Here is a 185,437-nt window from a genome sequence, read left to right on the forward strand (position 1 = left end):
TGGAGGCCAGTTTCCTGGGCGTGATGTTGTTCGGCTGGGGCCGCGTGTCCGAGCGCCTGCATTTTTTCGCCACCTGCATGGTGGCGATCGGCACGCTGGTGTCCACGTTCTGGATTTTATCGTCCAACAGCTGGCTGCATACGCCGCGCGGCTTTGAGGTGGTCAACGGCATCGTGCAGCCGGTCAGCTGGATGCAGATCATCTTCAACCCGTCGTTTCCGTATCGCCTGGTGCACATGGCGCTGGGCTCGTTCATCACCACCTGCTTCGTGGTCGGCGGCGTTGGCGCCTATTACCTGCGCAAGGGGCTGCACGTGGATGCGGGCGCGCGCATGTTGCGCCTGTCTGTGGCCTTTGCCGCCATCGTGCTGCCGATCCAGGTGTTGGTGGGCGACCAGCACGGGCTCAACACGCTGGAACATCAACCGCTCAAGGTTGCCGCGATGGAGGCGCATTGGCACGGCGAAGGCCATGGCGCCGGCGTGCCGTTAGTGGTGTTTGCGCTGCCCAACGCCGAGGCCGAGCGCAACGATTACGAAGTGGCCATCCCGCGCCTGGGCAGCCTGATCCTGACCCATAGCGCAGACGGCGAGATCACGCCGCTGACCTCGGTGCCGCGCGATCAACGGCCGCCGGTGGCGCCGGTGTTCTTCGCCTTCCGCATCATGGTGGGCCTGGGCATGGCGATGCTGGTGCTGGCCTGGGTCTCGGCCATTGCCTGGTGGCGCGGGCGCCTGCAGGCCAGGCCATTGATCCTGGCCTGGAACATCATGCTGCCGGCCGGATTCGTCGCGTTGGTGGCCGGCTGGTTCGTCACCGAGATCGGGCGCCAGCCGTGGGTGGTGTACGGGCTGCTGCGCACAGCCGATGCAGTAGGGCCGCAATCGACCGCGACCGTGGCGGTGTCGCTGCTGGTGTATGTGTTGGGCTATGCATTCGTGTTCGGCTTTGGGATCTCTTATCTGAGCAAGCTGGTCCGCGCCGGGCCGCAGGCCAGCCGCGACGGTCCGCACGTGGCCGGAGGCGAACACACCCCGGCACGCCCATTGTCGGCAGCCGATACGTCACTGGAACAGGAGAACACCCCATGGAACTGAGTTACTGGTTGCCGGTGGTGTGGTTCGGCGTGATCGGCTTCGGCGTGCTGATGTACGTGGTGCTGGACGGCTTCGTGCTGGGGCTGGGCATGCTGGCACCGTTCGCGCGCGACGAGCAGGAAGTGGACCTGATGATGAACACCGCAGCACCGATCTGGGACGGCAACGAAACCTGGCTGGTGCTCGGCGGCGCCGGCCTGTTCGCCGCGTTTCCCACCGCGTATGCGGTGATCCTGTCGGGCCTGTATCTCCCGGTGCTGTTGATGGTGATGGCGCTGGTGTTCCGCGGCGTGGCATTCGAATTCCGCTTCAAGGCACAGCGCTCGCGTCGCTTGTGGACGTTGTCGTTCATTGCCGGCTCGATCCTGACCGCGTTCGCGCAAGGCATCATCCTGGGTGCGCTGGTGGAAGGCATGCCACTGGAAAACGGGCGCTACACCGGCGGCGTATTCGGCTGGTTCAGCCCGTTCACCATCCTCACCGGTGCCGCGCTGGTGTTCGGCTATGCGCTGCTCGGCAGCACCTGGCTGATTCTCAAGACCGATGGCCGTACCCACACCCTGGCGCGGCAACTGACCAAGCCGCTGGTGGGGGTGGTGGTGACCTTCGTGGTGCTGGTCAGCGCATGGCTGCCGTTCCTGAGCTCGCATGTGATGGCGCGCTGGTTCGAGCACGGCAATTTCTGGTGGCTGTCGCCGATCCCGCTGATCACCGCGGGGGTGGCACTTGCGCTGTGGCGCAGCAGCGACAGCTCGCGCAGCGATGCATCGCCCTTCCTGCTGACCCTGGCGATCTTCGTGCTGGGCTTTATCGGCCTGGTGCTGGGCATGTGGCCGTACCTGGTGCCGCCGAGCTACACCATCTGGCAGGCGGCATCGCCGCCCTCCTCGCAGATCTTTCCGATGGTGGGCCTGGTGGTGCTGCTGCCGCTGGTGCTCGGCTACACGGTGTGGTCGTACCGCGTCTTTCGCGGCAAGATCGCCGCCGACGTGGGCTATCACCATCATCATTGAGTGCTGGCGCCGTAGTGCGAGTCGTCCGGGATGCAATGGACAAGAGCGGCGAACGAGGCGACTGCGCAGCCGGCAGACGGGCTGGCCGCTGCTTGGAATGGGATGCATCGCTAGCGCACTGCGATGCTGCGGCGATGGCCGGACTTCGCGAACGCTGCCGGCCTGCTTACCTCAGCTGCCAGGCAAGGACGTTGCTAGAAACGAATAGCGCCCGCATCGGCGGGCGCCAGGGTGATGCTGCTGGTGTGCCTCAGCGTTTTTCCAAGCCATCCGGCCGCTCGTAATCGCGCTCGGGATCGGCCTTGTTCACGTCGCGATCTTCGTCGGGCATGTCGTGCACCTTCCATTCGACATCTTCATTGCGACGCTCCTGCGGGGTGAACGGCTTTTTCTGGTCGTCTTCCGGACCCCACGGCTTTTTCGGTTCGCTACCCATGCGTTGCTCCTGCGTTTTCGTCGTGATGCAACGCTAGGCGGGCATGCATTGCAACGCAGTGAACGAAGCCGGGTGATGGCGTGAAGTGGGTGCGCGTTGATGCTGCGCGCGCTCCAGGAGGTCCAGCCGCCAACTGCCGACCGGATGCAGTGCGAAGCTCATCAGGAATGAAGCCCCGAACGCGATTGCCAGCGAATGCTCATGCAGCCGTCGCCACACCCCACCGGCGCGTACCGGCCAAGGAGTGGCTCCGGGTTTGATGTCGCTGCATTCTTCGGCCGGATCGAGCGGCCGCGATTCGGCCGAGCCTACCTGACGCAGCTTGACGGTGAGCAGCACCTACATGCCCATCTGCAGGAATTCGCTTTCCCAGTTTTCGAACAAGGCAGCCATGAAATGCGGGCTGTGCAGGTAGGCAGACCGCAGCAGTGCCGACGACCCCTGTTCGCGCAGCGCGTGGTTGTACGCATGCAGCCCGGCGTAGATCTGGCAACCAATGAAGAACACGGTCAGCGCAAGCAGACACAACGTCAGCCCATTCCGGTGCAAGACCATGGATGACCTCCTGACGATGCGCGCAGTATCGAGCGTCATTGGCTAAAGCGCATGAAGTTCGCGTGCACACCCCATGGGGTGTGTTCAACAGCAGTGTCGCCACTGAGACTGCAGCGTGCATGGCGCAGTGCGCAACACACGCGGTGCCGACATCGCCTAGCCCGGATGTTTACGTTTGCGTGACCACACTGGCGTTCAACCAACGACCCCACCGTCAGGAGACGACAATGACCGTACCCACTTATCCACGCCCACCCTTCAAGCCACAGCAGCAGAGCTTTCCCGGCCGCACCGAACAGATGGACCCGCGGCCGGACCATGGCGAAGACAGCTACGTGGGCCACGGCCAGCTGAGAGGCAAGCGCGCATTGATTACCGGTGGCGACAGCGGGATCGGCGCTGCGGTCGCCATTGCCTACGCACGCGAAGGCGCCGATGTGGCAATCGCCTACCTTCCCGATGAGCAGGAAGATGCCGCGCGGATTGGCGCACTGATCGAAAAGGCCGGCGTCAAATCGCTTCTGGTCGGATGCGACATCAGCGATCCCGATCAGGCGGCGGCGTTGATCGACAAGGTCAACAGCACCCTCGGCGGACTGGATATCCTGGTCAACAACGCCGGCTACCAGAAGTATTTCGAATGCTTCGAGGACATCACCCTGGAGGAGTGGCGCAAGACCTTCGATACCAACGTGCATGCGGTCTTCAACCTGGTGCGTCTGTCGGTGCCACTGATGACAGATGGCGGCTCCATCATCAACACCGCCTCGGTGCAGTCGAAGAAACCAACGTCGAATATCCTGCCCTACGCCGCAACCAAGGGCGCATTGGCCAACCTCACCATTGGCCTGGCCGGCGTGCTGGCGGAGAAGAACATCCGCGTCAACGCGGTGCTGCCGGGTCCGATCTGGACACCGTTCATCCCCTCCGGCATGGATGAAGAGTCGGTGGAAAACTTCGGGTCGCAGACACCGATGGGGCGCCCCGGTCAGCCGGTCGAGCTGGCATCGGCTTACGTCATGCTGGCAGCCGATACCGCCAGTTACACCTCGGGCACCTTGCTGACGATTGCCGGCGGCGCAGTCACGCTGTAACGCTTCAGAGTCGCTTGCAGCCCGCCTCGCCCGCCGTGCGACGCGGGCTTTTTCATGCATCGCTTCCTTGCGAGTACATTGCAGGCGCGAGCGCAGCCCGCGCTGCCTTCATTGGCCGCATGGCACTCGAAGACTATTTCGGGCGCGTGCAAGAACGCACACCACAGGTGAGTTTCCGGTCAACGTTTTGCTCGCGTGACACACACCCATTCCTGCGGTTGCTCTCACGGCCCGCCACCTACCGTAGGTGGCGTTGGACCTTGATGCACGCCCCCTCTTTCGAACAGTGCTGCCCGCCACGCAGATGTGGCGCAGGTGCGAATGCACTGCTGGCGCGACGACATCATCCGACACGCATCGACGCATGCGACGTGGTGCATCCGCACCATGGGCAGGCCAGCACAGCCGCGCCCCTCTAAGGCAGACAACAATGAGAATTTTGGTCACCGGCGGTACCGGCTATATCGGCTCACATACCTGCGTGGAACTGGCGCGGCGTGGGCACAAGGTGTGCATTGTCGACAATTTGAGCAACTCCTCCGAGCGCGTGCTCGCCCATCTGCAGCATCTGATGGGGTTCCGCCCGGAGTTCCATTGCATGGACGTGCGTGCACCCGAGCTTGCCGAGCTGATGATCAGCAAACGTATCGACGCGGTGCTGCACTTTGCCGCGCTCAAGGCAGTCGGCGAATCGGTGCGCGAGCCGCTGCTGTACTTCAACAATAATGTCACCGGCACGCTGGCACTGCTGCGCGCGATGCGCACCGCCAAGGTCTGCAACCTGGTGTTCAGTTCGTCGGCCACCGTCTATGGCGATGCCAACTGCAGCCCCATCGAAGAAAGCGCACCGTTGAAGGCGATCAACCCGTACGGGCGCACCAAGCTGATGATGGAAGAGATGATCGGCGACCTCAGCGCGGCCTGGCCGGAGTTCAACGCGGCCTTGCTGCGCTACTTCAACCCGGTGGGCGCGCATCCCAGCGGATACCTCGGCGAAGATCCGCGCGGAGTGCCGAACAACCTGATGCCGTACATCGCGCAGGTGGCAGTCGGTCGACGCGCTGCGCTGCAGGTGTTCGGCGACGACTACCCCACCGACGACGGCACCGGGGTGCGCGACTACCTGCATGTGATGGATCTGGCACGCGCGCACGTGGATGCCATCGATTACCTGCAGCGCGAACGCAAGGGCTTGGTGGTCAATCTTGGCACCGGGCGCGGCTATAGCGTCCGTGAAGTGGCGGCCGCTTTCGCACGCGCCAGCGGCCGGCGCATTCCGCTGAGCATCGCGCCACGCCGCCAAGGCGATGTGGCGGTGTACTTCGCCAGTACTGCACTGGCCAACCAACTGTTGGGCTGGAATGCCGAATACGACCTGGAGCGTATGTGCCGCGATACCTGGCGCTGGCAATCCATGCATCCGCACGGCTATGCCCATTCGCGCTTGCCGCGCCAGCGCACAGCGGCACCCGTGCCCGAGCGCGAGGTTGCACGCGAGCTGACGGCACCGGCGCGCCGGCTGCTGCCCGGCCCCGACACGCGCCGTCGCAGCGAACCGGCACGCAAGCTGTCGGTCGCCGACGCGCTCTCCCGCGCGTGATGCGCGGCCATTGGTTTCTTTCCTACGAGGGCATTCCATGAGTTGGGCTGGTCAGTTCCAATACGCGATCGGCAAGACCCGCCGCGCCGTTCCATCCGACAGCATGCCGCAGTTCGATCCGGCACGGCCCACGCTGGTGTGTCTGTCGCACCTGCGCTGGAGTTTTGTCTACCAGCGCCCACAACACCTGATGTCGCGCTTTGCCCGCGATGCCAACGTGCTGTTCTGGGAAGAACCCATTGCCTGCGATGCAACCGAGCCCTGGCTGGATGTGCGCGGCGAAGAGGACGGGGTGCACGTGCTGGTACCGCGCCTGCCCGCCGGCTGCGAGGGCGAAGCGGCGGTACAGGTGCAACGGCGCCTGTTGGACGGCTACCTGGCCGAGCTGGGCGTGCGCGACCTGTTGCTGTGGTACTACACGCCGATGAGCCAGGGCTTCAGTGCGCACCTGCCTGCGCGCACGGTGGTCTACGACTGCATGGACGAACTGTCGGCGTTTCGCGGCGCCCCGCCGGAGCTGGTGCAACGCGAGCGCGAGCTGCTGCAGCGCGCCGATGTGGTGTTCACCGGCGGCTACAGCATCTGGGAGGTCAAGCGTGCCTTGCATGCCAATACGCACGCATTCCCGAGCAGTGTGGACGTTGCGCATTTCGCCGCCGCGCGCACGCCGCAGCAGGAGCCTGAGGACCAGCGTGGCATCACGCATCCACGGCTGGGCTTTTACGGCGTCATCGACGAGCGCTTCGATGTCGCGCTGCTACGCGATATTGCGGCGCAACGCCCGCAGTGGCAGTTCGTGATGATCGGCCCGGTGGTCAAGATCGACCCTTCCGAGCTGCCGCAGGCCGCCAATATCCACTACCTGGGCGGCAAGACCTACGACGAACTGCCCGGGTATCTGTCCGGTTGGGACGTGGCCTTGATGCCGTTTGCGATGAATGCCTCCACGCGCTTCATCAGCCCGACCAAGACGCCCGAATATCTGGCCGGCGGCTGCCCGGTGGTGTCCACGCCAATCCACGATGTCGTGCGCACGTATGGCGACACCGGCGTGGTGCGCATCGCCGACACCGCCGATGCCTTTGTGGCCGCCTGCGCAGCAGCGCTGCAGGACAGCGCCGACCGCGGGCAACTGCTCGACAGCGCCGACGCAGTGCTGGGCGACATGTCCTGGGACCACACCTACGCCTTGATGAAGGAGACACTCTCTTGGAAGCAATGAACCCATCGGCCGCCACACCGCTCGCCAGCCGCCGCACGCACGGCACCACACGGCGCGGTTTCGATTACCTGATTGTCGGCGCCGGATTTGCCGGCAGCGTCCTGGCCGAACGCCTGGCCGCCGACCTTGGCAAGCGCGTGCTGGTGGTCGACCGGCGCCCGCACATCGGTGGCAACGCCTACGATTTCCATGACGATGCCGGTGTGCTGATCCATCGCTATGGCCCGCACATCTTCCACACCAATGCGCAGCGCATCGTGGATTATCTATCCAACTTCACTCAGTGGCGTCCGTACCAGCACCGCGTACTTGCGCAGGTCGGTGCGCAGCAGGTGCCGATCCCGATCAACATGACCACACTGAACCGCCTGTATGGCCTGCAGCTCACCACCGAAGAAGAGGCCGCCGCATTTTTGGCCCGCCGCGCCGAGCCGGTGGCCGATATCCAGACCAGCGAGGATGTGGTGATCAACCAGGTGGGCCGGGAACTGTACGAAACCTTCTTCCGCGGCTATACGCGCAAGCAGTGGGGCCTGGACCCGTCGCAGCTGGACAAGTCGGTGACCTCGCGCGTGCCCACGCGCACCAACGACGACGACCGCTATTTCACCGACACCTTCCAGCAGATGCCGTTGCACGGCTACACGCGCATGTTCGAACGCATGCTCGATCACCCCAACATCAAGGTGATGCTCAATACCGACTACCGCGAAATCTGCGACGAGCTGGACTACGACGAGCTGGTCTACAGCGGCCCTGTCGACGAATACTTCGACTATTGCTACGGTAAGTTGCCGTACCGCTCGCTCAGGTTCGAACACAGCACGCTGGACCAGGAACACTTCCAGGCGGTGGCCACGGTCAATTATCCTGACGGAGCCGTGGCTTACACGCGCATCACCGAATACAAACACCTCACCGGCCAGCACCATCCCAAGACCAGCCTCACCCGCGAGTATCCTTCGGCCGATGGCGACCCGTACTACCCCATTCCCCGCGCAGAAAACGCCGAGCTGTATCGGCGCTACGAGCGCCTGGCCGCCGAAACGCCCAAGGTCACCTTCCTTGGCCGGCTGGGCACCTACAAGTACTACAACATGGATCAAGTGGTCGGTCAGGCGTTGGCCTTGTACAAGCGCATCGAAGAGGCCGAACAACAGCGTCGGACCGAACTGGCGGTCTGACCGTCCCCACCCCGCCCTGCAGCACCACGCTGCGGGGTAGTTTTCGACGCGTCGCCACGGCAGCGACGCGTGCTGCAGGATGTCAGATGCATACCCCCACAGTGTTCGAAAGTTTTTTCATGGCGGGGTTCGAGTGTTCGACCCACCGCCGCCGCGACGGGCGCAGGCTCGATCTGATTGCCGGCACCAAGCACGACCGCTGGGCCGCGAACGACTATGCGGCGTTGTCCGCGCATGGCCTGCGCACCGCGCGCGATGGCTTGCGCTGGCATCTGATCGAACAACGGCCCGGGCATTACGATTGGTCCAGCTTCCTGCCGATGTTGCATGCGGCCAACAGCGTCGGTACGCAGGTGATCTGGGACCTGTGCCATTACGGCTGGCCGGACGATGTGGACATCTGGACGCCGCAGTTCGTGGACCGCTTCGCACGTTTTGCCGCGGCCGCTGCGCAGTGCGTCAAGGATGCCTGCGATGCGGTGCCGTTCTATGCGCCGCTCAACGAGATCTCGTACTGGGCATGGAATGGCGGCGATCACGCGCGCATGCATCCGATGGCACGCGGGCGCGGTTTCGAACTCAAGCATCAGCTGGTGCGCGCCACCATTGCCGCGATCGATGCGGTGCGCCAGGTGGACCCGCGCGCACGCTTCGTGCAGGTGGACCCTGCAATCCATGTGGCGCCGTCCAACGACCGGCCTGGCCCGCGCCGCGAAGCCGAACGCCTGCGTCTGGCGCAGTTCGAAGCATGGGACATGATTTGCGGCAAACAATGGCCAGGGCTGGGCGGCACCCCGGCGCATCTGGACATCATCGGTCTCAATTATTACCCCGACAATCAGTGGTATCTGGGCGGTGTGCCGATCCTGCGCAACTCGCCCGACCATCGGCCCTTTTCAACCATCATGCAGGAGTTCTGGCAGCGTTATCGCCGCCCGATGATCGTGTCCGAAACCGGGGCCGAAGCCGATCAACGCGGGCCGTGGCTCGATCACGTCGGCAGTGAGGTGGCGATGGCCCTGCAGCACGGCGTGGCGATGGAAGGCATCTGCCTGTATCCGGTGCTGGATTACCCGGGCTGGGACAATTATCGGCATTGCCCCACCGGCTTGCTCGGCTATGCGGACGAACAGGGCGAACGGCCGCTGCATGCCGGCCTGGCCGAACAACTGCGGCGCGAGCACGAGCGCTTCGGTCTGCGCGTGCCGCAGTTCGCGCTAGCCGACATCGACACGTGAGCACGCCCGCCCACTCCGCATTGTTGCCGGACACCCCGGCGCGCTTTCTCTGGCATTACGTGGGCCGCCGGCCCTGGCATTTCATGGGCCTGTTGGTCTTGATCGTGGGCGCGGCCGGCTGCGCGGTGTCGGTGCAATACGGCATGAAAATGCTGGTGGACGCGATGGCCACCGAGCAACGCAGCCAGGCCAACGTGTGGCTGCCGCTGGGCTTGTTCATCAGTTTGATTGCGGTGGAAAACCTGTTGTGGCGGCTCGGCGGCTGGCTGGGATGCCGCACCGTGGTCGCCAGCGTGGTGGATATCCGGGTGGATCTGTTCCGCCACCTCACCGGCCACCCGATGCGCTATTTCACCGAGCATTTCGCCGGCGCGCTGGGCAATCGCATCACCGCGCTCGGCAGCGCCGCCGGCCAGATCTTCGGTGGCCTGGCGTGGAAGATCGTGCCGCCGATTGTGGATTTTTTCGGCGCCATCGTGCTGCTGCTGACGGTGGATTGGCGCATGGCCGCCACGCTGGTCGGCTTCGTCGCAGTCGTGGCGGCCATCATCACCAGCTTCGGCATCCGCGGCCGTGCCAAGCATCAGCGCTTTGCCGCGCAGGCTGCACGCGTGGGCGGCGAACTGGTGGACGCGGTCTCCAATGTGTGGACGATCAAGGCATTCGCCGCGCGCGATCGCGAAAGCGCGCGGTTGGCCGAACAGATCGGCCACGAGGCAGTGGCGCATCGGCGCAGCTGGATGTATGTGCAAAAAGCGCGCGTGATTCACGACATCTGTCTGTCGCTGATGGCCGGCGGCATGCTGCTCTGGGCGATCAGCATGTGGCGCTCCGCTGCGGTGAGTGCGGGCGATGTGGTGCTGGTGAGCGCGCTGACCTTCCGCATCCTGCATGGCTCGCGCGATCTGGCGCTGACCCTGGTCGACACCACGCAGCAACTGGGCGCCATTGCCGATACCTTGCAGATCATTCTGCAACCACACGCCATCGTCGATGCGGACGTGCCGCTGGCATTGGCCGAAGGCGATGTCCGTTTCGAAGACGTGCGCTTCGCCTATCCCGAGCGCGAGGCAGTGCTGGAAGGACTGAACCTGCATATTCCGGCCGGCCAGAAGGTGGGCATCGTGGGGCCATCCGGTGCCGGCAAGTCCACCTTGATTGCGCTGATCCAGCGCCTGGACGATGTGCAGTCCGGGCGCGTGCTGATCGATGGGACAGATATCCGCAGCGTCAGCCAGGACAGTCTGCGCGAGAAGATCGCGGTGGTACCGCAGGAAACCGCGCTCTTCAACCGCAGCATCGGCGACAACATCCGCTACGGCCGGCCCGACGCCAGCGAGGCCGAGGTGCACGACGCCGCGCGACGCGCGTTCTGCGATGGCTTCATCCGGCAATTGCCCCAGGGTTACGACACCCAGGTGGGCGAACGCGGGGTGATGTTGTCGGGCGGCCAGCGGCAGCGGCTGGGCATTGCGCGCGCGTTTCTCAAGGATGCCCCCATCCTGATCCTGGATGAAGCCACTTCGGCGCTGGATACCGAATCGGAGGCGGAAATCCAGGCCGCGCTGGATCACCTGATGCGCGACCGCACCGTGCTGGCGGTGGCCCATCGCCTGTCCACGGTGATCGGCTTCGACCGGATCGTTGTGTTGCAGGAAGGTCGCGTGGTTGAAGACGGCAGCCCTGCAGAATTGCGCGGCCACGGCGGCGTGTTCGACGGTTTGTGGCAGCGGCAGGCGGCCGGGTTCGAGGCTGTGCCGGAAGCGCCGTAAGGTTGGCGCCATGCCGGCGACGCGTCAGCTTTCTGGTCTGATGCGAACGAAATGCGCGAGGTGCAGGGGTTTGGCGTGCATTGCGCGCGAAGGACGCCGTCGCTCATGCAACAAGGGAGCCGGCAAGCACCAAAAAGACCGCCAGCCTTCGCCGCCTGTCTGGTTTGCTGCATCACCGGTTCAATGCGGTGGACGGTAGTCACGCAGCTTGGTCGTCACGTTGCCGATTTCCTGCACCGCGCGCTTGAGATCATCTTCGGACAGGCCCAGCGCGCGCGCCCGGTACTGCAGTTCCCATTCTTCGTTGATGCTGAGGTCGTGCATGTCGGTGGGTTGACGATGGGCGTCTTGTGGTTCGCCCATTGCGATCTCCGATACAGAGCAATCAGCAAACTGCTAGGCAGCCGCCACACAGACGCGGCGGCTGCCTTGAAAGCGACGTCAGATCAGTGTGGCTGGCCCTGCTTGGCACGCAGCGCCTTGGCGTGTTCCAGATGCTCGGCAATGGTGTCGCGTACGCGCTGCAGCTCCTTGCCCAGATCGCTGGAACCTGGCTCGCTGCTCAACTGGGTGTCGAGCAACGCCAGCGCTTGTTGGTGGCTGTCCACACTGGTCTGCAGGTACTGCGATTCGAACTGCTGCCCATGCAGGTTCTGCAGACGCGTGCGTGCAGCTTGCGCACCTGCGGCCGCGGCCTGACCGAGCGTGCCATTGCGGTCCGGCGCAAAACGGCTGAGGTCAGTCAGCGCCGCACTGTGTGCTTCGTCCATCTTGCGCGCGAAATCCAGCACCTCGCCTTCCACGCCTTTGACCACTGCCAGCTGCGCAAGCGTGCGCTCGTTTTCGTTGAACACCGCAAGCGCGCCAAGCGCCTGCTTGCGGTCGCGGGCATCGCCGATGCTGTCGCGCAACGGGTCGCCGTGCGGCGGCGTGGCACCGACGACCGCGGGTGCATTTTGCAACGGGCCCTGCTCGCCTTGTGGGTCGCTCGCCTGCCCCTGGCGGCGTTGCCAGGCCTTGTACGCCACATAACCCACCGCACCGGCGGTCACCATCTTCAAAAGTCCCATTGCTGTCTCCTGTCTGGTCGCGCTTGCCTGATTGCGCAGCGCTCATTGGTTGTCGGGGTCGCTGGCGCATGCAAACGATGCTACATGCGTTCCAGTGCGTTGAAGGAGCCTGCGAGCGTGCGGGTTATCCAGACGTGACTTGCGCATCAACGCCGCGTCGGCGGTCAAGGGTGTCCACACCATGCCCACGCACCGTGCTGACAGGCTTAACGCAGGTGCACGAACACTGCACGGCGTTACCACGTCCTACCGTCCCCCAGGAGACAGCCATGCTTGCCCTCAACTACCACGGCTCACGCGATGTGCGGGTCGAAACCGTGCCCGATCCGGTATTGGTCGAACGCGACGACCTGATCCTGCGCGTCACCGCTACCGCCATCTGCGGCTCGGATCTGCATCTGTATCGCGGCAAGATTCCCGACCTGCACCCCGGCGACATCCTCGGCCACGAATTCATGGGCATCGTCGAAGACGTGGGCACGGATGTCACCGCGGTCAAACCGGGCGACCGCGTGGTGATTCCGTTCGTGGTCGCCTGCGGCCGCTGCTTCCATTGCGTGCTGCAGGAATACTCGGCCTGCGAAACCACCAATACCGGCAAGGGCGCCGCGCTCAACCACAAGGACATGCGCCCGCCGGCGGCGCTGTTCGGCTTCAGCCATCTATATGGCGGCTTGTCCGGCGGCCAGGCGGAATATGTGCGCGTTCCCAAGGCCAACGTCGGCCCGCTGGTGGTGCCGGACGCCTTGCACGATGAGCAGGTGCTGTTCCTGTCCGACATCCTGCCGACCGGATATCAGGCAGTGATCGACGCAGGCGTCAAACAGGGCTCCACCGTTGCGATATTCGGTGCCGGCCCGGTCGGCCTGATGGCTGCGGCGTGCTGCCGCATGCTGGGCGCCGAACGTATCTTCATGGTCGACCGGCATGCATACCGGCTCGACTTTGCGTCCAGGGCCTATGGCGTGATTCCGATCAATTTCGACGAGATCGACGACCCGGCCGATGTCATCGTTTCGCAGACCGATGGCCGTGGTGTGGATGCCAGCATCGAAGCGGTCGGCTTCGAGGCCGAAGGCAGCGCCGTCGAGACCGCACTGACCAATTTGAAGCTGGAAGGCAGCAGCGGCGTGGCAATTCGGCAGTGCATTGCGGCAACCCGGCGCTGCGGTGTGGTGAGCGTGCCGGGCGTGTATGCCGGCTTCATTCACGCCTTCATGTTTGGGGATGCATTCGACAAGGGCTTGAGCTTCAAGATGGGCCAGACGCATGTGCAAAAACATATGCCGCAGCTGCTGGAACGTATCGGCAATGGCGACCTCAAGCCGAGCTCGATCATTTCGCATCGCATGCCCCTGGCCGAGGCAGCGCGTGGCTACGAGCTGTTCGACAAGAAGCTGGAGGATTGCCGCAAGGTGGTGCTCACGCCGTAAGCGTGGATGTTGCATACGACAGCGGCGCAGTCATCGACCGCGCCGCTGCCGTTTTTGCTGCCGCATGGCCGCAACTGAAGACGATTCAGTCCAGTGGCTTGGCCGGCACGAACGGCGATACCGGGTCACTGGCCGGAAAGGTTTCTTCCACTGCCTCGTCCTGCAGCGCGTCCTGCTTTTGCTTGTCGTGCTGCGCGTCGTCGTGGTCATTGGCCTGATCGTGCGCGGATGGAATCTGGTTGGATGTGCTCATGGCGATTTCCTGATGCGTGAGAGGGGAGAAGAGCGGTTCCCAATCACGCTACGACGCGCAGCGTTGGCACAGGTGAAAAGCGTCTTCGCACTTAGACGACAAAGACAACGTGGTGCGTCACTTGCGATGCAGTGCGTGTAGCGATTCGTTGTTGCCAAGGGCAGCACAGCCGCGCGCCTGTCTCGGTCAATCGACTTGCCGCAGGCCTGACGCGGTGTATAGCACCCGATGCAACTGCGTACGCGCGGTTGCATCGGGTGCTGCAGGAGTTAGGCGCACCATGCACAGCTCCTTGCGCGTGCAGCGCGCGCTACTGCGTGCACAGCGCACCTCGGCCTCGCGGGCCGGTTCACACCCCGGCGCGCCCAAGGTGTATGGTGCATGGGCGGCCGGAGTCCGGTGTCGCCTTCACTCTATCTGGCCTTTTCCATCAAGAATCTCTGCGAACGCTGCGACGCCGTCTGTTGCCGGCTCACCGTCATGGTCGATCCATCCGACCGCATCCCACACCATCTCACCAGCGTCACGCCTCAGGGCTGGCACGTGATGGCGCGCGACGAGGAAGGCTGGTGCGTGGCCATCGATGCTGCGCGCATGTGTTGCTCGATCTACGAAACGCGGCCGGCGATCTGCCGCCGTTTCGTCATGTCCGGCCCGTATTGCCGCGACGTGCGTGCCACCTACGACGACCAACGCCGCCGGGGCATTCCCTTGACGCTTTACAACGCATGAGGATTCGCGATGAATAATTCCCGCCGCCAGTCGATGACCGTCAGCAATCAGCCGGGCAAGCCGCGTCTGTCCGAGCAGCGTTTGGCCGCCGATCTGGAAGCGTTTCAGCAATCCGGTGGCGCGATCGAGCGCCTGGGCGATACGCCGCTGCGTCGTGAAAAGAAGCGCGGTGCGCCGGAATCTGCACCAGCAGCCGCGGCCAAGCCGGCCGTCGAAGCCGACGCCGACTAACACGGCAGACACGTAGCGCGCCTACCTGGCGGTGAGTGCCTGGCAGTTACAGCAGCTGCGCGCGCTTGGTTGCGCCAAGGCCCTGCGCCAGCGAGGCCATCTCGTTGGCCAGGGCGATCACGTTGCCGCCCGCCTGTGCCGCAATGCCCATGATGCGTTGATACGCGTCCCAGAAGTCCGGCCCACTGCCATAGGCATCGTGGAACCCTTGCAGCTCCAAGACCAGCAGATCGGACACTTGTATGTCGGAGCGGTCCATTGTGTTACCTCGTTGGGGGATTTCCCCGGCCCGCAGCTTATACCCGTTCACTTTACAAAACCGGGTCAGCCCGACGACCGGCCACCTGAACCTGAACTGGTTAAACAGTCACCCTAAGTGATTGTTGCGAATGGAGTTAGATGCCCCATCGTCTACCGCGCGCTCCGGTCGGCGCCGCAGGCGGCCACCTGTCCACCGCCTGCGCCCTCCGATATCCGATGGCGCACCTTCTGCTGTCAGCCACTGCGGCTTGCACGCCACGCGCCGAATGCCGTCGAAGTCGTTGCTGCCACGCCCCTGCACCTCCGCCACCCCTTGCGACCCCGGCCCTGCGCCAGACGCCTAGGCGCGCCAGCGGCCGGCTGAATGCCGCCGCATCCGGGCCCGCCGGCGCGCCGGCAGCGCGCGTGCAACCCGCGGACCTGCGCGCATTCCCGTGTAAAATGCGCGGTCTTTGACCGGAAGAATGGCGAAAGTTTCTCCACGGGCGCCCTTGTCGGGCCCGGCGTTCATTCGCCTGCTTGCTCGCCTCAGCGACGCCCACATCGCCCAGTCCAACCACGCACTCGCCGACCGGCTGAGCCAGTGGATCGACTGGACGCGGGCGGTGGCCGTGTCCAAGGCGCTGGACGGCAAGCTGCCCGACACCGACGAGCTGCCCGAACCGCGTCCGCTCGATGCCGACGCCTGCACGCGCGTGCGCACCGGCCTGGCCACCAGCAGCGTGGCCGAGTTGGACGCGCTGGTCGTGCGCGTACGTGCCGAAGCACGCAGCGCCGCGCTTGCCGATGCGGCGGTTGCGGTGCCCGACTACGCGCCGTTCCGCCAGCATTACCTGGCCATGCAACGCGCCATGCGCACCGCTACCGGCGATTTGCGCGGGCGCCTGCGCGATCTGCTCGCGCTGGTCTCCGCCGACATGGCGCGGCTGGCCGAAGTGGACGCGGTGATGGAGCTCACCCTGAGCCCGCGCGAGCAGAGCTTGTTGAACACCGTGCCGGGCCTGCTCGGCGCGCACTTCGAACGCCTGCGCACTGCCGCGCAGGCGCACAACCCGCCAGCCGATGACGATGCCGCCCCACGTGCGCTACCCGATGGCTGGCTGGATGTCTTTCGCAAAGACATGCAGAGCGTGTTGCTCGCCGAACTGGATATTCGTTTTCACCCGATCGAAGGCCTGCTTGCAGCGCTTCGTACCCGCTAACTGGGACGTCATGTTCAGAACTCTCGTACACGTGTGTGTGTTTCTCGTCGGCCTGTTGGCAGTTTGCTGGGTCGGCATCGGTTATCTCGGCTCCAACCCGCTCGGCGCCTGCGTCGCTGCGGTGATCGGCGCCTGCTATGTGGCCGGCGCGCTGGAGCTGTATCGCTACCGCCAGGCCACTGCGACGCTGCAGGCGGCCGTCGATGGGCTGACCACCGCACCGTCGGCACTGAGCGAATGGCTGCAAGCGGTGCATCCGAGCCTGCGCAATGCGGTGCGCCTGCGCATCAAGGGCGAGCGTGTGGCCCTGCCGGCGCCGGCGCTGACGCCGTACCTGGTCGGCTTGCTGGTGCTGCTCGGCATGCTGGGCACCTTGCTCGGCATGATGGCCACGCTCAAGGGCACCGGCTTTGCGCTGCAGAGCGCCACCGACCTGCAGGCCATTCGTGGCTCGCTCGCCGCACCGGTGGAAGGCCTGGCATTTGCGTTCGGCACCTCGATTGCCGGCGTGGCGACATCGGCCATGCTGGGGCTGTTGTCGGCGCTGTGCCGGCGCGAGCGCCTGCAGGCGGTGCAGCGGCTGGACCTGAAGATCGCCGCCGAACTGCACCCGCATTCGGATGCGCATCAACGTGGCGAAGCATTCAAGCTGCAGCAACAACAAAGCGCCTTGATGCCGGCCTTGATCGACCGGTTGCAGGCGCTGATGCACAACATCGAACAGCACAGCATTGCCGCCGACCAACGCCTGGCCGCACAGCAGGCCGACTTCCATGCCAAAAGCGAAGCGGCCTATGCGCGGCTTGCCACGGCAATGGAACAATCGCTGCAGGCCGGTGTCGCCGAAAGCGCGCGCGCGGTCGGTGCAGCGTTGCAGCCGGCGATGGAAGCCACCATGGCCAGCATCGCGCGCGATACCACCGCATTGCAGGCACGCGTGACCCAGGCCGTGCAGCAACAGCTGGACGGTATCAGCCACGGCTTCCAGACCAGCGCCAGCGCAGCCGCCGAACACTGGAACACCGCGCTGGCCGCGCAGGAACGTGCGCAACACACGCACAACGCGCAGTTGCAGACCACGCTGGACACCATCGCCCAGCACAGCGTTGCCGTGCAGGAAGGCGTGCGCAGCGCGGTGCAGCAGCAGTTGCACGGGCTCAGTGACAGCATCGAGCAGAGCGCACGCACCGCGGCCGAACACTGGCAGATGGCGTTGGCCGCGCAGGAACGTACGCAGCACACGCTGACCCAGCAGTTGCAGGGCACGCTGGAGCAGATCGACCAGCGCAGCGTTGCCGTGCAGAACAGCGTCAGCCAGGCCGTGCAGCAGCAGCTGAGCGCACTCAGCGACGGCTTTGCCCGCAGCACCGCCGCCAACGCCGACACCTGGGCGGCCGTGCTCGCCGAACAGCAACGCGCCAGCGCAGCGCTCGGCACGCAGTTGCACGCCACACTCGCACAATTGGCGCAGCAGACCAGCGCATTGCAGGAAGGCGTGCAGCAGGCCGTGCAGCAGCAGCTCGATGGGCTGAGCAGCGGCTTCGAAACCAGCACTGCCACGGCGGCTGCCACATGGACGGCCGCCGTGTCCGAGCAGCAGCGCGCCAATCACGCGCTCATCCAGGAGCTGCAAGGCACGCTGACGCACTTCGCCAGCACCTTCGAGGCACGCGCTGCCGCGTTGGTGGATGCGGTCTCCCAACGCATGGCCCAATCCAGCAGCGACGCCGCCAGCGCGTGGAACGATGCACTCGCCCAGCAACACCAGGCCAGCGCCACGTTGTCCAGCCAGCACCACAGTGCACTCGCCGCGGCCACCGCCAGTTTCGACGCGCATGCGGCGGCCCTGGTCGGCACCTTGCAGCAATCGCATCGCGATCTGCAGGCGGCACTGGAAGCGCGCGACACCCAGCGCCTGGCGCTGTGGAGCGAGCGTTTCGGCGCGATGGGCACTGCCTTGACCACGCAGTGGGAACGCACCGGCGAGCGCGTCGCCCAGCAACAGCAGGCCATCTGCGACACCCTGGCCAGCACCGCCAGCGAGCTCTCCACGCAGGCGCAGGCGCAGGCCAGCGCCACCATCGCCGAGGTGTCGCGCCTGATGCAGATCGCCTCCGAAGCGCCCAAGGCCGCGGCCGACGTGGTGGCCGAGCTGCGCCAGAACCTGTCCGACAGCATGGTGCGCGACACCGCCATGCTGGAAGAACGCAGCAAGCTGCTCGCCACCCTGGACACCTTGCTCAACGCGGTCAATCACGCCTCCACCGAACAACGCGCGGCGGTGGATGCCTTGGTCACCACCTCGGCCGACCTGCTGCAGCGCGTGGGCAGCCAGCTCACCGAACAGATCGGCAGCGAAACCGGCAAGCTCGGCGCGGTCGCCGCGCATGTCAGCGGCAGCGCAGTGGAAGTGGCCAGCCTGGGCGAAGCCTTCGGCATGGCGGTGCAGTTGTTCAGCGGCACCACCAGCGCGCTCAACGAGCGCCTGCAGCACGTGGCCACGGCACTGGATGCATCGCTGGCCCGCAGCGACGACCAGCTTGCCTACTACGTGGCGCAGGCGCGCGAAGTGGTGGACCTCAGCATGCTCTCGCAGAAGCAGATCATCGAAGAACTGCGTCAGCTCGATTGCGGGCGTAGCACGGCCGGCGAAGCAGAGCCGGCATGAGCGACGAGATCGAAAGCGACAGCGACGCCGGCACCCCCATCTGGGCGGCATTCGGCGACCTGATGTCGGTGCTGCTGGGCGCATTCGTGCTGATCCTGGTCGGCGTGATCGGCGTGCAGTTGCAGCTCTCCAGCCGCCTGGAGCAGGAGGTCAAGCAGCGTCAGGCCGAAGCGCAACGCCGCCAGACGCTGGAGCAGGCACTGGCCGCACCGCTGGCGGCCGGCCGCGTGACCCTGGTCGATGGCCGTATCGGCATTCGCGGCAATGTGCTGTTTGCGTTCAACTCCGATGAACTGCAGCCGGAAGGACGCGAGGTCTTGAAGTCGCTCGCCGCGCCATTGGCGCAGTACCTGCGCGCGCGCGAAGAGATCCTGATGGTCAGCGGGTTCACCGACGACCGCCCGGTGCTGGGCGGCAACCGGCGCTACGCCGACAACTGGGAACTGTCCGCGCAACGCGCACTCACCGTGACGCGTGCATTGATCGCCGAAGGCGTGCCGGCGGCATCGGTATTCGCCGCTGCGTTCGGCTCGCAGCAACCGGTGGATTCCAACGCCGATGAAGCGCGCCGCGCCAAGAACCGCCGCGTGGAGATTGCGCCCATCGCGCGTCCCTCCTCCGCGCGCGCAGCAGCATTGCCCAGGCCCGCAGCGGCCGCTGCACCGCGATGAGCACGCCGGCAATCCCCGCACGCGCCCAATTGGAGCGCTGGCGCAGCCAGGGCGACGATCGCCTGGATCCGGTGCGCTTCCATCTGATGCAATCGTTGGCCGCACGTGCCGACACCCAGGCCGATGCGGTGCGTGATGTGCTGGAACACAAGCTCGGCGCGTTGATCGATGGCTATGCGAGCGCGCTCACGCAGGCAACCCGCCGCCATGCCGGCAGCAATGCGGCAGCAGCCTTACCCCCAGGGTTGGCGCAGCCCAGCGCATTGGGCGCACTCGCCGCACAGATGGCCGGCCACGCAGCGTTGATGGAAGTGGACAGCCGCACCACCGCCAGCGCCGATGCCACGCTGTTTCCGGAGCTGCCGGCGCTGGACGATTTCCGTCGCACCTGGACCACCGTGCGCACCGCAAGCCAGGTGCGGCAGTCGCTGCAGGACGCGCCCAAGGATGCCGGCCCGCTGAATTCCAGCGTGCTGGTGCATCGCTGCATCACGCTGATGCGCGAGCGCTCGCCGGGATATCTGCAGCACTTCCTGGGCTATGTCGATGCGTTGTCGTGGCTGGAGCAGCTGCACACCGGCGGTGCGTTGGCCAACGAAGAGGCTGTGCCGGCGGTGCCGGGCAAGAAGCGCAGCAAGAGCCCGCCGAAGCGGCGCAGCTAGCGCGGCAGATCATGCACGTTGCTGACGGGCTTTCACTTGCAGTCCGGTGGCATCAAAACCGCAACCGCGCACCCACCGTCCAGCTGCGCGGCGCGCCGGGATACACCCATTGCTCACTGTACGAAAACGCCGCGTAGCGACGGTCGGTGAGGTTCTCGACCCTGGCATACAGGCGCAGCCGGTCGCTCAGGTCGTAATGGCCGACCACGCGCCACACGGTGTAGGCCGGCAGCACGAAATCGGTATTGCGATCCACCGAGCCCAGCCGCTCGCCGGTGCGCGACACGCCCACACCCACCGCCGCGCTGCGTTTGCCGGTCAATGGCTGTGTGTAGTTCAAGAACGCATTACCGCTGAAACGCGGCACATTCGGAAACCGCCGGCCCTCGGCCAGCCCGGTACCGGCGGCCGCAGGGCTGCTGCGCGTCACCCGCGAATCGGTATAGGCCAGGCCCACCGATGCGGCCAGGCGCGGGGTGAGCCTGCCGAGCAGATCCAGCTCCATGCCTTCGCTGCGCATCTGCCCCACCGGCAACGAAAAACTGGTGTCGGCCGGGTCCAGGCTCAGCACGTTTTTCTTGTCGATGCGGAATGCGGCCAGGGTGGCTTCCAGACCATCGCCGGGTTGCACGTACTTCAACCCGGTCTCCAGCGCGCGGCTCTTCTCCGGCGCAAAACTCTGCCCGTTGGCACCGACACCGCTATTGGGGCGAAAACCCGCCGCCGCACTCGCGTACAGCGACAGCGCATCGTCGACATGGAAGGTCATGCCCGCACGCGGGCTGACCACACCCTCGGAAGCGCGCTGCGCGGTGCCGCGCAGGCGGTTGTCCAGATCCTGCTGGTAGTGGTCGTAGCGCACGCCGAGCAAGGCCTTCCAGCGTGCGCCCAGATCGATCTGATCCTGCGCATACACGCCCCACACCTGCTGGCGCTCGTCGGTGTCGGTGATGGTGGCCAGCCGCCCTGGCTGCGCCACGCCGTAGCGCGGCGCCAGCACGTCGATGCTGTACGGCGTGGCCGCCGCGCGTGCACGTTGCTGAAAGCGGCTGTCGTCGAAGCGGTTGCCATCCACACCGAACAACACGTTGTGGGTGACGCTGCCCGCCTGCAATGCACCGAGCAGCTCCGCACGCGCGGCGATATCGCGGCCCTGGTAATCGCGGTAGCGGCGTTCGCGGCGCAGCGTGCGGCGGTCGGGTTGCAACGTCCACGGCTCGGTGGAAAACCCGCGCATGCCGCTGTCGCGGTACGTGGCGCCACCTTGTAGCGACCAGGTCCGATTCAAACCGTGCACCACGAACAGCTGATGCCCGGTGGAATGCAGATCGATATCGCCATCGCGCGGTTCGCCCAGAAAACGCGATGCCGGCAACCGGTTGGCATCGCCATCGATGGAGGTCACGCCACGATCGAACGGCGCATGGATACGCACGGCCTCCAGCTCGTACGACACCGTGGTGTCGGGCGTCGGCATCCACAACAGCGACGGCGCCAGCAAGCTGTTGTCGCTGTCGACGGTGTCGCGAAAGCTGTGCTGGTCCTTGTGCATCACATTCAAGCGGTAAGCCACGTTCTCGCTCAGTGGGCCGGTACTGTCGATGGCGGCGCGATAACTGTCGAAGCGACCTGCCGACACATCCACGCTGTGCTGCGGTTGGAACAGCGGCTTTTTGGTGACGATATTGACCGCCCCGCCCGGCTCGCCGCGCCCGTACAACGCCGATGCTGGCCCTTTGATCACCTCGATGCTCCGCGTGTTGGCGGCATCGCGCAGGCCGTTGTAGCCGCGGCTGGCGTTGAAACCGTTGACCATGTAATCGGAACTGAAATTCGGGTCGCCGGTAAAACCGCGCATCGAGTAGCTGTCCCACAGACCGCCCAAGTTATTGGCCTTGGTAATGCCGCTGGCCAGCTCCAGTGCGCCGGCCAGATCGGTGACGCCGGCATCTTCGAGCAGGGTCTGATCGAGCACGCGCGCACTGATTGGCAGGTCGCGCAGCGGCGCATCGGTCTTGGTGGCACCCGTGATGCTCAGCGCGCGGTACGGCGTGTACTGGCTGCGCACCTGCACCGCATCCAGGTCGCGCGCCTGCGGCTCGGCAGCCTGGGCAAATGGGCTGACACCTGCGCAGCTCAGCGCGCTGAGCAGGGGCAGCGTGTGCAGCATGCGGCGGCGCGGGAACACGGGCATCGGGCAGAACTCCTGAAGGACCGCGGCGCAGCATGTCCGGGTCGCACGTAAAACAACGAAGAGTGATCGGTGAAACGCAGCCGCCGCTATGAGGCGGGATCGGCCATTGCATCGAAACGTGGCGCACGCCCGAAGTCGTCGCGCGTAAACGGACGGTCGCGGAACAGATAGCCGTAGTAGAACGTGCGCAACGCGTGGTGATAGGCGCGAATACGGTCCTGATACGCCAGCTGCGCCTGCAGATCGGTACCGGCCAGGCGGGTCAGCGCCGCCTGCAGCGCCACCGGCGGCAACACGCTGGCAACGCGTTGCGCCAGCGCGTCGCGCCGCTGCAATCCGTGGCGATACGCTGCCACCTGCGGCGCCACCTGCTGGTCGCCGTTTTCGTGGAACGCGAAATACCACTTGTAATGGAAGGCAGCGGTCAGCGGCGCCGAATCGGCCCATTGTGGATTGCGCGCGTAGAACGCCTGCATGGTGTGCTGGCGCGGAATATCCCAGGCATGGTTGACCGCCTCGCGCTGCAACCGCGCGATCTCGGTGCCCTGGTTGACCGGCACCGCCTGATTGATTGCCACATGCGCCAGCGCCGGCGCCACCAACGCCAGCACCACCCAGCAGGTGGCCAAGGCGGTGGCATGCGCCGCAGGCCGCCACTGGATGCGGCCGACCAGCACCGACAGCAGCACCCAGAACAGCAGATAGGCCAGGCCCAGTGCGAGCACTGCCAGTTGCTGCAGCAAGGGCACCGCAGTGAGCGTGGCGACAATCACAAACGGTACGCTCACGCACACCAGTACCGCGGCGGCCCGCACCACCACGCGCCGCACCAGCAGCGCAGCACCCGCTCCCGGCAGCGCCGAAAGCATGCGTGCCCGCCCGGCCTCGCGCTCGCCCGAACGCAGGTCGAACAGCAGCGCGATCACGAACAACGGCAGCAGGAACACCAGCACGAATGCATAGTCGAAGCGGCCTGCCAGTGCGAGTTCGGGGTTGTAGCTGTCGCCATCGTGGATCTGCGCTTCCAGCCCCAGTGCGCGCACGCGCAAGATATACGGCGAGACATCGCGCATGCCCACCGCCGCAAACGCCAGCGGCGATGGCATGTCCCAGGTCGGGTGAAAGCTGTAATACGCCGCACTGCCGGCATCGTTGGAGCGCGCCACGTAGGCTTCCACCGCAGCGCTGTCTTCGCGCTGCAGCGCTGCAATCTTTGCGATGTGGTCGCGCTGCACTGCAATCACGTGCTGCCCGGACAGCAGGCTGCAGACCGTCAGCACGGCAAGCAACAGCAACCCGGCAAGCGCCGCGCGTGCGCGCAGCAGCAACAGCAGTTCGTATTTCCACAGCACCATCAGCGCGCCACTCCCACACGTCGCCCGGCTGCAACCAGCATGCACAGCGCGGCGAGCAACCAGGCACCGATCAGGCCAAACGCCGCGCCTGCGGTGGCGATCACCTCGTCGCTGGACGCCGGCTGGAAAGCGAACACCGGGACCTCATGCCAATGCGCCGACGAAATGCGCTTGCGGCGGTCGGCGCCGGCGTCCTGCGCGGTGTCGTCGGCCATGCTCACCGCCTCGGCCTGCAGCTGGTTGAGCTGCTGCACCAGCGTGTAGCGGTAGTGTTCGGCCTGCGCCAGAAAGCGCACATGCGCGCGCAGATCGGTTTCTGCCAGGGTCATCGACACCTCGCGCAGCGCCACCGTCGGGCTGAGCAACGCAAATGCACGCACCAGCAGATTCTGTTGCTGCTGGATGTCCGCATCGCGGCCTGCATAGCGTTCGAACAGGCTGGAGGTCAGCCGCTCGCCTTCCAGCGCCAGCAAGCCCTTGTAGTTCACTGGCAGGTCTTCCACGCGCTGCACGCCGTAGCGCGCCAGGGTCTGTTGCTTGAACTGCGCGAAATGCGGGTCGTCCGGGTTGTGGCTGTCGCCAAGCGTGCGCAGGTCGCGCTGGATCGCCACGTCGGTCTCCAGCCGGGTCGGCAGGCGATACGCCGCACTGGCCACATCCGGTGCAACGCGCGGCACCAGCAAGGCCAGCCACACCCACACGGCCAGCGACACCAGCAGCGCATCGCGGCCGCGGCGGCACAGCATCGACACCGCCAGCACCAGCGCGCACCACACCAGCAGATACACGCTGTAGGCCAGCACCAGCAGCGCAACCAGTACTGCCTGGCCGGGCAACAGCGCAATCGGCGCCAGGCCGACCAAGGCCGGCAGCAGGCAGGCCCCGGCCACCGCCGCCAGCGCGAGATATTTGCCACCAAGCAATTGCCGGCGCGTGGCGCCTTGCAGCAACAGCGCGCGCAAGGTGCCGGCCTCCTGCTCGCGCGCCACGGCCCCATAGCCCAGGAACACCAGCATCAACGGCGCCAGCACCTGCAACACGAACGCAGGCGTCAACTGGCCGAAACGCACCAGCAACGAACTCTGACGTACATCGCCGAAGTTGGCGGTGTTCTGGCGGTGGCCTTCCAGAAACATGCTGTTGCCGGTGAATGCATCCACGCCGGAATCGAATGCGGCCAGCGCCGGCAACGGCCGATAGATGAAGTGGCCGTAATGCACCACGCGATGCGGATGCCGGTCCGGTTGCGCCTCGAATGCCTGCTGGGCAGCCTGTTGCTGGCGCGCACGGAAATCGGCGATTTCGCTCTGCTGCTGCGCTGCGGTCAACGTGGCCACCAGCGTGAGCAGCATCAGCAACACCACGCCGATGGCCGCGGAACGGTTGCGCGCCATGAAGCGCAGCTCTTCGCGCGCGACCAGCAGCACGGGACTCATGCGTGCAGCCTCACGCAGCCTGGTCCTGCGGGCGCGCGAAACGTGCATGCAGGGTGCGCACATCGAAGCCGCTGTCGCCGGCGCCGATATCCTCGGCAATCCGGCCGTTTTCGAGAAAACCAATACGGTCGGCGACATCCACTGCACCGAGCAGATCGTGCGTGACCATCAGCACCGCGCCGCCGCGTTCGCGCACGCTGCTCACCAACCGATTGAAGTCGGCGATGGCGCGCGGGTCCAGCCCGGAGGTGGGCTCATCCAGCAGCAGCACCGGCACCTGGCGCAGCGTGGCCACGGCGATGGCCACTTTCTGCCGCATGCCCTTGGAAAACCCCGCCAGCCGCTGCGCCCAGGCATCGCGCTGCAGGCCGGCGGCCGCGAACGCCTCGCCGATGGCGGCCTGGCTACGACGCTGGCCGGCCAGGGCGAGCAGATAATCGGCATTTTCCAGCGCGCTCAGATGCTCGTAGAGCGCCACGTTTTCCGGCAGATACGCCAGCCGCGCACGCGCCTTGCCTGGGTCGGCGACAGGATCTACGCCATCCACCCGCAGGCTGCCGGAGACGGGTTTGACGAAGCCCAGCAACGTGGACAGCGTGGACGACTTGCCAGCGCCGTTACCGCCCAGCAAGGCATAGACGGTGCCCGGCGCAACGTCCAGGTTCAGCCCCTGCAGCACGGCGCGGCCACGGTAGGCCACATGCAGGTCGGAGATTGAAATCGCGGGAGTCATTGGTGGGCTGGCAGGCATGAGCAAACACGGTGCGACGAAGTGATACGTTATCACATTGCCGGTACGGCCCGGATCGGCTGCGCCATGCGCTTGTGCCCGAGGGAGGCCTGCACCAACTAGCGCCCACGCCCCGCGTCAGGCCTTCTTCGGCGATACCCACATCGAAATGATCGCGCGAAACACCGCCGTACCCGCAGTGTCGTGGACCAGCACGTCCACCTTGTATTCGCCGGCTTCATGGAAGCTGGCGTCGGCCACCAGCGGTTGCGCGATGGCGACCACCGAGCTCTCGGCCTTCTTGATGTCATCGACCTGCATGCCGCGCGGAATCCAGCGATGGGTGGCCGGGACCGTCACCTCGGTCATGGTGCCGCCGGCCAGCTCGGCCAGGTTGCACATGGCGATCGCATCCACGGTGCCGATATGGTTGAGAACGCGCCGGCGTTTGCGCATGGTGATTTCGCAATATCCCGGTCGCAGGGCAATAAACCGTGGCGCAATCGTGCCGAAGTACGGCACCTTCAAACACAGCAGCCGCGAGAACAACCACTTGCCACCCGGCTTGTCGTGGAGGCGATTCCAGATAGCGCTTGTCGGCTGCTTGCTGGCTATTGCTGTCGTCTGCAGAGTTGGGAGACGCCAGCACACCACTGGGTATGGAAGGCATCCAATGGATGCGCGCCCGTCTGGCGATGACCGCATTGAAGAAACAGCCGCATCCGAAATGTTACTGTATTACGCGGTCACCATTGCCTTTGCGGTGACGTTGCTGGCAGTGCTCCCGTCGCCTCGCTGCTGGACGCCAGTGCGCAGCCCGTCGTGGCACGCGCACTCCAGCCGCGGCCATGCACGCCGACGCCGAGGCTGCCGCCGGCAGCAACAGACACCGCCCTCCCCATTCGAGACCCTCACGTCCTACATGACCTCCGTTACGCGCCGCTTTTTCCAACACACCGCCCTCCACGCATCCGACCTGCCCGCTCCGGCTCATGCCGATGCCCACCACACATCGCGCAGCAGCGTACGCGCTGCCACGTTGCTGGCCGCAGCGTTGTTCGCCACTGCCAAACTCAACGCGCAGCCCATCGATGCCAGCGCGCCGTTGCCGCCGGTGCGCGCATGGCACGGTGCAAGCGAGGCCTTGATCGTGGCGCCGGGCGATCCGTGGAGTACGCCGGCCGAGCGCAGCGATTTCGTCAGCACGCCCAGCTACGAAGAAACGCGCGCGTGGTTGCAACGCCTGGTCGCCGCCTCGCCGCTGCTGTCGCTGGAAGTATTCGGCAAGACCAGCGAAGGGCGCGACCTGCTGCTGGTGCGCGCGCACAAGGGCGAGCCCGGCAAACCCGTGGTGCTGGCGCAGGCCGGTATCCACGGCGGCGAGATCGATGGCAAGGACGCCGGCCTGATGCTGCTGCGCGACATCGCCCAGCGCGGCAAGGACGATCTGCTGGATGCGGTGGACTTCGTGTTCGTGCCCATACTCAACAGCGACGGCCACGAACAACGCGGCCCGCTCATCGGCGCCGCATTGCGTGGCCCGCAACAGATGGGCTGGAACACCACCACGCGCGGCATCAACCTCAATCGCGATTACCTCAACCTGGAAGCGCCGGAGACGCGCGCGATGGTCACGTTGCTGCACACGCTCGACCCCGCGCTGTATATCGACCTGCATGTCAGCGGCGGGCTCGATCATCAATACGACATCACCTTTACCTTCGCCGGTTGGGGCACGTACGCACGTTCGCGCGCCACTGCCGGCTGGCTGCAGCAACGCTTCACGCCGGCCGTCAACGCTGCGCTGCGCAGCCAGGGCCACACGCCTGCGATCTACCCCAGCCTGATCGACGAAGATGCGCCACGCTCGGGCCTGCGCCATTCGCCGGAAGGCCCGCGTTATTCCACCGGCTACGGCGATTTCGCCGGCATTCCCACCGTGCTGGTGGAAAACCACCGGCTGAAGTCGTACCGGCAGCGCGTGCTCGGCGACTACGTCCTGCTCGAAGAAGCGCTGCGCCTGGTCGGTCGCGACGCAAGCAAGATCGCTGCCGCCAAGCGGGCCGATCGTGCCGCACGTCCGCAGGAATTGATGGTGGCCTGGGAACGCCTGCCGCAGCCGATCGACCACATCGCATTCAAGGGTGTGACCTATACCCGCGCGCTGTCGCCGGTCTCCGGGCGGCAGGAATTGCGCTGGGAAGGCCGCGATGAAACCTGGACGATGCCGGTGATCGGTTACCGCCAGACGCAGGCGGTGCACTACCCGGTGGCCTGGTGGATTCCGCCCGGCTACGACGACGTGCTTGCGTTGCTCAACACGCATGGCATCCGGTACGAACGTCTGCAGCAGCCGCGCCAGCGCACGGTGCAGCAGATGCGCATTACCAACACTACCGACGCCACCAGCAAGCAGGTCGCGCACACAGACAGCGTGGACGAGCTCTTTCCTGCCGGCAGCATCCGCGTGCCCGCCGATCAGCCGATGCGCATGCTGGCAGCGGCATTACTGGAACCGAACAGCAGCGATTCATTGCTGGCCAGCGGGCGTTTTCGTAATGCCGGTAGCCCGGATAGTGGCCTGTATGGCACCGAGCTGGTGGACTTCAGCGAACGCGTGTTGCGCAACGATGCCGCATTACGCAGCGAATTCGAGCAGAAACTAGCCAGTGATGCTGCATTCCGTGCCGATGGCGATGCGCGTCTACAGTGGATTTACACGCGCTCGCCCTACGCGGCGATCACCGGCTGGCGGTATCCAGTGCGGCGCGAGGTGGCGCAATAGCGCCGCGCTTACCCGCAGCGCTTATCGCAGAGCGGGCGCCATCAACGGCGCATGCTCGGCCATCAGCGCAATCACCCAATCGATGAACACCGAGCAGCAGGCGGCCAACCTGGAAGAAACCGCTGCATCGATGGAAGAACTCACCGCCACCGTCAAGCAGAACGCCGAACACGCGCATCAGGCCAACGAGCTCGCCCGCAGCGCCGCTGGCGTGGCATCCAAGGGCGGCGAAGTGGTCAGCCAGGTGGTCGGCACCATGTCCGGTATCGAAACCTCGTCCAAGAAGATTGCCGAGATCATCAGCGTCATCGATGGCATCGCCTTCCAGACCAATATCCTGGCGTTGAATGCCGCGGTGAAGGCGGCGCGTGCCGGCGAACAGGGCCGCGGGTTGGCGGTGGTGGCCAGCGAAGTGCGCTCGCTGGCGCAGCGCTCCTCCGGCGCGGCGAAGAAGATCAAGGAATTGATCGACGCCTCGGTGGGCAAGGTGGCCGAAGGCTCGGCGCTGGTGCACAAGGCCGGCACCACCATGACCGAAATCGTGGCCAGCGTGAATCGCGTTACCGACATCATGGGGCAGATCACCGCCGCTTCCAGCGAGCAGTCGGCCGGCATCGAGCAGGTCAACCGGACCGTGATCCAGATGGACAAGGCCACCCGGCAAAACGCCGCACTGGTGGAAGAAGCCATGGCCGCCGCGCGCGCGATGGAGACCCAGTCCGGCACCCTCACCCAGCTGGTGGCGTTGTTCCAGCCGGAGCCTGCGACCGAGCAACACCTGGAAAAACACGTTGCCTGACGGGTCGATCCGTTGACCGGATCGGCTTCTTGCAACGTTCGAAACCCTCTTCTGCATGCGCTGCAGAAGGGGGTTTTTTGTTTGCGCCAAGACGGGTGATGGGAATTGGGCTTGAGGCAGCGACGGCGAGGCGACGCCACTCGATGGCGCTGTCCTGCCGGCGGGCAGGCCTTGGTCGCAGCGATCACGCTGCAGCATTCGAGACCACTGGTGGTTCGAAGCTGCAGCGGAACTACCCGCCTGCGGCGACCCGGCATCGACCACCGCCCTGATGGCTCGCATGCCTGCAGGCTTCTAGAAAAGCGTGCCTGCGTGCGTCTTGCGGGCAGCAGCCATACCTGGACGATTATTGCAGGAACGCCCTATGCACCAAAAAGCGAGCACCTAGTCACACCCTGACGCAAAGAATTGGTGCCAGTGCACATTCCTCACGCGCTCGTCACCCGCAAGCAACATTCGCGTGCGATAGCTGTAACGCTCGCTACGCAGCGGGCCCTCTGTTCCCCCTTGGCGCGCGTTCGCTGAAACGTCGATGTGCTCCTGCACACCCGGCGGTGGCGTCGTGCGTCCGATTGATTTCCAGGAGATTCACTCCCATGCGCTTCCGGACTTTCTTCGCCGTTCTGTTGTTCACCGCTGCCAGTGCCAGCGCAAACGCCCAGGTCGTTACCCTCAACAAGGGCGGCTACAGCTTGCGCTACGACTGCACCAACCACACCGCGTTGCGCTACGAGTACGTCTTGCAGGCCGATACCGGCTCGGCCGCACGTCCGTCCAGCTTCAATCTGGACACCGAGCTGCCCAGCGGCTGCGCCGGCCAGACCACCACTGCCTCCTATGCCAGCGTGCGCACCGGCTACGACCGCGGCCATTTGGTGACATCCAATCACATGGACTACAACGCGACCTATATCCGCCGCGCCAACCTCATGAGCAACATCGTGCCGCAGGTGGCCAGCTTCAATCAGGGCATCTGGGTGCGCGCCGAAAACGTCGCCGAGTGTTACCGCGACATCGCCAGCGTGCAGGTTTACGGCGGGGTGATCTACAGCGACACCAGCAACGATTACTTCCTGAGCAGCCACGGCATCCGCACACCGGATTTCTTCTGGAAGACCATCATCACTGCCAACCCGGGCGGCGGCACCCGCGCCATCAGCTGGCTGATTCCCAACAGCGCCAGCCTGGGTTCGCTGGACAGCTACATCGTCAGCATCGACGAACTCGAAGACCTCTACGGCGCCAGCACCATCGGCATCAGCGCACCGGCCGCCGTCAAAGCAATGCTGCCGGCCACCACCTGGCCGCAGCCGAGCAATTGCGACCTGGGCTGAGCCTTGCGTCCACGGCAACGCCCCCAGCCCGGCATGTGCCGGGTTGGGCTCACACGGTATCGCAAGTGGCAAACCACGCGGCATACGGTGTGTTCTTGACCAGATGCCGATTGAGATCGGCGGCACCGTCGGTCCACCACACGGGCCCACGTTCTCCCAGGGCGATCTTGGCCGCGTCGACCTGGCGACGTGCCGCCGCCAGGCCCTGCGCATCGTCATCGCGCTTGGCGGCCTTGACCGCGCGCCGCGCATCCATCAGCGCGCCCACCAGCGCCGTACGGGCATCTTCGCTCAGGTGCGGATTGGCCGTGCGCCACAGCCGGCCACGCACGACGAGATAGCGCCCATCCGGCGTCAGCGGCGGCGCGTCGTTCGTGCTCATTGCGGTGTCCGGTACACGGCGGTCGGCATGTCTGCTCAGGCAACCGGTGCGAAGCGCGGGCGCATGACGCCATCCACCTCCACCTGTTCGACGAACATCGCATATGGCCTCACCCACAGGCCAACGTCGCTGTCCAACGGCCGGTACAGCACCAACGGCTCCAGCGTTTCGCTGCTGCGCACCACGCCAAGCACGTCATAGCGACCGCCCTTGAAGTGGCGATACTCGCCCAGTGCAATGGTCGGTAACGGCGGCAATGTCTGCATGGCATTCAACGCAAGAAGGGCCGTCAAGTGTAGGCCGGCTGCCAGTTGCTGACGAGCCGGGAGCCTTGCACGTCTGTCATCGTGCGCATGCAGCAAGCGACGCGTCGCGAAGACAAGCACCGACTGCTGCCGTGTGCACGCTTGCGGCGCTGCAGTTGCCGGCCCGTGTATTGGCAGTACCGCAGGCACGCCCGCTTTCCGGCAGCATTCAATCCAACACAGTTACACGCTCCTGTAGCGACGACACACGCGGCATCGCAAGTGGCCACGCCGCGTTTCAGCCGCGTCTGCTGCGCTTACGCGTCTTCTTCGTCCTCGTCCACGTCGTCTTCGATGCTGTCGTCGTCATCGATTTCGCTATCCTGCGCAGGCCCATCCTGCAGCAGGTCCTCGTTCTTGCCAGGTGCCTTGACGCCGTTGGGCGGTGTCGGATCGTCGATACCCCGATTGCCGTTCTCGTTGTTGCTCATGGTCAGCTCCCGCGGCAGAAGACCGCGCCACCACCCTCCTCCCGGCCATGTGATGCGCACGTGTGGCGCGTGCAGCCGATGCATCGCCCCTCGCAGCATCTGAACCATTCGTGCTGAGGTCGGATCCAGCCGTGCATCGGCCTGCATCCGCGCCTCGACTCGCCCCGTAGTTAGCAAGACGCCTACGAAGGAAACACCATGCCGAGCCTGATCTGCGATCTGGAAGACCTGCTCGCCTCCTGGAAGGCCGAAGCTCGCACCTTCGACGCTTGCGACATGCCGGCCTCCGCGCTGGCCTTTCGCGATTGCCATCGTCGTCTGTCTGCACTGCTGGACGAACATGCATGCCACACGACAGCGCCGACGGCCGAGCTGGCTGCGCAGAGCTCAGTGACCCGGCTGCAGGCGCGTGACATCGCGCCGCTGGGTTCCTAGTCCACTGAATCATTGAAATCGGATGCATGATCCCCAGTTAGTGTGTCATGCAAAGAACGAAGCTGACGATCCAACAGCGTGCTGAATTGGAGGCGGTGATGCGCAAGCGTCACGGCAACGCCGCTTTGGTGCGCCGCGCGCGGTGTGTTGTGCTTTGGAGCGATGGAGAACGTCGAGTCCACATACGCACTAAGCTTGCCTGCAACGACGCATTCGTCTCGAAGTGGACGGCGGCGTTTGAGGCGCAAGGACTGGCCGGGCTGGTGTCGGTGCATCCTGGGCGTGCGCCGAAGATACCGACGGCCAAGCTGGAAGCGCGTGTGCTCAACCGCACGCTCAAGCACAAGCCCAAAGACGGTTCGACGCACTGGAGCAGTCGCAAGCTGGCTGCCGAGCTGGGCAATGTGTCGTTCTCGGCCGTCCAGCGCATTTGGCGCAAACACGGCGTGCGTCCGCATCGGTTGGACACCCACATGGTCTCCAACGACCCGGAGTTTGAGACCAAGGCCGCAGACGTGATCGGCCTGTACCTGGACCCGCCTGCGCACGCGGTGGTCTTCTGCGTGGACGAAAAGACCGCGATCCAGGCGCTGGACCGCAAGGACCGGATGCTTGCATTGGCACCCGGACGCGCGCAAAGCCACGGATTCGAATACAAGCGTAATGGCACACTGAGCCTGTTCGCCGCGCTCAATACGGGCACTGGCGAAGTGCTGGGCAAAACGGCAGCTCGTCACACCAGCGAGCAGTTCGTGACCTTCCTCGAAGAGGTTGTCGCCAGTCAGTCCAACGGCCGGGACATCCATGTCATCTGCGATAACGTCAGCAGCCACAAGACGCCGCTCGTGCATGCGTTCCTGGCCGAGTACCCCCGCGTTCATATGCACTACACCCCCACCTACTCGTCATGGCTGAACCAGGTCGAGAACTGGTTCGCCCGCATCCAGCGTGATGTCATCACACGCGGGGTTTTCTCCTCAGTCAAAGACCTCGATAAGAAGCTCATGCGCTACATCCGCCAGTACAACAAAAACCCAAAACCGCTGAAATGGACCTTCGCTGATCCAACTCGACGCATCACATCCGATTCCTCGGATTCAGTGCACTAGTCCCTCTCCCGTCGGGAGAGGGGTTGGGGTGAGGGTACGCGCGAAGCCTCATGACATCGAAGTTGCACAATCACACTCAACCACCAGCAAGCCCACCGCCCACGCGCCCGGGCAGCGCGCCAGCATCTTCCTGCTCCAGATCGCCCACCTCATCATTCAAGCCACCGCGCCGCGGCGGTTGTTCTTCCAGCGGCGTGTCTTCTTCGTTGGTATCCGGATCGGGCGTGCCATGTGCAAGCACGCCAGCCTTGACGCTGGTCATGGGCCGCGCAGTGCGTGGATTGAGGTGCATGGGTAACTCCGGTGGCGTGCGAGATGAGCGTCAACGCTAGGCCGCAGGGCGCTATAACACCGTGAGCCTGCGCACAGGGGCCGTGACATCCTGTTGACGTCGCGCGGCGAGACATCCGGCACGAGCACGATGGCCACACAACCACACGACGACCTCTCGCGCACCTGTGCCCCGCAGCGGACCGCCACTTCCAGGCCGGCAGGCGCGCCAGTCCTGGCATGCATCCAGTGGCTGTTGCAGCACACACGGCTCACGCCGCCGCTACCATGCCCACTCCCTTCCGAGAGCACGCCATGCGCTATCGCACCTGCATGGCCTTGCTAAGGCCAGCGGCGAATATCAGCGCATCGTTGGGGACTGGCGGCAGCCCCGCTGAGGAAGGCGGGATTGGAGATTGGGGATTCGCAAAGCAATAGCGGCCGTGTCGCGTCGCATCGGCCAATGCTGTTACGAATCTCCAATCCCGATTCCCCAATCCCGGCCCTCAAACAATCTTGGTCCGCCGCCACCACCGCGATACCTGTTCCTCGCGCACCAGGGTGAACAAACCAGCGCCCAGGATCAGCGCGATGCCCACCGCCATCGGCCAATCCAGATGGTCGTGAAACAGCAGGTAGCCGAAGGCGATCGCCCATAGCATCTGGCTGTATTGCGTGGGCGCCACCACGCTGACCGGGGCCATGCGCGTGGCGTACATCATGCAGATGGCGGCCAGCCCGGCGAGCAGCCCGTAGCCTGCCAGCAGGCCCCACTGGTACAGCGTGGGCCAGACGAAGCTCGGCAGCATCATGATGCCGCCCATCACCAACGGGCCGATCACACCGGCGCCATACAAGGTCAATCGTTTCTCGCTGTGCCCGGCCATGCGCAAGGTGATCACCGAAATGGCGCCGACCAGGCCGCACACGATCGCCGCCACATGCCCGTGGGTAAGATGCCGAAAGCCGGGGCGCAGCACGATCAACACGCCGATGAAGCCGACGATCACCGCCGACCACCGCCGCCAATGCACTTCCTCCTTGAGGAACACCACCGACAGCACGGTGACGAAGATCGGCATCAGGAAGATCAGCGCGAACGCTTCGGCCATCGGCAAGGTGGTGAAGGCGATCACCGAGGTGAGGTTGCCGATGGCGCCGGTGAGTGCGCGCAACAGCCACAGTGCCGGTTGCTTGGCCATCACCAGCTCGCGCAGCTGGTCGTCGGGCTTTTTCAGGAACGGCACCGCCAGCAGCATCAGCAGCGCGCCCAGAAACAGCACTTCGTACACCGGCAGCGTGCCTTCGAGCAGCTTCACGAACGCATCGCTGATCGAATAGGCTGCATAGCAGGCGAACCCCAACAACACACCCTTCAGCATTGCCCACGCTCCACGATTGACGCCGATCGGACGAGATGTCGAAGCGGACCGCACGCAGTATGCGGTGCGGCGTGTGTCAGCGGAACGGCGCGCGCAGTCGATCCCGGCGATGCGTGCGGGCACTGCGCCGGGCCCACCGGATGCCCGGCCGCTACAGGTCAGTTACGATGCCTGTCCCGTCCTTGCATCCGTGCGGCATCGTCCGCGCGCCGCACTTAGAGCTGTCAGCCGTGCCCCATTACTCCGGCCCACTACTCATTCTCTCCGATGCCCAAGCCCTGCTTGGCGCGCGTGGAAGTGGTCTGACTCACTGGACCGGGTCGCTGGACCTTGGCCGCAGCACCGACACCGCCCAGCTCGATGCGCAGACCTGGCAATGGCGCGGCCGGGGTTACCCGTATCCAGGCAAGCTCAAGGACCGCACGCTGTACTTCTGGGATGGCGACGATTTCGCGCCGATCTCCCGCTACAGCGGCGCGCTGATCAAACTGGTGCCCACCGAGTGGGGCGCGCCGACTTTCGAGATCGACGGCATCAAGATGCTGCCATCGGCACAGCTGTCGCCATTCGAGGATGCGCGGCGCAAGGTGGCGTTGGTGGATCCGCGCGGCAAGACCGTGCTGGATACCTGCGGCGGTCTTGGCTACTTTGCGGCCTGCTGCCTGGAGGCCGGCGTGGCGCAGTTGCTCTCGTTCGAAAAGAACGCCGACGTGCTGTGGCTGCGCACGCTCAATCCATGGTCGCCGGATCCGGACGATGCGACGAGCGGTGGACGCCTGCAGCTGACCCATGCCGATATCGCGCAGCACATCACCACGCTGGCAGACGGGTCGGTCGACGCCATCCTGCATGACCCGCCGCGTTTCGGCATTGCCGGGGAGTTGTATTCGCAGGTCTTCTACGACCAGCTGGCGCGCGTGCTGCGCCGTGGCGGCCGGCTGTTCCATTACACCGGTGCGCCCAACAGACTCACCAGCGGGCGCGATGTGCCCAATGAAGTGAGCAAGCGCCTGGCCAAGGCAGGCTTCACCACGCAACTGGCGTTGGACGGTGTGCTGGCGACGCTGCCCGCGCGGCGCTGAGTGGGTCGAGTGCGCGATGCCCTCACCGCACCAGACAGTTGGCTGGTGGTTTCTTGAAGAACAGAGGGCGCCGCGCCAGACCCGCTACTTGGTGCTTTTTGAAACGTGGCGCACCCACCCACTCGACTGGTCCTTGCCCGCCCACCGTCGCGGGACCTTGAGCGGCATGGATGCCGCGCCAGAGCTTACAGGGACGCACTTGCAGCGTGTCCTGCGATGGTGGGCGGGCAAGGGCCCTGCAGCGAGCCAGCAGATCAGGCGGCAGACCGGCGCGAGGTCGTTTTGTTGGCCGCTCTAGGCCACTGGACGGATCTGCGATACTGCCCCGCCCTCGACACGGACGTTGCATGCGCCCCCATTTGATCGCTGTCCTGCTGGCGTCGCTGTTGCTGGTCACCGCCGCACCCGCGCGTGCGCAGACGGCATCGGCCTCGCCAAGCGCACCAGCACAGCCGATGTCGGAAGTGACCGCACGCTATCCCGTCACCACCGCCACGCTGGCGGGGCGCGTGATCCGGCTGGGCGAACGCGATGGCAGGTGCACCGTGGTGCGCGATGGCGAAGTGCTGGTACTGGGCATTGGTGCGCCGTGCTACTTCAGCATCGATCGCAAGCGTGCGGCACAAGTCCATCGCTTCCAAGGCAGCGACATCGTGCTGGTGCAGCACGCGCATCCCACCTCACAACCGGGCTGGGATGTGGCCGTGTATGGGCCTGTCTGTGCCTTCGAAGCGCAATCGGTGCGCGACGTTGGCGGCGTGCTGGAACCCGGTAGTGTCGCCAGCTCCTGGCATTGCGATCCCACCGCAGGCGCCGACCAGAAGCAGTTCGTCTACAGCTACGACACCTGGCCCATGCGCGATGCCAATGCGCCGGCACGCAAGCGGAAAACGCATTGATCGCTGCATGACGCTGCAAGGGCGGCGCAGCGATGCACCACCCAAGCTCGCAACCGGTATCAGCGGCGCCATCAGCGACGGCGGCAGCGTCCCTTCCAGGTCGCATACGCAAACCCACCGATGAGCGCCAGCGGCACGCAAGTCAACAGTGCGTCCCACCCGATGGAAATCCAGAAACGATGCGGATCGTTTTCGGCCAGAAAGATCCTGGCCGCTCGGCCACGGATGACGCTGACATAGCGGCCTTCCACGATCGCGTCGAGCAGCAGCCACAAGCGACCGCAGCACGCGATCACCACCAGCACAGCCACACCGCCGAACACCCAGTCGGTGATGCGCGCTGTAGTGCGCGCAGGCCCAGGTTGCGGCGAGGTGCGGCGTTGCTTCAAGCGGAGCTCTCGGGTCAGGACGGTGCAGTTTACGCGCACTGATGCTCGCCACTTCGTGCCATACAAGTACGCCATATAAAAGCCAACTGTCACGACAGATGCGATAATCGTCGATTGAATCGATGGCCAACAGCTGCTGTAACCGCAACTGCGGCTACAGCATGCGGGATTTGAAGCTACGCCAACGCGTTGCGCGCAGTGGCCTGCTGGGCGCCAAGCACACGCACTGTCTGTCGCCCATGACGAGGCCAAACACCCCGCGCCCGCAGGTTGGCTATACAGTGATTGCGTAGCCACTCTTGCTGCAGCACGGCGCCAATGACCTTTCCCTGCAAGGTGCGCGTCAATTGCAGCAGGTACAATGGCCGCGCAGCACACTCGTACGAGTGACATGGAACGCTCCACGCTGCATTCGTCTCAGGGAAGATGGACGGCAGGGATGCACTGCGCCGTGTCTGGACGCTTCCTTGGGGTTTCGCTGGTCCGCCATGGCATTGGCGGCCGCCTCGTAACCAAGGATCTTCCCCTTTGAAGACGTTCACCACCAAGACGTTCACCACCTTCCTGCTTGTTTCTTTCAGCCTGCTGCTGGCGTCCTGCGGCGGCAGCACCGGCAGCGGTGCATCCAGGCTCTCCTCCAGCGAATACCTGCTGCACAACATCTCGGTCTGGAATGGTGCAGTGACCATCATCGACCCATGGGTCTCCGGCGATCGCGGACAGAGCCTGATCGCCGATGCCGTCGCACTCAAGCCGCTGGACAGTTACAAGACCGCACTGGGCAGCCAGCGCAAGGCACTGGCTGCCAATGCCCAGGCCAACAGCGCAGTCGCTTCGGGCGTGCCGGACAACGCCAAGGATCTCGACGCCAAGCTGACCGCCTACCTCAAGAGCGCCGATGCAATGATGGCCGCGCTCGAACGCGTCGCGGCACTGCCCAACGACTACAGCAATACCGAGCTGGCGCCGCTGGCCACGGACCTGGAAACCGCCTCTGCCCAGCTCAACACCGACATGGCAGCCTTGAATACCGCGCAGCGCGCGTATTCCGCCGAGCACAAGATTCCGATGCAGCAAGTGCAGCAGTAAGCACGGCGTCGTTGCGCGCGCCCTGCCGGTCACTGCATGTGACGTGCGGGGCGCGCGCAGGGTGCCGACGGCCTTGCCCCGGTGCACGCACCGGCAAGCGATGCGCACCTTGAGAGCATTCGAACGCGGCATTGCGACAACGCCGATGCGGCCACGCTGCATCGGCGAACGCAGCGCGCATCAAGCGCTCAGCACACCGCCCATTGATCGCGCCCGGCGGTCTTGGCGGCATACAGCGCAAGGTCGGCCTGGCTCAGTAACGCATCCAGCCCGGCGCCCGCGCTGACGCGCACCGCGCCCATGCAGAAGCGCACCGGGTGGTCGGTGGGCAGGCCGGCGATGTCGATCGCCGCCACCGCACTGCGCAAGCGGGTAAATACCGCGGGAATCTCTTCTTCGCCGCAGCCCGGCAACACCAGCAGGAATTCTTCGCCGCCCAGGCGGCCCAGGCGATCCTGCGTGCGCAGCGCCAGCCGCGATGCACTCGCCAGCGCCTTGAGCACTGCATCGCCGGTAGCGTGCCCGTGCACGTCGTTGATCTGCTTGAAGTGGTCCAGATCGATCAAGGCCAGCATGCACGGCGTCTGCGAGCGCAAGGCCTGCTCGATCTGCTGTTGCGCCTCGGCGCGGATGGCACGCCGGTTGGGCAGGCCGGTGAGTTCGTCACGCATCGCCAGCCGCGACAGCTGGCGACGGTGGCGTGCGCCGAATGCCAGCACCACCAGCGCGCCAATCAGCAACAGGCATGCCGCGCACAACGCGATCCACAACGCGCGTTGGCCGGCTTCGCGTGCCTGCAGCGCCAGTTGCGCGGTTTCGCTGCGGCGGCGCAGTTCGGCGGTTTCGGCGCCGCGGCGTGCATCGTCATAGCGCGCCTGCAGCCGTAGCATCACGGTGTCGCGCTGGCGGTCCAGACTCTGCGCGCGCAGCGTGTTGGCGCGCTGCAGTTCCTGGTAGGCCTCGGCGTGGCGCCCTTGCGATGCCAGCGCCTGGGCGATCGCGTCGACCAGTTGCGCGCGTCGGTTCAAGGTGAGATTGGGGTCGTCGGCGGCCTTGGCGGCGATGATTTCGTCATCGAGATTGCCCGCCTTCAATGCGATCAAGGCCTGCAGCAGAACGGTGTGGCATGCCGCCACGCGAGCGATGTTGCCTTGCTTCTGCATCAGCGGCAGCGCCTCGCGCGCCATCATCAATGCGGCGGCGGCATCGCCGGTTTCGATCAGGGCTTCGCTGGCACTGGTCAACGCTGCGGCCACGCCGGCCTGGTCGCCCAGCTCGCGGCTGAGCGCCAGCGCGCGCCTGAAATGCAGCAGCGCCGCTTCGGGTTGGCGTGCCGCCAAGGCCGTGCCGAACTCGTATTCGATCAGGCTGCGCTGGAAGCGTGCCGGCTGGTCATGCAGGCGCGCAAGCGCACGCTGCAGATAGTCTTCGGTTTCGTTGTCTTCGGCGGCACGGCCACCGACGCGGCTGGCCAATGAGCCCAGTTGCGTCAGCGCATCCAGTTCCAGGGCCAGGATTTTTTCGTGTGCGGCACATTGGTAGCTGGCCTGCGCCGCGCTCCAGGATTCATCGCTGCTGCCGGAAGCGAGCATGCTCCACATGTCGACCGATTCCACTTCGCACAGCAGATCGTTGCGCCCCAGGACGCGCGCGCGTTCGCGCAGCGCTTCCAGCCGCGCCACCATCCCGCGATTGGGGTTTTCGCGCACATCGCTGAGCGCCTGCACGATGTCCAGCCACAGCTGCGCCTGCCTGGCGCTGCCGTGCAACTGGTCGAGCTTCCCGCGCGCCTGCGTGAGCACGACCTGGCGGCGTTCGTTGTCTTCCAGCGAAATGAGCACGCGTGCCTGCGTCAGCAAGGCCCAGAACTCGGCATCCACATCGTGACTGCGACGGGCCTGCTGCAGGGAAGCCTGTGCGATCTGCAACGCCGCCATGGGGTCGTCGATTGCTGCCGCTTCAATGGTCTTCCACGGCTGCGGCTGCGCCGACACCACCGCGCTGCTCAGCAACAAGACCAGCCCGGCAAGCACGCGTCGCCACCGGGTTGCCGGCATGCTCATGGAACCGTCACGGCGATAACGGGCCGCAGCGTGCGCGCGCCCTTGGGGCGCCATGTCCGCTCCGGTGGCGGCTTGCTGGTTGCTGCGGCATCTCAGGCACTCCCACGGTTGGACAGCGATGGAATCGGGTGGAATCTGCGGCCAAATGGCCGTGATCCGGATGTCATGCAACTGCAATGATGACCGGCAGGCACGACGGGGCACGTGATCGACGCGCAAGGAGTCGAGCTCGTTATCGGCCAGGGTGGTCCAGTCTTGAATCGGGATGACGCCATGCGCCGCTGCCGATGCCAGGGGCCTGCATTGGCGCAGACCTGCCGCGGACGTTGTATGTGGCACGGGGTCACCAACTGCCGCGAACATGTTGCCGGGGCGCCGAGGGGCGCTCGCTGCACGAGTCAGCAGTCGTTTTCGCGCGGACAGTTGCAGCCTTCGACTCAAGATGAAAGCCCCCACAGGCGCGCCACGTAAACTGCCGCACGGCAGCTGCCGCCCCTCGATCTTCCGGAGACGCCGTGACCTTGCCCCTTCCCCGTCTGCTCACACTGCTGACCATCGCCTTGCTGTCGGCATGCGCCACCCAGGCCCCGCGTGCGCCGCAACGCACGCCGGATGCGGTGAAGGCCGATATCGCACGGCGCCTGCCGGCGACATTGCCCGACCGCGCCGGCTGGGCCAGCGATGTGTACGTGGCGCTGTCATCGCAGGCGTTGGACACCAGCGCCGAGCACATCTGCGCGGTGCTGGCGGTGACCGAGCAGGAGTCGACCTACCAGGCCAACCCGGTGGTGCCCAACCTGGGCAAGATCGCGCGTGCGGAGATCGACCGCCGCGCGGGTGCGCACCACATCCCCGGTTTCATGGTCGATGCCGCCTTGCGCCTGGGCTCGCCGGATGGGCGCAGCTATGCCACGCGCATCGCTGCCGCGCGCACCGAGCAGGAACTGAGCCGCATCTTCGAAGACTTCACCGGCAGCGTACCGCTGGGCGCGCGCCTGTTCGACGGGCTCAACCCGGTGCACACCGCCGGGCCGATGCAGGTGAGCATCGCCTTTGCCGAACACCATGCGCAGCGCTATCCCTACCCACCCGGCGACTCGATCCGCCACGAGGTCTTCAGCCGCCGTGGCGGGCTGTGGTTCGGCACCCAGCATCTGCTTGGGTACCCGGTCACCTACGACGCGCTGTTGTACCGCTTCGCCGATTTCAACGCCGGGTGGTACGCCAGCCGCAATGCCGCCTTCCAGGCCGCGCTGAGCAAGGCCAGCGGTATCGCGCTGGCACTGGACGGCGACCTGCTCACACCCGGCGCCAGCCTGGACGCGCCCGGCAGCACCGAGCGCGCCGCGCGCAGCCTGGGCAGCCAACTGGCGATGAGCGACCGCCAGCTCCGGCGCGCACTGGAAGCCGGCAACGCGGCCGATTTCGCAGATACCGAGCTGTATCGCCAGGTGTTCGCACTGGCCGAGCGCAGCGCCGGCAAGCCGCTGCCGCGCGCCGTGCTGCCCGGCATCACCCTGGAAAGCCCAAAGATCACCCGCACGCTCACCACCGCCTGGTTTGCGCAGCGGGTGAACGAGCGCTGGAAGCGCTGCATGAGCAAGTAAGCGCGCGCGGGTGCGTCAGCTGCAGCACCTGCTCGGCGACTTCTGTGCGCCGATTGAATCCACTACGCAGGCGATGCCGCGTCGCTCGATGAGAAGCAAGACTTCCGGCAGAGGCACGCATGGCGGGCAGCGGGTAGCATCGTGCGGCCGCGCCGACCGCGTTGCGCGCTCCTTTCGTCCCGGAGACTCCTACATGCCCACCCCGTTGCCGCTGCGGCACCTGTTCGTCGCCATCGCGCTGGCCGCCCTGCCTGCACTTGCCAGCGCGCAGGCCCCTGCCGTCACCGAGGCTGACTACGCGCGCGCCGAGCGGCTGATCAGCTATGCCGCGCAGCCGCTGGTCGACCATGCCCTCACGCGCATCGATTGGCTGGATGCCACGCATGTGGTGTATGTCGATCACGACGCCAAGGGCAACCACCTGCTGCAGCTGGACACCGCCACCGGCAAGAGCGCGCCGCTGTTCAAACAGGCCACGCTGGTCGCTGCGCTCAACACGCTGCTGAAGACCGGCGACAAACCGCTCAAGGCCGACACCTTCGCACCGGTGGTCAAGCGCACCGCCGACGGTCGTTACCGCCTCAACGTCCGCGATACCGCCGTGGTCTGCGATGCGCGGGCGCGCTGCAGCAAGCTCTACGCGAAGGACACACCGGAACCGGGCGTGCTGTCGCCGGATAAACGCAGCGAAGCCTTCATCCGCGACTGGAACCTGTGGGTGCGCGATGTTGCCAGCGGCCAGGAAACCCAGCTCACCCGCGATGGCGTGGAAAACTTCGGTTACGCCACCGACAACGCCGGCTGGCAGCATAGCGATAACGCCATCGTGGCGTGGTCGCCGGATTCGCAAAAAATTGCCACGTTCCAGCAGGACCAACGCAAGACCGGCGACATGTATCTGGTCAGCACCAAGCTCGGGCATCCGGAACTGCAATCCTGGAAATACCCGCTGGCCGGCGACAAGGACGTGACCATGATCGAGCGCGTCATCATCGACGTGCCCACCCGCAGCGTGCTGCGCCTGAAGACACCGCCGGATCAACACCGCTCCACCCTATGCGACGACGTGAGTTGCTCGCCCGGCCTGTGGGACGACGTGAAGTGGGCACCGGATGGCAAGACGCTGGCGTTCGCCTCCACCTCGCGCTTCCACAAGCAGGTCTGGCTGCGCATCGCCGATGCCGCCACCGGTACGGTGCGCACCGCGTTCGACGAAACCGCCAAAACCTATTACGAGAGCGGCCAGGTCGCCGCCAACTGGGCGTATTTGCCGGCCAGCAACGAGGTGGTGTGGTTTTCCGAGCGCAGCGATTGGGGCCAGTTGTATCTCTACGATCTGGCCACCGGCAAACCCAAGCGCGCCATCACCAGCGGCGAAGGCAACGTCACCGAGGTGCTGCGCGTGGACCCGGTCAGCCGCACCGCGTGGTTCATGGCGGTCGGCCGCTCGGCGAGTGTAGACCCCTACTACCAGCAACTGTGGAAGGTGAGCCTGGACGGTGGCGCGCCGGTGCTGCTGACCCCGGAAGTAGCCGATCACAGCGTGAAGTTGTCGCCCGATGGCGCGCGCTTCGTCGACACCTATTCCACCTCGGTCACCCCGCCCGTCACGCTGCTGCGCGACGCCGGCGACGGCCGTACCGTCAGCACGATTGCCACCGCCGACATCACCCGTCTCAAGGCTGCAGGCTGGGTGCCGCCAGTGCCCATCACGGTGAAGGCGCGCGACGGCAAGACCACGCTGTACGGGCTGATGTTCAAGCCCAGCAACTTCGACCCTGCGCGCAAGTACCCGGTCATCGATTACGTCTATCCCGGCCCGCAGACCGGCTCGGTGCGCGGCCGCAGCTTCCTGGCCGGCCACGGCGACAATCAATCGCTGGCCGAACTCGGCTTCATCGTGGTCGCCATCGACGGCATGGGCACGCCTTGGCGCTCCAAGACCTTCCACGACACCTGGTACGCGAACATGGGCGACAACACCTTGCCCGACCAGGTCGCCGGCTTGAAGGAACTGGGCAAGCGTTACCCGTGGATCGATCTGGACCGCGTCGGCATCTGGGGCCATTCCGGCGGCGGCAACGCGTCCACCGCTGCGATGCTGCGCTACCCGGACGTCTTCAAGGTGGCCTGGTCGGAAAGCGGCAACCACGACAACCGCGGCTACGAAGATGATTGGGCCGAGAAATATCACGGCGAGCACATCGTCAACAAAGACGGCAGCTCCAACTACGACGACCAGGCCAATGCCAACCACGCCAGCAACCTCAAGGGCCGGTTGATGCTGGTGCACGGCACGCTGGACGACAACGTGCCGCCGTATCTCACCTTGCTGGTGGCCGATGCCTTGATCAAGGCCAACAAGAACTTCGACATGCTGATGCTGCCCAACGCCAAGCATGGCTACGGCGATCTCACGCCCTATGTCGCCCGCCGCCGTTGGGATTACTTCGTGCAGTACCTGCTTGGCGCAATACCGCCGGCGCAGTACCAGATGAAGCCGATGCCGAAGGACTGAGCGGCGAGCAGGCAGTGTGGTTGCCGGTGCAGCGCGTTGAGGCCGGCAAGCGGTTGGCCGTGCTTGGTGGCTCGGCCACACGTGTCATCCGGGCAAACCCGGATGACCTGCGTGGCACTCACTTCGCCGTGCTGCCACCCAGCTGCTTGCTCAAGAACGCCAGCAAGCGTGTGTAGTACTCGCGGCGGTGCGGCTCGGTGTAGAACCCGTGGCCCTCGTTGGGGAAGTACAGCGACTCCACCGGCACGCCGGCACCTTTGAGCGCACGCTCCATGCGTTTGGTGTGCTCGATCGGCGCGCGCTCGTCCTTGCCGCCGGCTGCAAGAAACACCGGCACCTTGATCTGGTTGGCCAGCGTCACCGGCGAGCGTGCCGCCAGTGTCTCGCGTGCGCCCAGCCAGTCGCCGGTCCAGTTCTTGGCCCAGCGGGCGTAACGCCCGTTATCGCGCGCCAGCATGTCCAGATCGTAGACGCCCACATACCCGGCCGCGCAGCGGTACAAGCCGGGTTCCTTGGCCACGCCCATCAATGCGGCATAGCCGCCGTAACTGGCGCCGTACAGACAGATACGCGCGGCATCGGCAACGCCCTGCGTGATCGCCCAGCGCGTAGCGTCGGTGAGATCGTCCTGCATGCGGCCACCCCATTCCTTGGCGCCGGCAACGGTGAAGGCGCGCCCGTAGTTGGCCGAGCCACGGTAATTGACGCGCAATACCGCATAGCCCGCCGCCGCCAGCAGTTGCGCGTCGTCATCGAATTCCCACTTGTCGAAGATGCCAAACGGGCCACCATGCGGCATCACGATCAGCGGCAGCGGCTTGCCTGCATCGGCATGCAGCGGGCGGGTGAGATAACCGTGTAGCTGCAGCCCATCGCGCGCCTTGAAACTGACCTGCGTGCTCGCCGGCACCGCATCGGGCGGAAACCACTCGCGCCGACTGAACACACGGTCGGCATGCTTGCTGACCGTATCGAACAGGTAGTAATCGCCGTTGTTGCGATCGCTCCACACATACACCAGCACCAGGCGACGGTCGCGCGTGGCCGAGGTGATGTACACCGCGTTGCCGTCGAAGGCCTTTTCCAGGCTGCGATACAGCTTGGCGGTCGGGGTCTGTTCGTCGAAAAAGCGGTTGCGTACGCGGTCGCTCATGTACGCCGCGCCAATCGGGGTGATGCCATCCAGATCGCGCAGGATGCGATCCGGGTCGACAGTGTCGTCGTGCAACAACGGCGTGGACTTGCCGGTGGCCGGGTCCCAGGCCGCCAGCACGTCGGTCCCGGTGTCCTGCTCTACCTGCAGGTAGGCCACGCTGCCATCGGCAGAAAAACCCAGCGGAAACTCGCGGTGCTTGCTGCTGCCCGCATCGTTGATCAGCCGCCAAGGCGCATCGTCGTTGTCGCGGTAATACAGCTTGCTCGTGTTGGTCACATCGGCCCCGCTGGCGAAGCGGATGCGCCCTTGCTGGTCGGTCACAAAATCCGCCCGTTGCACCGGCGCGGTGGCCACGGTACTGCGCCGCCCGGTCTGGATATCCAGCTTGTCGACCCGCACATTCGGGTCGCCGACAAACGGAATCGTCGACACCAGGATGTTGCGCGCATCGCCAGGCAAGGTATCCAGCATGTAGGTCCCCGGGTCCAGATCCATCTTCAGCTGCGCGCCGTTGATGTCGGGATTGGTGCCATACGGGCTTGCCAGCAACCGGCTGTTCTTGCCGTCCGCATCAATGGCATGCAGCTGGCCGATCGCCATCGGTTCGTCGCGCGAGCCCAGCCGTTGCGCCATCGACACCACCATGCGCTCGTCGCTGGCCCACCAGAAATCGTCCACCACGCTGTTGGCGCCACCGGTCACTTTTGCCGTGGCCACCTTGTCCTTCCGTCGCACGATGCCGAGCACGGTGCGATCTTCCATCGGCATGGTGAGCGCGAAATAATCGCCGGTCGGCGAAATCTTGATCCGCTCGATCTGGTCGCTCTTGAGATACGGGGTCAGCTCCAGCACCTCCTGCGCCTGGGCCGGCATCGCCGCCACTAACGCAAGCACACACCCCACACCCATCGTCCAATGCCGCATAGCGCCCACTCGATCTGTCCTTGAGGCCGCCATGGTGGCAAAGGTGCGTGCGTGCGTCCATTGCTTGTGCAAGCCTGTGCACAGGGATGCAGGCTGCAGGTGCGTCTACGACGTGCTGCCCCGGGGTAAGACCCGCACCTGCATGCGCGCCTGCGTCAGATGTAGCCCGCCTCCATGCGACTCATCGATGCAAGCGATCAGCGCGCGGCAGGTCGCCGCTGGCCCAGCAAGCCGATACGCCGGAACCACATCTCCAGCGGTACCGTGACCAACGGCGGCAACGCGGCCAGCAGACTCAGGGCCCAGGCCCACCACGGCCAGCGCAACCGCAACGCCGCGATCACGCTGACCGCGACATAGAACAGAAACGCCGCGCCATGCAGGCGCCCGAACAACCAGACCACCAACTCGGTGCTTTGCAGCCCGTACTTGAGCAACATGCCGAGCAACAACCCGGCCCAGGTCAGCCCCTCGAAAAATGCAGCCAACGCAAACAGCCGGCCAATCGGCGACAACGCAGAAGACGCACGCATGCAACACTCCAGACGGACAGGGATTGCCGCGACGCGATGGCGGCGGCGACGCCCGCTGGCCCACTGAGTTTACAGGTGGTGACCGCAGCGGGTGCCGGTGCACCGCTGCCGAGCGTCCAAGCCCACTCCTGCAGTGCGTCTGGCTGGAGCAACGCACCAGTTTCCCGTCCAGGCAATAATGCAGGTCTTGCTGCCCTCAGGCCCGCACCATGCGTCTCGCCCTGCTGCTCTCATTGCTGTTCGCCTTGCTGCCCGTCACGGCATCAGCCCTGCGCGTCGACGAGGGCGACCTGCTGTTCGTCACCGCCGCACGCAGCGGCCTCAGCGGTGCGATCGACGATGCAACCGCAAGACCGGGCGCGCCCAGCTTCGACCATGTGGCACTGCTCGCGCACGAAGGGACCACGCAGATTGTCCTGCACACCGACGAACAAGGCTCGCGCCAGCAGTCGCTGCGCACGTTCATCGACGAGGCGACCGCCAGGCATCGGCAGATCATTGTGTATCGCCTCGCGCCAGAGCATCGCCCTGCCATTGCAGACGCCGTCGCCCAGGCGCGTCGCATGCTCGGCAAACCCTACAACGACACCTATGTGCCGAACGAAGACAGCTATTACTGCTCGGACTTCATCGAGCGCGCGTTCCGGGCCCACCATGTGTTTGCCCTGCAGCCGATGAACTTCAAGAACCTGCAGACCGGCAGGATCTCGCCGTACTGGACCGATTTCTACCGCAGCCGCGGCATGCAGGTACCGCAGGACGTACCCGGCAGCAACCCGAACGATATGGCGCGCGCACCAGCGCTCACCGTGGTCGGGAAATTGAACTGAGATGCGCGATCAAGGCGTCGAGACGTCGCCGGTGAGCGGCGCGGCGCGCTACTCCCAGACGCCGGGCACACCCTGGCGCAAACAGCACGCATCTCAACCACGGTTCGTGTCATGCGCACGCCCTCACCCACTCTCGGCACACTGGTTCGGCATTTGATCGAGTTGCTGGACGGCGACCTGGAAGCGGTCTACGCAAACGCGGGCCTGGCCTGGCGGCCGCGCTATACGCCGGTGTTGCGTGTACTGATGCGGCTTGGCCCTGCTTCCATCAAAGTGCTGGCCCAGGAGATCGGCATTACGCACTCCGCTGCCAGCCAGACCGTGGCGCAGATGACCAAGCAGCGCCTGGTCGCGCTGAAGCCGGGTGCAGATGCACGCGAACGCATCGTGGTGCTCACCACCAGGACCCGGAAGATGATCCCTGCATTGCAGCGCCAGTGGGCAGCAACCAATGCCGCCGCCGCGCAGCTCGATGCGGAACTCTCCGTGCCTCTCAGCGCAGTGCTTGCCGAAGCCATCGCCGCCTTGAATCAACGCCCGTTCGCCCACCGCATCACCGCCGCTGCCACCGCAGCAGATAGCAGCTCGTCCCAGTAACCGCAGCACCCACAAGGAGTCGCATATGCACGCAATGACGCAATCCAGTGCACCGCTCGCGGCACCGCCATCACGGCGCAACATGCAACCGATCGAGCTTGGCGAGGACGGACTGTTGCGGCCAGGCAAGCTGCGCTGGCTGCGCGCCTGCGGCTGGGCGTTGCTGCTGTTTTTTCTGGTCGCCATTCCCACCGGCATGGTGACGCGCTTTCTGGGCGGCTTCTGGCCGAAAAGCAACGAGCCGGTGCAGTTTGCCGTCAGTTTCTTTGGCGCCTTGGTGGCGTTGGGTATCTATACGCTGGCAGTCCGTCTCGCCGAAAAACGCAGGCCACCGGAAATTGCACTGCGCCCCATGCTGCCGCAGCTATGCATCGGCCTGCTGACCGGCGCGGCGATGTTCGCCAGCGTCATGGGCATCATGGCGCTGTTCGGGTCGTACGACATCCAGGCACTTGGGCCGGCATCGGCATGGGCGCCGCTGCGCAAGGCAATGCAGGCCGGCATCGTGGAAGAGCTGATGATGCGCGCGGTGCTGCTGCGTCTGGTGTGGCGTGCATTCGGCCCATGGGCCGCATTTGCGGTGTCGTGTGCGGTGTTCGGTTTCACCCACCTGGGCAACCCGAATGCCACGGTCTTCGCCGCCATCTGCATCGCACTGGAAGCCGGCGTCATGCTCGGCGCGTTCTATGCACTGACAGGGCGCATCTGGGTCTCGATCGGTGCGCATATCGCCTGGAATTTCACGCAAGGCTATCTGTTCGGCGCCACCGTCTCGGGCATGGCGTTGGGTCCGGCCATTGCGCGCAGCACGCCCAATGCCACGGTGCCGGAATGGCTCACCGGCGGCGCGTTCGGCCCGGAAGCATCGCTGCCCGGCATGCTGGTCTGCCTTGCAGTGGGTGTGGCGGTTGTGTGGCTGGCCTGGCGTCGGGGCCAGTTCGCCAGGCAGTGATCCTGCGACGTCGCAGCGCAGGATGGTGATCGATGCGGTAGGGCAGCAGGCGCCTGCCGCAACGCCTACGCTGCAAACTCATTGCCCACCTGTAGCACGGTCGACGGCGCCGCCAGATGCTCCGGCGGCGCCGTCGTTCAAGGCAGGAAGCGACACCCGCACGCAACCGATGCGCGGCGTGCACAACGTCTTGCCAATGCCCACACATGCCACGCCCTAGTCTGCGCGCATCGAAAACACCGTGCCACGCGCAGTGCATTCCGCCTGCGATGGTCGAGCACATGCAGAGGTGCACATGGCTTTGATCCACTCCATCCTGATGGGCGCTGTTGCCGGTATGCGCTCGATGACACCGCTGGCCGCCGTCGCCAACGCTGCACGCACCGGCAAGTTGCCGGCCAACAACGGCGCACTGCAACTTGGGTGTAGTGCATAAAAAGGTGCCGCTGGGAAGACAGGTCACGGTCTCAACTGCGTCTGTGCGTCGGCCTTGCGGCAACATCTGCGCACCGGGCTCACGACAGAGAGATTGCCGCAACGATCAAGCCAGGTCCGGCCAGATGCCTCGGCAACCGCACTCCAGCCATGCGTCGCACTCCACATCCAGCCGCTGGGCGGCGCATCGCTGCCCTTTAGCCGGGCAAGGCAAGTGAGCGTTCGATCATCGTCGCTCCAACGCACGCTTGTCTGGCCCCGGCGCACGGGCAATCCGCTGAGCTGACGACGATCCACACTGATCTCAAACCATGGAGCAAACAACGGCCCCAGCGGATCATCCAGTGCCATCAGGTTCTCAGGAAGCGATGTCACCAACGTGAGCGCAGGCGCGCCAGCGGGTGCATCAGTTGGCTCCACGTCCCGCAAACTCAGCACATATCGGCGCGAGTCTGCGGAAGTGGGAGATCTGCAACCTCAACCATGGGCTCTGCGATCGAATGCGCAATCAAGTCGTCGATGTCGGCAACCAGCATGCGGTTGTTCTTCTCGACACGGCTCCCTCAGCCTTGCACCTGCGTCTGCGTGACGGCGTGGATGGCGACGAAGGTTTCCACCTTGTCGCAGCGATAAATGACGCGCGCATGCCGGTCGTAAATCAGCAGCCCCCACGTGCCGGTGGTTGGCATCGGCGAGACAAAGTAGCGGCCATCCGGTGAGTAGCCCATCGATGCGCCTGCGCCAAAGACCACGCTGCCGTCCGCAAACAGATAGTCGTATTGCAGCGGCGCACTGTTGCGCGGCTCATGGCACCCGACAACGCGTAAAGGCACCCCTTCGGGCGTCATGAGCGCCGTCTCCGTGCGCGCGCTACCAGTGGGTCGTTCAACGCCCTGGATACGCATGAGCGTCGGGCCCGCGTCATGACGCGGGACGTTCAAACCGGCGACCTTTTCCCAGCCTCGACCGGCAAGCAGCAGCGCGATAAACGACGCGCCACCGACCACGCTACCGGTGATCACGGTGCCTGTCCGCAACCCCAGCGCAACGCTGACACCGAAACACGTCCCCAGCCACCAGATCCACGTGGCATCCACCGCGCCACGCACTTTGTTCTCGCCCCACTCGGCAAGCATTGCCGCCGCCAGATACATCCAGACAAGCGCGAACGGCAGGAACAACGGAATGACAAATGGCACAACCAACCTGGCGAAATCAACCGCAAGCCGTATCAGCAGTCGAGCGAGTGACTGATCCGTTTCTGGTGTCGGCGGCATGGCGGGGGTCATTCAAGGATGCGGTTTGCCACTGTCACAGACAGGGCAAACAGCAGGGTCCACGCTGGCCGATAGCGGGCCCACAACGTGTTCCCGTCGGGGTCGCGCACGCAGGTCGACACTGTCGCTCAGCCACCACGCCCATGTGGCGCGTCCAGATCCAGCAGCGGCCCTATCGGCACGAGACCGGCCGGGTTGATGGTGCCGTGACTCTGGTAGTAGTGGCCCTTGATATGCTGGAAATTCACTGTCTCCGCAATGCCGGGCATCTGGTAGAGCTCGCGCAATAACCCCCATAGCTGCGGGTAATCGGCAATTCGCCGCAGATTGCACTTGAAGTGACCCACATAGACCGCATCGAACCGGATCAGCGTAGTAAACAGCCGCCAATCTGCTTCGGTGAGCGTGTGGCCGCAGAGATAGCGTTGCTTGCCCAGGCGCACCTCCAGCCAATCCAACGTCTCGAACAGCGGCACCACTGCCTCTTCGTACGCATCCTGCGTGGTGGCAAACCCGGCCTTATACACGCCGTTATTGACGGTGTCATAGATCCGCGCATTGAGCGCATCGATCTGCTCGCGCAACGTCGCCGGATAAAAATCGCCTTCGGCAGCACCAACATCGTCGAAGGCGCTATTGAACATGCGAATGATATCTGCCGATTCGTTGCTCACCACCGTCTTCCGTTCGCGGTCCCACAACACCGGCACGGTCACGCGCCCCGAATAGTGCGGGTCCGCCTTGAGATACGCCTCGTACAGATATTGTGCGTGATGCACCGTGTCGCTCACCACGCCCGGACCATCGGCGAAGGTCCAGCCGTTTTCGCCCATCAGCCAGTGCACGACCGACACGTCGATCATCGACTCCAGGCCTTTCAAGCGACGGAAGATCAACGCACGGTGCGCCCACGGGCAGGCAAGCGACACATACAGGTGGTAACGGCCCGCAGCGGCCTGAAAGCCACCCTCGCCGTGCGGCCCCGCACTGCCATCGCGCGTCACCCAGTTGCGAAACTGCGACTGCGAACGCTCGAAGCGCCCTTCGCTCTTGCAGGTGTCATACCAACTGTCTTGCCACTTGCCATCGACCAGCAGACCCATCCCGCTTTCTCCCGCTAAAAATCAAAGGCGACCGTAGCCCACAGATGTTACAGGCTGCGTGATCAGCGAGATGGCGCGTGCGCATGCGATACGCGATTGCAGCGGCAGATTGCACGCACACGCGGCACGCCGGTGCGGACCACGCAGCAGGCAAACCACGCGTCTATTTGGCGATTACCGGTGTGCCGGACGGCACCATGCAGCACGCCTGCGCCTTCTTGCAGGCCTCGGCGTTGAGCTCGGCAATCTGGCTGGCCAGATACTGCTCCGGCGTCAGCCCCATGCGGTTGCGGTACGCATTGTCGGCATCGGCCTTGGCCACCTGCTCCTGCTCGCGCTGCCGTTCTGCCGTGGTGGCCTCCACCAGCGTCTTGACGCGCTGTTGCTGCGCAGCCGTCAGGTTCATCTGCTGCAACACATCCGGGTTCGGGCGTGCACGCCCCAGGGTGATGTTCTGGATCTGAATCGGCAGGCCTTGCTGTTTGACCAGGGCACTGACGTTCTGGGTCACCGAGTCGTCGATCTTGCTGGCAGTGTCCGGGTCGCTCATCATCTTGGTCATGTCATTGCGCTTGACCTGGTCGCCCACGATGGACGCGTACTGGCTGGCCCCATTGTTCTTGAACCAACCCTGCCCGAACCCGGCGACAGCAGCGCCGGCGCAGTGATCCGGTATTGGATCTGGGTGGAGAAGTCCAACAGGATGTTGTCGCTGGAGGAAAAGTCGTCGAACGCCACCTGCACGGTTTGCGGCGTCACATCCACATACGTGGCCGAGGTGGTCACCCGGGTGTAAGTCCGGCCGGGGTCGCGCACATCGTCCAGGCGGATACCGCCCCTGCCGAAGAACATCGGCTTGTCCACCAACACGGCCTGCAGGCCCGGATGGGGCGACACAACGGTGCAGGCACACGGCAAGCCGGCCAGCCCGAAGGCCAGCATGGACGTCTTCATCGATGTCCCCTTGAATGCCCGGGCGCCAACCCGCTCCGGTGTGGCGGCAAATTACCCAAACATGCGGGAAATCGCATCCCAGCGCCTGGCCCGGCAACTTTCCCGGCAGCCAATGCCGCAGATGGGTCGCCCACATCGCTGACCGGCGGCGCGGCAGCCGCTTGGGCGCCCTCTCGGCTTCCATGTTGGCGCCGGCCACCCACAATCGGCGAAAATGTGCGCCTGCCGACTTCCCGGCCAGCGGTGATGCGCTGCGGCAGCCTGCCAGCCCGCTCAGCCGTCCCGCTTTCTCCCGCTGGATGCCGGCCACCGTTGCCTGCGCTGCCAGCCGCCCACTCCGGATCTGCCTTGAACACCAACGCCCCACCCTTGCCCACCGACGACCTACCCCTGACCGACCGCCTGCGCGCGGCGCTGGATCTGCTGGAGGCCATCGAAGCCGACCGCAGCGTGCTCGACACCTTGCCCGAGGCCGACCGCGTGCGCCTGCATCAGGTGGTCGCCAAGGTCTACCACCCCGAGCCCAAGGCGCGGCGGCAGCTGCTCAAGCAGCGCGAGCGCGAGCGCCACCAGGAAAAGGTACGCAAGGCCGAAGCGCTGCTGGAACAACGCGGCATCCGCGCACTGCGGCGCAAGCCGGTGTTCAGCACGCCGAATTTCTTCCCGCCGCATGCGGCCGGCTTGCACGATGCGCACAACGGCGAGAACGCAGCCGAAGTACCGGAGCAGCTGCATTCGCCGGAGCTGCGGCACTGCTATGTGTGCAAGCTGAAGTTCACCCAGCTGCATCACTTCTACGACCAGATGTGCCCGGCCTGCGCCGAGCTCAATTTCTTCAAGCGCACCGAAACCGCCGACCTGCGCGGACGCGTGGCGCTGCTCACCGGCGGGCGGGTGAAGATCGGCTATCAGGCCGGATTGAAGCTGCTGCGTGCCGGTGCGGAATTGATCGTCACCACGCGCTTCCCGCGCGATTCGGCCGCGCGTTATGCGCAAGAACCTGATTTTGCGCAGTGGGGCCACCGCCTGCAGGTCTTCGGCCTGGATCTGCGCCACACGCCCAGCGTGGAAGCCTTCTGCAGCCAGTTGCTGGCCACCCGCGAGCGGCTGGATTTCATCATCAACAACGCCTGCCAGACGGTGCGCCGCCCGCCGCAGTTCTACGCGCACATGATGGCGGGCGAGACCGCTGCGCTGCGCGACCTGCCGGAGACGGTACAAAAACTCGTCGGTCACTACGAAGGCCTGCGCACGCCAGAATTGCTACGCGAAGCATCGGCCACCGCGCTGCCGGCCGTGCATGGGCGCGGCCTCGATGATGCAGATGGCCTCACCCGCGCCGCCGAGCTGTCGCAGATCGCACTGCTGGACGACGAGCTGGTGGGCCAGGAACACCTGTTCCCGGAAGGCCGGCTGGACCAGGACCTGCAGCAGGTCGATCTGCGCGGGCGCAATTCCTGGCGCCTGCTGATGGCCGAAGTGCCGTCGGTGGAATTGCTGGAGACGCAGCTGGTCAATGCCATTGCGCCCTTCATCATCAACGCGCGGCTCAAGCCACTGATGCTGCGCACGCCCGAGCGCGACAAGCACATCGTCAACGTCTCGGCGATGGAGGGCCAGTTCTATCGCAACTTCAAGACCACCCGCCACCCGCATACCAACATGGCCAAGGCCGCGTTGAACATGATGACGCGCACCTCGGCGGCCGATTATCAGAACGACGGCATCCACATGAACAGCGTCGACACCGGCTGGGTCACCGACGAAGATCCGGCCGACATCGCCGCGCTCAAGGTCCAGCAGGAACGCTTTCACCCGCCGCTGGACATCGTCGACGGCGCCGCGCGCATCGTCGACCCGATCATCCACGGCTTCAACACCGGCGAGCACGTGTGGGGCCAGTTCCTGAAGGATTACGCGCCAACCGATTGGTGATGCTTCAGCTGTCTGCCGGGGCACCGCATCGCGATGCGATCGCGGTGCTCAGCGACGCGAAGACGGCGCATCCTTGTTCGCCTGCGCACGTGCAAGCACGTTGGCCGCCGCGATGACATCGTTGAGCTGCTGCCGAAACGCCTCGAGATCGTCGGCGGCAACAACGCCTTCGAAACTGCCGCGCTCGAAGACCGGCCTGGTTTCCATGAAGAAGCCATCGCGGCCCTGCACGACAAACTGAAAACACGCCTGCCAACGCGGATCGGGAGTGCCCGACAGCTCCACAACGACAGTGCTGCTCGCACGCCCCGTGCTGCCGCGCGCAACGCTGACGGCTCGCGCCGTGATCTGGCTACCACTATTCATGACCGCAATGATCGGAAATGGGGAGTCGAGGCGCCGTGAGCCAGAATTTGAGGTACCACCAAGCCGTGCGGTGCGCAGCCGAAGCGCTAACCACCTCACATGCTCATCACGCCATCAATCACCACCGCCACCGGACCGCCTAGCTATTGGACGCGCCAATACGCTTCCAGCTCAATCTCACACGTGGCACCTTCAGCCTGTTGATATCGACCATGCCTTAGCCTCCCTGCACGGCCTTTTGAAACTCGACAGGCCCCTGGTAACCCGGATATTTCTTCTTGATCAAGACGTGATCGGATGGCCTAACACAACTATCCTCCAGCGAGTTCGCCACATGTGCCTCATCCACGAAGAACTCATCGTAAGGCAGTGGCAGCACGGATGTTTCCCTGCCGCGGTCGAACTTCAGCAGCAGGCTGTCATCGCGCTCGAAACACAGCGTCTTCCAAGAGAAATCGGTCAACTTGCCGGCTTCAACCACAGCCGAGTCCTTGCCGGCCAGCAGCGTCACAACATGCTCTGAGAACTGTTCTTTTGAGATCGGCGGCTCGGTCATGGCGCATCCGGCAAATGTGGCAACGCACCCTGCGACCAATGCCGAAACGTGAGCACGGAAGATAGCGAATGGCATCAAGCGGGGTCTTTCCTTCGGTGAAGCGATGTTGTACCTGAGCGACCAGCCGGCACACCTCGTCCACTCCTACAGCGTGACTTCGACGGACTGTGTAATAGCCAAAAGAATTGCACCAGGCCTCACACCATCCGGTGCTGAGGTGTGATCGACTGCTCGCGCTGTTGCTCCTGTTGCTCCTGTTGCTGTGACTGCTGTTGGCGCTGCGTTTCACCCAAGGCCTGCAATTGCGCCAATGATTGCTCGACAGGCTGCGCGATCGCATCGTTCGTCTTCATGTGCGCCATCTTGTGTGCTGGGTCGCTCAGCGCACCTTCGATAACGAAGACATTCTCGCCCTGCTGCACGGACTTGGTCTTCTCGCTCAGCACAACGTGATCGATCCGCGACAGCCCGTGCTCCTTGGCCAGATGCGCGCTACTTGCTGCCAAGCGCGCACTGTTGGCGTCATAGTCGCGGCCGAGTCCTTGCTCGAGGCGACGCACAGCGTCTTCAGCTTGGCGATGAAGTGGGTCTTGTAGTGGCGACACAGCACCCTGCCTGGGCGGCACAGGCCGCTGGTCAGGAGGTGCTGGTTGGGCTGGTTGCTCGGTCCCGCGCAGTGGAGCAGCATGCGGGTCAACATGAAGCAACTTGCGCTGCTGACCATTCTCGTTAACTGTAAGGTCCGTGGTGCCATCACCATTTCGCGTACGAGCAAGATTTGCCCGTTCAACGCCACTCCAAGCACCGCCCAGAAATGCGTGACCTTGGCCTGTCTTGTCCCAGTTCACCAGATCATTGCCTGCAGCATAGAAGCCAGCACCATTGAAACGCGTGGAGTCCGCCCGGTCTGTTGAAGCGTTCTGATAGGTGCCGCCGCGGTCCAGAGCACCGACAAATTCCTCTGCGCGGTTGTAGTGCAAGAACAGGTTCTTCACCGTTGGATATTCATGCGCCAGGTTGGGAGCTGTGTGCGCCGCACCAAGTGTTGTTGGGTCCACCAACGGGTTGGCGACCACACTGGTCCAAGCCGATGCAAGCGGACTATCTCGATGCGCATTGCGCAATGAGTTCACAACGTCAGCGCCTTCTAAGGAAGCTCTGAACAAAGCAGCATGATCTGCGACAATCGATCAACGAACCGAGCGGACGATTTCGATGCAGCTGAGCTTCGGCGATGCGGAGTACAACGGCAAGCGCAAGCAGACGCGGCGCGAGGTATTTCTGGCCGAGATGGATCAGGTGGTGCCGTGGAAAAACCTGCTGGCGTTGATCGAGCCGCATTATCCAAAGTCGGGGCAGCCGGGGCGACAGCCGTATCGGCTGGAGACGATGCTGCGCATCCACTTTTTGCAGCAGTGGTACGCATTGAGCGATCCATCGGCGGAAGAAGCCCTGTACGACACGGTGTCGATGCGGCGTTTTGCAAAGATCGGCGGCCTGGATGAGGTGCCGGACGAGACGACGATACTCAACTTCCGCCACTTGCTGGAGCAACACGATGTGGCGCGCAAGCTGTTCAACCGGGTCAACGCGCACCTGTCGCGCAAGGGACAGAGCCTGCGCAGCGGGACGATCGTAGACGCCACGATCATTTCAGCGCCAAGTTCGACCAAGAACCAGGACGGCAAGCGTGATCCGCAGATGCACCAGACCAAGAAGGGCAATCAGTATTACTTCGGAATGAAAGCGCATATCGGCGTGGACGATGTGTCCGGGTTGGTGCACCACGTAGAATGCACGGCAGCCAACGTCGCCGATGTCACGCAGGCGCACAAGCTACTGCATGGCAAGGAAGACACGCTCAGCGGAGATGGCGGATATACCGGGCTGGAGAAGCGCGAGGAAATGGCGAGCAAGCGCACGTTGCGCTACCTGATCGCAGCCAAGCCCTCCAAGCTGAAGCAGATCAAGAACCAACGCGAATTGAAGCGGGCCAAGCGTTGGGAGCACACCAAGGCCAGCTTGCGCGCGAAGGTGGAACACCCGTTTCGGGTGATCAAACGCCAGTTCGGTGACGTCAAGGTGCGCTATCGCGGTTTGGCGAAGAACACCGCGCAGGTGCTGACGCTGTTTGCGCTGTCGAACCTGTGGCTGAAGCGAAAGCAGTTGATGCCTGTCGTGGGGACGGTGTGCCTGTAACCCGGGCAACATCCCGCAAACGCGGCGGAAACGGCAAAAAATCGAGGGTCTGAGTGCCATCAGAGTGGCTGATGCGGTTTAGATCATCCTCCGACGTCGTTGATCAGACCATCCCTAAGGCTTTGTCTCGCCCCATTTCGAGGTAGTCACCACGCCCGGTCACTCTTGGGTTCAAAGCGTCAATGGCAGCACTTACGTCGGGCAACATCTAGCACCGCGGCTTGGCCGGCGCCTCCACCGGCGGCAACACCTCCATCAGAAGTTGCCCTTCGCTGGCGGTGATGCGCAGCTTGGTGCCGATGGCAAAGCCCAGTTGTTCCAGCCATAGGCCGCTGAGGCGGACGTGGGGCACGTGCTGGTCGCCGCCGTGGTCGTGGGCGCCGGGGTAATGGGTGTAGCTGACGGTGCATTGGCGCGGGCGGCGGGCGCGGCGAGGTGCGTGCAGCGTGCCGGGGCCTTGCAGCAAGGCGTCCGGCTCGGGCGGTAGCATCGGTGGCAGCCTGGTGCGGTCGGGTTCCACAACGACCCACTGCACCCGTTTGGGAGGCGTGGGGCGCGCACGCGTGCGGGTGGACCGCGTGCTGGCAGATGCGTTGGGTGGGCGGCGGCGTGTCATGGCGCCTCCGGTTGGTGGCTGGGAGTGCTGGGTGCGGCGACGCACTGCTGCAATGCCACGTCGATGCGTGCAGAAAGGCTATGCAAGGCCTGCGACAACACACCGGGTTGGCTAAGCAATTGCTGCGCGGGATCGTCGCTGGCCTGCTCAATAGCCGCGCGTGCGGCCAGCCGGCGCAGCACCTCGCCCACGTCCCACAGCAGGCCGTGTGCGGAGGCTGGCAACAGATAACCCGGCGCCGGGGCCGGGGCCGGCGTGGATGGTGCGGTAGACATGGCAACGCCCTCCTGGAACAACCCAAGAACCGCCGCCAACGGCGACGGGATGTCGGGAGGTTCGAAACCGTACATAGTCGGCGGGCATATTCCCCTTGCGGGTGTTGTATTAGCCGCCCTCCCGACGCAGGCATCGCATCGGCTTGTACCTGCAGGATGCAGGCACAAAAAACCCACCGGTCTGACGGAGGTGGGTACCGCTATGTACGGAGTTTCGACGCTCCTTGGGCTTAGATTGCGAGTGCAAGGTGTGGCGTGTCAATAGCAACCGAGGAAGAGACTTGACGCGTTTGAGCAACGCGCTGGCGCGCCGTAGGCAGCTGAGGAATACTGACCATCACAGATGCATGTCGCACGCGCGATCCCCGAGGGAGGCTAGATGAGTTCAGTGGATGAAGCGGTAGCGAAACGCAGCGCCGACATCGATGGAGAGGCAGTCAGGCTCACAGACCCGAGCTTTCCCTCGCTCTCTGCGGCGATGGCTCACTACGCACAGCTGACCGAACAGAGCCGCGCCGGCACAGTCGAGCGCTGGAGCCTTGCGATTGGCCTGATCGGTGCGGGCGTCGGGATCTTGGCCGGTGCGTTGCTAGCTGGCAAAACTGGCGCTTACTTGGCCGTTATTGGCCTTGTCACTGAGTTGACAGGCTTTATTGTGTCGGCAGCTCTAACCGTCAAGCGCGAATGGCCTGGGTTCCGCCGCCCCTATGCGGATCACGCAGGCCTGATGGAGCGGGAGTTCCACCAATATCAATCGATCGTTGCATCGCTTCGCAGATTTCCGCTGGAACAACGACGTCGACGCGAGGCATTTATGCGTGACCGTCGCAGCAACATGCACGACCGCCTGGGACTGTTCACCGGTGGCATTGAGAAGCTGGGATTCATGCCTGTCCTGCTTGCCCTCTATCTGCAGCTGAAAGACTGGCGTTTAGGCGACTGGACGGTATTGAGCAAGATCACCCTAATCCAGGGCGTGCTGGCCTTAACGCTGCTGTTTGCCTTTGCGATGTCATCGCATCTCATTCGCCTACGTATACGCGTGCAGTCGTACGAGCAATTATTGGCTGAGGCGAACCGGCAAGATAGCGCTGCTAGCAAATGAGCTCCGGGCAAGCGCTAGTGACTCGCTTGTACTAAGCTAATGCCTAAAGAAGCCACGTCTGCACCGGATCATTGTCAGCTTATCGTTGGCACCGAAGTCCATCTTGAAATTTACTCTTAGGTATCAAAATGTCCAATAAAACATTTGACTGGATGCAGCTCACAAATGGGCGGGCCCGCTTCACAGGAAGCATCCGGGGCGCAGATGAGCTGGGGCATGAGACATTTTCAGTCGAAATTAACGGAAGCGAGTATTTCGGCGAGATAACACAGGACTTCCTTCCTGACAGAGAGAATTTTAATTTAGTCATCGATTCTTTCGGTTACGGAAACCAGCTGGAAGTCGGAATGCCGCTACCCTCATCTTCCACCGCAGCCTTTAGTTCGCAAGATCTTGAGCATGTAAAAGCATTGATCTTGGAGTTGATTAAGGCCGGATTGGATCTGGAAAGGCGGCCCATCGTCATTTCAGAAACGGAGCGGTCAAAGTTCATGGGCAACGTGTCTTTCCCAGAAAATTGGGCACTTTGTTCCAACAATAAGGTCCACTAAGCCATGGACTACTCATCCGAAATTGAAAGAATCAAGCAGTCCTCATCCCTGGATGAAATCTCGGAGTTAGCCCGCCGCTACTCAGCGAGTGCCCAAGAGGCAGGCGGAGTTCTCTACAGCCGCCCAATTGGCAGTGTGTCGTCTGAAACAGTTGCCTTAGAGGTAGCTCGCCAAAGCGGAGAACCTGTCATCAACGAAACGCCACGAGCGAAATTTTTATCCAACCAAGATGTCTCGTTGGAAATACAACACCGTGTTTCTTCCATATATGAATCGCAGGGGGTAGATAGGCAGACTTCGCTGCGCCTGGCAACTAATTTTCTGTACGGCGATCCGCTAGTTCCAGCTCAGGATCCTACATCGTTGTCAAAGTGCCTCTGGGGCGAAGCCTCAAACGAATTCGCAAGCTCGCTGCGTGGCGATATTAAAGTTGTGGCCTCTGCTGCGAACCTTGAACGGGTCTTCGGCCAAGTAGAAGTACCTGCGGTGCTGAATAACCCCAATGTTACCTCGCTGGGCGGACAGCCCATGCCAAAGCTTCAGGCGCTGTACGCACAAGGGGGTGCAGGAGCTGTACTGCCAGAGGTCCAGACGCAGTTTATCCAAGCGGCGCCCAAAGGAATCTTCATAAAACCCGAAAGCGTTGGGCAGAAAATTGAGAATGTCACGCTCTCGCGGGAATTCGCTGAAAGCTTGCAAGTCAAGGAGACCCATTTTCGGACCTCCGCAGAACTCAGTGCCTCCGGTATGGTTCGCGCACCGACCGGGCTGGATGCGCCAGCCGTAGGCATTGCGGAGACCGCGCTCAGCACAGAAGTGGCGGCATCGCGCAGACTCTCTCCCGGTACGGTCCGCGGGCTGGGCGTTGTGGGCGCAGCGGCGGCGGTGTACGACCTAGGCGGTACGGCAAGGAACACCGAGCGGCTGGACGCGCAGGGCAACAGCACTGCGGCCGATGCAGAGGTCACTCGCTACGCCACACGAAATTTGGGCACATTTGGCGGGGCCGTGCTTGGCAGTAGCGTAGGCGCAGCGCTCGGCGTGGAATCTGGCCCGGGCTTGCTAGTCACAGGTGCGGTTGGCGGCATCGTTGGCGCGGTGGGCGGCGACAAGCTGGCCGATGTGATCAATGATCATCGCATTTCCCACCAACAAGATGCGCAAGGCAATACGTGGCGCCTTGAGAACCACCAAGCCGGAGAACGGTGGGCGCGTGACGTCAGCACTGGTGAGGTCGATCCCGCTGCAGTCGCCTTCGGCGAAGCCGGTGTGCCGCTCTACAAGACGCGGACGGAAGTTGCCACGCCGGAAGTCGCGGACTTACTGACCTTCAAGGCATTCCGTACGTCTATCGAGCTGGCACTCGGCTCGCCACCGCAGAATAAAGATCCCTACACCCAACCCGCCAACGAGCACGACACGCGCAGCCTGCGCGAATCCCCGTGGGTGCACAACGCGAATACGCAGCAATGGACGCGCCAAGTAGCCGATGGCCTGATCGATCGCACGATGAGCACGCACACCGAAACGGCTAGCCCTCAGCGTGCATCGCAACTCGATGAAGCTTCGCAGCAAATCATCAAGCAGAACGCGATGCACACGCCAGCAGCAATGGCCGCGCACTACAAAGATACCTACGAGCATAATGGCTGGGAGCGTCACGCCTACATGCCCGCCGCAGTCCATGACGCACTGAAGCATCCTGGCCGGATCGTCGGCTCAGACGGCGACCTCTACGAACGTGGCAAAGATGGTCAATGGACCTATGACGGTATGCTCTGGGACAGCCAGGCCAAGGGAAATCTGAAGCAAGAGCTTGATGGAACCTACGCAGCCCAGACCCTAGGCACACAGCGTACGGCTGCACAGCCGGCGGCCCAGGCCGCTGCCGAACCGATCAAAACGCTAGAGACGGTCCATGTCACTGCCCCGCGGACGCAAAGCCACGACAACGCGGACACCTCTTCGAAGAAGACTCAGGAAGACACAGATGTACGCGGCCATAGCGCCCCCGCACGGCCTCAAGCCTCGGGCCCGCAAGATCCGGATCATCCCGATCACGCCATGTTGAAGCAGATCCGCGAAGGCGTCGCCAAGATCGATGAGAGCGTGGGCAAGCCGTATGACGAAATGAGCGAGCGCGTCAGCCGCTGCTTGCTGGCGGCATGCAAGGACAATCGCGAGCGCTATCCAGACGCCGGCAATACCTCGCTCGCCGCCAATGCAATGCAACGCGTCGATCATGTACTGATGGGCAAGAACGGAAATCTTGTTGCGATAGAGGGGCAGATCAATGATCCAACACACAAGCGCGCCGCGGTCTCCATCGACCAGGCAATCAATATGCCCTTGGAACAGTCGGACGCAAAGCTGCAGGCTGCCAACCAAGCCATTGCTCAGGAACAGACGCAGACACGACAACAGGAGTTGGTACGAAGTCAGCAGCAAGATGCACAGCATGCCCCGCGCATGAGTGTTTAGTCCCGCCATATCTCTACAACCTAGGGTCGCCCCATCCTCCTTCGAGCGTGTCGAGATAGCAGACGCGCCTTGCTTCGCAAACCTCATCATTAAGCATGAACATCAGAATAAAATTTTGGCTCATCCTTGGCGTGGGATCACTCGCGCTAGCAGCCTCGACTGTTTGTGCAGAAGGAAGCATGCACTCTGACTACAAGGAGAAGGATGTGCAGCCGGTCATAGTTGAAAGATTAGGATCCAACTCACTACAAATAACCTACCACATACCGGCAGAAAGCCTTTTTATTCTCCTGGCGTTAATTTTTCCTGATTAGCCCCATCCCTCAGCCATGGAAGTTGCTTGCCATGCGCAAAACGCGCTCTGGGCAAGGCATGCAGCGCATCAGCGCCGTCGCCAGTCGCGGCAGCATTTGCTCCAGATGAAACCTGCGGTTGAATCGATAGGCCGCTTCGGCCAGGTAGCGCCGCGCATACTTGGCTTGGCGCACCGCATGGTAGGTGCCGCTGATGGCACGTTTGACGTTGGCCAACACCACATTCAACCAACGCGCCCCCTGGACGTCGGTTGCGGCACGGCCACCGCCGGTGTCCAGGGTGGTGTGGGCATGCCCGGCCTCCTCCAGACGGCGGAAACACGCCAGCCCGTCGCTGTAGACCTCGCATTCCGGCTCCAGACGTCGTTCGATCCAGTCCTTCAGCGAGGCGTTGTCAAAGGCTTTCACCGGCTCGATCACCGCGAAGATAGGATGTTCGTGGTTGTGGTCCACTTGCACCGCGATCACGAACGGCTGTTTGTTCTCCGACCCTCGTCAGCGCTTGCCGCCGGTGCGTTCCCCACCCAGATACGCATCGTCGATTTGCACGAATCCGCTGAGTTTTCGCGGTTCTTCGCGCTCGACCATCGCCTGCATGATCTTGTGCTTCATGCGCCAGGCCGCCTTGTAGTTCACGCCAAGATGCCGCTTCAACTCCAGCGCTGCCACGTTGGTCTTGCTGGAGGTCAGCAGGTAGATCGCCTGCATCCACAAGCGCAAGGGCAGCTTGCTGGACTGGAACAGCGTGCCGGCACGCAGGGTTGTTTGATGCCGGCACGCCCGGCATTGGTAGTACACCAGCCCATCACGTCGAAAGCGCGAACGCGCGCGCCCCTCGCACTGCGGGCAGCAAAATCCGGTCGGCCAGCGCCACCGATACAACGCCTGGTAACACTTGGCTTCGGTTCCGTAGCCATCCACGAACTCGCTCATCGACAATCCAGGCTGAAACTGCACGATGTTGATACCCACGTCCCACCCCTGCTGTCTTCACGTGTGGTCATTGTCCAACTGACTTGTCGCAAATCCTGCAACCGCCGGCTGAGCGATGGGGCTAATCAGGAAAAGATTTAGCCCAGCCAATGCTTCCAGAGTTGCCCCTAGTCGCGTGCCAGTCATCTGAAACGATTGATACATCCGAAGCTGCGCTCACGATCTAGCAGTTGGACAGGATTCTGAAGGGAACGCAGCTCGCTAGTCCACTGAATCATTGAAATCGGATGCATGATCCCCAGGTAGTGTGTTATGCAAAGAACGAAGTTGACGATCCAACAGCGTGCTGAATTGGAGGCGGTGATGCGCAAGCGTCACGGCAACGCCGCTTTGGTGCGCCGCGCGCGGTGTGTTGTGCTTTGGAGCGATGGAGAACGTCGAGTCCACATACGCACTAAGCTTGCCTGCAACGACGCATTCGTCTCGAAGTGGACGGCGGCGTTTGAGGCGCAAGGACTGGCCGGGCTGGTGTCGGTGCATCCTGGGCGTGCGCCGAAGATACCGACGGCCAAGCTGGAAGCGCGTGTGCTCAACCGCACGCTCAAGCACAAGCCCAAGGACGGTTCGACGCACTGGAGCAGTCGCAAGCTGGCTGCCGAGCTGGGCAATGTGTCGTTCTCGGCCGTCCAGCGCATTTGGCGCAAACACGGCGTGCGTCCGCATCGGTTGGACACCCACATGGTCTCCAACGACCCGGAGTTTGAGACCAAGGCCGCAGACGTGATCGGCCTGTACCTGGACCCGCCTGCGCACGCGGTGGTCTTCTGCGTGGACGAAAAGACCGCGATCCAGGCGCTGGACCGCAAGGACCGGATGCTTGCATTGGCACCCGGACGCGCGCAAAGCCACGGATTCGAATACAAGCGTAATGGCACACTGAGCCTGTTCGCCGCGCTCAATACGGGCACTGGCGAAGTGCTGGGCAAAACGGCAGCTCGTCACACCAGCGAGCAGTTCGTGACCTTCCTCGAAGAGGTTGTCGCCAGTCAGTCCAACGGCCGGGACATCCATGTCATCTGCGATAACGTCAGCAGCCACAAGACGCCGCTCGTGCATGCGTTCCTGGCCGAGTACCCCCGCGTTCATATGCACTACACCCCCACCTACTCGTCATGGCTGAACCAGGTCGAGAACTGGTTCGCCCGCATCCAGCGTGATGTCATCACACGCGGGGTTTTCTCCTCAGTCAAAGACCTCGATAAGAAGCTCATGCGCTACATCCGCCAGTACAACAAAAACCCAAAACCGCTGAAATGGACCTTCGCTGATCCAACTCGACGCATCACATCCGATTCCTCGGATTCAGTGCACTAGGACGGCAAGCGCGACCCGCAGATGCACCAGACCAAGAAGGGCAATCAGTATTACTTCGGGATGAAAGCGCACATTGGGGTAGACGATGTGTCCGGCTTGGTGCACCACGTGGAATGCACGGCAGCCAACGTCGCCGATATCACGCAGGCGCACAAGCTGATGCATGTCAAGGAAGACACGCTCAGCGGGGATAGCGGTTACACGGGGCTGGACAAGCGCGCGGAGATGGCACGCAAGCGCAAGTTGCGCTACCTGATTGCAGCCAAGCCGTCCAAGCTCAAGCAGATCAAGAGTGCGCGCCAGTTGCAGTGGACCAAGCGCTGGGAGCACACCAAGGCCAGCCTGCGGGCGAAGGTGGAACATCCGTTTCGGGTGATCAAGCGCCAGTTTGGTTACGTCAAGGTGCGCTATCGCGGCCTGGCGAAGAATACCGCGCAGGTGCTGACGCTGTTTGCACTGTCGAACCTGTGGCTGAAGCAAAATCAGTTGATGCCTGTCGTGGGGACGGTGTGCCTGTAACCCGGACAACACCCCGCAAACGCGCCGGAAATGGCAAAAAATCAAGGGTCTGAGCGCCGTCAGCTTGGCTGATGCGGTTTAGATCATCCTCCGACGCCGTTGATCAGACCATCCCTAGTCGCCCCTGAAAAACCCCTCTCAAGCTCCAAATGCCATCGTTGCTGGCCACACGATGCTTGAGGATCTTGATGAGCGCGCCCGCATCGCCTGCAACCAGGCACGCAAAAGGGCGATCCAGCGCAGCAGCCAGCGCAGGTTGTAGCCGGCGGCGCAGCCGAGTACGTGCAGTGCATCGCCTTGGGCACCCTTTAGATAGTCGCCCCTGAAAAACCCCTCTCAAACCCCAGATACCATGTTTGCTGGCCACACGATGCTTGAGGATCTTGAGGAGCGCACCCGCATCGCCTGCAACCAGGCACGCAAAAAGGCGATCCAGCGCATCAGCCAGCGCAGGTTGTAGCCGGCGGCGCAGCCGAGCACGTGCAGTGCATCGCCTTGGGCACCCTTTAGATAGCAGCGATTCAAGCGGCAGTCCTGTTTCAGATGTCCAATCACCGGCTCCACCGCTTGCCGGCGTTTGATCCAGCTCCATTGCCGTCGTGTCAGCGTCTTGGCCTTGCCGCGATGCAGGATCTGCACGCCATCTACCTCACGTCCGCGATACCCCAGGTCCACGATCGCTACCTGCGGGGTCACATTCACATCCTGCAGCAACCCACGCGTCTGCTCCAGCTGCTCGGCCAACGTATCGCCGTCGTAAGGATTGCCGGGAAAACTGCGCGCGCCCACGATCAAGCCTTTGCGCGCACTCACCGCAATGCCGACCTTGACGCCAAATTCGTAAGGTGTCCTCGCCTTGCCCTTGCTCATGCATTCCACTTCCGGCGCATGCAGGGCGTAGAGCTTTTGCTTGTCCTTGGGGCGTTGTGTCAACACCCGTTGTGCGCGTTCCAGCCAGACACTGATGCGCTCACGCACCAAGGAGGGGTCCAGCTTGCGTTGCAGATCGCGTAATACGCGTCCCAGGAGCGTGCGTTGGCGTCGCAGCACCTTGTGCATGCGCTTGAACTGGCGCGCATGCGCATAGCGCCCGGCCTCGCGGCTCAAGACCGGGCCTTGCCGCGCATAGGTCTGTCGTAGTGCGATGCCGTGGCGCTTGGCCAGCAGCACCAGCTTCTTGCGCGCCACCTCCAGCAGACGGCTGTCGGTGGGATGGGCGATCGCCTTTTCCTGCACGGTGGTGTCCACGATCACCCGCGACAACTCGCGTGCATCCACCGCCTTCATCGCGTGGGCGGTGTTGATCGTGTGCGCCAATAGCTCTTCCATGCCCGCTTCGCCCAGGCGCTGTCGCCAGCGTGTCAGGGAACTGGGATCGCACGGCAAGCAGGTCTGGAATACCACCTCGCCGGTGAAGAACTGCCAGTACGGATTTTCCAGCCAGCGCGCGCATACGGCCTCGTCGGACAGGTCGTAGGCGTGCTTGAGGTAGAGCAGCCCGGCGATCAGACGCATCGGCAGGCCGGGCCGTCCGCCGCTGGCAGTTGTGGCCGGCAATCGCGGCAATAGCGCCTGCTCCAACGCACTCCACGGCAGCCGATGGCTCAGCTGAACCAGTGGATGGCGCAGGTCGATCTGGTTTTCCAGACGCGAACGAAACAACTCATCGGCAGGCAACTGCTCGGCGGCAGGACGGCGTGTACGCATGGGCGAAAACTGGCAGTTCCAGCACGCCGAAAACGCCGAGCAGGCCTTGCAATGGATGCGGTCTAGGGTTTTTCAGGGGCGACTAGCCACATAAAGCGAAAAAATATTACCAAACGCGAACTAAAAATTAATAAGAAAACCCAAAATGCTAAATTTCGACAGCGTGTAATAGTGCACAAAACGAGGTTCAATAAAATTTATGAAAATAACAAAGAAAATTTCTTATTTAAATTATTTGCCCTGCACATTTTCGTTGATACTCATCGCATGCGGATACATTATTCCAACGCAAAAAGTTCATGCAGAAGCAGGTTATCGCATATGCGCCGTTTTTCAAAATCACGGTAATACCGCCTATACTTCACGCGGACTTGTCGTTAAGGTCGCGAAAGAAAACGGAGGAAATACCTGCCAAAAGAAAATAGCGTTTATGAATAGGTATTATAGAAACGCCTACAATGAGACTGCTAATGATTATTTAAGTATGTGGCAATGCGAAAGCTTCAGCGGGTCAGTTGGCACCAACGTAGATCTTTGCAAGCTGATGGAAGTCAATAAGATATACAAATATACTTCTAGATATGGGCGCTACACCGATGAGCCAAGGGTGGATTTCTGGACAAACTAATTTAGCTTCAAATCTCCACAGCAGCGCACAAGACTTTCGGGACAACAGTCGCGCCAAGGTTGGCCGGCACGTGGATTCGGGACGCAATTACCAAGCTGTGAGATGACCCGCGAATCCATGTGCAGCTCTCCGAATCTCTTCCGAATCTCTGCGAATTTTATGTCCACTGCAGAATCCGTTTCATTGGTGTATCAGCTACAGATTCTACAGGAATTCTCTGATGTCTAGTCTGCGGGGATGTCAAGTCTGCTGGAGCCTCTGGAGCTTCGCTCGTGGATGTCAGTGCAATACATGCTGCCAGGAGGGCGGCGACTGGATCGCAAGGAGCTACGCGCCAACACCTTGAAGGCCGCCGGTACTCACCGGCGGCTTTTTTTGGACAGAGCTTCATCTGCACGCAAGGCAACGTTTACTTGGTGAAGTTCCCCGTCAATCAATGCATTGCCGCTAACCACGCGCAAGCAGCCGCAGGCGCGCTTGTTCGCGGACAATTTGGTGGTGCAGGTCCTTCATGCACTGCGCTTCCACATCGATCACATGCTTCCAGTGAGCTCGCTTCACCTTTAGCTGATCAGGCATACAGGTGCGAGTCGTGAACGGGATAAATGCGAAGACCAGCATGTAGACCAAAAGATGGAGCGCCGTCGATTGCGGCGGCAGCTGGTGGGGCATTACAGCCCAAATACATGCCGTCGATGCCATCCACGGCAATTCGCACACTGCAAACCAAAAACGAGCTTTTCGCTGTGTTTCTTCGGAAGTCTGATAGGCGAACTGCATGGTCGAGAGCGATGGTGGAGAGAACGCAGCAGCGTCAACGTTGTAGTGCTGCTCGATACGCTCAGCTACGTTTAGCTGTGCGACCTCGGAATCGTTTAAGTCAAGTTTCATAGGTCTGTTGTGCGAATTGGATCCCAGTACTGACATCTCTGACGAATGCCATCTTCACGTCATCGGAAGCATGCCGATAACGCTCTCTTTTGCGAGGACCAGCTGTCCTATCTGGACGTTGATCACGACTTCTTTTTTTTGCGGCCGCCCATGTTGATTTGCATGTACCTCTGGTCGATTGGTCCGCTGGTGGAAATCACAGAACCAATTTCGCTGTTGTTGAACGACACAACTGGTCCGGCCCCAGTCTTGGAAGACGAGGCATCTGCCGATAAACCCAGTGCAGCAAGCACTGCGTCGCGTGCAGCCGGCGATGCATCTTTGAACGCAGACAGCAGAAGCCTATCGGCGAGATCCAACTGCGCTCGGTGTCCGGTTAGCACGTACATGACATCGACACCACGGTCCAGCGCGGCAAGTAGATACGCTCCGCCGGGCAGGTTGATGTCTTTCTCAAAGTTCAGTTGCGCGTAGCGCGACACGCCAAGTTGAACGGCCATTTCGTCCTGCGTCAGGCCGAACCGCTTGCGCTCATTCTTCAGGCGTTTCCCTACGGTCATACAGGCACTTCCTTACTTGACAATGTTGAGTTAAGTCCACAAAATTCCCAAAAGTAGACGGAACCGCCACATGCCCCCGAAGAGTCAGATGCAGCAGTTCTCACCCCGCAGCCCGGAACAGGCGCGACAGTGGCTTGAAGCGAATGGCACTACGGTCTCGGCATTCGCCAGGCATAACGGCGTGGATCGGTCGGTCGTACATGACCTGCTCCGTGGCCGCTCTCAGGGCAAATACGGCGAGTCGCATAAAGCGGCAGTCGCATTGGGTCTCAAGGCACCACCCAATAGTGCCACACAAATCCCAACCGCCAAGAGCTCAAGGGGGTGAGCATGTTCGGTCGGAAAAAAATTGTTTTTCGCTGTGAGGCATGCAGCGCAAGGCTCATCAAACGCACCAGCTTCCTCGCTCACAAGTTTCTGCGGCATGACTCCTATGTGTGCGAGAACCCGATGTGCGGTGCAACCTACACAGGGCATTCGGAGTTGACTGGTATTGCCAGCCCCAGTGGCGTGCCCACCTCACACAGCGAGCTTCCGCCGACACCGGCATATGAGCGCGCCCAGGCGCTTCAGGCATACCGCGAGTCGCTTGGCGACCGCCAGCTAGATCTGATTCCCGTCGGCGGCGAGCCGTTCTTCCCTCACCTCTGAGGCACCCCTAATGCGAAAGACCCTTGATTGGGCGGCATTGCCGCCCACGGCGAAGCTTTGCCTGGAAGTTGCGCTCATCCATGGCGGGTTGTTGAAAACCGAGCACGGTTATATCGGCCGCAATGCCGCGCCGGAGACCGCGCATCGCTTTGGTGCGGTCGTGGTGGCCGCGCTCATGCGCGAGGGCCTCGCAACATCTGACGGCGTGGATGAGCACCTTGTGGTGCTCACCGAATCCGCCATCGCGCTGTCCACTCTCCAGCACGCAGACAGCGAGGTCGGCCCGTGACATCTGCCAGCAGTTGGTTCACTGCACAGGAGCCGCGATTCGTGGATGCGGCAAGCAATGCGCCGCAGCGCGTCGCACCGCACGCCAAGCACGAAGAGGCACGCCTGCTCGCTGCCGCCGTTGATGCGCACCGTCGTGCAGGCGGCGCTTATGTCGTGATCGACAACGCCACATCACCGCTCGCGCCTACGCGCCGGCTCGGCGTCTAAGGAAGTTCGATGCAAGAGGATCTGCGACAACAGGTGCTGTCCCGACTAGAACGGGATTACGGACTCAAGCACCGTAGTGGTACCGAGTACATGCGCGGCGGCAAGTGCCCGTCCTGCAGCAAGAAAGAGCTCTACACCAACCATCTCAAACCGTGGGTAGTGAAGTGCGGCCGCCAATCCAAGTGCGGGCGCGAGCTGCACGTAAAGGATCTGTACGACGACCTGTTCGACGATTGGTCCAAGCGCTTCCAGCCAACGGCTGCGGCTCCCAACGCTGCGGCCGATGCATACCTGCAGTTCTCCCGTGGCTTTGACCTGGCGACGTCCCCCCATCCTGAGTAGCGGCCGGGTCTAGAGTCCGGGGTTGATGATATCGGTGTTGGCCAGCTGTTGGGCATACGCGGAGGGCGTCATGCCGCCGATTGCTTTCTTGGGTCTGTCCTCGTTGTATTCGCGTCGCCAGCGCTCGATCTCGGTGCGTGCGTGCAGCAGTGTCGGGAACCAGTGCTCGTTGAGGCATTCATCGCGCAACCGGCCGTTGAACGATTCGACATAGGCGTTCTGGTTTGGCTTGCCGGGTTGGATCAGCCGCAGCTGCACACCATGCGCATGCGCCCAGGCGACCATCGCCTTGCCGCAAAACTCCTTGCCGTTGTCGGTGCGGATCACCTGCGGCCAGCCGCTCCAGCACACGCGTCACGCCATAGCCCGAGATTGCTCGCTCCACCTCGATGGCGACCGCCTCATGTGTGGCGTCGTCCACGATCACCAGGCACTTGATCGCCCGGCCGTCGGCGGTGCGGTCGAACACAAAGTCCATCGACCACACCTGGTTTGCCTGCAATGGCCGCAGCAGCGGCTGACGCTCGCCCACTGGCACTTTCTTGCGCTTGCGGCGGCGGACTTGCAGCTGCTGCTCGCGGTACAAGCGCTCCACACGCTTGTAGTTCACCAGGCGCCCTTCCTGGCGCAGCTTGAGATAGATCATCCCCACGCCGTAGCGCTTGTGGCGATGCGCCAGTTCCACGATGCGCTCGCGTAGCGCAACGGTGCGGTCCTCGCGCGGGCAATAGCGCAGCGCACTGGCGCTCATGCCGATCGCGGCCAACGCGCAACGCTCGCTGGCCCCTCGCCCGATCCACTCGCGCACCAGCGCACGACGCGCCGGTGCGCTCACCATTTTTTTTGCAGCGCCTCCTTGATCAGATCGTTCTGGAACACCTGCTCGGCGAGCAGCTTCTTCAGGCGCGTGTTCTCTGCCTCCAGGTCCTTGAGTCGCTTGGCATCGGGCACGCTCATCCCGCCAAACTTGCTGCGCCACAGGGAGTAGGAGGCCTCGCTGAAGCCATGGCGCCGGCACAGATCCTTGATTGCCACGCCGCTTTCGGCTTCGCGCAGAAAGCCGATGACCTGCTCGTCAGTAAAACGCTTCTTCACGTCCAATCTCCTTCGGGAAGGGAATTGGACTCCAAACCGCGGCGCTACTCAAAATCGGGGGGACGTCGCAGTAAAGCAAACCACCTTTACCGCTATTTACGTCGCACCCTCGCGTGGGGCGTGCGTGTCGGCCTATGCAGATCAAATCCAGCCATCGGCGTGAGGCAAGCACGCGAAGCAAAGAAACACCGGATGCCAACGCCGGCCGCGTTCGAGAAGGTGCTGACCTTCGCTCGTGAGCGCGGCTGCCTAACGCCGCATACGAAAGGCAGCTGCCCGAGCTATCTGGCACCGGTCATGGTGCTGGCGTATAGCGCACGCCTACGCGGCATCGAGGTGTGCACACTCAACGACACACACAAGCAGCCGACAGGCATCCATGCTCAACGGCGCAAGGGATCTCGCGACACGCTCACCGAATGGGATCCAGAAATGATCGACGCGTGGGATCTTCTAGTAGCGCGACGCACCGCCATCTGGACTAAAAACGGTCGAAATTTTGCAGTCCCACTCAAGGCTGAGGATCGGCGCCTACTCGTCGAACAGACCGGTAATCCGATGGCTAAGTCATCGCTGGATAGCGCCTGGCAGCGATTCATCAAGCTCGCAATGACAGAAGGGATCATTTCGAAGCAGGAGCGCTTTTCGCTGCACGGCCTCAAGCATCGCGGCATTACCGACACAGTGGGTAACCGGGGCGACAAACAAGACGCCGCAGGGCACGTGACACCAGAAATGACCGGCCGCTATGACCATGCGCTGCCGGTGGAAAAACCGCCAAAGCGCAGCTAATTTTCCCGGCAATTTTCCCGGCAGCCCCAGCTCAAGGCGCTTAGCAGGAGCTAAGTGCCTAATTTAATGGTGGGCCCAGAAGGATTCGAACCTTCAACCAAAGGATTATGAGTCCTCTGCTCTAACCGTTGAGCTATAGGCCCGGCTGCACAGCGCTCGCTGGTGCCGCATGCAATGCGTCGGGCCCGCAGGAGTTGGGCAAGTTTACCTGTCTGCCAACAAGCTTGTCTGCTGGATGCCTGCTGCTACCTGCTTACTTGCTGCATCCTTCGTCCGCTTTCCGAGAGCCCTACCTGACTGCGCTGCACGCGAACCGCGCTGCACACGGCCGCGGAGATAGCCGGGCCGTTCAAGCTGTACGTGCTGTTCGATCGGCACACTTCGGTCGGCACACATACCCTGGCGGAGCAGCCATCACGCATCCGCCATCTGCTGCTGCCTGTCGATCAGCTGGCGACCTTCGCGGAAGCCTTGCGCGATGGCGTCTTGGAACGTGTCCCAGGTCTTGGTCCGGTCGTTGATACGCGGCAGGCGCGTGCTGCCTCCGTCGGCGTAGACGTCTACCCATAGCGTCCACTTGGCCGTCGGCGAGGCCTGTTCGGCACGTACGCGGATCTCGTGATCGCGGTACGTGGTGGTTTCGAAGCGGCTTTGCCTACTCATAAGACGATCCCGTTTCCATTCGTTGGCCAACTTAGAAGTCGCGGTCACAACGCCATGTGAGCTTTGTAGAAAGCTCGGTTTAATGTTGCGGGGCCGTGTGGCTTCGTCGCCGGTGCGTGAACGCGGCAACGCGTCATTTCCGCAACGCGCCGTGTCTCGCAAGACGCCGCCTGATAGCCGAGCGTAGCGAGCTGCCTAGCCCACAAACGCAACAGCCCCGCATAAGCAGGGCTGTTGTGTGATCACTGCACGGTGCCGGCTACGGTGTCAGTCGATATCCAGGAACGAGCGCAGCTGTTCCGAACGGCTCGGGTGACGCAGCTTGCGCAACGCCTTGGCCTCTATCTGACGAATCCGCTCGCGGGTGACGTCGAACTGCTTACCGACCTCTTCCAGCGTGTGATCGGTATTCATGTCGATACCGAAGCGCATCCGCAACACCTTGGCTTCGCGCGGGGTCAGCCCTGCCAACACGTCCCGCACCGTCTCGGAGAGATTGATGTTGGTGGTGTTATCGATCGGGGACTCCACATTGGTGTCCTCGATGAAGTCGCCCAGATGCGAATCCTCGTCGTCGCCGATCGGGGTTTCCATCGAGATCGGCTCCTTGGCGATTTTCATCACCTTGCGGATCTTGTCTTCCGGCATGTCCATTTCCTTGGCCAGTTCTTCCGGCGTGGCCTCGCGGCCGAACTGCTGGAGCATCTGGCGGGAAATGCGGTTCAACTTGTTGATCGTCTCGATCATGTGCACCGGAATACGGATGGTGCGCGCCTGATCGGCGATCGAACGGGTGATGGCCTGACGGATCCACCACGTTGCATACGTGGAGAACTTGTAACCGCGACGGTATTCGAACTTGTCCACGGCCTTCATCAGGCCGATGTTGCCTTCCTGGATCAGGTCGAGGAACTGCAGGCCGCGGTTGGTGTACTTCTTGGCGATGGAGATGACCAGACGCAGGTTGGCCTCGACCATTTCCTTCTTGGCCTTGCGCGCCTTGGCTTCGCCATAGGCCATCGCACGGCTGATCTCCTTGATCTCGCCCAGGGTCAGGTAGCTGGCCTTTTCCATCTCGATCGAGCCCTGTTGCTCGGAGACGATCTGGTCCTTGACGTCGCGCAGCGCCGACGACCACTTCTGCTTGCGCTTGAGTGCGTCTTCCACCCATTCCAGGTTGGTCTGATTGCCTTCCCAGGAGCGGATGAAGTCCTTGCGCGGCATGCGTGCCACGGTGGTGGCCAGGTGCAGCACCTTGCGCTCGTGGTCCTTGATGCCGTTGACCACGCCACGCAGCTGGGTGACCAGCGCGTCGGTCAGCGGCAGCGGCAGCTTGAGCGTGGTGAAGATGGCGGCCATGTCTTCGCGCGCCTTGACCACCAGCTTGTGCTCGGCGCCGTTCTTGGCATAGATCTTCTTGAACTTGGCGTATTCGTTGGCCAGGTTCTCCATGCGCGTGGCGACTTCCACCGGGTCAGGACCGGTCGGGCCGGCCTCTTCTTCGGCAGCATCGTCGTCGCCGTCGTCGTCGTCGTCGTCTTCGGCAGCGTCGTCTTCGGAAACGGCAACCGGGCCGGCGGCCGCAAGCGCGGCGGCGGCGGCATCGGCTTCTTCGATCAGGTCGTTGAAGCCGACCACGATCTCGGCCAGACGCTTCTTGCCTTCCTTGTGCGCTTCGTAATCGGCAAGCAGCATTTCGGTCGACAGCGGGAACACGCCCAGGGCCGCCTGAACCTGGCTCAGGCCTTCTTCAATACGCTTGGCGATGGCGATTTCGCCTTCGCGTGTAAGCAGCTCGACCGTGCCCATTTCGCGCATGTACATGCGCACCGGGTCGGTGGTGCGGCCACCTTCGGTATCGAGCGCGGTCAGCGCGGCCGCTGCTTCTTCGGCGGCGGTGTCGTCAACCTCGCGGTTACCGGTGTTGCCATCGTTGAGCAACAGGGTTTCGGCATCGGGTGCAACTTCATGGACATCGATGCCCATGCCGTTGATCATGCTGATGATGTCTTCAATCTGCTCCGGGTCGACGAGGTCGTCGGGCAGATGGTCATTGACTTCGGCGTAGGTCAGATAGCCCTGTTCCAGGCCCTTGCTGATCAGTAGCTTGATGTCGGATTGCTGGGCAGGACGTTCGTTGGCCATGAGTGCTCGCGCCACCGGCTTTGAGATTGGAAAGAGGACCTAGCATTATACCAGCGTGAAGCCGCATCTGCCGGATTCAAGACGAGACCGCTGGTGCAGCGCTGGCTAGGGCCTGAGAAGGAAGGTCACCGGGCCATCGTTGACCAGGTCGACAACCATATGGGCACCGAAGCGCCCGGTTTCCACCCCGCCGCGATGTTTTTCGCGGCAGATCGCCACCAATCGATTGAACGCCGGTTCAGCCTCCAGCGGCGGTGCGGCGGTGCTGAAGCCCGGCCGATTGCCGGAGCTGGTGTCGGCGGCGAGGGTGAACTGGCTCACCAGAAGCAGCCCGCCGGCGGTATCGGTGAGCGAGCGGTTCATCTTGCCGGCGTCGTCGCCGAACACGCGGTAGCTGAGCAGGCGCTCGGCCAGGCGACGGACCTGCGCCTCGCCATCTCCCGGTTCGACCCCGATCAGCGCCAGCAAGCCGGGGCCGATCTGCCCGACGGTCTGCGCATCGACCGTAACGCTGGCCCGGGTGACGCGCTGGATCAGTGCAAGCATGGGCATTCTCGGGCAGCAAACTGTGGCGCGCAGCATGCCCAGCGCTGCCCGCAGTGTCACGCGCGGGCCTTCGCCGGCCGCGCTGTTTAGAATTGCGCGAATGAAACCTGATGTTCGCGCTCGCCTGTTGTACGCCACCGCCGCCACCGTGGGCCGCTTGCCGTGGCCGCTGCTCAAACGCGTGGCCGATGCGCTGGCCTGGAGCTGGCGCAAGCTCAATGCACGCGAAGCCCGCGTGGTGCGGCGGAATCTGGAGTTGGCGTACCCGGAGTTGGGCGCGGCGCAGCGCGCGCAGCTGCATGCACAGGTCCTGCAATCGACCGCGCGCCAGACCCTGGAAGTGCTGCGCACCTGGACCCGCCCGCCGGCAGACAACCTGGCGCGCCTGCAACGCAACGGCCAGGAGCTGTACGACGCTGCGCTGGCCTCCGGCCGCGGGGTGATCGTGGCCGCGCCGCACTTCGGCAATTGGGAGCTGCTCAATCAGTGGCTGTCCGAGCGCGGCCCCATCGCCATTGTTTACCGCCCGCCGGAATCCGAGGCGGTGGATGGTTTCCTGCAGCTGGCACGCGGCGGCGACAACGTGCGTCAGGTGCGTGCCGAAGGCCCGGCGGTGCGGCAGTTGTTCAAGGTGCTCAAGGATGGTGGCGCGGTCGGCATCCTGCCCGACCAGCAGCCGAAGATGGGCGACGGCGTGTTTGCGCCGTTCTTCGGCATCCCGGCCTTGACCATGACCCTGGTCAACCGGCTGGCCGAGCGCACCGGCGCCACCGTGCTGTACGGCTGGTGCGAACGCGCCGGGGACGACCTGCAATTTGCGCTGCACGTGCAACCGGCCGACCCGGCCGTGGCCGACCCGGACCCGGTGCGCGCAGCCAGTGCGCTCAACGCCGGCATCGAACGGATCGCCCGGCGCGACCCGGCGCAATACCAGTGGACCTACAAGCGCTACACCCTGCGCCCGCCGGGCAGCGGCGAGGCCAACCCGTATGCGACCGAGCGGCATCCGCACTGACGCCGGCTGGCTGAAGACGGAGCCGCTCGCACGCAGCGCGGCAGCGGCAGCGGCAGCGGCTCAATCGTCGTGCGGGTCGGCAGGCGTAGCGAGGATGCGCTGATAAAACGCCAGATCCAGCCAGCGCCCGAACTTGAACCCGGCCTCGCGCACGGTGCCGGCATGGGTGAAACCGAACTGTTCGTGCAAGGCGATGCTGGCCTGGTTGCTGGCATCGATGCCGCCAACCAGCACGTGCACGCCGCGTTCCTCGGCTGCGGCGATCAGCGCCTGCAGCAAGCTGCGTCCCAGTCCCTTGCCGCGATGGTCGCGGTGCACATAGATCGAATGCTCGACGCTGTACTTGAATGCCGGCCAGGCGCGAAAGGTGCCGTAGCTGGCAAAGCCCATCAGGGTGCCGTTGGCGTCCTCCACGCCGATGACCGGGAAGCCGCCCGCCTGCTTGGTGGCGAACCAGCCGACCATGCTCTCCGGCGGCCGTGGCCGGTAGTCGTACAGCGCGGTGGAATGGGCGATGGCATCGTTGAAGATGTCCAGAATGGCGGCGGCGTGGCGCGCCTGGCTGCAATCGACAATGTGCATGGGACCCGACGAACGTAGAGGTCGTCGGATTAGAAAGCATTGCCGGGCGCTGAACAACGCAGGCCGCACGCAACCAATCGGCGCAGGCCGCATCACTCAGTCGGCAGCGGCTGGATGCAGCGTTCCACCCGGCCGTGGCGACTGGCGCTTGCGAACCACGCGACAATGGCCGCACGCGGCAGGCAACGGCCGCGGCGGCGTCCGCCTTGAAGCGGCCGTGGCAATCCCCATCTGGAGTCGTGCATGAGCAGCCCCGTCCCCTTCCCCAGCGCACAGGCCTTCGGTGATCCGGCGGCGATCCGCTGCGAGCGCGCCGCCTCCGAGTTGCGTGCCGGGCGGCCGGTGCTGCTGACGGCGGCGGATGGGCAGGCGCGGGCCGTGCTGGCATTGGACAGCAGCACCGCGCAGTCGTACGTCGCCTTCGCCCGCGCCGCGCTGGGCCGCCACTATCTCTTCGTCACGCCCACCCGCGCCCAGGTGCTGGGGTTGAGCGCGCCGCAAGGCGCACGCGTGGCCTTGGCTGAGCATAGCTACGACCAGCTGGCTGCGCTGGCCTACCTGCGCGATACGCCGGTGCCGACCCAATGGACTGCCGGCGATGCGCTGGATGCCGGCGGTGTGGAAATCGCGCGACTGGGCTTGCTGCTGCCGGCAATGCTGGCGGTGGAACTGCGCGATGCGCATGAGCATGCCGCCTTCGCAGGCTGCCAGTCGCTGGCGCTGGACGACCTGCGCGGCGGCTGCGCCACCTCTGCGGCCGCCGGCTATGAGTTGGTGACCCGCACCCCGGTGCCATTGCGCGGCTTGGGCATGAGCGAATTTGTGGTGTTCCGTGGCGGCGTGGCGCAACGCGACCAGGTGGCGATTGTGGTCGGCCAGCCGGACCTGACGGGCGCAGTGCCGGTGCGCGTGCATTCCTCGTGCCTGACCGGCGACCTGTTCGGCTCGCTCAAATGCGATTGCGGCGATCAGTTGCGACACGGCCTGGCCAAGCTGAAGGAGCTCGGCGGCGGCGTGCTGCTGTATCTGGATCAGGAAGGCCGCGGTACCGGCATCGCCGCCAAGATGCGCGCCTATGGGTATCAGCATGCCGGGCTGGACACCATCGACGCCGATGCGCAGCTGGGCTTCGGCCCGGACGAGCGCCGTTACGGCAGCGCGGTGGCGATGTTGCGCGGGCTGGGCATCGGCCGCATCCGCTTGTTGACCAACAACCCGGCCAAGGCCGAGCGCCTGCGCGCGGCCGGTATCGCGGTCGAAGACCGCATCCCGATCACCGGCGACATCACCGCCGAAAACGAGCAGTACCTGCGCACCAAGGCCGCACGCGCCGGGCATGCGCTGGATGTGGATGCGCTGATCCTGGCCGCGCAATAGCGCGCCCGGCGCCGGGTGCGCCTGCACTCGGCGGCCGGCTATGCTTGCGCACCGCTTCTGCAGGCCAGCCTCGTGCACGACGCTCCACCGCCGCACCCCGACGTCATCGTCAGCCCTGCTCCGGCAGAAGCGCCGGTCATCCACCCTAGCCAGTGGCAGTCGCTGCCGCGCCGCGGTGCGTATGTGGCGGCGGTCAATGGCGCGCTCGGCGGTGGATGCGCGGGCCTGATCGCCGCCGGGGTCACGGTGACCGGGCTGCATGCCTGGCATTACTGGCCAGCGGTGCTCGGCGTGACCGTGGTCATCGCGCTGCTGGGCGCCTGGTTGGCGGTCAAACGGCACCGGCTGACCCACTGGAAACTCGATCAGCACGGCCTGGCGCTGCAACGCGGCCATCTGTGGCAGAGCGACACGCGCGTGCCGATCTCGCGCGTGCAGCATGTGGACCTGCGTCGCGGCCCGATCGAACGCGCCACCCGCCTGACAACGCTGGTGGTGCACACCGCCGGCAGCCGGCTCAACGCGGTGGCGGTGTCGGGGCTGGATCAGGACGATGCCGAACGCCTGCGCGACCGCCTGGCGCGTCAGCTCGATCACGACGACGACGCGCTATGAGCGCCATCGAGCCTCCCGGCGGCGACGAGCAGCGCCTGCATCCGTTGTCGTGGGTGTTCGTGTTGCTGCAGCAGATCCGTCAGTTCCTGATTCCGCTGGCCGCGCTGGTCCTGTTCGGCAGCCGCGATGGCCATCGCGACTTCGCCGACCAGGTGGCCACCGGCGTGGTGGTCGCGGTGCTGGTGGCGATTTCGGTGTTGCGCTACTTCACCTACCGCTACCGCATCGGCACCGATGGCGTGGCGATTCGCAGCGGCCTGCTGGAGCGCAGCCGGCGCGATATTCCGTTCGCGCGCATCCATAACGTGGTGGTGCATCAATCGCTGCTGCACCGCCTGGCCGGCGTGGCCGAGGTGCGCCTGGAATCGGCCGGCGGCCACAAGCCGGAAGCGGAAATGCGTGTGTTGCGGCTGGATCAGGCACTGGCGCTGGAAGATCTGATCCGTCGCCGGGCAACCGACACAGACGCCACGGCGCCGCAGATCGACGACAACAGCGGCAGCTTGCTGCGCCTGCCGCTGGCGGAGGTGATCCGGCTGGGTCTGATCTCCAATCGCGGCATGGTGGTGGTGGCGGCCAGCTTCGGCGTGATCTACCAGATGATTCCGCGCCGCACGGTGTCCAACTTCGTCGAGCACAACGGCGAGCTGGCGTATCGCTATGTCAGCCAGATCCATCCCGGCGTGGCGGTCACTGCCACGCTGGCAGTGGTCGCCACGCTCGCGGTGTTGATGGCGATGCGCGCGCTGTCGGTGGCCTTGGCGGTGACGCAGTACCACGGCTTTCATCTGAGCGAGGCAGAGCGCCGCCTCACCGTGGAGCGCGGGCTGCTGACGCGGATCCGCAGCAGCGTGGCGTTGCGGCGGATCCAGTCGTGGACCCTGTACGAAGGCCTGCTGCACCGCCTGTTCGGGCGCCGCCAGTTGCGCGTGGACACGGCAGTGGCCGGCACCGGCGATAACGAAGGCAGCGCCTTGAGAGAGCTCGCGCCGGTTGCCGACCCGCAGCGCTGCGACGCCTTGCTGCAACGCCTGCTGCCCGGTATCGCATGGCCGCCGGCGCAGTGGCAGTCGATCGCCACGCATTGCTGGTGGCGATTGAGCTTGCCCACCGTGTTGATGCTGCTGCCGCTGGTGGCCGGCCTGGCGTGGCAGTTCGGCAGCCATGCCTTGTGGTTGCTGGTGTGGCTGCCGTGGAGCGCATTCAAGGCGCATCGCCAGGTGCAGCGCATGGCCTACGCGGTGGATGCGCGTTTTATTGCAGTGCGCGGCGGCTGGTGGAAGCGCTGGTGGCGGCTGGCCGAGCTGGACAAACTGCAGGCGCTGCAATTGCAACGCTCGCCGCTGGATCGGCTTTCGGGCACTGCAACGCTGTGGCTGGATACTGCAGGCGCCAGTGCGACCGGCCCGGCCTTGCGGCTGCGTTTTGTGCCGTTCGCGCAGGCGCAGGCGCTGCAGGCGCAACTCGGCGCGGCGTTGGCACGGCGCAAGCTGCGCTGGTGATTGGGGAATCGGGAACCGGGATTGGGTCAACCGCTCAGCAGCAGCCTCTCGTCAACGCTCAATTGGCAGCGATCAACGCTGCGACGGACCCCAATACCCGAGCTCGCGACGGATCTGCAGCCCGCGCCACAACGCACCCACCGGCTTACGCCGCAGCACGCCGAGCTTGCCGGCGATAAAGTCCTCGGTGGCGGCAATCACCCGCTCCGAAGAGTGCCCGTCGCGATACGGATGGATTGCATCGGCGTAACTGGCGAGTGCGCTGCGTAACGCCGCGTCCGGGTCCAGTGCGCGTGCCAGCTGCTGCGGCAACTGCTCGGCCTGCTGGAAGTCGAGCATGTGCGGCTGCGGCACGCGGTTGCGAAAGGTCACCACCGGTTTATGCTGCACCACGAACTCGGACACGATCGATGAGGTATCCGAGACCAGCACATCGGCCGCGCGCTGCGCAGCCATGACCTCTTCGGGTTCGACGAAACGCGCGTTGGCGCCGGCCAGTGCGCTATAACGATCGAACAGCTCCGGTGCGCACTTCGGGTGCAAGGTCAGCAGCCAATAGTGTGCGCCGCGCGCGATATCGGCGGCAATCTCGTCGTAGAGCGCAGGCGCCGCACTCAGCCGCTCGGTAAAGGTGGAGCCGAACAGGATCACCGGGCGGCCAGCGGCCGGCGCGCGCAATGCGGCGCTACGGCCGCCATCGTCGCGAAAGACCGGGTCGAGCTTGGGCCAGCCGGTTTCCACCACCGCAAAGTGGCCCTCGCGCTGCGCCAGTGCACGAAATGGCGCAGTGGTCGCCGGGCCTTGCGTGCAATACAGATCGAACAGGCCGCGCACCCGGAAATGGCCGCGATTGTCCTCGCGCTTTTGCACATTGAAACCGTGAAAAAGCTGCACTTTGGCGCCTGAAATAAACGGCGGCACCCAGTTGGCCGCGCTGAACACCGCACGCGGACGCAACGCCAGCGCCTCGCGCAAGCCGACTTCGCGCACGCCCGGCAGCGCCAGCCCGCGTGCGCCGCCTTCGAACCAGGCCGACACTGCATGCCCGCAGGCCTGTAATGCCTGCGCCAATGGCGCCAGAATAGGCAACGCGTAACGCTCCGTTGCGAACAGCAGGTAATCGGCCATCACATGTCCTCTTCGACCGCACCCGACGAACGGCCTCGCATTTGCGCTTGCATTATCACGTTCAACGAGGCCGATCGCCTACGCGACTGTCTGACCTCGCTGGCATTCTGCGACGAGATCGTGGTGGTGGACTCCGGCTCCACCGATGCCACCGCAGCCATCGCCAGCGAACACGGCGCGCGCGTGCTGCAACGCGCCTTCGATGGCTACCGCAGCCAGAAGGCATTTTGCGTTGCACAGGCCAGCCATGACTGGGTGCTGTGCCTGGACGCCGACGAACGTATCAGCGATGAACTGCGTGCGGCGATCATTGCTGCGCGCGATGGCGGTTTCGCCACTGCGGCCGGCTATCGCTTCGCACGGCTATCGGATTACTTCGGGCGCTTCCTGCGCCACGGCAACGCCTATCCGGACCGCGTGCTGCGCCTGTTCGATCGGCGCCGTGGCGGCTGGCGCGGCAAGCGCGAAATCCATGAGGCCGCCAGCGTGGATGGCGCCGTGGCGACACTGGCGGGCGATCTGATCCATTACCCGTACCGCTCGCTGATGCAGCAGCTGGCCAAAACCCAGCGCTACGCGCAGATGATGGCCGAACACGAACACGCACGCGGCAAGCGCGCCACCTGGAGCAAGCTGGTGCTGGCGCCGGCCTGGCGCTTCTGGCGCGGCTATCTGCTGCGTGGCGGCTTTCGCGATGGCTGGCATGGGCTGATCTACGCCTACGTGCGCGCCAACTACGTGCGCCAGAAGACCATCATGCTGTGGCTGTTGCAGCACAACCAACCGGTGCAGGACCCGCCGCGTGTGCCGGAGCAGCGTGGCGAGTAGGTGCGGTTAAAAAGATGGCGAGTGGCCGTCACGCCGCTGCGGGCGGCGCGAACGGTGCGTCGACGTCGGCGTGCATACGTAAGACATGCCGATTTCCGCAGCAACTGCGCCTATTCGGCGTCTGCGCGGTGGTTTATCAGTCGCTCAACGCGCGCACTGCTTGCGCATCCACCACCTGCAGCCGGCTGATCAACCGCTGCTAGCGAGTACTCGCCACACCGTGCGCGGCCTGCCGCGCCGCCAGACCCACCAGCACGCCGACCATGGCGGTGTAAAAGCTAGCTGCCACCTGGTGCGCGAACATCGACTGGGTCAGCCCGCACAACGCGTAACTGATCACGATCATGACCCCGGCCGCGGCCGGGCCACGGAACTGCTTCTGCCCGCTGCGCCGGTGCAGCCGCACGAACACCCACAGCGGCACGCCGTAGACGGCAATCAGCAGCAACAGGCCGGGTACGCCCTGGGTGGCGCCCCATTCGGCCAGATCGTTGTGCGCGTGCCCCAGATGGCAACGGAACAAGGCCGGGTCGGCGGCACAGGCCGGCAGGTCATGCATGGCATCGTCGAAACGGCCAACGCCCACGCCGATCAGCGGATGCGCCTTCAAGGTGTCCCAGGCCACGTGCAGGCGTTCGATGCGCGCGCCTGCCGAGGAATCGCTGTCACCGACTTCGTAACGCTGCAGGTCGCTCTGTAGTTCGCCCAGGCGCATCTGGTCGGTCAGTGCCGGCACGCTGAGTAAAACGCCCACCGCCAGCACCGCGCTGCCGATGAAGGTCAGCAAGCGCATGCGCGCGCTCTGCCACGGCGCGCCCCAGATCAGCACGCCCAGCGTGGCCAGCAGCGACAACCACACCCCACGGCTGCCGCTGAGCACGATCACCGCCACCGTGGCGAATGCAGCGCCCACCAACCACCGCACATTGCCGGCCGGGCGGCAGAACACCGCCACCACAAGCAACATCAGCGCGATGTCGGCGAACACAATCGCGTTGGTGAAGCCTTCGGCGCGGGCGGCGCCGTTCATTACCTGCAACAACGCGATCAACATCGCCGCGAACACGCCCGCCAATGCGCCGCGCCACAGCCATACCTGGCGCGGCTGCAACGCGTATGCCCATAGCGCCGCCCATGGCAGCACCAGGAAGCGCGAGCGGTTGTCCACATCGCGCAGCCCGTGTTCGAACAAGGCGATCGACAGCAGCGACATCGCAATCACCGCCACCGTCAGCCACCCCACCACGCGTAACGACCGATCGCCCGCAGCAATGCCGTCACGCAGGCTGCGCCAGCCGACCAGCGAACCAAGCAGCAGGCACAGGCCGAACGGCAGCAGCCCGCTCGGCATGCTGACCACCAGCGCGGTCAACACGAACACGCCCAGCTCGGCGATGCGTCCGCCTGCCCGCGACGTGATCGGGGCAGACGGCGAGAGCGATGCGGGCTGGGTACGCAAGGAATTCATCGAAAGATCGGTGGCGGAAGGGAGGCAACACAGGGGCCAGGCAGCGGCAACGCCGGCCAAGCTAACGATGCGCCGCATGAATCCCTGCTAGACAGCCGCCATTGGTCGCATTGACGCCGTACAAATGACACCTCGTACATGCCTGTGCCGGTGGGTTCTGCTGACTCATTCGGTATCCAGGTTGCCCTGCTCTTTTTCTTCCACCGCGCGCTCGCTGGAGCTGGCCACGCAGTGGCTGCGCACCGCATCGCCCGGCACCAGCCACCAGCGCCGGCGGTTGGCCACGCCCACCAGCTGGCTGCGGCTGCGATCCACGCAGGCCAGCAAGGCGGTCTCCTGCGCCATCAGCCAGCGTTGGCCGGGGTGCGCTGCCTGCCAGGCCACGCCGCGCTGCAATTGCGTTTCCCACGGCACCTTGAAGCCAAAGGTCTGCGCCGGGCGGTCGGCCATCAGCAGGTTCTGCTCCTTCCATGCCACCAGCCCAAGCTGCGCATCCGGGCCGATGCGGCGCCCGGCCTCGCGCATCACCGCGCCCGACGAGCTGGAATCGTTGAAGATCGGGTAGCAGACCAGCCCGAACGCCACCCACCACGCGCCAAGCAATGAGATCACCGCCAACGCGGAGCGGCGCACACGCAGCAACAGCAGGCTGGCGATGCCCCAGGTACCCACCGCCAGCAGCAGCCAGCCCAGCGGGTCGGTGGTTTCGCTGCCCACTCCGCGGCTGTCCATGATTTTCTGCTCGAAGCCCGGATGCCCGATCAGCATCGCCGCACCGCTGGCAACGAAGGCCACCGTCAACAGCACTCCGAACCCGAACAGCAGCCGCTGCACGCCAGCCCGGCGCAACAGGCCTGGCACCAGCGGCGCCAGCGCCAGGCAGAACATCGGCAGCGCCGGCAGGATGTAGACATCGCGCTTGCCGCTGGGGATGGTGAAGAACACCAGCACCAGCAGCCACCAGGCCAGTGGCAGCAAGTAGCGCGGGTCGCGCCGCGTGAGCCGGCGCCGCCACGCCGGGATTGCCCACGGCAGCAGCAGGATGGTCGGCAGCCACATCGTGGCCATGCTTTGCAGGTGGTACCAGACCGGCTGGGCGTGGTCCCAGGAGCTGGCGTAGCGCTTGGCGGTCTGGCGCAGCAGGATGTCGTTGAGATAGACGCGATATTCGGGCTGACCGGCAGTCAGCGCGGTCACCATCATCGGCACGAACCACAGCAGGATCGCCACGAAGAAAAACAGCGGCCCCAACCAGAAGCGCCGGTCGCGCACATGCACGCGCACCCCCGGCCAGCCGCGCGCTGCGGCAATCCCGGCCGGGATCAGCATCAGCAGCGCGATGATGCCCACACCCTTGGTGATCACGCCCAACCCGGCGGCAAACCAGCCCAGCGTCCACCAGCGCCAGGCCGGGCCCAGCAACAGATGCCGCAGCAGGCCGTAATTGGCCAGGGTGATCCAGAACACCACCAGCGGGTCGATCTGCGCCTTCTTGGCCTGGAAGGTGAAGTGCAGCGTGAACAACAGCATCCAGGCCGCATAGACCCCGACGCGCCGGGTCCACAGGCGCCGGCCAAGGTCGTAGACGCAGGCCAATGTGCCCAGCGCCGCCAGCAGCGACGGCAGCAGGAACGCCACCCGCCAGTTGCCCAGCAACGTATAGAACAGCGCCTGCAGCCACATCAGCATTGGCGGCTTGTCCGAATACAGCTCGTTGCCGCGATGCGGGAACAACCAGTCCCCGCTCATCACCATCTGCTTGGCGACCAGCGCAAAGCGCGGCTCGTCCGCCGGCCAGGGGTCGCGCAGTCCCAACCCGGCACCGATCACCAGGACAGCGGTGATGGCCAGCAGCCAGACATCTTTGGAGGCACGGGTCTTGAGCATATCGAGGCGCAATGGAGGTAGCAGGTAGAGCGCCGATGCGGCGCGCGATCAGGAAGCTTTTAGCAAAAGCGCGTAGAAAAATCCGTCGCAGTGCTGCTCGCCTGGAAATCGCTGACGCCCGGGGCCAGCCGCATGCCCGAACTGCGCACCCAACGGCTGCGTCTGCGCATCGGGCGTGCGTTGCAGGAATGCATCCACCTGTGCCTGGTTCTCGCGCGCCAACAATGAGCAGGTGGTGTAGAGCAACTGCCCGCCCGGGCGCAGGGTGCGCCAGGTCGCATCGAGCAGGCGCGCCTGCAAGGCCGACAAGGCATCGATATCGTCGGCACGCCGGTGCAGCAGCACATCCGGCTGACGACGCACCACGCCGGTGGCCGAACACGGCGCGTCCAGCAGCACCGCATCGAACGGCTGACCGTCCCACCACGCATCGGTGTCGGCGGCATCGGCCGCATGCAACGCGACCTGTGCCTCTGGCACGGTGCGCTGCAGGGTCTGCTGCACGCGCTCCAGGCGGCGTGCATCCACATCCAGCGCAGTGAGCTGCAGACCCGGAAAACGTTCCAGCAGATGCGCCGCCTTGCCGCCGGGCGCGGCGCACGCATCGAGCACACGTGCCGCAGGCGCCAGCGTCAGCGCATCGGCCACCTGCTGCGCAGCGCCGTCCTGCACCGAGACATCGCCTTCGGCAAAGCCCGGCAACTGACTTACCGGTACCGCGCCGTGCAGGCGCACCGCATCCGGCAACACCGCATCGGTTTGCGCGGCGATGCCCAGCTCGGCCAGCCGGGCCACATACGCCGCAGGATCGGTGCGCGACCGCTGCACACGCAGCCACATCGGCGCCATCTGCGCACTTGCGGTGAAAATGCCTTCCGCACGCTCGCCCCAGTCCGCGCGCAACTGCTTGCGCAGCCACGACGGCCAACCGGCGTCGTCCGACACCGCCGGGAACCCCTCGCGCTGGGCGCGTCGCAAAATCGCATTGACCATGCCGGCCTGGCGTGGCCGGCCCAGCGCGCGGCACGCATCCACGGTGGCCGACAGCGCCGCATGCGCCGGAAGTTGCAGCACGTCGAGCTGGGCGAAGCCGACCATCAGCAGCGCCTTGAGTTCGGCGTCGCGCGGCGGCAGCGGACGCTCCAGCCATTGCCGCAACGCCACGTCATAGGCCGGGCGGCGGCGGATGACCGCGAAGCAGATCGCCTCCACCAATGCGCGGTCGCGCGGATCGTCAATGCCGGGCAAGGTCGCGGCCAGTTCGGCCTTCAACGAACGGCCCTGGTCGAACACCGCCGTCAGCACGCGTGCGGCAGCCAGGCGCGAAGCGACGCCGGCAGTTGCAGGCTCGCTCGACATCAGCGCCGCGCCAACAGATCGCGGCGCGCGTTGAGGTAGTCGGCAGCGGTGATCGCCTTGCCGCCCTCGCGCTGCAGCACGCGCACCCTTAGCGCACCCTGCCCGCAGGCGATGTCGATGCCCTGCTTGCTGGCCGCCAGCAGCGTGCCCGGCGGCTGTTGATGCGCCAACTCAAGCGCCACTGCGCCATGCAGGCGCACCCGCTCGCCGGCCAGCGTGGCTTCGGCCACCGGCCACGGGTTGAACGCGCGCACGCGCCGCGCCAGCTCATGCGCCGGCTGCGCCCAATCCAAGCGCGCCTGCGCCTTGTCCAGCTTGTGTGCGTAAGTGACGCCCTCGGCCGGCTGCGGTTGCGCCACCGGGCGGATGCCGGCACGCAGCAGGCCCAGGCCATCGGACAGCACCTGCGCGCCCAGCGCGGCCAGCCGGTCGTGCAACTGCCCACCGGTTTCCTGTTCGCCGATCTCGATGCGCTGCGACAGCAGCACCGGGCCGGTGTCCAGGCCGGCTTCCATCTGCATCAGGCACACGCCGGTCGCGGTATCGCCGGCCTCGATCGCGCGCTGGATCGGCGCGGCGCCACGCCAGCGCGGCAACAGCGAGGCATGCACGTTCCAGCAGCCGTGGGTCGGCGCGGCCAGCACTGCCTTGGGCAGGATCAACCCGTAGGCCACCACCACCATCAGGTCCGCATTGAGCGCACGCAGCGTGGCCAGCGCCTCGGGCGAACGCAGCGTCTGCGGCTGAAACACCGGAATGCCGCGCGCGTTCGCCTCGATCTTGACCGGCGACGGCGTCAGCCCGCGGCCGCGCCCGGCGGGCCGATCCGGCTGGGTATAGACCGCCACCACTTCATGCCGCTGCGCGGCAGCGCGCAACGAAGCGACAGCGAAATCCGGCGTACCGGCAAAGACAATTCTCATAGGGCTGGGATGTTGGATTCGGGAGTGGGGATTCGCAACGGCGGAGGTGCTGGCCGGGGCGGGAGTAGCGTGGGGCTGAGAGGGGAGAGCGGGATTGACGCTGGAAGTTTGGCAAACCTGTGCCGGAACCCATGTGCCCCATGATCAATCGAGTCCACGGAGAAGCGGGAGTTGCATCCGAGAATTTGATGCCCGCAATAGGCAGCGGATTATCGATCACAAATTCCGCGCCTAAGGTTTCAAGGCTATCCGCCCCCGGACTTGGCGTAATCGCGATGTGCCGGCATAGCCATCAGATCGCACCGCGATTCGCGCTCAAGGATGTGGAACCAGGCGACTCAACAACCCGCAAAAACCTGCTTTTGCCAATCCCAAATCCCCGCTCCCAGCCCTCAAGCCCTCAAGCCACATGCTTGCGCTGTTTGGCCAGCTTCTTGCGCACCATTTCGCGCTTGAGCGGTGAGAGATAATCCACGAACAGCTTGCCGTCCAGGTGGTCCATCTCGTGCTGGATGCACACGGCCAGCAGGCCATCGGTCTGCAGTTCCTGCGCCTGGCCCCGACGGTCGAGATAGCGCACCGTGATCGCATCGGCGCGGCTGACATCGGCGTAGATGCCCGGCACCGACAGGCAGCCTTCCTGATACAACTGCTCGCCCTGTTTGCTCACGATCTCCGGGTTGACGAACACCTGCGGCAGGTTCTTTTCGTCGCTGACGTCGATCACCATGAAACGCTTGTGCACGTCCACCTGACTGGCGGCCAGGCCGATGCCGGGCGCCTCGTACATGGTCTGGAACATGTCATCCAGCAGCGTCTGGAACGCCGGGCTGGTGAGCTCGGCAGCATCGACCGGCACGGCCTTGGTGCGCAGCCGCGGGTCGGGAAACTCAAGAATAGGGAGCAAAGCCATGGGGTTACCCGTCTGGGAACACCGGCGCGGCGCCGGCAAGACGGTCTCATTCTAGCGCAATGCTTGCGTGGCGCCCCGGTTTCTGGACTATAGTGCGCGGACCTGTTGGGGAATCAGGCAAGAAGGCACTCATGTTGAACCGACTTCGTACGGTCGTCGCTGCGGCGATGCTGACCGTCGCGACCTACGCTGCCGCGCAAGCGGTGGGCGAGCATCCAGACACCTATGTGGTCCGCAAGGGCGATACCTTGTGGGACATCGCTGGGCGTTTTCTGCAAAAACCATGGCTGTGGCCGGAAATCTGGCAAGCCAATCCGCAGATCCAGAATCCGCACCTGATTTATCCCGGTGACGTGATCAGCCTGGCCTATCTGGACCGCGTCGGCAAAGGCACGATCCAGCCCGGCCCGCGCCAGGAAGCGCCGATCAATGCCATTCCGCTGGCCGACGTCGAGCCGTTCCTGAAGAACCTGCGCGTGGTCGAAGACTTCGACGAACTGCCGTACGTGGTCGGTCTGGAAGGCGGCCGCTCGCGCGCCACTACCGGCCAGGTCGCTTACGTGGTCGGCCTGGAAGACGCGCAGCCGGGCCAGCGCTTTGCGGTGGTTCGCCCGACCGTGAAGTTCAGCCTGCCCAAGCACAACGAAGACCTGGACATGGCGGGCAACATCACCGCCGGCTCCGGCAACATCTGGAAGAACTTCATCGCGCCGAGCACGCGCCGTGAGTTCCTCGGCTACGAGATGGCGCAGGTCAACGTCGGCACCATCACCCGCAGCGCAGCAGGCGGCAACTCCAAGGCAGCCACGTTGCTGCTGCAGGACAGCGGCCGCGAAGTGCGCGCCGGCGATCGCATCGTGGCCGTCGAAGCACAGCCGTACGACCTGCAGTTCATCCCGCACCCGCCGTCGGAACAGGCGCTGCAGACCGAACTGCGCGTGCTGGCCATCTCCGACGCCTTCATCGTCGGCGGCACCCGCGACGTGATCGCAATCTCCGGCGGCGCCCGCGAAGGCATCAACAACGGCACCGTGTTTTCGGTCTGGCGCAAGGGCCGCACCGTCAGCGACCGCGTCAAGCACTCGCGCTTTTCGCGGACCGACGATGATTTCAGCGCCCCGGCCGGCTCCACCGTCGGCCTGCCCGACGAATACGCCTCGCATGCGATGGTGTTCCGCACCTTCGACAAGGTCAGCTATGCGTTGGTGATGGAAAGCGTCAAGCCGACCGGCCTGGGCTATTTCGTCAAGCATCCTGACGCGCAGTAAGCGAAAGTTCCGATGCAGTAACGCGACGGCGCCCGAGGGCGCCGTCGTCGTTTGCGGCCTAGCCTTGGTGCATGGCCCTGACTGCTCCCGACCTGCGCGCATTGCTGATCCTGCTGCTGGCAGGCGGCCGCACCCCACCACGCAAGGCATTGCTGACTACCTTCGCGTCGACCGCCCAGATGCTGGCGGCCGGCCCCGAGGCGTGGCGATCCGCCGGCTGCGACGAACTTCAATCAGCGCTGCTGCAAACCCCTGACTCGCGTGCGCTCGACGCTGCGCTGCGCTGGTGCGGGCAACCCGGACACCACCTGCTCAGCTGGTGCGATCCCGACTACCCGGCCCTGCTGCGTCATATCGCCAACCCGCCGATGGCCCTGTTCGTGGACGGTGACCCCAACGCGCTCTGGCACCCGGGGGTGGCGGTGGTCGGCAGCCGCTCGGCCACCGCCGGCGGCCGCGACCACACCCGCGCGTTCGCTTCGAGCCTTGCCAGCGCCGGGCTGAGCATCGTCAGCGGCATGGCCGCAGGCGTGGATGCGATCGCGCACGAGGCCGCACTGACCCAGCGTGATGGCATCACCGTGGCGGTGGTCGGCACCGGTACCGATGTGGCCTATCCCGAGCGGCACCAGGGTTTGCGCGATCGCATCGCCGAACGCGGCGCGGTGGTCAGCGAATATCTGCCGGGCACCGCCCCGGTCGCGGCGCACTTTCCGGCCCGTAACCGGATCATCGCCGGGCTGGCGCTGGGAACGCTGGTGGTCGAAGCGGCGATGCGCTCGGGCGCGCTGATCACCGCCCGGCTGGCTGCCGAAGCCGGGCGCGAGGTGTTCGCCCTGCCCGGCTCGCTGCACAATCCGCTCGCGCGCGGCTGTCACCACCTGATCCGGCAAGGTGCCACCTTGGCGCAGGAGCCGTCCCAGGTCATCGACGGGCTGGGCGTGCTGTCGGGCGAACTGGCCAGCGCCTTGCGCGAGCGCCTGGCCGCCCCCACTGAGTTGCGCAGGAAGACAACGACCGGCGCTGGCGCCGGTGTTGCCCGCTCCGATCCGGACTACCAGCGCTTGTGGCAAGCACTGGGCCACGACCCAACCCCTATGGATTCATTGGTGCAGCGCACCGGATTGACGGCCGCCGCGCTGTCCTCCATGCTGCTCATCATGGAACTGGAGGGAGACGTGGTCACCGAGCACGGTCGCTATACCCGCAATCCTTAGTTTCTTCACCTCCACAGCGTCGCGCGACGCAGGCCGAGGGCAATGAAAGAGAGCATTCTCGATGTACTGCTGTACCTGTTTGAACATTATTTCAGCGAAGACGCGGACTTGGTCCGTGACCGTGACTCGCTTCAGAATGGCCTGATCCAGGCCGGCTTCAGTCCCGCAGAAATCAGCAAGGCCTTCGATTGGCTGGACGCGCTTTCCGAGCAGCGGCCCAGCGTGGCGCGCCCGCATGTCGATGGACCGGTGCGTATCTATCACGGGCCCGAGCTGGACAAGCTCGACGTGGATTGCCGCGGGTTTCTGCTGTTCCTCGAGCAACACCGCATTCTCGATGCCGACCAGCGCGAGTTGGTGCTGGACCGCGCCATGGCGCTGGACCAGGACGAACTGGATCTGGACGATCTCAAGTGGGTGGTGCTGATGGTGTTGTTCAACCAGCCCGGCGCCGAGGCGGCCTACGCCTGGATGGAAACCCAGATGTTCCTGGACGAGCCTGAACCCGTACACTGAGAACTGAAGCCGCCACGGACGTGCGTGCAGGGGAACGGGGATGCGCAGTTGGTATTACGCCGATGGCAACCGCCATCGGCACGGTCCGGTGGCCGAAGACGCCTTGCTGGGCCTGTATCGCGATCGTCTGATCGCCCTGGACACGCTGGTCTGGCGCGAGGGGCTGGACCACTGGCTGCCGCTGTCCGCCTGCGCCGACACCCTGGGCCCGCTGGTTTCCACTGACATGCATGTGGCTGCGCCGCCGCCATTGCCGCCCGCTGCGGCGCCGCTTGGCCATCCGCCCCTAGCTCCAGCGCACCCGCGCAGCCACACCACTGGCTGGCCGGTGGTTGCGGTGCTCGTCGCGGTGGTCGGCGTCTTTGTGGTGGTCGGGGTGATCGGGATCCTCGCCGCGATCGCGTTCCCGGCTTACAACGATTATCTGGGCCGCGCCAAGGTGGCCGAAGCGATTGGCGAACTGGCACCGTTAAAGCCGCAAATCGCCGAATTTCTTGCAAGCGAAGGCCGCTGCCCGGTCAATGACGACCCTGGCTTCAAGCAGCCCGAGCAGTACGCAAGCGAGCGGTTGAGCAGCGTGCGCATCGGCCGTTTCGAGACCACCGAATGCGGCATCCAAGCCGTCATCCATGCGCCCAAGTCGGCCAGAATCGACGGCAAGGCGCTGTGGCTGGATCTGGATGCGGATGCCGGCAGCTGGAACTGCAGCTCGGAAATCGACGACACCCAACTTCCGCCGGATTGCCGCGGCTGACCGCCTGCAGCACGCCAATCGCTACACCTCAAGGGGACAACATGACGCAGTGGTATTACGCCGATGCACAGCGGCAACGCCAGGGGCCGGTGGACACGGACACGCTTGCCGCGCGCCTGTCGCAGGGCATCATCGACCGCTCCAGCCTGGTCTGGCGCGAAGGCCTGCCGCAGTGGGTCGCACTGCACGAGGTCGCGGCCGAGCTGGGCCTGGACCATACGGTGTCCGCAGCCGCGCAGGCCAGCGGCCCGACGCGCGTGGATGCGCCGGTCGATGCGCCACCGCCGGCGGCCTCCCCTGCAGACAGTGCGCCGACCACCGCGTCGCCAGCGGCGACCTTGCCGATCAATGACCACGCTGCCGAGGCATCGCACGGGCCCGTGATGGTTGCCGATGCTGGCGGCGTTGCCAGTGCTGGCGATGCCCTTACCGACGGTGCCGATCGCCCTGCATCGGTCGACTCCCCGCTGCATCCGCCACGCGACCCAGCCCCATCGTCAGATCCGTCGACGTGGTCCATCGCACCGGCAGAGGCGGCGACCACGCCACTGGCCTCCGGTCCTAGCCTGAGCAAGACGCCGGACGCGACACACACGCCGGGATACGCGCCAGCAGCTGCGATCGCCCCGCTTCCCAGCGCATGGGATGCCCCGGCCCTGGCCGCGCCTGCCGCAAGCGCTGCGCTGCAGGACGGCCCTGTCGTCTACGCCGGCCTGTGGCGGCGCGTGGCCGCCAGCATCCTCGACAGCCTGATCACCACCTTTGCGGTGTACCTGATCGTGATCCCGCTGGCCTTCGTCGTGGCGCTGCTGACCACCCGGGGCGATTCCGGTTCGGCGCTGGACGACGGCAGCGCGCTCGGCATTGCGATCCTGGTGATGTCCTACGGCATCGGCCTGGCCATCCCGACGCTGTATTTCGCCTGGATGCAGTCCAGCCGGCATCAGGCCAGCCTGGGCAAGCTCGCCTGCGGCATCAAACTGGTGCGTGCAGACAGCAATGGCGCTCGGGTCGGGTTCTGGCGCAACGTGCTGCGCTACCTGGCCTACATGCTGATCAGCGTACTCACCTTGGGCATCGGCGCGATCGTGGCGGCATTCATGGCCGGCATGACCGAGCGCAAGCAGACTCCGCACGACAAGCTGTGCGACACCCTGGTGGTGGACCGCTGGGCCTTCACCGACCACCCGGAACGCCAATCCAGGGGTCTGGATACGGTCTCCATCGTGGTGCTGGCCATTTACGGGGTGATCCTGGTGCTGTCAGTGGTGGCCTTGGCCTTCGTGCTGGCAGCCATCGGAATGAGCCAGAACTAGCAGTTCGTGGCGCTGGCCGCTTGACACGGCGGCGTCCGCCGTGATCTTTCTAATAATAGAACTGAACGCCCGGGCTACTTCCCGGGCGTTAACGTGTGGGAAACGGCCGATCTGCTTCCCTCGACCGGCCAATTAGGCCACGCTACCCGCCCCCCGGGCCTTGCCCCAAGAAGTTGCCACCATGCCCAAGCACCTGCTCATCGTCGAATCGCCCGCCAAGGCCAAGACGATCAATAAATACCTCGGCAAGGACTTCACCGTCCTGGCCTCGTATGGGCACGTGCGCGACCTGGTCCCCAAGGAAGGCGCGGTCGATCCGGACAACGGCTTTGCGATGCGCTACGACCTGATCGAAAAGAACGAAAAGCATGTCGAAGCCATTGCGCGTGCGGCCAAGACCGCCGACGACATCTTTCTGGCGACCGACCCGGACCGCGAGGGCGAGGCGATCAGCTGGCACATCGCCGAGATCCTGAAAGAGCGCGGCCTGCTCAAGGACAAGCCGATGCAGCGGGTGGTGTTCACCGAGATCACCCCGCGCGCGATCAAGGAAGCGATGCTCAAGCCGCGCGCGATCGCCGCCGATCTGGTGGATGCGCAGCAGGCCCGTCGCGCGCTGGATTATCTGGTCGGCTTCAACCTGTCGCCGGTGCTGTGGCGCAAGGTGCAGCGCGGCCTGTCCGCTGGCCGCGTGCAGTCGCCGGCACTGCGCATGATCGTCGAGCGCGAAGAAGAGATCGAAGCCTTCATCGCGCGCGAATACTGGTCCATCGATGCGCATTGCCGGCATCCGTCGCAGCCGTTCAACGCGCGTCTGATCAAGCTGGACGGGCAGAAATTCGAGCAGTTCACCGTCACCGACGGCGACACCGCCGAAGCGGCGCGGCTGCGCATCCAGCAGGCCGCGCAAGGCGTGCTGCATGTCACCGACGTGGCCAGCAAGGAGCGCAAGCGCCGCCCTGCGCCGCCGTTCACCACCTCCACGCTGCAGCAGGAAGCCTCGCGCAAGCTCGGCTTCACCACCCGCAAGACCATGCAGGTGGCGCAGAAGTTGTACGAAGGCGTGGCGCTGGGCGATGAAGGCTCGGTCGGCTTGATCAGCTATATGCGTACCGACTCGGTCAACCTGTCGCAGGACGCGCTGGCGGAAATCCGCGACGTGATCGCACGCGATTTCGGCACCGCCTCGTTGCCGGACCAGCCCAACGCCTACACCACCAAATCCAAGAACGCGCAGGAAGCCCACGAAGCGGTGCGCCCGACCTCGGCGTTGCGCACACCGGCGCAGGTAGCGCGCTTTTTGTCCGACGACGAGCGCCGCCTGTACGAATTGATCTGGCGCCGCGCCGTGGCCTGCCAGATGATTCCGGCCACGCTCAACACCGTCAGCGTGGACCTGTCGGCCGGCAGCGCGCATGTGTTCCGCGCCAGCGGCACCACCGTGGTGGTACCGGGCTTTCTGGCCGTCTACGAAGAAGGCAAGGACACCAAGAGCAGCGAGGACGAGGACGAAGGCCGCAAGCTGCCGTTGATGAAGGCCGGCGACAACATCCCGCTGGACCGCATCGTCACCGACCAGCACTTCACCCAGCCGCCGCCGCGCTTCACCGAAGCGGCGCTGGTCAAGGCGCTGGAGGAATACGGCATCGGTCGTCCGTCCACCTACGCCTCGATCATCCAGACCCTGCAGTTCCGCAAGTACGTCGAGATGGAAGGCCGCAGCTTCCGCCCCACCGACGTCGGCCGTGCGGTGTCCAAGTTCCTGTCCGGGCATTTCACCCGCTACGTCGATTACGACTTCACCGCCAATCTGGAAGACGATCTGGATGCGGTGTCGCGCGGCGAAGCCGAGTGGATCCCGTTGATGGAAAAGTTCTGGGGCCCGTTCAAGGAACTGGTCGAAGACAAGAAGGACTCGCTGGACAAGACCGACGCCGGCAGCGTGCGCGTGCTGGGCGCCGACCCGGTCAGCGGCAAGGAAGTCAGCGCGCGTATCGGCCGCTTCGGCCCGATGGTGCAGATCGGCACCGTCGAAGACGAAGAAAAGCCCACTTTCGCCTCGCTGCGGCCGGGCCAGAGCATCTATTCGATCTCGATCCAAGACGCGCTGGAGCTGTTCAAGATGCCGCGCGCGCTGGGCCAGGACAAGGATCAGGATGTCAGCGTCGGCATCGGCCGCTTCGGCCCGTTCGCCCGCCGTGGCAGTGTGTACGCCTCGCTGAAGAAAGAGGACGACCCGTACACCATCGATCTGGAACGCGCGGTGTTCCTGATCGAAGAGAAGGAAGAGATCGCGCGCAATCGTGTGATCAAGGAATTCGAGGGCAGCGACATTCAGGTGCTCAACGGCCGCTTCGGCCCGTACATCAGCGATGGCAAGCTCAATGGCAAGATCCCCAAGGATCGCGAGCCGGCATCGTTGACGTTCGAAGAAGTGCAGCAGTTGCTGGCCGATACCGGCAAGCCGGTGCGCAAGGGCTTCGGTGCCAAGAAGGCCACGCTGAAGAAGAATGCGGTGAAGGATTCTGCCAAGGAAGCCAAGGACGCTGCCAAGAAGACCGCGGTCAAGAAAACCGCCACCAAAACCGCTGCAAAAAAGGCCCCGGCCAAGAAGACCGCTGCCAGGAAGGCCGCCAAGCGCGTGGTCAAGAAGGCCGTGAGCAAGACCGCAGGCTGAGAGGTACGGCATGACCCACGCACTCAGCCTGGAAAGCGCCGTCGCCGCCCTGACGCAGGGCGGCGTGATTGCCTACCCGACCGAAGCGGTGTGGGGGCTGGGTTGCGACCCGCGCCAGCAAGCGGCCGTACTGCGCCTTCTTGAAATCAAGCGGCGCCCGGTCGACAAGGGCGTGATCGTGGTGGCGTCCGGCGTGGACGTGTTGCGCGACTGGATCGATCTCGACGCGCTGGAGCCGGCCCGCCGCCAAGCCGTGCTGGCCAGCTGGCCGGGCCCGCATACCTGGATCCTGCCGGTCACCGCACAGGCGCCGCGCTGGGTCACCGGCGAGCATGACGGGCTGGCGGTGCGCATCAGCGCGCACCCGTTGGTGGCAGCGCTGTGCGCGGCCTGGGGCGCGCCGTTGGTGTCCACCAGCGCCAACCTGGCCGGTGAGCCGCCAGCACGCAGCCGCGAGGCGCTGGACCCGGCGTTGCTGGCGACGATCGACGGCGTGGTGGACGGCGAGGTAGGCGCGCTGGCGCAGCCAACCCAGATCCGCGACGCGCGCAGCGGCCAGATCCTGCGCGACTGACAGCGGCCCGATAAACGCCGGCGCCGGCACGAGGCGAACGCGGCAGGTGCTCGGATTCGGTGGGTTCCACCTCATACGCTCCGGCGTCTGCGCGTCGTCCTCGCTCACCTGACGACTGCCCGCCCACTGGCAGCAGCTCCAAGCCAGGTGACGTGTCGCCACCGACGCACCCGCAACGCCGTTCAGCCGCGCCCCCTTTGCGGCAGCCGGGCAGACGCGCACACTGCGGCCATGCGCACCGTCCTCACTCTATTGCTGCTCGCCACGGCGCTGCCTGCGTCGGCGGCCACTCCTGCGAACAAACCGGACCCGAATGTGCGGGTCTACCGCTGCGTCAGCAGCAGCGGCACCGTCGCCCTGCAGGACGCGCCGTGCAGCGGCGGCCGCCAGCAGGTCTTGGACATGCAGCGCCCGCAGGACCCACCGCCGCGTCCGGCGCGGGTGCAAGCGCCGGCAGCGGTCGCCGCACCGGCCACGCGCGAGGTCCGCATCGTCACCGTGCAACCGCCACAGCCCATGTACGAGTGCACCACCGAAGACGGCAGCCGCTACACAAGCGACAGCCCGGAAGGCAATCCGCGCTGGGTACCGACCTGGGGCCCGGCCTATGTGGGCAATGCCATTGGCGTGCCGGGCGGCGGCGGCATCCAGCGTCCGCCGATCTCGGTCAATCCGCGCCCGGCGATCTCGGTGCAGGGCGGCTCGGGACGGGGAAGCATCCGTGGCAGCGCAAGTTTCGGCGCAGAGACCTACCAAGGCGGCAACTACCAAGGGGGCTATCAGGGCGGTTACAACGGCGGCGGCTATGGCGGCACGGTGATCGTGCCGTACGGCAATGTGCAGGTCCGCGACGAATGCCATGCCCTGCCCGAACAGGAAGTCTGCGCGCGCTTGGCCGACCGCCGCTGGGAGCTGATCCGCCGCTACAACAGCGCGCTGCAGAGCGAGCGTCAGGATCTCAGCCGCGAACAACGCGGTATCGAAGCGCGCCAGCAACGCGATTGTGGCGGCGTATGAGGCGCTGGCGGCTGTCGGGCCTGATGGCGGTGAGCATGCTGGCGGTGGCTTCGGTGGCCGGCGCGCAGGAAGTGGCGATCTACCGCTGCACCGACCCGACCGGTGCGCTGACGGTGCAGAACATGCCGTGCCCGAAAGGCATGCAGCAACAGAAAAAGCTGATGACCGCACCGGCCGCAGTGCCATTCGCGCCGGGTGGAGCGGCAACCGCAGCGCCGGCACGTGCGACGCAGCCACGCGCTGCTGCGCCAACCGCCGCGCCAGCGCCTGCCGCGCCAGCAGCGACGCCCGCTACCACGCCGGTGCCGGCAGCGACCTCCACCTCGACGCTACCACCGCCGCCGCTGTTCGAATGCACTGCGCACGACAACGGACGGTACTTCACCGAAGACCGCGAGCCGGCCACGCGCTGCCTGCCGATGCAGACCACCAATCTGGCCGGCGGGCCGGCGACCGGTGGTGGTAGCGCCTGCGAAGTGGTCACCGACCGCTGCGCGCCGGTGCCGGACCAGAGCCTGTGCGAGGCCTGGCGCAAACGTGCCGAGCAGGCCGAATCCACCTGGCGCTTCTCCGACGAAGCGCAATCGGCCGAACGCAAGCAACGCTACGAGCAGATGCGCCGGGTGCTCGACGAGAGCCGCTGCGCTAATCCATCCGCTACGCCGTGATGGGAGCAACCAGCGGTCCAGTGCAGGGCAGTCAGGTTGACGGCCCTGCGTTTGCCGCGCCGGTGCGTTAAAGCCATTGGCAACCGTCAGCGATGACCGGATGCCGTGCGTGGTGCACTGAGCCGCACCATCGCTGTCGCCTGGCTTCTGCGCAGGCAGGCTAAGAGTGGGCTACACAACCTCGCGAGCGGTCGCCAGGTGGGTGCGGGCGGCGCGCTCAGAGCCGGAGTGTACGGGTGGTACATGCCAATTTCGCGCACCGACTGCGCCCGCCTGACGGCCGCGCCGTCGTTTGGTTAGCTGCTCTAAAACCCGTAGCGCAGGAATCCGCCATCCACCGCGATGCATTCGCCGGTGATGTAACTGGCGGCCGGCAGGCACAAGAACCCCACCGCCGCGGCGACTTCTTCCGGTTCGCCGATGCGGCGCATCGGCGTACGTTCGATCACCTGTTCGTAGTAATCCGGATCCGACAACGGCCCGGAGGTGCGGCGCGTGCGGATGTACCACGGCGCCACCGCGTTGACGCGGATGCCGTCTTCGGCCCATTCCACGGCCAGGTTGCGCGTCATCTGTTGCAGCGCCGCCTTGGTCATGCCGTACGGTGCGCCGCTGCGCACATGGGTGATGCCCGAGACGCTGCCGACATTGACGATCGCCGAGGCAGCGTGTTGCGCCAGCAACGGGTGCGCGTAACGCGAGAGTTCGAATGCGGAAAAGACGTTGGTTTCGAAGATGCCGCGCCATTGGTCTTCGGTGTAATCGATCGCGGCCCGGGTGAGGTTGCCACCGGCGTTGTTGATCAGCAGATGCAAGCCGTCGGCGTGGTCTTCCACCCAGTCCAGGATGGCGCGGCGTTCCTCATCGTCGGCGACATCGGCAGCCAGCCCGTGCAGCTCGCGCTCGGGAAATTCGTCGGCGAGCTCGTCGCGCGCCTGCGCCAGCGCATCGGCATCGCGCGCCACCATCAGCAGATCGGCGCCGAAGCCGAGCAATTCGCGCGCAATGGCCAGGCCAATGCCGGCACTGGCGCCGGTGATGAGGGCGGTCTGTCCATCCAGCCGCCAACGGTGCATTGTCACGTGGGTGATCCTCTTCAAGACGCTGAAAAACGGCCGCTGCAGCGCAGTTGGCGCGCATGTGTGGGCCGAGCGTTAGGATACCGCCACCCCGAGCGAGGTCACGACGATGAAGACGCATTGGATGCTTGCAGCCTGCCTGGCGGTGTCGCTGGGCGCCTGTCAGCGGCCGCAGCCCGCGCCCACCGAACAAAAACCCGAACCGCAGGCCACCGCCTTGCGCGACCACATCCAGGAACCGCTGAACAAGGCGCACGCAGTGCAGGCCGCGACCGATCAGGCCGCCGACGACCAGCGCAAGGCGATCGACGCAGCCACGCAGTAGAAACAACAACGCCGGCACATGGCCGGCGTTGTCGATACAGCAATCGCTGTCCAAGCGCGACGGGTCAGAACCCGCAGAAGCAGTACGCCAGCGACTTGACCGGCGTGCCGCCTGCCTTGCTGTCGTGCACGGCGCTTTCGACGAAGCGCAGCTGCGTGTCCACTTCCGGCAACGAGCGCGCCAGCAGTGCGCGGGCCATGCCCGAATCGCCCAGCATCCACGCGCCCATGCGGCTACCGGCAAACCCGCTCATGAACTGCGAGAACGGCGTGGCCGGCTTTTCCACATAACGCACGCGGAACTTGCCCTTGCTCAATTTCGCGCGATCGGCCGCATCGGCCACCGCTTCCTGCATGCCGCCGAACGCGTCCACCAGGCCATGCTGCTTGGCCTGCGCACCGCTCCACACGCGACCGCGCGCGACCTTGTCGATGGCCTCCACCGACTGGTGACGCGCCTGCGCCACCTTGCCGGTGAAGTCGGCGTAGCCCTTGTTGATCACCGCCTGGATGACCTGGCCGGCGGCCGGGTCCAGCGGACGGGTGATGTCGAACGCACCGGCAAAGCGCGTGGTGCCCACGCCGTCGGTGTGCACGCCGATCTTGTCCAGCGCGCGGGTCAGGTTGGGCACCATGCCGAAGATGCCGATGGAGCCGCTGATGGTCGACGGGTCGGCGTAGATGCGATCGGCATTCATGCTGATCCAGTAACCACCGGACGCGGCCAGGTCGCCCATCGACACCACCACCGGCTTGCCGGCCTGCTTGAGCGCAACCACCTCGCGGCGGATCTGTTCGGAGGCGAACACTTCGCCGCCGGGCGAATCTACCCGCAGCACCACCGCCTTCACTTCCTCGTCGTCACGCGCCTGACGCAGCAGCGCGGCAGTGGACTCGCCACCGATGCGTCCGGCCGGCTGTTCGCCACCGCTGATTTCGCCAGCTGCCACCACCACCGCAACCTGCGGGCGGCTGTCCATCGGCGAGCGCTGCGCCTGCAACTGGCTCAGGTAATCGTTGAAGCCGATATTGCGGAAGCCGCTGTCGGCATCGCTGTCGGCCACGCCGCGCTTGATCAGCAGCGCGTCGACTTCTTCGCGGGTCTTGAGCCCGTCCACCAGCTTCTGCTGCAAGGCGAACTTGGCCAGGTCGCCACCGGCGGCGGCCACGCCTTCGGGCAGCGTGTCGATACCGGCGGTGAGTTGCGCCGGGCTCAGCTTGCGCGCGGTGCCCACGTCGGCCAGATAGCGCTGCCACACATCGTTCATCCAGAACAGGTCCGCTTCCTTGGCATCGGCCGAAGCGGCGTCGAGGATGTACGGCTCGGCCGCAGACTTGTATTCGCCGACGCGGAACAGGTGCACGTCCACGCCGAGCTTGTCCTGCAGGCCTTCGCGGAAGTACTGGCGATAGCGGCCAAGGCCTTCCAGCAGCACGCTACCCATCGGATCCAGGTACACCTCGTTGGCCTGCGCGGCGAGCAGGTACTGGCCCTGGCTCATGCTCTCGCTGAAAGCCACGACCTGCTTGCCGGAGGCGCGCAACTTCTGCAGCGCGGCGGCCACTTCACGCTGCGAGGCGAACCCGGACGGCTGGAACTTGTCCAGATTCAACAGCACCCGCTCGATCTTGCGGTCCTTGCCGGCCGCCTCGATCACCCGCACCAGGTCGCGCAGCTGCACTTCTTCGGCGCTCTTGTCGCCCACCGCCTTGGCCAGCGACCGGCTCACCGGGTCGGCGCTGAACTGCTCGACCATCGTGCCTTCCGGGTTGATCACCAGCGTGGTGCGATCGGCCAGCGGTTTGGTGCCGTCGCCACGCGCGATCGCCACCACGAACAGCAGCAGCAACAGGAACAGAAAACCGAAGAACACCAGGTTGAAGATCAGGCGCCGGGTGAAATTCATCACATCCCACAGGCCGACGAAAAAGCTGGCGATGGGATTGCGACGCACGGGGTGGTTCATGGAAAGCTCCGTCGAAAGACGCTGCATACAGATCGATGGTGTCCAGCATACCGGCTGCGCAGCGCGCGCGGCATGCGCTGAAAGTCAGGGGGTCAGGCCGGCAGTCAGGCGCCGGCTGGTCTGGCGGAAGCGCAAGCCCATCAGGATCGAGGCCACGGTCAGGCCCAGAATCAGCCCGATCCACATCCCTTGCGGCCCCCAGCCCAGCCCCAGGCCGAGCCCGGCGCCGATCGGCATGCCCACACCCCAGTACGAAAACATCGCCAGGAACATCGGCACGCGGGTGTCCTTGAGCCCGCGCAGCGCACCGGCCGACAGCACCTGGATGCCATCGGGAAACTGGAACGTGGCCGCAAACAGCAGCAATCCCGACGCCAGCGCCGCCACTGCCACATCATCGGTATACACGCCGACGATGGCGTCGTGGCCCAGCAGCAAGGCGCTGGCCGAGAGCGCCTGGGTGCCCAGCACGATGGCGTAGCCGGCCCAGGCCGCACGCCGCATGCCCAGCGGGTCGCCGCGGCCCACCGCATGGCCGACGCGCACGGTGGTGGCCTCGGCCACGCCCATCGGCACCATGAAACACAGCTGCGCGACGTTGATCGCAATCTGATGCGCCGCCGCCTCGGTCGAGCCCAGCCGGCCGATCAACAACGCAGTGACGATAAACAGCCCGCCTTCCATCAGCACGGTGATGCCGATCGGCAGGCCGGTGCGCAACAGATCGCCGATGGCGCGCCAGCGCGGCCCTTCCAGATGGGTGAACAATTGCAGATGCGCAAAGCGCTGCGCGCGCCACAGATACAACGCAAACACGCTCGCCTGCACCCACATGGTGATGGCCGAGGCCATGCCCAGCCCTTCGGCACCATGCTCGGCAAAACCGAACTTGCCATAGGTCAGCGCATAGCCCAGCGGCGCCAGCACCAGCAACCCGCCGAAGCCCAGCAGCATGGTCGGCAGCGTCCAGTGCATGCCCTCGCTGAGGTAGCGCATGCAGAAGTAGAACGTCAGCGCCGGCACACCCCAGCGCACCGCATGCAGAAAGTCGGTCGCCCCCGGCACGATGTCCGGCGCAATGCCGAAGGTGGGCAGCAGCGGCGGCACCACGCTCAGGAACGCGAACATCAACGCACTCAGCCCCAGCGACAGCCACAGCGCCTGCCGGAACAGCGGCCCGATTTCGCGCTGCCGGCCAGCGCCCATCAGCTGCGAGACCGAGGCGGTCAACGAAATCAACGTGCCGATCGGCACCAACATCGGCAGCCACAGCAGCGAGGTGCCGATGGTGACTGCCGCCAGCGTGGCAGTGCCGTGGTGGCCGGCGATGACGTTGTCGACAAACCCGATCAGGCCAGTGGAGACGTGGCCGAGCACCAGCGGCAACGCAAGCAGGCCGGTGGTGCGCACTTCCGAGGCGAAGCCTGGCGTCGCGGACGGGGGTGCAGAGGAAACAGACATGAAAACCGATCGCTGCGCGGACTACGGCCGTGCCGGGAGGCGCTGGCACCGGGTCGCGTGGGCCCGCTATCTTACGCGTACTTTCCGGCTGCGGCCTTGTCGCACATTTGGGTAGAGCCTGCTGCGCGCAAGCGCGGGCGGGCAAAAAAACGCGGAGGCTGCTGCTAGCGGGCCGGCGCGGGATAACGTTGCACGCGTGCGCAGACGCCCTTCCTTCGGGACCACGCCTTCGGCAACGCGCCTTTCCCACGACCCGCCAACCGGACCTGGCTCATGTCACTGGATTCGACCGCACACCACCCCACCGCCTGCGAAAACTGTGCGGCCGCATTGCATGGCGCGTTCTGCCACGCCTGCGGGCAAAGCGCGCACCAACGCCGAAGCGCAACGACGCCTGACGCAACTGCAGGCCGATGCGCGCCCGACCAGCGCTGTGCCCACCACCGCGTCGAACAGCGACGACACGTTTGTCGCGGTGCTGGCTGACACCGGCACCTGCTTGAACCGGTGTCGCACGCGCACCCTGACGCATCAGACGCGCGCCTACCGCGGCGGCGACGTGCCGCTACCGATCAACGCGCCAGCTGGCGCTTCAACCAGGTGCTGCGCGTGGCCGGCGCTTCGGCAAGGAAGGCATCGCGCAACCCAGCGCGCTCCTGTGGCGGGGTGCGTTGTGCCAGCACCGCCAGCTGCTCCAGCTGGCCGGCATCCAGGCTGCGCAGCGCGGCCAGCATGGCGTCGCGCTGGGCGGGCGGCACGTAGCCGATCAACGGTTGCAATTGCGCATAGAACGCCCCCACCTGCGAGCCCAGGCGCCAGCCGTCGCGATGCAAACGATCCATCGCGCCGAACTGCGTACGCAACGCGCGTTGCTGATCCTCAGGCAGGGCCTGCAGACGCTCGCGTGCCTGGCGCAACACCACGCGGTCGGTGGCGGTCAGGTCCTTCCAGGCTGCGTAGCGGGCGCGCAACTCGGCCCGCTGCGCGGGTGTCAATGCCTCCCAGCGCGCGCGTTGCTGCGCAGCGCTCGGGGTTGTGTTCGGCACCACGCTCGGCGTTGCGGCAACCGGCATGGGCGCAGCCGGCGCGGCGCCGGCTTCTTCCAGCGGCGTCGGCAATGTCTGCGCGCCGGCCAGGCCGGCAAGCGCGCAGAGCAACAGGCCGCACCCCTCAGTTATTTTCGTCATCGACCGTCTCCAGCGGGGCGGAAGGCTGCTCGGCCGCGGTGGCGTGCGCGCCGGATTCGTCGGCCGGCACGGGGTGGCCGGCTGCATACCAGGCATAAAGGTCTGCAGCGCGCGCCAGCTCCAGATCCGGGTCGGCCAACATGGCCTGGTCGCGCGGGTCCAGGCCTGGCGTGGCCACGGCATCCGGCAGATCGACGGCAGGCAGGTCTTCCACCAGCACCGGCGCTGCGTCGGTCACATGCAGCACGCCGGCCGGCGCCTGCGAGACCGGTTCGGGCGGCAGCGCAGGCCGGCGGTGGGTCCACCACCAGCCCAGCACGGCCAGCAGCAGCGCCAACGCCAGCACGCCCAGTGCCATGCCGGCGTGGCGACGATCCAGCCGCGGCCACTGCCATTGCCGCCTGGGGCGGACGCGTGCGGCGGTTGCGCGGGGCGGCGTCGGGGCGGCCTCGGCCGGCACAGCGGGCTGCAGCGGCATCCCGGCCAGGGCCGAATCGCGCAACTGGCTGAGCCGGGTCAATTGCGACGCAGTGAGGTCGCGCAGCTCCAGCTGCACCGCCTCGGCCAGGACCCGCCAGGCCTGCGCATCCGGGTTACCGGCGGCATCGCGCGGGCAGGCGCGCGCCAGCGACTGACGATAGGCCGCCGTCTCGACACCCTGCACCTCGCTGGCCGCATCCTCTTCCAGCCCGGCCACGATCCGCAGCAGCAGCGCCAGGCGGTCGGCGGTCTGCATCCGGCCCAACGCAGTGAACGGGGGCAGCCAGGTGCCGGGCATCGGTTCGCGCCGCAGCGGTGGCGCGGTGGCGAGCAAGCTCCAGAAGCGCATCGGCCAACCGGCCATCGGCCGACCTGCCGCCTGGCTGCTGAAGGCGCGCAAGGCGGCTGCCAGGGCGCGCTCGGCGGTGGCCACGTCACCGCATTGCAACTGTGCGAGTACCAGACCCCGGCGTTCGACACCGCGCAGGAAGGCTGACAGCGCGGCAGGGGTCACGGGGGCGTCGGGAACTACGGTCATGAGAACTCCAGCATCGGCCGGCATGATACCGACGCGATTGCCCCCCGCCGATGGCTTGACAGATCGGCCCGGCCCCGCTCCACCTTCACGCCGGCCGCAGCTGTTGCCGCCGCGGGTTGTGCACAGCGGCAGACATACCGATACGCAGGCGTCTGTCAACAGTTGTTTTTTCTTTGTTGCAATCGTGTTTCACGCCTAAGTGATTGAAAATAATAGCCTTATGGATGTTGGCTAAAAAATGTCCAAGAGGTTGCAGAGGCTAGTGAATCCACCGTCATGGCGTGGAGCACGAGACTAATTCACAGGTTTATCCACAGGCAATGTGGATAAACCCGTTTCCTTAACCCTCACATAGGTTTACGTCGGATTTATCACTTTCGTCACAGAAACGCGGCGACCGCGCCGGCGCCGATTTGGGCCGATTCGGGGTCCGCTGCCGGCCGCTGGACAGGGTCGGTAGACTGGTCGGATGTCTTCGCCCATCGCCACCCTGCGCGTCGCCTTGCCGGTGCCGCTGCCTCAGCTGTTCGACTACCTGCCCCCGGCCGGTGCGCCGCTGACTGACCCGGACCGGGTCGGCTGCCGGGTGCGGGTGCCGTTCGGGCCGCGCGAGCTGGTCGGGGTGGTAGTGGAGATCGGGCAGCTGCCCGCGGCCGACGGTCTGCGCCCGGCACTGGCCTGGTGCGATCAGGCGCCGCTGCTGGTGGATGAACTGGCCCGCTCGCTGCAATGGCTGGCCCGCTACACCCACGCCCCGCTCGGCGAGGCCCAGGCCGGCGCCCTGCCCGGACCCTTGCGCCGCGGCGAGGCGTTGGCCGACACCCATGCCTGGGCCTGGCAGCTCACCGAAGCCGGCCGTACCAGTGCTGCCAGCCTGCGTGCGGGCAGCCGCCCTGCGCTGCTGGCAGCGTTACTGCTCACCGGCGCAGTGTGCGAAGAGCAGCTGGACCCGCTGCTGCCGCAGTGGCGCGAAGCCGCGCGCAGCCTGGCCAAGCGCGACTACGCCGAACGCGTGGCGGTGCCGGCCGACACGATTGCGCCGCGCCCCGGCAGCGGCCCGCAGCTCAACGACGAACAACAGGCCGCCGCCGCCGCGATCCGCGCGCACAGCGGCTTTGCCACCTACCTGCTCGATGGCGTGACCGGCAGCGGCAAGACCGAGGTCTACCTGCAGGCGATCGCCGACTGCCTGGCCGCCGGCAAGCAGGCGCTGGTGCTGGTGCCGGAGATCGGCCTGACCCCGCAGACGCTGAGCCGTTTCCGCGCGCGCCTGGGGGTGCCGGTGCACGCGCTGCACTCGGGGCTCTCCGATGGCGAACGCGCGCGGGTCTGGGCCGCAGCCTGGCGCGGCGAGGCCAAGCTGATCGTCGGCACCCGCTCGGCGGTGTTTACCCCGCTACCCAACGCCGGCCTGATCGTGATCGACGAAGAACATGACGGCAGCTATAAGCAGCAGGACGGCATCCGCTATCACGCGCGCGATTTCGCCCTGGTGCGCGGCAAGGCGCTGGATGTCCCGGTAATCCTGGGTAGCGCCACCCCGTCGCTGGAAAGCCTGCACAACGCCTACTCCGGCCGCTACCAGCATCTGCGCCTGTCGCGGCGTGCCGGCGAAGCGCGCCCGCCACGCGTGCGCGTGCTCGACGTGCGCAAGCGCCCGCTCAAGGACGGCCTGTCGCCGGAGGTGCTGGCCGGTATCGGCGCCACGCTGGCGCGCGGCGAGCAGGTGCTGGTGTTCAAGAACCGCCGTGGCTACGCACCGGTGCTGCTGTGCCACGACTGCGGCTGGACCGCGGCCTGCCAGCGCTGCAGCACACCGCTGCACCAGACCCCGATGACCGTGCATGCCGGCGGCCGACGCCTGCAATGCCACCACTGTGGCGCGCGCCAACCCGCACCGCTGGCCTGCCCGGCCTGCGCCAGCCTGGCGCTGCAGCCACAGGGCATCGGCACCGAGCGGCTGGAAGAGCGCCTGACCGAGGCCTTCCCGGACTTCCCGGTGGTGCGCATCGACCGCAGCACCACCCAGCGCCGCGACGCACTGGAAACCCAGCTTGCCCGGCTCGGCAGCGAGGCCGGCATCCTGGTAGGCACGCAGATCCTGGCCAAGGGCCACGACCTGCCACGGCTGACCATGGTGGTGGTGGTCGGCATCGACGAAGGCCTGTTCTCGGCCGACTTCCGCGCTGCCGAAAAACTCTCCCAGCAGCTGATCCAGGTCGCCGGGCGCGCCGGTCGTGCCGACCGCCCGGGCGAAGTCTGGCTGCAGACCCATCACCCCGAACACCCCTTGCTGCAGACCCTGGTCAACGGCGGCTACCACGCCTTTGCCGATGCCGAACTGCAGCAGCGCGAAGCGGCCGGATTTCCGCCCTTCGCGCACCTGGCCCTGTTCCGTGCCGAAGCCAAGGATGTGGCCGCGGCCAATCAATTTCTGATGGCAGTGCGTGGTTTGACCAGCGCCGACAGCAGTACGCAATCGCCGGCGTTTGCCGCAGTGGAATGCTATGGCCCGATGCCGGCGCCGATGCCGCGCCGCGCCGGTTTCCAGCGCACCCAGCTGTTGTTGTCGGCGCAACAGCGCTCGGCGCTGCATCGACTGCTCGATGCGCAACTGCCAGCCGTCTACGCGTTGCCACAGGCGCGCCGCGTGCGCTGGTCGCTGGATGTGGATCCGATCGATCTGTATTAGTGCAGGCATATCGCACACGGAGCCGACGCCAGACTCACGGTTTGCACGGTGTGTTCACGTTTTGCAGGAGCGCGCTTGCGCGCGATGCGGCGTTACCGGCAATGCCCTCGCGCACAAGTGCGCTGCTACAAACACGTTAGGCCAACAGACCGCGCGATGTGCGAGGCCCACTTCCTTGCAAGCAGCGTTCGAGGTCGGCGGCGGCGCATGGCGCCTGCAATGCATCACGCCGGCCTGAGCGCTGACCTGAAACTCAGGTCAGCGCCGTCATCACCCCAAGCTGGTACGCCGGCCGCGCGCGCAGGCGTGCGTACCAGGCGTGCAGATGCGGCAACTCGGGCCGCTCGATCGGCATTTCAAACCAGGCGTAGATAAAGCTGCCCAGCGGAATATCGCCCATGGCAAAGCGCTCGCCGGACAGATATGGCTGCTGTGCCAATGCCGCATCGGCGCGTGCCAGCAGTTCGCCCGATTGCGTCAGTGCCGCGGCGATACGTGTGGCATCGCGCGCGGCCTCCGGTGTGCGCACAACGCCCCAGAACAAATCGCGAAACACGCCGGCAAACGTCGATGTAGTCCAGTCCATCCAGCGGTCGCCCAGCGCGCGCTCGGCCGGTGATTGCGGGTACAACGCCGGCGCGTACTGCGCAGCCAGGTAGCGCACGATCGCATTGGATTCCCACAGCACCAGCGCGCCGTCCTGCAAGGTCGGCACCACGCCATTTGGGTTCAATGCGCGATACGCCGGCGTGTCGTTACCACCGAATGCACCGCCCACCTCGATCGAGGTGTAGGCCACGCCGGCTTCTTCCGCGCACCACAACACCTTGCGCACATTGCTGGAATTCCGCCGCCCCCAAATCGTGATGGCGGGCATCGCTGCAGCGGGCACGTTTGCGTTCTGCGTCATGCTCAGCTCCCTGCTGCAGGTTTGGCTGGCGCGCGCGCCGGGCGCTTGGCAGCCGCAGCCGCCGGTTGCGCCGTCGCAGCGGCGGGCTGCGTCGGTTTGCTGCGCCCACCCTTGGGGGTATCGCGCACCCACAATGCCTGCTCGTCCTGCTTGATTTCGAACAGGCCGATCGCGCGCACCAGATCGCTGAGCTTGCGATAGCCGTAGTTGCGTGGATCGAACGAGGCCTGGTTGGCCACCTGCTTGCCGACTGCGCTCAGCAACGCCCAGCCATCGTCTTCGCAGGCGCTGACGATGGCATTGCGCAGCATCTGCACCAGCCGCGTATCGCTGCGCAATGCAGTGGCGTCCTTGCGGCCAGCAGCGCTGTCGCTGGCGGCCGCAGCCTGCTCGCCGAGCGCTTCGACATAGGTGAACTTGGAGCATGCATTGACGAACGGTGCCGGGGTTTTCTTCTCGCCGAAGCCATACACCTTCATGCCGTCGGTCAGCAGGCGCATCACCAGTGGGGTGAAATCGGCATCGCTGGAGACGATCGCAAAGCCGTCCAGATTGCGTGCGTACAACAGGTCCATCGCATCGATCACCATCGCCATGTCCGAAGCGTTTTTGCCGGAACTGTAGGCAAATTGCTGGATCGGCCGGATCGCGTAATCGTGCAACGCTGCCTCCCAGCCTTTCAGGTGCGGGCTCTTCCAGTTGCCGTAGGCACGGCGCACATTGGCCACGCCGTAGCGCGCCACTTCCGCCAGTACCACGTCGATCTTGCCGGCCGGCGCGTTGTCGGCGTCGATCAGCAGCGCGATCCGTTTGTCGGGATGATCGATCATGCTCATTGCTCCAGTGGCTCGACAGATTCGGCAGATTCGGTCTTGATGTCGGTGTCGGTGTCGGTGTCGGTGTCCATCTGACTCTCATCGAGGTCGTCCTCGGCCGGCAAGGTGTACTCGGTGCCATCGCGCAAGGTGAGCACGCCCGTGCTCAGGATCTCGCGTTCGGCGCCGGCACTGACCCAGCTGGCATGCACGCGCCCGCTGCCGCGGTCGCCTTCCACATTGAACACGAACTCATCGCCCCCCGGCGCCAGACCGGTGCGATACAGATCCACCCGCATGTCGCGGATTTGCCCGATATGTTCCTGCACCACGGCATCGGCCTGCAGCGCGCTGCGCGCCTGGTCGGCAAACAGCGACCAGCCGGTCGCCATCAGCCAGACCAGTGCACCGAGTACCAGCATCCCCCACAGCACCACACACGTCGCCACGCCAATCAACCCGATCGCGACACCGCTGAGTGGCTTTTTGACCATAGGCGCGAGCGCGGCCAGCGGCGCCACGGCTGGCGATGCACTGGGCGATACGGACGGCAACGGCGGCAGAGGGGGCGGGAGCGACGACATGCGGTGACCGGGGCGGGAGATGCGACATGATGCCGCAGGCGAGCCGCGCTCACGCGGCGTGTTCATTGCCGATGCGGCATGCTGTCGAGCCCGCGTCGCAATCCATCGGACTTTACGATGACCTCTTCCCCCTCCCTAGCTCCGCTGCATCTTGTTGTGGTTGGCGGCGGCTTCGCCGGCTTGTGGGCGACCCGCGCGCTCGACGACCCCAACATCCGCATCACCCTGATCGACCGTCAAAACCACCACCTGTTCCAGCCGCTGCTGTACCAGGTTGCCACCGCCGGCCTGTCGGCGCCGGACATCGCCGCGCCGCTGCGGCACATCCTGCGCGAGCAACGCAATGTCGAAGTACTGCTCGGCGATGTCACCGATATCGCGCCGGGCCGCCGCGAAGTGGTCCTGGCCGACGGCAACACGCTCGGCTACGACATGCTGCTGCTGGCCACCGGCGCCACCCATGCCTATTTCGGCAACGACCAGTGGGCCGAGCACGCGCCGGGCCTGAAAACGCTGTACGACGCGCTGGTGCTGCGGCGCAAATTGCTGCTGGCTTTCGAACGTGCAGAAGCCGAATCCGATCCCGCCGCACGTGCCGCCTGGCTGAGCTTTGCGGTGGTCGGCGGCGGTCCCACCGGCGTGGAACTGGCCGGCACCCTGGCCGAGATCGCCCGCCACACGCTCAAGAACGAGTTCCGCCATATCGACCCGCAGCAGGCGCGCGTGCGCCTGGTCGAAGCCGGCCCACGCGTGCTGCCCTCGTTTCCGGAGGATCTCACTTACAAGGCGCGCAAGCAGCTGGAGCGGCTGGGCGTGGAAGTGCACACCGGTACGCCGGTCACCCATATCGATGCGCTGGGCTATCAGCTCGGCGAGACCTTCGTGCCAGCGCGCACCGTGGTGTGGGCCGCAGGCGTGGCTGCCTCGCCGCTGGCGCGCACGCTGGGCGTGCCCCTGGATCGCGCCGGCCGCGTGCTGGTGGAGGCGGACCTGAGCGTGCCCGGCCACCCGGAAATCTTCGTCGGCGGCGACCTGGCGTCGGTGCAGCAGGGCGGTCGCGCGGTCCCAGGGGTAGCGCCGGCGGCCAAGCAGATGGGCAAGCACATCGCCAAGGCGATCCGCGCGCGTCAGCGCGGTCAGGCGACAGCCGCGTTCCGGTATCAGGACTTCGGCAACCTGGCCACGATCGGCCGCATGGCCGCCATCGTACATGTGGGCAAACTCAAGCTCTCCGGCATCGTCGCCTGGTGGTTCTGGCTGGCCGCGCACGTGTACTTCCTGATCGGCTTCCGCAACCGTTTCGTGGTGCTGGTGAACTGGGCGATGGCCTACTGGAGCTACCAGCGCGCCGCACGCATCATCTTCGGCGGCGCCACCGACGACCCGCCGCCCAACAGCAAGGACGGATGACAGCGCCACAGGCCGTGCGCGATGCTGTGCAGCCTGATTCAACGGCCTGATCGTGGCAACTGTCCTGTTCGTGCTGGATCTGCTCGGCACCTTCGTATTCGCCCTGAGCGGTGCGACCGTGGCAGTGCGCAACCGCCTGGATCTGTTCGGCGTGCTGGTGCTTTCCTGCGCGGCGGCAGTGTCCGGCGGCATCGTGCGCGATGTGCTGATCGGCGCCACCCCGCCGGCTGCGCTGGTGCAGCCGCAGTATTTGCTGGTCGCCTGCCTGGCCGGCGTTGCCGGGTTTTACTGGCACGCAGCGGTGGAGCGGCTGCGCAACCCGGTGCAGATTTTCGACGCGGCCGGGCTGGCGCTGTTTGCGGTCTACGGCACCAGCAAGGCGCTGGACTATCACCTCAGCCCGTTGAGCGCGACATTGCTGGGCATGCTCAGCGGCATCGGCGGCGGCATCGCGCGCGATCTGCTGGTCGCACGCACATCGGTGGTCTTGCAGGCCGAACTGTATGCCGTTGCCGCACTCGCCGGCGGCGGCCTGGTCGCGATCGGGCACGTGCTCGACCTACCGCAGGCCTGGTCATTGGCGACCGGCGCCGGCGTGTGTTTCGGCCTGCGCTTCATGGCCATCCGCTACGGCTGGCATCTGCCGGTGGCGCGCCTGCCGGAATAGCGCGCGCGGGCGCAGCGTGTGGTCGATCATCGGCGAACGAATACGATGAACACCCACGCATCTTCGGACTCGACGCAGCACCGGCCCCCCACATGCAAACGGCCCGGTAAACCGGGCCGTTTGTGCAACACCTGGGGCATGATCGAAGGATCAGGCCACGAACAGTGCCTTCATCTTCTTCAGCGCATTCGCCTCGATCTGGCGGATACGCTCGGCCGACACGCCGTACTCGTCGGCCAGCTCCTGCAACGTCACCTTGGACTCCGAATCCAGCCAGCGGCGCTTGACGATGTCGCGCGAGCGCGTATCCAGGCCGGCCATGCCTTCGCGCAGCAACTGCAGCTGATTGTCTTCGCTGTCGTGCCGCTCATACGCCTGCGACGGGTCTTCTTCGTTAGCGACCAGATAGCTCACCGGCGACGGCGGGCCGTGATCGTCGTCTTCGTCCGACGAGGCATCGAAGCCGATGTCGCGACCGGACAGACGCGACTCCATCTCCATCACTTCACGCTCGGAGACGTTCAGATCCTTGGCGACTGCCGTCACTTCGGAGGCATTGAGCCAGCCCAGGCGGGTCTTGGACTTGCGCAGGTTGAAGAACAGCTTGCGCTGAGCCTTGGTCGTGGCGACCTTGACGATGCGCCAGTTCTTCAAGATGAACTCGTGCATTTCGGCGCGGATCCAGTGCACTGCGAAGCTGACCAGGCGTACGCCCATTTCCGGGTCGAAGCGCTTGACCGCCTTCATCAGGCCGATATTGCCTTCCTGGATCAGGTCGCCCAGCGGCAAACCGTAGCCGTTGTAGCCGCGGGCCACGTGCACCACGAAGCGCAGGTGGGAATGGACCAGTTCGCGCGCGGCATCCAGATCCAGCTCGTCGCGGAAGCGGCGGGCCAGAGTCTGTTCCTCATCGACCGACAGCACCGGGATCTGGTGCACGGCACCGATGTAGGCGTCCAGCGAACCGAGCGCACTGGGAATCGGGAGATTGTTTGCCACAAGGGCAGTCGAGGTAGTCTGGTTCATAGGCACCATCTTAGCAGTCGAACTATTGGACTGCCGGGTACAGAAAGAGTTCCCAGCATTCCATTTATAGAACGTTCGGGCTTATTGCATAGCCGGTGTTCTACAACCCGGCACCCCGAATTCAGCCCTTACGCTATCACTCCGGCCCTGCGTAAACCGTGACAGATCGGGTGCGAAATGGGCTGTTGGCAACGCCGTTCAGCCGCCGGCCGAGGTGGTGTCCAGCGCGTTGCGCGGCGGCAGCGACCAGTCGATCGGGCCGATCCCGCGCCGCTGCAGATGTTCGTTGGTCTTGGAGAAATGCTGGCAGCCCAGAAAGCCGCGATGCGCCGATAACGGCGAAGGATGCGGCGCCTTGAACACCCGATGGCGCGCCTGGTCGATGACCTTGCCCTTGGACTGCGCGTAGCTGCCCCAGAGCAGGAACACCAGGCCTTCGCGCTCGCGGTTGAGGGTCTCCACCACATGGTCGGTGAAGCCTTCCCAACCCTTGTTCTGATGCGCGCCGGCAAGGCCCTGCTCCACCGTCAGCACCGCGTTGAGCAGCAGCACGCCCTGCCGCGCCCAGGGCATCAGATAGCCGTGATCCGGCCGCGCGATGCCCAGATCGTCCTGGATCTCTTTATAGATGTTGAGCAGCGACGGCGGCACCGGCACGCCCGGCAGCACCGAGAAGCACAGCCCATGCGCCTGGCCTTCGCCGTGATACGGGTCCTGGCCCAGGATCACCACCTTGACCTGATCGAACGGGGTGGCGTCGAAGGCGGCGAAGATCTGCGGGCCAGGCGGAAACACCCGCGCGCCGGCCGCCTTGCGCTGGCGCAGGAAAGCGGAAAGCTCCTGCATCTCCGGGCGCAGCAACCAATCGCCCACTTTTGCCTTCCACGACGGTTCCAGCTGGATACGTCCTTCCACCTCACTCATAGCGTGACAGCCTGATCCTCGAGGCGTGCCAGACGCAGTTGGAACAACACCTTGGTCACCAGCAAGCGCTCTTCGATCGGCTTTTGCACCAGATCGTTGGCGCCGGCGCGCAGCAGTTCGGACTGGTTGCGCGGATTGGTGTCGCCGGTCATCACCAGCACCGGCAGGCGGCGCTTGCCGTAGGCGAAATCGATGCGGATGCGCTCGACCACATCGCGCCCGTTGAGCTCGCCTTTTAGGGTCACATCGGTCAGTACCACGTCGATGCGACGCTCGGTGCGGCCCAGCGATTCGGCCGTGAGCAGCGCAAAGGCGTCTTCGGCGGTGAGCACATGCACCACCTTCAGGCTCTGGCGCTCGAGCATGCGCTTGGTCGCCTCGGCCACCACGCGGCTGTCTTCGATGTAGAGCACGGTGGCGCCAACCACCGGCTCGGGCTGCACATAGCCACGGATGAAGGTGGCCAGGGCTTCATGGCCCAGCGCCTTGTCGAAATAGTCGGTGACGTACTCGGTGAAGCGGCGCTCCACCAGATGCTGCTGCGCATCGCCGGACACCACGATCACCGGCACATACGCCTGCCCGGCCGCTTCGCGCACGCTGCGCGCCAGGGTCAGGCCGTCGCCATCGGGCAGCGATAGCGAAGTAGTGACCAGATCCACCGCGCCTTCTTCCAGCGCCTGACGCGCTTCGGCAATGCTGGAACAGCCGATCACCTGCACATTGGGCAGGTCGCGCTTGAGCACGTCGGCAATCAGCTTGCGCACCAGTTTCGAGCCATCGACCACCATCACGCGCGGCGCGTCGCTGATCAGGTGTTTGAGATCTGGTGGATGCATGGCAGGCCTCAGGTCTCGGTGGGACGGGTCTGGCGAAGGAAATGGCCGGTCACCAGCCAGGCGCCCAGCCAACCCAGCACCAGGGTGCCCACCAGCACCATCGCAGAATGCAACAGATCCAGACCGTGCAGGGTAAAGGAACTGCCGTAGCTGTCGGCCAGGGTCGCCAACGGCGCACGCAACGCCAGGCCGGAGGCAGCGATCAGAGCGAGCGCAACCGCGCCGGCGCCCAACCCGTACCACGCACCCAGATACAGGAACGGACGACGGATGAAACCGTCGCTGGCGCCCAGCAATTGCAGCACGCCGATCTCTTCGCGCCGCGACTGGATATCCAGCCGCACCGTGTTGCCGACCACCAGCACCGCACCGATGCCGAGCAGGGCCGAGAGCACCTGCACCAGGCGTTCGCCGAACTGCAGCCAGCCATCCAGGCGTTTGCGCCACAGCGCGTCGTGCTGCACCTGATCGGTCTGCGGCAAGGCCTGCAGCGCGCCGGCCAGTTGCGCGTCGTCGGCCGCATCGGTGGGGGTGACGATCAACAGCGTCGGCAGCGGGTTCTCGCCCAGCGCATCGGCGGCTTCGTCGAGCTTGGCGCTCTCGCGCAGCTCGGCCAGGCCTTGCTCGGGCGAGCGCACTGTCACCTTGGCCACATCCGGGCGCGCGCGCAGCTCGCCGGCCAGCGCCTTCGCGGCATCGGCGGCGACATCGACCTTCAGGAACAGATTGATTTCGCGTGACTGCTGCACGCTGCCGGCCAGCAGCTTGACGTTGTCCAGCGCGATCGACAGCCCCAGCGGCAAGGCGAGCGCCAACGCCATCACCACGATGGTCAGCAGCGTCGCCCACGGCTTGCGCATCGCGCGGCCCAGGCTGAAGGCGATGCTGTGCAGATGGTGATCGATCCACACGCCGAAGCGCGAGGGCGCGACGGCTCCAGTATTGGCGGGTTTGCTCATTCGGCCAGATCCTGCGGCGAGATGTCGTCGACCAGGCGGCCGTGGTCCAGGATCAAAACGCGCTTGCGCATCTGCTTGAGCAGCGCCAGATCGTGGCTGACCACCAACACGCTGGTGCCGCGCGCGGGCAGTTCGGCAAACAGCTGCATGATCTCGGCGGCCAGCGCCGGGTCAAGATTGCCGGTGGGCTCATCGGCCACCAGCAGGCGCGGTTCGCCGACGATGGCGCGGGCGATGCCCACGCGCTGTTGCTCGCCCGCGGACAACTGCGAGGGCAGGGCCTTGTCGCGATGGGCCAGGCCGATGCGTTCCAGTGCCGAGCGCACGCGCTTGCCGATCTCGGCACGACGGGTGCCGCGCAGGATCAACGGCAACGCCACGTTCTCGGCGATGCTGCGGTCGTTGAGCAAGCGATGGTCCTGATAGACCGCACCCACCTGACGACGATGCAGCGGAATCTGCCGGCCACGCACCTTGAGCAGATTGCGCTCGCCCAGCAGCACCGCGCCCTGGCTGGGGCGCTCGCTGAGGTGGATCAATTTGAGCAAGGTACTTTTGCCGGCGCCGGAATGGCCGGTCACGAACAGCATCTCGCCATCGGCCACTTCGAAGCTGACATCGGTCAGCGCCTGGTGGCCACCGGCGTAGTGCTTGCTGACGTTGTCGAAACGCAGAACGGTCATCCAGCGATTATGCCGGAGCGCCAGTGCTTGCGTCGCATCGCCGATGCGCGGCGATGCGATCGATGCCGCAACCGGTCAGTTGCCCGAGACCAGCGAACGCAGTCGGCGACCGATGCGACTCAGCAGCGACGGGCTGCCCGACGGCTTGCCGGCGGCACGCACCGGCTTGGCGACCACCTGGGTGGGTTTGCGCGGTGCGGCAGGCGCGGGAACCGGCGTGGATGCCACTGCCGGCTCGGCGCCTTCGACCGGACGGCCGTTGCGACGCCGCCGACGCTTGCGCGGTGCGCGCTCGGCATCGGTCGCGATGGGGGACGGCGCTTCCACCGCTGCCGCGGCAACCACCGGTGTTTCGCTCGGTGCATCCGTCGCAGGCGCTTGCCCTTCCACGCGCGGCTTGCGCCGCGGACGCGGCTTGCCGTCGACACCGGCGCTGGCGCCATCGCGGCGACCGCCACCACTGCCGCTGCGCGAACCGCCACCGCTCGGACCGCTGCGGCCGCCACCACGGCGAGCCTCGTCGGCGGCACGCTGCTCGCGCGCTTCACGGAAGATCGTGCCCACGCTGTCGCCAGCGTCGTCGTCGGCCTCTTCGCCTTCCACCGGCACGCGTGCTGCGCGCGGCAGCGGCGTCAGCAGCTCCGAAGTCACCGGCTCGACCGGGATCTTCTGCTCGATGTAGGCCTCGATGTCCGGCAGGCTCATCGCGTAGCGCTCGCAGGCGAAACTGATCGCGTCGCCTTCTTCGCCCAGACGCGCGGTGCGGCCGATGCGGTGCACGTAGTCTTCGGCATCGAACGGCAGGTCGTAGTTGTAGACGTACTTGACCCCGTCGATGTGCAGACCGCGCGCGGCCACGTCGGTGGCAACCAGGATTTCGAGCTGGCCCTTCTGGAAACGGTTGAGCAACGACTCGCGCTTCTTCTGCGGTACGTCGCCCGACAGCACGCCAACGCGATAGCCATGCCGCTCCAGGGTGCGCGCCACGCGCTCGACGAACGCCTTGGTGTTGACGAACACCATCGTGCGCGCGCCTTCGCTACGCGACAACAAGCCCAACAGCAGCGTCTGCTTCTCTTCGTCGGACGGGAAGTAGATGCGCTGACGCACCCGCGCGGCGGTGATGGTCTCGGTCTCGACGACGAGCTTTTCCGGCTCGTTCATGTGCTCGTACGCCAGCTCCAGCACGCGGTGGCTGAGCGTGGCCGAGAACAGCAGCGTCTGCCGGGTGCCGCGCTCGGGCATGCGCCGCAGCAGGAAGCGGATGTCCTTGATGAAGCCCAGGTCGAACATGCGGTCGGCTTCGTCGAGCACGCAGATCTCGCAGGCGTGCAGCGAGACCACCTTGTGCTGTTTCACATAGTCGATCAGACGGCCCGGGGTGGCGATGATCACGTCCACGCCCTGCTGCAACAGCTCGCGCTGTTTGTCGTAGTCCACCCCGCCATAGACCAGCGCAAAGCGCAGGCCCAGGTCGGCGCCGAACTTGACTGCGTCCTTGTGAATCTGGATCGCCAGTTCGCGGGTGGGCGCCAGGATCAGCGCGCGCGGGTCTTCGGGCTTGCGGTCGGCCAGCGCCGGGCGGACCAGCAGGCGGTTCATCACCGCCACCAGAAACGCCAGGGTCTTGCCGGTGCCGGTCTGGGCCTGGCCGGCGACATCGCCGCCCGGCAGCGCGACCGGCAAGGTCAGCGCCTGGATCGGGGTACAGCGGGTAAATCCGGCGCCCTCCAGCCCGGCAATCAGTGCCGGCTGCAGGTCGAACGAGGAAAAGGTCAAATCGGTCAGCGGTTTGTCGCTCATTATTCCGTCTTCGTGAGGCGCCCTGGGCAGCCCGGGCGCGGCTTGCATCGATGCCGACTGCGTCGCAAACTGCGGCAGTTGTGGCGGACAGCGCGGCTTCAGGACTGACACTTGATTCAGTCGCGCAATGCCCCAGTTTAACGCAATGTAGCGGCCTGCCCGTTCGGGTGGGCCGTTTGGTTTCCAGGAGACCCAACGTGAGCGACAAGGTTCAACATGTCGGCGATGCCGACTTCGAGACAGCAGTACTGCAATCCGGCGAACCGGTTCTGGTGGATTTCTGGGCCGAGTGGTGTGGCCCATGCAAGATGATCGCCCCGGTGCTGGACGATCTGGCCGATGCATACCAGGGCCGCCTCAAGGTGGCCAAGGTCAATGTGGACCAGAACCGCGCCCTGGCCATCAAGTACCACGTGCGTTCCATCCCAATGCTGTTGCTGTTCAAGGATGGCGAAGTCCAGGCCAGCCAGATCGGGGCGGTGGGCAAGGGCCAGCTGACCCAGATGATCGACAAGACCCTGGGCGGCGCGGCCGCCTGAGCAAGCGGGCGCCCGGCGATGGGCGCCCGGCAATGCGCCGGCAGTTAAATCCCGCCCAGGCAGACGCTTGCGCGGTTGCGCGCCACGGTGATAGTGTCAGTTGATCCGGCGCACGCTCGTGCTCCGCCGTACCCTCTAGACCGTCGCTTTTCTAGACGTCTTCTAGACTCCCATCTACCAATAGTTCGCCCCCCAGCCGGGCGCTCGCACCTTAGCGAGGAATCACGCACTTGTCCGATCATCCTTCCTCCGATACCGGGAGCAGCGTCGACGCTCCCGTCGAGAAGCGCGTGCGCAAGCCGCGCGTGAGCAAGACCGCCGTCACCAATGAAGACGGTGGCACACAGCAGCCCAACCTGCCCTTGCCCGCCAGCCCCGCACCCGAAGCACCCCGTGCCCCGCAGGCACCGTCGCGCGCTGCCGAACCGGCACCGACGCAGACGTCCAGCGATGGCGCACACGCCGGTAGCGCGCCCAGCGCCAACCACGGCGGCGACACGCATGGCGAATCCCGCGAGGGCGGCCAGTCGCAACAGCAGCGCTTCAACCAGGCGCAGCAACAGCAGAACCTGCATCAGGCGCAAAGCCAGGGACAAGGCCAGCAACAAGGTCAGACCCAGGCGCAGGGCCAGGGCCAGAACGCCGGCCAGAATCAGCAGGGTCAGGGTCAGGGTCAGGGTCAGGGTCAGAACCAGCAAGGCAATCGCCGCGACCGGTTCCGCAATCGCCGTGACCGCGGCCCGCGCGACCGCTTCGGTAACGAAACCGGTGGCATGCCGTCTTCCGACGGCAGCAACGAGCCCTTCATCGCGCGCCCGCATCCGGCCGTGCCGGAAGGCTTCCCGGTCTATTCGCTGAGCGATCTGAAGCGGATGCCGGCGCAGAAGCTGCTGGATATCGCCGATCAGCTCAACATCCAGGAAGGCGTGGCGCGCGCCCGCAAGCAAGACGTGATTTTCGCCCTGCTCAAGGTGCTGACCCGTCATGGCGAAGGCGTTGCCGCCGACGGCGTGCTGGAAATCCTGCCCGACGGCTTCGGTTTCCTGCGTGCCGCAGAAGCCAGCTACCTGGCCGGCCCGGACGACACCTATATTTCGCCCAGCCAGATCCGTCGCTTCAACCTGCGTACCGGCGATCATTTGTCCGGCCGCATTCGTTTCCCGAAGGATGGCGAACGTTACTTCGCGCTGTCGATCGTCGATACGATCAACGGCGAGCCGCTGGAAGCGAGCAAGAACAAGGTCCTGTTCGAGAACCTGACCCCGCTGTTCCCGCGTCGCCGCTTCCGTCTGGAACGTGGCGATGGCTCCACCGAGGACATCACCGGCCGCATCCTGGATCTGATGGCGCCGCAGGGTAAGGGTCAGCGTGCGCTGATCGTCTCCCCGCCCAAGGCCGGCAAGACGATGATGATGCAGCAGGTGGCCACGGCCATCACCAGCAATCATCCCGAAGTGCACATGATTGTGCTGCTGATCGACGAGCGCCCGGAAGAAGTGACCGAAATGCAGCGCACCGTGCGCGGCGAGGTCATCTCCTCCACGTTCGACGAACCGGCTGCGCGTCACGTGCAGGTCGCCGAGATGGTGATCGAGCGGGCCAAGCGCCTGGTCGAGCACAAGAAGGACGTGGTGATCCTGCTCGACTCGATCACCCGCCTGGCGCGCGCCTACAACAACGTGGTGCCCAGCTCCGGCAAGGTGCTCACCGGTGGTGTGGACGCCAACGCGTTGCACCGTCCCAAGCGCTTCTTCGGTGCAGCCCGTAACGTGGAAGAAGGCGGCTCGCTGACCATCATCGCCACGGCACTGGTGGAAACCGGCAGCAAGATGGACGAGGTGATCTACGAAGAGTTCAAGGGCACCGGCAACAGCGAAGTGCATCTGAACCGTCGCATCACCGAAAAGCGCGTGTATCCGGCGATCGACATCAACCGCTCGGGCACGCGTCGCGAAGATCTGTTGATCGAGCCGGAGCTTCTGCAGAAGATCTGGATCCTGCGCAAGCTGCTGCACCCGATGGACGAAATCGCGGCAATGGAATTCCTGCTGGACAAGATGAAGACCACCAAGTCCAACGACGAGTTCTTCAGTTCGATGAAGCGCTGATTCCGGTCTGCGTCAGCGATTAGAAAAAGCCCCGCAATGCGGGGCTTTTTTGTGGGTGTGAGGCGACTGTCGCGAAGTCTTTGCCTCTCTCAGCAGCACTTAACTTCCTTGCAGCGGTGTGACCAAGTGAACACCTTCTCCGCGTGCGGAGAACAATCCACTGCCAGGCAGCGCATCCGGGCTGTCACTCGCTGCTGACGGACTGGACTGCTCGTGCCAGGGTGCCGGCTGACGCGGGCCCGGCAGATAGGATTGCCATTTTTTGGCTTGCTTCGCAGCGACCTGATTACCTGGCCAGGGATGGATGTCGAACGTGACCGGAACCCGCATGACCCAGTACGGCGCGTCGGCCTCGGCGCCCTGAGTCGGCGGTACAAATGTCCAGCCTCGCGCCTTGGCGATTGCGACATCGGCAAACGCCTTGCGCCAGCGCGGGCGCTTTGATTCCGGCGCCAGCGTGGTCAGGTTGACCTGCTCTGCGACCAGATCCTCGACCTTGCCATCGCGCCCGATCTTGAGCAGCAGATAGACCACCCCGGTCGCACCTTCTCGAAACGCATGCTCAGGGTAGGCGGGCGGCGGCATGTCCTTGGCGGTGACGCTGGCGGCACCTTGCTCCTGGCTGCCGAAATGCGCGCTGCGGATCGAGACCGCATAGGTGTTGTTTTCACCAGGCTTGGCAACCAGCAGCAGATTCATCGGTAACTGTGTTGGCAATGCGCTTCCGTCGTCTTTCACAGGGTCAAAGCGCCAGGACGTGACCGACTGTTTGACGCGGTCGCGAACGACTGGCGGCAACGTTGCTTCGTCGGTAAGTTTTACTGCAGTCACGGTGCCATCCGGCGTCAGCGTCAATTCGCCCGCGACATTCATGCTGGCCTCCATCTGCGCCTACATTTGCGCAGCGCTGGGACTTGCCTGCACGCCGCTGACACTTGCCATCGCCAGCACCAGACTCAAGCATTGCTTCCACTGCATGACCGCACTCCGTGGTTGTTGAGTTTCGTTGTACCAGCTTGGTGCATACGGGTAAATCGTCAGGCGAGCCTGCGCGACTCCGCATACGGCGGCGTGTCCGGGTAATCGTCTTCGCGCAGCCGGGCCTGCAGGTTGCGCCACCATTGCGGGTCGAACAGCTCGGGGTGAATTTGCTTGACCGCTTCCAGTTGCGAGGACGGCAGGCCCATGAACAGTGCGAAGCGCTCGGGGAAGACGTCGCGTGGGCCGACATGGAACCAGGGTTCGGCGGCCATCTGCTCTTCGTAGGTGGTGGGCGTGGGCCAGTCGCGGAACGTGCATTCGGTGATCAGGCACAGCTCGTCGTAGTCGTAGAACACCGCGCGCTGGTGCCGGGTGATGCCGAAGTTCTTCAACAGCATGTCACCGGGAAAGATATTGTTGCGTGCCATGTCCTTGATGGCCTGGCCGTAATCCAATGCTGCGGCGTGCGCGGCCTCGGGCAGCTGTTCGCGCAGGTACAAATTCAACGGGCGCAGACGGCGCTGCACATAACACAGTGCAATCAGCACATCGTCGCCATCTTCGCTCAGGCTCATTGCGCAGCTGGTTTGAAGCTCTTGCAGCAGCGCCGGCGAAAAGCGCGCCTTGGGAAAGCGCAGAAACCGATATGGCTGCGCATCGAGCAGGCGGCCGATGCGGTCGAGCTGGAACACCAGCTCGTATTTGCCTTCCACCTGCGCGCGGCTCATGGTCTTGGGGTACGCAAAGCGGTCGCGAATGAGCTTGAACACCAGCGGATAACTCGGCAGCGTAAACACCACCATGACCATGCCGGGCGTGCCGTCGGCGTGCACCAGTTGTTCGGAGGGGTGCGCCTGGAAATGGCTGAAAAACGTGCGATAGCGTTCGGTCTTGCCCTGCTTGGCACGGCCCAGCATCGTGTACAGCTCATCGACCGGCTTGTGGGTGAGCAGGCTGCGCAGGAACACCACCGCATCGCCTACCGTCGATAGGTCGGCCTGGAAATAGCTGCGCGAGTTACTGAACAATTGCGCGACATCGCTGCGCCGGGTCAGCACCGCTTCGGCGCGCAGGCCGGCATCGTCGTTGATCAAGGCGATCACGCACGGCGAAAAGCGATGCTCGCCGAAGACGCGCCCGACCAGATAGGCGCGTCGCTCGCGATAGAACACCGTCTCCAGCAGTTCCACGCTGCGCACCGGATGCTCGCCCCAGTGCGCCAGGTCGTCGAGCAGGCGGACCGCAATCGCAGCAGCGCAGCGGGTGCGATGCGCATACGGCACGGCGAACGCATAGTCGCCCAGCACGCGCACCAGCATGTCGGTCAAGCGGCCGGGCGAGACGGCATAGGTGTGGCGGGCGACCGGCACGGTGATCGCATCGGTCGGTTCGATATCCAGTGCGATGAATTCGATATCGGCATCCACGCCGTGGGTACCGAAGTAACGCCGGGTCAAAGTGTTGTAGAAGGTCTTGTACAACTCCTGATCGATCAACCCGCTCAACAATGCGGCGTAATGACCGCGCGCGCGCATCCACAGTGCGCGGTCGTGCGCCTGGCCCAGCAATACCGCACGCAGGCGCAGCATGCATTCGGTGATGTATTGGTCGTAAAGCGCGATGCGCGCAACCGCGTCGTCGCGTGCACCACTCCAATCGCGTGCTTCGAACCGCTGCTTGGCACGTGCGGTGATTTCGGAAAAGCGCGCGTGGTAGTCCTCGAACGCCTCATACACGGCCTGTGCGATCGCCAGTGCGCGACGCTCGGATTGCGGCGGTAACGGTGAATGACTCATGGCGGCAGTGTCCTTGTGCGCTTGCGGCGACGCGCGGCAGGCGGCGTTGTGGTCGCCTGTTGCGCGTGTGCGGCGTGTTCGCGCGCCTGCGCCTGCAGCCAGGCGCGAAATGCGAGAAAGCCGCCATGCGTGCTCGAGCGCGGCGGATACAATAGATAATGCGACCAGCTGGTCTTGAGCCGTTGCGTGGACAATGCCACCAGTTGGCCGGACGCCAACAACAAGCGCGCACGCGTTACGCGCCCCAAGGCAACGCCAACGCCATCCAGCGCAGCGCGGTGATGCGCCTCCGATTCGTCGAGCACCGCGACATAGCGCCGCGGCGCATCGCCGCCGAACGCCGCAAACCAGCGTAGCCCCGCGTCATCCGGGTCGCCCAGCAACGGCCAGTGGTGCAACGGCGGCGCCTCCACGCCACCCATGCGCGCGATCAGTGCCGGGCTTGCCATCGGCGCCAGCCATTCGTCGAACAAGGGTTCGGCGATGACGCCCCCCCATTGCCCGGCACCGATGCGCATGGCGGCGTCCACCTGCTGCTGGCGTTCGAAATCCACCAGCCGCTCGCTCGACAGCAGGTTGATTTCGATGGTGGGATGAACCGCCAGAAATTCGCCCAGGCGTGGCACCAGCCAGGCCGATGCCATCGACGGCGTAATGCTCAGCGTCAGCGTGTCTTCGCGTCGCGCACCGAACGGCTCGAAGGCTTCGGCGATCGCATCCAGATGCGGTGCGATGCGGTCGAGCAGTTGCTGTCCCTGCAGTGTGGCGGTGACACCCCGCGCATGCCGCTGCAGCAGCGGGCAGCCCAGGCGCTGTGCGAGCGCGCGCATCTGATGACTGAGCGCGCTGACGGTGAGATGCATCGCGGTGGCGGCGCGCGACAGGTTGCCCAGGCGCACCGCGCTGACGAAGCCTTGCAATGCGTGAAGCGGTGGACGCGACATGGCCAACCCTTGAATGAAATTCAAGACTTACTTGTAAAAGCCTGGCTTTTACAGGCCCTAGCCTGCACCTCCTGTGGATTCCACTCAAGTGGAGGCAGGGTCATGCGCATCTTTACCGGGTTGTTGTTTCAGCACGGCCACATCGCCGATGTGGCACTCGCCCAGCGCCTGGCGGAACCGGACATGGCCGCGGAATCCGTGGAGTTGATGGCATCGGCGGAAGCGGTGAAATCTGCGGCAACACCGGTGCAGGAGGCGCAAACGGCGGCCAGGACGACGCAGCAAGCCCGGCGCGAACGACGCATGGCGCGGCTGATCCGACGCCTGCTCCGGGCAATGACGGCACTGTCGCCGTTCCGCTAAACGACAAGGCCCGCCTCTTGCGAGACGGGCCTTGCTGACATCGTGCCGATGCACCGACAGGCGGTGCGGGAACTCAGGCCTTCAGCGTCGCCAGTACGTCGTTGAAGGTCTTGCTCGGGCGCATCGCTTCGCTGACCTTGGCAAGGTCCGGGTGGTAATAACCGCCGATGTCCACCGGCTTGCCCTGCGCGCCATTGAGCTCGGCCACGATGGTGGCTTCGTTCTCGGTCAGGGCCTTGGCCAGCGGTGCGAACTTGGCCTGCAATGCGGTGTCTTCAGTCTGCGCGGCCAGGGCCTGCGCCCAGTACATTGCCAGGTAGAAATGGCTGCCACGGTTGTCGAGTTCGCCCACCTTGCGGGCCGGCGACTTGTTGTTGTCCAGGAACTGGCCGTTGGCCACGTCCAGCGCCTTGGCCAGCACGGTGGCCGCCGGGTTGTTGTAGCGGTTGCCCAGATGCTCCAGCGAGGCCGCCAGCGCCAGGAACTCGCCCAGCGAATCCCAGCGCAGGCAGTTCTCTTCGACGAACTGCTGCACGTGCTTGGGGGCCGAGCCGCCGGCGCCGGTTTCGAACAGGCCACCGCCGGCCATCAGCGGCACGATGGACAGCATCTTGGCGCTGGTGCCCAGTTCCATGATCGGGAACAGGTCGGTGAGGTAGTCGCGCAGCACGTTGCCGGTGACCGAGATGGTGTCCTGGCCCTTGCGGATGCGCTCCAGCGAGAAGGTGGTCGCTTCCACCGGCGGCAGGATGCGGATATCCAGGCCCTTGGTGTCGTGGTCCTTCAGATAGTGCTCGACCTTGGCAATCACCTGCGCGTCGTGCGCGCGCGCGGTGTCCAGCCAGAACACGGCCGGCGTATCGCTCAGGCGGGCGCGCTCCACGGCCAGCTTCACCCAGTCCTGGATCGGCGCATCCTTGACTTGGCACATGCGCCACAGATCGCCGGCTTCCACGGCGTGTTCGAACACCGTCTTGCCGTTGCCATCGGTGACCTTGACCGTGCCGGCAGCGGCGATCTGGAAGGTCTTGTCGTGCGAACCGTATTCTTCGGCTTTCTGCGCCATCAACCCCACGTTGGGCACCGAACCCATCGTGGACGGATCGAACGCGCCATGTGCCTTGCAATCGTCGATTACCGCCTGATACACGTCGGCGTAGCAACGGTCCGGAATCACAGCCTTGGTGTCCTGCAGCTTGCCGTCGGCATTCCACATCTGGCCGGAATCGCGAATCATCGCCGGCATCGATGCGTCGACGATCACGTCGCTGGGCACATGCAGATTGGTGATGCCCTTGTCCGAATTGACCATCGCCAGGCCCGGGCGCTGCGCATATTCGGCCTGGATATCGGCTTTGATCTGCGCCTGCTGGTCTTGCGGCAGCGTGCCGATGCGTGCGTACAGATCGCCGATGCCGTTGTTGGGATCGAAGCCGACCGACTTGAGCGCATCGGCATGCTTGCTCAGCGTGTCCTTGTAGAACTCGCCGACCACCACGCCGAACAGCACCGGGTCGGAGACCTTCATCATGGTGGCTTTCAGATGCACCGAGAACAGCACGTTCCTGGCCTTGGCATCGGCAATCTGCGCGTCGATGAAGCTGGCCAGGGCGCGCTTGCTCAGCACTGCGGCATCGACGATTTCGCCGGCCTTCACCGCCACCTTGTCTTTCAGCACGGTGCTGCTGCCATCGGCAGCGACGAATTCGATCTTCAGGCTGCCGGCCTCGGCCAACGTGGCGGACTGCTCGCTACCGAAGAAATCGCCGGAATCCATGTGCGAAACGTGCGACTTGGAATCGCTGCTCCACTTGCCCATGCGATGCGGATGCTTGCGTGCATAGTTCTTCACCGACAGCGGTGCGCGGCGATCCGAATTGCCTTCGCGCAGCACCGGGTTTACCGCACTTCCCTTGACCTTGTCGTAACGCGCCTTGACGTCTTTTTCGGTTGCATCCTTGGGCTCGTCCGGATACGCCGGCAGCGCGTAGCCCTGGCCCTGCAGTTCCTTGATTGCCGCCTTGAGCTGCGGCACCGAGGCGCTGATGTTGGGCAGCTTGATGATGTTGGCTTCCGGGGTGGTGGCCAGCGCACCGAGCTCGCCCAGGTCGTCGGCGATTTTCTGCGTCTCGCTCAGATGCTCGGGAAACAGCGACAGGATGCGCCCGGCCAGCGAGATGTCACGCGTTTCGACCACGATGCCGGCGGTATCGGTATAGGCATCGATGATCGGCAGCAGCGACTGCGTGGCCAGGTAGGGTGCTTCGTCGGTGAGCGTGTACAGGATCTTCGGTGTCTTCGACATGAGGTGCGATGGCTCTTGTGGTCGGGAGGAGCGCCGGCTTCCACGGACGATGGCGTTGGCATGCGCGACGGGGGCGTTGATGGCACACCGGTCAGCCAGCGTGTTGGACGCGGCGATGAATCAGCACGCCATTGTCGCGTCTGAGCCGCGCCCGGGTAAAGCGACCGCGGGCGGATGCTTCATCCCGTCGCACGGCCAATCCACATGGATGCAGCTGTAACGAATACACCACGTAAGGAAAAGGGCGCGACCTGGTGGTCGCGCCCTGATTGAGTGGCTCGGCATTACGATGCGCCACCAGCTACGTGCTGCCGTGATGCTGCGCGGCGAAACCCGCGATTCACCACGGCACTGTGCCGACTTACTTGACCGTGATGGTCTGCGGGTTGCCTGCAGGCTTGCCATCCACCATCACCTGCGCGGTGTAGGTGCCGGCCGGCCAGCCATCGGGCTTGCTGAAGCTGAGGTTGGTAGTTTCGGCACCGGTGGTGTTCAAGGTGGCGTTCTGTTCGCCGGCCACCTGACCATCCTGATACGTCAGCTTGGCTGAGACGGCCACGTTACTGGCGCTGCCATCGGTCTTGACCGAGACGATGATGGTGTCCTTGGTGCCGATAGTGGCAGACGGGGCCACCGTCTTGTCGGCCGCGGCCTTGGTGCCGACCGCGACGCTGGACACCGTCACGGCAGTCCCCGTTGCAGCACCGGTGTCGGTGCTGGCTGCGCCAGTCGCACTGTGCTGCCCTGCCTGATCGCTGGCAGGCGGCATGGCGGCCGGGCCCGGCATTGCCTCGGTGGCGGCGCCTGATGTCGGGTCCTTGGAGACGCTGTCGTCATCGGCCTTTTTGCTGCAGCCAGACAATGCCAACACGCCAGCCAGTGCGAGTACCAAGCTGCTTGAAACGGATTTAGTACGCATGAATCTTTTCTCCGGTGACAGAAACACCAGCGTTCTGCGGTGTCTGGATGAATGTCTGAATTCGAACCCTGTAAAAGTTCGTCTTGAAGACCAATGTGGTTTACGACTTTGCAGGCAACCGCAATACCTGACCCGGAAAAATCTTGTCCGGATCCTTCAACGTTTCGCGGTTGGCTTCGAAAATACGCGGCCACAGGTTGCCGTCGCCCAGATGCCGCTTGGCAATACTGGACAGGCTGTCGCCGGCTTGTACGGTGACCGATTCTTCAACGAGCTGCGCAGTGCTCTCGACGCTGGTGCGCACATTGTAAAAATCAGGTGCAGGCGTCACTTCGGCGGTGCTGTCGACCGAGGAGCTGACGTTGGAAAAATCTGCTTTCTTATCGACACTCATTGCTGCAATCCCTGTGCATCGCGGTGCCAGCAGGGTGCGCGGAGCGCTGTTAAGCGTGGATCGCGCCACCGTGAAGCCGGCGCGATCCTGTGCGGGCGCGACTTACTGGCGCAGGTCGCGGAAGATCGACAGCGGCGTCGGGATATTCGGCGAGCTGCGCAGCGGATTGATGTCCAGGCCGCCACGGCGCGTGTAGCGCGCTTCCACCACCAACCATTCCGGCGCGCAGCGGATCAGCACGTCATTGAACACGCGCTCCACGCATTGCTCATGAAACTCGGCGTGGTCGCGGAAGCTCACCAGATAGCGCAGCAGCCCTTCGCGATCGATCGGCGCGCCGCGATAGCGCAGCGTGACACTGGCCCAATCCGGCTGGCCGGTGACCGGACAATTGGATTTGAGCAAGGCCGAGGTCAGCACCTCTTCCACCACGGGCTGCGCGTGCGCGGAAAGATAGGCGGCGTTCGGCGGGCCGTAGTCATCGATGCTGACATCCAGGGTGTCGATCGATTCGCCTTCGCCCACCGCATCGACTGGCGGCAGACCGAACTCCACTGACACATCCGCACCAGCGCGCGTGGACAGGTCGGTGGCGATGCGCGTACGTACCGCTTCGGCACTGTTGAAGCGGGTGGCATTGAGCGAGTTGAGATACAGCTTGAGCGACTTGGATTCGATCAACGACGGCGACTCGCAGGGCACGTGCACGGTTGCCGTGGCCACGCACGGCTTGCCCTGCGCATCGAGCCAGCTCAACTCGTAGGCGTGCCAGCGATCGCGGCCGATAAACGGCAAGGCGTCGGTCAGCCCGATCGCCTCGCGCCCGGCCGCACGCGGAATCGGAAACAGCAAGGACGGGTCGTAGCCGCTCGGGTAGGCAATCTCGCGACCAAGGGTGGAATCTTCTGGGGTATTCATGCCGCTATCTTAGGCCGCACGGGCTGGCCGTGATGTGTATGGCAGCCGCTGGAACACCGCGCCGACGAAAGGAGCAGCTGACCGTTTCAACCAGCCCGCCGCCCCCGATTATCAATGACGCAACAAGGAATTGCGCAACTGCACCCGATTCCCGATTCACCCCTGCTGCAGATAATCCAGCGACACCTGCAACAACGCACGCAGGCCCACATCCAGCGACGATTCGTCGAGCAGGAACTGCGGCGAATGGTTGCTGGGTGCGGTGGCCGGGTCGATGCCCTTGGCGGTGGAGCCGACGAAGAAGAACATCGACGGCACCTGCTGGGCGTAGAACGAGAAATCTTCGGCGCCCATCTGCAACGGCGGCTCGTAGACGTTGTCGGCGCCCACCACGGCCTGCAGGCTGGGCAGCATCCTGGCGGTCAATGCGGGGTCGTTGACGGTGGCCGGGTTGCCGGGCTGGTCCGGCACCTGCGCCTGGACCTTGGCGCCGTGGGCAGCGGCGGTGTGTTCGGCCACGTTCTTGAGATCGGCAAAGATCTGCTGGCGCATGCCTTCGTCGAAAGTGCGGATGGTGCCGACCATTTCCACATCGTCGGGGATGATGTTGTAGCGGATGCCGCCCTTGATCGCGCCGAAACTCAGCACCGCCGGCTGCTTGGACAGGTTGGCGCGGCGGCTGATTACCGTCTGCGCGGCGCCAATCATGTCGGCGCTGGCCACGATCGGGTCGATGCCGTTCCACGGCGCCGAACCGTGGGTCTGGCGGCCGATCATCTTGATCGCAAAGCGGTCCGAGGCTGCCATCAGCGGGCCGCTGCGCACCGCGATCCTGCCCGCCTGCACGCTGGAGAACACATGCAGGCCGAACACCGCCTGCGGCTTGAAGTCGGCGAACAGGCCTTCCTTGAGCATCAGCGAGGCGCCGCCCTCTTCGTTGCCGGGCGCACCTTCTTCGGAGGGCTGGAAGATCAGCATCACTTCGCCGGGCAGCTGCTCGCGCATGCCCACCAACGCCTCGGCCACGCCGAGCAGGATGGCGGTGTGGGCGTCGTGGCCGCAGGCGTGCATCACCCCGACCTGCTCGCCGCGGTACTCGGCGGTGGCCTTGGAGGCGAATGCCAGCCCGGTCTGCTCTTTCACCGGCAATGCGTCCATGTCCGCGCGCAGGGCGATCTTCGGGCCGGGCTTGCCGCCTTTGATGATGGCCACCACGCCGTGATGGGCGATGCCGGTGCGCGGCTTGAGGCCCAGCTTGCGCAGCTGCGCGGCCACGGTGGCGGCGGTGCGCTCCTCGCGGTTGGACAGCTCCGGGTGCTGGTGAAAGTCGCGGCGCCATTGCACCACCTTGGCCTGCAGCGGGGCGGCGGCGGCCTGAACTTCGGGCCGTTGCGCAGCCTGCGCGGCGGCAAGCGTGGGCAGGGCCAGCAGTAGCGCGCTGGTCAGCAGGCGGGAGTGGCGCATCGGCAATCCTCTCAAGGTGGTTGCTTAATGTAGTGCAGGTGCGCGCCGGATGGGCTGCAGTGGGGCCCGATTCAGCCCGGCGGTCAACCGCAGCGGCGCTGGCGCGTTGCCGCTGCAGTGCCTCCATGACCGTTGCGGTCGTTTCGCCAGCCAAGCCGTTACTTCAGTAACGCTCAATTGGTGGAACGCAACGATATGCTGCGCATAGCCGCCCCACGGTCGCACCCACGCGCCCGGCCCGTCCTCAGGAGTTGTCGCATGTCGCGTTTTTGGAAGATCACACTGCTGGTTGTAGCGGTGCTCGTCGTGGTGTTCGTCGCAATGCGGATGATGGGTGGGGGCAATCAGGGCAAGCGCGCAGGCGCACCGGATGGCAATGGCACCGAAAACAGCGGCCCGGTGCCGGTGACGGTGGTGGCTGCCACCACCCAGGACGTGCCGGTCTACGCCAGCGCGCTGGGCACAGTCACCGCGCTCAATACGGTCACGGTCAGCCCCCAGGTCGGTGGCCAGCTGATGAGCCTGAACTTCAAGGAAGGCCAGGAAGTGAAGAAGGGCCAGGTGCTGGCGCAGATCGACCCGCGCACGCTGCAGGCCAGCTACGACCAGGCGCTGGCGGCCAAGCGCCAGAACCAGGCGCTGCTGGCGACGGCGCGGGTGAACTACCAGCGCTCCAACGACCCGGCCTACAAGCAGTACGTCTCGCGTACAGACCTGGATACCCAGCGTAACCAGGTGGCGCAGTACGAGGCCGCTGTCTCGGCCAACGATGCGCAGATGCGCTCGGCGCAGGTGCAATTGCAGTTCACCCGCGTGACCGCGCCGATCGATGGCATTGCCGGCATCCGTGGCGTGGACGTGGGCAATATCGTCAGCAGCACCTCCACCATCGTCACCCTGACCCAGATCCGCCCGATCTACGTGTCCTTCAACCTGCCCGAGCGCGAGCTGCAGGCGGTGCGCACCGGCCAGGCCGCTGCGCCGCTGGGCGTGGCGGCGCTGGACCGCGGCGATGCGCATGTGATCAGCGGCGACGGCAAGCTGGAGGTGATCGACAACCGCATCGCTGCCGACAGCGGCACCTTTGGCGCACGCGCGATCTTCGACAACACCGACAACGCGCTGTGGCCGGGCCAGTTCGTCAACGTGCGCCTGCAGCTGCGCACCATCTCCGGCGGCACCGTGGTGCCGACCCAGGCGGTGCAGCGTGGCCCCGACGGCGACTACGTCTACGTGGTGGGCAACGACAACACTGCGCAGATGCGTACCGTGGTGCAGGGTGTGGAAGTGGACGACAGCCATGTGCAGATCACCAAGGGGCTCAAGCCCGGCGAGCGTGTGGTGACCGAAGGCCAGTTCCGCCTGAAGCCGGGCAGCAAGGTGAGCCCGCTGCAGCCGGGGCAAACCCCGCCCGAGCCGACCGAGGCCGAACTCAAGGCCGCGCAGAACAAGCAGGAACGTAGCGGTGGCCGAAGCGGCAGCGGCCCGCGCTAACTCTCGACCATCGGCGACGGCGTTTCCGTCGCCGATGTGCGCCGGCGCTGCATGCGCCGGCTTCGCTTGACGTCTTCAGCAAGGATTCCCCCCGTGGGCTTTTCGACCATCTTCATCCGCCGCCCGATCGCCACCTCGTTGTTGATGGCGGGCGTCCTGCTGCTGGGCATCCTGGGCTACCGTCAGCTGCCGGTCTCCGCACTGCCGGAAATCGACGCCCCCAGCCTGGTCGTCTCCACCCAGTACCCCGGCGCCAATGCGACCACCATGGCCTCGCTGGTGACCACACCGCTGGAGCGCCGGCTCGGGCAGATCTCCGGGCTGCAGATGATGACCTCCGATTCGTCGGCAGGCCTGTCCACGATCATTCTGCAGTTCTCGATGGACCGCGACATCGACATCGCAGCGCAGGATGTGCAGGCGGCGATCCGTCAGGCCACCCTGCCCTCGTCGCTGCCGTACCAGCCGGTCTACAACCGGGTCAATCCGGCCGACGCGGCGATCCTGACCCTCAAGCTCACCTCCGACTCGCTGCCGCTGCGCGAGGTCAACCGCTACGCCGATGCGATCCTGGCCCAGCGCCTGTCGCAGGTGCCGGGCGTGGGGCTGGTGTCGATCGCCGGCAATGTGCGCCCGGCGGTGCGCATCCAGGTCAACCCGGCGCAGCTGTCGAACATGGGCCTGACCATGGAGTCGCTGCGCAGCGCGCTGACCCAGACCAATGTCAGCGCGCCCAAGGGTTCGCTCAATGGCAAGACGCAGTCCTACAGCATCGGCACCAACGACCAGCTCACCGACGCGGCGCAGTACCGCGAGACCATCATCAGCTTCGCCAACGGCCGCCCGGTGCGGCTGGCCGATGTGGCCAACGTGGTCGACGGAGTGGAAAACGACCAGCTCGCCGCCTGGGCCGATGGCAAGCCGGCAGTGCTGCTGGAAATCCGCCGCCAGCCCGGCGCCAACATCGTGCAGACGGTGGAGCAGATCCGCAGCATCCTGCCGCAACTGCAGTCGGTCTTGCCGGCCGATGTGCATCTGGAAGTGTTCGCCGACCGCACCGAAACCATCCGCGCCTCAGTGCATGAAGTGAAGTTCACCCTGGTGCTGACCATCTTCCTGGTGGTGGCGGTGATCTTCGTGTTCCTGCGCCGGTTGTGGGCCACCATCATTCCCTCGGTGGCGGTGCCGCTGTCGCTGGCCGGCACCTTCGGGGTGATGGCGTTTGCCGGCATGTCGCTGGACAACCTGTCGCTGATGGCGCTGGTGGTGGCCACAGGTTTCGTGGTCGACGATGCGATCGTGATGATCGAAAACATCGTGCGCTACATCGAACAGGGCAAGAGCGGGCCGGAAGCGGCGGAGATCGGCGCCAAGCAGATCGGCTTCACCGTGTTGTCGCTGACCGTGTCGCTGGTGGCGGTGTTCCTGCCGCTGCTGCTGATGCCGGGCGTGACCGGGCGGCTATTCCATGAGTTTGCGTGGGTGCTGTCGATTGCGGTGGTGATCTCGATGCTGGTGTCGCTGACGCTGACACCGATGATGTGCGCCTACCTGCTCAAGCCCGATGCGCTGCCCGAAAGCGAAGACGCGCACGAACGCGCAACTGCCGCCGGCAAGACCAATCTGTGGACGCGCACCGTGGGCACCTACGAGCGCAGCCTGGACTGGGTGCTGGCGCATCAGCCGCTGACCCTGGCGGTGGCGATCGGCGCGGTGGCATTGACGGTGGTGCTGTACATGGCCATCCCCAAGGGCCTGTTGCCCGAACAGGACACCGGCCTGATCACCGGCGTGGTGCAGGCCGACCAGAACGTGGCGTTTTCGCAGATGGAGCAGCGCACCCAGGCGGTGGCTGCGGCCCTGCAAAAAGACCCCGCAGTGACCGGCGTGGCCGCCTTCATCGGTGCCGGCACCATGAACCCCACCATCAACCAGGGCCAGCTGTCGATCGTGCTGAAGACGCGCGGCGACCGCGATGGGCTGGATGAGGTGCTGCCGCGCCTGCAAAAGGCGGTGGCCGGCATTCCCGGCGTGGCGCTGTTCCTCAAGCCGGTACAGGACGTCACCCTGGACACCCGCGTGGCTGCCACCGAGTACCAGTATTCGATGTCGGATGTGGACAGCACCGAGCTGGCCACCTGGGCCGGGCGCATGACCGAGGCGATGCGCAAGCTGCCCGAGCTGGCCGATGTGGACAACAACCTGGCCAACCAGGGACGTGCGCTGGAGCTGAGCATCGACCGCGACAAGGCCAGCATGCTCGGCGTGCCGATGCAGACCATCGACGACACGCTGTACGACGCCTTCGGCCAACGCCAGATCTCCACCATCTTCACCGAGCTCAATCAGTACCGGGTGGTGCTGGAAGTGGCGCCGGAATTCCGCAGCAGCACCGCGTTGATGAATCAGCTGGCAGTGGCCAGCAACGGCAGCGGCGCGCTCACCGGCACCAACGCCACCAGCTTCGGCCAGGTGACCTCGTCCAACTCGTCCACTGCCACCGGCGTGGGCGCGCAGAACACCGGCATCGTGGTCGGCGCCGGCAACATCATTCCGTTGGCCGCGCTGGCGCAAGCCAAGGTCACCAACACACCGTTGGTGGTAAGCCACCAGCAGCAGCTGCCGGCGGTGACCATCTCGTTCAACCTGGCGCCGGGGCACTCGTTGTCGCAGGCGGTGGCGGCGATCGAAAAAGCGCGCGAAGACATGAAGATCCCGACCCAGGTGCATGCGCAGTTCGTCGGCAAGGCCGCCGAATTCACCGGCAGCCAGACCGATATCGTGTGGCTGCTGCTGGCCTCGATCGTGGTGATCTACATCGTGCTGGGCGTACTGTATGAAAGCTACATCCACCCGCTGACCATCATTTCCACGCTGCCGCCGGCCGGTGTCGGTGCGTTGCTGGCGTTGATGATGTGCGGGCTGAGCCTGTCGGTGGACGGCATCGTCGGCATCGTGCTGCTGATCGGCATCGTCAAGAAGAACGCGATCATGATGATCGACTTCGCCATCGACGCCCGCCGCGAAGGCGCCAACGCGCACGAGGCGATCCGGCGCGCCTGCCTGCTGCGTTTCCGCCCGATCATGATGACCACCGCCGCCGCAATGCTGGGCGCGTTGCCGCTGGCGCTGGGCACCGGCATCGGCTCGGAACTGCGCCGCCCGCTGGGCATCGCGATTGTCGGTGGCCTGCTGCTCTCGCAGCTGGTGACGCTGTACACCACCCCGGTGATCTATCTGTACATGGAACGCGCCGGCGAGCGGCTACGCGCCTGGCGCGCGCGACGTGCGGCTGCGGCGCATCGGCATGTGGAGGGGCGTGTATGAACCTGTGCGCCGGTCCCCGGACCCGGGGTGACGCCAGGAGCGCAGGCAACGCCTGCGGCACAGCGATCAGCCTGGACATGCGGTTCGCGCTCCGATTGCCTTGGCATTTGCTCCTGCTTTCCCGGGTCCCGGGTCCCGGGTCCCAGGTGCCGGAATTTTCCCGATGAACATCTCCGCGCCCTTCATCAAGCGCCCGATCGGCACCTCGTTGCTGGCGATCGGTTTGTTCGTGATCGGATTGATGTGCTACCTGCGGCTGGGCGTGGCGGCATTGCCGAACATCCAGATTCCGGTGATCTTCGTGCATGCCACGCAGTCCGGCGCCGATGCCAGCACCATGGCATCCACCGTCACCGCGCCGCTGGAACGCCATCTGGGTCAGTTGCCGGGCATTGATCGCATGCGCTCGTCCAGTTCGGAAAGCAGCAGCCTGGTGGTGCTGGTGTTCCAGAGCAGTCGCAACATCGATTCGGCGGCGCAGGACATCCAGACCGCGATCAACGCATCGCAGTCGGACCTGCCATCCGGGCTCGGCACGCCGATCTATTCCAAGGCCAATCCGAACGACGACCCGGTCATCGCCATCGCGCTGACTTCGGACACCCAATCGGCCGATGAGCTCTACAACGTGGCCGACTCGCTGCTCGCGCAGCGCTTGCGCCAGATCACCGGCATCAGCTCGGTGGATATTGCCGGCGCGTCCACACCGGCGGTCCGCGTGGACGTGGATCTGCGCGCGCTCAACGCATTGGGCCTGACCCCGGACGATCTACGCAACGCGGTGCGCGCCGCCAACGTCACCTCGCCAACCGGGTTCCTGTCCGACGGCAACACCACCATGGCCATCATCGCCAACGATTCGGTGGCCAAGGCCGCCGATTTCGCGCAGCTGGCGATCTCCACCCAATCCAACGGGCGCATCGTGCGGCTGGGCGATGTGGCCACCGTCTACGACGGCCAGCAGGACGCCTATCAAGCCGCCTGGTTCGACGGAAAGCCGGCGGTGGTGATGTATGCCTTCACCCGTGCCGGCGCCAACATCGTCGAAACCGTGGACCAGGTGAAGGCGCAGATTCCCGAGTTGCGCAACTACCTGCAGCCCGGCACCACGCTCACGCCTTACTTCGACCGCACGCCCACCATTCGCGCCTCGCTGCACGAGGTGCAGGCCACGCTGATGATCAGCCTGGTGATGGTGATCCTGACCATGGCGCTGTTCCTGCGCCGGCTGGCGCCCACGCTGATCGCCGCAGTCACCGTGCCGCTGTCGCTGGCCGGCTCGGCGCTGGTGATGTACATGCTGGGCTTCACCTTGAACAACCTCAGCTTGATGGCGCTGGTGATCGCGATCGGGTTCGTAGTGGACGATGCGATCGTGGTGATCGAAAACGTCATGCGCCATCTGGACGAAGGCATGCCGCGCCTGGAGGCCGCACTGACAGGCGCGCGCGAGATCGGTTTCACCATCGTCTCGATCACCGCCTCGCTGGTGGCGGTGTTCATTCCGATGCTGTTTGCCAGCGGCATGATCGGCGCGTTCTTCCGCGAATTCACCGTGACCCTGGTGGCGGCGATCGTGGTGTCGATGCTGGTGTCGCTGACCTTGACGCCGGCATTGTGCAGCCGCTTCCTGTCGGCGCATACCGCGCCGGAAAAACCCGGCCGTTTCGGTGCCTGGCTGGACCGAATGCATGAGCGCATGCTCGCCGTTTACACCGTGGCGCTGGACTTTTCGTTGCGCCACGCGCTGCTGCTGTCGCTGACGCCCTTGCTGTTGATTGCCGCCACCATTTTTCTCGGCGGCGCGGTCAAGAAGGGCTCGTTCCCCGCACAGGACACTGGCCTGATCTGGGGCCGCGCCAATTCCAGCGCCACGGTGTCGTTCGCCGACATGGTCAGCCGCCAGCGCCGCATCGCCGACATGCTGATGGCCGACCCGGCGGTGAAAACCGTCGGCGCGCGGCTGGGTTCCGGCCGCCAGGGCTCCAGCGCGTCGTTCAATATCGAGCTGAAAAAACGCAGCGAGGGCCGCCGCGACACCACCGCACAAGTGGTCGCACGGCTGAGCGCCAAGGCCGACCGCTACCCGGACCTGGACTTGCGCCTGCGGGCCATCCAGGACCTGCCCAGCGATGGCGGCGGCGGCACCAGCCAGGGCGCGCAATACCGGGTGTCGCTGCAGGGCAACGATCTTGCACAGCTGCAGGAATGGCTGCCCAAGCTGCAGGCGGCGTTGAAGAAGAACCCACGCCTGCGCGATGTCGGCACCGACGTGGATACTGCCGGCCTACGCCAGAACATCGTAATCGACCGCGCCAAGGCCGCGCGCATGGGGATTACGGTCGGTGCGATCGATGGCGCGCTGTACGGCGCGTTCGGCCAGCGCTCGATTTCCACCATCTATTCGGATCTCAACCAGTACAGCGTGGTGGTCAATGCGCTGCCTTCGCAGACCGCCACCCCCAAGGCGCTGGATCAGATCTTACTGCCCAACCGTGCCGGGCAGATGGTGCCGATCACTTCCGTCGCCACGCAGGTGCCGGGCCTGGCACCGCCGCAGATCATCCATGAAAACCAGTACACCACGATGGATCTGAGCTACAACCTGGCACCGGGTGTCAGCACCGGCGAGGCGGATCTGATCATCAAGTCCACCGTGGACGGCCTGCGCATGCCCGACGGCATCCGCCTCGGCGGCGACGACAGCTTCAATGTGCAGCTCAGCCCCAATTCGATGGGCGTGTTGCTGCTGGCCGCCGTGCTTACCGTCTACATCGTGCTGGGCATGCTCTACGAGAGTCTGATCCATCCGGTGACCATCCTGTCCACGTTGCCCGCGGCAGGCGTGGGTGCGTTGCTGGCGTTGTTCCTCACCAACACCGAACTGTCGGTGATCTCGATGATTGCGTTGGTGCTGCTGATCGGCATCGTCAAGAAGAACGCCATCATGATGATCGACTTCGCGCTGGTGGCGCAGCGCGTGCATGGCATGGATGCACGCGCGGCCGCACGCGAAGCCTCGATCGTGCGCTTCCGCCCGATCATGATGACCACGATGGTGGCGATCCTGGCCGCCGTGCCGCTGGCAGTGGGCCTGGGCGAAGGCTCTGAGCTGCGTCGCCCGCTGGGCATCGCGATGATCGGCGGGCTGATCTTCTCGCAGAGCCTCACCTTGCTCAGCACCCCGGCGCTGTATGTGATCTTTTCGTGCCTGAGCGAGCGCTGGAAGGCACGTCGCGCACGTGCGCGTGCACGCCGGGCAGAGCGCGCGGCGGCACGGCGCCCGGCCGCGTCATCGGCGCGCTGAAGCGACGCAGTACACCAGCCGCCGCCGCGCCACGCGACGCGACGACGTACGCGGGTTCAGGCCAACAAGGCCTGCAGCGAGGCGCGCTCCAGCTGCGCGTATAACGCGAACTCGTCGTGCACCTGGGCGCCCAGGGCCTGTTCGAAGCTGCGCTTGCTCGAATGCGCGGCATAGGCGCGCTGCTCGGCCCCACCCAGGTTGGATTGGAAGATGCCGGCCGCGCTCACCGGCAAAAAGTCTTCGTAGATGATCGGGTCGGCACTGACCAGCCCGAGCGCAATCGCGGTTTCTGCCGGCATGGCGGCCACCTGCGCCGGGTCGGCGCGGCCGGCGTCGGTGAATGCATAACGGAAATAGCCCAGGCCTTCCTGACGCAGCAGCGCTTCGTCATCCGGGAACGCGACGAATGCGGTCTGCAGCCGCGTGGCGTAATCGGCACCGGTGCTGCCGGCACCGTCGCTGTCGCGGGCCTGCGCCAGCAACGCGTCGTAGAGCGCACGGCCCTTCGGGGTGAGGGCAAGCCCGCGTTGTTCGATCTCGCCGAAGCGCGCGGTGTGCGTGCCGTGCTCGGCCTGCCCGCTGTCGCCGACAAAACGCACCGGCTCTTCCAGTGCCTTGAAACTGGTCTGCCGCAACAGGATCGGCACGCGCCGGCGCGGCGGCCCTTCGATCACCGCTTTCGCATCGATGCCGGCGCGCTGCATCTGCGCTTGCGCCGCATCGATATCAAGCGTGCGTGGCGTGAGGTGGTTGATGTGCGGGCCATGGAAGCTCACCACATCGGCGATCAACTTATGCGCCTCGCTCAGCGCACGATAGGTAGGCAGCGACACGGTGGCATCGCCATGCCAGCGGAAGGTCTCCAGCGCTTCGGCCACGAACTGCTGTGCCTGGCCCGCCTCAAGCCCGCCATGACGTTCGTGCTGCTCGATCAACTCCAGCGCGCCAGCAGTGAAGATCTGCCGCTGCTGCAAAATTTGCTCGGCCTGTGCGCGCAGGGTGGCGTCTTCGATCAACTCCAGCCGCAGCAGCGAGGTGAACACGCGAAACGGGTTGGCCGACAGCGACGCTTCGTCGATCGGGCGGAACGCGGTGGAGTGCACCGGCACGCCGGCCACCGACAGGTCGTAATAGCCCACCGGCTGCATGCCCATCACCGCAAACAGCCGGCGCAAGGTGGCCAGCTCGGCGGCCGTGCCGACGCGGATGGCGCCATGCCGCTCCAGATCCAGCCGCGCGCGTTCGTCGTTGCGTTGCAGGCGCGCGGCCAGCGCAGGATCGGCGTTCAGGGTGTCGGCGTTGACCTGCGCCACCAGCGCCATCAGATCGCCATACAACGGCACCTCGGCGCGATACATGTCCGACATCGCCTGGGCAAACAGGCTGCGGATCTGATCGGGAGAAACAAAGGCGGTATCGCGCATGGGCTGGTCTTGGCCAAGAGCCGGCCGAACGCCAGCGTTGGCGCATTCTCGCCGACCGCGCCCTGCGCCGGCCAGCTGCACGGCAGCATCGCGGGCCACGCGTTGGCGCGCAGACAGCCGCACACCGCTGGACTGCGCCAAGCGCTACTCCACGACGCCTGCGTCAGAGCCCGGCCTGCGCCGCCGCTTCTGCCGCTTCGCTGGCCTGGCGCGCAGCTTCCAGGCGCTGCGCATGATCGCCAAGCTGACGACGCAGCAGCGCGTCCAGGGTAATCGGGCGCTCCCAGCGGTCGTAGCTGGCGACGATGGCGTGCCGCAGCGCGCGCATGTGCACGTTGTCCGGCGCCACCGACAGCCGCGTGACCACGCCCTCCCAGCCATCGCGATGGTCGCGGCTATAGGCGCGCACGCTTTCGCGGCACGACAGCTGCACGGTCTGCGCCCAGAAACACGCGAAATAGATGTCCCCCGCATGCCAGCCATGCACCTGCAGCAGCGCCTGCACATACGCACGCGGCGTGCCGGTATAGCGCGCCACCTCGTCGATGAAGCTGGCCGGGTAGCGCTGCGCATAGCTGCCCATATCGGCCAGATGCTGGTCCACCCAGGCATCGCCGGTGCCTGGCGTCACCGCTGGTGCCGGGTCTTCTGCTGTAGCTGTAGCTATAGCTGCGGTTGCAGGTGCCGGTGCGGTCTGCGCGGCCGCCAACGCCGGCAGCAGCAATGCCGCCAGCAGTGGCAGGGATCGCAACATGGATGAGCTGGACGCGGGCATGCGCCGATGATGCCGCATGCTTGCGATGCTGTCAGGGGACAATCCAACGAAGGCCGATGGTGTGCGCGCAGCGGCACGGACGCACCCAGTCGATGAGCGCGCCTGTTTCAGTGGCGCCTAGCGCAGATCGTACAACCCGAAATGATGGATCTCGCGGCAACCGCTCAGATCGCAGGAGCCGGTGTAGCCCGGGCCGATATAACGCTGGCGCGCGTCGCGGTTATGTGGGCTGCTGTAAGGATCCGGGCCGTAAAGACCATTGCCGTAGTACATCTGGCCATACGGGCGGTTGCGGGAGGCGCCCAGACGGAACGGGCCACCGAAACCTACGTAGCCGCCATCGCCCGAATAGCCGGCGTAGCGGCCACCTTCATGGCGGTCGCGCGCAAACCCAACGCTGCGGTCACGCTCGCTCGGTCGCGCCTGCAACCTGGCAATGCTCTGGCCCTGTGCATCCACATAGCCTTGCTCCTGATCGAAGCGCACCGTGCGGAAATACACCAGTTCGCCATCCACCCGACGCGTGCGCAGGCGCACGTAGTCGCTACCGTCGTCGTAGTAAGGCTGCCCATCGCGAAAGATGACCTCGCTGGGGTTGATGATCTCTTCTTCCAGCTCGGCAGCAGCCAGCGGTACGGCACCGATCAACAGCCCGAAAAGCAGGGCCAGACCGGCACGATGGGTGATGGACAACATGGTCATCGGTACTCCCTCCAAGCTCGGCCGTGCATGCATGCCCGGCCGCAAACGTCCTGTCGTTGGGCACCGCAGGGCGCCCGCGTGATGATGCATCGCCTTACCGAATCAGCATCGCCGCACTAGCTGCGATTGGCTTAGCTTAGCGCTGCTGCCGGGCTTAGCGCTGCTGCCGGGCCAATGCATCCAGCGCATACACCGCCGCCGGCCAGCCGGCGGCGTCGGGTACTTCGCGCATGCGCGGTTCGTCGGCGGCCACCCCGTGCTCTTGCTCGTGCGCCCAGGTCACCGCGTACGGGGTATGGATGCCCCAGCCACCGATGGCCAGCACCGGCTCCACGTCCGAGCGCAGCGAATTGCCGATCATGACGAACTGCTGCGCCGGCAGATCGAATTCGCCGAGCACCCGCGCATAGGTCTTGGGATCCTTTTCGGACACCACTTCGACCCGCGGGAACAGGTCGGCCAGGCCGGACTGCTCGATCTTCTGCTCCTGGTGGAACAGGTCGCCCTTGGTGATCAGCACCACCGCGTAATCGGCAGCGATTGCGCTGACCGCCTCGCGCACGCCGGCAATCACCTCCACCGGGTGCTGCAGCGTGGCACGGCCGATCTCGACGATGCGCTGGATGTCGTGAGCTGCGATGCACGCCTGCGTCAGTTCGATCGCAGTTTCGATCATCGACAGCGTCATGCCCTTGGCGCCGTAACCGAATATCTTGAGATTGCGCCGCTCCACCGCCAGCAGGTGCTGCTGCATGCGGCTGTCGCGCAGGTCCAGATAACCGGACAGGATCGCCTCGAAATCCGCTTCGGCGGTGCGGTAATAGTCCTCGCTTTTCCAGAGGGTGTCGTCGCCGTCGAAGCCGACCAGTTGGATCGCCTGGCCGTCGCGTTGTGCAAGAGAGCTCATCGGGTAAGTCTAGCAGTGCGCCGATATCCCGCCGTGCTCGGAGCGGCTGACACACCCTGGCGAACAGTCGTCGCGTGGATGCGGATTGCGCGCTCAGAACCGGCGTGTAGGCGTGGCGCCTGCCGCACCGACACCGGCCATGCCCGCATGGCGGCGAGCGCAGTCCTCGTTAGCCGCTCTTAGTCGCCTGCGGCGTCGCCCGGGCCAGGCTGATAGCTGGCGAATTCGTCGCGCGACAGGCGCCCGTCGCCATTGCTGTCGAAACCGGCAAAGTTCTCGCGTAGCACCGGATCTGCGCTTGCCTCGGTCTGGGTCAGCGAGCCATCGGCGTCGGCGTCCAGGCTACGGAAGCTGCGCGGCGCCAGACTGCCAGCGGAGGGTGCAACGGATGCCTCTGCACCGCTGGTAGATCCGGAAGGCCCGGGGGTGTCGGCCGGCAGCAACGGCGTGGTGGCGGGCACCGGCGGATCGATCGGCAAAGGCGACATCGCCGGGGCGTTGCCGCCAGCCGTCGCCGGCAATGGCGGAGCCGGGGTCACCGGTGCCAATTCCGGTGGCGCAGCGAAGGCCGGCAGCGAGCTCGCCAGCCCAAGCAGAAGTGCAAGACGAACGTGCAACATGGAGAAGCACCCGAGGCGGAACGCACCACCGTAACGCGGTAGACGTCAACAAAACGGGAGCGACCCTGGCAGATCGCTCCCGCGTGTCCATCCTGATGCTTGCTACGGCTTACTTACCGAACGTTGGCTCAGATCTAGGCCAGCGCTCGGTCAGGCGATGCGATGTCTCCTCTCAAGGTATGGGTGAAGCGCTGAGAAATAGGCAAGGTGCTCTGGAAGACTGCTCAGTTGCCCTGCGAGCCGGTCGCACCACCGCCACCTTGCTGCTTGGCGACGAAGGCTTTGTATTCGTCCGGAGTCAGCTTGCCATCGGTGTTGCCATCGGCTTGATCGAAGATCTGTGCGAGCCCCGCATTGACCTGCGCTTCCTGCTTGCTGATGGCGCCATCGCTGTCGGTATCAACACTGGCCCAGGTCTGGCCGCCACCGGAGCTGGCACCACCCGACTGCGCCGACGTGGCCGAGCTGCCCGACTGCGCGGCGGCATCCGGAGAGGTGCTCTGCGCCATCGCCGGCAGCGCCAGAGCGGCAGCAAGGGCGGCGGTGGCGGCGAGCAGCGAGGTGCGGTTGCGATTCTTCATTATGGTGGTCTCCTTGGCTTGGGAATGCGCGGTGTCGCCGCACATGGCAATACCCTACCCAGCCCGAATGAACGCTCAACCCGCCGCAATTTCGCGCGAAACGTCCTTTTAACCACTGCCTGAACGTTTGCAGCTACCCGCCTGTTAGGCAATGGTGAGTCAAACAGAAGCAGCTCATTCAGTGCATCTGGTTTTGCGAACTGGCGCACACTGCGCGACCCGATTTCAGGTGCTGGGCGACTCGTCGTCCCAGCTTCCGGAACTGAACAGTTTCCAACCCAGTACCACGCCGGCAAGCCCGCCAGTCACTTCCAGCACCACGCGGGAGCCCAGCTCGTTGGGGTCGTGGATCCTGGCAAGCGCCAACCGCGCGTAAAGCGGCGATTCCAGTCGCACGATGCTCGTGTAAACCAGATTCCAGATGTCGTAGCCAGCGCCGATGGCGACCGTCAGCAGGCAGGCGATCCCAAGCGTGTGCCCATGGTTGAACTGCAAACGCCGGCCGATGCGCTCCACCGCTGCGAAGACCAACACCCCCAGGATGAGCGCGATCAGGCCAGCCTCCAGCGAACCGAGCAGGCCGAAGTGCAGGGGCAAATTCATCGTGACGATCCAGCTAGCAGGTGCACCAGTCTAGCGGCTGCAGGTGATGGGCCGATGCCACGCCCGCAGGAACGACCGGTCACGCGAACAGGGATCGGCTGCAACATCCGTTCGCCCGACCATGCGACAAGCCGCGTTCAAGCATCGTCCTGCCCGCGCGCGCTCACCGTCGCCTCGCCTTCTTCATCCCACTGCACACTCACCGAGATCGGCTTGCAGCAGACCTGGCAGTCTTCGATGTAGTGCTGATCGCCGCCGGTCAGATCCAGCGCCAGGGTGATCCACTCCCCGCAGTACGGGCAGGCGATATCGACAAAGCGTTCCGGGTCGGACATGACACTTCCTCTGGATGGCAACACACACTACGCGGCAATCAAGCGATGGTAAGCGCGTGGATGACAGGTCATCCGCGCAGTGTACGAGTTGCGTTTGCTGATGCCGCACGAAGATTCCGCGGGTTACTGCGAAGCTGCTGCGTGGCCCGATCAGTCAACCGGCACGTCGTAGGCAGTGTCGGGCGTCGGCTCGGGACGCAAGGTGAAGTGCCACCACTCCATCGGGTAATTGGCAAAGCCCTCCGCCGCCATCGCCCGCAGCAAGCGCCGGCGGTTCGCTCGCTGCGCCGCGCTGATATCGGGGGTATCGGTATGCGCACGCGCATCGAAGAAATCGAAATCGGTGCCCATGTCCACCGCGCGGCACGGAGCCGACCGGCAATCCAGCAAGCCCAGATCCAGCGTTGCGCCACGACTGTGCCCGGAGGTCGGCGCAATGTAGTCGCCCAACAAGGCACGCTTGTCCACCTGCGGGTAGTACTGCGCCTTGGTCGCCTGGTCCTGCAGATCCGCAGCCCAGGCCACGAACGCCTGCACAGACCGCACCGGCCGATAGCAATCGAACACCTGCAACCGATAGCCCTGCGCGTTGAGCGTGTGCGCTACCCGCGCCAGCGCCTCCGCGGCCGGCCGCAACAGATAACACCGCGGCGCGACATACCCCGGCACCACCCGTCCGGTGAAGTTGTTGCTGCTTGCGTAGCGCATGTCCAGTGCGATAGCCGGCGCAAGACCACGCACATCCACCAGGCCCGCTTCCGCGGCGGTCTTGGCTGGATGCACGCGGAGTTCGTTAGCGAACAGGGTAGACGGCAGCATGACAATCATCAGCAGAACGCTTCCAACGACAATGTCTTGCACGCAGCGTCCTTTCTGTAACCGCAGGTTTTGCTTCATCGTCTTTCCTCTGTAAGCACGCCAAGATGCACGCGCTGGATCACACGGCACATCCGTTCGCGGCCCCGCAACACATGATTGACACACACGCTGCGCCTATCGGATGTCGCCCTCAACCGGCTCGCTAGCCGCCGGCAAAACCGACGCCCTTGAATTTACGGTCAACGCAGACAGAATGCGCAAATCCTCGGCATCCAGCGTGGTGGCGCTGGTGCCGCGATAGTGATGGTGAAACGCCTGCAGCGTAGCGGCAGGGTCGTCGAGGCTGTAGCCGAGCAGGGCCAGCGCTTGCCATGGATCGAAACTTGGCGGGGCTGGGGGCGCGTCGGTGGCGGGCCAGCGGCCGAAGCCGGCGTCGGCCAGGCGCTTCCAGGGAAATAACGGGCCGGGGTCGTTCTTGCGTGTCGGCGCGACGTCTTCGTGGCCAACGATCTGCGTGCGCGGGATACGCAGGCGTTTACACAGGTCGTCCAGCAGCACCAGCAGGCTGTCGATCTGGGCGGGTGCGAACGGTTCGCTGCCATCGTTGTCCAGCTCGATGCCGATCGATGCCGAATTGATGTCGGTGATGGTGCCCCAGCGGCCGGCACCGCCGTGCCAGGCGCGCTGGTCGTCGCCGACCAGCTGATAGCGTTGCCCATCTTCGCCGATCAGATAATGCGCACTCACCCGGCCACCGCTGTTGCGCCCGCGCAGCGTGCTCAGGCTCTGCTGCACCGAATGCTGGTCGGTGAAGTGCAACACGATCAGGATCGGCCTGCGCGTGTCGTAGTTGGGCGAGGGAACCCACTGTGCCAGCGGGTTGCGCTGCGGTGCGTGCGCGCAGGCGCCGAGCGATAGCGCGACCAGGCAGACGGCTGCACGCAGCCAGGTCGTCAACGACGGAGGGAAGCTGGGCGGCACGATGTTCTCCTGGGAAGGCAAGACGACCTACGGGGCGCGCCTGGATCGCCGCGCTGCTGTCGCGGCACCATTATCTGCCGAGTTGGGGCTTGCGAGATCTTCCGCGTATGGGTACGTCGCCGACAGTGTGACTCACGCATTGAAGCAACGGGGCGTTGGCAGCTTTTCTCAACCCGGCAAGCATCGCCGTGGTAGATGCGCTAGCAACGGCCACTAGCGCGGCGGCGGCGGCGGCGAGCGACTGCATCTCCTCCATGTACCGCACCACAGCGCCTCCACGTACACTGCCAACGTCTCATCGTCTTGCCGCCGCAACGCGTGGATAGTGGCATGCGCCGCATGCCACTATCAGGGCCTTCGCAGCGCGCCAGTGGCTGCCTTCATCGCGAGCTCTTCATGCCATTGTCGCACCGCCTGCTGATGCTGCTGTTGATCGCGCTCGCCCTGCCCTGCAGGGCCGCGTCCGCACCTGCCGACACGCGGGTGACCCAGCCGCCCTTCGTCGTCAGCGATGCGCAGCTGACGCCCGATGATTGGATCCAACGCAGCCGCAACGCCCAGAGGCCGCGCATGAGTCCCGCGCAGATCGCCGAGTTCAATGCACGCCTGCTGCGCGACGATGCCTCGATGCACGACATTGCGCAGCTGCCAGACACGCTGCCCGCAGCCGAGGTGCGGGCGCGCATCGACGCGTTATCGGCTACGCCGACGCGACCACTGTACGACGCGGATGGGCACCTCCTGGATGCCACACGCCTGGCTGCGTTGCGCAAGGCAGTGGCACTGGATGCGCTTCCCGCGCAGGTCCCGTTGCGCTTTGCGCTGGTGGTCTCGCGCGCAGCGCTGCGCACCTTTCCCACCGAACAGCGCGTGTTTTCCAGCGTTGACGACCACGATATCGACCGCTTCCAGGAATCGGCGTTGTATCCCGGTACGCCGGTGGCGGTCCTGCACGGCAGCGCCGACGGCGCCTGGCAGTTCGTCATCGCCGCCAATTACGCCGCGTGGATCGCAACCGCGCACCTTGCCGAAGGCAGCCGCGCCGAGGTACTGGATTACGCACGACGCGGCCCGCGCATCGTGGTCACGGCAGCCCGCGTGCAGACCGCCTATACGCCCGAAAACCCGGCGGTTTCGGCACTTATGCTGGACATGGGCACCAGCCTGCCATTGCTCGGCGACTGGCCGCCGCAGCAGCCGGTCAACGGCCAGCTGCCGTTGGCTGCCTATGTGGTGCAACTTCCGCTGCGCAGCGCCGCTGGCCGTTTGCAGCTGGCGCCTGCGCTAATCCCGCGCGGTGCCGATGTCCGTATTGGCGCCTTGCCGGCCACCGATGCCGCATTGCTACGGCAGGCATTCAAATTCCTGGGCGAACGCTACGGTTGGGGCAACGATTACAACGCGCGCGATTGCAGCGGCTTCGTACTGGATGTCTATCGCAGCTTAGGCATCGCACTGCCACGCAATACCGGCGACCAAGCGCGCAGCCCGGTGTTGTACCCCGTGCCGTTCGACGCAGGTGCAGCCCTGCCCCGCCGCCTGCAGCAGCTCGCACAGCTGCAGGTCGGCGATCTGATCCACATCCCCGGCCACGTGATGCTGGTGATCGGGCACGCAGGGGGCGCGCCATGGGTGATCCATGATGTGGCCGGCGCCAGTTACCGCGCCACCGATGGCAGCGTGCAGCGCGCGCGTTTGAACGGCGTGTCGGTCACACCGTTGCTGTCGTTGCTCGCCAGCGACGGCTCTGCATTCATCGAGCACATCACCCGCATCCAACGCATTGCACCAACGAGCACCCCATGAAGATCACCGGCTTCCGGCTTGGCATGTTGCGCGTGCCATTGAAAAGACCATTCAAGACGGCCGTGCGTACCGTGCAGGCGATCGAGGATGTGGTGGTGCTGTTGCAGACTGACAGCGGCCACATCGGCTATGGTGCCGCGCCGGCCACCGCACCGATCACCGGCGATACGCATGGCAGCATCATTGCCGCAATCGACCACTGCATCGGCCCCAGATTGATCGGCCAGGACGTGGCCGATCTCAACCGGCTGTGCGGCCTCGTGCAGCACGCGCTCGAGCGCAATACCAGCGCCAAGGCCGCAGTGGAAATCGCGCTGTACGACCTGTGGGCGCAGGCATTCGGAGCTCCGCTGTACCAGCTGCTCGGTGGCGGCACGCCACGCATCACCACCGACATCACCATCAGCGCCGATGCCATCGACACCATGGTGGCGCAGGCGCAAGCAGCCCTCGCACGCGGCTATCGCGCGTTGAAGATCAAGGTCGGCAAGGACATCGATTCGGACGTCGAACGCGTCACGGCAATCCATGCGACAGTGGCCGGTCGCGCATCGCTGCGGCTGGATGCCAACCAGGGTTGGACGCCCAAGCAGGCGGTGCGCACCATGCGCACCCTGGAAACTGCCGGCATCGCACTGGAGTTGCTTGAGCAACCGGTCAAGGCCGCCGACATCGATGGGCTCGCTTTCGTCACCGCACACATCCACACGCCGGTGATGGCCGACGAAAGCGTCTTCTCGCCCACACAGGTGATCGACCTGATCCAGCGCCGCGCTGCCGACATCATCAACATCAAACTGATGAAGACCGGCGGGCTGTCCAACGCCATCCGCATCGCCGACATCGCCGCGCTGTACGGGTTGCCCTGCATGATCGGCTGCATGATCGAATCCAGCATCAGCGTCGCCGCTGCGGTGCATCTGGCGGTGGCCAAGGCCGATAGCATCACCCTGGCAGATCTGGATGCGCCCGCGCTCGGGCAGTTCGACCCTACCGAGGGCGGCACGTATTTCGATGAGGCACAGATCCATATCGACGATTCGCCGGGGCTGGGCATCCGCCGCATTCGTGGGCTGGAGCTGTTGGCGGATTGAGTGCTGTTAGCAGAAATCAGCAAAAAATGGTCCTGTGGAAATGGACTGCGCGCAGGAACCGTCCACGAGTGGTGTTGGCCGATTCTGAGTAACCACCGCTCCTGTCTGACGGCTACGCAGTAGTTTTCGTTTGCCGGTGCCAATGAATCGAGGGCGCGGTGCCTTCATTGAAGAACGGAATCAGCGCATCAGATTGCTGGCTGTTTTATTGAAAGCTGTGCGCAACGACCAACTTGACTGGTCCTTGCCCGCCCAACGTCGCGGGACCTTGAGCGGCAGGGATGCCGCGCCAGAGCTTACATGGACGTACTTGCAGCGTGTCCCGCGACGGTGGCCGGGCAAGGGCCCCGCAGCCAAGCCGCAGACCATCCGCTCTGCAACCCGCTCACTGAAGTCAAAGGCTTCAATACAACCGAGCCGCACATATGCGTGACACCACAACAGAGTTGCGTCCACTGCTACAAGCATCACCAACCAGGCGCACAAACATGCCGCGCACAATGCGCCACGCAGCCGCATTGCTGAGTACAGTAGCGACATGAGGGTGTGCGTCACGGGGCCACCTAGCGCCCGTCTCCACACACCGTGTATCCACCCTGGACTCGTCCCGCTCGACCCATTCACCGGAGCCTGCATGCGCCTTGCCACCGTGTTTCGATCCCTCGTGCTGTGGGCGCTGGCGGGCTGTAGCAGCCTCGCCGTCGCGGCCGGTCCGATCGATGCCTTGAATCAAGCACGCGCATTGATTGTGGTGACCACGCCGGACTGGAACAGCACCCAGGCGCGTCTGCAAGCATTCAAGCGTGTGGATGGCGAATGGCAACCGGCCGCAGCGAGCTTCGCAGTGGCGCTGGGCCGCCATGGCAGTGCATGGGGCGAGGGTCTGCATCCGGCGCAGACGCAAGGGCCGCAAAAGCGCGAAGGCGATGGCCGCAGCCCTGCCGGCGTGTTCGCCATCGGCCCGGCCTTTGGCTATGCGCCCAGCATCGATAGCGCGATGCCGTACCAGCCGATGAGCGCCACGCATTACTGCATGGATGTACCCAGCTCGCCGCTGTACAACCGCATTGTCGATGCAACGCAGGTGGGCGAAGCAGCCGTTGCCGGCTCCACCGAACCGATGCGCCTGGACCTGCGCCACGCCGGCGATGCGCGCTACAGCGAGGGCTTGGTGATTGCGCACAATCCCAAGGCCATTCCCGGACGCGGCAGCTGCATCTTCGCGCACCTGTGGCGCACGCCAGGCCAGTTCACTGCCGGCTGCACCGCAATGGCAGCGGCCGACATGCAACGCCTGCTTGCCTGGTTGAAGCCGGACGATCACCCCCTGTTCGTGCTGCTGCCGCGCGCCGAGTACGCACGTCTTCACGCTGCGTGGCAATTGCCCGCACTGACCGAGGACGCGCAATGAGCACACCGCAGCCCGCACAGGATGCCACTGGCCTGGTCCGCGTCGTCAGCCGCTGGCAGATTGTCGGCCTGTCGATCAACGATGTCATCGGCAGCGGCATCTATCTGCTGCCCGCCGCGACCGCCGCCCTGCTGGGGCCGATGAGTCTGTGGGCAGTGATGCTGGCCGGCCTGGCGGTGGCCTTGCTGGTGCTGTGTTATGCCCAGGCGGCGAGCTACTTCGATACGCCGGGCGGCAGCTATCTCTACACGCGCGAAGCGTTCGGCCCGTTCGTCGGCTTTCAGATCGGCTGGATGATCTGGCTCACCCGCATCAGTTCGGCGGCCGCCTTGAGCAATGGTCTGGCTGACGCGGTGGCGCGGTTCTGGCCCACGGCCTCCACCGATACCTGGGCGCGCTTGCTGGTGGTGGTCGGTTCGTTGGGCCTGCTCACCACCATCAACGTCATCGGCGTGAAATCGGCCGCGCGCACAGGTATCGCCCTGGTGATCGGCAAGCTGGTGCCATTGCTGTTGTTCGTGGCAATCGGCTTGTTCTATGTGGATTGGTCGTGGGCGTTTGCCGGCACCACGCCCGATCTACGCGACCTGGGCAATCTCGGCGAAGCGGCCTTGTTGCTGCTGTTCGCCTACGCGGGTTTCGAAAACATTCCGGCAGCCGCTGGCGAATACCGCAACCCGCGGCGCGATGTGCCCTTCGCCTTGATCACCATGATCGTCACCGTCACCTTGATCTACGCCGCGGTACAGGTGGTGGCACAAGGAACGTTGCCCAATCTTGCCGCATCGCCCACACCCTTGGCCGATGCCGCAAGCCGATTCGGCGGCGAAGCCTTGGCGCTGATCCTGACCGTGGGCGCCACCATTTCCATCCTCGGCACCACCAGCAACACGGTGATGCTGGGCCCGCGTTTTCTGTTTGCGCTTGCACGCGATGGGTATGGCCCTGCATTTCTGGCACGCGTGCATCCGCGCTTCCACACGCCTGCCGCAGCGGTGCTTACCCAGGGCGTGCTGTCGCTTGCATTGGCGTTGTCGGGATCGTTTACCCAGTTGGCGCTGCTATCGATGGTCACCCGCCTGTTCGCCTACATCGGCACCGCAGCAGCGGTGATCGTACTGGCGCGCAGGTACCGGCAACGCACCGACACCGTGCGCCTGCCTGGCGGCCCGGCCATTCCCATCGCCGCCTTGCTGCTGTCGCTGGGGTTGCTGGCCAGCGCCAGTTGGCAGAACCTGGCCGCGGCAGGCGTGGCGCTGTTGGTCGGCTGGGTGTTCTATCTGTTTCCGCGCAAGCAGAGTGAGAACACTTAAGAACGGCAACGAACGGCAACGAACGGCAATCCATCAGAATTGGAGCGGCGTGCAGCACTGCAGTACTCGCGCCAGGCGAAAATTCCAGGCATTAGCCGTGCTCGGATGACAGCGACGCGCCCGCCTGTTGGCAACCGCGCTTTCGCGATGTGCTCGCGCAGTGCTCACGCGTGCCTAACTGCGCACGCCCAACGCTGCGGTTCTCACCTGCGTGGGAGTTTGCGATGAAACTGCGCCATGTCTACAGCACCGCCGATCTCGACAGCGCGCAACGCGTGCTGCTGGCCGCCCGTGGCGCCGGCATCGACAACGATGCGCTGTCGTTGATCGCCCGCTCCGATATCGAACTGCAGGATGTGCCCGACGAACGCAAGGACGCCAAAACCGACTTTCTCCCAGCTGCCGCGCGTGGTGCGGCGACCGGTGGTGCCGCCGGCCTGGTGGCAGGTCTGGTGGCCATTGCGGTGCCGCCGATCGGGCTGACCTTGGCTGGTGCTGGCGTCATGGCACTGGCCGGCGCATTGGTCGGCAGTTGGTCCTCGGCGCTGATCGGCGCAACGGTGCCCGATCCGGTACGGCGTCAGTTCGAAGATGAAATCCAGGCCGGGCGCGTGCTGGTGATTGTCGATGCAGAGCAGGCCGCGTTGCAGGACGCAGAACCTGCCATGGTGGCGGCAGGCGCGACCCCGTTACCGTACGAGGCGGCCTCAGCGACCACCTGACTGACACGTCGTCTTGGAGACACTGCTTGACGCAAGTCGCTGCCGTGATAGCGCACTGCAGGACGCCACAGTGCATCGCGTTGAAATGATCACCTTGATGCCCTCCTCACCCGCTCTGCCAACGAAATTAACACTGCCCACCCTACAGTAGGTCGCACATTCACCACGGAGACGCGCATGAACGTGCCGTATCAGATTCCGGGCCGCGCACCGGACGAAGACCGTAGTCAGAACGTATCCAGCTATTGGCGTGAACGCTTCACCGAAGAGCCGTATTACACCGAAGGCGATCGCTACGAAGATTACGAAGGTGCCTATCTGGCAGGACATGAGGCGCGCATCCGCGACAACGCGCGCGCCTATGATCAGGTGGAGGCCGAGCTGCATCGCGATTGGGAAGCCAAGCGTGGAACCTCTTCGTTGAGTTGGAGCAAGGCGCGGCATGCCGTCAAGCGCGCCTGGGAAAACGCCGCCGATTTCGTCACTGGCGACGATACACATAAGCGCTAACACGATAACGCCACCGTCGAGGTGGCGTTGTTACATGGCACGATCTTCAATATGTCAGTCGAGCGCTGGCGGTACCGGTACGTTACGCGCACTGCGCGATGCGTCGTTGATATCCATCGCATCGCGGGTATTTTTCTGCACGGCAACTGCGCCGAACAAGCTCAGCGCATAGGCCATCGCATAAAAACCTTTCTCGCTCAGCAATAGGGTGGCGTTGATCAGGCCGATGGTCAGCAGTACCAACGCAGCGATCAGCGAGAACCAGCAGATGGCGTAGTACAACCCGGTGACAGGAATTCCATCGGCACGATCACGCACGCTCTTCTGCAACGACACCGATGCGAACAAACCGAACAGCAACAGCGTGAAGTAATAGCCCTTTTCATTGAGCAACATCTGGGCATTCCACAATCCGATCAGATACGCCGCACCGCCCAGCAACAATGCGGCCCAGGATGCGGCGATAAAAGCAGGCGAGGTTTTTTGCATGGCCATGGAAACTCCTTTTCATGGTGAAACGATGCATGACATACGACGATGTGGGACGCGGACGTCTTGCAGACAGTGATCTGCAACAAGGGCGGCCTCGGCGGCGTCGTGTAAGGTACTTGAAAACCCGACGCGGGACACGTTGCGGGAGGGCTGCAGCGTTACCGCGCCCTTTCCCCTGGAGGACCACATGTCTGTCCGACGTCTGCTTGCACTGGCCTGCTCGGCCACCCTGTTCACCGCCGGTGCCTCAGTTGCCGCTCCCGCGGCCTCCATTCCCAAGGCGCAGTGGCCGTTTCAGGCCACCACGGTTGCCGATTTCGACGAACCCTGGGCAATGACCTTCCTGCCCGACGGCACCCTGTTGGTAAGCGAAAAGCGCGGTACCTTGATGCGCCTGGACCCCAAGACCAAACGCAAGAGCGCCATCACCGGCATTCCGTCCGTGGCGTATGGCGGCCAGGGTGGCTTCGGCGATGTCCTGGCGCACCCGCGTTTCGCCAAGAACGGCCTGGTCTATGTGAGCTACGCCGAACCGGGCCAGGGCGACACGCGCGGCGCCGCGGTGGCGCGCGCCAAGCTCACGCTGGATGCAACCGGCGGCGGCACGTTGTCGGACCTGAAGGTGATCTGGCGCCAGGATCCCAAGGTCACCGGCAACGGTCACTTCGGGCATCGGCTCGCGTTCGGGCCGGATGGCAAGTTGTGGATCAGCTCCAGCGAACGCCAGAAATTCACCCCCGCCCAGGACATGAAGGCCAATCTCGGCAAGCTGATCCGGCTCAACGATGATGGCAGCGTGCCAGCCGACAACCCGTTTGCTGCGCAAGGCGGCGTTGCCGCACAGGTGTGGTCGCTGGGGCACCGCAATATTCTCGGCCTGGCCTTCGACGGCAAGGGGCGTTTGTGGGAACACGAAATGGGCCCGCTCGGTGGCGATGAGTTGAACCTGATTCAACGCGGCGCCAATTACGGTTACCCCATCGTGTCTAATGGCGACAACTACGACGGCACACCGATCCCGGACCACAACACGCGCCCGGAATTTGCCGCGCCCAAGATCAGCTGGACGCCGGTGATCTCGCCGGCAGGCTTTGTGATCTACAGCGGCAAGCAGTTCCCGACATGGCGCGGCAATGGCTTTATCGGCGGGCTGTCGTCGATGGCGCTGGTGCAGGTGTCGCTGGGCGACCAACCGCGCGAAGTGGCCCGCTACGACATGGGCGCACGTATCCGCGAAGTGGAGCAAGGCCCGGACGGCGCACTATGGCTGCTGGAAGACGAGGCCAGCGGCAGCACCGGACGCCTGCTCAAGCTGACCCCCAAGAGCAAGGCGGCGGTCGAGAACGACGCGTAAGCATCGTTGAGTCCGTGCAGTCTAGCTGCGAGCGCCTTGCCCGCAGCTAGACCGCATTGCAGCAGCAGTTGCAAAGATGATGCCGGCGATGTGCGTGAACCTCCACGTCAAGCAGCGCTACTCAGGCCTCCAGCAGCTCGAAGGTCACTGCCTCGCCGCTTTTGGCCGACGCACATACCCACACATCGAACAGACCCGGCTCCGCACCGAACACGCCCTTGTGATTGGTGAATGCCAGCGCATCGCGCGTCATCGTAAACACGACGTCCCGGCTCTCGCCCGGCTGCAGCAGCACCTTGCGGAAACCCTTGAGTTCGCGCACCGGCCGCACGCGGCTGGCCACGCGGTCGTGCACATACAACTGCACCACTTCCTCGCCTGCCACCTTGCCGGTGTTGCTGACGCGCGTGGTGATGGTCAGTGTCTGATCCCAGCCCACCTGCGCGCTGCTCAACTGCGGCTGCGCATACGCAAACGTGGTGTAGCTCAAGCCATGCCCGAACGGATACAACGGCTCGTTGGGCATTTCGCGCCAGCGCGCCTTGTATTCGGACAGCGTGGGCAATTCCGGGCGGCCGGTCCGCAAATGGTTGTAGAAGTACGGCTGCTGCCCGGTGACCTGCGGGAAACTGATCGGTAGACGCGCCGACGGGTTGTAGTCGCCGAACAACACATCGGCCACGCCGGTGCCGGTCTGCGTGCCCAGGTACCAGGTCACCGCAATCGCGTCGGCGTCGCGCACTGCACCACTCAACGCCAGCGCGCGGCCGTTACGCAGCAACACCACCATCGGTGTGCCGGTGGCAGCAATCGCTTCGGCCAGCGCCTGTTGCGCCGGCGGCAAGCTGATCTCGGTGCGCGACTGCGCCTCGCCACTGAAGCGCTGCGGCTCGCCCAACGCCAGCACCACCACATCGGCCGCCTGCGCGGCATCGATGGCCGCGGAAATACCGCCCGGCAGCGCCTCTTCCAGACCACAGCCCGCCACCACGCTCAGATATTCGGTGCCCACCACCGCACGCACGCCCTGCTCCAGGGTCACGTAGCGTTGCTTGTCGCCGAACAAGGTCCAGCAGCCCTCGATGTTCTCGCGGTCCTGCACGAATGGCCCGATCAGTGCGATGCGCTGGCCGCTCTTTTTCAAAGGCAATACCGCGCCTTGGTTTTTTAACAACACGATCGAACGCCGCGCCGCATCGCGCGACAGCGCGTCATGGGCCGGCAGATGCGCGGTGTCGGCTTCGCGCGCCGGGTCCAGCGAGCGGTACGGATTGTCGAACAAGCCGATCGCTTCTTTCAGCTGCAGGATGCGTCGCACGCTCGCGTCCAGGGTCGCCATCGGCACCTCGCCGCTTTCCACCAGCGACGGCAGATGCGCGGCATAAAAACCGCTCTGCATGCTCAGGTCCAGGCCGGCCAGGAACGCCTTCTTGGTCGCGTCGCGCTCATCGACGGCATAGCCGTGCGCGATCAATTCCATGTCGGCGGTGTAATCGGAAATCACCACACCGGGGAACTGCCATTCACCGCGCAGGATCTCGGTCAGCAATTCGTGGTTGGCGCTGGCCGGCACGCCATTGATGTCGTTGAAGGACGACATCACGGTCAACGCGCCGGCATCGAAGGCTGCCTTGAACGGCGGCAGGTGCACATCGCGCAGGGTCTGCGGCGCAATGTCCACGGTGCTGTATTCCATGCCCGCGGCCACCGCGCCATAGGCGGCGAAATGCTTGGGCGTGGCCAGCAGTGAATCGTGGGCTTTCAGATCGCTGCCCTGGAACCCGCGCACGCGTGCGGCAGCAAAGGCAGCGCCCAGCACCACGTCTTCGCCGGCACCTTCGGCACCGCGGCCCCAGCGCTGGTCGCGGGCGATGTCCACCGCCGGTGCGTAGGTCCAGTGCAGGCCGGCCGCAGTGGCTTCGATCGCGGTGGCGCGTGCGGTGCGCTCGGCCAGGTCCGGTTCGAAACTGGCCGCCTCGCCCAGCGGGATCGGGAACACCGTGCGCATGCCGTGGATCACGTCGGCGGCCAGGATCACCGGGATGCCCAGGCGGCTCTCTTCCACGGCGACTTTCTGGATCTGCACACCCAGCGCGGCGCCGACGCCATTGAACAGCGAGCCGACCCGGCCGGCGCGCACCTGCTGCAACACCTCGTCGGCGTTGAGCACGTTGGCTTCGGGATTCACGTCCGGCGCGAACGGCCGCACCATGTCGGCGAACACACCCAACTGTCCAACCTTCTCTTCGACGGTCATCCGGGCAATCAGGGTTTCGATGCGATCAGCAGCCATGAGATCCTTGAGAAAACGTTTACATGGCCGTCAATTCTAGCCTGACGCGCCTGCGGGAAGGCAAGTTTTTGAGGGCCGGGCGCTGGGATCGGGGATTTGTAGCGCCCGCTCGCGTGGCGCTTTAGCGCGATGGATCGCCGGCATCCGGGCCCCTGATCCGCGGCCCCCCATGCTTCTCCAGCGCTCGGCCATGGGCAGACATGGCGGGTGAGGCAGGCCCCCGCCCGCCGTCAGGCCACCCGTTCGCGCTCGATGATCACACCCACCGCCTGCGCGCCACGCACCGCACCGGGCTTGCTCAGCTTCAAACGCAGCCAGTGCACGCCGAATTCGTCCAGCACGATCGCCGCGCAGCGCTCGGCCAGGGTTTCGACCAACCCGAAGTCGGAGGCCTGCACGAATTCGATCAAGCGCTTGCTTACCGCCTTGTAGTTCAGCGTATCGGCAATGTCGTCGCTGGCCGCCGGAATGCGGTTATCGAAGCCCATCTCCAGATCGAACCGCAAGGTCTGCCGGATGCGCCGCTCCCAATCGTAGATGCCGATCAGCGCATCGATGTCGAGACCTTCAATAAATACTTTATCCATGGGGAGCCGAGATTGGGGATTGGGGAGTCGGGATCAGCAAGAGCAGGCAGACAGGAGCAGGGCACACAAGAAGGTCAGGCTACGAATCCCCAATCCCCACTCCCGAATCCCGCGCCGCCGCCAACAGCGGCAAGCTCGCCATATCCCACCGCGGCGTCACATGCACTGCCGCGTCGGCGCGCTCGCCGGCTTCCAGGCGCAGCGCACCGGCGAAGGCGATCATGGCGCCGTTGTCGGTGCACAAGGCCGGGCGCGGGAAGCAGACCCGGCCGCCGCGGCGTTGCGCGGCCTCGTGCAGCCGCGCGCGCAGGCGCTTGTTCGCGCCCACGCCACCGGCCACCACCAAGGTATTGCAATCGGCCGCATCCAGCGCGCGCAGGCATTTGATTGCCAGGGTCTCCACTACCGCGTCTTCGAAGCCGCGCGCGATGTCCGCCCGGGTGGTGTCGGACTGGTCGCTGGCCCGCCAGGCCAGCAGCACCTGGGTCTTGAGCCCGCTGAAACTGAAATCCAGCCCGGGCCGGTCGGTCATCGGCCGCGCGAATTTATAGCGCCCCGGCGTACCGGTTTCGGCCAGCGCCGCCAGCTGCGGGCCGCCCGGATACGGCAGGCCCATCATCTTGGCGGTCTTATCAAAGGCCTCGCCGGCCGCGTCGTCCAGGGTCTCGCCCAGCACTTCGTAGCTGCCCAGCGCCTTCACCGAGACCAATTGGGTATGCCCGCCCGACACCAGCAAGGCCACGAACGGCGGCTGTGGCGGGTCATCTTCCATCAACGGCGCCAGCAAGTGGCCTTCCATGTGATGCACGCCGATCGCAGGGACGTCCAGCGCCCACGCCAGCGAGCGCGCTACGCCCGCACCTACAAGGAGTGCGCCGACCAGCCCCGGCCCGGCGGTATACGCCACGCCATCCAGTTCATCGATCCGCAGCCCGGCCTCGCCCAGGGTCTGGCGGATCAGCGGCAGCAGTTTGCGCACATGGTCGCGGCTGGCCAGTTCCGGCACTACGCCGCCGTATTCGGCATGCAGTGCGATCTGGCTGTACACCGCATGGGCGCGTAGCGCCGGCACGCCGGACAAGGCGGTGTCGTAGACCGCCACGCCGGTCTCATCGCATGATGATTCGATCCCAAGGACTTTCACGGCAGCTCGGCAGGTACAGACATGCGCGTATTTTCGCAGTTTTTGCGCTGCGCGGATGCGCCGGTGACGCGATGCTGCGCCGCCTCGCGCGCGCTGCCGTTTCCGGCCTGCGCGCACGCTTTACAAGCGTCGTGCCGGAAAATTCTGCCGGGGGCTTGCAGGTCGTTGGCAAGTCGTTATAATGCGCGGCTCGCCGGGGCAACCCGGAAATTCCGTCACGCGAGTCCGCTCGCACCCGCCCGGGGCTCCCGGACGGAAATCCCATTTTCTGGAGAACACATGCCCAGCGTTAAAGTCCGCGAGAACGAGCCCTTCGAATTTGCGCTCCGTCGTTTCAAGCGCACCTGCGAAAAGGCCGGCGTGCTGGCCGAAACCCGCAAGCGCGAGTTCTATGAAAAGCCGACCCAGGAGCGTAAGCGTAAGGCTGCAGCTGCTGTGAAGCGTCAGTTGCGTCGTTCCTCGCGCGACGTCACCAAGCGCCAGCGCTTGTATTGATCGAACGCGGTTCCTTGCCGATGGGTCTGCGCTGAAGGCGCGACCCATCGGGAGCGAACCCAAGAGCCGGCACGCGCAAGCGTCGCCGGCTTTTTGTATTGGCCTGTCATAAGGCATCAACGACATCGCGCAGTGCAGGCGACATGCATGCCGCCCACAGCGTTCGTCGCCACGCGCGTCCTGCCCCACATTTCGGTCGACGCACCAGCCCGTTCCGGCGCATCGGCCACCCTTGGACACCCACCCTCAGGAGTCAACGCATGCCTCTCAAGCAGCAGCTCACCGATGACATGAAAGCCGCCATGAAGTCCGGCGACAAGCACAGCCTGGGCGTGATCCGGCTGATCAACGCCGCGATCAAGCAGAAGGAAGTGGACGAGCGCATCGAGATGGACGATGCCGCCGTGATCGCCGTGCTCGACAAGATGGTCAAGCAGCGCAAGGACTCGGTCACCCAGTTCGAAGCCGCCGCCCGCGACGACCTGGCGCAGATCGAGCGCGAGGAGATCGTGGTGATCGAGCGCTATCTGCCAGCCAAGATGAGCGAAGCGGAAATCGTGGCGGCCATCCAGGCCGCAATCACCGAGACCGGTGCCAGCAGCCCTGCCGACATCGGCAAGCTGATGGGTGCGCTCAAGCCCAAGCTCGCCGGTCAGGCCGACATGGGCCTGGTATCGACCCTGGTCAAGCAGCACCTGGCTGGCTGATGTCACCGCAGTGCCCTGCGCCAAGGCCAGGGCACTGCGGACGGTGCGCCGCGCCTGCAGCGGCGCTGCTCACTGCCACGCTGCTGTGCTACATGGCGAGTGGGCCTTCCAGTTGAACAGACGAGCGTCCCAACGAGCCTTTTTGCTGTGGTCCGGTCTTCTAAAGACACGGCTGTCGCATATCTGCGACACGCGAAGCACTCCCCAGGACGCAACACCACGTTCAAACGCACCCAGCCGCTGTGCCGCACATCCTGCGTCCTTATAAAAACTGCGCGGCGCCAGGACTTGGACAGCTTGCGCGCTGAAGCACGCACACGTCCAGCTCGCACGAGTTGAAATGGAGGGCGCACATACGGCGCACGTCGCTGCCGATAACCGGCAGGCCACCCACGCCAGCTGCTACGCCCAGGTTCCACCTTTGATACGTGCGCGCTTTCACCCCTCCTTCGATCCGGCCCTGGTAGAAGAGGTGCGTCAGCGCAGGCGCGGGCAAGGTCTTTCCGCATACCGACTTTGCTCTGATTTCGCCTGCGCGCATAACGGTATGCGCCAAGGATTCTCCGCCGGTGACCACGCTTTCGACCACCTATCTGCACAAGCACCTGAGCCGTCTGCAGCGCAGCGTGCCGATGGCACTGTTGAACCGCTTTATCGAGATCGACGTGATGACGCAGGCTGCGTCGTTGTCGTTCTACGCACTGCTGTCGCTGGCCCCGCTGTTGGTGCTGCTGTTGTGGTTGACCGCCTCGCTCTACCCCCCGGCGCAGGAAGCGTTGGTGCAGCAGGTCGCGCAACTGGCCGGCGGCAGCGCCGCCGAAGTGGCCCAGACCATCATTCGCAATGCCACCGACCAGCCCGGCGTTGGCTCGCTGGCTGGCTTGTGGAGCACGCTGTTGTTGTTCATCGGCGCCACCGCGGTGTTTGCGCAGTTGCAGAACGCCTTGAACCTGATCTTCCGCACCGACAAGCAACGCCTGGACGGCCTGATGGCGTGGTTGCAGAAGCGGGTGTTCTCGTTCGGGGTGATCCTGGCACTGGGCTTTTTGCTGATCGTGTCGATGATCGCCACCACTGCATTGCAGGTGGTGTTCGCGCGCCTGCCATCGGTGCTGCCGGCGGTCGGCTACGTGACCACGCTGGCCCTGTATTCGCTGGCGTTCGCGTTCCTGTATCGCTACCTGCCCGATCGCACCGTCGATTGGCGCCAGGCATTCCTGGGCGGCGTCATCACTGCACTGTTGTTTGCGCTGGGCCGCTATGCCATCGGCGTGTACATCGCCACCGCTGCGCCGGGGAGCGCGTACGGCTCGATGGGAACGCTGGTCATCCTGCTGGTGTGGATGTACTACGCCTCGGTGGTGTTCTTCGTTGGCGCCTTGATCACCGCGGTGATCGACGAGCGCGTGCGCTCGCATCGCAAATTGCGCGAGGCCGGGGTAGACCCCGAGCATCCGCCGGTGATCGTGCCGCCTGCCGATGCAGCATCTGCGTCGCCAGCCTCGGAATCGGCGTCGGCAACGCCGCCTCGCAGCTGAGGACAGCTGCGGTTTTCGCACCGTTGGCGCAGTCGGCGGTTGCCGGGACAGGGCGCTGGCAGGCCGCTGGGATATCCTAGCGGGATGGCCCGCATCCCCGACGCGTTTATCGACGAACTGCTCGCCCGCACCGACATTGTCGAGGTAGTGGGCGGTCGGGTGCCGCTCAAGCGTCAGGGCAAGGAATATTCGGCGCGCTGCCCGTTCCATGACGAGCGCTCGGCCTCGTTCACCGTGTCGCCGACCAAGCAGTTCTATCACTGCTTCGGCTGCGGCGCGCACGGCACCGCCATTAGTTTTCTGATGAATTACGACCGCCTCGAGTTTCTCGATGCGGTCGATGAATTGGCCAAGCGCGCCGGTATGGAGATTCCGCGCGACACCCAGCAGCGCACGCCGCAACAGCAGGACGACAGCCGCGAGCTGTATTCGGCACTGGAAGCGGCCACCAAGTTCTTCCAGCGCCAGCTCGAAGGCAGCACCCGCGCCCGCGACTATCTGGACGGGCGCGGCGTGGATGCCGACAACCAGGCACGCTTCCAGATCGGCTACGCACCCGACGGCTACAGCGCCTTGAAGGACACCCTGGGCACCGACGCGCGCCGCATGAGTGTGCTCGAACGCGCCGGGCTGTTTTCCAAGAACGACCGCGGCCATGTCTACGACAAGTTCCGCGACCGGGTGATGTTTCCGATCTTCGACCGCCGCGGCCGGGTGATCGCGTTCGGCGGCCGCATCATGGGCGCGCCGGCCGATGGCCGCGACCCGGGCCCGAAGTACCTCAATTCGCCGGAAACCGCGCTGTTCCACAAGGGCCGCGAGCTGTACGGCCTGTGGCAGGTGCGTCAGGCCAATCAGAAGATCGAACGGCTGATCGTGGTGGAGGGCTACATGGACGTGGTCTCGCTGTTCCAGTTCGGCGTCACCCAGGCGGTGGCCACGCTGGGCACGGCGACCACGCCCGAACATGCCGAGCTGCTGTTCCGCAACGCGCCGGATGTGTACTTCTGTTTCGACGGCGACAACGCCGGGCGCAAGGCCGGCTGGCGTGCGCTCGAATCGGTGCTGCCGCGCATGAAGGACGGCCGCCAGGCGTTTTTCCTGTTCCTGCCCGATGGCGAAGACCCGGACACCATCGTGCGCAAGGAAGGCGCGCAGGCCTTCGATCAGCGCCTGAAACAGGCCACGCCGCTGTCGCAGTTCTTCTTCGACGAGATGTCGCGCGAGATCAACCTGCACACGCTCGACGGCAAGGCACGCCTGGCCGAACGTGCGCGTCCGATGCTGGCGCAAATTCCGGAAGGCGCGTTCGGCGATCTGATGAAGCAGGAACTCTCGCGCCTGACCGGCGTTGGTGCGAGCACGTCCGCGCAGCAGTCCGCAGCCAAGCCGCGGCCGCCTGCACGCATGGGTGCGCCCACGCAGAAACGCAGTCTGGTGCGTGCCTCGATCGCCATCCTGTTGCAACAGCCGTCATTGGCAATGAGCCTGGAGGGTGACCATGATTTTTCCGGGTTGCGCCTGCCTGGTATCGAGTTGTTGATGGAGCTACTGGCGTTGGTACGGCAACGGCCGGAAATCAGCACCGGCGCGCTGCTGGAGCACTTTGCCGAGCGCGAGGAGCAGACCGCCTTGCAGAAGCTGGCAGCGCAGGAGTTACCTGGCGACGAGCACAGTTGGGCAATCGAATTGCACGACGTCGTCGCCCAGCTCGACAAGCAATTGCTGCGTCAGCGCGTGGAAGAACTGCAGGCCAAACAGCGCGCGCAAGGGCTGGACGACACCGACAAATACGAAATGCGCGAATTGCTCAAGGCACTTGCGGCGCTGTGATGCCTCGCCTGCCGGCGTCATGGCAGGGACGCAACAGGCACCGCTGCGCTGCTGCGCGCGCAGGCGGATGGTGACGCGGCGCCACAGGCAGCGCCCGCACGCGTCGTAGAATGGCGCGCACAAGGCGCGTGATCGCGCGCTACCGTCGGACCTCGATGAAGAAGCTGCTGGCGCGGTTGCGCATTGACCCTTTCACCCTCGCGCTGCTGTGCACGGTCACGCTGGCCTCGTTTCTCCCGTTTTCAGGCACGGCCGCTGCGGTCATGGACGATGTCACCGACGTGGCGATCGCCGCGCTGTTTTTCCTGCACGGTGCGCGGCTGTCGCGCGAAGCGGTCAAGGCCGGCGCGCTGCACTGGCGGCTGCATCTGGTGATCCTGGCCTGCACCTTCGTGCTATTCCCGCTGCTGGGGCTGTTGTTCAAGCCGCTCGCGCATCTGGCACTGACGCCGGAGCTGTATATCGGCGTGCTGTTCCTGTGCGCGCTGCCGTCCACGGTGCAGTCTTCGATCGCATTCACCTCGATGGCGCGCGGCAACGTGCCGGCCGCAGTCTGCGCAGCCTCGCTTTCCAGCCTGCTGGGGGTATTTTTCACCCCGTTGCTAATGGGCGCGCTGGTCGGCAGCCAGGGCGCCATGGCGCATCCGGCCGAGGCGATCGGCAAAATCCTGCTGCAGTTGCTGGTGCCGTTTCTGGCCGGCCATTTTCTGCGTCCGTGGATCGGCGGCTGGGTCGAACGGCACCGTGCCGTGCTGCGCTACACCGACCAGGGCACCATCCTGCTGGTGGTCTACACCGCCTTCAGCGCGTCGGTGAACGAAGGGCTGTGGCAGAAGACGCCGCTGCCTGCCTTGCTGGCGGTACTGGGCGCGGCAGCATTGTTGCTGGCCACGGCGATGCTCTCGATCACCTTCATCGCGCGGCGCCTGCGCTTCAGCCGCGCCGATGAAATCGCCATTGTCTTTTGCGGTTCGAAAAAAAGCCTGGCCACCGGCGTGCCGATGGCCAAGGTGATGTTCGCCGGCGGGGGGCTTGGCGCAATCGTGTTGCCGATCATGCTGTATCACCAGCTGCAGCTGATCGTGTGCGCCTTCGTGGCCGCACGTTATGCGCGCACTGCGCCGAGCGAGCCGCGCGCCGCCACCGGGCCTCACTGACTGCGCGCCGCCAGCGCGCACTCGCTGCGTCCGACGTGACAGCAGTTCGCGTCGCAGGCCGATCCGGGTTGTAAGCAGATATACAACGGTTATCACGCGCTGCCGCACGGGCGCGCCAGCGCTCGCTAGCGTGCTCGATCGCCCTCCTGCCGCCCCACGGTGATTGCCATGACGCTGTCGCTTCGACGCCCTTCCCCGTCCATGCTCGCGCTGCTGGCGGTGCTGGCCACGCTCGCTGCCTGCAACAAGCCTGCCCCGCCGGCGGCGCCCGCACAGCGCAAGACCGCCTCCACACCGGCACCGGCGTCCAGCATCGCCTGGCGCGAAGGCGACGTGGACGATGCCTTCGCCGAAGCCAAGGAAAGCGGCAAACCGATCCTGTTGTACTGGGGCGCAGCCTGGTGCCCGCCCTGCAATCGGCTGAAGGCCACGCTGTTCAAGGACCCGGCCTTCATTGCGCGCACCCAGCAATTCGTCGCGGTGCACCTGGATGGCGATTCCGAAGGCGCACAGGCCTGGGGCGAGCGCTTCGGGGTCAAGGGCTATCCCACCATCATCGTGCTGCGCCCGGATCACAGCGAAATCACCCGGCTGGCAGGCGATGCCGATAACGCACGCCTGACCGACGTGTTGCGGGTGGCGGCAAGGAGCACCAGCACCGCCCAGCAATTGCTCGACAAGGCGCTGCACGCGCCGCAACAGCTCAGCGCGGACGACTGGGCCGTGCTCGGCAACTATGCCTGGGGCACCGACGACCGGCTGGTCAAGCCCGACGAGGCTGCCGACGTGCTCACCCGGCTCGCCACAGCGGCGCCGCAGCCGGCGCTGCAGCGCAGCTTCGCCCTGGCAGCCATTAGCGCCGCCAAGCACCCGCCGGCCGCCAGCCCGGCCAATCGCAGCTTGCTGGAAGCAGTGCTCACCGACCCGGCAGAGGTGCGCGCCAATCTCGGCACGCTGAGCCATGTACCCGTGCGCCTGATCACCGCCGCCAGCAACCAGGCCAGCGAGCGCGCCACGCTTTCCAATGCACTGAATCAGGCCCTGGACAAGGTCTACGCCGACACCTCACTGCCGATCTCCGACCGGCTCGGCACCGCGTATGCACGCATCCAGCTGGCACGCCTGGCCCAGGGCCAGCCCACCGAAACCCAGGCCAAAGGCCCGCAACCGCCGCTGCCGAAGGAGGTCGTAGACACCGTGCATCAGCGCGTGCAGTGGGCAACCGACACCGCCAAGACCGACGAGGAGCGTCAATCCACCATCAGCACGGCATCGGCATTGCTGAGCGAAGTGGGCGATGGCAGCGGGGCCGAGCAAGTGCTGCTGGCCGAGCTGTCGCGCAGCAAGACGCCGTACTACTACATGCCCGAGCTGGCGGATCTGGCCGAACAACGGGGCGACAAGAAGACCGCGCTGTCCTGGCTCAGGAAGGCCTACGAAAGCGCGCAAGGCCCCGCCACGCGCGTGCAATGGGGCGTGTTGTATGTGGATGGGCTGATCCGGCTCAGCCCCGACGACACCGCCGGCATCGAGACCGCCGCCACGCAGGTGATCGGCGAACTGGCCGGGCAACCGGATGGCTATCGTCAACGCACACGTCAGCGCTTCGCCACGCTAGGCAGCGCACTGAAGACCTGGAGCAAGCAGCATCGCCAGCAAGGCAGCGCGGTGCTGACGCGCCTGCAACAGAAAATGCAGTCCAGCTGCGACAGCAAAAACACCAGCAAGTGCGCCAGCTGGTTGAGCTGAGCTGAAAAGGTGGCGTTGCTGTTGCGGCACGCGTGATGGATCGATGGATATACGAACGAAATCGCGGCGTCTGCTGACGTAGGCGCCGCCGGTGATTTCGACATGGCGCGGGTGGCCTGTCTGTGCGACGAGCACTCGCTGCATGCCAACATGCGCTTCAGGCGCCTTGTACGGGAAACACCGATTACCACGGCGTGTCTCGCGGCAGATCTACACCGCTGCCACTAGCGCACCCACGGCAGTAGCAGATGGTCGACCATCAAGAAGGCGAACAGCGCCATCAGGTACACGATGGAGTAGCCGAACATCTTCATCGAAAACAGTTCGTCGGGCGGGTCGAGCATGCGCCACGCGTACCAGAGAAACACCGCGTTGAGCACCACTGCTCCACCTAGGTAGAACACCCCGCTCATGCCCACTGCCACCGGCAGCAAGGTCACGATCGCCAGCAACACGGTGTAGACCAGGATCTGCTTGCGCGTATGCGGCACGCCGTGGGTCACCGGCAGCATCGGAATCGCCGCCTTGGCGTAATCGGCGCGGCGAAAGATCGCCAGCGCCCAGAAATGCGGCGGCGTCCAGATGAAGATGATCAGCACCAGCAGCGAGGCATTGATCCAGTCGGCGCTGGTCGGCAATCCGGTCACTGCGGCCCAGCCCAGCATCGGCGGCGTGGCGCCGGCCAGCCCGCCGATCACGATGTTCTGGGATGTCGCGCGCTTCAGGTACACGGTGTAGATCACCGCGTAACCGATCAGCGAGGCGAAGGTCAGCACCGCAGTGATGACGTTCACCCACATCACCAGGATGGTCATGGAGATCACGATCAGCACGCTGGCGAACAGCAACACCTGCCAGGGCCGCACCTTGCCCACCACCAGCGGGCGCCATGAAGTGCGCGCCATCTGCGCGTCGATCTTGGCGTCGAGCAACTGATTGATCGCCGCCGCCGCCGAAGCCGCCAGCCAGATGCCCAGGAAGCCCAGCGCGCCGGTGCGCACCTGCAGCCACGTCGGCATGTCGGGGATGGCCAGGAACATGCCCACCAGAGCGGTGAACACGATCAGTGCCACCACCTTGGGTTTGGTCAGATCCCAGTAATCGCGTGCGCTGACAGCCATGCTCACTCCGGCGCGCGCAGCCGCGCCAGCAGCGAGACCAGCACGAACAGCAAGGCCACCGCACCGCCGTTATGCATGACCGACACCTCCAGCGGCAGCGCCAGCTTGACGTTGAGCATGCCCAGCGTCACCTGCACGACGACCAGCAACGCCAGCGCACCTGCCCACACCCGCATCCCCGGCGAACGCGACAGACGCCACGCCAGCCACCACAGATACAGCGCGGTCGCAATCGCCCACAGCCGGTGCGCCATCTGGATGGCGATACGCGCCGCGCCATCCAGCACGCCGCCTTCGTAGTCCACGCCGATGCCGCGCCACAGCGTGAAGCCTTCGCGGAAGTCATGCGGCGGCCACCACTGGCTGACGCAGCGCGGGAAATTGTCGGCCGACCAGCTGCCACCACCGCAGGCCAGTGCCGCGTAGTTGGCGCTGACCCAGCCGCCGAGTGCAATCTGCAGGCCCAGCACCGCCACGCCCAGGCGCAGCAGCCACTTCAAGCGCGACGCGTCGGCCAGCGTGATCGGCAGGTGCGTTGCGCGCCACGCCATCCACACCAGCAGCGAAAACATCAGCATGCCGCCCAGCAGGTGCCCCATCACCACGATGGGTTTGAGCAGCAACGTCACTGTCCACATGCCCAGCAACGCCTGGAAGATCACCACCGCCAGCGTCAGCACCGCCGCGCGCGCCAGATCGATATTGCTCCAGCGCAATGCCGCCAGCAGCAAGATGGCCTCACCCGCAATCGCCACGCCAAAGGCCACGGTGTGCCAGCCGGACATGTAGAGCGGGATCGACAACGCCACCAGCACCGCCGCCGACACCACCTGCGCAATGCCCTTGCGGCGACGACGCACCGCCAGCAACGACAGCACCAGCACTTCCACGCCCAGCGCGCCGGCCAGGAAACGGTGCACCTGCTCGCGCCAGGCCTTGTGCGATTCCAGCGGGCGGATCTTGCTGGCCACATGCGTGTTGGCTTCGTCGCTGGTTTGCGGCCAGGTCACACGGCCGTAGCAGGTCGGCCAGTCCGGGCAGCTCATGCCGGCATCGGACAAGCGCACGAACGACCCGAACAGGATCGTGCTCGCAGTGAACAACGCCGCCAGCCAGGCCATGCGATGGAAGTGACGGAACAATGCCGGTGGCGCAAACAGATTCATCGAAACGGGCTCACATCAGTTTCAGCAGCTTGACCAGATCCGAGCGCAGGCCGGCCGGCGCGAAGCCCGGGGCATAACGCAGGATCACGAAGCCATTGGGGTCGATCACATACACCGGCACGCCGGCCGCATCGTTGCCACGCGGCAATGCCTGGCGCAGGCGTGCATCGTCGCGTAGCACGCGCAATGCCGGCATCGGCGGCAGCACGGCCGGCGGCGCGCCGATCCACACGATTTCCACCTTGTCGGCGCGGTGTCCGAGCAGCTGCCACACCTTGTCCAGTTCCGCCGCCAGCACCACGCACTGCTGCGTGCAGCCAGCCGGCGGCGCCACCGCAATGCGCCAGATGCGCTCGCTCGGCGCCCACGCATACGGCTGCCCGTTCGCACGCACCGGCACCAGCGCACGCAGGTCGGCGGGCGGTTTCAGCAGTTCGCCGTTGTTGCGCATCGATGCCGGCTGCCATCCGGAGAAGCGCAGCACACCGGCCAGCAACATCGAGCCGAAGAACAGCGCCGCCAGGGCAATCAGCATCCTGCGGCCGCGTTTGACCGCGTGCGGCGTGGCCGATGTGGAGGAGGTCATGCCGGCGATTTTCTCATGCCGCAGGCGTCAGTGCCCGCGTCGGCGGCGACGTCGCGCACGCCATGTCAGCAGCGTGGCGGTGGCCAGGACCGCGGCAGCCAGCCCGAACCATTGCACCGCGTAACCCAAGTGCCGCGCGGGTGGCAGCGTATTCGGCAGCATCTCCAGATCGCGTGCGTAGCCAACCGGCAGTGCGGGGTCCAGCCGCAGCACCTGCGACGAAATGTCGCGCCTGCCAAGCGTGCTTCTTAGCGCCTCCGCATCCAGGCGCGTGGCCAACCAGGTCTGCGGCGTACCGGCGGGGGCCAATGCCGGCCCCAACGCAAGTCCGGCCGATGGCGGCGCGCTGAGCAACCCCCGCATTGCCTGGGTCCCGCGCAGTGGCGTGATCGTCGGTAACTGCCGATTGGCCGGCAACGGCAGCCAGCCCAGATCCATCAGTAGCGTACCTGGGCTGTCTTGCGGCGCGGCAAGTTGATAAACGCGCACACCGGCGCGCCCTGCATGCAGTTGGTTGTCCAGCAACACCTGCTGCGGCAGAAAACGCACCTCTCCGCTCACCCATGCCAGCGCATGCGGCGTGGCTAACGCTTGCACCAAGGTCAACGGCATCTCGCGCACATGCGCAGCGCGTTCCAATAACGCTTGTTTGCTGTGCAAGCGCTGCAGCTGCCAGTACCCAAGCGCCGCAAAACCCGCGCTGACCAGCAACGCCAGACACCAACCCAGCACCGCCGTGTGCTTGCGCATCATGACAAGCGACGCAAAAAGGCGTGCAATGCCGTTACCACGCCGACGACCACCGGGGCTGTTGTGAACGATTCGCTCAAGACGCTGCTGATTGTCGCTTTCCTGATCGTGATCCTGTGGAACCTGGGCGCCGGCCTCTATTACCTGCTCACCGACCGCGGCCAGACCAAGCGCACCGTCAACGCGCTGACCTGGCGCATCGGTCTATCGGTTGCATTGATTGCCATCGTCATCCTCGGCATCTACACCGGCTGGATCAAGCCGCATGGCATCGGCCGCTGACGCGGCCGATGAGATTGGGGATTCGGCAGTGGAGATTCGTCAAAACTAAACCCGGCCGCCTTCGCGAATCCCGAATCACCAACCCCGAATCCCCGCCCTCAAAGCACATACACGAACAGGAACAGCGCCAGCCACACCACGTCGACGAAGTGCCAGTACCACGCGGCCGCTTCGAAGGCGAAGTGGTTGTCGCGGCTGAAGTGCCCTTTCGCAGCGCGTAGCCACATCACCGCCAGCATGATCGTGCCCAGCAGCACATGCATGCCGTGGAAGCCGGTCAGCATGAAGAAGGTAGAGCCGTAGATGCCCGAGCCGAGTGTGAGATTGAGCTCGGTGTAGGCGTGGATGTATTCCTCCGCCTGCAGGAACAGGAATATACAGCCCAGCAGCACGGTCAGGCCTAGCCACAACAGCAACCCGCCGCGGCGCCCGCCCTTGAGTGCGTGATGGGCGATAGTCAGCGTCACACCTGAGCTCAGCAGGATGAGCGTATTGATCAGCGGCAATCCCCAGGCTGGAATGGTCTGGAATTGCCCGCCGATCGTGCCTGGACCGTTGGTCGGCCAGGCGGCGGAATAGCCGTTCCACAACAGCTCGTTGGTCATTACGCCATCGCCTTCGCCGCCTAGCCAGGGCAGTGTCAGCACGCGCGTATAGAACAACGCACCGAAGAAGGCAGCGAAGAACATCACCTCGGAAAAAATGAACCACACCATCCCCATGCGGAACGAGCCGTCCACCTGGCGGTTGTAGTTGCCGGCGTTGGACTCGCGAATGACGTCGCCAAACCACATGAACAAGGTCGCGAGCAACATCGCCATGCCGGCAAAGAACGTCCAGCGCCCCCATGCCGCGTCGTTGAGCCAACTGGCCACGCCAATCATCATCACGAACATCGCAATCGACCCGACAAAGGGCCATTTGCTCTGTGTCGGGACGAAATACGCATCGGCGTTGGAACTGTGATCGGCCATGGCGCTGCTTCCGTGTCGTGGTACGGGTGGATGAAGGTTACGGCGCCGCGCGCGGCGTTCCGGAAACGGCACTGCCCTGCAGTTCCGAGGTCAGCGCGTCGTTGCGATAAAACGTATAGGACAAGGTGATAGTGGTCACTTCCGCAGGCAATGCAGGGTCCACGATGAAACGCAACGGCATGTCGCGCGTTTCCCCGGCCTGCAGCGTCTGCGCAGTGAAACAAAAGCATTCGGTCTTGTTGAAATAGCCGGACGCTCGCGCCGGCGCCACCGATGGCACCGCGCTTCCCACCACAGCGCGCTTGCTGTCATTGCGCGCAAAATACAGCGCTTCGTTGAGCTCTCCCGGCACCACGTCCATTGTCATCTGCTCGGGAAGGAAGGTCCACGGCAGTTTCGAATTGACCCCGGCATCGAATTCGACGCGCACCGTGCGTTTGCCACCGCCCACCGCATTGGACTCACCTTCATGCTTACTGCCCGGTACGCGTTCCATGCGAATCCCAAAGACCTTCTCGCACGCAATACGGTACAGCGGCACCAACGAAAAGGTCAGCACGAAAACGCCCAGCACCACGCCCAACAGCTTGAACAAGCCAGCTGTCGGCGCATGCGTGGGCGCGCGCGCAGTCATCGGCCGATAACGCCCGAGGCAATGAAGCCGGCATAGATGAGCAACGCAATGATGCCCACCGTGATTGCGGTGCGGCGTACTGCGCGACGCTGCTGCGCCTGCCGCTCGGCGGCGGAAAGGAGCCGCATCACCGCTGGCTCCGATGCCGACTCAGTGACCGATGTCTTCATGCGCAAGATCTCCAGGCTTGATGACAGGCGGTACGGTGAAGGTGTGCGCGGGCGCAGGCGACGGCACTGTCCATTCCAGGCCCTTGGCACCCTCCCAGGCGCGTGCGTCTGCCCTGGCGCCACTACGCAGAGATGACAACAGGATTGCAGCCATCAAGAATGGCGTGGCAAACATGCCAAACGCACCGATCGAGCTGATCAAGTTCCAGTCGGCGAACACCACGTTGTAGTCGGGGATACGTCGCGGCATCCCAGCCAGGCCGAGGAAGTGCTGCGGGAAAAACAGCAGGTTGACGAAGATCATCGTCCACCAGAAATGGAACTTGGCCCAGGCCTCGTTGTACATTCGCCCGGTCCACTTGGGCCACCAGTAATACACCGCGGCAATCAACGCAAATACCGCGCCGGTGACCAGCACATAATGGAAATGCGCGACCACAAAATAGGTATCGTGGTATTGGAAGTCGGCCGGCACGATCGCCAGCATCAGACCGGAAAAACCGCCGATGCTGAAAAGGATTACGAACGCCACTGCCCACAACATCGGCGACTCGAACGTCAGCGAGCCCTTCCACATCGTGCTGACCCAGTTGAACACCTTCACTCCGGTCGGGATGGAGATCAGCATCGTGGCAAACATGAAGTAGATTTCGCCACCGAGCGGCATGCCCACGGTGAACATGTGGTGCGCCCACACGATGAAACTCAAAAATGCGATCGCCGCGATCGCATAGACCATCGCCTGGTACCCGAACAGCGGCTTGCGGCTGAAGGTTGGAATGATTTCGCTGACTACGCCGAACGCCGGCAGGATCATGATGTAGACCTCCGGATGCCCGAAGAACCAGAAGATGTGCTGGTACATCACGGGGTCGCCGCCGCCGGCCGCGTTGAAGAAGCTGGTGCCGAAGAACTTGTCGGTCAGCAACATCGTGACCGCACCGGCCAGCACAGGCATCACCGCGATCAACAGAAACGCGGTGATCAGCCAGGCCCAGCAGAAGATCGGCATCTTCAATAGATCAATGCCCGGCGCACGCATGTTGAGCACGGTGGCGATGATGTTGATCGCACCCATGATCGAACTGACGCCAGCGACATGGATCGCAAACACGCTGAAGGCCACGTTGTAGCCGCCCTGTAACGACAGCGGCGGGTACAGCGTCCAGCCACTGGCCGGCGCACCGCCGGGCAGAAACAGCGTCAGCAACAGCAAGGTGAACGCGGCCGGCAGCAGCCAGAACGACCAGTTATTCATGCGTGGCAGCGCCATGTCGGGCGCGCCGATCTGCAGCGGAATCATCCAGTTCGCCAAACCGACGAAGGCCGGCATCACCCCACCGAAGATCATCACCAGCGCATGCACGGTGGTCATCTGGTTAAAGAATTCGGGTTTGACGAACTGCAGGCCCGGCTGCATGAGCTCAGCGCGGATCACCACGCTCATCGCCGCGCCGATGATGAACATCACGAAGGAGAACAGCAGATACAGCGTGCCGATGTCCTTGTGATTGGTCGAAAAGAACCAGCGCTCGACGAAGCCGGGCTGGTGGTGTCCGTGGTGATCGACTGCGGTATGCGCCATGACGGAACGACCTCTGCGAAGCGAGCGGTGTTAGAGAGCGGCGGTCGGTGCGGCAGCTTGAGCCGGCGGTGCAGCCTCACCTGCGGGCACTGTCGCTGGCGCAGCCGTTGCGGAAGCTGCCGCCGGCGATGCCGAGGACGTGGTGCCTGCTGCACTGCGACGCGACGCCAGCCAACGCTGGAATTCGGCCTTGGGCAGTGCCTCCACCACGATGGGCATGAAGCCATGATCCTTGCCGCACAACTCGGCGCATTGCCCGCGATACACGCCCGGCTGCTCGATGTTGGTCCACGCCTCGTTGACGATGCCGGGGATCGCATCCTGCTTCCAACCCAGCGCAGGCACCCACCAGGCGTGAATCACGTCATCGGCGGTAATCACGAAACGGATCTTGGTATTGACCGGCAACACCAGGCGATTATCGACGTCGAGCAGATAATGCGGTTGCGATACCACGCTGGGGCGTTCGCCGCTCTGCCGGATGCGGTCCGATTCGCGCGCCAGGCGGCTGGTGAATTCCACCCCCTGGCCTAGATATTCGTACTTCCACATCCACTGGTAGCCGGTGACCTTGACGGTCATTTCCGACTCGCGAGTGTCGTACATCGCAATCAGCTTGGCCGTCGCCGGCCATGCCATCGCAATCAGCACCAACACTGGAATCACGGTCCACAGCACTTCGGCACGCGTGTTGTGGCTGAACTGTGCAGCCACCGCGCCCTTGGACTTGCGGAACTTGAAGATTGCATAGCCCATCGCCCCGAACACCAGCGCACCGATCACCACGCAGACCCACAGCGCCGCCATGTGCGCCTCGTAGGCCATGCGCGCGGTCTGGGTGACGCCGCGGCCCATGTTGAGCTGCCATTCCTTAGGATCGGCCGATTGCGCCCACACGACCGGAGGGCTGACCAGCGCTGTCATCGCCAGGCCCAATCTTGTGTACGTCGACTTCCAGCTGCTGCGTTGCGTCATTGCCTAGACCCTTACGTCATCGGTGACGGCCATTGGCGGCCGCGAGCAAGCGTTTCAGCGTAGTCGCCAGTTCCACACGTTCGGCCGGCCCGAGAAAACTTCCGATCTCGATCTGCTTGCCGCTGCTAACCAGCAACACCCTGTCGTCGCGTTCCATGCAAAGCCGCACCCAGTGCGGATGTGCCTGAAACGCTGGTGGCGCATGCCCGGACGGGAACACCTCAACGGCGGTCTCCCCCACCCGGATCGCTTCTTCGCGTTCGCCACTCCGCCATAACTGCCGTAGCGCCAGCGCCACCACACCACTGTGCAAAAGGGCGAACACCGGCGCGAATGCATTGCCGGTCCACCACCCCAGGCCCGCAAATAACCACATCATTCCTGCAAGGACCGCAAACAACAGGACGAATTGCCTGGCCGACAGTGCCCGCGGAGGCCGCAACCGTAACTGCGTCCCAACCCCTTCGGACATCAACGGCAGCACTTCGATCATTGGCAACACGCAGAGCACTGCGGGAATGACCCGATGGTAGACCCGCGCGAACGCATGCGGCAAGCGTTTCCGCTGATCAAAAATTGCTGCAGTGCAGCTAAAACCGTGTGGAAATCAATCACTTCACCCAAACCGGCCGAGCGGGCCTGCCCTCGAACACGTCCGCCATCACCTGCCCGGGCCATCTGCACAAAACGGCGGGAAAACTGCCGCTTCCGCACAAGTGTGCCGGGGCTCCCGCTCTCTAGAATGCGCAAGGATTCCCAGGCACCTTTCGCATGAACGCTCAGCTCGACCCGCTTGCCTCCACCTCGGTTGCGCGCCCGCTCCTGGCGCCCGAACTGCCCGCCGCACCCGGCGCATTGCGTGCGGCCATCACTGCCGCCTGGCTCAAGGACGAAACCGAGCACGTGCGAGAGTTGCTCGATCAGGCACGCCTGCCCGCCGCCGAACAGGCCAAGGTGCAAGCGGTCGCGGCCGATCTGGTGACCCGTGTGCGTGCACGCGCGCAGGACCAGGGCGCCATCGAAGCCTTCATGCGCCAGTACGACCTGGGCAGCGAAGAAGGTGTGCTGCTGATGTGCGTGGCCGAGGCGCTGCTGCGTATTCCCGACCAGGACACCGCCGACAAGCTGATCCGCGACAAGCTCGGCGATGCGGACTGGAAAAAGCACATGGGCGGCAGCGATTCGGTGCTGGTCAATGCATCGACCTGGGGCCTGATGCTCACCGGCAGGCTGGTGCAGCTCAACGACCTCACCCGCGCCGATGTGCCCGGTGCGTTCAAGCGCCTGATCGGCCGCGTCGGCGAACCGGTGATTCGTCTGGCGGTGCGCCAGGCGATGAAGATCATGGGCCACCAGTTCGTCATGGGCCGCACCATCGGCGAGGCGCTGTCGCGCTCGCGCAAGGGCGACAACGCCAACTACCGTTATTCGTTCGACATGCTCGGCGAAGGCGCGCTCACCATGAAGGATGCGCAGCGCTACCTGCAGGCCTATCGCGATGCGATCCATGCAATCGGCCGCAGCGGCAGCTTCGTGGGTACCGATGTCTTTGCAGCGCCCAGTATTTCCATCAAGTTGTCGGCGCTGTATCCGCGTTACGAGCACGCCAAGCGCGCGCGCGTGATGGCCGAGCTGGTGCCCGGCGTGCTGGAGCTTGCCCAGTTGGCCAAGTCGTATGGCATCGGCTACACCGTCGACGCCGAAGAGGCGGATCGTCTGGAATTGTCGCTGGACATCATCGAAGCCACTTTCTCCGATCCGTCGCTGGACGGATGGGAAGGCTACGGTCTGGCCGTGCAGGCGTATCAAAAACGCGCGCCGTACACGATCGATTTTCTTGCCGATCTCGCGCGCCGTGTCGGGCGGCGCATTCCGCTGCGTCTGGTCAAAGGCGCGTACTGGGACGCGGAGATCAAGCGCGCACAGATCGAAGGACACCCAGGCTATCCGGTGTTTACCCGCAAGCAGAATACCGACGTCTCGTATCTGGCCTGCGCACGTCGCATGTTCGCGCACAACGATGTGCTTTACTCGATGTTTGCCACGCACAACGCGCAGACCATTGCGGCGGTGCGTGCGATTGCTGCAGGCAAGACCTACGAGCACCAGAAGCTGCACGGCATGGGCGATGACCTGTATGCCGAAGTGATTCCGGCCGATCGTCTCGGCCTGCCGTGCCGCGTGTACGCACCGGTTGGCTCGCACGAAGATCTGCTGCCGTATCTGGTGCGTCGCCTGCTTGAGAACGGTGCCAATTCCAGCTTCGTCAACCGCATCACCGATGAGGATGTCGTTATCGAAGACCTCATCCGAGACCCGGTCGAGGCAGTGTCGTCGTTTACCTCCATCCCGCACCCCAAGATTCCACTGCCAGCCGATTTGCTGCGTAGTCAGAACCAGCACAGGAAAAACTCCATGGGCGCCAATCTCGCCAACGACAACGATCTGCGCCAGCTGGCCGAGCAGCTCAACGCGGCCATCAAACCGTGGAAGGCCACGCCCTTGGTTCCGGGTGCGCTGATCGGCACCCCCAGCCAGGCGGTACTCAATCCGGCGGATCGCCGCGAAACGGTTGGGCACTGGCAGCCGGCCGATACCGACACCGTGCAGAAGTCCCTGGCAAACGCTGCGGCCGCGCAGCCGGCCTGGAACCGCACCCCCGCAGCCAGCCGCGCCACCATCCTGGAGCATGCAGCCGATCTGCTCGAAGCACGCATGCCCGAGTTCATGGCGATTTGCGTCAAGGAAGCCGGCAAGACGTTGCCCGATGCAGTAGCCGAAGTCCGCGAGGCAGTCGATTTCCTGCGTTATTACGCCAACCAGGCACGCGCGCAGTTCGGTGCTCCAGAGCGTCTGCCTGGGCCGACCGGCGAGTCCAACGAACTGCAGCTGCACGGCCGCGGCGTCTTCGTCTGCATCAGCCCGTGGAATTTCCCGCTGGCGATCTTTTTAGGTCAGGTCGCCGCTGCGCTCGCTGCCGGCAACAGCGTCATCGCCAAGCCGGCCGAGCAGACCAACCTGATCGGCTACGCTGCAGTGAAGCTGTTGCATGACGCTGGCGTTCCCGAAGCCGCGCTGCAGTTCCTCCCCGGCGACGGTGCCACGGTCGGCGCTGCGCTGACCAACGACCCACGCGTTGCCGGCGTCGCGTTTACCGGCTCCACCGGTACCGCACGCATCATCAACCGTACGCTGGCGTCGCGCGATGCCGCCATCGGCGTATTGATTGCCGAAACCGGTGGCCAGAACGCCTTCGTTGCCGACTCGTCCTCATTGCCGGAAGCAGTGGTCAAAGACGCAATTTCCAGCGCCTTCATGTCGGCTGGCCAACGCTGCTCGGCCGCGCGCGTGCTGTTTGTCCAGGACGACATCGCCGACAAGGTCATGACCATGCTTGCCGGCGCAATGAACGAATTGAAGATCGGTGACCCGAGCTTGTTGTCCACGGATGTAGGCCCCGTGATCGACGCCCATGCACTCAAGATACTCGACGATCATGCGGTGCGCATGGACCGCGAAGCACGCTTGATCGGGGGTATCACGCTGGACAGCACCAGCGCGCATGGCAGCTTCTTCGCCCCGCGCGCCTACGAACTGACATCGCTGGCACAACTTCAGCGCGAAATTTTTGGACCGGTCCTGCACGTGATTCGCTGGAAAGCCGATCAGCTCGATGCTGTCATCGACCAGATCAACGCGACGGGGTATGGCCTCACCTTAGGAGTCCACTCGCGTATTGATGAGACCATCGACCGCATCACCTCGCGCGTGGCTGTCGGTAACGTCTACGTCAATCGCAACCAGATTGGTGCGGTCGTCGGCGTCCAACCCTTTGGCGGTCAAGGCCTGTCCGGCACCGGCCCTAAAGCTGGCGGCCCGCATTACCTGCTGCGCTTCGCGACCGAGAAGGTCGTCACCGTCAACACCACCGCGGCAGGCGGCAACGCATCTCTGCTGACGTTGGGTGATTGATGTTTGGTAGCTGACGTTGGGTGACCGATCCCGTCTGCGGTCCGCAGCTAGATCGCACTATCTGGCCAACAAAAACCCCGCGAAGGCAGGGTTTTGTTGGATAAGTGCATGACCCAGTAGTGCGACAAGGCATCAGATACCGGCATGGCTGCCCAAGTCGCTTATCCACTTGCCATCATCGCATATGACCCGCTCTCGGCTGCCGTCTGCATCATGGCAGCGAGAAGTGGGGCGATGCTCCGACTACTTATCAGCCTTGAGACTGTTACCACTGACGTAGCGCTGTCTCGCTATCTGGTGACTTGCGGAGTTTCTCCGGCACACCTGTCGCCACTGCACCGCTGTCGCAGGGGTACTTCAACTCCGCGCATCACGTTGTTATTTGCCAGCGCGCCGGCTTTTTAGTCTCCCACCACTTATAAGGCAGCTGTTTGCAGCCTAGCGGAGCAACCCAGTGCTTGCGAGCGTCTTGGTTTTCTCAAATTGCAGGCAAAAAGAAACCCTCCATCCTGTTGGATAGAGGGTTTCGGGTAAAGCCCCTGGCGATGACCTACTCTCGCATGGCTTGAGCCACACTACCATCGGCGCAGCTGCGTTTCACTTCCGAGTTCGGGATGGGATCGGGTGGTTCCACAGCGCTAATTTCACCAGGGAGACGGTTGGAGCGTCGCCAGTTGCTGCTTCCTCAAACGTATGCACGGGTGTGCAAGCGTTTGCGTATGGAAGCACCTACGGCGCTCAGCCTCGCATAGTTAACTTGTGACGTAGCTTGCGTTTGCGGATCTACCAACGTTCGTTGGGACCAAGGCAACTTGAGGTTATATGGTCAAGCCGCACGGATCATTAGTATCAGTTAGCTCAATACATTGCTGTACTTACACACCTGACCTATCAACCACGTAGTCTACATGGTTCCTTTAGGGGGCTTGTGCCCCGGGAAGTCTCATCTTGAGGCGCGCTTCCCGCTTAGATGCTTTCAGCGGTTATCGCTTCCGAACATAGCTACCCGGCAATGCCACTGGCGTGACAACCGGAACACCAGAGGTTCGTCCACTCCGGTCCTCTCGTACTAGGAGCAGCCCCTCTCAAACTTCCAACGCCCATGGCAGATAGGGACCGAACTGTCTCACGACGTTCTGAACCCAGCTCGCGTACCACTTTAAATGGCGAACAGCCATACCCTTGGGACCGACTACAGCCCCAGGATGTGATGAGCCGACATCGAGGTGCCAAACACCGCCGTCGATATGAACTCTTGGGCGGTATCAGCCTGTTATCCCCGGAGTACCTTTTATCCGTTGAGCGATGGCCCTTCCATACAGAACCACCGGATCACTAAGACCTACTTTCGTACCTGCTTGATCCGTCGATCTTGCAGTCAAGCACGCTTATGCCTTTGCACACAGTGCGCGATGTCCGACCGCGCTGAGCGTACCTTCGTGCTCCTCCGTTACTCTTTAGGAGGAGACCGCCCCAGTCAAACTACCCACCATACACGGTCCCTGATCCGGATAACGGATCTAGGTTAGAACGTCAAGCACGACAGGGTGGTATTTCAAGGATGGCTCCACTGCAGCTAGCGCCACAGTTTCATAGCCTCCCACCTATCCTACACAGACGAACTCAACGTTCAGTGTAAAGCTATAGTAAAGGTTCACGGGGTCTTTCCGTCTTGCCACGGGAACGCTGCATCTTCACAGCGATTTCAATTTCACTGAGTCTCGGGTGGAGACAGCGCCGCTGTCGTTACGCCATTCGTGCAGGTCGGAACTTACCCGACAAGGAATTTCGCTACCTTAGGACCGTTATAGTTACGGCCGCCGTTTACTGGGGCTTCGATCAAGAGCTTCGCCTTGCGGCTGACCCCATCAATTAACCTTCCAGCACCGGGCAGGCGTCACACCCTATACGTCCACTTTCGTGTTTGCAGAGTGCTGTGTTTTTGATAAACAGTCGCAGCGGCCTGGTTTCTGCGACCCTCTTCAGCTATAGCTCGCATGAGCCACCAAAAAGGGTGCACCTTCTCCCGAAGTTACGGTGCCATGTTGCCTAGTTCCTTCACCCGAGTTCTCTCAAGCGCCTGAGAATTCTCATCCTACCCACCTGTGTCGGTTTACGGTACGGTCTTCGTGAGCTGAAGCTTAGGAGCTTTTCCTGGAAGCGTGGTATCAGTGACTTCGCCATAAAGGCTCGTCTCGGTGCTCGGTCTTAAAGAATCCCGGATTTGCCAAAGATTCAAACCTACCGCCTTTCCCCGGGACAACCAACGCCCGGTACACCTAACCTTCTCCGTCCCTCCATCGCACTCACGCGAGGTGCAGGAATATTAACCTGCTTCCCATCGACTACGGCTTTCGCCCTCGCCTTAGGGACCGACTAACCCTGCGTCGATTAACGTTGCGCAAGGAAACCTTGGGCTTTCGGCGTGCGGGCTTTTCACCCGCATTATCGTTACTCATGTCAGCATTCGCACTTCCGATACCTCCAGCAGACTTCTCAATCCACCTTCGCAGGCTTACGGAACGCTCCTCTACCGCGCATAAAACCGAAGTTTTACGCACCCCAAGCTTCGGTTCACTGCTTAGCCCCGTTAAATCTTCCGCGCAGACCGACTCGACCAGTGAGCTATTACGCTTTCTTTAAAGGGTGGCTGCTTCTAAGCCAACCTCCTGGCTGTCTGTGCCTTTCCACATCGTTTTCCACTTAGCAGTGAATTTGGGACCTTAGCTGTGGGTCTGGGTTGTTTCCCTTTTCACGACGGACGTTAGCACCCGCCGTGTGTCTCCCGGATAGTACGTACTGGTATTCGGAGTTTGCAATGGTTTGGTAAGTCGCGATGACCCCCTAGCCATAACAGTGCTCTACCCCCAGTAGTATTCGTCCGAGGCGCTACCTAAATAGCTTTCGAGGAGAACCAGCTATCTCCGGGTTCGATTAGCTTTTCACTCCTAATCACAGCTCATCCCCG

The 185,437-nt window shown here is 64.6% G+C and carries 164 protein-coding genes, 1 tRNA gene, 2 rRNA genes, 1 other RNA gene and 11 pseudogenes (2 of these 179 cut by a window edge); 83 read left to right on the plus strand and 96 right to left on the minus strand.

Going from position 1 to position 185,437, the window contains the following annotated elements; all coding sequences use genetic code 11:
* A protein-coding gene (locus M3O59_RS18035) for a cytochrome ubiquinol oxidase subunit I (protein WP_116906181.1) crosses the window boundary here: on the plus strand, positions 1 to 1,097 show its 3' portion. It extends 313 nt beyond the left edge of the window; only the last 1,097 of its 1,410 coding nucleotides appear in the window; the start codon falls outside the window, past its left edge; the stop codon is at positions 1,095 to 1,097.
* The gene (cydB, locus tag M3O59_RS18040) at positions 1,088 to 2,110 is read left to right on the plus strand and encodes a cytochrome d ubiquinol oxidase subunit II (RefSeq protein WP_064634447.1); all 1,023 of its coding nucleotides are present in this window, start codon (positions 1,088 to 1,090) and stop codon (positions 2,108 to 2,110) included. Before M3O59_RS18035 ends, cydB begins: the two co-directional genes overlap by 10 nt.
* A 250-nt stretch (positions 2,111 to 2,360) precedes the next feature.
* On the opposite strand, the gene M3O59_RS18045 is transcribed toward cydB, so the two are convergent.
* Both M3O59_RS18045 and M3O59_RS18050 read right to left on the minus strand, forming a co-directional pair.
* Positions 2,361 to 2,546 carry a hypothetical protein gene (locus M3O59_RS18045; protein WP_116906182.1) on the minus strand — a complete coding sequence of 62 codons (186 nt, stop codon included), beginning with the start codon at positions 2,544 to 2,546 and terminating at the stop codon, positions 2,361 to 2,363.
* 87 nt (positions 2,547 to 2,633) lie between these two features.
* Positions 2,634 to 3,101 (minus strand): annotated as a pseudogene (locus M3O59_RS18050) (DUF6766 family protein); the annotation flags it as partial.
* Positions 3,102 to 3,328: 227 nt separating this feature from the next.
* Here M3O59_RS18050 and M3O59_RS18055 point away from each other — a divergent pair.
* The 6 genes from M3O59_RS18055 to M3O59_RS18080 all read left to right on the plus strand — a co-directional run bounded on the left by M3O59_RS18055 (position 3,329) and on the right by M3O59_RS18080 (position 11,211).
* Complete coding sequence (locus M3O59_RS18055) at positions 3,329 to 4,195, plus strand: SDR family oxidoreductase (protein ID WP_116906183.1); 867 nt, start codon at positions 3,329 to 3,331, stop codon at positions 4,193 to 4,195.
* Between the two features lie 430 nt (positions 4,196 to 4,625).
* On the plus strand, positions 4,626 to 5,795 hold the full coding sequence (gene galE / locus M3O59_RS18060) for a UDP-glucose 4-epimerase GalE (protein ID WP_116906184.1): 1,170 nt from the start codon (positions 4,626 to 4,628) through the stop codon (positions 5,793 to 5,795).
* 37 nt (positions 5,796 to 5,832) lie between these two features.
* The gene (locus M3O59_RS18065; RefSeq protein ID WP_249046039.1) at positions 5,833 to 7,017 is read left to right on the plus strand and encodes a glycosyltransferase family 1 protein; all 1,185 of its coding nucleotides are present in this window, start codon (positions 5,833 to 5,835) and stop codon (positions 7,015 to 7,017) included.
* Entirely contained in the window at positions 7,014 to 8,201 is a 1,188-nt protein-coding gene (gene glf, locus M3O59_RS18070) for a UDP-galactopyranose mutase (protein WP_116906186.1), read from the plus strand. The genes M3O59_RS18065 and glf overlap by 4 nt, the downstream gene beginning before the upstream one ends.
* Before the next feature lie 86 nt (positions 8,202 to 8,287).
* Positions 8,288 to 9,439: a hypothetical protein gene (locus tag M3O59_RS18075; RefSeq protein ID WP_064633690.1), complete on the plus strand. Its 1,152-nt coding sequence runs from the start codon at positions 8,288 to 8,290 to the stop codon at positions 9,437 to 9,439.
* Positions 9,436 to 11,211 (plus strand): ABC transporter ATP-binding protein, encoded by a 1,776-nt coding sequence (locus tag M3O59_RS18080; RefSeq protein ID WP_116906187.1) that lies wholly within the window; start codon positions 9,436 to 9,438, stop codon positions 11,209 to 11,211. The genes M3O59_RS18075 and M3O59_RS18080 overlap by 4 nt, the downstream gene beginning before the upstream one ends.
* A 180-nt stretch (positions 11,212 to 11,391) precedes the next feature.
* Here M3O59_RS18080 and M3O59_RS18085 read toward each other — a convergent pair whose 3' ends face one another.
* Positions 11,392 to 11,574 carry a DUF3606 domain-containing protein gene (locus M3O59_RS18085; RefSeq protein ID WP_116906188.1) on the minus strand — a complete coding sequence of 61 codons (183 nt, stop codon included), beginning with the start codon at positions 11,572 to 11,574 and terminating at the stop codon, positions 11,392 to 11,394.
* Positions 11,575 to 11,657: 83 nt separating this feature from the next.
* Positions 11,658 to 12,281 carry a DUF4142 domain-containing protein gene (locus tag M3O59_RS18090; protein WP_116906189.1) on the minus strand — a complete coding sequence of 208 codons (624 nt, stop codon included), beginning with the start codon at positions 12,279 to 12,281 and terminating at the stop codon, positions 11,658 to 11,660.
* A 269-nt stretch (positions 12,282 to 12,550) separates the two neighbouring features.
* Between M3O59_RS18090 and M3O59_RS18095 the strand changes: the two genes are divergently transcribed.
* Entirely contained in the window at positions 12,551 to 13,714 is a 1,164-nt protein-coding gene (locus M3O59_RS18095; protein ID WP_116906190.1) for a zinc-dependent alcohol dehydrogenase, read from the plus strand.
* Positions 13,715 to 13,799: 85 nt separating this feature from the next.
* On the opposite strand, the gene M3O59_RS18100 is transcribed toward M3O59_RS18095, so the two are convergent.
* A complete protein-coding gene (locus M3O59_RS18100) occupies positions 13,800 to 13,967 on the minus strand; it encodes a hypothetical protein (RefSeq protein WP_064633698.1) in 168 nt (55 codons plus the stop codon).
* A 381-nt stretch (positions 13,968 to 14,348) separates the two neighbouring features.
* Between M3O59_RS18100 and M3O59_RS18105 the strand changes: the two genes are divergently transcribed.
* Both M3O59_RS18105 and M3O59_RS18110 read left to right on the plus strand, forming a co-directional pair.
* Positions 14,349 to 14,699, plus strand: a complete 351-nt coding sequence (locus M3O59_RS18105; protein WP_082925809.1) for a YkgJ family cysteine cluster protein — start codon at positions 14,349 to 14,351, stop codon at positions 14,697 to 14,699.
* Positions 14,700 to 14,708: 9 nt separating this feature from the next.
* On the plus strand, positions 14,709 to 14,930 hold the full coding sequence (locus M3O59_RS18110) for a hypothetical protein (RefSeq protein WP_064633700.1): 222 nt from the start codon (positions 14,709 to 14,711) through the stop codon (positions 14,928 to 14,930).
* Between the two features lie 46 nt (positions 14,931 to 14,976).
* Here the strand turns inward: M3O59_RS18110 and M3O59_RS18115 are convergent, their stop codons facing one another.
* Positions 14,977 to 15,189, minus strand: coding sequence for a hypothetical protein (locus M3O59_RS18115; RefSeq protein ID WP_064633702.1), 213 nt, complete (start codon positions 15,187 to 15,189; stop codon positions 14,977 to 14,979).
* A gap of 466 nt (positions 15,190 to 15,655) precedes the next feature.
* Between M3O59_RS18115 and M3O59_RS18120 the strand changes: the two genes are divergently transcribed.
* Genes M3O59_RS18120 through M3O59_RS18135 form a run of 4 tightly spaced genes read left to right on the plus strand, consistent with a single transcriptional unit; the run spans position 15,656 to position 20,394 of the window.
* Entirely contained in the window at positions 15,656 to 16,393 is a 738-nt protein-coding gene (locus M3O59_RS18120) for a DUF3348 domain-containing protein (protein ID WP_181920593.1), read from the plus strand.
* A gap of 10 nt (positions 16,394 to 16,403) precedes the next feature.
* Positions 16,404 to 19,061, plus strand: a complete 2,658-nt coding sequence (locus M3O59_RS18125) for a DUF802 domain-containing protein (protein WP_116906192.1) — start codon at positions 16,404 to 16,406, stop codon at positions 19,059 to 19,061.
* Positions 19,058 to 19,732, plus strand: a complete 675-nt coding sequence (locus tag M3O59_RS18130; RefSeq protein ID WP_116906193.1) for an OmpA family protein — start codon at positions 19,058 to 19,060, stop codon at positions 19,730 to 19,732. The genes M3O59_RS18125 and M3O59_RS18130 overlap by 4 nt, the downstream gene beginning before the upstream one ends.
* Positions 19,729 to 20,394, plus strand: a complete 666-nt coding sequence (locus M3O59_RS18135; protein WP_116906194.1) for a DUF2894 domain-containing protein — start codon at positions 19,729 to 19,731, stop codon at positions 20,392 to 20,394. Before M3O59_RS18130 ends, M3O59_RS18135 begins: the two co-directional genes overlap by 4 nt.
* 52 nt (positions 20,395 to 20,446) lie before the next feature.
* On the opposite strand, the gene M3O59_RS18140 is transcribed toward M3O59_RS18135, so the two are convergent.
* From M3O59_RS18140 to M3O59_RS18160, 5 genes are all read right to left on the minus strand, one after another.
* Positions 20,447 to 22,588, minus strand: coding sequence for a TonB-dependent siderophore receptor (locus M3O59_RS18140; protein ID WP_116906195.1), 2,142 nt, complete (start codon positions 22,586 to 22,588; stop codon positions 20,447 to 20,449).
* 86 nt (positions 22,589 to 22,674) lie between these two features.
* On the minus strand, positions 22,675 to 23,943 hold the full coding sequence (locus tag M3O59_RS18145) for a DUF3526 domain-containing protein (RefSeq protein ID WP_116906196.1): 1,269 nt from the start codon (positions 23,941 to 23,943) through the stop codon (positions 22,675 to 22,677).
* On the minus strand, positions 23,943 to 25,379 hold the full coding sequence (locus M3O59_RS18150) for an ABC transporter permease (protein ID WP_116906197.1): 1,437 nt from the start codon (positions 25,377 to 25,379) through the stop codon (positions 23,943 to 23,945). Before M3O59_RS18150 ends, M3O59_RS18145 begins: the two co-directional genes overlap by 1 nt.
* Positions 25,380 to 25,389: 10 nt before the next feature.
* Complete coding sequence (locus M3O59_RS18155; RefSeq protein WP_064633717.1) at positions 25,390 to 26,112, minus strand: ABC transporter ATP-binding protein; 723 nt, start codon at positions 26,110 to 26,112, stop codon at positions 25,390 to 25,392.
* Positions 26,113 to 26,247: 135 nt separating this feature from the next.
* Positions 26,248 to 26,724 (minus strand): hotdog fold domain-containing protein, encoded by a 477-nt coding sequence (locus M3O59_RS18160; RefSeq protein ID WP_249046042.1) that lies wholly within the window; start codon positions 26,722 to 26,724, stop codon positions 26,248 to 26,250.
* Positions 26,725 to 27,031: 307 nt separating this feature from the next.
* Here M3O59_RS18160 and M3O59_RS18165 point away from each other — a divergent pair, with 307 nt between their 5' ends.
* The gene (locus M3O59_RS18165; RefSeq protein ID WP_116906199.1) at positions 27,032 to 28,894 is read left to right on the plus strand and encodes a M14 family metallopeptidase; all 1,863 of its coding nucleotides are present in this window, start codon (positions 27,032 to 27,034) and stop codon (positions 28,892 to 28,894) included.
* Positions 28,895 to 28,915: 21 nt separating this feature from the next.
* Here the strand turns inward: M3O59_RS18165 and M3O59_RS18170 are convergent.
* Positions 28,916 to 28,990 (minus strand): annotated as a pseudogene (locus M3O59_RS18170) (LysR family transcriptional regulator); the annotation flags it as partial.
* On the opposite strand from M3O59_RS18170, the pseudogene M3O59_RS18175 reads away from it, so the two are divergent.
* Positions 28,974 to 29,693, plus strand: a pseudogene (locus M3O59_RS18175) (methyl-accepting chemotaxis protein); the annotation flags it as partial. The pseudogenes M3O59_RS18170 and M3O59_RS18175 overlap by 17 nt on opposite strands.
* Before the next feature lie 596 nt (positions 29,694 to 30,289).
* Positions 30,290 to 31,027, plus strand: a complete 738-nt coding sequence (locus M3O59_RS18180; RefSeq protein WP_116906201.1) for a DNA/RNA non-specific endonuclease — start codon at positions 30,290 to 30,292, stop codon at positions 31,025 to 31,027.
* A gap of 49 nt (positions 31,028 to 31,076) precedes the next feature.
* On the opposite strand, the gene M3O59_RS18185 is transcribed toward M3O59_RS18180, so the two are convergent.
* From M3O59_RS18185 to M3O59_RS18195, 3 genes are all read right to left on the minus strand, one after another.
* Positions 31,077 to 31,409 carry a hypothetical protein gene (locus M3O59_RS18185; protein WP_064633721.1) on the minus strand — a complete coding sequence of 111 codons (333 nt, stop codon included), beginning with the start codon at positions 31,407 to 31,409 and terminating at the stop codon, positions 31,077 to 31,079.
* 35 nt (positions 31,410 to 31,444) lie between these two features.
* Positions 31,445 to 31,675, minus strand: a complete 231-nt coding sequence (locus tag M3O59_RS18190; protein ID WP_064633744.1) for a DUF1653 domain-containing protein — start codon at positions 31,673 to 31,675, stop codon at positions 31,445 to 31,447.
* Between the two features lie 296 nt (positions 31,676 to 31,971).
* Positions 31,972 to 32,145, minus strand: a complete 174-nt coding sequence (locus M3O59_RS18195) for a hypothetical protein (protein WP_064633722.1) — start codon at positions 32,143 to 32,145, stop codon at positions 31,972 to 31,974.
* Between the two features lie 198 nt (positions 32,146 to 32,343).
* Here M3O59_RS18195 and M3O59_RS18200 point away from each other — a divergent pair, with 198 nt between their 5' ends.
* Together M3O59_RS18200 and M3O59_RS18205 are read left to right on the plus strand one after the other, a co-directional pair.
* Positions 32,344 to 32,580 (plus strand): hypothetical protein, encoded by a 237-nt coding sequence (locus tag M3O59_RS18200; protein WP_116906202.1) that lies wholly within the window; start codon positions 32,344 to 32,346, stop codon positions 32,578 to 32,580.
* Between the two features lie 98 nt (positions 32,581 to 32,678).
* Positions 32,679 to 33,689, plus strand: coding sequence for an IS630 family transposase (locus tag M3O59_RS18205; RefSeq protein ID WP_082925906.1), 1,011 nt, complete (start codon positions 32,679 to 32,681; stop codon positions 33,687 to 33,689).
* A gap of 76 nt (positions 33,690 to 33,765) precedes the next feature.
* Here M3O59_RS18205 and M3O59_RS18210 read toward each other — a convergent pair whose 3' ends face one another.
* Together M3O59_RS18210 and M3O59_RS18215 are read right to left on the minus strand one after the other, a co-directional pair.
* Positions 33,766 to 33,981, minus strand: a complete 216-nt coding sequence (locus M3O59_RS18210) for a hypothetical protein (RefSeq protein WP_064632438.1) — start codon at positions 33,979 to 33,981, stop codon at positions 33,766 to 33,768.
* Between the two features lie 484 nt (positions 33,982 to 34,465).
* The gene (locus M3O59_RS18215) at positions 34,466 to 35,341 is read right to left on the minus strand and encodes a DMT family transporter (RefSeq protein ID WP_064632436.1); all 876 of its coding nucleotides are present in this window, start codon (positions 35,339 to 35,341) and stop codon (positions 34,466 to 34,468) included.
* Between the two features lie 167 nt (positions 35,342 to 35,508).
* Between M3O59_RS18215 and M3O59_RS18220 the strand changes: the two genes are divergently transcribed.
* Positions 35,509 to 36,423 (plus strand): class I SAM-dependent methyltransferase, encoded by a 915-nt coding sequence (locus M3O59_RS18220; protein ID WP_249046457.1) that lies wholly within the window; start codon positions 35,509 to 35,511, stop codon positions 36,421 to 36,423.
* 347 nt (positions 36,424 to 36,770) lie between these two features.
* Positions 36,771 to 37,322: a hypothetical protein gene (locus M3O59_RS18225; protein ID WP_181920650.1), complete on the plus strand. Its 552-nt coding sequence runs from the start codon at positions 36,771 to 36,773 to the stop codon at positions 37,320 to 37,322.
* 71 nt (positions 37,323 to 37,393) lie between these two features.
* Here the strand turns inward: M3O59_RS18225 and M3O59_RS18230 are convergent, their stop codons facing one another.
* The gene (locus M3O59_RS18230; protein WP_064632507.1) at positions 37,394 to 37,588 is read right to left on the minus strand and encodes a hypothetical protein; all 195 of its coding nucleotides are present in this window, start codon (positions 37,586 to 37,588) and stop codon (positions 37,394 to 37,396) included.
* A 651-nt stretch (positions 37,589 to 38,239) separates the two neighbouring features.
* Between M3O59_RS18230 and M3O59_RS18235 the strand changes: the two genes are divergently transcribed.
* Positions 38,240 to 38,800 (plus strand): hypothetical protein, encoded by a 561-nt coding sequence (locus M3O59_RS18235; RefSeq protein WP_116906675.1) that lies wholly within the window; start codon positions 38,240 to 38,242, stop codon positions 38,798 to 38,800.
* Between the two features lie 188 nt (positions 38,801 to 38,988).
* Here the strand turns inward: M3O59_RS18235 and M3O59_RS18240 are convergent, their stop codons facing one another.
* A complete protein-coding gene (locus tag M3O59_RS18240) occupies positions 38,989 to 40,863 on the minus strand; it encodes a GGDEF domain-containing protein (RefSeq protein WP_116906674.1) in 1,875 nt (624 codons plus the stop codon).
* Positions 40,864 to 41,378: 515 nt separating this feature from the next.
* Between M3O59_RS18240 and M3O59_RS18245 the strand changes: the two genes are divergently transcribed.
* Both M3O59_RS18245 and M3O59_RS18250 read left to right on the plus strand, forming a co-directional pair.
* Complete coding sequence (locus tag M3O59_RS18245) at positions 41,379 to 42,470, plus strand: DUF1615 domain-containing protein (RefSeq protein WP_116906673.1); 1,092 nt, start codon at positions 41,379 to 41,381, stop codon at positions 42,468 to 42,470.
* 193 nt (positions 42,471 to 42,663) lie between these two features.
* Positions 42,664 to 44,988, plus strand: coding sequence for a S9 family peptidase (locus M3O59_RS18250; protein WP_147308564.1), 2,325 nt, complete (start codon positions 42,664 to 42,666; stop codon positions 44,986 to 44,988).
* A gap of 118 nt (positions 44,989 to 45,106) precedes the next feature.
* Here the strand turns inward: M3O59_RS18250 and M3O59_RS18255 are convergent, their stop codons facing one another.
* Entirely contained in the window at positions 45,107 to 47,053 is a 1,947-nt protein-coding gene (locus tag M3O59_RS18255) for a S9 family peptidase (protein WP_116906672.1), read from the minus strand.
* 212 nt (positions 47,054 to 47,265) lie between these two features.
* Complete coding sequence (locus M3O59_RS18260; protein ID WP_064632425.1) at positions 47,266 to 47,601, minus strand: DUF3817 domain-containing protein; 336 nt, start codon at positions 47,599 to 47,601, stop codon at positions 47,266 to 47,268.
* A gap of 209 nt (positions 47,602 to 47,810) precedes the next feature.
* On the opposite strand from M3O59_RS18260, the gene M3O59_RS18265 reads away from it, so the two are divergent.
* The 4 genes and pseudogenes from M3O59_RS18265 to M3O59_RS18280 form a co-directional block, all read left to right on the plus strand.
* Positions 47,811 to 48,431, plus strand: a complete 621-nt coding sequence (locus tag M3O59_RS18265; RefSeq protein WP_116906670.1) for a YiiX/YebB-like N1pC/P60 family cysteine hydrolase — start codon at positions 47,811 to 47,813, stop codon at positions 48,429 to 48,431.
* A 111-nt stretch (positions 48,432 to 48,542) separates the two neighbouring features.
* The gene (locus M3O59_RS18270; RefSeq protein ID WP_116906669.1) at positions 48,543 to 49,028 is read left to right on the plus strand and encodes a MarR family winged helix-turn-helix transcriptional regulator; all 486 of its coding nucleotides are present in this window, start codon (positions 48,543 to 48,545) and stop codon (positions 49,026 to 49,028) included.
* Positions 49,029 to 49,110: 82 nt separating this feature from the next.
* Positions 49,111 to 49,980, plus strand: coding sequence for a CPBP family intramembrane glutamic endopeptidase (locus M3O59_RS18275; RefSeq protein ID WP_249047132.1), 870 nt, complete (start codon positions 49,111 to 49,113; stop codon positions 49,978 to 49,980).
* A gap of 295 nt (positions 49,981 to 50,275) precedes the next feature.
* Positions 50,276 to 50,392 (plus strand): annotated as a pseudogene (locus M3O59_RS18280) (DUF4126 domain-containing protein); the annotation flags it as partial.
* A 47-nt stretch (positions 50,393 to 50,439) separates the two neighbouring features.
* Here the strand turns inward: M3O59_RS18280 and M3O59_RS18285 are convergent.
* The 4 genes and pseudogenes from M3O59_RS18285 to M3O59_RS18300 form a co-directional block, all read right to left on the minus strand.
* Positions 50,440 to 50,766, minus strand: a complete 327-nt coding sequence (locus tag M3O59_RS18285; RefSeq protein WP_181920649.1) for a hypothetical protein — start codon at positions 50,764 to 50,766, stop codon at positions 50,440 to 50,442.
* 212 nt (positions 50,767 to 50,978) lie between these two features.
* A complete protein-coding gene (locus tag M3O59_RS18290; RefSeq protein ID WP_181920648.1) occupies positions 50,979 to 51,704 on the minus strand; it encodes a hypothetical protein in 726 nt (241 codons plus the stop codon).
* A gap of 116 nt (positions 51,705 to 51,820) precedes the next feature.
* Entirely contained in the window at positions 51,821 to 52,795 is a 975-nt protein-coding gene (locus tag M3O59_RS18295) for a glutathione S-transferase family protein (RefSeq protein WP_116906667.1), read from the minus strand.
* Between the two features lie 163 nt (positions 52,796 to 52,958).
* A pseudogene (locus tag M3O59_RS18300) lies at positions 52,959 to 53,737 on the minus strand (SPFH domain-containing protein).
* A gap of 360 nt (positions 53,738 to 54,097) precedes the next feature.
* Here M3O59_RS18300 and M3O59_RS18305 point away from each other — a divergent pair.
* On the plus strand, positions 54,098 to 55,684 hold the full coding sequence (locus M3O59_RS18305; protein WP_116906666.1) for an SDR family NAD(P)-dependent oxidoreductase: 1,587 nt from the start codon (positions 54,098 to 54,100) through the stop codon (positions 55,682 to 55,684).
* Between the two features lie 48 nt (positions 55,685 to 55,732).
* Here the strand turns inward: M3O59_RS18305 and M3O59_RS18310 are convergent, their stop codons facing one another.
* The 3 genes from M3O59_RS18310 to M3O59_RS18320 all read right to left on the minus strand — a co-directional run bounded on the left by M3O59_RS18310 (position 55,733) and on the right by M3O59_RS18320 (position 57,739).
* A complete protein-coding gene (locus M3O59_RS18310) occupies positions 55,733 to 56,050 on the minus strand; it encodes a hypothetical protein (RefSeq protein WP_064634523.1) in 318 nt (105 codons plus the stop codon).
* Between the two features lie 217 nt (positions 56,051 to 56,267).
* Positions 56,268 to 56,606, minus strand: a complete 339-nt coding sequence (locus M3O59_RS18315) for a hypothetical protein (RefSeq protein WP_082925845.1) — start codon at positions 56,604 to 56,606, stop codon at positions 56,268 to 56,270.
* Between the two features lie 197 nt (positions 56,607 to 56,803).
* A complete protein-coding gene (locus tag M3O59_RS18320) occupies positions 56,804 to 57,739 on the minus strand; it encodes an XVIPCD domain-containing protein (RefSeq protein ID WP_249050113.1) in 936 nt (311 codons plus the stop codon).
* 82 nt (positions 57,740 to 57,821) lie between these two features.
* On the opposite strand from M3O59_RS18320, the gene M3O59_RS18325 reads away from it, so the two are divergent.
* Positions 57,822 to 58,805 (plus strand): IS5 family transposase, encoded by a 984-nt coding sequence (locus tag M3O59_RS18325; protein WP_330462235.1) that lies wholly within the window; start codon positions 57,822 to 57,824, stop codon positions 58,803 to 58,805.
* A gap of 208 nt (positions 58,806 to 59,013) precedes the next feature.
* Here M3O59_RS18325 and M3O59_RS18330 read toward each other — a convergent pair whose 3' ends face one another.
* Both M3O59_RS18330 and M3O59_RS18335 read right to left on the minus strand, forming a co-directional pair.
* Positions 59,014 to 59,421 carry a SymE family type I addiction module toxin gene (locus tag M3O59_RS18330; protein ID WP_064634526.1) on the minus strand — a complete coding sequence of 136 codons (408 nt, stop codon included), beginning with the start codon at positions 59,419 to 59,421 and terminating at the stop codon, positions 59,014 to 59,016.
* On the minus strand, positions 59,418 to 59,696 hold the full coding sequence (locus M3O59_RS18335; protein ID WP_064634527.1) for an XAC0095 family protein: 279 nt from the start codon (positions 59,694 to 59,696) through the stop codon (positions 59,418 to 59,420). The genes M3O59_RS18330 and M3O59_RS18335 overlap by 4 nt, the downstream gene beginning before the upstream one ends.
* A gap of 379 nt (positions 59,697 to 60,075) precedes the next feature.
* Between M3O59_RS18335 and M3O59_RS18340 the strand changes: the two genes are divergently transcribed.
* The 3 genes from M3O59_RS18340 to M3O59_RS18350 all read left to right on the plus strand — a co-directional run bounded on the left by M3O59_RS18340 (position 60,076) and on the right by M3O59_RS18350 (position 63,833).
* On the plus strand, positions 60,076 to 60,801 hold the full coding sequence (locus M3O59_RS18340) for a hypothetical protein (protein WP_181920687.1): 726 nt from the start codon (positions 60,076 to 60,078) through the stop codon (positions 60,799 to 60,801).
* 128 nt (positions 60,802 to 60,929) lie between these two features.
* The gene (locus M3O59_RS18345) at positions 60,930 to 61,352 is read left to right on the plus strand and encodes a hypothetical protein (protein ID WP_147308607.1); all 423 of its coding nucleotides are present in this window, start codon (positions 60,930 to 60,932) and stop codon (positions 61,350 to 61,352) included.
* Positions 61,353 to 61,355: 3 nt separating this feature from the next.
* A complete protein-coding gene (locus M3O59_RS18350; RefSeq protein ID WP_309544552.1) occupies positions 61,356 to 63,833 on the plus strand; it encodes an XVIPCD domain-containing protein in 2,478 nt (825 codons plus the stop codon).
* Positions 63,834 to 64,156: 323 nt separating this feature from the next.
* Here M3O59_RS18350 and M3O59_RS18355 read toward each other — a convergent pair.
* Positions 64,157 to 65,119: pseudogene (locus tag M3O59_RS18355) on the minus strand (IS1595 family transposase).
* 324 nt (positions 65,120 to 65,443) lie between these two features.
* Between M3O59_RS18355 and M3O59_RS18360 the strand changes: the two are divergent.
* The gene (locus M3O59_RS18360; protein WP_082925906.1) at positions 65,444 to 66,454 is read left to right on the plus strand and encodes an IS630 family transposase; all 1,011 of its coding nucleotides are present in this window, start codon (positions 65,444 to 65,446) and stop codon (positions 66,452 to 66,454) included.
* Positions 66,455 to 66,973, plus strand: a pseudogene (locus tag M3O59_RS18365) (IS5 family transposase); the annotation flags it as partial. It lies immediately after the preceding gene.
* A 138-nt stretch (positions 66,974 to 67,111) separates the two neighbouring features.
* On the opposite strand, the pseudogene M3O59_RS18370 reads toward M3O59_RS18365, so the two are convergent.
* Both M3O59_RS18370 and M3O59_RS18375 read right to left on the minus strand, forming a co-directional pair.
* Positions 67,112 to 67,288, minus strand: a pseudogene (locus M3O59_RS18370) (IS5/IS1182 family transposase); the annotation flags it as partial.
* 21 nt (positions 67,289 to 67,309) lie between these two features.
* A complete protein-coding gene (locus M3O59_RS18375) occupies positions 67,310 to 68,680 on the minus strand; it encodes an IS5 family transposase (RefSeq protein WP_330462236.1) in 1,371 nt (456 codons plus the stop codon).
* Positions 68,681 to 68,879: 199 nt separating this feature from the next.
* On the opposite strand from M3O59_RS18375, the gene M3O59_RS18380 reads away from it, so the two are divergent.
* Positions 68,880 to 69,308 carry a hypothetical protein gene (locus M3O59_RS18380; protein WP_147308612.1) on the plus strand — a complete coding sequence of 143 codons (429 nt, stop codon included), beginning with the start codon at positions 68,880 to 68,882 and terminating at the stop codon, positions 69,306 to 69,308.
* A 447-nt stretch (positions 69,309 to 69,755) separates the two neighbouring features.
* Here M3O59_RS18380 and M3O59_RS18385 read toward each other — a convergent pair whose 3' ends face one another.
* Entirely contained in the window at positions 69,756 to 70,199 is a 444-nt protein-coding gene (locus tag M3O59_RS18385) for a hypothetical protein (RefSeq protein ID WP_116907030.1), read from the minus strand.
* Between the two features lie 122 nt (positions 70,200 to 70,321).
* Complete coding sequence (locus M3O59_RS18390) at positions 70,322 to 70,759, minus strand: helix-turn-helix domain-containing protein (RefSeq protein ID WP_116907031.1); 438 nt, start codon at positions 70,757 to 70,759, stop codon at positions 70,322 to 70,324.
* 88 nt (positions 70,760 to 70,847) lie between these two features.
* Here M3O59_RS18390 and M3O59_RS18395 point away from each other — a divergent pair, with 88 nt between their 5' ends.
* From M3O59_RS18395 to M3O59_RS18415, 5 genes and pseudogenes are all read left to right on the plus strand, one after another.
* Positions 70,848 to 71,087, plus strand: a complete 240-nt coding sequence (locus tag M3O59_RS18395; protein WP_249047200.1) for a DNA-binding protein — start codon at positions 70,848 to 70,850, stop codon at positions 71,085 to 71,087.
* Between the two features lie 2 nt (positions 71,088 to 71,089).
* Positions 71,090 to 71,410: an ogr/Delta-like zinc finger family protein gene (locus M3O59_RS18400; protein WP_064629755.1), complete on the plus strand. Its 321-nt coding sequence runs from the start codon at positions 71,090 to 71,092 to the stop codon at positions 71,408 to 71,410.
* 10 nt (positions 71,411 to 71,420) lie between these two features.
* On the plus strand, positions 71,421 to 71,699 hold the full coding sequence (locus M3O59_RS18405; RefSeq protein WP_116907033.1) for a hypothetical protein: 279 nt from the start codon (positions 71,421 to 71,423) through the stop codon (positions 71,697 to 71,699).
* Complete coding sequence (locus M3O59_RS18410; protein WP_116907034.1) at positions 71,696 to 71,908, plus strand: hypothetical protein; 213 nt, start codon at positions 71,696 to 71,698, stop codon at positions 71,906 to 71,908. Before M3O59_RS18405 ends, M3O59_RS18410 begins: the two co-directional genes overlap by 4 nt.
* Before the next feature lie 9 nt (positions 71,909 to 71,917).
* Positions 71,918 to 72,229 (plus strand): annotated as a pseudogene (locus M3O59_RS18415) (bifunctional DNA primase/helicase); the annotation flags it as partial.
* A 30-nt stretch (positions 72,230 to 72,259) separates the two neighbouring features.
* Here the strand turns inward: M3O59_RS18415 and M3O59_RS18420 are convergent.
* A pseudogene (locus M3O59_RS18420) lies at positions 72,260 to 73,345 on the minus strand (IS3 family transposase).
* A 24-nt stretch (positions 73,346 to 73,369) separates the two neighbouring features.
* On the opposite strand from M3O59_RS18420, the gene M3O59_RS18425 reads away from it, so the two are divergent.
* On the plus strand, positions 73,370 to 74,137 hold the full coding sequence (locus tag M3O59_RS18425; RefSeq protein ID WP_330462238.1) for an integrase: 768 nt from the start codon (positions 73,370 to 73,372) through the stop codon (positions 74,135 to 74,137).
* A 67-nt stretch (positions 74,138 to 74,204) separates the two neighbouring features.
* On the opposite strand, the gene M3O59_RS18430 is transcribed toward M3O59_RS18425, so the two are convergent.
* The 4 genes from M3O59_RS18430 to dtd form a co-directional block, all read right to left on the minus strand.
* Positions 74,205 to 74,280: transfer RNA gene (locus tag M3O59_RS18430), tRNA-Ile, on the minus strand.
* A 271-nt stretch (positions 74,281 to 74,551) separates the two neighbouring features.
* A complete protein-coding gene (locus M3O59_RS18435; protein WP_064629725.1) occupies positions 74,552 to 74,929 on the minus strand; it encodes a DUF6566 family protein in 378 nt (125 codons plus the stop codon).
* 138 nt (positions 74,930 to 75,067) lie between these two features.
* Positions 75,068 to 76,945: an RNA polymerase sigma factor RpoD gene (rpoD, locus tag M3O59_RS18440; RefSeq protein ID WP_064629722.1), complete on the minus strand. Its 1,878-nt coding sequence runs from the start codon at positions 76,943 to 76,945 to the stop codon at positions 75,068 to 75,070.
* A 105-nt stretch (positions 76,946 to 77,050) separates the two neighbouring features.
* The gene (gene dtd, locus M3O59_RS18445; protein WP_064629720.1) at positions 77,051 to 77,491 is read right to left on the minus strand and encodes a D-aminoacyl-tRNA deacylase; all 441 of its coding nucleotides are present in this window, start codon (positions 77,489 to 77,491) and stop codon (positions 77,051 to 77,053) included.
* On the opposite strand from dtd, the gene M3O59_RS18450 reads away from it, so the two are divergent.
* Positions 77,490 to 78,506, plus strand: coding sequence for a lauroyl acyltransferase (locus tag M3O59_RS18450; protein ID WP_181920522.1), 1,017 nt, complete (start codon positions 77,490 to 77,492; stop codon positions 78,504 to 78,506). The genes dtd and M3O59_RS18450 overlap by 2 nt on opposite strands.
* 60 nt (positions 78,507 to 78,566) lie before the next feature.
* Here M3O59_RS18450 and M3O59_RS18455 read toward each other — a convergent pair whose 3' ends face one another.
* Positions 78,567 to 79,088: a GNAT family N-acetyltransferase gene (locus tag M3O59_RS18455; RefSeq protein ID WP_116905605.1), complete on the minus strand. Its 522-nt coding sequence runs from the start codon at positions 79,086 to 79,088 to the stop codon at positions 78,567 to 78,569.
* Between the two features lie 243 nt (positions 79,089 to 79,331).
* Between M3O59_RS18455 and ribA the strand changes: the two genes are divergently transcribed.
* The 3 genes from ribA (at position 79,332) to M3O59_RS18470 (ending at position 82,582) form a co-directional block, all read left to right on the plus strand.
* A complete protein-coding gene (gene ribA / locus M3O59_RS18460) occupies positions 79,332 to 80,465 on the plus strand; it encodes a GTP cyclohydrolase II RibA (protein ID WP_116905606.1) in 1,134 nt (377 codons plus the stop codon).
* A gap of 138 nt (positions 80,466 to 80,603) precedes the next feature.
* Positions 80,604 to 81,080, plus strand: coding sequence for a PH domain-containing protein (locus M3O59_RS18465; RefSeq protein ID WP_095522241.1), 477 nt, complete (start codon positions 80,604 to 80,606; stop codon positions 81,078 to 81,080).
* A complete protein-coding gene (locus M3O59_RS18470; protein WP_116905607.1) occupies positions 81,077 to 82,582 on the plus strand; it encodes a PH domain-containing protein in 1,506 nt (501 codons plus the stop codon). Before M3O59_RS18465 ends, M3O59_RS18470 begins: the two co-directional genes overlap by 4 nt.
* 72 nt (positions 82,583 to 82,654) lie before the next feature.
* On the opposite strand, the gene M3O59_RS18475 is transcribed toward M3O59_RS18470, so the two are convergent.
* Positions 82,655 to 83,713, minus strand: coding sequence for a CDP-glycerol glycerophosphotransferase family protein (locus tag M3O59_RS18475; protein ID WP_116905608.1), 1,059 nt, complete (start codon positions 83,711 to 83,713; stop codon positions 82,655 to 82,657).
* Between M3O59_RS18475 and M3O59_RS18480 the strand changes: the two genes are divergently transcribed.
* Positions 83,714 to 84,538, plus strand: a complete 825-nt coding sequence (locus M3O59_RS18480) for a glycosyltransferase family 2 protein (RefSeq protein ID WP_116905609.1) — start codon at positions 83,714 to 83,716, stop codon at positions 84,536 to 84,538.
* A gap of 199 nt (positions 84,539 to 84,737) precedes the next feature.
* On the opposite strand, the gene M3O59_RS18485 is transcribed toward M3O59_RS18480, so the two are convergent.
* From M3O59_RS18485 to def, 5 genes are all read right to left on the minus strand, one after another.
* Entirely contained in the window at positions 84,738 to 86,006 is a 1,269-nt protein-coding gene (locus tag M3O59_RS18485; protein WP_116905610.1) for an O-antigen ligase family protein, read from the minus strand.
* Between the two features lie 165 nt (positions 86,007 to 86,171).
* A complete protein-coding gene (locus M3O59_RS18490; protein ID WP_116905611.1) occupies positions 86,172 to 87,893 on the minus strand; it encodes an ArnT family glycosyltransferase in 1,722 nt (573 codons plus the stop codon).
* A 48-nt stretch (positions 87,894 to 87,941) separates the two neighbouring features.
* Positions 87,942 to 89,252, minus strand: a complete 1,311-nt coding sequence (rsmB, locus tag M3O59_RS18495) for a 16S rRNA (cytosine(967)-C(5))-methyltransferase RsmB (protein WP_116905612.1) — start codon at positions 89,250 to 89,252, stop codon at positions 87,942 to 87,944.
* On the minus strand, positions 89,252 to 90,175 hold the full coding sequence (gene fmt, locus M3O59_RS18500; RefSeq protein WP_116905613.1) for a methionyl-tRNA formyltransferase: 924 nt from the start codon (positions 90,173 to 90,175) through the stop codon (positions 89,252 to 89,254). The genes rsmB and fmt overlap by 1 nt, the downstream gene beginning before the upstream one ends.
* A gap of 400 nt (positions 90,176 to 90,575) precedes the next feature.
* Positions 90,576 to 91,088, minus strand: coding sequence for a peptide deformylase (def, locus tag M3O59_RS18505; protein WP_064629696.1), 513 nt, complete (start codon positions 91,086 to 91,088; stop codon positions 90,576 to 90,578).
* A gap of 131 nt (positions 91,089 to 91,219) precedes the next feature.
* Here def and M3O59_RS18510 point away from each other — a divergent pair, with 131 nt between their 5' ends.
* From M3O59_RS18510 to M3O59_RS18550, 9 genes are all read left to right on the plus strand, one after another.
* Complete coding sequence (locus M3O59_RS18510) at positions 91,220 to 92,356, plus strand: LysM peptidoglycan-binding domain-containing protein (protein ID WP_116905614.1); 1,137 nt, start codon at positions 91,220 to 91,222, stop codon at positions 92,354 to 92,356.
* A 71-nt stretch (positions 92,357 to 92,427) separates the two neighbouring features.
* Positions 92,428 to 93,573, plus strand: a complete 1,146-nt coding sequence (gene dprA, locus M3O59_RS18515) for a DNA-processing protein DprA (protein WP_064629692.1) — start codon at positions 92,428 to 92,430, stop codon at positions 93,571 to 93,573.
* 42 nt (positions 93,574 to 93,615) lie between these two features.
* Positions 93,616 to 94,089 carry a DUF494 family protein gene (locus tag M3O59_RS18520; RefSeq protein ID WP_003484452.1) on the plus strand — a complete coding sequence of 158 codons (474 nt, stop codon included), beginning with the start codon at positions 93,616 to 93,618 and terminating at the stop codon, positions 94,087 to 94,089.
* Positions 94,090 to 94,129: 40 nt separating this feature from the next.
* Positions 94,130 to 94,843, plus strand: coding sequence for a pilin (locus tag M3O59_RS18525; protein ID WP_116905615.1), 714 nt, complete (start codon positions 94,130 to 94,132; stop codon positions 94,841 to 94,843).
* Positions 94,844 to 94,884: 41 nt separating this feature from the next.
* Positions 94,885 to 96,159, plus strand: coding sequence for an RDD family protein (locus M3O59_RS18530; RefSeq protein ID WP_116905616.1), 1,275 nt, complete (start codon positions 94,885 to 94,887; stop codon positions 96,157 to 96,159).
* A gap of 181 nt (positions 96,160 to 96,340) precedes the next feature.
* A complete protein-coding gene (locus tag M3O59_RS18535; protein WP_064629686.1) occupies positions 96,341 to 98,836 on the plus strand; it encodes a DNA topoisomerase I in 2,496 nt (831 codons plus the stop codon).
* A gap of 10 nt (positions 98,837 to 98,846) precedes the next feature.
* On the plus strand, positions 98,847 to 99,410 hold the full coding sequence (locus M3O59_RS18540; protein WP_116905617.1) for a Sua5/YciO/YrdC/YwlC family protein: 564 nt from the start codon (positions 98,847 to 98,849) through the stop codon (positions 99,408 to 99,410).
* A gap of 231 nt (positions 99,411 to 99,641) precedes the next feature.
* On the plus strand, positions 99,642 to 100,427 hold the full coding sequence (locus M3O59_RS18545) for a DUF4124 domain-containing protein (protein WP_116905618.1): 786 nt from the start codon (positions 99,642 to 99,644) through the stop codon (positions 100,425 to 100,427).
* Positions 100,428 to 100,450: 23 nt separating this feature from the next.
* A complete protein-coding gene (locus tag M3O59_RS18550) occupies positions 100,451 to 101,095 on the plus strand; it encodes a DUF4124 domain-containing protein (protein WP_181920524.1) in 645 nt (214 codons plus the stop codon).
* A 169-nt stretch (positions 101,096 to 101,264) separates the two neighbouring features.
* On the opposite strand, the gene M3O59_RS18555 is transcribed toward M3O59_RS18550, so the two are convergent.
* Positions 101,265 to 101,340: non-coding RNA, sX9 sRNA (locus M3O59_RS18555), on the minus strand.
* 60 nt (positions 101,341 to 101,400) lie between these two features.
* Entirely contained in the window at positions 101,401 to 102,177 is a 777-nt protein-coding gene (locus M3O59_RS18560) for an SDR family oxidoreductase (RefSeq protein WP_064629679.1), read from the minus strand.
* Between the two features lie 106 nt (positions 102,178 to 102,283).
* Here M3O59_RS18560 and M3O59_RS18565 point away from each other — a divergent pair, with 106 nt between their 5' ends.
* The gene (locus M3O59_RS18565; protein WP_064629677.1) at positions 102,284 to 102,499 is read left to right on the plus strand and encodes a hypothetical protein; all 216 of its coding nucleotides are present in this window, start codon (positions 102,284 to 102,286) and stop codon (positions 102,497 to 102,499) included.
* A 64-nt stretch (positions 102,500 to 102,563) separates the two neighbouring features.
* Here the strand turns inward: M3O59_RS18565 and sppA are convergent, their stop codons facing one another.
* A complete protein-coding gene (gene sppA, locus M3O59_RS18570; protein ID WP_116905619.1) occupies positions 102,564 to 104,465 on the minus strand; it encodes a signal peptide peptidase SppA in 1,902 nt (633 codons plus the stop codon).
* 84 nt (positions 104,466 to 104,549) lie between these two features.
* Complete coding sequence (locus M3O59_RS18575) at positions 104,550 to 105,926, minus strand: MATE family efflux transporter (RefSeq protein ID WP_116905620.1); 1,377 nt, start codon at positions 105,924 to 105,926, stop codon at positions 104,550 to 104,552.
* Positions 105,927 to 106,114: 188 nt separating this feature from the next.
* Here M3O59_RS18575 and M3O59_RS18580 point away from each other — a divergent pair.
* Positions 106,115 to 106,298 (plus strand): annotated as a pseudogene (locus tag M3O59_RS18580) (DUF3667 domain-containing protein); the annotation flags it as partial.
* 200 nt (positions 106,299 to 106,498) lie between these two features.
* Here the strand turns inward: M3O59_RS18580 and M3O59_RS18585 are convergent.
* Positions 106,499 to 107,113 (minus strand): DUF3106 domain-containing protein, encoded by a 615-nt coding sequence (locus M3O59_RS18585; RefSeq protein ID WP_064629671.1) that lies wholly within the window; start codon positions 107,111 to 107,113, stop codon positions 106,499 to 106,501.
* Positions 107,097 to 108,131 carry a hypothetical protein gene (locus tag M3O59_RS18590; RefSeq protein WP_116905621.1) on the minus strand — a complete coding sequence of 345 codons (1,035 nt, stop codon included), beginning with the start codon at positions 108,129 to 108,131 and terminating at the stop codon, positions 107,097 to 107,099. The genes M3O59_RS18585 and M3O59_RS18590 overlap by 17 nt, the downstream gene beginning before the upstream one ends.
* Before the next feature lie 469 nt (positions 108,132 to 108,600).
* Here M3O59_RS18590 and M3O59_RS18595 point away from each other — a divergent pair, with 469 nt between their 5' ends.
* Positions 108,601 to 110,823 (plus strand): primosomal protein N', encoded by a 2,223-nt coding sequence (locus M3O59_RS18595; RefSeq protein WP_116905622.1) that lies wholly within the window; start codon positions 108,601 to 108,603, stop codon positions 110,821 to 110,823.
* 253 nt (positions 110,824 to 111,076) lie between these two features.
* Here M3O59_RS18595 and M3O59_RS18600 read toward each other — a convergent pair whose 3' ends face one another.
* Genes M3O59_RS18600 through M3O59_RS18610 form a run of 3 tightly spaced genes read right to left on the minus strand, consistent with a single transcriptional unit; the run spans position 111,077 to position 113,132 of the window.
* Positions 111,077 to 111,700 (minus strand): glutathione S-transferase family protein, encoded by a 624-nt coding sequence (locus tag M3O59_RS18600; protein WP_275655038.1) that lies wholly within the window; start codon positions 111,698 to 111,700, stop codon positions 111,077 to 111,079.
* A 35-nt stretch (positions 111,701 to 111,735) separates the two neighbouring features.
* Complete coding sequence (locus M3O59_RS18605) at positions 111,736 to 112,569, minus strand: NYN domain-containing protein (protein ID WP_147308477.1); 834 nt, start codon at positions 112,567 to 112,569, stop codon at positions 111,736 to 111,738.
* A complete protein-coding gene (locus tag M3O59_RS18610; RefSeq protein WP_116905624.1) occupies positions 112,566 to 113,132 on the minus strand; it encodes a hypothetical protein in 567 nt (188 codons plus the stop codon). Before M3O59_RS18610 ends, M3O59_RS18605 begins: the two co-directional genes overlap by 4 nt.
* Positions 113,133 to 113,249: 117 nt before the next feature.
* Between M3O59_RS18610 and M3O59_RS18615 the strand changes: the two genes are divergently transcribed.
* Positions 113,250 to 114,542, plus strand: coding sequence for an NAD(P)/FAD-dependent oxidoreductase (locus M3O59_RS18615; RefSeq protein WP_116905664.1), 1,293 nt, complete (start codon positions 113,250 to 113,252; stop codon positions 114,540 to 114,542).
* Positions 114,543 to 114,594: 52 nt separating this feature from the next.
* The gene (locus tag M3O59_RS18620; protein WP_116905625.1) at positions 114,595 to 115,209 is read left to right on the plus strand and encodes a trimeric intracellular cation channel family protein; all 615 of its coding nucleotides are present in this window, start codon (positions 114,595 to 114,597) and stop codon (positions 115,207 to 115,209) included.
* A gap of 150 nt (positions 115,210 to 115,359) precedes the next feature.
* On the opposite strand, the gene rpoH is transcribed toward M3O59_RS18620, so the two are convergent.
* The 6 genes from rpoH to rhlB all read right to left on the minus strand — a co-directional run bounded on the left by rpoH (position 115,360) and on the right by rhlB (position 121,443).
* Positions 115,360 to 116,235 (minus strand): RNA polymerase sigma factor RpoH, encoded by an 876-nt coding sequence (gene rpoH / locus M3O59_RS18625; protein ID WP_064629656.1) that lies wholly within the window; start codon positions 116,233 to 116,235, stop codon positions 115,360 to 115,362.
* Between the two features lie 198 nt (positions 116,236 to 116,433).
* Complete coding sequence (gene ung, locus M3O59_RS18630; RefSeq protein ID WP_249046942.1) at positions 116,434 to 117,159, minus strand: uracil-DNA glycosylase; 726 nt, start codon at positions 117,157 to 117,159, stop codon at positions 116,434 to 116,436.
* Positions 117,156 to 117,998, minus strand: a complete 843-nt coding sequence (locus M3O59_RS18635) for a response regulator (protein ID WP_181920523.1) — start codon at positions 117,996 to 117,998, stop codon at positions 117,156 to 117,158. The genes ung and M3O59_RS18635 overlap by 4 nt, the downstream gene beginning before the upstream one ends.
* 8 nt (positions 117,999 to 118,006) lie before the next feature.
* Positions 118,007 to 118,957 (minus strand): permease-like cell division protein FtsX, encoded by a 951-nt coding sequence (gene ftsX, locus M3O59_RS18640; protein WP_249046941.1) that lies wholly within the window; start codon positions 118,955 to 118,957, stop codon positions 118,007 to 118,009.
* The gene (gene ftsE, locus M3O59_RS18645; RefSeq protein ID WP_064629648.1) at positions 118,954 to 119,640 is read right to left on the minus strand and encodes a cell division ATP-binding protein FtsE; all 687 of its coding nucleotides are present in this window, start codon (positions 119,638 to 119,640) and stop codon (positions 118,954 to 118,956) included. Before ftsE ends, ftsX begins: the two co-directional genes overlap by 4 nt.
* 75 nt (positions 119,641 to 119,715) lie before the next feature.
* Positions 119,716 to 121,443: an ATP-dependent RNA helicase RhlB gene (gene rhlB / locus M3O59_RS18650; RefSeq protein WP_249046940.1), complete on the minus strand. Its 1,728-nt coding sequence runs from the start codon at positions 121,441 to 121,443 to the stop codon at positions 119,716 to 119,718.
* 197 nt (positions 121,444 to 121,640) lie between these two features.
* Here rhlB and trxA point away from each other — a divergent pair, with 197 nt between their 5' ends.
* Complete coding sequence (gene trxA / locus M3O59_RS18655; RefSeq protein ID WP_064629643.1) at positions 121,641 to 121,982, plus strand: thioredoxin TrxA; 342 nt, start codon at positions 121,641 to 121,643, stop codon at positions 121,980 to 121,982.
* Between the two features lie 230 nt (positions 121,983 to 122,212).
* Entirely contained in the window at positions 122,213 to 124,090 is a 1,878-nt protein-coding gene (gene rho / locus M3O59_RS18660; RefSeq protein WP_249046939.1) for a transcription termination factor Rho, read from the plus strand.
* 99 nt (positions 124,091 to 124,189) lie between these two features.
* Here the strand turns inward: rho and M3O59_RS18665 are convergent, their stop codons facing one another.
* From M3O59_RS18665 to M3O59_RS18675, 3 genes are all read right to left on the minus strand, one after another.
* Complete coding sequence (locus M3O59_RS18665) at positions 124,190 to 124,975, minus strand: energy transducer TonB (RefSeq protein ID WP_249046938.1); 786 nt, start codon at positions 124,973 to 124,975, stop codon at positions 124,190 to 124,192.
* Positions 124,976 to 125,127: 152 nt separating this feature from the next.
* On the minus strand, positions 125,128 to 126,867 hold the full coding sequence (aceK, locus tag M3O59_RS18670; protein ID WP_116905631.1) for a bifunctional isocitrate dehydrogenase kinase/phosphatase: 1,740 nt from the start codon (positions 126,865 to 126,867) through the stop codon (positions 125,128 to 125,130).
* Positions 126,864 to 127,811: a LysR substrate-binding domain-containing protein gene (locus M3O59_RS18675; protein WP_064629635.1), complete on the minus strand. Its 948-nt coding sequence runs from the start codon at positions 127,809 to 127,811 to the stop codon at positions 126,864 to 126,866. The genes aceK and M3O59_RS18675 overlap by 4 nt, the downstream gene beginning before the upstream one ends.
* A 102-nt stretch (positions 127,812 to 127,913) precedes the next feature.
* On the opposite strand from M3O59_RS18675, the gene M3O59_RS18680 reads away from it, so the two are divergent.
* Entirely contained in the window at positions 127,914 to 128,174 is a 261-nt protein-coding gene (locus tag M3O59_RS18680) for a hypothetical protein (protein WP_116905633.1), read from the plus strand.
* A gap of 73 nt (positions 128,175 to 128,247) precedes the next feature.
* Here M3O59_RS18680 and M3O59_RS18685 read toward each other — a convergent pair whose 3' ends face one another.
* From M3O59_RS18685 to M3O59_RS18705, 5 genes are all read right to left on the minus strand, one after another.
* On the minus strand, positions 128,248 to 130,479 hold the full coding sequence (locus M3O59_RS18685) for an NADP-dependent isocitrate dehydrogenase (protein WP_116905634.1): 2,232 nt from the start codon (positions 130,477 to 130,479) through the stop codon (positions 128,248 to 128,250).
* 361 nt (positions 130,480 to 130,840) lie between these two features.
* A complete protein-coding gene (locus M3O59_RS18690) occupies positions 130,841 to 131,398 on the minus strand; it encodes a hypothetical protein (RefSeq protein WP_064629631.1) in 558 nt (185 codons plus the stop codon).
* A 100-nt stretch (positions 131,399 to 131,498) separates the two neighbouring features.
* Positions 131,499 to 131,792, minus strand: coding sequence for a LysM peptidoglycan-binding domain-containing protein (locus M3O59_RS18695; protein ID WP_116905635.1), 294 nt, complete (start codon positions 131,790 to 131,792; stop codon positions 131,499 to 131,501).
* Positions 131,793 to 131,894: 102 nt separating this feature from the next.
* Positions 131,895 to 132,710, minus strand: coding sequence for an NADPH-dependent 7-cyano-7-deazaguanine reductase QueF (gene queF, locus M3O59_RS18700; protein ID WP_116905636.1), 816 nt, complete (start codon positions 132,708 to 132,710; stop codon positions 131,895 to 131,897).
* Between the two features lie 156 nt (positions 132,711 to 132,866).
* Entirely contained in the window at positions 132,867 to 134,174 is a 1,308-nt protein-coding gene (locus tag M3O59_RS18705) for a M20 family metallopeptidase (RefSeq protein WP_116905637.1), read from the minus strand.
* 258 nt (positions 134,175 to 134,432) lie between these two features.
* On the opposite strand from M3O59_RS18705, the gene M3O59_RS18710 reads away from it, so the two are divergent.
* From M3O59_RS18710 to M3O59_RS18720, 3 genes are all read left to right on the plus strand, one after another.
* Positions 134,433 to 135,668, plus strand: coding sequence for an efflux RND transporter periplasmic adaptor subunit (locus tag M3O59_RS18710; RefSeq protein WP_116905638.1), 1,236 nt, complete (start codon positions 134,433 to 134,435; stop codon positions 135,666 to 135,668).
* A gap of 93 nt (positions 135,669 to 135,761) precedes the next feature.
* Positions 135,762 to 138,995 carry an efflux RND transporter permease subunit gene (locus M3O59_RS18715; protein WP_064629621.1) on the plus strand — a complete coding sequence of 1,078 codons (3,234 nt, stop codon included), beginning with the start codon at positions 135,762 to 135,764 and terminating at the stop codon, positions 138,993 to 138,995.
* Positions 138,996 to 139,158: 163 nt separating this feature from the next.
* On the plus strand, positions 139,159 to 142,302 hold the full coding sequence (locus tag M3O59_RS18720) for an efflux RND transporter permease subunit (RefSeq protein ID WP_116905639.1): 3,144 nt from the start codon (positions 139,159 to 139,161) through the stop codon (positions 142,300 to 142,302).
* 56 nt (positions 142,303 to 142,358) lie between these two features.
* Here the strand turns inward: M3O59_RS18720 and hglS are convergent, their stop codons facing one another.
* From hglS to M3O59_RS18770, 10 genes are all read right to left on the minus strand, one after another.
* Positions 142,359 to 143,726, minus strand: a complete 1,368-nt coding sequence (gene hglS / locus M3O59_RS18725) for a 2-oxoadipate dioxygenase/decarboxylase HglS (protein ID WP_064629824.1) — start codon at positions 143,724 to 143,726, stop codon at positions 142,359 to 142,361.
* A gap of 163 nt (positions 143,727 to 143,889) precedes the next feature.
* On the minus strand, positions 143,890 to 144,480 hold the full coding sequence (locus tag M3O59_RS18730; RefSeq protein WP_249046937.1) for a hypothetical protein: 591 nt from the start codon (positions 144,478 to 144,480) through the stop codon (positions 143,890 to 143,892).
* A 138-nt stretch (positions 144,481 to 144,618) separates the two neighbouring features.
* Positions 144,619 to 145,203, minus strand: coding sequence for a hypothetical protein (locus M3O59_RS18735; protein WP_064629616.1), 585 nt, complete (start codon positions 145,201 to 145,203; stop codon positions 144,619 to 144,621).
* 154 nt (positions 145,204 to 145,357) lie between these two features.
* Positions 145,358 to 146,110 (minus strand): HAD family hydrolase, encoded by a 753-nt coding sequence (locus tag M3O59_RS18740; protein ID WP_116905641.1) that lies wholly within the window; start codon positions 146,108 to 146,110, stop codon positions 145,358 to 145,360.
* A gap of 179 nt (positions 146,111 to 146,289) precedes the next feature.
* Positions 146,290 to 146,730: an EF-hand domain-containing protein gene (locus tag M3O59_RS18745; protein WP_116905642.1), complete on the minus strand. Its 441-nt coding sequence runs from the start codon at positions 146,728 to 146,730 to the stop codon at positions 146,290 to 146,292.
* 224 nt (positions 146,731 to 146,954) lie between these two features.
* Complete coding sequence (locus M3O59_RS18750) at positions 146,955 to 147,311, minus strand: EF-hand domain-containing protein (RefSeq protein WP_064634712.1); 357 nt, start codon at positions 147,309 to 147,311, stop codon at positions 146,955 to 146,957.
* A gap of 225 nt (positions 147,312 to 147,536) precedes the next feature.
* A complete protein-coding gene (locus M3O59_RS18755; RefSeq protein ID WP_064634708.1) occupies positions 147,537 to 147,914 on the minus strand; it encodes a hypothetical protein in 378 nt (125 codons plus the stop codon).
* A 137-nt stretch (positions 147,915 to 148,051) separates the two neighbouring features.
* The gene (locus M3O59_RS18760; protein WP_064634709.1) at positions 148,052 to 148,249 is read right to left on the minus strand and encodes a CPXCG motif-containing cysteine-rich protein; all 198 of its coding nucleotides are present in this window, start codon (positions 148,247 to 148,249) and stop codon (positions 148,052 to 148,054) included.
* A gap of 150 nt (positions 148,250 to 148,399) precedes the next feature.
* Positions 148,400 to 149,077 (minus strand): M15 family metallopeptidase, encoded by a 678-nt coding sequence (locus M3O59_RS18765; RefSeq protein ID WP_372367348.1) that lies wholly within the window; start codon positions 149,075 to 149,077, stop codon positions 148,400 to 148,402.
* A gap of 165 nt (positions 149,078 to 149,242) precedes the next feature.
* Positions 149,243 to 150,049 (minus strand): N-acetylmuramoyl-L-alanine amidase, encoded by an 807-nt coding sequence (locus M3O59_RS18770; protein ID WP_116905644.1) that lies wholly within the window; start codon positions 150,047 to 150,049, stop codon positions 149,243 to 149,245.
* A gap of 396 nt (positions 150,050 to 150,445) precedes the next feature.
* Here M3O59_RS18770 and M3O59_RS18775 point away from each other — a divergent pair, with 396 nt between their 5' ends.
* The 6 genes from M3O59_RS18775 to M3O59_RS18800 all read left to right on the plus strand — a co-directional run bounded on the left by M3O59_RS18775 (position 150,446) and on the right by M3O59_RS18800 (position 156,905).
* Positions 150,446 to 151,855, plus strand: coding sequence for a C40 family peptidase (locus M3O59_RS18775; protein WP_116905645.1), 1,410 nt, complete (start codon positions 150,446 to 150,448; stop codon positions 151,853 to 151,855).
* Positions 151,852 to 152,949, plus strand: coding sequence for a dipeptide epimerase (locus M3O59_RS18780; RefSeq protein ID WP_116905646.1), 1,098 nt, complete (start codon positions 151,852 to 151,854; stop codon positions 152,947 to 152,949). Before M3O59_RS18775 ends, M3O59_RS18780 begins: the two co-directional genes overlap by 4 nt.
* A gap of 634 nt (positions 152,950 to 153,583) precedes the next feature.
* Positions 153,584 to 154,360, plus strand: a complete 777-nt coding sequence (locus M3O59_RS18785) for a L,D-transpeptidase family protein (RefSeq protein ID WP_116905648.1) — start codon at positions 153,584 to 153,586, stop codon at positions 154,358 to 154,360.
* The gene (locus M3O59_RS18790) at positions 154,357 to 155,673 is read left to right on the plus strand and encodes an APC family permease (protein WP_116905649.1); all 1,317 of its coding nucleotides are present in this window, start codon (positions 154,357 to 154,359) and stop codon (positions 155,671 to 155,673) included. Before M3O59_RS18785 ends, M3O59_RS18790 begins: the two co-directional genes overlap by 4 nt.
* 224 nt (positions 155,674 to 155,897) lie before the next feature.
* Entirely contained in the window at positions 155,898 to 156,395 is a 498-nt protein-coding gene (locus M3O59_RS18795; protein WP_064634374.1) for a hypothetical protein, read from the plus strand.
* Between the two features lie 177 nt (positions 156,396 to 156,572).
* A complete protein-coding gene (locus tag M3O59_RS18800; RefSeq protein ID WP_116905650.1) occupies positions 156,573 to 156,905 on the plus strand; it encodes a hypothetical protein in 333 nt (110 codons plus the stop codon).
* A 54-nt stretch (positions 156,906 to 156,959) separates the two neighbouring features.
* On the opposite strand, the gene yiaA is transcribed toward M3O59_RS18800, so the two are convergent.
* Positions 156,960 to 157,400: an inner membrane protein YiaA gene (gene yiaA / locus M3O59_RS18805; protein WP_116905651.1), complete on the minus strand. Its 441-nt coding sequence runs from the start codon at positions 157,398 to 157,400 to the stop codon at positions 156,960 to 156,962.
* A 184-nt stretch (positions 157,401 to 157,584) separates the two neighbouring features.
* On the opposite strand from yiaA, the gene M3O59_RS18810 reads away from it, so the two are divergent.
* Positions 157,585 to 158,751, plus strand: a complete 1,167-nt coding sequence (locus tag M3O59_RS18810) for a PQQ-dependent sugar dehydrogenase (RefSeq protein WP_116905652.1) — start codon at positions 157,585 to 157,587, stop codon at positions 158,749 to 158,751.
* A 121-nt stretch (positions 158,752 to 158,872) separates the two neighbouring features.
* Here the strand turns inward: M3O59_RS18810 and M3O59_RS18815 are convergent, their stop codons facing one another.
* The 3 genes from M3O59_RS18815 to tsaD form a co-directional block, all read right to left on the minus strand.
* Entirely contained in the window at positions 158,873 to 161,044 is a 2,172-nt protein-coding gene (locus M3O59_RS18815) for a glycoside hydrolase family 3 N-terminal domain-containing protein (RefSeq protein WP_116905653.1), read from the minus strand.
* Between the two features lie 230 nt (positions 161,045 to 161,274).
* On the minus strand, positions 161,275 to 161,631 hold the full coding sequence (gene folB / locus M3O59_RS18820; RefSeq protein WP_064634381.1) for a dihydroneopterin aldolase: 357 nt from the start codon (positions 161,629 to 161,631) through the stop codon (positions 161,275 to 161,277).
* A 79-nt stretch (positions 161,632 to 161,710) separates the two neighbouring features.
* Positions 161,711 to 162,775, minus strand: coding sequence for a tRNA (adenosine(37)-N6)-threonylcarbamoyltransferase complex transferase subunit TsaD (gene tsaD / locus M3O59_RS18825; RefSeq protein ID WP_249054549.1), 1,065 nt, complete (start codon positions 162,773 to 162,775; stop codon positions 161,711 to 161,713).
* Between the two features lie 279 nt (positions 162,776 to 163,054).
* Between tsaD and rpsU the strand changes: the two genes are divergently transcribed.
* The 6 genes from rpsU (at position 163,055) to M3O59_RS18855 (ending at position 170,254) form a co-directional block, all read left to right on the plus strand.
* Positions 163,055 to 163,270 (plus strand): 30S ribosomal protein S21, encoded by a 216-nt coding sequence (rpsU, locus tag M3O59_RS18830; protein WP_002808376.1) that lies wholly within the window; start codon positions 163,055 to 163,057, stop codon positions 163,268 to 163,270.
* Between the two features lie 260 nt (positions 163,271 to 163,530).
* On the plus strand, positions 163,531 to 163,977 hold the full coding sequence (locus M3O59_RS18835) for a GatB/YqeY domain-containing protein (RefSeq protein WP_064634385.1): 447 nt from the start codon (positions 163,531 to 163,533) through the stop codon (positions 163,975 to 163,977).
* 569 nt (positions 163,978 to 164,546) lie between these two features.
* Entirely contained in the window at positions 164,547 to 165,515 is a 969-nt protein-coding gene (locus tag M3O59_RS18840; protein ID WP_249046935.1) for a YihY/virulence factor BrkB family protein, read from the plus strand.
* 84 nt (positions 165,516 to 165,599) lie between these two features.
* The gene (dnaG, locus tag M3O59_RS18845; protein WP_064634388.1) at positions 165,600 to 167,348 is read left to right on the plus strand and encodes a DNA primase; all 1,749 of its coding nucleotides are present in this window, start codon (positions 165,600 to 165,602) and stop codon (positions 167,346 to 167,348) included.
* A gap of 110 nt (positions 167,349 to 167,458) precedes the next feature.
* On the plus strand, positions 167,459 to 168,505 hold the full coding sequence (locus M3O59_RS18850) for a bile acid:sodium symporter family protein (protein WP_064634390.1): 1,047 nt from the start codon (positions 167,459 to 167,461) through the stop codon (positions 168,503 to 168,505).
* 168 nt (positions 168,506 to 168,673) lie between these two features.
* Positions 168,674 to 170,254: a thioredoxin family protein gene (locus tag M3O59_RS18855; RefSeq protein WP_249046934.1), complete on the plus strand. Its 1,581-nt coding sequence runs from the start codon at positions 168,674 to 168,676 to the stop codon at positions 170,252 to 170,254.
* Positions 170,255 to 170,478: 224 nt separating this feature from the next.
* Here the strand turns inward: M3O59_RS18855 and cyoE are convergent, their stop codons facing one another.
* The 4 genes from cyoE to M3O59_RS18875 are packed head-to-tail and all read right to left on the minus strand — an operon-like array spanning position 170,479 to position 173,880.
* Complete coding sequence (gene cyoE / locus M3O59_RS18860) at positions 170,479 to 171,375, minus strand: heme o synthase (protein WP_064634392.1); 897 nt, start codon at positions 171,373 to 171,375, stop codon at positions 170,479 to 170,481.
* Positions 171,376 to 171,377: 2 nt separating this feature from the next.
* Positions 171,378 to 172,541 carry a COX15/CtaA family protein gene (locus M3O59_RS18865; protein ID WP_064634394.1) on the minus strand — a complete coding sequence of 388 codons (1,164 nt, stop codon included), beginning with the start codon at positions 172,539 to 172,541 and terminating at the stop codon, positions 171,378 to 171,380.
* Positions 172,542 to 172,551: 10 nt separating this feature from the next.
* Entirely contained in the window at positions 172,552 to 173,127 is a 576-nt protein-coding gene (locus M3O59_RS18870) for a hypothetical protein (protein WP_064634396.1), read from the minus strand.
* A gap of 27 nt (positions 173,128 to 173,154) precedes the next feature.
* Positions 173,155 to 173,880: an SURF1 family protein gene (locus M3O59_RS18875; protein WP_116905657.1), complete on the minus strand. Its 726-nt coding sequence runs from the start codon at positions 173,878 to 173,880 to the stop codon at positions 173,155 to 173,157.
* A 60-nt stretch (positions 173,881 to 173,940) separates the two neighbouring features.
* Between M3O59_RS18875 and M3O59_RS18880 the strand changes: the two genes are divergently transcribed.
* The gene (locus M3O59_RS18880) at positions 173,941 to 174,159 is read left to right on the plus strand and encodes a twin transmembrane helix small protein (protein WP_017157720.1); all 219 of its coding nucleotides are present in this window, start codon (positions 173,941 to 173,943) and stop codon (positions 174,157 to 174,159) included.
* Positions 174,160 to 174,257: 98 nt separating this feature from the next.
* On the opposite strand, the gene M3O59_RS18885 is transcribed toward M3O59_RS18880, so the two are convergent.
* The 6 genes from M3O59_RS18885 to M3O59_RS18910 are packed head-to-tail and all read right to left on the minus strand — an operon-like array spanning position 174,258 to position 178,990.
* On the minus strand, positions 174,258 to 175,133 hold the full coding sequence (locus tag M3O59_RS18885) for a cytochrome c oxidase subunit 3 (RefSeq protein ID WP_249046537.1): 876 nt from the start codon (positions 175,131 to 175,133) through the stop codon (positions 174,258 to 174,260).
* A 37-nt stretch (positions 175,134 to 175,170) separates the two neighbouring features.
* Positions 175,171 to 175,767 carry a cytochrome c oxidase assembly protein gene (locus M3O59_RS18890; protein WP_116905659.1) on the minus strand — a complete coding sequence of 199 codons (597 nt, stop codon included), beginning with the start codon at positions 175,765 to 175,767 and terminating at the stop codon, positions 175,171 to 175,173.
* Positions 175,764 to 175,937 (minus strand): hypothetical protein, encoded by a 174-nt coding sequence (locus M3O59_RS18895; protein WP_116905660.1) that lies wholly within the window; start codon positions 175,935 to 175,937, stop codon positions 175,764 to 175,766. The genes M3O59_RS18890 and M3O59_RS18895 overlap by 4 nt, the downstream gene beginning before the upstream one ends.
* Positions 175,918 to 177,522 (minus strand): cytochrome c oxidase subunit I, encoded by a 1,605-nt coding sequence (gene ctaD / locus M3O59_RS18900; protein ID WP_064634405.1) that lies wholly within the window; start codon positions 177,520 to 177,522, stop codon positions 175,918 to 175,920. Before ctaD ends, M3O59_RS18895 begins: the two co-directional genes overlap by 20 nt.
* A 30-nt stretch (positions 177,523 to 177,552) precedes the next feature.
* Positions 177,553 to 178,497 carry a cytochrome c oxidase subunit II gene (gene coxB, locus M3O59_RS18905; RefSeq protein WP_116905661.1) on the minus strand — a complete coding sequence of 315 codons (945 nt, stop codon included), beginning with the start codon at positions 178,495 to 178,497 and terminating at the stop codon, positions 177,553 to 177,555.
* Positions 178,498 to 178,513: 16 nt separating this feature from the next.
* Positions 178,514 to 178,990 (minus strand): DUF2244 domain-containing protein, encoded by a 477-nt coding sequence (locus M3O59_RS18910; protein WP_064634407.1) that lies wholly within the window; start codon positions 178,988 to 178,990, stop codon positions 178,514 to 178,516.
* 278 nt (positions 178,991 to 179,268) lie between these two features.
* Here M3O59_RS18910 and putA point away from each other — a divergent pair, with 278 nt between their 5' ends.
* The gene (putA, locus tag M3O59_RS18915; RefSeq protein WP_116905662.1) at positions 179,269 to 182,469 is read left to right on the plus strand and encodes a bifunctional proline dehydrogenase/L-glutamate gamma-semialdehyde dehydrogenase PutA; all 3,201 of its coding nucleotides are present in this window, start codon (positions 179,269 to 179,271) and stop codon (positions 182,467 to 182,469) included.
* Positions 182,470 to 183,006: 537 nt separating this feature from the next.
* Here the strand turns inward: putA and rrf are convergent.
* Positions 183,007 to 183,121 (minus strand): 5S ribosomal RNA (gene rrf, locus M3O59_RS18920).
* Between the two features lie 170 nt (positions 183,122 to 183,291).
* Positions 183,292 to 185,437 (minus strand): 23S ribosomal RNA (locus M3O59_RS18925) (it continues 737 nt past the right edge of the window).

This window comes from Xanthomonas nasturtii (assembly GCF_023337365.3).
Classification (GTDB): domain Bacteria; phylum Pseudomonadota; class Gammaproteobacteria; order Xanthomonadales; family Xanthomonadaceae; genus Xanthomonas; species Xanthomonas nasturtii.

What these genes read in the sequence shown, in the direction of transcription:
- M3O59_RS18275 (WP_249047132.1), top strand. Translation starts at nt 49,111, where the DNA reads ATGCAACCGATCGAGCTTGGCGAGGACGGACTGTTGCGGCCAGGCAAG.
- M3O59_RS18535 (WP_064629686.1), top strand. Translation starts at nt 96,341, where the DNA reads ATGCCCAAGCACCTGCTCATCGTCGAATCGCCCGCCAAGGCCAAGACG.
- dnaG (WP_064634388.1), top strand. Translation starts at nt 165,600, where the DNA reads ATGGCCCGCATCCCCGACGCGTTTATCGACGAACTGCTCGCCCGCACC.
- M3O59_RS18215 (WP_064632436.1), bottom strand. Translation starts at nt 35,341, where the DNA reads ATGCTGAAGGGTGTGTTGTTGGGGTTCGCCTGCTATGCAGCCTATTCG.
- M3O59_RS18140 (WP_116906195.1), bottom strand. Translation starts at nt 22,588, where the DNA reads ATGCCCGTGTTCCCGCGCCGCCGCATGCTGCACACGCTGCCCCTGCTC.
- M3O59_RS18105 (WP_082925809.1), top strand. Translation starts at nt 14,349, where the DNA reads ATGGGCGGCCGGAGTCCGGTGTCGCCTTCACTCTATCTGGCCTTTTCC.
- M3O59_RS18525 (WP_116905615.1), top strand. Translation starts at nt 94,130, where the DNA reads ATGCGCAGTTGGTATTACGCCGATGGCAACCGCCATCGGCACGGTCCG.
- yiaA (WP_116905651.1), bottom strand. Translation starts at nt 157,400, where the DNA reads ATGGCCATGCAAAAAACCTCGCCTGCTTTTATCGCCGCATCCTGGGCC.
- M3O59_RS18675 (WP_064629635.1), bottom strand. Translation starts at nt 127,811, where the DNA reads ATGTCGCGTCCACCGCTTCACGCATTGCAAGGCTTCGTCAGCGCGGTG.
- M3O59_RS18150 (WP_116906197.1), bottom strand. Translation starts at nt 25,379, where the DNA reads ATGAGTCCCGTGCTGCTGGTCGCGCGCGAAGAGCTGCGCTTCATGGCG.
- M3O59_RS18100 (WP_064633698.1), bottom strand. Translation starts at nt 13,967, where the DNA reads ATGAGCACATCCAACCAGATTCCATCCGCGCACGATCAGGCCAATGAC.
- rpsU (WP_002808376.1), top strand. Translation starts at nt 163,055, where the DNA reads ATGCCCAGCGTTAAAGTCCGCGAGAACGAGCCCTTCGAATTTGCGCTC.
- M3O59_RS18895 (WP_116905660.1), bottom strand. Translation starts at nt 175,937, where the DNA reads ATGAAGACATCGGTCACTGAGTCGGCATCGGAGCCAGCGGTGATGCGG.
- M3O59_RS18685 (WP_116905634.1), bottom strand. Translation starts at nt 130,479, where the DNA reads ATGTCGAAGACACCGAAGATCCTGTACACGCTCACCGACGAAGCACCC.
- M3O59_RS18265 (WP_116906670.1), top strand. Translation starts at nt 47,811, where the DNA reads ATGCGTCTCGCCCTGCTGCTCTCATTGCTGTTCGCCTTGCTGCCCGTC.
- hglS (WP_064629824.1), bottom strand. Translation starts at nt 143,726, where the DNA reads ATGCGCGATACCGCCTTTGTTTCTCCCGATCAGATCCGCAGCCTGTTT.
- rpoD (WP_064629722.1), bottom strand. Translation starts at nt 76,945, where the DNA reads ATGGCCAACGAACGTCCTGCCCAGCAATCCGACATCAAGCTACTGATC.
- M3O59_RS18890 (WP_116905659.1), bottom strand. Translation starts at nt 175,767, where the DNA reads ATGACTGCGCGCGCGCCCACGCATGCGCCGACAGCTGGCTTGTTCAAG.
- M3O59_RS18635 (WP_181920523.1), bottom strand. Translation starts at nt 117,998, where the DNA reads ATGCATCCACCAGATCTCAAACACCTGATCAGCGACGCGCCGCGCGTG.
- M3O59_RS18865 (WP_064634394.1), bottom strand. Translation starts at nt 172,541, where the DNA reads ATGAATCTGTTTGCGCCACCGGCATTGTTCCGTCACTTCCATCGCATG.
- M3O59_RS18870 (WP_064634396.1), bottom strand. Translation starts at nt 173,127, where the DNA reads ATGACCTCCTCCACATCGGCCACGCCGCACGCGGTCAAACGCGGCCGC.
- dprA (WP_064629692.1), top strand. Translation starts at nt 92,428, where the DNA reads ATGGCCCTGACTGCTCCCGACCTGCGCGCATTGCTGATCCTGCTGCTG.
- M3O59_RS18575 (WP_116905620.1), bottom strand. Translation starts at nt 105,926, where the DNA reads ATGTCTGTTTCCTCTGCACCCCCGTCCGCGACGCCAGGCTTCGCCTCG.
- M3O59_RS18795 (WP_064634374.1), top strand. Translation starts at nt 155,898, where the DNA reads ATGAAACTGCGCCATGTCTACAGCACCGCCGATCTCGACAGCGCGCAA.
- M3O59_RS18195 (WP_064633722.1), bottom strand. Translation starts at nt 32,145, where the DNA reads ATGAGCAACAACGAGAACGGCAATCGGGGTATCGACGATCCGACACCG.
- M3O59_RS18130 (WP_116906193.1), top strand. Translation starts at nt 19,058, where the DNA reads ATGAGCGACGAGATCGAAAGCGACAGCGACGCCGGCACCCCCATCTGG.
- M3O59_RS18855 (WP_249046934.1), top strand. Translation starts at nt 168,674, where the DNA reads ATGACGCTGTCGCTTCGACGCCCTTCCCCGTCCATGCTCGCGCTGCTG.
- coxB (WP_116905661.1), bottom strand. Translation starts at nt 178,497, where the DNA reads ATGACGCAACGCAGCAGCTGGAAGTCGACGTACACAAGATTGGGCCTG.
- M3O59_RS18205 (WP_082925906.1), top strand. Translation starts at nt 32,679, where the DNA reads ATGCGCAAGCGTCACGGCAACGCCGCTTTGGTGCGCCGCGCGCGGTGT.
- M3O59_RS18155 (WP_064633717.1), bottom strand. Translation starts at nt 26,112, where the DNA reads ATGACTCCCGCGATTTCAATCTCCGACCTGCATGTGGCCTACCGTGGC.
- M3O59_RS18350 (WP_309544552.1), top strand. Translation starts at nt 61,356, where the DNA reads ATGGACTACTCATCCGAAATTGAAAGAATCAAGCAGTCCTCATCCCTG.
- ftsX (WP_249046941.1), bottom strand. Translation starts at nt 118,957, where the DNA reads ATGAGCAAACCCGCCAATACTGGAGCCGTCGCGCCCTCGCGCTTCGGC.
- sppA (WP_116905619.1), bottom strand. Translation starts at nt 104,465, where the DNA reads ATGAACCACCCCGTGCGTCGCAATCCCATCGCCAGCTTTTTCGTCGGC.
- M3O59_RS18255 (WP_116906672.1), bottom strand. Translation starts at nt 47,053, where the DNA reads ATGGGTGTGGGGTGTGTGCTTGCGTTAGTGGCGGCGATGCCGGCCCAG.
- ung (WP_249046942.1), bottom strand. Translation starts at nt 117,159, where the DNA reads ATGAGTGAGGTGGAAGGACGTATCCAGCTGGAACCGTCGTGGAAGGCA.
- M3O59_RS18540 (WP_116905617.1), top strand. Translation starts at nt 98,847, where the DNA reads ATGACCCACGCACTCAGCCTGGAAAGCGCCGTCGCCGCCCTGACGCAG.
- M3O59_RS18485 (WP_116905610.1), bottom strand. Translation starts at nt 86,006, where the DNA reads ATGAATTCCTTGCGTACCCAGCCCGCATCGCTCTCGCCGTCTGCCCCG.
- M3O59_RS18695 (WP_116905635.1), bottom strand. Translation starts at nt 131,792, where the DNA reads ATGAGTGTCGATAAGAAAGCAGATTTTTCCAACGTCAGCTCCTCGGTC.
- queF (WP_116905636.1), bottom strand. Translation starts at nt 132,710, where the DNA reads ATGAATACCCCAGAAGATTCCACCCTTGGTCGCGAGATTGCCTACCCG.
- M3O59_RS18340 (WP_181920687.1), top strand. Translation starts at nt 60,076, where the DNA reads ATGAGTTCAGTGGATGAAGCGGTAGCGAAACGCAGCGCCGACATCGAT.
- M3O59_RS18405 (WP_116907033.1), top strand. Translation starts at nt 71,421, where the DNA reads ATGCGAAAGACCCTTGATTGGGCGGCATTGCCGCCCACGGCGAAGCTT.
- M3O59_RS18745 (WP_116905642.1), bottom strand. Translation starts at nt 146,730, where the DNA reads ATGTTGCACGTTCGTCTTGCACTTCTGCTTGGGCTGGCGAGCTCGCTG.
- rpoH (WP_064629656.1), bottom strand. Translation starts at nt 116,235, where the DNA reads ATGAACCAGACTACCTCGACTGCCCTTGTGGCAAACAATCTCCCGATT.
- M3O59_RS18095 (WP_116906190.1), top strand. Translation starts at nt 12,551, where the DNA reads ATGCTTGCCCTCAACTACCACGGCTCACGCGATGTGCGGGTCGAAACC.
- M3O59_RS18085 (WP_116906188.1), bottom strand. Translation starts at nt 11,574, where the DNA reads ATGGGCGAACCACAAGACGCCCATCGTCAACCCACCGACATGCACGAC.
- M3O59_RS18790 (WP_116905649.1), top strand. Translation starts at nt 154,357, where the DNA reads ATGAGCACACCGCAGCCCGCACAGGATGCCACTGGCCTGGTCCGCGTC.
- M3O59_RS18785 (WP_116905648.1), top strand. Translation starts at nt 153,584, where the DNA reads ATGCGCCTTGCCACCGTGTTTCGATCCCTCGTGCTGTGGGCGCTGGCG.
- rhlB (WP_249046940.1), bottom strand. Translation starts at nt 121,443, where the DNA reads ATGAGCGACAAACCGCTGACCGATTTGACCTTTTCCTCGTTCGACCTG.
- M3O59_RS18125 (WP_116906192.1), top strand. Translation starts at nt 16,404, where the DNA reads ATGTTCAGAACTCTCGTACACGTGTGTGTGTTTCTCGTCGGCCTGTTG.
- M3O59_RS18200 (WP_116906202.1), top strand. Translation starts at nt 32,344, where the DNA reads ATGCCGAGCCTGATCTGCGATCTGGAAGACCTGCTCGCCTCCTGGAAG.
- M3O59_RS18225 (WP_181920650.1), top strand. Translation starts at nt 36,771, where the DNA reads ATGCGCCCCCATTTGATCGCTGTCCTGCTGGCGTCGCTGTTGCTGGTC.
- M3O59_RS18730 (WP_249046937.1), bottom strand. Translation starts at nt 144,480, where the DNA reads ATGTTGCGATCCCTGCCACTGCTGGCGGCATTGCTGCTGCCGGCGTTG.
- M3O59_RS18390 (WP_116907031.1), bottom strand. Translation starts at nt 70,759, where the DNA reads ATGACCGTAGGGAAACGCCTGAAGAATGAGCGCAAGCGGTTCGGCCTG.
- M3O59_RS18185 (WP_064633721.1), bottom strand. Translation starts at nt 31,409, where the DNA reads ATGAGCACGAACGACGCGCCGCCGCTGACGCCGGATGGGCGCTATCTC.
- M3O59_RS18290 (WP_181920648.1), bottom strand. Translation starts at nt 51,704, where the DNA reads ATGACCCCCGCCATGCCGCCGACACCAGAAACGGATCAGTCACTCGCT.
- M3O59_RS18530 (WP_116905616.1), top strand. Translation starts at nt 94,885, where the DNA reads ATGACGCAGTGGTATTACGCCGATGCACAGCGGCAACGCCAGGGGCCG.
- M3O59_RS18520 (WP_003484452.1), top strand. Translation starts at nt 93,616, where the DNA reads ATGAAAGAGAGCATTCTCGATGTACTGCTGTACCTGTTTGAACATTAT.
- M3O59_RS18585 (WP_064629671.1), bottom strand. Translation starts at nt 107,113, where the DNA reads ATGACGAAAATAACTGAGGGGTGCGGCCTGTTGCTCTGCGCGCTTGCC.
- M3O59_RS18550 (WP_181920524.1), top strand. Translation starts at nt 100,451, where the DNA reads ATGGCGGTGAGCATGCTGGCGGTGGCTTCGGTGGCCGGCGCGCAGGAA.
- M3O59_RS18110 (WP_064633700.1), top strand. Translation starts at nt 14,709, where the DNA reads ATGAATAATTCCCGCCGCCAGTCGATGACCGTCAGCAATCAGCCGGGC.
- ftsE (WP_064629648.1), bottom strand. Translation starts at nt 119,640, where the DNA reads ATGACCGTTCTGCGTTTCGACAACGTCAGCAAGCACTACGCCGGTGGC.
- glf (WP_116906186.1), top strand. Translation starts at nt 7,014, where the DNA reads ATGAACCCATCGGCCGCCACACCGCTCGCCAGCCGCCGCACGCACGGC.
- M3O59_RS18220 (WP_249046457.1), top strand. Translation starts at nt 35,509, where the DNA reads ATGCCTGTCCCGTCCTTGCATCCGTGCGGCATCGTCCGCGCGCCGCAC.
- M3O59_RS18455 (WP_116905605.1), bottom strand. Translation starts at nt 79,088, where the DNA reads ATGCACATTGTCGATTGCAGCCAGGCGCGCCACGCCGCCGCCATTCTG.
- M3O59_RS18760 (WP_064634709.1), bottom strand. Translation starts at nt 148,249, where the DNA reads ATGTCCGACCCGGAACGCTTTGTCGATATCGCCTGCCCGTACTGCGGG.
- M3O59_RS18510 (WP_116905614.1), top strand. Translation starts at nt 91,220, where the DNA reads ATGTTGAACCGACTTCGTACGGTCGTCGCTGCGGCGATGCTGACCGTC.
- M3O59_RS18385 (WP_116907030.1), bottom strand. Translation starts at nt 70,199, where the DNA reads ATGAAACTTGACTTAAACGATTCCGAGGTCGCACAGCTAAACGTAGCT.
- cyoE (WP_064634392.1), bottom strand. Translation starts at nt 171,375, where the DNA reads ATGGCTGTCAGCGCACGCGATTACTGGGATCTGACCAAACCCAAGGTG.
- M3O59_RS18360 (WP_082925906.1), top strand. Translation starts at nt 65,444, where the DNA reads ATGCGCAAGCGTCACGGCAACGCCGCTTTGGTGCGCCGCGCGCGGTGT.
- M3O59_RS18395 (WP_249047200.1), top strand. Translation starts at nt 70,848, where the DNA reads ATGCAGCAGTTCTCACCCCGCAGCCCGGAACAGGCGCGACAGTGGCTT.
- M3O59_RS18755 (WP_064634708.1), bottom strand. Translation starts at nt 147,914, where the DNA reads ATGAATTTGCCCCTGCACTTCGGCCTGCTCGGTTCGCTGGAGGCTGGC.
- M3O59_RS18335 (WP_064634527.1), bottom strand. Translation starts at nt 59,696, where the DNA reads ATGTCTACCGCACCATCCACGCCGGCCCCGGCCCCGGCGCCGGGTTAT.
- M3O59_RS18735 (WP_064629616.1), bottom strand. Translation starts at nt 145,203, where the DNA reads ATGACCATGTTGTCCATCACCCATCGTGCCGGTCTGGCCCTGCTTTTC.
- M3O59_RS18295 (WP_116906667.1), bottom strand. Translation starts at nt 52,795, where the DNA reads ATGGGTCTGCTGGTCGATGGCAAGTGGCAAGACAGTTGGTATGACACC.
- M3O59_RS18330 (WP_064634526.1), bottom strand. Translation starts at nt 59,421, where the DNA reads ATGACACGCCGCCGCCCACCCAACGCATCTGCCAGCACGCGGTCCACC.
- ribA (WP_116905606.1), top strand. Translation starts at nt 79,332, where the DNA reads ATGAGCAGCCCCGTCCCCTTCCCCAGCGCACAGGCCTTCGGTGATCCG.
- M3O59_RS18120 (WP_181920593.1), top strand. Translation starts at nt 15,656, where the DNA reads ATGGCGAAAGTTTCTCCACGGGCGCCCTTGTCGGGCCCGGCGTTCATT.
- cydB (WP_064634447.1), top strand. Translation starts at nt 1,088, where the DNA reads ATGGAACTGAGTTACTGGTTGCCGGTGGTGTGGTTCGGCGTGATCGGC.
- M3O59_RS18210 (WP_064632438.1), bottom strand. Translation starts at nt 33,981, where the DNA reads ATGCACCTCAATCCACGCACTGCGCGGCCCATGACCAGCGTCAAGGCT.
- M3O59_RS18260 (WP_064632425.1), bottom strand. Translation starts at nt 47,601, where the DNA reads ATGCGTGCGTCTTCTGCGTTGTCGCCGATTGGCCGGCTGTTTGCGTTG.
- folB (WP_064634381.1), bottom strand. Translation starts at nt 161,631, where the DNA reads ATGGATAAAGTATTTATTGAAGGTCTCGACATCGATGCGCTGATCGGC.
- M3O59_RS18875 (WP_116905657.1), bottom strand. Translation starts at nt 173,880, where the DNA reads ATGATGCGCAAGCACACGGCGGTGCTGGGTTGGTGTCTGGCGTTGCTG.
- M3O59_RS18665 (WP_249046938.1), bottom strand. Translation starts at nt 124,975, where the DNA reads ATGGAGGCCAGCATGAATGTCGCGGGCGAATTGACGCTGACGCCGGAT.
- M3O59_RS18835 (WP_064634385.1), top strand. Translation starts at nt 163,531, where the DNA reads ATGCCTCTCAAGCAGCAGCTCACCGATGACATGAAAGCCGCCATGAAG.
- M3O59_RS18690 (WP_064629631.1), bottom strand. Translation starts at nt 131,398, where the DNA reads ATGCGTACTAAATCCGTTTCAAGCAGCTTGGTACTCGCACTGGCTGGC.
- M3O59_RS18815 (WP_116905653.1), bottom strand. Translation starts at nt 161,044, where the DNA reads ATGGCTGCTGATCGCATCGAAACCCTGATTGCCCGGATGACCGTCGAA.
- M3O59_RS18600 (WP_275655038.1), bottom strand. Translation starts at nt 111,700, where the DNA reads ATGCCCGCCATCACGATTTGGGGGCGGCGGAATTCCAGCAATGTGCGC.
- M3O59_RS18885 (WP_249046537.1), bottom strand. Translation starts at nt 175,133, where the DNA reads ATGGCCGATCACAGTTCCAACGCCGATGCGTATTTCGTCCCGACACAG.
- M3O59_RS18775 (WP_116905645.1), top strand. Translation starts at nt 150,446, where the DNA reads ATGCCATTGTCGCACCGCCTGCTGATGCTGCTGTTGATCGCGCTCGCC.
- M3O59_RS18610 (WP_116905624.1), bottom strand. Translation starts at nt 113,132, where the DNA reads ATGTCGTCGCTCCCGCCCCCTCTGCCGCCGTTGCCGTCCGTATCGCCC.
- M3O59_RS18375 (WP_330462236.1), bottom strand. Translation starts at nt 68,680, where the DNA reads ATGCGTACACGCCGTCCTGCCGCCGAGCAGTTGCCTGCCGATGAGTTG.
- M3O59_RS18180 (WP_116906201.1), top strand. Translation starts at nt 30,290, where the DNA reads ATGCGCTTCCGGACTTTCTTCGCCGTTCTGTTGTTCACCGCTGCCAGT.
- M3O59_RS18325 (WP_330462235.1), top strand. Translation starts at nt 57,822, where the DNA reads ATGCAGCTGAGCTTCGGCGATGCGGAGTACAACGGCAAGCGCAAGCAG.
- M3O59_RS18065 (WP_249046039.1), top strand. Translation starts at nt 5,833, where the DNA reads ATGAGTTGGGCTGGTCAGTTCCAATACGCGATCGGCAAGACCCGCCGC.
- M3O59_RS18315 (WP_082925845.1), bottom strand. Translation starts at nt 56,606, where the DNA reads ATGACCGAGCCGCCGATCTCAAAAGAACAGTTCTCAGAGCATGTTGTG.
- M3O59_RS18075 (WP_064633690.1), top strand. Translation starts at nt 8,288, where the DNA reads ATGCATACCCCCACAGTGTTCGAAAGTTTTTTCATGGCGGGGTTCGAG.
- M3O59_RS18565 (WP_064629677.1), top strand. Translation starts at nt 102,284, where the DNA reads ATGAAGACGCATTGGATGCTTGCAGCCTGCCTGGCGGTGTCGCTGGGC.
- putA (WP_116905662.1), top strand. Translation starts at nt 179,269, where the DNA reads ATGAACGCTCAGCTCGACCCGCTTGCCTCCACCTCGGTTGCGCGCCCG.
- M3O59_RS18450 (WP_181920522.1), top strand. Translation starts at nt 77,490, where the DNA reads ATGGGCATTCTCGGGCAGCAAACTGTGGCGCGCAGCATGCCCAGCGCT.
- M3O59_RS18590 (WP_116905621.1), bottom strand. Translation starts at nt 108,131, where the DNA reads ATGACCGTAGTTCCCGACGCCCCCGTGACCCCTGCCGCGCTGTCAGCC.
- M3O59_RS18605 (WP_147308477.1), bottom strand. Translation starts at nt 112,569, where the DNA reads ATGAGCATGATCGATCATCCCGACAAACGGATCGCGCTGCTGATCGAC.
- M3O59_RS18910 (WP_064634407.1), bottom strand. Translation starts at nt 178,990, where the DNA reads ATGATCGAAGTGCTGCCGTTGATGTCCGAAGGGGTTGGGACGCAGTTA.
- M3O59_RS18850 (WP_064634390.1), top strand. Translation starts at nt 167,459, where the DNA reads ATGGCGCGCACAAGGCGCGTGATCGCGCGCTACCGTCGGACCTCGATG.
- M3O59_RS18380 (WP_147308612.1), top strand. Translation starts at nt 68,880, where the DNA reads ATGAAAATAACAAAGAAAATTTCTTATTTAAATTATTTGCCCTGCACA.
- M3O59_RS18345 (WP_147308607.1), top strand. Translation starts at nt 60,930, where the DNA reads ATGTCCAATAAAACATTTGACTGGATGCAGCTCACAAATGGGCGGGCC.
- M3O59_RS18190 (WP_064633744.1), bottom strand. Translation starts at nt 31,675, where the DNA reads ATGCAGACATTGCCGCCGTTACCGACCATTGCACTGGGCGAGTATCGC.
- M3O59_RS18800 (WP_116905650.1), top strand. Translation starts at nt 156,573, where the DNA reads ATGAACGTGCCGTATCAGATTCCGGGCCGCGCACCGGACGAAGACCGT.
- M3O59_RS18705 (WP_116905637.1), bottom strand. Translation starts at nt 134,174, where the DNA reads ATGCGCCACTCCCGCCTGCTGACCAGCGCGCTACTGCTGGCCCTGCCC.
- galE (WP_116906184.1), top strand. Translation starts at nt 4,626, where the DNA reads ATGAGAATTTTGGTCACCGGCGGTACCGGCTATATCGGCTCACATACC.
- M3O59_RS18470 (WP_116905607.1), top strand. Translation starts at nt 81,077, where the DNA reads ATGAGCGCCATCGAGCCTCCCGGCGGCGACGAGCAGCGCCTGCATCCG.
- M3O59_RS18045 (WP_116906182.1), bottom strand. Translation starts at nt 2,546, where the DNA reads ATGGGTAGCGAACCGAAAAAGCCGTGGGGTCCGGAAGACGACCAGAAA.
- M3O59_RS18720 (WP_116905639.1), top strand. Translation starts at nt 139,159, where the DNA reads ATGAACATCTCCGCGCCCTTCATCAAGCGCCCGATCGGCACCTCGTTG.
- M3O59_RS18765 (WP_372367348.1), bottom strand. Translation starts at nt 149,077, where the DNA reads ATGATTGTCATGCTGCCGTCTACCCTGTTCGCTAACGAACTCCGCGTG.
- M3O59_RS18615 (WP_116905664.1), top strand. Translation starts at nt 113,250, where the DNA reads ATGACCTCTTCCCCCTCCCTAGCTCCGCTGCATCTTGTTGTGGTTGGC.
- dtd (WP_064629720.1), bottom strand. Translation starts at nt 77,491, where the DNA reads ATGCTTGCACTGATCCAGCGCGTCACCCGGGCCAGCGTTACGGTCGAT.
- fmt (WP_116905613.1), bottom strand. Translation starts at nt 90,175, where the DNA reads ATGAGAATTGTCTTTGCCGGTACGCCGGATTTCGCTGTCGCTTCGTTG.
- M3O59_RS18710 (WP_116905638.1), top strand. Translation starts at nt 134,433, where the DNA reads ATGTCGCGTTTTTGGAAGATCACACTGCTGGTTGTAGCGGTGCTCGTC.
- M3O59_RS18810 (WP_116905652.1), top strand. Translation starts at nt 157,585, where the DNA reads ATGTCTGTCCGACGTCTGCTTGCACTGGCCTGCTCGGCCACCCTGTTC.
- M3O59_RS18480 (WP_116905609.1), top strand. Translation starts at nt 83,714, where the DNA reads ATGTCCTCTTCGACCGCACCCGACGAACGGCCTCGCATTTGCGCTTGC.
- ctaD (WP_064634405.1), bottom strand. Translation starts at nt 177,522, where the DNA reads ATGGCGCATACCGCAGTCGATCACCACGGACACCACCAGCCCGGCTTC.
- def (WP_064629696.1), bottom strand. Translation starts at nt 91,088, where the DNA reads ATGGCTTTGCTCCCTATTCTTGAGTTTCCCGACCCGCGGCTGCGCACC.
- M3O59_RS18595 (WP_116905622.1), top strand. Translation starts at nt 108,601, where the DNA reads ATGTCTTCGCCCATCGCCACCCTGCGCGTCGCCTTGCCGGTGCCGCTG.
- M3O59_RS18680 (WP_116905633.1), top strand. Translation starts at nt 127,914, where the DNA reads ATGCGCATCTTTACCGGGTTGTTGTTTCAGCACGGCCACATCGCCGAT.
- M3O59_RS18165 (WP_116906199.1), top strand. Translation starts at nt 27,032, where the DNA reads ATGACCTCCGTTACGCGCCGCTTTTTCCAACACACCGCCCTCCACGCA.
- M3O59_RS18740 (WP_116905641.1), bottom strand. Translation starts at nt 146,110, where the DNA reads ATGAGCTCTCTTGCACAACGCGACGGCCAGGCGATCCAACTGGTCGGC.
- M3O59_RS18400 (WP_064629755.1), top strand. Translation starts at nt 71,090, where the DNA reads ATGTTCGGTCGGAAAAAAATTGTTTTTCGCTGTGAGGCATGCAGCGCA.
- M3O59_RS18135 (WP_116906194.1), top strand. Translation starts at nt 19,729, where the DNA reads ATGAGCACGCCGGCAATCCCCGCACGCGCCCAATTGGAGCGCTGGCGC.
- M3O59_RS18490 (WP_116905611.1), bottom strand. Translation starts at nt 87,893, where the DNA reads ATGCTCAAGACCCGTGCCTCCAAAGATGTCTGGCTGCTGGCCATCACC.
- rsmB (WP_116905612.1), bottom strand. Translation starts at nt 89,252, where the DNA reads ATGTCGAGCGAGCCTGCAACTGCCGGCGTCGCTTCGCGCCTGGCTGCC.
- M3O59_RS18270 (WP_116906669.1), top strand. Translation starts at nt 48,543, where the DNA reads ATGCGCACGCCCTCACCCACTCTCGGCACACTGGTTCGGCATTTGATC.
- M3O59_RS18310 (WP_064634523.1), bottom strand. Translation starts at nt 56,050, where the DNA reads ATGAATAGTGGTAGCCAGATCACGGCGCGAGCCGTCAGCGTTGCGCGC.
- M3O59_RS18780 (WP_116905646.1), top strand. Translation starts at nt 151,852, where the DNA reads ATGAAGATCACCGGCTTCCGGCTTGGCATGTTGCGCGTGCCATTGAAA.
- M3O59_RS18115 (WP_064633702.1), bottom strand. Translation starts at nt 15,189, where the DNA reads ATGGACCGCTCCGACATACAAGTGTCCGATCTGCTGGTCTTGGAGCTG.
- M3O59_RS18240 (WP_116906674.1), bottom strand. Translation starts at nt 40,863, where the DNA reads ATGAGCATGCCGGCAACCCGGTGGCGACGCGTGCTTGCCGGGCTGGTC.
- aceK (WP_116905631.1), bottom strand. Translation starts at nt 126,867, where the DNA reads ATGAGTCATTCACCGTTACCGCCGCAATCCGAGCGTCGCGCACTGGCG.
- M3O59_RS18285 (WP_181920649.1), bottom strand. Translation starts at nt 50,766, where the DNA reads ATGGCACTGGATGATCCGCTGGGGCCGTTGTTTGCTCCATGGTTTGAG.
- M3O59_RS18055 (WP_116906183.1), top strand. Translation starts at nt 3,329, where the DNA reads ATGACCGTACCCACTTATCCACGCCCACCCTTCAAGCCACAGCAGCAG.
- M3O59_RS18090 (WP_116906189.1), bottom strand. Translation starts at nt 12,281, where the DNA reads ATGGGACTTTTGAAGATGGTGACCGCCGGTGCGGTGGGTTATGTGGCG.
- M3O59_RS18545 (WP_116905618.1), top strand. Translation starts at nt 99,642, where the DNA reads ATGCGCACCGTCCTCACTCTATTGCTGCTCGCCACGGCGCTGCCTGCG.
- M3O59_RS18750 (WP_064634712.1), bottom strand. Translation starts at nt 147,311, where the DNA reads ATGAAGAATCGCAACCGCACCTCGCTGCTCGCCGCCACCGCCGCCCTT.
- M3O59_RS18250 (WP_147308564.1), top strand. Translation starts at nt 42,664, where the DNA reads ATGCCCACCCCGTTGCCGCTGCGGCACCTGTTCGTCGCCATCGCGCTG.
- M3O59_RS18145 (WP_116906196.1), bottom strand. Translation starts at nt 23,943, where the DNA reads ATGGTGCTGTGGAAATACGAACTGCTGTTGCTGCTGCGCGCACGCGCG.